The following is a 225,050-nucleotide window of genomic DNA, read 5'->3' on the forward strand; positions in this document are numbered from 1 at the left end:
GACGCGCACATCTTCCCACCAGTCCCAGCAGTGTCTATGTTCACCAAGGGTCCCACTTGTGGGACGTTCCACCGGCCCGTACCCCCATGGGGCCGGTTCCCTAACACCGGAGGTACCACGTGCGCAAAGTCGCAGTGGGTCTGCTCGGGCTTTCGCTGACCGCGACGGGGCTGATGGCAGGTACGTCCGCCAGCGCCGCGCCGACGCCGAAGCTGCCGACCACCGCCCCGTCGGTGGCCGAGCCTGCGCAGACTGATCACGACCTGCCCAACCCGCTCGAGGACAAGCGGCGCGCACTGCGCCAGGAAGGCCTCAGCGAGGTCCTGTCCGGCAGGGCGAAGGCCCAGAAGATCAACGGCAGTACCGTCGTCAAGGTTGGCGAGACGGCTGCCGAGGGTGCCGCGGCGGGCAAGTCCGCCAAGAGCACCAAGGCCGGCAAGGGTCCGACCAAGGACCAGTACGTCGAGCTCTCCCGCGAGCGGACCGACAAGATCTTCGTCATCCTCGCGGAGTTCGGCGACGAGCGGCACCCGAACTACCCGGACCAGGACACCGACCCGGACACCGCGGGTCCGACCCGGTTCGACGGGCCGCGCGTCAACCAGATCCCCCAGCCCAACCGGGCGGTGGACAACTCCACGATCTGGCAGCCGGACTTCAGCGCCGATCACTTCCGGCAGATGTACTTCGGCACCAACCCGGGTGACGAGTCGCTGAAGCAGTACTACGAGGCCCAGTCCTCCGGTCGGTACAGCGTCGAGGGCGAGGTCACCAACTGGGTGAAGGTGAAGTACAACGAGGCGCGCTACGGCCGTTCCGACGGCTACCCGTGCGCCTCGAACGTCTGCACCAACACCTGGGCCCTGGTCCGCGACGCCGCCAACCAGTGGGTCGCCGACCAGAAGGCGCAGGGTCGCTCCGACGCGGAGATCGCCGCCGACGTCAAGTCGATGGACGAGTACGACCGTTACGACTACGACGGCGACGGCAACTTCAACGAGCCGGACGGCTACATCGACCACTTCCAGATCGTCCACGCCGGCGGCGACCAGGCCGACGGTGACCCGATCCAGGGTGAGGACGCCATCTGGAGCCACCGCTGGTACGCGTTCGCCAGCGACCAGGGCAGCACCGGCCCGTCCACCTTCCCGGGTGGCGGCACCGAGATCGGCAACACCGGCGTCTGGATCGGCGACTACACGATCCAGCCGGAGAACGGTGGCCGGAGCGTCTTCTACCACGAGTACGGCCACGACCTCGGTCTGCCGGACGACTACAACGTGGTCAGTGGTGGGGACAACAACAACGAGCACTGGACCCTGATGGCCCAGAGCCGGCTCGGCGCCAAGAACGACGCCGGCATCGGCGACCGCGGTGGCGACCTGGGCGCCTGGAACAAGCTCCAGCTCGGCTGGCTCGACTACGAGGTGGTCGTCGCCGGTCAGAAGCGCACGCTGCAGCTGGGCCCGCAGGAGTACAACTCCCCCAAGGCCCAGGGCGCCGTGGTGGTGCTGCCGCAGCGGGAGTACACCTTCCAGAACGGCAAGCCGTTCGAGGGGACGAAGCAGTTCTTCTCGGGTAACGAGGACGACCTGAACACCACGATGACGCGCGCCATCGACCTCACCGGGAAGAGCAGCGCCGCGGTGTCGATGAAGGGTCGTTACAGCATCGAAGAGGACTACGACTACCTCTTCTTCGAGGCTTCCACCGACGGTGGCCAGAGCTGGGTCTCGCTCCCGGGCACGGCCAACGGCAAGGCGCTCAAGGAGATCTCGCCCGGGCGGTACGCCCTGGACGGCTCCAGCGACGACAAGTGGGTCGACGTGAACGTCTCGCTGGACTCGGTCGTCGGCAAGGCCGTGCAGTTCCGGCTCCGCTACCAGACCGACGGTGGCGTCTCCGAGGGCGGCTTCTACGGTGACGCCATCACCGTGACCGCCGACGGTCAGACGCTGCTCACCGATGGCGCCGAGGCCGGCGCCGCCGGCTGGACGCTCAGCGGCTGGAGCATCGTCGAGGAGACCTACACCCGCAAGTTCGACAACTACTACATCGCCGGCAACCGGTCGTACACCTCGTACGACAAGTACCTCAAGACCGGCCCGTACTACTTCGGCTACGCGAACACCCGCCCGGACTACGTGGACCACTACGCGTACCAGGAGGGTCTGCTGATCTCCTACTGGAACCTCCGGTGGGCGGACAACGACACGTTCGCGCACCCCGGTGAGGGTCGTAACCTCTACATCGACGCTCACCCGCGGCCGATCTACAACCTGACCGGGCAGCCCTGGCGGGCCCGCGTCCAGGTCTACGACGCGCCGTTCAGCCTGAAGAAGGCGGACTCGTTCACGCTCCACATCAACAGCCAGCCGCAGTACATCCGCGGTCAGGCTGCGGAGCCGCTGTTCAACGACACCAAGCAGTACTGGTACCCGGAGCTGCCGAACCACGGCGTCAAGCTCCCGGCCACCGGCACGAAGATCAAGGTCCTGGAGCAGAACGGCACCTCGATGAAGGTCCGTTTCTCCTGAACCGCTGATCCATGCGACACCACGACGAGGCCCGGGCAGGTCACCTGCCCGGGCCTCGCCCGTGTTCCAGGCGGGAACCGTCGCGACCCGCCGCGCGTCTGAGACGGGTGACCACAAGCCTCGACCGCCGCCTGGCCGCGGTCCTCGTGCTGGCCCTGGCCCTGGCCCTGGCCGGCTGCGCGAGCCCGGAGAAGGAAGCCGCCGTGCCCGACCCCACCGGATCCACCGGCGCCGCGCCGGAGCCCTCCCCAACCGCGCCGAGCCCGGCCGTATCGAGCCCGGCAACCCCGGCCCCGGCAACCCCGGCCCCGGCCGCCTCCTCCGGCCGGCCCCCGCTCTCCACCACCGACCTGCCGACGCTCCGGCCACCGACCGGGCCGCCACGGCACCCGACCGACCAGCGCAAGCCGAACGTCCTCGCCGGCCGGATCAGCGACGGCGGTGCCGGCCCCTGCTACACGCTCGTCACCGACGACGGCCAGGAGCACGCCCTGTACGGCCCGGACCAGGGCACCTGGCCCGCCGGCACCTGGGTCCGGGTCACGGTCGGCCCGGCGCCGGAGGGCGTCGCATGCGGGCCGGGCCGGCTGGTCGGCCTGCTGCGCATCGAACGCGTGGCCTGACCGCGCACCCCGACTCCGCCCGGAGAAACCCCTGATCCTGCCCACCTGCGGGGCCGGTGGGCAGCCGGCGGCCCTAGGCTGTGCCTCATGACCGACCAGCGCGGCGGACCCGCCGACGAGTCCTGCGTCCTGCCCGAGGGGCCGTGGACGCACCGGTTCGTCGGCGCCAACGGCAGCCGGTTCCACGTCGTCGAGGCGGGCACCGGCCCGATGGTGCTCTTCCTGCACGGCTTCCCGGAATACTGGTACGCCTGGCACGAGATGCTGCCGGCCGTCGCCGACGCCGGCTTCCGCGCGGTCGCCGTCGACCTGCGCGGTTACGGCGCGAGCGACAAGCCACCCCGGGGGTACGACGGTTACACGCTCGCCGCCGACGTGGCCGGCCTGATCCGGGCGTTGGGCGAGCGGTCGACCACAGTGGTCGGCACCGGCGTGGGCGGGCTGATCGGCTGGACCGCCGCATCGTTCCACCCCACCCTGGTACGCCGACTCGTGGTGCTCGGCGCGCCGCACCCGCTCCGGCTGCGGGCCGCCATCGTCGCCGACCCGCGCGGGCAGTTCGCCTCGGCCACCGCGACGCTGAAGTTCCAGCTCCCCCGCTACGAGCACGTGCTGACCCGGGACGGCGCCGCCGAGGTGACGGAGATGCTGCGCCGTTGGGGCGGGCCGCACTGGGTGGACGGCCCCGAATTCGCCGACTACGCCAGGTGCTGCCGGATGGCGATGCAGATCCCGCAGGCCGCGTTCTGCGCGCTGGAGGGCTACCGCTGGGCGTTCCGCTCGGCGCTGCGACTGCACGGCTACCGGTTCGTCAAGCTGATGCAGAAGCCGCTCGTCACGCCGACCCTGCAACTGCACGGCGCGCTGGACCGCGCGTCCCTCCCCCGCACCGCGCAGGGCTCCGGCCGCTACGTCAGCGCGCCGTACGAGTGGCGGCTGCTCGACGGCGTGGGCCACTTCCCGCACGTGGAGGCCCGGGACGTGGTGCTCGGCGAGATCCTGCGGTGGGCGAAGTCCTGACTCAGACCCGCTGCTCGCCCAGCCCGACCACCTCGGTCGCGGGCGCCCAACCCTGGTAGACGCCGAAGTCGAACGCCTCCAGACCCATCGCCTCCGCCACCGGCCAACGCCCACCCGTGTACTCGACCCGCAGCCAGCCCTCGTGCTCGGCCAGCACGATGAACGGCTGCCCCTGCCAGGTGCAGGTGGTCCGCACGTACGCCAGATCGTCGACCTCGGCCGCCGGCACCACCCGGACGTACCGGCCGGGGCGTGCCTCGGTGAAACCCTCGTCGGGGTCGGGCTGGTAGAGACGGATGTCGTCGCCGTCCGGGCTGGCCTGGTATTCCCGGCCCCGCCAGCGCGCCACATAGCCGTCGCGGGTCACGCCTGGTCCGCCTTCTGCCAGCGCAGCGCGTCGGTGTCGAGCGTCGCGACGAGCCGGGCGTCCCCGTCGGCGCCGATCCGCCACAGCTGCGCACCGTGCGGCAGCCGGGCACTGTCCACCTTGAACTCGGCGATCACGTCGCTGTTCTCGCTCGGCGCGAAGCCGTTGCCGCGGAACGGCGGACGCTCGATCACCCAGCCCTCCATCGCCCGCATCGCGGCCTCGTTCTGCCCGCCGTACGGGATCCGGTAGAGGCTCGGCCGGTAGGCCGGCCAGCGCAGCAGGTAGAGCTCCTCGTCGGCGCGGGAGAACGGGGAACCGGGATGGCCGAGACCGAGCGCGTCGTACAGCTCCGCCGGGGTACGCAGGTGCGCCAGCTCGCCGGCCCGGTGCACGAAGCCGGAGACCCGGTCGTAGCCGCGCTCCAGGTAGTAGGCGAGTTGGCTCGCCGCGACCGCCTTCTGCATGGTCACCGGCGGGCTCGGCGGCGTCGCCGCCGTATTCCGGCGGGGCTCGGCGGCCGGCGCCGGCCCGGAGGCGGACGGTTCCGGCTCGGTCTCCGGGTCGTCGCCGAGCCCCACCTCGGCGGCCCAGTTCGCGAGCGCCAGCACCTGTTCCCCCGGGTACGCCGCGCCGACCAGGCTGCCCGGGTTGATGAGGAACGACCAGTTCTCGTCCGGCCAGCACCGGATCAGCTGGACGAACTTGACCCGGATCGTGTCGACGGGTCCCTCCGTGTGTTCGGCGAGCCGCTCCGGCGAGGTGTAGACCGCCACGTAGCGCACCCCGTCGACGGTCTCCGTGCGCCAGGCGAAACCCGGGTCACCGGGACGGCTGCCCGGTGCCGAGTCGAACGCCACCGGCAGCATCACCCGGGCCAGCAGCAGCGTGGTGAGGAACCCGTCCGCGTTCCCGCTGCCGGTCGCCGCCAGCAACTCCTCCTCCACCGTGTTCGCCGGCACGAAGTCCGGCTCCGCCGGCTCCGCCCGGGGAGCCGTCACCCGCTGGTCGACGGTCCGCTCCGCAGTGCCGGGGACGTGGGGCGGCTCCGTCGGCGCAGCCGACGGAGCGAACAGCGACGCGGTCGGCTCGCCCGACGACCCCGGCGCGAAGTGCGCGGTGGTCGGCTCGCCGGGCGACGCAGGCGTGAACAGCGCGGTGGTCGGCTCGTCCGGGGACGCCGACGCGAACAGCGGCACCGTCGGCTCGGCCGGCGACGCGGGTGGGCGTAGCGCGGTGGTCGGCTCGTCGGGCGACGCGGGCTCGAACAGCGACACCGTCGGCTCGTCGGGCGACGACACCGGATCGAACAGCGACGCAGTGGGTTCGCCGGGCGACGCGGGCTCGGACAACGCCACCGTCGGCTCACCGGACGACGCCACCGGATCGAACAGCGACGCCGACGGCGCGCCGGGCGAGGCGGGCGCGAAGAGCGCGGTGGTCGGCTCGCCGGACGCCGACGGCGCGAACAGCGGCACCGTCGGCTCGGCCGGCGACACCGGTTCGAACAACGATGCGGTGCGCTCGTCGGCGACTGACGCCGTCGGGGTCGGCTCGGCCGGGGCCGGCTCGGCCGGGGCCGGCTCGGACAACGGGGTGGTCGGCTGGAACAGCGACACCGTCGGTCCATCGGAGGACACGGGTGGCCCGGTCAGGTCGCCCGGCTCGGCCGCCGCCCAACCCGCTTTCGGCGGCGGGTCCGGCCAGCCGGAAGTCGCCGTTGCCGGTTCGGCCCCAGACGGCTCAGGACCGAACGGCTCGGCACGGAGCGACTCGGCACGGGACGACTCGGCACGGGACGGCTCAGGACCGAACGGCCCGGCTTGGAGCGACTCGGCCGTCGGGCGGTCGTCGGTCCGGGCGGGCTCGTTGAGATCGGCCGCGCCGACCGGGGACGTTACCGGGGGGTCTGCCGGTCGGGGCACGGTCGGCCCGGAGGGGGTCGCCCACGACGCGGCGGGGCCGGCAGCGTACCCGTCGGCGGCCGGCGGCGTGGACCCGAACTGGCCGGGAATGGTGAGGTCGCGGGCCTCGATGACGGTGCCCTCGATGACTATCGGGGTGAAGTCACGACGTGACGCGGGCGGCGCGGACACCGGCTCGACGATCGACGGCGGCAGTTCCTCCGTTTCCGCGGGGGCGTCGAGGGACTCCCAGCGGTCCGCAGGGGTCGGAGCCCACTCGTCCGGCGGCGCGGAGGCGGCCGGCGCGGGCTGCCGGCGGGGCAGCGTCCGGGTGGGGTCCTCGGCCGGGCGGGCCGGCCGGAACGACGGTGCCGGATCGGCCGGCCGCGGTGCCGGCGTCGGCACGTCCGCCCCCGTCGGGAACGCCCGCGTCGGGTCCTCGGGCACCGGCTCGTTCAGCGGCCGGCGTCGGGGAAACGGCTGACCACCGGCGAACCGGGAGGGCGGCGTGCCCCGCTCGGCGGACCGGCGGGACGTGTCGAGCGGGGAGGACCGCCGGGACGGGCGGCCGGAGGTGGGTTCGAAGAAGGATCGGGCTGGTGGCGGCGCCGCCACCGTCGGCGTCTCGTCGACCGCCGCGGCCCGGCCGGCGGCGAACGGATCCGGCTCGTCCGGCCGGTGGCGCAGGTCGGTGAGCCAGCCGTCAAGCGCGTCGGAGTCGGCGCCCTCGCCGACCCCGGCCCGGTCGCCACCGTCGCCGGCCGCCGGCCGCGGACGACGAGGCGGTACGGTCGGCACGCGGCGGCCCGGCCCGGGAGCGGTGCGCATCGGCACGGTGGCGGGCTCGTCGGGCTCCGCCGCCCACCCGCCCCGGCCCCGCGGGACCGACGGCGGTGGACCCAGGGACGGTGGCACCGACGGCGGCGGCACCGAGGGCGGCGGCACCGACGGTGGCGGGACCAAGGGCGGCGGCACCGACGGCGGCGGCACCGGAGCTGCCGGAACGGAAGCGGCGGGCACCGGGACGGTCGGCGCCTCGGGGGCGGGCTCGGGCGTGCCGTTGCGGGCGGCCCGGGTGGCGCTCTCCACCCGCTGCAGCCGGGCCCGGGCACCCATGGTCCGGCCGGGCAGCCGGACATCTCCCCGGGAGAGCTGCGCGACATACCAGGCGGGCAGGTAGCCCTCGATCGGCAGGCCCGGGTTGACGGCCAGCCACCACTCCGGGTCGGGCCATCCGGCGGCCAGGTCCACGTACGGCACCCGGCGGGTGGCGCCCGCGTTCTCACCCAGGCTGGCTCGCAGCGCGGCGACGGAGGTGAACGCCAACACGTGCGTGCGGCCCCCGGAGGTCCAGGTGCCCCACCCCGCGGTCGACCCGCCGGCGACCGGCAGCACCAGATCGACGTGGGCCAGGACGCGGAAGTATTGCTGCTGGTCCTGCGCGTGCAGCGCGTCCCGCATCGCCACCTCGGCCTCGGTGGCCGGCTCCCATCCGGTCACGGCCACCTCTCCTTCCGTGCACCGGCCACAGGTATCGCCTACAACCTACAAGGTGGTAACAAGATCACAATCCCTGGCCATCGACGGTCGGCCCCGGCCTCGATGAGGCGCTAACATCGCGTTCCGGAGTCGACATGTTACGGAGGTCGTCGATGCCTCGGCCGTTCACCCACCGGACCGTGGCCACTCTGGCGACCTTCCTCGTCACCGGCCTGCCCGCGGCGCCGGCGGCGGCTCGCGCGCCGTCCGGCTGCGCCGCCCCGCCCGCGCCGGCCCGCCCGGTGGTCGAGCAGCCGTGGCCCCAGCAACGGTACGCGCCGGACCGGCTCGCCCCGCTCGCGACCGGCGCCGGCGTGGTGGTGGCGGTGGTGGACTCGGGGGTGGACCGGTCGCACCCGCAGCTCGCCGGCCGGGTGCTGGCGGGCGCCGATTTCCTCGACCCGGGCGGGGACGGCACCCGCGACTGCGCCGGGCACGGCACCGGCGTGGCGAGCATCATCGCCGCCACGCCGCGGCCGGGCGTCGCGTTCCACGGGCTCGCACCGGGCGCGCTCATCCTGCCGGTGCGGGTGAGCGAGCAGCAGGTGGTCGAGGGACGGGAGTCCGGGCGCACGGTCGACGCGGCCGACTTCGCCCGGGCCGTGCGCTGGGCCGTGGACCACGACGCCGACGTGCTCAACCTCTCGGTCGTGCTGTACGCGGACGACCCGGCCGTGCGCGCCGCGGTCGCCTACGCGGTGCGGCGGGACGTGGTGGTGGTGGCCGCCGCCGGCAACCTGCACGACAACGGCGATCCCCGGCCCTACCCGGCGGCGTACGACGGGGTGCTCGGCGTCGGCGCGATCGGGCGGGACGGGGTGCGCGCCGCGTTCTCCCAGACCGGCCCGTACGTCGATCTGGTCGCTCCCGGCAGCGAGGTGCTGATGGCCGCGCCCCGGCAGGGCCACCACCGGGCCGAGGGGACCAGCTATGCCACCCCGTTCGTGGCCGGCACCGCGGCGTTGCTGCGCCAGTATCGTCCCGGCTTGAGCGCGGCCGAGGTCGCCGCACGCATCGTCGGCGGCACGGACCCGGCCCCGGGGCGCGGTGAGGGCTACGGCGCCGGGGTGCTCAACCCGTACCGCGCGGTGACCGAGTCGCCCGGCGGGGCGGGCGCCGCTCGCCGGAATGGCGTCGCGCTCCCGGCCGACCGGCCCGATCCGGCGGCGCTCGACCGTCGCGCCCGCCGCGCCGCGGTGCGGGAGCGGGCGTTGCTGGTGGCCGGCGTGACCGGTGGCGCGACGGCACTTGTGGCGCTGCTCGCCGTGGTGCTGCCCCGGGGGGCGCGCCGGCGCTGGCGTCCGGCCGGGCCGGTCTGACCGGTCGGACCGCCGGCTCGTGGCCCGGGCGCGGCGCCCGGGCCACACCGGAGTCAGTGGAACAGGTTGGCGTTGCGCTTCTCGGTGTCGAGGTAGTCGGACGCGGAATCCTCCACGGCGAGCTTGATGTCGCGCAGCATCGCCTGGAGGTCCTGCGAGGCGGCCCGCCACCGGGACTGTCGCTGCTCGTACGCCTCGCGGGCCGCGCCGTTCCAGCTCGCCACAAGTGGCGCCGCGTCCCGTTCGAGCTGCCCGAGCTGACTCTCCAGTGTGGTCAGCGCCCGTTGGATGTCGGCGCCGGCCTGATGCAGGGCGGCGAAGTTGACGACCAGCACACCATGCTCCATCGGTTCGTTCCTTTCCGGAGGTCTAGAGCGGCAGCTGGATGCCGCGGTTGGTGCCCGACACCCGGCCGGCGGCCTCGGTGTCGGAGGCGTCGTAGTGCCGCCCGGCGGTGCGGATCGCGGTGGCCGTCTCGCGCAGCGCCCGCTGCAGGGCCGTCTGGTCCTGCGCCCACTGCTGCTTGACCTGCTCGAACGAACGCCCACCGGCGCCCCGCCAGGCCTGCTGCAACACCTCCAGCTCGGCCATCAGGCCGCTGAGCATGGTCTGGAGCGACTGATCGGCCTGCTCGAACTTCGCGGCGGTCTGATGCATCACCGCGGCCTCTGCCTGGGTCTGGGACATCCCGGACGTCACCTCGTCTCCTCGGTCGTGGCTGGCCACCGTGTGGCCACCGTGGACTCGTCGCGCGGCGCTCGCGGCCGCCGGAGGGGAGGGAGACGGCGGGCGCACGCGTCGACGGTTTTCGTCGCTGACGGTAGCCGCATCACTCCGGTTCTGCTACCCCCCAGCCCTCCCCTGTGGACAACGAGGCCACTACGATGAGCCACGGCGACGTCACCCGGCAGCCGGGCGAGGAGGTGCGGTGACCGCGACCACGGCGGAACGGCCCCCGCCCGCATCCGTGCCGGCGTCGCCGTGGAGACGCCGCACCCGCACCCGTTTCCGCGCCGGTCAGGTCGTGATGACGCAGGTCGCGGGCGCCGTGCTCGTGGCGTCCGCCGGGCGGGGCGTCGCGTTCACCACCGTCGCGGTGCTGGCGGCGACGTTGCTGCTACCCGCCGCGTGGGTCCGCTATCGGGGCCGCTGGCTGCACGAATGGCTCAGCGTCGGGCTGGCGTACCTCGGCCGTCGCCGCGCCCTGCCGGCCGGGGCCGATCCGGCGGCGGTCCTGGAGCTGGTCGGGCCGGGCACGGTGGCGCACGCGGCGGAGCTGGCCGGCGGCCCGGCCGCCGTGCTGCACGACGCCGGCGGGCTGACCGCGCTGCTGGAGCTCGGCGACCCGGACGACCTGTTCGGTGACCGCCCACAGGCGCTGCCGGCGCCGCTCGACCTCCTTCCCACCGTCGGACCGGAGAGCCCGCCGGTCCGGCTCCAGCTGCTCTTCTCGGCGTCGCCCGCGCCCGCGCCGGCCGTCGCGGCCGGTCCGGCCGGCACGTCGTACCGTCAGCTCACCGACGGCCGGGTGGCCGGGCGCGCCCGGGTGGTGCTGGCCCTGCGGGTGCTGCGGGCCGACGGCTGGTCGGACGAGGAGCTGCTGCGGGCGCTCTCCGGCACGGTCCGGCGGACGGTCCGCCGGCTCGGCCCGCTCACCGGCACGCCGCTCGGCGTGCCGGCGGCACTGCGGGTGATCGCCGAGCTGGCCCACCACGAGGCCGGCGCGCCGGCCCGGGAGACCTGGCCGCTGCTCACCGTGGGTGGGCTGGCGCAGGCGACCTGGCGGCTGCGCCGGTGGCCGGATCCGCGCGGTGAGGCCGCCCGAGGGCTGGTTCCCCGGCTGCTGGCCGTGCCGGCCACCGCCACCACAGTCGCACTCCGCGTCGGCCCCCGCGCCGACTCCGCGCCGGTCCCGGCCGAGCTGACGGTACGGGTGGCCGCCGCGAGCGCGGCGGAGTTGTCGGTGGCCGAGCGGGCGCTGAACCGGGTGGCCGGCGGTGCCGGCGGCGAGCTGTGTCGCCTCGACGGCGAGCACCTGGCGGGGCTGGCCGCCACCCTGCCACTGGCGGTTGCGGGTTCGGGTGCGCCCCCGGCCGGGTCACCGCCGGCGGCGCCGGACCTGCCGGTCGGCGGGTCCGGCCTGATGGTGGGTGCCGACCGGCGGGGCGGCCCGCTCACCGTGCGCCTGTTCCGGCCGGCGACGACCCGGGTGCTGCTTGTGGGCGGCGTGCCCGCCGCGCAGCTGCTCGTGTTGCGGGCGCTGGCGCTCGGCGCCCGGGTCGCGGTGCAGACCGCCCGGCCCCGGGCGTGGGAGGCGTTCGTCCGCGGGGCCGGGGGGCCGGGCGGCGTGATGCCGCTGCTCCCGCCGGGGCGGCCGGTCGGTGGCGCGCCCGGTTCGCCGCTGCGGCCGGTGCTGCTCGTGGTCGACGCCGGTCCGGTGCCGCCGGAGGTCGGTCCGGCGGCGGCGTGGCAGTCGGTGCTCGTGGTCCGCGACGAGCTGACCTCGGCGGACGCGCCCGCGCTGGCCCGCGCGGACCTGGCTGTCCTCCAGCCCCTCGACCCGGCCGAGGCGGCGCTTGCCGGCGCGGCGCTCGGCCTCGGCCCGTCCGCCGACTGGCTCACCCGGATCCGCGACGACATGGTGGCGGTGGTCAACCGCCGGGCACTGCGGTGGGCGCTGCTCTCGCCGACCCCGGTCGAGTCGCAACTGGTCGGTCACCCGGTCCGCCGCTGAAGCGGACAGGGTTCCGCCCGTGGAACCGGCGTGGCACGATCCCGGCCATGGATTTTCTGAAGGGCCTTCTGATCCGGGTGGGCACGACGGCGGTGGCCTTCTGGCTCGCCACCCTGCTCATCCCGGGCATCACGCTCGACTCGGACTCGGCCACCGAGACGGTGACCACCCTGGTGCTCGTCGCGGTGATCTTCGGCGTGGTGAACGCGGTGCTCCAGCCGATCATCAAGACCGTGGGGTGCGGCTTCTACCTGCTCACCCTCGGCCTGATCGCGCTTGTGGTGAACGGCCTGCTCTTCCTGCTGACCAGTTGGATCGCCGGAGAGGCCGGGCTGCCGTTCCACGTCGACGGGTTCTGGCCGGCGGCGGTGCTGGGCGCGCTCTTCGTCGGCATCGTCACCTGGATCCTCGGCGCCGTCCTCGACCGCGACTGACGGTCCCGGTCGGTCGCCGGTACCTGCGATCCGGCGACCGACCGGCCCGGCCACCGACCGGTCCGGCGCGCGGGCGGTCCAACGGGCGGGCGGTCCAACGGGCGGGAATTGGCAGGTGTCCGGCGCGGGGAGCGGCACTACGCTCGGCCGGGTGTTCACCCTGACCCGCGCGGACGGCTACCAGCTCAGCACCGACCCGGGCCGGCTCGACCTCGCCCGGGTGCACACCTGGCTCGCCAGGGACGCCTACTGGGCGCTCGGGCGGGACCGGGAGACGGTCGAGCGCGCGTTCGCCGGATCGATCGGCTACGGCGTCTACCGGCCCGGCGACGACCGGCAGGTGGCGGTCGCCCGGGTGGTCACCGACCGGGCCACGTTCGCCTGGCTCTGCGACGTCTACGTGGAACGGGCCGAGCGGGGTCGCGGGTTGGGCACCTGGCTGGCGGCCGGCGTCCGCGACCACACGGCCGAGCTGGGCGTACGCCGGATCCTGCTGGCGACGCTCGACGCGCACGGGGTGTACGGCAAGCTCGGCTTCCAACCCGTCGCGGCGGACCGTTACCTGGAGCTGGACCAGCGGTGACGCCGGTCACCGGAAAGGACCAGTAACGCATCGACCGCTTACGGTGGACGGGTGAACCAGCTCCGCCTCGGCTACCTGTACGGCATCGGCGCGTACCTGCTCTGGGGTTTCTTCCCGATCTACCTCAAGCTGCTCCGCCCGGCCGGGCCGGTGGAGATCCTCGCGCACCGGATCATCTGGTCGGTGGCGTTCGTGGCGCTGCTGCTGGCGGCCATGCGGCACGTCGGCTTCCTGCGGACGCTGGCCCGACGACCCCGGGCGCTGGCCGGCATCACGCTCGCCGCCGCGCTGATCGCGGTCAACTGGGGCACCTACATCTACGGCGTGACCTCCGACCGGGTGGTGGAGACCGCGCTCGGCTACTTCATCAACCCGCTGGTATCGGTGCTGCTCGGCGTCGTCGCGCTGCGCGAACGGCTACGCCCGGCGCAGTGGGGGGCGCTCGTCGTCGGCGCGCTCGCGGTGGCGGTGCTCACCGTCGACTACGGGCGGCTGCCCTGGCTGGCGCTCACCCTCGCGTTCAGCTTCGCCGGCTACGGCCTGGTCAAGAAGCGGCTCGGCCTGCCCGCCGTCGAGGGACTCTTCGTCGAGTCGGCGGTGCTGGCGCTGCCCGCCCTGGCCTACCTGGCCTGGCTGTCGACCCGCGGCGACTCGACGTTCGGCCACGTCTCGGCCGGGCACACGGCGCTGCTGGTGCTGGCCGGCGCCGCCACCGCGATCCCGCTGCTGCTCTTCGCCGGCGCGGCGAACCGGCTGCCGCTGTCCACCCTCGGCATGTTGCAGTACCTGGCGCCGATCCTCCAGCTCGGCTGCGGCGTGCTGATCTTCCACGAGCCGATGCCCCCGGCCCGGCTGGCCGGTTTCGCCCTGGTCTGGCTCGCCCTGGCGGTCTTCACCGTGGATGCGCTGCGCCACGCCCGCCGCACCCGCGCCGCCGCGCGGGCCGCCGCCCTCATCCCCGCCCCAGTTCCGCCCATCAGCGCGCGACAGAGGGGTGTGGGGGACCGTCAGCGGAGATCGTAGGAGAGGACCGGGGCGTCTTCGCCGCGCATCAGGTCCAGGCGGACCAGTTCGCCTTTCGTGAATCGGGTGACGCCGGAGAAGCGCAGGTCGTCGCCGGGGGCCGCCAGCCAGGAGCCGATCTGCTCGGTCGCGCCGTCCGGGCCGTGCGCCACCAGCCGGAACGTGTACGCCTCGCGGTGCCCGGCCCGCCGGTCGTAGCCGCAGTGCATGGTGACCTCGGTGCCCCACGGCGTCTCGGTCAGGCCCACCTCGGCGTGCACCGGCACCGTCCCGGCCACCGGCCGCATCGAGGTGAGCGCCACCGGCCGGGTGGCCGGCTCCGCGGGCGGTCGGAACACGGTCACCCCGACGCCGGCGAGCACCGCGAGCGCGGCGGCGGCGAGCGCGGTCAGCGCGTACCGCCGCCGGGAGCGGGACCGGTCGCGGCGCCGCCGCTCCCGCGCGGCGTCGAGCAGCGCGGGCACCCGGGAGGTTTCCGGCCCGACCTCAAGGAACTGTTCCAGCCCGGCCGGGTCGAGACGGCCCAGCAGGCCGGGGAGTACGGCGATCTCGGCCACCGCCTCCCGGCAGGCGGCGCAGCCGGACAGGTGCCGTTCGTAGGCGACCCGGTCGGCCGGGGCGAGGGCGCCCAGCACGTACGCCCCGTCGTCGTGCGCGAACTCGCAGCGGGTCATCCGGTCACCCCCATCTCGGCCAGCACCAACCGTAGTGAGCGCAGCGCATAGTGGGTGCGCGACTTCACCGTGCCCGGCGGCACGCCCAGCCGGGCCGCCGCCTCCGCCACCGACCGGCCCTGGTAGAAGCACTCGACCAGCACCTCGCGGTGGGTCGGGCTGAGCCGGTTGAGCGCCTCGGCCACCGTCCACGCCTCCACCGCGCGCTCCGTCTCGTCGACCGTCTCGGCGGTTTCCGGCAGTTCGTCGGTGTAGACCTCGCCGACCCGGGCGGAGCGGCGACGCCAGGCGTCGATGGCCAGGTTCCGGGCGGTGGTGAAGAGCCAGGCGCGGACCGAGCCGCGTCGCGGATCAAGTGACTCGGGGTGCCGCCAGGCCCGCAGGAGCGTCTCCTGCACCAGGTCCTCGGCCCGCGGCCGATCGCCGTTGACCAGTCTCAGGGCGTGCGCGTACAGCGCGTCGGCATGTTCGTCGTGCAGCGCGCGCAGCAGTTGGGCGTCGTGGTCACTGATGGCGGTACCTCGCTTCCGGCGGCGGGAGACCGGGGGTTACGTCCGCCCTTCCAGGCGTTGCGTCCGCCCTTCCATACGTGCGGTGACGCCGAACGGTTCAGCCGCAGGTCGGGCCGAGCCCGCGCGCCGCGGCCGTTCTAGTGTTCGGTGGCGATCCCGTCGGCGATCGCCCGGGCGGCGGTGAGCAGCTTCGCCCGGACCACCCGGGCCGAGGTCATCATCTCGCTGGCCGGCAGCGCGCAGGCAAGCACCACCCGGCGCTCGATGTCCTTGTCCGGGGCGACGAGGACCGCTGCGCACGCCACGCCCTGCCGGAACTGGCCCAGCTCCAACTGCATGCCGCGCCGGTCACCGGCGGCCAGGTCGGCCTCGAACGCCTCGACCGAGGTGAGGGTGGCGGTGGTGAACGGGCGCATCCCGTACTCGCGCAGGTAGCGGAAGCGTTGCTCGGCGGTGAGCGTGGCGAGCAGGCTCTTGCCGAGCGCGGTGGCGTGCGCGCCCTCGTCGAAGCCCGGCACCATCTCCTCCAGGTAGGGCGAGCGCGGCCCCTCGGCGCAGGCGGTCACCGCCACCTGCCCGCCCACGAAGCGACCGAGGTAGTGGCTCCAGCCGGTGTCCGCCGCGGCCCGGCGCAGCGCCTCACCGACGGCGGGCGGACCCCGGAACGCGGTGACCAGCTCGCGGTAGCGGTCGGCGATCTCCAGCCCGACGATGTAGGTGCCGTCCTCGCGTCGGATCACGTAGCCCTCGTACGCCAGCGTCCGCACCAGGTGGTAGGTGGTGGCGACGGTCAGCTCGCAGCGTCGGGCGATCTGCTTCACGGTCAGGCCCCTCGGCGCACGGCCGACCGACTCGAGCACTCGAAGCGCCCGAGAGACGCTCCGGATCAGATCCGAAGGTTCCGCCAAGGGGTCGCGCACAACCACCTCCGCCGCCGGGGACATACACCATATGAAAAAGAGGCCGAGTGCGAAATGCCTGTTCGGGTGGAGGATGCCAGATCGGCGGACACAGAACGTGCTCCGACAGACACGATCAGCAGCGAAAACTCAGCCGGCGTAGGTTTGCCGACGATGACCGAAACAATTTCACGATCCGGCCCTACGGTGCCGAGGCGCGCGGTCCGGGTCGGCGCCGGCGCCACCGCCACCACGATCGCCTGCGTCCTGCCGGTCTTCCTGGTCGGCGGCCTGGCCGTGCAGCTCGGCGACGAACTCGGCTTCAGCCCGACCGGGCTGGGCCTGGCCGTCTCGGTCTACTTCGGCATCAGCGCGCTCGCCTCGGTGCCCTCCGGCGCCCTGGTCGAGCGGTACGGACCGACCCCGATCGCCCGCGCCGCCATCGGGCTCTCCGCCGGCTCGCTGCTGGCCGTGGCGGGCCTCGCCCGGTCGTACCCGGTGCTGGTGGCGCTGCTGGCGCTCAGCGCCGCAGCCAACGCCCTCGGCCAACTCGCCAGCAACGCCGTGCTGGCCGAGCACGTGCCCGCCCACCGGCAGGGGCTCTCCTTCGGCGTGAAGCAGGCCGCCATCCCGGTCTCCACGCTGCTGGCCGGCGCGGCGGTGCCCACCGTCGCCCTGACCGCCGGCTGGCGCTGGGCGTTCGTGGCCGCCGCCGCAGCCGCGTTGGCCGCGCTCCCGGCCGTACCTCGATCCGGCCGGGACCGCCGCACCCGCACCGCCTCCGCCGGACGGGGCGGCGGCACGGCCGCGCTCGTGGTGGTCGGGCTGGCCGCGACGCTCGCGGCCGGCGCGGCGAACGCGCTCGGCACGTTCCTGGTCGACTCGTCGGCCGCCCGCGGGCTCTCCCCCGGGCTCGCCGGCCTGACCCTGACGCTCGGCAGCGCGGTCTGCGTGGCGGCGCGGGTGGGCGTCGGCTGGCTCGCCGACCGGCGGACCGGCGGGCACGTCGTGGTGGTCGCCGGGCTGCTGGTGGCAGGTTCGGTGGGGCTGGTCCTGCTCGCGGTGGCCGGCACCGCGCCGCTGGTCGTGGGCGTGGTGCTCGGCTTCGGTCTGGGCTGGTCGTGGCCCGGGCTGTTGAACTTCGCCGTGGTCCGGCTCCACCCACAGGCCCCGGCCGCCGCCACCTCGATCACCCAGACCGGCGTGTACGCGGGCGGCTGCGTCGGCCCGCTCGGCCTGGGCGCGCTTGCCGGCACGGCCGGCTACCCGACGATGTGGCTCACGGCGGCGATAGCCATGCTCCTGGCCGCCCTGCTCATGCTCCTGACCACCCGCCGCACCCTCTCACCCACCCCGCCCGGCCCGACCTCGCCCGGCCCGACCCCGCGTCGATCATGAGGTTAGCGGCGCGACACGCCGATCCCGAGAGCGCCAACTTCATGATCACCGGGGCCGGAGCCCGGGGGTGGGGGGGGTGGGGTGGGGGTCAGCTTGTGCGGTCGGCTATGTAGTCGCAGAGGGACTCCAGGGCGCGGCGCGCGGGAGTGTCCGGGAGCGGGGCCAGACGGGCGCGGGCGTCCTCGGCGTAGCTGCGGACCGTCTCCCGGGCCCGCTTCAGCGCCGGGGACTCGCGGAGCAGGGTGAGCGCCTCGGCGTGCAGCGCGTCGTCGACGAGCGGGCCGGTGGCCAGGATCTCCCGCAGGCGTACGCTCGCGGCGTCCAGGTCGTCGCTCGCCAGCGCGTAGAGCACCGGCAGGGTGGGCACGCCCTCCCGCAGGTCCGTGCCGGGTGTCTTGCCGGACTGCATCGACTCGCTGGCGATGTCCAGCAGGTCGTCGGAGAGCTGGAAGGCGACGCCGATGATCTCGCCATAACCGGCCAGGGCCTCGACCTGCGCGGCGGGCGCACCGCCGAACATGCCGCCGAAGCGGGCCGAGGTGGCGATCAGCGAGCCGGTCTTCTCGGCGATCACGTGCAGATAGTGGGCGACCGGATCGGTGTCCCGCGGGCCGACCGTCTCGGCGATCTGGCCGTGCACCAGGCGGGCGAAGGTGCGCGCCTGAAGTCGTACCGCCTCCGGGCCCAGGTCGGCCGCGACGTCCGCGGCCCGGGCGAAGAGATAGTCACCGACCAGGATCGCCACCGAGTTGGTCCAGCGGGAGTTGGCGCTCGGTGCGCCCCGCCGCACGGCCGCCTCGTCCATCACGTCGTCGTGGTAGAGCGTCGCCAGGTGGGTGAGCTCCATCACCACGGCCGCCGGCACGACCTGAGCGGTGTCCGGGTCACCGAACTGGGCGCACAACGCCACCAGCAGCGGGCGGAACCGCTTGCCGCCGGCCTCCAGCAGGTGCCGGGCCGCGTCGGTCACCAACGGGTCCGCGCTCGCCACGCTCGCCCGCAGCTCCGTCTCGACCCGGTCGAGCACGCCCAGCACGGAGGCTTCGACGCGCGGGTCGGCGAGGTGCAGGCCGAGCGCGCCGAACTGACCTGAATGCTCGCCAGCCGGGTTCACCACGTCTTCAACCATGCCACACCCGTTCGACAGGCCCGGTGAGGGGGATACGGACCGGGGGCCGGCACGCCACGGCGTGCCGGCCCCCGGGTGGAACCGCCTCTGTCATCTGACGAATTCGGCCGCGCCCGTGGTGAGGTCGAGCAACGGGCCGGGGACCACGCCGAGAACAAGCGTGGCGAGCACGCCGATGACGAGCGCCGCCGAGGTGAGCGCGCCCGGCACGGTCACCGTCGGGGTCGCCTCACCCGGCTCGGAGAGCCACATCATCACCACGACCCGCAGGTACGGGAAGGCCAGCACCATGCTGGTGAGCACGCCCGCGATCACCAGCCAGGCCTGGTTCGCCTCCAGCGCCGGAGCGAAGACCGCGAACTTGCTGGTGAACCCGCTGGTGAGCGGGATACCGGCGAAGGCCAGCAGGATGAACGTGAAGATCGCCGCGAAGAACGGCGAGCGTCGGCCCAGCCCGGCCCAGCGGGACAGGTGGGTGGCCTCGCCGTCGGCGTCCCGCACCAGCGTCACCACGGCGAACGCGGCGAGCACCGAGAAGCCGTACGCGGCCAGGTAGAACATCGTGCCGGAGAGCCCCTCCTTGCTCGGGGCCAGCACGCCCACCAGCAGGTAGCCGGCGTTCGCGATCGACGAGTAGGCAAGCAGCCGCTTGATGTCCGTCTGGGTCACCGCCAGCACGGCGCCGACCAGCATGGTCAGCACCGCCACCACGCCGATCACCGGGGTGAAGTCCCAGGAGGCCCCGGCGAACGCGACGTGGAACACGCGCAGCAGCGCGCCGAACGCGGCGACCTTGGTGCAGGCGGCCATGAAGCCGGTCACCGGCGTCGGCGCGCCCTGGTAGACGTCCGGCGTCCACACGTGGAACGGCGCGGCGGCGGCCTTGAACAGCAGGCCGATGGCGAGCAGCGCCATGCCGGCGAAGAGCAGCACCTGGCTGGACGCGGACTCACCGACCGCGGCGTGCACGGTGGCGAAGTCGACGCCCGCGCCACGACCCGGGATCCCGGCCGTGAAGCCGTAGATCAGGGCGACGCCGAACAGGAAGAACGCCGAGGCGTACGCGCCGAGCAGGAAGTACTTCATCGCCGCCTCCTGGCTCAGCAGCCGCCGGCGACGGGCCAGCGCGCAGAGCAGGTAGAGCGGCAGGGAGAAGACCTCGAGCGAGATGAACATGGTCAGCAGGTCGTTCGCCGCCACGAAGATCAGCATGCCGCCGATCGCGAACGTCATCAGCGGGTAGACCTCGGTGGTCCCACCGAGCCCCTCGGCCTGCTTCCGGTCCTCCGGCGACTCGGCGGTGACCGCGGCGTGCGCCACGAACGCGCCGCCCCGCTCCACCGTGCGCTCACCGACGAGCAGCAGCGCCATCGCGGCCAGGACCAGGATGGCGCCCTGGAGGAAGAGCGTCGGCCCGTCCACCGCGAGCGCCCCGCCGGCGGTGATCAGCCGGTCGTCGGCGTTCAGGATCACCATGGTGATCGCGCCGAGCACCGCCACCAGGGCGAGCGCGAGCTGCACCGCGTTGCGCAGGCGACGCGGCACGAACGCCTCGACCAGGACGCCCAGCAGGGCGACGCCCAACATGATCAGAATGGGAGCGAGCGCCGCGTAGTCGATCGACGGCAGCTTGAGCTCGGTCATTGGCAGTGCCGCCTTTCGTTCGCGACTGCGGGGCTCACTCGCTCCGCTCGTTCACTCCTCGCGCTCACCGGGCTGCCTCCTGGACGCTGCCGACCTCAGGGGCGGGATCGGATTTGCCGACGTCCTGCATGGTCGCCTGGACGGCGGGGTTGATGACATCGGTGACCGGCTTGGGATAGAAGCCGAGCAGCACGATCAGCGCGATCAACGGCGCCACCACCACCTTCTCGCGCAGGCTGAGGTCCCGACGCATGCCCTCGGACTCGGCCAGCGCCGGGTTCAGCGTGCCCTGGGTGGTGCGCTGCACCATCCACAGCACGTACGCCGCCGCCAGGATGATGCCGACGGTGGCGATCACCGCGACCGGCTTGTTGACGGTGAACGTGCCGATCAGCACCAGGAACTCGGACACGAACGGCGCGGTGCCGGGCAGCGCCAGCGAGGCGAGACCGGCGAAGAAGAGCACGCCGGCCAGCACCGGCACCAGCTTGCCCGCCCCGCCGAAGTCGCTGATCAGCGACGAGCCGCGCCGGGCGATGAGCATGCCGACCACCAGGAAGAGCAGGCCGGTGGCGAGCCCGTGGTTGAGCATGTAGAGCACCGCGCCGGTGCCGGCCTGCGTGGTGAAGGCGAAGATGCCCACGCCGATGAAGCCGAAGTGCGCGATCGAGGTGTACGACACCAGCCGCTTCAGGTCCTTCTGCCCGACCGCCAGCAACGCGGCGTAGATGATGCCGATCACGCCGAGCGCCAGCGCCCACGGCGCGAACCAGCGCGACGCCTCCGGGAACAGCGGCAGGCAGTAGCGCAGGATCCCGAACGTGCCGACCTTGTCCAGCACGCCGACGAGCAGCGCTGCCGCGCCGGCCGGAGCGGCGCCACCGGCGTCCGGCAGCCAGGTGTGGAACGGGAAGAACGGCGCCTTGATCGCGAAGGCGAGGAAGAAGCCGAGGAACAGCCAGCGGGCCGTGTTCGTGGCGAACTCCGCCTGGCTCAGCGCCTGCCAGTCGAAGGTCTTCCCGCCGACCACCCAGAGCCCGATCACCGCGGCGAGCATGAACAGACCGCCGACGAGCGAGTAGAGGAAGAACTTCACCGCCGCGTACTGCCGCTGGTGGCCGCCGTAGCTGCCGATCAGGAAGTACATCGGGACCAGCATGACCTCGAAGAACACGTAGAACAGGAAGACGTCGGACGCGGCGAAGACGCCGATCATCGTGCACTCGAGGACGAGCAGCAGCGCGAAGTAGACCGGCACCGAACGCTTCGACGACTCGGCGTCGTGCCACGACGCCAGGATCACCAGCGGCACCAGGATCGCGATCAGCATCAGCATGACGAGCGCGATGCCGTCGACCTCGAAGGTGAACCGCACGCCCCAGTTCGGGATCCACGCGTACGACTCGCGGAACTGGAACCGGTCACCGCCGGCGGAGAAGGCGAACCACATCACCACCGAGAGCACAAGCACCAGCAGCGACCAGCCGAACGCCACCAGCTTGGCCAGGTCCGGCCGCTTACGTGGCAGCAGTACCACCACCAGGGCGCCGACCAGCGGCGCCACGGTCAGCACCGAGAGGAACGGGAAGTTGGACATTATTCGGCCTTACCTCCGTCGTGACTGCGTGGCCCGCCGGCGGGGGCGGCCGCGTTGAGGTCGATCACGCCAGCCACCCCGCCTGCACCGCCAGGAAGGCCGCCACCACGAGCAGCGCGCCGGTCAGGATCGAGGTCGCGTACGACCGCACGAAGCCGGTCTGGAGCCGCCGGAGCCGGCCCGAGCCCCCGCCCACCGCGGCGGCGAGGCCGTTGACCAGCCCGTCGACGCCCCGGTTGTCGAGGAACACGAGCGCCCGGGTGAGGAAGATGCCCGGCTTCTCGAAGACCGCCTCGTTGAAGGCGTCCGTGTAGAGGTTCCGGCGCGCGGCGGTGACCGCCACGCCGGCCGGCTGCGGCTCGGTGGCCGTGCCGTTCCGGAACAGGAACCAGGCCAGCCCGGCGCCGAGCACCGTCACCAGGAGCGAGAGCGTGGTGATCAACCAGTGCGCGAGGACCGCCTCGTGGCCCTCCTCCTGGCCGCCCAGACCGGCGGTCGCCTCCAGCCAGTCCGGCACGGACGTGGAGAGCAGGAAGCCCGCCCCGACCGAGCCGATCGCCAGCAGGATCAGCGGGACCGTCATCAGCTTCGGCGACTCGTGCGGGTGCTCGATGTCCTCGGTCCAGCGGGCCGGCCCGTGGAAGGTGAGCACGAAGAGCCGGGTCATGTAGAACGCGGTGAGCCCGGCGCCGATCAGCGCCGCCATGCCGAACAGCCAGGCCGTCCAGCCCTCCCGCTCGAAGGCGGCCACGATGATCGGCTCCTTGGAGAAGAAGCCGGAGAAGGGGAACATGCCGATGATGGCCAGCCAGCCCATCATGAACGTCAGCCAGGTGACCTTCATGTACTTCGACAGGTTGCCGAAGCGGCGGATGTCCACCTGGTCGTTCATGCCGTGCATGACCGACCCGGCGCCGAGGAACATGTTTGCCTTGAAGAAGCCGTGCGCCAGCAGGTGCACGATGGCGAGCGCGTACGCCGCCCCGCCGAGCCCGACGCCGAGGAACATGTAGCCGATCTGGCTGACCGTGGACCAGGCCAGCACCCGCTTGATGTCGTCCTTGGCGGCGCCGATGACGCAACCCATCAGCAGGGTGAGCGCGCCGACGCTGACCACCACGAGCTGGAGCGTCTCGTTGGCCGAGAAGATCGGGTTGGAGCGGGCGATCAGGTAGACGCCGGCGGTGACCATGGTGGCCGCGTGGATGAGCGCGGAGACCGGGGTCGGGCCCTCCATCGCGTCCGGCAGCCACGCCTGGAGCGGGAACTGGCCGGACTTGCCGGCGGCGCCCAGGAGCAGCAGCAGGCCGAGCACCAGCACCGTGGTGGAGGTCAGCGAGCCGACCCCGTTGAACACCTCGTCGTACTGGGTGGTACCGAGCTGGGCGAAGAGGACGAAGATGCCGATGGCCAGGCCGGCGTCGCCGACCCGGTTCATCAGGAACGCCTTCTTGCCGGCGGTGGCCGCGCTCGGCCGCCCGTACCAGAAGGAGATCAGCAGGTACGACGCCAGGCCGACGCCCTCCCAGCCGAAGTAGAGCATCACGTAGTTGTTGCCGAGCACCAGCAGCAGCATCGCGGCGACGAACAGGTTGAAGTAGCCGAAGAACCGCCGCCGGCCCTCGTCGTGCGCCATGTACTCCACGGCGTAGAGGTGGATCAGGAAACCCACCCCGGTGATCAGCAGGACGAACACCGCGGCCAGCGGGTCGAAGAGCAGACCGAAGTCCACCTTCAGGTCGCCGACGGTGATGAACTGCCAGAGGCTGGACTGGACCTGCTTGTTCTCCAGGCCGCGCAGCTGGAAGAAGTAGGTCAGCCCGAGCACGAACGCGGCACCGATGGCGGCCACGCCCAGCCAGTGACCCCAACGGTCCGCCCGCCTGCCGAGCAGCAGCAGGACCGCCGCGCTGACCAGCGGGATCGCCACCAGCAGCCAGACGCTGCCCAGCAGGCCATCCGCAGTAGCGAATTCCACAGTCTGTTCCACCGCAGACCCCTCAGTACTTCAGCAGGTTGGCGTCGTCGACGCTGGCCGAGCGCCGGGTCCGGAAGATCGCCATGATGATCGCCAGCCCGACCACGACCTCGGCCGCCGCCACCACCATCACGAAGAACGCCATGATCTGGCCGTTCAGGTCACCGTTGATCCGGCTGAACGTGACCAGGGTCAGGTTGGCCGCGTTGAGCATCAGCTCGACGCACATGAACAGCACGATCGCGTTGCGCCGGACCAGCACGCCGACGGCGCCGATGGTGAACAGCACCGCCGCGAGGATCAGGTAGTAGTCCGGCGTCACCGTGCTGTCCTTTCGTTCGCGACTGCGGGGCTCCGCTTCGCTGCACTCCTCGCGCTCACCGATCCGTACCCTTCAGCGTGGTCTCCTCGGCCGTCATCTCGCGCACCGGCATGATCTCCGAGATGCCACGGTCGGTCAGCCGGCCGTCCGGCAGGCGGGCCGGCGTGGCCACCGAGGAGGAGGTGGCGAAGACGCCCGGGCCCGGCTTCGGGCCGGGGTAGTTGCCCGGACGGAACCGCGCCTTCATGGTGGCGACCTGGTCCATCCGGTCCTCCCTGCGCCGCTCGACGTGCGCCAGCACCATCGCGCCGACCGCGGCCGTGATCAGCAGCGCCGAGGTCAGCTCGAAGGCGAAGACGTACTTGGTGAAGAGCAGCCGGGCGATGCCCTGCACGTTGCCCTCGGCGTTGGCCTGGTCGAGCCCGGCCGCCCGCACGCCGTCGAGCGCGCGGTAGAGCCCGGTGCCGACCAGACCGGCGAAGCCGAGGCCGAGCACCACCGCGGCGACCCGCTGGCCGCGCAGCGTCTCGATCAGCGAGTCGGACGCGTCCCGGCCGACGAGCATCAGCACGAACAGGAAGAGCATCATGATCGCGCCGGTGTAGACGATGATCTGCACCATGCCGATGAACGGCCCGGCCTGGAGCACGTAGAACACGCCCAGGCAGAGCATGGTCAGCACCAGCCAGAGCGCGGAGTGCACCGCGTTGCGGGCCCACACCATGCCGAGCGCCCCGATCAGGGCCAGCGGGGCGAGGATCCAGAAGGTGACCTCCTCACCCCCGGACACCTGGCCCGCCGCGGCGAGCACCGTAGAACTGGTCATGCCCCTGCTCCCTTGCCCGCCTCGGACCGCTGCGCGGCCTGCTCGGCGCCGGGGAAGGTCACGCCGGGGTGCTCCTCCACCTGGTACCGGCCCGGGCCCATCGGCGAGTGCTCGGCGCCGGCCGAGGTGCCCGGGTTGGTGAGCGCGCCGACGTAGTAGTCCTTCTCGCTGTCGCCCAGCCGCATCGGGTGCGGCGGCTGCTCCATGCCTTCGAGCAGCGGCGCGAGCAGCTGCTCCTTCGTGAAGATCAGGTCCTGCCGGTTGTCCCGGGCCAGCTCGTACTCGTTGCTCATGGTCAGCGAACGGGTCGGGCAGGCCTCGATGCAGAGCCCGCAGAAGATGCACCGGGCGTAGTTGATCTGGTAGGTGCTGGCGTACCGCTCACCCGGGGAGAAGCGCTCCTCCTCGGTGTTGTCGCCGCCCTCCACGTAGATCGCGTCGGCCGGGCAGGCCCAGGCGCACAGCTCGCAGCCGATGCACTTCTCCAGCCCGTCCGGGTGCCGGTTGAGGATGTGCCGCCCGTGGTAGCGCGGCGCCGAGACCGGCGGCTTGAACGGGTAGTCGGTGGTGACGACCTTCTTGAACATGTGCGAGAAGGTGACCCCGAAGCCCTTGAACGTTCCGGTGATCGCGCCCACGTCACACCTCCCTGGACTCGGAGCCGGCGACGACGTTCGCCGGCTCCCGCTCGGCGACCACACGCCTGGTGCGCGGGCTCGGCGGAACCTGAAGATCCATCGGTGGCAGCGGGAAGCTGCCGTACGGCCGGTTGTCCGCCTGTTCCTGCGGCGACGGCTTCGGCTGCTTCTTCCGGCTCGGCCAGAAGAGCGTGGCCAGCAGCAGCACGCCCGCGCCGATGGCGGTGACGAGCAGCCGGTCCTTCGTCTGCCAGTCCTCGATCGAGCGGAGCCCGGCGAGCACCAGGATCCAGACCAGGTTGATCGGCAGCAGCACCTTCCAGCCGAAGCGCATGAACTGGTCGTACCGGAGCCGGGGCAGCGTGCCGCGCAGCCAGACGAACACGAAGACCAGCAGGATCACCTTGCCGAAGAACCACAGCATCGGCCACCAACCGTCGTTGGCGCCCGCCCACAGCGTGATCGGCCAGGGGGCCCGCCAGCCGCCGAGGAACAGCGTGGTGGTGACCGCGGACATGCTCACCATGGCCACGTACTCGGAGAGCATGAAGAGCGCGAACTTCAGCGAGCTGTATTCGGTCATGAAGCCGGCGACCAGCTCCGACTCCGCCTCCGGCAGGTCGAACGGCGCCCGGTTGGTCTCGCCGACCATGGAGATGAAGAAGATGATGAAGCTGGGCAGCAGCAGGATCGCGTACCAGCCCGGGGTGGGCAGCTCGAACCCGCCGAGGCTCAGCCGGGTGCCGTCACCCTGCGCGGCGACGATCCCGCTCGTCGACATCGTGCCGGCGGTCATGAACACGGCCACGATGCTGAGCCCCATGGCGACCTCGTAGGAGATCATCTGGGCGGTGGAGCGGAGGCCGCCGAGCAGCGGGTACGTCGAGCCGGATGCCCAGCCGCCGAGCACGACGCCGTAGACGCCCATCGAGGAGCAGGCCAGGATCACCAGCACCGCCACCGGCACGTCGGTGACCTGGAGCGGCGTCCAGTGGCCGAAGATGCTCACGCTCGGGCCGAACGGGATCACCGACAGCGCGGTGACCGCGGAGATCACCGAGATGGTCGGCGCGAAGAAGAAGACCACCTTGTCGGCGGCGCGCGGGAGGATGTCCTCCTTGAACGCCATCTTCAGGCCGTCGGCGAGCGTCTGGAGCAGGCCGAACGGGCCGACCTGGTTCGGGCCGGGCCGGACCGCCATCCGGCCGACCACCCGCCGCTCGAACCAGACGCCGAGCAGCGTGGCCAGCAGGCCGAAGGCGAACGCGAAGACGATCTTCCCGAGGACCAGCCACCACGGGTCCTTGCCGAAGTCCGCAAGCGTCGGGTCCTGCGCCGCGAGGTAGACCGCGTTCACTGGGTTGCACCCCCTGCGTTGAGGAGCGGACCCGGCCGCGCGGCGGCGTCCGCGGCGACGGGCGCCGCGGTCACCGTCACGACATGACCGGACGTCGCGCCGAGGCTGCGCCGCACGGTCGAGCCGGGTGAGTTGGTCGGCAGCCAGACGACGCCGTCCGGCATCTCGGTGATCGCCGCCGGCAGGGTGACCGCGCCGCGGTCGGTGCCGACCGTGACCGGGTCGCCGTCGGCCACGCCGAGCGCCTCGGCGGTGCCCTTGCCCAGCCGGACCACCGGCGGGCGGGCGGTGCCGGCGAGGTGCTCGTCGCCGTCGGTGAGGCTGCCCAGGTCGACGAGCTGGTGCCAGGTCGCCAGCACGGCCTCGCCCGGGCCGGGCTGCGGCACGGCCGCCGGCTCGACCGAGGGCGCGGACGGCCGATCCATCCGGGTACGCGGCAACGCGCCCAACTCCCGGCGCACGCTCGTCACGTCACCGGCGCCGAGCCGCACGTCGAGCTGCGCGGCGATCGCGTCGAGCACCCGGCCGTCCGTCATCGCGCCGGTCTCCAGCACCCGCTCGAACGTGCGCAGCCGGCCCTCCCAGTCGAGGAAGCTGCCGGCCTTCTCGACCACCGGGGCGACCGGGAAGACCACGTCGGCGCGCCGCGCCACCGCGCTCATCCGCAGCTCCAGGCTGACCAGGAACGGCACCGCGTCCAGGGCCGCCTCGGCCCGGCGCGGGTCGGCCAGGTCGGCCGGGTCCACCCCGGCCACCACCAGGGCGCCGAGTTTTCCGTCGACAGCCGCCGCGAGGATGCCGTCGGTGTCGCGGCCGGCCTGGCTCGGGATCACGCCGGCCGGCAGATCCCACGCCTCGCCCAGCTCCGCGCGGGCCGCCGGCTCGGTGACCACCCGGCCGCCGGGCAGCAGGTTGGGCAGGCAGCCCGCGTCGACCGCGCCGCGGTCACCCGCGCGCCGCGGCACCCAGGCCAGCCGGGCGCCGGTACGCCGGGCCACGTCCGCCGCGGCGGACAGGCCGCCGGGCACCGCGCCCAGCCGCTCGCCGACGATCAGGATCGCGCCGGGTTGGCCCAGCGCCTCGGCGACGGTGGCGTGCTCGGCCAGCACGCTCGCCTCCTCGCCGGGCACGACCCGGGCCAGCTTCGCCCCGAGCTTCTCCAGGCCGCGGGTGGCGAACGGCGCGATCGCGTACACCGTGAGCTTCTTCTTCAGGTACGCCTTGCGCAGCCGCAGGAAGAGGATCGGGCACTCCTCCTCCGGCTCCAGGCCGACGAGCACCACCGCGGGCGCGTCCTCCATGTCGGCGTAGGTCACGTCGGTGACCCCGGCGACGCTGCTGGCCAGGAAGTCGGCCTCCTCGCGGGAGACCGGGCGGGCCCGGAAGTCGATGTCGTTGGTGTGCAGCGCGACCCGGGCGAACTTGGCGTAGGCGTAGGCGTCCTCGACGGTGAGCCGGCCGCCGGTGAGCACCGCCGTGCCGGTCGCGCCGTCGCGGGCCGCGCGCAGCCCCTCGGCGGCCCGGGTGAACGCCTCGCTCCAGGACGCCTCGCGCAGCTCACCGGTCTTCTCGTCCCGCACCAGCGGGGTGGTGAGCCGGTCGAACGCGCGAGCGTACTGGAAGCCCCAGCGGCCCTTGTCGCAGTTCCACTCCTCGTTCACCGCCGGGTCGTCGCCGGCCAGCCGGCGCAGCACCTTGCCCCGCCGCCAGTCGGTGCGCTGGGCGCACCCGGCCGAGCAGTGCTCGCAGACGCTCGGCGAGGAGACCAGGTCGAACGGGCGGGACCGGAACCGGTACTGCGAGCCGGTGAGCGCGCCGACCGGGCAGATCTGCACGGTGTTGCCGGAGAAGTACGAGTTGAAGGGAACGTCCCCCTCGTCGCCCTCCTCCCCGTACGCGTCGTCCCGGTAGATGTTGATCTCCTCGTGCGAGGAGCGTCCCATCAGGTCGATGAACTTGTCGCCGGCGATCTCCTCGGAGAACCGGGTGCACCGCTGGCAGAGCACGCACCGCTCGCGGTCGAGCAGCACCTGGGTGCTGATCGGCAGCGGCTTCGGGTACTCCCGCTTGTGCTCGTGGAACCGCGAGTCCGTCCGGCCGGTGGACATCGCCTGGTTCTGGAGCGGGCACTCGCCGCCCTTGTCGCACATCGGGCAGTCCAGGGGGTGGTTGAGGAGCAGCAGCTCCATCACCCCCTCCTGGGCCTTCTTCGCGACCGGCGAGGTGAGCTGGGTCCGCACCACCATCCCGTCGGCGACGGTCTGGGTGCAGGAGGCGACCGGCTTGCGCTGGCCCTCCACCTCCACCAGGCACTGCCGGCAGGCGCCGGCCGGGGCCAGCAGCGGGTGGTCGCAGAAGCGCGGGATCTCGGTGCCCATCTGCTCGGCGACCCGGATCAGCAGCGTTCCCTTGGGCGCGGTGACCTCGACCCCGTCGATGGTCAGCGTGACGGTCTCGGTCTGCTTGGCTACGTCCGTCATCAGTGGGCTCCCACCAGCTGCTTGTCCGACAGCTTCGGCGCGGTACGTCCCTCGATGTAGTCGAGGTAGTCCTGCTTGAAGTACTTCAGCGACGAGGTCACCGAGCTGGTCGCACCGTCACCCAGGCCGCAGAACGAGCGGCCGAGGATGTTGTCGCAGGTGTCGAGCAGGGTGTCCAGGTCCTCGTGGGTGCCCTGGCCGGCCAGGATGCGCCGGTAGACCCGGACCATCCAGTAGTTGCCCTCCCGGCACGGGGTGCACTTGCCGCACGACTCGTGGTGATAGAACTCCAGCCACCGGTAGGTCGCGTACACCGGGCAGTCCTGGTCGGAGAAGATCTGGGTGGCCGTGGTGCCCAGGATCGAGCCGGCCGCCGCCACCCCCTCGAAGTCCAGCGGCACGTCCAGGTGCTCGGCGGTGAGCAGCGGCGTCGAGGAACCGCCCGGGGTCCAGAACTTCAGCTCGTGCCCGGGCTTCATCCCGCCGGCCAGCTCGATCAGCTCGCGCAGCGTGATGCCCATCGACGCCTCGTACTGCCCCGGCTCGGCGATCCGGCCGGAGAGCGAGTAGATCATCGGACCGGACGACTTCTCCGTGCCCATGGTCTTCCACCAGTCGACGCCACCGAGCACGATGTACGGCACGCTGGCGATGGTGCCGACGTTGTTCACCACCGTCGGGCTGGCGTACAGGCCGTGGGTCGCCGGGAACGGCGGGCGCAACCGGGGCTGCCCCCGGAAGCCCTCAAGCGAGTCCAGCAGCGCGGTCTCCTCGCCGCAGATGTACGCCCCGGCGCCGGAGTGCACCACCAGCTCCAGGTCGAACTTCGAGCCGAGGATGTTGCGGCCGAGGTAACCCTTGGCGTACGCCTCGGCGACCGCGCTGCGCAGCCGGCGGGCCGCGTGCACGGCCTCGCCGCGGATGTAGATGTACGCCCGGTTGGCCCGGATCGCGTACGAGGCGATGATAACGCCCTCGACGAGCGAGTGCGGGTCGTGGGTCATCAGCGGCAGGTCCTTGCAGGTGCCCGGCTCACCCTCGTCGGCGTTCACCACCAGGTAGTGCGGTTTCCCGTCGCCCTGCGGGATGAAGCCCCACTTGAGACCGGTCGGGAAGCCCGCGCCGCCCCGGCCGCGTAGCCCCGAGTCCTTGATCAGCTGGATCAGGTCGTCCGGGTGCGCCTTGAGCGCCTTGCGCAGGGCGGCGTAGCCGTCCAGCTTCTCGTAGGTGCCGAGCCGCCAGGCGTCCGGCGACAGCCAGCGCTTCGTGAGCACCGGCGTGAGCTTGGCCAGCGTCTCCGGCCGAGGCGTGGTCACTTGCGGACCCCCGTTCCGTTCGCGTCCGCCGGGTCGGCGCCGTCGGCGTCCGTACCGGCCTCGGCGTCCTTGAGGTTGCGCTCCTGCGCGCCGGCGTCGTCGCCGGCGGGCTTGCCGTCGCCGGCCGGCGGGTTGGCCGCCACGCCGGCCGCCTCCGCCGCCCGCGCGTCGCGGGGCGCCGGTGCGGGGCCGTCCACCGGGACCTTGGTGCCCGGTGCGTCCGCCACCGCGGTCCGCGCGTCCGGCTGCCGGGTCTCGGCGGTACGCAGCTGCGGCGACTTGTCGTCCGGCGCCTTCACGTCCGGGGCGGTGCTGCCGCTGGCCGCCGCGGGCGTCGCCGGCTCGGCCGCACCCGCGTTGCCGGCGGTGTCGGCCTTGGCGGTCGGGTCGGCCTTGGCCGGCTCGGCTGCCTTCTCCGGGGCGGGGGCCGGCTTCTCGGCCTCGGCCTTCGCCTTCGCTTCGGCGGCGGCCCGGTCGGCCTCGGCCTTGCTGCGGATCGGCGTCTTCGGGTCGTAGCCCGCCACCGCGATGCCGTGCTGCTCGGCCAGGCGCAGGCCGCGCAGGCTCGGCTCGCCCGGCCCGCCGTCGGCGACCGCGTCGTCCCGCTCGTCGGCGAACCCGGCGAGCTGGACCGCCATCTCCTTCAGCGTGCAGAGCCGGGCGCCCCGGGTCGGCATCGGCCGGCCGCCTGCCTGCAACTCCTGCACCACGCCGAGCGCGCCCTGCGGCTCGACGTTGTCGAAGAAGTCGTAGTTGACGGTCATCACCGGGCCGTAGTCGCACGCCGCCAGGCACTCGGCGTGCTCCAGGGTGATCTTCCCGTCGGCCGTGGTCTCCTCGTGCCCGACGCCCAGGTGCTCGGCGAGCGTGTCGTAGACCACCTGCCCGCCGAGCACGTCGCACATGGTGTTGGTGCAGACGCTGACCAGGTAGTCGCCGGTGGGCTTGCGCTTGTACATGGTGTAGAAGGTGGCGACCGCGCCGACCTGCGCCTTGTTCAGCCCGAGCACCTCGGCACAGAACTCGACGCCGGCCGGGGAGACGTAACCCTCCTCGGACTGGACCAGGTGCAGCAGCGGCAGCAGTGCCGAGCGGGACCGGTCCGCCGGGTACCGGGCGATGATCTCGCGCGCCCGGGCGCGGGTCGTTTCGGTAAAGCTCATCGGTCACAACCACCCATCACGGGGTCCAGCGAGGCGCCACCGGCGATCACGTCGGCGATCAGGCCGCCTTCGGCCATCGCCGGCAGGGCCTGGAGGTTGACGAAGCTCGGCTCCCGGTAGTGCACCCGGTAGGGCCGGGTGCCGCCGTCGGACACCGCGTGCACGCCCAGCTCGCCGCGGGGCGACTCGATGCCGACGTACACCTGGCCCGGCGGGACCCGGAAACCCTCGGTGACGAGCTTGAAGTGGTGGATCAGCGACTCCATCGACTGACCCATGATCTTGGCGACGTGCTCCAGCGAGTTGCCCATGCCGTCGACGCCGATGGCGAGCTGCGCCGGCCAGGCGATCTTCTTGTCGGAGACCATCACCGGGCCCGGCTTCAACCGGTCCAGCGCCTGCTCGACAAGCTTCAACGACTCGCGCATCTCGGCCAGCCGGACCAGGTAGCGGCCCCACACGTCACCGTCGGTGTGGGTCGGCACGTCGAACTCGTACGTCTCGTACCCGCAGTAGGGCATGGTCTTGCGCAGGTCCCAGGCGAGCCCGGCCGAGCGGAGCACCGGGCCGGTGATGCCGAGCGCCACGCAGGCGGTGGTGTCGAGCACCGCCACGTTCTGGGTGCGCTCGATCCAGATCGGCTGGCCGGAGAGCAGGTTCTCGTACTCCTTGAGCTTCTTCGGCATCAGCGCCAGGAAGTCGCGGATCTTGCGGATCGCGTCGTCCGGCACGTCCTGCGCCACGCCGCCCGGCCGCACGTACGCGTGGTTCATCCGCAGGCCGGTGATGGTCTCGAAGATGTCGAGGATGTACTCCCGCTCGCGGAAGCCGTACAACATCATGTTGATCGCGCCCAGCTCCATGCCGGTGGTGGCCAGCCAGACCAGGTGCGAGGAGATCCGGTTGAGCTCCATCATCAGCACGCGGATGGTGGTGGCCCGCTCGGTGATGTCGTCGGTGACGCCGAGCAGCTTCTCCACCGCGAGCGCGTACGCCGTCTCGTTGAAGATCGGCGAGAGGTAGTCCATCCGGGTCACGAACGTCGAGCCCTGGACCCAGTTGCGGTATTCCAGGTTCTTCTCGATGCCGGTGTGCAGGTAGCCGACGACCGAACGGGCCTCGCGGACCGTCTCGCCCTCCAGCTCCAGGATCAGCCGGAGCACGCCGTGCGTGGACGGGTGCTGCGGACCCATGTTGACGACGATCCGCTCGTCGTTGATCGGGTCGGTGCCGGAGACGACCTGGTCCCAGTCGCCACCGGTGACGGTGAAGACCTTGCCTTCGGTGGTCTCGCGCTCGGTCGCGTAGTTCGACGTGGTCACAGTGCCAACCCTCCGTTCGCGACTGCGGGGCTCCGCTTCGCTGCACTCCTCGCGCTCACTGGTACGACCGCCTCTTGTCCGGCGGCGGGATCTCGGCGCCCTTGTACTCCACCGGGATGCCGCCCAGCGGGTAGTCCTTGCGCTGCGGATGCCCCTCCCAGTCGTCCGGCATGAGGATCCGGGTCAGGTTGGGGTGGCCGTCGAAGACGATGCCGAACATGTCGTACGTCTCCCGCTCCTGCCAGTCGGCGGTCGGGTAGACGGCGGTGACGCTCGGCAGGTGCGGGTCCTCGGCGGAGACCGCGGCCTCCAACCGGACCAGCCGCCGGTAGGTCATCGAGGTGAGCTGGTAGACCACGTGCAGCCGACGACCGTCGGCGCCCAGGTAGTCCACCCCGGACACGGACGAGCACAGCTCGAAGCGCAGCGACAGGTCGTCGCGCATCACCTGGCAGACCTCGGCGATCCGCTCCGGCCGCACGTGCAGGGTCAACTCGCCCCGGTCGACCACGACCTTCTCGATCGCGTCACCGAACTGCGGGTACGCCTCCTCCAGCGCGTCCCGCACCTCGTCGAAGTAGCTCCCGTACGGGCGGGCGGCCTCCTCGATCGGCCGGCGCGGGCGGACCAGGCCGCCGTAACCGGAGACGTCGCCGGTGCCCTGGTTGCCGAACATCCCGCGCCCGGCGGGGCTGGCCGGCGGGTATTCCGCGGGCGCGGTGCCACTGGCGCCGACCGGGGTGGTGGGTACCGGGACCCCGCCGTCGTTGGTCCGGTCGTCGGTCACTTCGGGCCCCCCTGCGTCTGGAGGTGGTTCTGCGCGTTCATCCAGTTCTCAATCCGCAGCTGCTCCTCGCGCCCCTCGCGGACGGCCTTCGTCCACTCGGCGCGCCGGGCCTTGTCGTTGCGGTACGACGAGGGCATCGAGCCGTACGGCACGACCGGCACGTCACCGCGCGCCTTGCGGGCCTCGAGCATCTTGCGGCCGTTGGGGCCCAGCGGCTCGTACATGATCTTTTCGCGGAGCTTGAGCACGGCGTCGATGAGCATCTCCGGCCGGGGCGGGCAGCCGGGGAGGTACATGTCGACCGGGACGACGTGGTCCACGCCCTGCACGATGGCGTAGTTGTTGAACATGCCGCCGCTGCTGGCGCAGACGCCCATCGAGATGACCCAGCGGGGCTCGGCCATCTGGTCGTAGATCTGCCGCAGCACCGGGGCCATCTTCTGGCTGACCCGGCCGGCCACGATCATCAGGTCGGCCTGCCGGGGCGAGGCGCGGAAGACCTCCATGCCCCACCGGCCCATGTCGTAGTGCGGGCCACCCGCGGCCATCATCTCGATGGCGCAACAGGCCAGGCCGAAGGTGGCGCCCCAGACGGACGACTTCCGCGACCAGTTGACCAGCTTCTCGACGCTGGTGAGCAGGACGCCGGAGGGAAGCTTCTCCTCGATGCCCATCTGCTACCTCCTCAGTCCCAGTCCAGGCCGCCGCGCCGCCACACGTAGGCGTAGGCGACGAAGACCGCGACGATGAACATGACCATCTCCACGAAGCCGAAGATCGGCAGGGCGTCGAACGAGACCGCCCAGGGGTAGAGGAAGATGATCTCGATGTCGAAGACGATGAAGAGCATCGCCGTCAGGTAGAACTTGATCGGGAACCGGCCGCCGCCGACCGGCTGCGGGCTCGGCTCGATGCCACACTCGTACGCCTCGAGCTTGGCCTTGTTCAGACGCCGGGGGCCGGCGAATCGGGCGGCGGCCACGGAGAACAGCGCGAACCCCGCGGCGAGGGCGAACAGCCCGATGATGGGTGCATAAGGCGAGAGCGTCATCGTTGTCCCCTGCTCGTCCTTCCCTGACCTCGGTGGTTGGCCAAAATCACACTATTCACGTCCCTGACGACCGCGGTCGGCGGGGGTCGATCTCGGTCCGCTCCGTGGGCCGGTGGCCCCGGACCGGTGGTCTCCTACACGGCCGGCGCCGCCCTCGTCATGGCGTTGATGACCCGGTCCATCGCGTCCCCGCCGCGCGGGTCGGTCAGGTTCGCCAGCAGCTTGAGCACGAAGCGCATGAGCATCGGGTGCGGCATGCCGTGCTTCGTGGCCATCCGCATCACCTCGGGGCGGCCGATCAGCTTCACGAAGATCCCGCCGAGCCGGTAGTAGCCGCCGAAGCGGGCCTTCAGCTCCTGCGGGTACGCCATCAGCGCCCGCTCCCGCTCGGCGCCGGCCGGGCGGGCGAGCGCCTGCACGGCGACCTCCGCGGCCAGCTCACCGGACTCCATCGCGTACGCGATGCCCTCGCCGTTGAACGGGTTGACCATGCCGCCGGAGTCGCCGACGAGCAGCACGCCCCGGCTGTAGTGCGGGACCCGGTTGAAGCCCATCGGCAGCGCGGCGCCGAGGATCGGCCCCTCCGCGTTGGCCTCGTCGGTCATCCCCCAGTCCTCCGGGGTGTTGGCCAGCCAGTCGGTGAGCAGTCGCCGGTAGTTGGTCTTGCCGAAGGCCGACGAGGAGTTGAGGACGCCCAGGCCGACGTTCACCCGGCCGTCGCCGAGGCCGAAGATCCAGCCGTAGCCGGGCAGCAGCGCCTCGTTGCCCTTGGACCGCAGCTCAAGCCACGACTCCAGGTAGTCGTCGTCGTGCTTGGCGGGTGAGCGGTAGTAGCGGCGGACCGCGACGCCGATCGGCCGGTCCTCCCGCTTGGCCATGCCGAGGGCGAGCGGGAAGCGGCCGGAGACGCCGTCCGCGGCGACCACGAGCGGCGCGTGGAAGGTGGCCGGCTCCTTGCCGGGGCCGACCTCGGCCTGCACGCCTGTCACCCGGTCGTCGGCGTCGAGCACCGGGCCGAGCACGTTGACGCCGGTACGCAGCGTCGCCCCGGCGTCGACGGCCCGCCGGGCGAGCAGGTCGTCGAAGTCGAGCCGGGTCCGGACCAGGCCGTAGTTGGGGAAGCTGGCCAGGTCGGGCCAGTCCAGCTCCAGGCGCACCCCGCCGCCGATCACCCGCAGGCCCTTGTTGTGCAACCAACCGGCCTCGGGGGACGTGTCCACGCCCATCCGGATCAGCTGCCGCACGGCGCGGGGGGTGAGCCCGTCGCCGCAGACCTTCTCCCGGGGGAACTCCGTCTTCTCCAGCAGCAGCACGCGTACGCCGTGCCGTGCCAGGTGGTATGCCGTGGCCGATCCTCCGGGACCGGCGCCCACGACGATGACGTCGGCGTCGTTCTCCACCGCGGTCATCCGCGCCTCCTCCCGCATGCTCGTGAAATGCTTCACAAGCCGATCGGGTTGGAGTCTATGACCGGCGTTACACCAGTACGCGCTGAGGGGGTCCTAACTTCCCGGAAGCCGTCCGGTAAGCGGGTGGAGATCGGTCACGGGCGGGTCGGCGCGGCCGGTCCGAGACCGGCGTCGAGCCGGATCGTCTCGGGCAGGTGGTCGCGCAGCGCGCCGCCGGCCGCGCGGTCCAGCGCGGCCAGCACCTCGGCGACCACCTGGCGCATCTCCACCGGATCCGCGCCGGCCAACTCCGTCAGCTGCGCGACCAACTCGGCGGCGTCGTCGTCGGTGGTGGTGGCGTGGTCGGATCGCGTCATGGCCGCGAGCCTACGGCGACCATGACGGATAAGTCCGACATTCACGAAATGGGACTGAAGTGTCAGCTCCGGACGGCACGGTGCAGGGCGACGACACCGCCGGTCAGGTTGCGCCACGCCACCCGGCCCCAGCCGGCCGCGCCGACCCGCGCCGCCAGGGCGGCCTGGTCCGGCCAGGCCCGGATCGACTCGGCGAGATAGACGTAGGCGTCCGGGTTGCTGGACACCGTCCGGGCCACCGCCGGCAACGACCGCATCAGGTACGACAGGTAGACCGTGCGGAACGCCGGGTTGACCGGGGTGCTGAACTCGCACACCACGAGCCGCCCGCCCGGCCTGGTGACCCGGGCCAGCTCGCGCAGCGCGGCATCGGTGTCGTTCACGTTGCGCAGCGCGAAGGAGATGGTCACCGCGTCGAAGCTGGCGTCGGCGAACGGCAGCCGCAGCGCGTCCCCGGCCAGCAGCGGCACCGCCGGGCGGGTGCGCTTGCCGGCGTGCAGCATGCCGAGCGACAGGTCGGCGCCGACCGCGTACGCCCCGGAGTGGGCCAGCTCCTCGGTCGAGACGCCGGTGCCGGCGCCCACGTCGAGCACCCGCTCGCCGGGGCGCAGCCCGAGCGCCGCCCGGGTGGCCCGCCGCCAGGGCCGGTCCTGCCCGAAGGAGAGCACGGTGTTGGTCAGGTCGTAGCGGGCCGCCACCCCGTCGAACATGGCGGCGACCTCGTGCGGCTGCTTCTCCAGGCTGGCGCGCCGGCCCTGCGGGGAACGACTACTCACCCCTCCACTCTGCCAGCCACGCCACCCGGGTACGGCGCGGGGGCGGAGTGGTCGCCCACCCCGCCCCCGCGTCGTGCGGTCTTCGGGTCAGTCCCCGGTGCGCTCCTCGTTCGGCGCGACGTCAGCCCTCGGTGCGCTCTTCGTTCGGCGCGACCAGGACGACCTTGCGACGCCGGGACAGCATCAGCAGCGCCGCGCCGGCGGCGAGCACCAACGCGCCGATCCCACCGATCAGGCCCACCTGCATACCGGTCACCGGCAGGCCGCCGTCGCCGGAGCCGCCGCCGTTGCCACCACCGGTGGTCGGGGTCGGGACCGGGGTCACGCTGCCGCTCGGGGTCGGCTCGGCGGTCGGGGTCGGCTCGGCGGTCGGGGTGACCGTCGGACTCGGGCTCGGCTCCGCGCTCGGGTCGACGAAGACGTCGAACTGGGCGGTGTTGTCGCCGTCGTCGACCTCGGCGAAGGCGCGACGCTGGGCCGAGCTGGCGACGCGCGGGGCCTCCTCGGGCTCCCCGGTGGCGGAGTCCCTGCCCTTGGCCCAGACGATGCCCGGCCCGAGCAGCTTCTCGGTCACGTCCGCACCGACCGTCACCCGGACGTCGGCGGTGTAGAACTCTCCGGGCTTCAGCACCGCGCCCCGGTCCTCGCAGAGCGCCTGCGCGGTGCCCAGGACCTGCTCGACGCAGCCCTCGGGCAGCTCGGCGAAGGTGACGCCGGCCGGCAGCGTGATCCCGTACGTGATGCCGGTGGCCTTGCGGCTGCCGTCGTTGAACACGGCCCAGTCCAGCGGCGCGGTCTCGCCCGGCCGGACCGGACGGAGGTCCGCCTCGCCCGCGACGTCGCCGTCCACGTCCACGTCGGCGTAGACGTCCTGCACCCACGTGGTGAGGTCGTAGCCGGGGGCGGTGACGGCGATGTCGTGGTCGACGGAGTCCAGGATCCCGTTGCCGTTGGCCGCGCTGATCGAGACCGTGAGCGTGCCCGCCGCGCCCTTGCCGCCGGTGGAGAAGAGCGGGAGGCCGAAGTCCTCGGTGGTGCCGGCGGCCAGGTCACCGAGCAGGCAGGAGAAGGCGGTCCCCGTCACCGTGCAGCCGTCCGGGACCAGCACGCCGACCTTTTTGGCCTTGAGGCCCTTCGTCTCCACCGTGACCCGGACGCCCTTCGCGTCGACGGTGCCGGTGGTGTTGTTCACCTGGAACTTGAACGGCTTGGCCTTGGCCTCGTCGACGCCCTTGGCCAGCTTGTAGCTGAGCGGGATGAGCGTGAGGTCGGACTCGCCGGCGGCGTGCGCCGGTCCGGTGACGGCGCCGAGGCCGGCGGTGGAAAGCAGAGCCACCACACCGGCACGGGCCAGTGTGGAGCGGTAACGGAAAGTCATGGTTCCCCCGGGGGGTAGGGAAGCGCAGATCACGCACGGAACGAACGGACGGTACCGGAGCGACGCGGCGGTGCGCCAGCCGATGCGCGGGTGGAAATTCCCACCTACCTCGACCGACAGCAGGGGCGGGATGGTCACCCATCCCGCCCCGGCCGCGGTGCGTTATGTGGACGGCCCTCATGGGCCGATGGAGGACAACCGTCAGGCGGTCGACTTCCCGGTCACCCGATGTCACCAGAGCGGCCCCCGGGTGGCGCGGAAAAAGCGTATGGGCGGGGACATTAGCGGTCCGCGATCTTCCTCGCCATCCCCGGCGGCGGAGGCCGGTCGACCGGCCCGCCGAAAGGATCCCTTCGCCCAGCAACCCTCGGCCGTTCGACCCAACGACGGCCGTCACCCACGGTACGGAGACACGTGCGAGCGGTCAGTTCACCTCGACCAGCGGCAGCGACTTCCCGACCCCGCCGCCCGGCAGGGCGATCGACGAGAAGTGCGAGACCACACGGTCGTCGCTCGGGTCGTCCGCCGGCGTGCGGTGCACCGCGAGGCGGCGGTAGAGCGTGTCCCGCTGGGCCGGGATCCGGTCCGCCGACCGGATCATGCCGATCAGCTCGTGCAGGTTGGACCGGTGCCGGGCCCCGGCCGAGGAGATGACGTTCTCCTCCAGCATGATCGAGCCCAGGTCGTCCACTCCCATGTGCAGGCTGAGCTGCCCGGCGTCCTTTCCCGTGGTCAGCCAGGACGCCTGGAGGTGCGGCACCGTCTCGAAGAAGAGGCGGGCGACCGCGACCAGACGCAGATATTCCAGCGTGGTGGCCTGGGTGCGGCCCTTCAGGTGGTTGTTCTCCGGCTGGTACGTCCACGGGATGAACGCCCGGAAACCGCCGGTGCGGTCCTGCACGTCGCGGATCATCCGCAGGTGCTCGATCCGCTCGGCGTTGGTCTCGCCGGTGCCCATCATCATGGTGGCGGTCGACTCCAGGCCCTGTCGGTGCGCCAGCTCCATCACCTCGAGCCAGCGCGCGCCGGACTCCTTCAGCGGGGCGATCGCCTTGCGTGGCCGGTCCGGCAGCATCTCGGCGCCGGCACCGGCGATCGAGTCCAGGCCGGCGGCCTTGATCCGGGCGATGGCCTCGTCCAGGCTCACCCCGGAGACCTTCGCCATGTGCAGGATCTCGCTCGGGCCGATCGAGTGGATGGCGAGCTGCGGGTAGGCCGTCTTGACCGAGGAGAACAGCTCCTCGTAGTAGTCCACGCCGTAGTCCGGGTGGTGCCCGCCCTGGAGCATGACCTGGGTGGCGCCCAGCTCGACCGCCTCGCCGCAGCGGCGCAGGATCTCCTCGGTCGGATGGGTCCAGCCCTCGGCGTGCTTGGGGGCCCGGTAGAACGCGCAGAACTTGCACGCCGTCACGCAGACGTTCGTGTAGTTGATGTTGCGGTCGATCAGGTAGGTGACGATGTTGTCCGGGTAGCGGCGTCGCCGTACCGCGTCGGCCGCCTCGCCCAGCGCGTGGAAGGGCGCCTCGGTGTAGAGCAGCAGGGCCTCCTCGGGCGTGATCCGCCCGCCGTCCGCGCCACGCTGCAGGATGTCGTCGATCTCCCGGCTCACCGTCACGCCATCGAGCGTACGTCGCGCGCTCCACGGACTGTTCGCCGCCGCCTCGACATGCGGCGTCGACCCCATAACATCATGCTGGAAGCATCATCAGAAGGCCTGGATCGTCAGTTATTGACATCCCAGGCAGTGAAGAGGGGTAAAGTAAGATTCGAGGATTGGAGCTGGCGGCAAATGTTACTGCGCTTCCGGGCGACCAACTTTGCCTCGTTGCGGGATGAGGCCGAGTTGAGCCTCGTCGCCACCGATGAGCACCCTGACCTCGCGGTCCGCCCGGTGCCACGGGAAAGGCTCAACGCGCTACCCGTCGTCGGCATCTTCGGGCCGAACGCCTCTGGCAAGTCCAACGTCGTGAAGGCGCTGGGGTTCGCCCGCGACGCGGTTCGCCTCTCGCATCAGCGATGGCTTCCGGAGGAGCCCATTCCGGGTCGGTGGCCGTTCCGGCTCGACGCCGACAGCGGCAGCCGGCCGAGCGAGTTCGTCTTCGACTTCGTCGTCGACGACGTCAGGTACGAGTTCGGCTTCTCGCTGGACGACGAGGCGATCCGGCAGGAGTGGCTGTACGCGTTCCCGAAAGGTCGACGGCAGGTCTACCTCGAACGCGAGGGCAACTCGCTGCACTTCGGAAACCACCTGACCGGGCCACGTGAGCTGATCGCGGAGACCGTACGACCGAACAGCCTCTTCCTCTCCGCCGCCGCCGCGCTCAACCATCCCCAGCTCGGCCGGATCTACCGCTGGTTCAGTCCGCGGCAGATGATCGCGGCAGAGCACGAGCCGACGCCGCGCCGCCCACCGCACTGCCTGCCGGACGACCGGATGCTCGCCCTCATGCGCTTCGCCGACCTGGGCATCGTCGGCGCGGAGATCGTTCAGCGCGACGGCGGCGGAGCCCCAGGGCCGATGGAGCCGAAGATCGAGTTCCTGCACTCTGCGTCCACCGAGGGCGGCGAGGCCACCATGCCCTGGCAGTGGGAGTCGGCCGGCACCCGCAACTGGTTCGACCTCCTGCAACTGGCCGTGCGGGCCCTGGACGCCGGCGGGCTGTTGGCCATCGACGATCTGGGGAGCGAGTTGCATCCCCTTCTCACGGCGGCATTCGTCCGGCTCTTTCATGAGCCGGCTACGAACCCGCGCGGTGCACAGCTCATCTTCAACAGCCACGACGTCGGCCTCCTCGGCCGCCATCGTGATATCCGGCTTGCCCGGGATCAGGTGTGGCTCACCGAAAAGGACGAAACTGGCGCATCCCGCCTCTATCCGCTCAGCGAGTTCCGGGTGCGTGGCGGCCTGGACGACGTCGAGGGCAGATATCTCAAGGGCCGGTACGGCGCCGTGCCGTTCCTCGATCACGAGACGCTGAACCTCCTCGACCCGTCGGTCCGAGCGGCTTGACATCGAAAACTCTAGCACCAAAGCTTTACGCTTTGAAGGCTTAAGTTCAAGTGTCTGGAGCGTGAACGTGGCCATCGAGACCCACCGTTGCCAGGCGACCCGATGACCCGGACCAGCCGACCGCTGCGACGGCGCACCGGTCGCTACGACGAGCGTCGGACCTATCTGATCTGCAGCGAGGGGGAGAACACCGAGACCTGGTACTTCAAGGGGCTACGACGTGAGCTTCGGGCCGGCACCGTCCGAATCAACATCCTCTCCGGGAAAGGTGAACCGTACGGGGTGGTCGAGAAGGCCATCGCCGAGGCGAACCAGGCCGCAGCCGATGGCGATGCCTACGACGAGGTGTGGGTCGTATTCGATGTGGAGGCGCCTCAACCGCACGCCCGGCTCGCTTCCGCACTCGCTCTGGCCGCCCGACACGGCATCCGATGCGCGGTCTCGAACCCATGCTTCGAGGTCTTTCTCCTGCTGCACTACGAGGATCTCTTCGCCTACCTGACCACCGACGAAGCATGCCGTCGACTTGAGCGGCACCCGTGCGGATACAGTCCACGAGGCAAGCTCGTGAACTTCGAGGCCCTCCGGTCGGGCCGCGCGAACGCACTGAGCAGGGCGGCGCGGCTGGACCGCCTGCACCGGGAGAAGCCGGTGGACGCCCGCAACCCGTCGACCTCAGTCCCGAGTCTGGTAACCGCCCTCGTGGCGCACAATGGCCCCCGTTCCGTCCGATGACCTTCGGAGCCGAGGAAGAGGAGCGGACCGCGGCTATGCACGAAATCGAGATCGACGACGAGGTGTACGCGCTGCTTCAGCGGCACGCCCAACCCTTCGTTGACCGTGAGAACGACGTCCTTCGCAGGCTGTTGCGGCTCGACACCGGCACCGGTGCTGGCGTAGGAGGCGAGCGGAATGCCGGTGACCTCTCCAGGTTGATCGAGGCCGGGCTGTTGGAGCCGGACGACGAACTCGTCCACGTCCAGAAGCGCAAGCGTCTCACTCATCGGGCGGTGGTCACGGCGGACGGGAACATCCGACTTCCCGACGGGTCCACCTACACCAAACCGTCGCCTGCGCTCAAAGCCTGTGTGGGTCACGACATCAACGGCTGGGGACAATGGACCCATGCACGCAGTGGCCACTCCCTGCAGGAGCTCCGCGAGCAGCTCAGGGAACGGTGAAAGCGGTCGGCTACCACGCCCTCCGACGGGCGTCGTAGCCGACCGCTTTCCGGATCGGCGGTTAGAAGATGCGCGGGATGGAGGTGGCCGACCAGCCCTGCCCGACCGGGTTCTCGCTGGTGACGTAGAGCTTGTAGTCGGCAGAGAGGTCACCGGTGGCCCGGAAGCCGAGCAGCTTCCCGTCCGTCTGCTGCCCGACCAGGTCGGTCCGGCCGTCGCCGGAGAGGTCACCGACCAGGATCCGGGGCCGGTTCGCCGCCGTCCAGTTCGTGCCCACGTTCAGGTAGGGGCCCGGGAAGGTGAGGGCGCTGCCGGTCAGGTCACCTGACGACCGGTAGACCCGCAGCGTGCCGTCCGCCAACTGGGCCACCAGGTCGACGACGGTGTCGCCGTCCACGTCACCGACCAGGATGCGCGGGATCGAACTGCTCTTCCAGCCGCTGCCGACCACCTTCGCCTGCGCGGTCGACGGGAACAGCTTTCCGTCGCCGGAGACGTCGCCGCTGGACGGGAAGCCCTTCATGCTGCCGTCCGCGTACTGGGCGATCACGTCCGTACGGCCGTCGCCGTTGAAGTCACCGGTCAGGATCCGCGGCACCGCCGACGTGGTGAAACCGTCGCCGACCACCCGCGCCGGCGCCGAGAACAGGCGGGCGTCGGCGGAGAGGTCGCCGCTGGAGGTCCACACCTTCAACGTGCCGTTGAGCAGTTGGCCGAGCAGGTCGGTCCGCCCGTCCCCGTCGAAGTCACCGACGTGGAGACGCGGGATCGACCCGATCGTGAAGGCGGTGCCGACCTTGACCGGGGTGGGGAAGAGCCGGCCGTCGGCGGAGACGTCACCCGTCGACGCCCACGCGGTGAGCGTGCCGTCGGAGGTCCCCCCGATGATGTCCGAGCGACCGTCACCGTTGAAGTCGCCGACAAGCACCCGTGGGCGGTTCGACGCCGACCAGTTGGTGCCGACGTACGGGTACGGCCCGGGGAACAACGGCGCCGTGCCCGACATGTCGCCGCTGGACGGGTAGAGACGCAGCCGGTTGTCGGCCGTCTGCGCAAGCACGTCGGCGCGGCAGTCGCCGGTCCAGTCCCCGAGCATCGCCAGGCTCGACTGGTCCCCCGGCACCACCGTGCCGCCGCCCGCGTTGCAGGTGGAGATGCTGTTGGTCCGGATCCAGGCGGCCAGGTCGTCGGTACGCACCTCGACCGCGTCGCGGCGCGTCTCCGTCTCGGCCAGGCAGCCGCCCTGCCAGGACCTGTCGTGCAGGGCGACCAGTTGCGGAACCCCGCCGGCCACCCGGACGGTCGGCCCGCCGGCATCGCCCTTGCAGGTCGTCGGGCCGCCGCTGTCCGGGTTGGTGATGTCGACGGTGATGTCGGTCACCGCCGCCGCGGTGACACCCACGCCGTGCAGCTTGTCGGGCGCCCACTCGGTGGCCGTCCGGCCGAAGCCGAGCGCCTGGAACTGCTCACCCTGCGCCGGGGCGGTGGTGCCGAGCGCCACCGGGGCGACTGCGACCGCCGGGACGGCCAGCCGCAGCAACGCCACGTTCCGGTCGGGGTGGGGAACCACCCAGGAGACCCGCCGGACGTGACCTCCGGTGGCGGCCAGGTCGAGCCGGCCCACGGTCACCGTGGTCGGCCGGCTCGGCGCACCGGTCGCCGGGGCCGACGCGCCGTCGGTCACACAGGACCGGGTGGTGAGCACCCACTGCGGCGCCACAAGCGCCCCCGAACAGCCGTGCACGTCGCCGAAGACCACCTTGGCCGCGAACGTGTACGCCGGGTCGGTGACCGGCGTGCCGCCGCTCACCGCCCGCGCCGGCGCGCCCGCCACCAGCCCCGCGCCGGCAAGCGTCACGACCCCGGCCAGCAGCGCGCGGCGGCGCTGTCGTCGTCGATGGTGTCCCGTCATGGTGCTCCCCCGTTCGATGTGGCGCCCCGGGCGACCACTCGGCCCGATGCGCGGAACGCCCGCCGCCAGGGGCGCGCGACGAACGCGACGCTCCGGCAACGGGCGATGACGGTTGGCAATATAGAGGATCAAGGGCTGCTTCGCTGTCCTGCTCGCCCACGACACCAGCAGCACGCTGCGGGCCTACCAGTCGAGGTGACTCCTTAGGTCGCCGCGCGAGGGCCGAGATCTTGGAGGGAAATGGCCCCTGGAGGGGCACTTAGCTTCCAAGATCTCTCCCGCTTCCAGGAGGCGAGAGGGATTTCCCGCCATTTGAGGGGCGGCGAGCCGTCAGGAGCGGTTCGGCGGGCCGGCGACGAAGGCGGCCCAGGCCATCCGGTCGAAGGCGAGCACCGGGCCGGCCGGGTCCTTCGAATCGCGTACGCCGACCGCTCGGGTAACCGTCGCGACCTCCACGCAGTTGGCGTTGGAGCCGCTGCGGGTGGACTTGCGCCAGGTCGCGCCGGACAGCTCAGGGGTGGTCATCCTCGGCTCACTCTCGCTCGTGCTCCGCCGCGTACCGCGCGATGAGCGCCATCGAATCGACGTGACTCAAGGCCACATCGGTCAGCCTATCCGCCTCCCGCCGGAAGTGCGCCACCTGCGCGGCCTCCTCCAGGAACAGCCCGGTCAGCTTGTGGTCGAGATAGACCACCGACCGGTTACGCGGAAAGTCGAAGAGCGCGAACGAGCCGTCGAGCCCGGTGTGCGCGCCGACCCCCAACGGCACTACCCGCAGCGTGACGGTCGGCCGCTCGGCCGCCTCGACCAGGTGCCGAAGCTGGCGGGCCATCACCCGGGGACCGCCGAGCGCCCGGCGCAGCACCGCCTCGTCGAGCAACGCGTGCAGTGCGGGCGGTGTGGCGCGGCTCAGGATCGCCTGCCGGCCGAGGCGGGCGGCCACCCGCCCCTGCGCCTCGTCGGGCGGCACCCCGCAGCCGACCATCACCGCTTGCGCGTAGTCCGGTGTCTGCAACAGGCCCGGCACCAGCAGCGGCTCCCAGTTCACGATGCCGGCCGCCTCGGCCTCCAGCCGGATCAGCGTGCGCGACTCGTCGGACAGCCCGCCGATCGCCTCCCACCAGCCGGTTTCGGCCGAGCGTTCGGCCATCGCGAGCAGCCGCCGACGCTCCTCCCCGGTGACGCCGTAGATCACCAGCAGGGACGCGACATCGGCGGCCTGGATGCCCTGGACGCCGGTCTCCATCCGGGACAGTTTGGACGGCTGCCAGTCCAGCCGGGTCGCCACCCGGCGCAGCGCGAGGCCTCGCGCCCTCCGCAGCTCGCGTAGCTCTCCGCCGAGCCCGCGCCCGACCACAGTGGGCAGATTCGCCTTCGCCATGCCGCACCTTCCGCTCGACCGTCGCTCGTCACGCTGACGACACGCGCCGTAGCGTTGAGTATTGACTCTCCGGCCGCCGCAAGGCAACTATGACAGGCAACGTTGCGACGCACCGTCGCACCTGGCCTCTTGGGAGTCTCGATGCAGACCTGCCAGCCCACCTGGCTCCGGCCGTACGACCCGGCGGAGTCGCCCGGCCCGATCCCGTCCGTGATCGACCGCTTCGGCCGGCACGCGCGTGCCGATCGACCGTCACTCACCGAGGCGGAGCGGGAGGTGGCCCGCTACACCGTCGTGCTCGTGTCGCCGGAGGCGGCCGAGGCGCTCGGCGACGACCGGGGCGAGGTGGGGCTGCACCTGTTCCTGGACGACGACTGGGACCACCAGCCGGCGCACCTCGACGACGCGGTCAAGATGATCGAGGAAGCTTGCGGCGAGCCGGTCACCCTCACCGAGCACCACTCCGACCTCACCTACTGGACCGCCCACGTGCGGCACGACCAGGCGGCGAGGCGCTGACAGAAGCCCATCGGGCTACGCGTCGTAGTCGACCGTCAGGTCGTCGGTGGTCGGGCTGGACTGGCAGGTCAACACGTATCCGGCGGCCACCTCGTCCGGCTCCAGGGCGTAGTTGCGCGCCATCGTCACCGCGCCGGAGGTGACCCGCGCCCGGCAGGTCGAGCAGACCCCGCCCTTGCACGCGTACGGCAGCTCGCTCCGCACCCGCAGGGCCGCGTCGAGCACCCGCTCGTCCCGGCCCATGGTGAGGCTCGACGAACGCCCGTCCAGCACGATCGTCACCTCGACACCGGTGTCGTCGGTGTCGCCGGCATCGGCGGTGGGCCGGCGTACCGGCTCCGGCGGGGCATCCACGTGGAACAGCTCGGTGTGCACGGCCGCATCCGGCACCCCGCGCCCGGCCAGCACGGCCTTGGCGTCCACCACCATTCCGTACGGGCCGCAGAGGAACCACTCCTCGATCTCGTCGCCGGGTACGACGGTGTCGAGCAGCCGGGTCAGCCGGTCGGCGTCGATCCGCCCGGAGAGCAGCGCCGACTCGCCCATCTCGCGGGACAGGACGTGCACCAGGTGCAGCCGGGTCGGATAGCGGTCCTTCAGGTCGGCCAGTTCCTCGGCGAACATGACCGTGTTCGCCGTGCGGTTGCCGTACACCAGGGTGAAGGTGCTGTCGGGTTCGACGGCCAGCGCGGTCGCGGCCAGCCCGAGCACCGGCGTGATGCCGGAGCCGGCCACCACCGCGCCGTACCGTCTGGCCCGACCCGGGGTGAACGCGGAGGTGAACTGCCCCAGCGGCGGCAGCACCTCGACGGTGTCGCCGTCACGCAGCGCGCCGCAGGCGTACGCGGAGAAGGCCCCGCCCGGGACCTCGCGCACCCCGATCCGCAACCGGCCGTGCCGGGCCAGCTCGTCCGGGGTGGAGCAGATCGAGTACGACCGCCGCGCTTCTTCGGCCTCCGGATCGTCCGCGACGGCCGGACGGCGGACCGTGAGGTGCTGCCCGGCGGAGAACGCGAACGTCTCGCGCAGCTCCTCGGGCACCGCGAAGGTGATGGACACCGAGTCGTCGGTGAGCCGGTCGACGGCGGCGACGGGAAGCGGGTGGAAGACCGGCCGGCGGCGGACCGGCCGGGTGATGGTGACAGTCACAGCGCCTTCAGGTGGTCGAAGGGTTCGGCGCAGGAGCGGCAGCGCCACAGCGCCTTGCAGGCGGTCGAGCCGAACCGGCTGACCTGCGTGGTCTCCGAGGATCCGCAGTGCGGGCAGCGGACCGCGAGGGTAAGCGGCACCACCGTGTCGTCGCCGCGCGGCACCGGCGGGGCGATGCCGGCGGCGGCCAGTTTGGCCCGGCCCGGCTCGGAGATCCAGTCGGTGCTCCACGCCGGCGCGTAGATCGTGCGGACCTCGGCGTCCGGGTGCCCGGCGGCGGCGAGCGCACGTCGGATGTCCGCGCGGATCACGTCCATGGCCGGGCAGCCGGTGTAGGTGGGGGTGATGGTGACGACGACCCGGCCGGTGTCCGGCTCCTCCTCGACCGCGCGCAGGATGCCCAGCTCGTCGATGGTGATGACCCGGATCTCCGGATCCACCACCGCCGCCACGGCCGCCCTGGCGTCACTCACCAGAGCCACCTTCCGTTCGCGACTGCGGGGCTCCGCTGCGCTGCGCTCCTCGCGCTCACCACTGCGCCCCAGGGTGGGCGCGGTGCAGCACCTGCATCTCGGCCAGCAGGTAGGAGAGGTGTTCGGTGTGCAGGCCGTCGCGGCCCCCGCCCGGCTTCCAACCCGCCTCCGGGCGGGTGAGCGTGGCCTCGTCGAGCACGGCGGTCACGGTGGCGTCGAAGTCGGCCCACAGTGCCGCCGGGTCGACCGGCGCGGCCGGGTCCGCCACGAACAGCTCGTGGACGTACGGCCACACCTGGTCGACCGCGTCCTGCATGCGGCGGTGCGACTCGTCGGTGCCGTCGCCGAGCCGCCGCACCCAGAGCGAGGCGTGGTCCAGGTGGTACGCCGACTCCTTGCGCGCCTTCGCGCCGACCGCGGCGAGCCGGTCGTCGGCGCAGCCGGCCAGCGCGGTGTAAAGCGGCAACTGCCAGGCGGCGAGGAAGAACAGCTTCGCCACGGTCATGCCGAAGTCGCCGTTGGGCAGCTCGACAAGCAGGCAGTTGCGGAACTCCCGGTCGTCGCGCAGGTAGGCCAGGGCGTCCTCGTCGCGACCGGCGCCCTCCAGCTCGCCCGCGTACGTGAGCAGCAGCCGGGCCGCGCCGAGCTGGTCGAGGGCGATGTTGGCGAGCGCGATGTCCTCCTCCATCTCCGGCGCGCGGGTGGCCCACTCGCCGAGCCGCTGCGCCGCGATCAGCGCGTCGTCGCCGAGGCCGAGCGTGAAGTCGAACAGTGTCATAGGTGGGACACCCCGTCCGGCACCTCGTAGAACGTCGGGTGGCGGTAGACCTTGTCGGCCGCCGGATCGAAGAAGGCGTCCTTCTCGTCCGGGCTGGACGCGGTGATCGCGCCCGCCGGCACCACCCAGATCGAGACCCCCTCCTGGCGGCGGGTGTAGAGGTCGCGGGCGTTACGCAGCGCCAGCTCCGCGTCGGCGGCGTGCAGGCTGCCGACGTGGGTGTGGGACAGGCCGCGCCGGGCCCGCACGAAGACCTCCCACAGCGGCGAGGACTGGCCACTCATGCGGTGCTGGCCGGGCATGCCCTCACGGCCCTCGCTCCGCTCGGTGCGTTCGCTCATGCCGCCACCGCTTCCTTGCGCCCGGCCCGCTTCGCGGCATACGCCGCGGCGGCCTCCCGGACCCAGGCGCCGTCGGCATGGGCCCGCTGCCGGTGCGCCATCCGCTCCCGGTTGCACGGGCCGTCGCCCTTGATGACGCGCATCAGCTCGGCGTAGTCGGGCTGGGTGTAGTCGTACGCCTGGCGCTCGTCGTTCCAGCGCAGGTCCGGGTCGGGGATGCTCAGGCCGAGCACCTCCGCCTGACCGACGCACATGTCGACGAACCGCTGGCGCAGCTCGTCGTTGGAGAAGCGCTTGATCTTCCAGGCCATGGACTGCGCGCTGTGCGTGGAGTCGCCGTCCGGCGGGCCGAACATGGCAAGCGACGGATACCACCAGCGGTCGATAGCGTCCTGGGCCATCGCCTTCTGGCCCGGGGTGCCGTGCGCCAGCGTGTGCAGGATCTCGTATCCCTGCCGCTGGTGGAACGACTCCTCCTTGCAGACCCGGATCATGGCCCGGGCGTACGGGCCGTAGGAGCAGCGGCACAGCGGCACCTGGTTGACGATTGCCGCCCCGTCCACAAGCCAGCCGATGGCACCGACGTCGGCCCAGGTCAGGGTCGGGTAGTTGAAGATCGAGCTGTATTTCTGCCGGCCGTTGAGCAGCAGCTCCACCAGCTCGTCCCGGGTGATGCCGAGCGTCTCGGCCGCCGCGTAGAGATAGAGGCCGTGGCCGGCCTCGTCCTGCACCTTGGCCAGCAGGATGGCCTTGCGCTTGAGTGAGGGGGCCCGGCTGATCCAGTTGCCCTCCGGCTGCATGCCGATGATCTCGGAATGGGCGTGCTGGGCGATCTGCCGGATCAGCGTCCTCCGGTACGCCTCCGGCATCCAGTCCCGGGGCTCGATTTTCTGATCGGCGTCGATGACGTCGGCGAAGTAGGCCTCGAAGTCCTGGTCCGGCGCCGCACCGCCCCGCCGGGCCCGCGCCGCCGCCTCGCGCAGCGCCGCCTCCGCGGCCTCCACCTCGCCGAGCAGGCCGCCGCCCGGAGCGTCCTCGGGCGGGGCGAAGTCGTTGCCATACATGAAGCCAGTGTTACAGCTCGCAACGAATGACACCAGAGGGTGTAACAGGATTCCGCAGCCACCTTCCGTGACCGAACAGACGCTCCACGTGAACCGCCCTGAGCTGCGGAAACGAGTGTGATGTCGACCACTTCTCAACGATGAAACCCCCCAAGAGCGGCATAGCGGCTCAATGTCCCGCCGATCCGGCTAGACGGCGAGTGTCGAGATCTGGCGATCGGCCTGTCCAGAAGTAGACTTCCCCCGGCACACCGATCGGCTGCCGTTGATCGCCACCACCCAGGCCACCGTCCCCCGGCCTCGTGGTGATCGGGCCCGAACACATGCGCAAGCGCCGGTCCCCCCGGCCATACATCTGGAGTCCACCCACTCATGCGACCTCGCGTGACCCTGGTGCTCGCCGTCGTGGCGGTCCTCGTCGGCGGCGGCATGCTGGTGCCCGCCGCGTACGCGAAACTCTCCAACGGAGACGGCCTCGGCGGCATCGGTGCCGGCGCCGAGCAGGTGCCCGCGCCCGCCCCGAGCGCGCCGCCACCCCCCACGCTCGCCGATGCCCCGGTCTCGGTGAACTTCAAGGGCGAGTTCTTCTCCTGGGCCCTGATGGACCGGGAGACCGGTGCCGTCACCGGCGCGAAGAACATGAGCCAGACCAGCTCCACCGAGTCGATGCTCAAGACCTGGATCGTCTCCGACTACCTGCGCCAGCTCGGCGACGAGCAGCCCACCGCCGACTTGAAGAAGGCGGCCAGCGTGGCCATCCGGGACAGCAACGACGACGGCGCGAACCGGGTCTACCGGGCGGCCGGCGGGTCCTACAAGCCGCAGCCGGGCAACAAGCTGAACCCGGTGCTCCAGCGCGCGGTCAAGATCTGCGGCCTGACCGACACCAAGTCCGGCAACGTGCCCTCCTACGAGGGCTGGTGGAGCTTCACCCGGATGTCCCCCCGGGACGCGGTCCGGCTCGGCGACTGCATCGCCGACGGCAGGGCCGCCGGGCCCAAGTGGACGAAGTGGGTCTTGAACGAGATGGCGAACGTCCGGGGCAGCATCAAGAGCCAGCAGGCGAAGTCCGGCGGCGGCAAGTGGGGCATCGTCGACGGCCTGCCCGCCTCGATCAAGGCCCAGGGCCCGGTGAGCATCAAGAACGGCTGGACCGCGCTCGTCTACGACCGCAACTGGCACGTCAACTGCCTGGCGGTCACCGACAAGTGGAGTCTCGCGGTGATGATGCGCTACCCGATCGGCTCCGGCCTGTCGTACGGGTCGAAGGTCTGCGCCAGCGTCGCCACCCAGCTCGTCACACCGCAGCCCGGCGCGGCGCTGAAGGTGCCGCAGCAGCCGGTCGGGAAGCTCTGATGGCCGGTGCCCGGCGACGGCCCGGCAGCCATCACCGCCCGCTGGCGTTCACCGCCGTGGCCGTGGCCCTGGTCGGCCTGCTGGTCCTCTCGCTCCGGCTGGTCCCCGGCTCACCGCTGCGACCCACCGCCGCGTCGCGTCCCGACCCGGGCGAGCGGTCCACCGCGCAGCCCACCGATCGCAACACCCGGCCCCGGCCGGCGCCGTCGCCGTCGCTGGAGCCGTTGCCGTTCGAGGCCAAGAACCTCGACTCCCTCAACCTCAAGGGCTGGTACGCCTGGTCGGTGCTGGACAAGCGCACCGGAAAGATCATCGGCTCGAAGAACATGGGCGAGACCAGTACCACCGCGTCCCTGATCAAATCCTGGGTGGTCGCCGACTACCTGCGCCGCACCGCCGAGGCCGGCAAGACCCCGAGCGACGCGAAGCTCGCCGACGCCACGCGGATCATCCGGGACAGCGACAACACCCGCGCCCAGCAGTTCTACGAGAGCGTCGGCAGCGCGGCCTCGATCAAGCGGCTGATCTCGATCTGCGAGCTGACCGACAGCAAGGTCGCCGCCGACGGCGGCTGGAGCCGGACCCTGCTGTCCCCGCGCGACACCGCACGGCTCGGCCGCTGCATCGACGACGGCCGGGCCGCCGGCCCGAAGTGGACGAAGTGGCTGCTCAACGAGATGCGCCTGGTCCGCGGCGCCGGCGACTTCGGCATCCGCAAGGCGTTCCCGGCCGCCGAGCAGAAGAAGATCGCCATCAAGAACGGCTGGATCGACCGGCAGAAGGAAAAGGAATACCACGTCAACTGCCTGGCCATCGGCGACACCTGGACCATGGGTGTGATGGTCAAGAGCCCGTTCAGCGTCGGCAGCTGGGACTACGGCATGAAGGCCTGCGAGCAGATCACCGAGGCGTTGCTGCGCCCGGCGAACTGAGCCACGCTCAGCCCTGGAAGAACCGCGGCCCGTCCGCCGGCAACGCCGGCACCTCCCCGTACGCTGCCGCCCGGCGGGCGAACTCGCGCAGCCCGGCCACCTGCCGCTCGCCCAGCGAGAAGTCGAGCGTGCGGAAATAGGTCGCCAGGGTGGCCGCGTCGAACGGCTCCCAGCGGGCCGCCGCCTCGGCCACCTGGTCCAGCTCGGCCAGGCACAGGTCGCGCGAGCGCAGGAACGCCTCGTGCACCTCCTTCACCAGCCCCGGGTGGGCGGTGGCGAAGTCCCGGCGTACCGCCCAGACGGCGAACACCATCGGCAACCCGGTCCAGTCGTGCCAGGCCTGCCCGAGGTCCGTCACCGCGAGGCCCTTGCCGGGCGCCTCGTAGAGCGCGCGCAGCGCCACGTCGCCGATCAGCACCGCGGCGTCGGCCTCCAGCAGCATCTGGGTCAGGTCCGGCGGGCATCGGAAGTATTCCGGGCGGACTCCGTACCGCTCGGCGAGCAGCAGCTCGGCCAACAGCACCCCGGTGCGCGAGGTGGAGCCGAGCGCGACCTTCGCGCCGTCCAGCTCGGCCAGCGGCCGGGTCGAGACCATGTTGACCGAGAGCACCGGGCCGTCGCTGCCGACCGCGAGGTCGGGCAGGAGCAGCAGCTCGTCGGCGTGCTTCAGGAACTCCACGAGCGTGATCGGGCCGATGTCGAGGTCGCCGCGGACCAGGTCGGCGCTCAGCCGGTCCGGCGAGTCCTTGTGCAGGTCGACGTCGAGCAGCGCGCCGGATCGCATCAGCCCCCAGTAGATGGGCAGGCAGTTGAGGAACTGGATGTGCCCCACGCGGGGACGGGCGATGCGTTCGGCCATGGCCCGACCGTATCCCCGCCACCCCCGCGCCGCCCCGCGGCCCGGCGCGGAAGTGGTCCATCCCGCACGGCATGAAAGGAGGGGCCCCTTATTAACGCATTCGGTAGAGGAAGGGGCCCCGCTTAACCGCCCACCCCCACCGCGGACGGCGCGGCGGGGTGCGGCGCGGGGGTGGCGGCGGCGCGCTCGGCGCGTACCGCGCGGCGGACCGGCCAGGCCAGCGCCACCACCACCAGCAGGCCGACCACCCCGCAAGCGGCGACAAGCGACCGGGGGTCGGCCACCTCCAGCAGCAGTCCGCCGACCAGGTAGCCGCCCATCCCGGCACCCTGCACCGCCGCGCCGAAGGCCGCGAACGCCCGCCCCCGGGCTACCTCCGGCACCCGACGGGCAAGCAGCAACTGGTCGAAGACGTTGTTGCCGCCGTTGCCCACGCCACCCAGCAGCCAGATCGGCACCAGCAGCCACGCCGACGGCACCGCCGCCGAGGCGAGCACCGCCAGGCAGCAGCCGCCGAGCAGCACCAGCCCGGCCCCGAGCAGCGCGCCGTCGTCGGCGAGCCGGCGGGCGACCCGGGCGAACAGCCAGGCGCCGAGCACGATGCCGAGCGTCCAGGAGCCGGTGACCAGGCCGTACACGGTGGTGGAGCTGTCCAGGGTCTCCCGGATGAAGAAGACCTCGATCACGTTGATCGCCCCGACCGCGCCGACCACCGCGGCCACGCTGCCGACCATGACCAACAGCAGCGGGTCGCGCCGCAGCCGCCACCCGGGCGTGGCCGCCCCGGCGACGTCGGCCGCCACCCCACGGCCACCCCGGCGGGTACGGATGAGCAGCGCGGCCACCACCAACGCCAGGTAGCTGACCGCGTCCACGAGCAGCGGCACCCGGGTGCCGAACTGCCCGACGAGCAGCCCGGCCAGCGCGGGCCCGGCGAGCGCGCCCAGGGTGCCGGCGGTCTGGTTGAGCGCACCGGCCCGGGGCAGGTCCGCGGCGCGGACCATCACCGGCACCAGCGCGGCGAGCACCGGCTGGGTGACCGCGAGGCCGGTCGCGAGCAGCGCCACGAGCGCGACGACCAGGACCGGATCCTTCGCGTACGCCAGGGCCACGCAGATCCCGGCCTGAACGAGGCCGGCGGTGACCAGCAGGACGCGGCTGTCCACCCGGTCGGCGAGGCGACCGGTGAGCGGGGCGAGCGCGACCAGGGGCAGCGTCGCGGCGAGCAGCAGCCCGGAGACGGCGAGCCCACCGGCCCCGGCGGACTGGAGCGCGAGGGTCAGAGCGGTGGCGGCGAGGAAGTCGCCGCAGCTGGAGACGCCCCGGGCGGTGGTGGCGAGCCAGACGTCCGACCAACGCGACGACCCAGGTGTGAAGGACATACTTCGAAAATAATCCTTCACACCTGGGCACGCAAGCCCCGCTCAGTCGATCGGCATCGCCCGGTACTGCACCGCCACCTTCCGCGCCCCGGCCGGCGGGTCGGTACGGTTCCGCTGCCGGTACGGCGACGTCAGCGCCCGGACCGCCTCGTTCAGCTCGGCCAACTCCTCGGCGGTCAGCAGCAGCACGCTGTCACTGAACCAGAACGCCTCGTACCACTCGGGCGGCTCGTCGGGCACGCGGCGCAGCCAGTCCCGGACCCGCTGCGCGTCCCGGACCAGGTGCGCCTCCACCAGCGCCGCCTCGGCGGCGTGCGTCTCCGGGTCGGCGTCCGGCCCCGCCTCGACGGAGTACGACGGGTTCACCGCCTCCCACACCCGCTCCCGCGCGTCACCCCGACCCGCCGCCTGCCGCACCAGACCGAACTTCGCCAGCTCGCGCAGGTGGTAGCTGGTGGCGCTCGGCGAGAGGCCGGCGATCTCGGCGCACTCGGTGGCGGTCGCACCGCCCTCCAACGCGCTGAGATGTTCCACGATCGCCATCCGCGCCGGATGGGCCAACGCCCGCATCACCTGCGGATCGGTGATCGTCACCCGGTGCTGTTCGGAACGCGCCTCGGTCATGCCCCCATGATCCCGCGTCGGCGGGCGACGGACACCCGCGGCAGCGCCGTGGCGGCTCAGGCCACACCGCCAATTCGGTGGCGGCGCCGATCGGCGCCTCCGTATAGTGGTTGACCGCCCGACGGCCGCGGTGAGCATGCACCGCAGCGGACGTCCCCGCGCCGGGAGCAGGCCAACCGCCCCGGACACGCGAGCGAGCATCATGTTGAGCCTGGGAGTTCACCGTGCCCGCAACGCAGAGCGACACCACCACCCTCGACGCCGAACTCGCCACCGAGCGCGCCCACCTGGACACCTCCCGCGCCGCGCTGCGCCGGATGCGGGAGCGCGCCGAGTCGCTCTTCGCCACCGGCGACAAGGTGGCCGGCGACGCGTACACCGCCGAGCAGCTCGGCCGGCACATGGCCCGGCGGGTCAAGGAACTGGCTGACGACCCGACCACCCCGCTCTTCTTCGGCCGGCTGGACTTCGGGCCGGACGACCCGGACCACGCCGGGCGGGACTACCACGTCGGCCGGCGACACGTCACCGACGAGCGGGGCGAGCCGCTGGTGCTGGACTGGCGCGCCCCGGTCTCCCGGTCGTTCTACCGGGCCAGCGCCCGCGACCCGCAGGGCGTCGCGGTGCGCCGCCGGTTCGGGTTCCACAACGGCGTCCTCACCAGCTTCGAGGACGAGCACCTCGACCGGGGCGAGGAACTCGGCACGGCCAGCCGGATCCTCACCGCCGAGATCGAGCGCCCCCGCGTCGGCCCGATGCGGGACATCGTCGCCACCATCCAACCCGAGCAGGACGAGTTGGTCCGCGCCGACCTGGCCGACTCGATCTGCGTCCAGGGCGCGCCGGGCACCGGCAAGACGGCGGTCGGGCTGCACCGCGCCGCGTACCTGCTCTACCTGCACCGGGAGCGGCTGCGCCGCTCCGGCGTGCTGATCGTCGGGCCGAACCGGGCGTTCCTGTCCTACATCGCGGCCGTGCTGCCCGCGCTCGGCGAGGTGGAGGTCGAGCAGGCCACCGTCGAAGACCTGGTGGCCCGGGTTCCGGTCCGCGCGGTCGACGAGCCGGCCGCCGCCGCGCTCAAGCACGACATCCGGATGGCCGAGGTGCTACGCCGCGCCGTCGAGGCCCACATCGGTACGCCGACCGAGCCGATCATGGTGTCGGACGGCTCGTTCCGCTGGCGGATCGGGCTCGACCCGCTGCACCGCCTGGTCACCGAGACCCGCGCGGAGGGCCTGCCGTACGCCACCGGCCGGGAGCGGGTCCGGGCCCGGCTGGTCGGGCTGCTGCAACGCCAGGCCGAGGCCCGCCGGGCCGAGTCGCCCTCGGACGCCTGGCTGCGCCGGATGAGCCGCAGCAAACCGGTCACCGACCTGCTCGACGCGGTCTGGCCGGCGCTCACCCCGGACGGCCTGCTGCACCGGCTGCGCACCGACGCCGAGGCGCTCGCCGCCGCCGCCGACGGGCTGCTCACCACCGAGGAGCAGGAGCTGTTCCGTGCCGGCAAGGTCGGGCGCACCGCGAAGGCCACCCGATGGACCGCCGCCGACGCGGTGCTCCTCGACGAGGCGGCCGGGCTGCTGGAACGGCCCGCCGGGTTCGGCCACGTGGTCGTCGACGAGGCGCAGGACCTCTCCCCGATGCAGTGCCGGGCCATCGCCCGCCGCAGCGAGCACGGCTCGATCACGCTCCTCGGCGACCTGGCCCAGGGCACCGCACCCTGGGCCGCCACCGACTGGCGGGAGTCCCTCGCTCACCTGGGCAAGCCGGACGCCGCGGTGGTGCCGCTGAGCGTCGGCTTCCGGGTGCCCGCCGCCGTGGTGACGTTCGCCAACCGGCTGCTGCCCATGCTCGCCGTCGACGTACCCCCGGCCCGGTCACTTCGCCACGACGGCGCGCTCGGTGTGCGTACCGCCGAGGACCTGACGGCCGCGACGGTGGCCGAGGTGCGGGCGGCGCTGGCGCACGACGGCTCGGTCGGTGTGATCGCGGCCGACGACGCGGTGGACCGGCTCCGCGCGGCCCTCGCCGCGGCGGGCGTCGAGACCGCGACCGCCGACGACGTCGAGACCGCGGCGCGCGTCACGGTGGTCCCGGCGACGCTGGTCAAGGGCCTGGAGTACGACCATGTGGTGGTCGTCGAGCCGGCCGCGATCGTGGCCGCCGAGCCGCGTGGCCTGAACCGCCTCTACGTGGCGCTGACCCGGGCGGTCTCCGGGCTGGCGGTGCTGCACCGGGAGCCGCTGCCCGCGCCGCTGGCCGGCTGACCCGCCGGCGTCGACGCCCGGGCGGTCGACGCCCCCTCAGGCACGGCGAACCGACGCCGCTCAGCCGGCGAGAGCGGCGGCGATCGCCCGCAGCGGGGTGCCCGGCTCGGCGATCGGGACGGTGAAGGCGAGCCAGGAGCCGTCGGCGAAGTCGAACCGCAGGCGCTTGGGGTTGAGCCGGTGCCAGCCCACCCGGGCCGAGGTCACCTCGGTGCGCGCCGCCGACCAGACCACCTCGGTCTCGGCCAGCGCCCGTTCCTCGTCGTCACGCCCGGCGAGGAGCTTGACCGGGCCGGTGCGGCAGACCAGCAGCCGCCGGTCGGTGGCTGCCAACAGCGTCTCCCGGACCGCGCCGGCCGGCCGGGGCGGGTTGAGCGCCCGGTGCAGCCGGGACGCGGCCGAACCGGGCGCGCCACGGCCGGCGATCCCCCAGCCGACCAGGTCGACCAGGCGGTCGCCGCGGTCCCAGGTGGCAACCGGCAGGAGCACGTTGAGCAGCACCGATCCGACGGTCCGCCGGCCCGGCGCGGCGGTCGACGACGGCTCGGGCGGCGGTGGCGGGGTGAGACCGCCGCCGACGTCCGCCTTGGCCTGGGCCAGCACGCGCTCACCCGGCTCGACGAGCCGGCCGATCGCCTCGCGGTATCTGGTCTCGTCCATCGGCTCAGTATCGGTCGTGGCCGTAGCCGTCGTCGGCGCGGCGCTCCGCGGCCGGGGCGCCGCCCATCACCTCGCCGACGATCTCCCGCACGCGGGCGGCGGCGGCCTCCTGCGCCCGGTTCGCCGCGGCGGTGAACTCCTCGGCCAGCGTGTAGGAGTCGAACCGCATCGCCCGCGCGTTGATGTCGGTGGAGAGGATCTTGCCATCGGCGGCGGCCACGACCGTGACCAGGCCGGAGTCGCTCGCGCCGGTGGCGCTGCTCTGCTCCAGCTCGGCCATCCGCGCGCCGAGCTCACGCTGCCACCCGTCCAGGTTGCGGGCCAGCGCCTCGATCCGGTCCAGGGCCGGGAACGTCATGGCTGCCTCTCAGTTCACGATCGAGTCGAACACGTTCTGCACGCCCTTGGTGTACGGGCCCAGGTCCTCGCGGTAGGTGCCGTCCACCAGATAGTTGCGATCCTTGTGGCCGTCGGCGACGTCGTGCAGGCCCACCCCGGTGTCGAGCAGGGCCCCGCCGATGCCCGGGATGTTCACCGGGGACGCCTGGTTGATGGCGAACTTGCCCGGGAACAGGATGGCGGCGCGTTTCATCTTGAACGCGAACGCCTCCTTCGTGTAGCCGGACTTGTTCCACGCCTTGTACGCCTTCTTGGCCTTACGCAGCTCCATCACCAGCTTGCGGTAGCGGGTGAGCAACTCGGCGACCTTCTCCAGCTTGGTGACCAGCTTGGTGAGGATCTCCGCGAACCGGGCCACGATCTTGACCATGCGGCCGACCGTGGTGGCCAGCCGCGCCAGCACCCGCACCACCGTCGCGGCGAGCGTCACGCCGGCGCTGAGCGCCGCCGCCACCGCCGCGATGATCACCTCGGTCAGGAACCAGAGCAGGAACTCCAGGATCAGCTCGACCAGCAGGTTGAACGCCTCCACCGCCGCGTTCGCGGCGTCGACGAGCACCTCCTTGGTGCCGTCCAGCCCCTTGGCCAGTTCCTCGACCGCCTCCTCGACGGACTCCATCGAGGCGTGGAACTTCTCCGCCGCGTCGCCGTCCCAGGCGCCACGCAGCCGGGCCCGGTCGGCGACCTGGTCGCCGGCGATCTGCCGCACGGCCTCGCCTGTGGTCAGCGCGAGCTGGGCGGCCTGCATCAGGTCGTCCGGCTCACCGGCAACCAGCTCCAGCAACTGCTCGAACGGCCACAACACGGCGTTGGAGAGCGGCTTGAACGGGTCGGGCGTGCCCGACACGATCTGCTCGAAGTAGGTCTTGTTGCGCTGAAGCGCCTCGGTGCTCATCGGTGCCCCCTCAGGCGCCCGGCGTGAACATGTCGGTGGTCGCCACGTCCGTGCCGGTGTAGGCGTCGGCGGTGTCGGTCAGCCCCTCGGCGATGTCAGCCATCACCTCGGCGCCCTCCTCCAGCCCCTGGAGGCACGCCTCGAACTGCTCCGCGTACGCGGCGGCGAGGCTGAACGACGCGGGCATCACACCGAAGGAGTGCCGGGACACGTGCCCGTCGCGGAACCCCCGGTGCAGCTCGCGGAACCGGGTGGCCCGGTCCCGGGAGGCGGCGGCGAACGCCGTCAACGCCTCCGGCTGGACGTCGAGATCCCTGCTCGGACTGGTCACGGACCCTCCCCAGTGTCCGGTCGGACAACATCACCGCCGTCGACGGCGCCCCCAGACTAGGGGATGCACCCCCTCCACAGGGGGCGGTGCGGGTGACGTGGGCAGGGTCCATGATCCTGGCCCGGGCCGCCGCGGCCGGGTGCCCATGGTCGCCGCGGTCGCCGGTCGGACCCACCTTCAGCCGACCTTTTGTCCGGTTCCGGCCCGGCGGCCGAGCCGGCGGTGCCACGATGCCGGCAGGGCGGGCCAGCGGGACCGCTCCTGGCGAGAGGGGTCACCGTGAACGGCGTCGAGCCCGGCACACCCTGCTGGACCGACCTGGCCACGCCCGGCCTGGAGGACGCGAGACAGTTCTATCCGAAGCTGTTCGGCTGGACCGGGCGGATCTCCACCGTGCCGGACGCGGAGGGCTACACCGTGTTCCTGAAGGACGGTAAGGCCGTCGCCGGTGCGGGCCCGCCGGCCACGCCGGACCAGGTGCCGATCTGGTCGACGTACGTGGCGACCGACGACACCGACCTGGTCGCCACCCGGGTGGAGGCCGCCGGCGGGCAGGTGCTGGTGTCGCCGTTCGACGTCAGCGGGCAGGGTCGGATGGCGGTGCTCGCCGACCCGGCCGGCGCGGTGTTCAGCGTCTGGCAACCGATGGCGATGCGCGGCGCGGAGCTGTTCAACGCGCCCGGCGCGATGTGCTGGAACGAGCTGGTCACCCCCGACCCGGAAGGGGCCAGGGAGTTCTACGCGCTGGTCTTCGGCTGGCACGCCGAGGAGCGAACGGCCGGGCCGATCCCCTACGTCGGGTGGCGTTGCGGCGCCCGCATCGTCGCCGGCATGCTGCCGCCGGCCGAGCCCCTGCCCGCGGACCTGCCGGCGTACTGGACGGTCTACTTCGCGGTGGAGGACACCGACGCGACCGCGGCTCGGGCCGCCGAGCTGGGCGGCACCATCCTCGTCCCGCCCCGGGACAATCCGGCCGGGCGCGCCGCCGCCCTGCGGGACCCCCAGGGCGCACTTTTCTCCATCTCCACCCTCCGCTGACCACCCACCCCCGCCCCGCCCACCCGCCCTGCCCGCTTGTTAGGCGGGGGCCCCGCTTAACACGTGGGTGTTAAGCGGGGCCCCCGCCTCTACCGAATGCGTTAAGCGGGGCCCCCGCCTTTCACGCGGAGCGGAACCACGTGGGGGCCGTGGGGGCCGGGGATCACCCGGACGTGGGCGCGGTAGTGGCGGGCCAGTAGCTGCTCGGTGAGCACCTCCGACGGCGGGCCGTCGGCGGCCACCCGGCCGTCGGCGAGCAGCACCAGGCGGTCGGCGTACTCGCCGGCGATGGAGAGGTCGTGCATGGTGGCGAGCACGGTCAGGTCGTGCTCGCGGCGGAGCTGGTCGACCAGCTCCAGCACCTCCTGCTGGTGCCCGATGTCAAGCGCGCTCGTCGGCTCGTCGAGCAGCAGCAGGGTGGCGCCCTGGGCCAGCGCCCGGGCCAGGAACACCCGCTGCCGCTCCCCGCCGGAGAGCGTGGCCAGCTCGCGGCGGCCGAACCCGCCCAGGTCGAGCCGGTCCAGCACCTCGTGCACGGCGGCCAGGTCGGCGGCGGACTCCCGACCCAGCGGCGGCATGTAGGGGGTGCGCCCCAGCAGGACGTAGTCGAAGACCGCCATGCCGGCCGGCACCACCGGGGACTGCGTCACGGTGGCCACCACCCGGGCCCGGTCGCGGCGGCGCAGCGCGCGGATCGGCGTACCGAAGAGGGTGACGGCGTCCGGCGCGGGCAGCAGGCCGCCGACGGCGCGCAGCAGGGTCGACTTGCCGGCGCCGTTGGGCCCGATGACGGTGACCCACTCGCCGACCGCGACGGTCAGGTCGATGCCGGCCAGGACCGGGGTGCCACCCAGCTCGATCCGCAGGTCCCGAACCTCAAGCGCCGCGCTCACTGGCCGACCCGGCGGGAGGTACGCAGGATCAGGACGAAGAACGGGCCGCCGAGCAGGGCGGTGACCACGCCGATCGGGATCTCGGCCGGCGCGGCGGCGGTCCGGGCGATCACGTCGGTCAACGCCAGGAACGCGCCGCCGAAGAGCATCGACAGCGGCAGGATCACCCGGTGGCTGGAGCCGGCGAGCAGTCGTACGGTGTGCGGCACGATGATGCCGACGAAGCCGATCAGGCCGGACGCGGAGACCGCGGCGGCGGTACCCAGCGAGGCGGCGACGATCAGCAGGTAGCGGGAGCGCTGCGGATGCAGCCCGAGGCTGGTGGCCTCGTCGTCGCCGACCGAGAGCACGTCCAGCTCGCGCCGGTGCGCCAGCACCACCACGGCGGTGAACACGAAGTAGGGCAGGACCAGCCACACGTCGTGCCACCCGGCGGTGGCCAGCCGGCCGAGCAGCCAGGAGTAGACCTGCTGGATGTTGTCGGAGTGCTGTTGCAGCAGGTAGGTCTGCCCGGCGGAGAAGAACGCCGAGACCGCCACCCCGGCCAGGATCAGTACGGCCGGGGAGCGGTCCCGCCCGCCGGCGGCGCCGAGCAGGTACGTCATCGCGACCGCGCCGAGCGAGCCGACGAACGCGGCGAGCGGGATGGTGACCGGCAGCCCGGTGAGCGCCCCGCCGGCCCCGGCGCCGAGCACGATCGCCACGGTGACCGCGAACCCGGCCCCCGCGGCCACCCCGAGCAGGTACGGGTCGGCCAGCGGGTTGCGGAAGACACCCTGGTAGCAGCCGCCGGCCAGGGCGAGCAGCGCGCCGACGAGCAGGCCGAGCACGACCCGGGGCAGCCGCAGCTCGGTGACGATGGCGATCTCCCGCTCGGTGAGCCCGCTGTCCAGGTGCACCCCGGGCAGCAGGTTGAGCAGTTCGGCGGCGACGCTGCCGGGCGGCAGGCTGACCGGGCCGAACGACACGCCGGCCACCAGCGCGACGAGCACCGCCACCAGGCCGGCGAGCAGCCATCGTCGGCGCAGCCCGGCCGGTCGGGCCGGGGTGTCGGCCCGGGCTGCGCGACGAGGGCGGGGAAGCCGACCGGCCGGCCGGGGCCCATCGGGCGTCCCGGCCGGCACGGGGTCCACCTGTCGTACGGCCACGGTCAGGCCGGGACCTTGGCGGTGGCGTCGACGATCGTCCGGAGCAGGTCGACGACGCGCGGGCCCCAGCGGGAGGCGATGTCGTCGTCGAGCGCCACGATCTGGTTGTTCTTCACCGCGATGACGCCGCCCCAGCCGCTGCGCGCCTTGACCGTGTCCGCGCTCTGCTGGCAGCACTTGGTGTCGGCCAGGAAGACGAAGTCCGGGTTGGCCTTGACGATGAACTCCTGGGAGAGCTGCGGGTAGCCGCCGCTCTTGCCGCCCGCGTCGGCCGGGTCGGCGATGTTCTCCAGCCCGGCGAGCGCGTAGATGGTGCCGATGAAGGTCTTGCTCGTCGCGCTGTACAGCTCCGGGCCCAGCTCGTGGTAGTAGGTCAGCTTCTCGGCGCGTTTGGGCAGGTCCTTGGTGAGCGCCGTGATGTCGTCCTTCATCTTCCGCGTCACGGCGTCCGCCTCGGCCGGGTGGCCGGTGAGCTTGCCCAGGTCGGTGAGCTGCCGGTAGGTGTCGTCGAGCGTGGTCGCGGCCGGGGCGAGCAGGACCGGGATCTTCAGCGCGACGAGCTGGCTGACGATCTTGTTGGTGTCGTTGGCGAGCACCACCAGGTCGGGGCTCTTCGCGGCGATCGCCTCGGCGTTCGGCTGGTAGCCGGAGAGGTCGCTCTTCGGCGCCTCGGCCGGGTGGTTCGACTGGTCGTCGACGGCGGTGACCTGCTTGCCGGCGCCGATGGCGAAGAGCATCTCGGTCGAGGTCGGCGACAGCGAGACGATCTTCTCCGGTCGCTTCTCCAGCGTCAGGTTGCCCACGCTGACCGGGAAGGCGCCGCCCGAGGCGCCGGTGGCGGGGGTGTCGGTCGAGGTCTTCTCGGCACAGCCGGCGAGCAGCACCGCGCCGGCCGCGAGCGCGGCGGCGAAGAGCCGAGGGGTACGTCGGGTCATGGTCCTCCTGTCGGTCGAGGAGCGTGGTGCTTCGCCGACAGGTGGAAAGGCCCGTCCGCGAGGCGCCCTTCCTCGAGAGCGCGTGTCGCGACCGGGCCGCAGGCGACCTGGCTCGTCCCACGTCCGTCGGCGTCGGCGGAAAAGGCCGACGCCGCGCGTACGGGGCATCACAGTTGCGGGACAGCGCCGGTTTCGCACCGGCTTCGCTGTGGCACGGTCGGTGCCACGGTAGCGCATGACCAGCGGAGATCGCCCGGACGGGAGGGGGTGGGTGGGGACCCCGGCGGGGGTGGAACCGGGGTCCCCACCACAGGTGGTGAGGTCAGCAGTACTGGCTCTGCTTGCCGATCGCCCGGTACGGGCAGTCCGCGTACTCGGACAGCATCAGCACGGCCTCCCGGTTGCGGGAGGTCTGCGCCGGGATCACCTCGTCGGGCGGGTAGAAGCCGCCGCCGGAGGCCGAGCCGGGGTACATCTCGAAGGTGTACGCCCAGATCTTGTGGGCGCCCCACATCCAGTCGATGCTGGTGCCGTCGGCGATGTAGAGGTCGCTCGACTGTTCCGGGGTGTAGTTGTTCGTCGCCGCCATCTGCTGGCCGATGGTGGCGAAGGTGTTGTACTGGTCGGCGGTCATCCCGGTGGCGGTGTTGCTGTAGGTGTAGCCGTACGGCCAGAGCACCAGCTGGGAATAGGTGTGGAAGTCGATGTTCGCTTTGATCTGCTGCACCCCGCCGACGACCCGGCTGTTGACGAAGTTGCGCAGCGCGGTGGTCTCCGGGGCGGAGAAGGCGGACGGGCCGCGGTAGGTCTCCGACGACTTCGCGCTGGACGAGCCGCCGCAGCAGCCCCACTGGTAGCCCCAGTTGCGGTTCAGGTCGGTGCCGACGTACGAGGAGCCGCTGTTGGGTTGGCGGTTCTTGCGCCACGAGCGGTAGGAGCCGGTGGCGATGTCGTACTCGCTGCCGTCGGGGTTGACCGTGGGCACGATCCAGATCTCCCGGGAGTTGACGATGTTGGTGATCCGGGAGTCGCTGCCGTAGTTGTCGGTGAAGAGGTTGAGCAGGTAGATCGCCATCTCGACGGTCAGGTGCTCGCGGGCGTGCTGCTGCGCGTTGAACAGGATCTCCGGTTCGTTCTCGTCGGTGCCGACGTTGTCGGAGATCTTCACGGCCATCAGGTCCCGGCCCTGGTAGGACGTGCCGATGCTGAGCTTGCGGGCGATGCTCGGGTGGTCGGCGACGACCTGGTTCACCACCGTGGTCAACTCGGCGTAGTCGTGGTAGTTCGAGTCGGCGGGCGGGAAGGCGTACGTGGTGGCGCCGCCGGCCGGCGCCGGGGTGACGTCCTTCTCCAGCCGGAAGCCGAGCCGGGTGATCGCGGCGGCCTCGGCGGTGGTGGCCGTGACGTGCAGCACACCGTGTTCGGAGTAGTCGATCGCGGCGCCGGTGCGGGCGACCGCGGTGCGGTCGGCGACGGTCCGCGGGCCGAGCACCCGGTAGGCGACGGCGGCCGGCTGCTCACCGGGCCGCTCCGGGGCGGGGCGGGCGGCGGCCGGCCCGGCGGCGGCGGTGACGAGGGTCAGGCCGACGGCGGCGGCGAGCGCCAGCCGGCGGCGGAGCGGGAGCGCATGGAGGGCCATCGACAACCTCCTCGGGGTACGGGAGATCCCGTTGTCCGCACACTCCACCAGCAGTTACATGGTCATATCAACATTCATCTCTATCTAGGTCCATCCCGACCGGGTCCTCGCATCGGCAATGATTTTCCATGGCCGAACATCTGGCGAAACTTCCCGCCAGGCGCGACAGTGAACGGCGACGATGCCGCCTCCGGAGTGGAGCTGCCATGTTCGGAAGACCCCTGCGTACGGTCGCCCTCGCCGGCCTGACCGCGCTCACCCTCCTCGGCACCACCGCACCCGCCCACGCGCACGGCCACCGACCGGGCGTCACCCACGACGAGCAGATCACCTTCCAGGAGTTCTCCCGCTATCCCGACTGGCGGAGCGGCTCGCACCGGGGCACCCGCGCCCTACCGGGCCGGGACCCCGCGCTGACCATCGGCCGCGCCGCCGGCACCACCGAGTTCACCGACGAGCACACCGGGACCACCCGCACCTGGGAGTACGCCACCTGGACCTCCCCCGAGCGGCGGATCGGGTTCGACGCCACCGAGCTGGTCGCGTCGTGGAACGCCAGCACCCCGGCCGGCACCTGGATCCAGGTCGAGCTGCACGGCACCTACACCACCGGGGAACACACCCCGTGGTACGTCATGGGCCGCTGGGCCTCCGGCGACCAGGACATCAAACGGTCCACGCTCGACGGCCAGGGCGACCCGTGGTCGAGCATCTGGACCGACACGTTCGCCATCGACGACGCCGCGGCCGGGGTGCTGCTGCGGTCGTACCAACTCCGGCTGACGCTCTACCGCGCGCCCGGCCAGGCCGCCGCGCCGCGGGTCCGGATGCTCGGCGCGATGGCCTCGAACGTGCCGGACCGGTTCACCGTCACGCCGAGCCGGGGCGGCATCGCCTGGGGCACCGAGCTGGCCGTGCCCCGCTACTCGCAGAACGTCCACGTCGGCGAGTACCCGCAGTACGACGGCGGCGGCGAGGCATGGTGCTCCCCCACCTCCACCGAGATGGTGGTCGAGTACTGGGGGCGCAGGCCCTCGGCCGCGGACACCGCCTGGGTCGACCCGGCCTACGCCGACCCGACCGTCGACCACGCCGCCCGGATGACCTACGACTACGAGTACGAGGGTGCCGGCAACTGGCCGTTCAACACCGCGTACGCGGCCGGCTTCCCCGGCCTGGAGGCACGGGTCACCCGGCTGCACTCGCTTGACGAGGCGGAGCGGTACGTCAAGGCGGGCATCCCGGTGGTCACCTCGCAGTCGTTCCTCGCCAGCGAGCTGGACGGCGCCAACTACGGCACCTCCGGGCACCTGTTCGTGATCGTCGGCTTCACCGCCGACGGTGACGTCATCGTCAACGACCCCGCGTCGTCGTCGAACGAGGCGGTCCGCAACGTCTACAAGCGCGAGCAGTTCGAGCAGATCTGGCTGCGCACCAAGCGCTATCGCGCCAACGGCACGGTGGCCTCCGGCTCCGGCGGCATTGCCTACCTGATCAAGCCCACCACCCGCCCCTGGCCCCACATGTGAAAGGAGGGGCCCCGCTCAACGCCTGGCGTAGAGAAGGGGCCCCTTCTCACCACCGTGCGGCTAGTTCGGGGGCTCGGTGGGCTGGTCGTCGCCGGCGAGCGCGGACCGCAGCCGGTCCTTCTCCGTGCGGCGACGCTCCGACGCCTCCGCCATCTCCCCGGCCATCTCGTCCCGCCATCCCTTGAGCAGGAAGAACGACAGCGCGGCGGAGAACACGAGCGCCAGCATCAGCCGGAGGAAGACGTTCATGTCGATGAACCAGAGGGCCGCCAGCACGGCGACGAACAGCCCGATCCGGCCCAGCGTGTACTTGACGGCCGCGCTCATGCCAGCATTCCCACTCTCTCCGCGCCTCAGCCCGTCCGCCGGGCCAGCCAGTGCACGCCATGAAACCAGATGACCGCGTAGACCACGGTGAACACCGCCGCGGCCAGCGCGCCGGTGAACAGCGCCGGCAGCCCCGCGGCCAGCCCGGCCGCCAACAGGCCGGCGAGGACGCCGACCGCGATCCCGACCAGCGCGGCCACCACCCGGGCGGCCCCGAACTCCCAGGCCCGGAAGTCGTCCCAGAACAACCAGAGCGGCAGGATCACCGCCAGCCAGCCGTTGGTACGCCCGAACCCGCCGGCGCCCACGGCGGCGAACGCCCACTCGAAGAGCAGCAGCGCCAGCACCCCGATCACCAGGCCGGCGAGCGTCACGCCGAGCAGGTCACCGAGGGTGAGGACGCGCCCCTCGGCGTCGCGCCGGGGAAATGCGCGCTGCTGCTCGTCGGTGCTCATCGCCGGGTCAGGCCCAGACCTGCTGCGGCTCGGAGCGACGCTCGGCCATCGACGGCGCGGCATCGTACTCGCGGACGGTGTCGTAGCGGGTGTTTCGCTCCACCGGGCGGAAGCCGGCGTCCCAGATCAGGTGGAGCAGGTCGTCCCGGTGCATGGTGTTCGGCGTGCCGTACGAGTCGGCGTCGTGAGTGATCTTGTATTCCACGACCGAGCCGTCCAGGTCGTCCACGCCGAAGTTCAGCGAGAGCTGGGCCACCGAGAGCCCGTGCATGACCCAGAAACACTTCACGTGCGGGACGTTGTCGAACAGCAGCCGGGAGACCGCGAACGTCTTGAGCGACTCGGCCGGCGAGGCCATCGTGGTGCGCGCCTGGATCCGGTTGCGGACCTTGCCGTCCGCCGAGTCGACGAAGTCGTGCTGGTAGCGCAGCGGGATGAAGACCTGGAAACCGCCGGTCTCGTCCTGCAGCTCGCGCAGCCGCAGCACGTGGTCGACCCGGTGCCGGGGCTCCTCGATGTGGCCGTAGAGCATGGTCGACGGCGTCTTCATGCCCTTCGAGTGGGCCAGCCGGTGGATGCGTGACCAGTCCTCCCAGTGGCAGGCGTGGTCGACGATGTGCTGGCGGACCTCCCAGTCGAAGATCTCCGCGCCGCCGCCGGTCAGCGACTCCAGCCCGGCGTCCATCAGCTCGTCGAGGATCTCGTCGGCGGTGAGCCCACTGATCTTCTCGAACCACTGCACCTCGGTCGCGGTGAACGCCTTGAGGTTGACCTTGGGCAGCGCGGCCTTCAGCTCGCGCAGCACCTTCGGGTAGTAGCGCCAGGGCAGCGTCGGGTGCAGGCCGTTGACGATGTGCAGCTCGGTGAGCTGCTCGTCCTCCATCTCCTTGGCCTTGCGGACCGCCTCGTCGATTCGCATCGTGTAGGCGTCCTTCTCACCCGGCTTGCGCTGGAACGAGCAGTAGGCGCACGACGCGGAGCAGACGTTCGTCAGGTTGAGGTGCCGGTTGACGTTGAACATCACCCGATCGCCGTTCAACTCGGTACGCCTGTGGTGGGCCAGCCGGCCCAACCAGGTCAGGTCGTCACTGTCATAGAGGGCGATGCCGTCTTCGCGGGTCAGCCGCTCCCCCGCGTAGACCTTCGCTTCGAGCTCGCGCTTGAGTCCGGCGTCCATCCGACAGCCACGTCCTTCCACCTGGGTTCGGATCGAGCGTACGTCGCGGTTCGGGCCGACCGCCGACGCGGTCGGCCGCAGCGACGCAGTTCACCGTTCATCACCCTCCGCACATCGACATCGCTGCGTCGGTGAGGTAAGACAAAGGTGGGGCGGAACACACCACCAGTGCCGTCCTGTCCCATCACGCCCACGACGCGTGGCGCGCATCAGACCGGACGGGGAGCGGAATGGTCGACAGCACCAAGGCCCGACGGCGACGGCGACGGGTCCCGGTGATCTCACCGGTACTCCGCCCGGCGCTCTGGTCCGCCCTGCTCGGGGCGGTCGCGGCCGCGGCGCTCGCCACACCCGCCTGGGCCGATCCGCTGCCCGACACCGTGCCCAGCACGGGCTCCCGGCCGCAGGTCACCGGCACCCTTCAACTGCCCACGGCGCCGGGCGCCGTCGCCGGCCGTCCCGGCACCGTCCCGGGCCTCCCCGGCGCCACCGTCCCCGGCGCCGGTGCCGTGCCGGGCCTGCCGGCTGCCACGGCCGGCGCCGTGAACCCGGCCGACGGGCCGCTGATCGCGCAGATCAACCAGGTCGACGGCCGGGTCGCGCAGCTCGGCGACGACCTTCTCCGGATCAAGGGCGAGCGGGACGCGGCCCAGGCCGAGCTGGTCGTCGCCGCCGGCCGGCTCAAGGACGCCCAGGACGCGCTCGCCCGAGCCCGGGGGAACGCCGAGAGCGCCGCCACCGACGCGGTCAAGGCCGATGCCGCGCTGCCGACCGGCAATTTCGGCTCCAGCCTGCGCGAGTTCGCCGACCTGCAACGGATCACCCGGGGCGACAAGGCCGAGCGGGCCACCACGTCGGTGACCGGTGAGCTGCTCCGCGCCACCACCGACGAGCGGGTCGCCCGCGAGGCGCACGCCTCGGTGCAGCGGCGGGTCACCGAGAAGACCGCGGAGTTCACCCGCGTCGAGACGGATCTGCACAAGCAGGAAGCCGCGCTGCTCAAGCTGCGCCGGGACAACGCCGCGATGCTGCTCGACATCGAGCGCCGGGAGGACGCCGCCGAGCAGCGGCTCGGTAACCCGTACGTCGTCAACCAGAGCATCAACGGCCTGGTCGCCGATCCGCAGGCGCTCGACGCCGTACGCTACGCCCTCGCCCAGCTGGGCGATCCCTACCTCTGGGCGGCGGAAGGCCCGGACCGGTTCGACTGCTCGGGCCTGATGCTCGCCTCCTACCGGTCGGCCGGTTACCGGGGCCTGCCGCGGGTTTCCCGCGACCAGTACTTCGCGACCCGCTCCCGCACCGTCAGCCCCAACGCGCTACTCCCGGGCGACCTGCTCTTCTTCGCCTCGAACAGCAGCTGGACCAGCATCCACCACGTGGCGATGTACATCGGCAACGGCAAGATGGTCGAGGCGCCGCGGACCGGCGACGTCGTGAAGATCTCCGTGGTCCGCTGGTCCCGGCTCTACGCCGCGACCCGGGTGGTCGGTGCCATCCCGGCCCCGGCCACGCCGGTGCCGGCTCCGACGGTGCCGACCAACCCGCCGAAGCCCAAGCCGACCCCCAAGCCGACGCCGACGCCGAAGCCGACGAAGACCGCGACGCCGAAGCCCTCGGGCACCCCGAAGCCGACGCCGACCACGTCGAGCCCGTCGCCCACCCCGTCGACGAGCACCACGCCGACCCCGACGCCGAGCCCGTCCGACACGCCGAGCCCGACGCCGAGCCGCACCGCCAGCGCCGCGCCGACCACCAGCTCGGCGAAGCCGACCGAGAGCGCCGCCGCGCCGTCGAGCAGCGCCGCCAAGCCGACCAGCAGCGCCGCCAAGCCGACCCAGAGCGCCGCGAAGCCGACCAGCAGCGCCGCAGGCAGCCACTCCGCGAGCCCGAGCAGCGCCGGCTGACCGAACCGTCCGCTCCGGCTGTGCTCCCGGGCCGGAATGTGGCACGGTGAGATCCAGGCACTTCCGGCCGACGGCACGGTCGGGGGCGAGCGTGGGTGCGGAGGGCGAGATGGGCGAGCACGAGGTTCCGGCGGAGACGGTCCACCCGGGACCCACGCCCGACCCCGCCGGTGACGCCGACGAGCAGCCGGCACCGGTGGCCGTCGCGCGGGCGCGGGTGAGCGTGGCCGGCTCGGCGGTGCCGCCGCCGTCCGCCGGGGAACACCCCGGTCCGCCGGCCACCGCCACCACCTATCGGGCTGGTGCTCCGGCGGCGAGCGCGCCGCCGCTGGACCGGCGCCGTCCCGGTGCGACCGTTCCGCCCGCCAGTTGGTCCGCCTTCGCGGTGGCCGAGCGCCCGGCCACCGTGACGCCACCCGGCGACGGTGATGCCGGTCACCCGGCATCCGCGTCGAGCCAGACCACGGCCGACCCCGAACCACCGGTCCCCGCCGCCCCGACGTCCGCGTCCGCATCGGCGTCGTCCGCCGAGGCTGCGGCGTCCGCACTCGGCGACACCGACAGACCGGCCGTCGCCCTCGGCTTCACCGACAGCCCCGCCGCCTCCGGCGACGCCGACAACCCCTCGCCCACTCCCGGCGACGCCGACTCCTCGGGGCCCGGCGACGCCGAAAGCCCGGTGCCCGCACCCGGCGACTCCGCCGCGGGTACGGCCGGTGGTGACTTCGCCGCGGGTACGCCCGGCGGTGACTCCGCCGCGGCGGCCCGGGTCTCCGGTTCCGTCCGGGTGCCCACGCCGCGCACCGATGCGGAGACCCCACCGGCCCGGGCCAGCGCCTCGGTGCCCGGCCTGAGCCGGGTGTCCGCCGAGGAGGTCGCCGCCTCGGTGGCAGCCGCTCCCGCCGCCGCGAAGATCTACCGGGCCGGCCCGGTCAGTCCGGAGCCACCGGAGCCCGCCCAGCCGCCGGAGCCCGCGCAGCCGCCGACGCCGCACGGCCCGGAGCCCGAGCCGGCGCCGACCCCGGTCCCGGGTCCGACGCCCCCGTCGCCGGCTCCCCCCGAGCCGGAGCCGCCGCTGCGCCCCACGCCCGGACCGCCGACGCCGAGCCCGCCGGTGCCCACGCCGACGCCGAATCCACCCGGGCCGCCGACGCCGACGCCGAATCCGCCCGCTCCGGTCCCGCCGGTGCCCGGGCCGCCCGTACCGCCGCCGGGGCCGCTGGTGCCTCCGGCGCCGCCGCCTCCCGGGCCGATGCCCGCGCCGCCGTTTCCGCCGCCGCCGGCGATGGCCGGCGTGCCCGGGTCGCCCTCCGGAACACAGCCGAGCTGGGTCGCCACGTACACGTCGACCACACCCCCGCCCGCCGCGCCCGCGCCGCCGGTGGTGCCGGCGCCGGCGCTGCCGACCTGGCCGCCGCCGGCCGCTCCCGCCCGGGACGCCTCGGCGGCCCGTCCGGTACGCCCGCAGCCGGACGCTCAGGACCTCGCCGGAACCGCGTACGGCGGCACCGAGGGACCAGGCTTCGCCACGATCTCGTTCCCGCAGGGCAACCCGTCGGAGAACTCCGGTTCGCTGACCGGGCACATCCTCGCCCAGGGGTGGTCGGAGGACACACCGACCACCCGGGCCAGCAACACCAAGGTCATCATTGTGCTGGCCGTGGCGCTGGCCGCGTTGATCGCGATCAGTCTGCTCGTGGTCTTCCTGGCCAACGACGCGTTGAGCGGGCTGACCGGCGGCTGACGGGGTGAGCCCGCCCACTACCGCCGCGCGCTGCGGTGGCCGTGTCGGCGGATCGCCGTACACTTGTCGGGATCACTGACCCGGCGCGCCGACTGCGCGCGCCCATGGGCGATCTTGCGGGCGATTCGGCGGCGTGACGGTGCCGCGGCGGGCCATCGCGAAGATGCGCCCCCGCTCGCTCGAAAGGCATTTCTTGACCACCTTCGCTGCCTCCGGCACGTCCCCGTCCATCGACCCGGCCGTCGAACCGGCGACCGACGCCCCCGACTTCGCCTCGCTGGGCCTGCCCCGGCGACTGGTCGAGGCGCTCGCCCGCCAGGGCATCACCACCCCGTTCGAGATCCAGCGGGCCACCGTCCCGGACGCGCTCGCCGGCCGTGACGTGCTCGGCCGGGGTCAGACCGGCTCGGGCAAGACGCTCGCCTTCGGCCTGCCGGTGATCGCCCGGCTCGCCGAGCGCAACCGGGCCCGTTCGCTGCACCCCCGCGCCCTGATCCTCGTTCCCACCCGCGAGCTGGCCATGCAGGTCAACGACGCGCTGGTGCCGCTCGGCAAGTCGATCGGCATCTTCCTGAAGACCGCGGTCGGCGGCGTGCCGTACGACCGGCAGATCGACGCGCTGCGGCGCGGCGTGGAGATCGTGGTGGCCACGCCGGGGCGGCTCGGCGACCTGATCGCGCGTGGCGTCTGCCGGCTCGACGACGTCGAGGTCACGGTGCTCGACGAGGCCGACCAGATGGCCGACATGGGCTTCCTGCCCGAGGTCACCGAGTTGCTGGCGAAGACGCCCGCGGACGCCCAGCGGCTGCTCTTCTCAGCCACTCTGGACAACGACGTCGACACGCTTGTCAAGCGGTTCATGACCGACCCGGTCACCCACTCGACCGCGCCGGCGACCGCCGCCGTGTCCACCATGGACCATCACATGCTGCTGATCCCGCCGCACGACAAGTTCGCGGTCACCGCGTCCATCGCCGCCCGGGACGGCCGCACCATGGTCTTCGCCCGTACGCAGCTCGGCGTCGACCGGCTGGTCGAGCAGCTCAGCGCGGTCGGCGTACGGGCCGGCGGCCTACACGGCGGCAAGACCCAGCGGATGCGCACCAAGACGCTCGCCGAGTTCCGCGAGGGTCGGATGAACGTGCTCGTCGCCACCGACGTGGCGGCCCGGGGCATCCACGTCGACGGGGTTTCGCTCGTGCTGCACGTGGACCCGCCGAAGGACCCGAAGGACTACCTGCACCGGGCCGGCCGCACCGCCCGGGCCGGCGAGTCCGGCGCGGTGGCGACCCTGGTCCTGCCGAAGCAACGCCGGACCACGCTCGCCATGCTGGAGAAGGCGGGCGTCGAGCCGGCCCAGGCGCGGGTGCGTGCCGGCGACGAGGCGCTGGCCGAGCTGACCGGTGCGCGCGAGCCCAGCGGTGTGCCGGTCCGCGAGGAACCGGAGCCCCGCCGCGGCGGGCGCGGCTACGGCGACCGGGACGGACGCGGCCACGACCGTGGTGGCCGCGGTTACGGCGACCGGGGCGCGCGTGGCTTCGACCGGGGCGCACGCGGCTTCGGCGACCAGCAGGCCCGCGGCGACCGGCGGCACGACGGCCGGCCCACCGGCGGGCGCAGCTTCGGTGAGCGCCGCCACGACGACCGCCCGCAGGGCGAGCGGCGCTTCGGCGACCGGGACAGCCACACCGAACGCCGCTTCGGCGACCGGGGTGACTTCCGGCCGGCCGAGCGTCGGGGCGGGTTCCGCGCCGAGGGGCGGGGCCGGGACGACCGGCCGCGCGACGAGCGGCGCGGTTTCGGCGGGCGCCCGCCGGCGCGTACCCACTGATCTGGGCGGTCGGGAGACCGCGAAGCGAAACGCCGCCGTCGAGCATGCGCTCGGCGGCGGCGTTCGCGCATCCGCTGCCGGTGCCGGCCGGGTCGCGTAACGTCCGGTCCATGCCGAAGTCGCTCTTCTGGACCCGGACCGACACCGCCGGCTCGGAGCACGTGGTGCTCGACGACCACCAGGGGTTGACGGCGCAGGGTGTGGCGCTGGCCGTGGATCCGATCCCCTACACCTGCCGCTACCGCCTGACGATCGGGCGGGACTGGTCGACCACCCGGCTTGAGGTCGACGCGGACGGCGCCGGCTGGGCGCGGAGCGTGCGCCTGGAGCGGGGGCGGGACGGGTGGCGCGTGCGCACCGGTGAGGAAGGCGACCTGGACGCGGCGCTGCGCGCGGCCGGGCAGCCGCTGGCGGGCCTGCCGGGTACGGACGACCCGGACCGGCTGGCCGACGCGCTCGACGTCGACCTGGGCGGTTCCCCGCTGACCAACACGCTGCCGATCCGGCGGATCGGGCTGGGTCGGCTCCCCGCCGACCTCGCCACGAGCGTGACGGTCGCCTGGGTGCTGCTGCCCGGCCTGGCCGTGGTGCCGGCCGAGCAGGTCTACACCTCGCTCGGTCCGGGCCGGGTCCGGTACGCCAGTGGCACGTTCACCACCGACCTGGAGGTCGACCCGGACGGCTTCGTGGTGCGCTACCCGGGGCTGGCCGAGCGGGCCGACCAACGCTGATCGCAGGTCAGGCGCGTAGGCCGCGGAACAGGACGTCGAGGTATCGATCGACGACATCGTCCGCACTGACCGCCGCCGCGTGTTGCACCCCGCACATCAGGTTGCGCAGGTCGTCAGCGGTGATGTCGGACCGGACGGTGCCCGCCTGCCGCGCCCGTTTCAGGACGCGGCCGAGCGCGTCGTGGAACTCGGCGGACGGCGCGACCGAGTCGCCGGTGAGGTCGTCGCCGGTGGCCAGCACCTCCGCCAGCGCCGGATCGGCTCGTAGCAACCGCAGCCCGGTCGCCACGAGCCGCTGGAAACCGGCGGCGGGATCGGTGTCGTCGGCGCTCGCCCGCGCGTCCGCCGCCAGTCGGGTGAGATTCTCCGCCGCGAGCGCCTCGATCAGCGCCTGACGGGTGGGGAAGTGCCGGTAGGCGGTGCCGACGCCCACGCCAGCGGCCTTGGCGATCGCGTTCAACGGCAGGTCCCGGTCGCCGTCACGAAGCCGGTCCCGGGCGACGGTGAGCATCCGCTCCCGGACCCGCGCGGAATCGGCCCGCAGCCGTCCAGTGGTATGCGTCGACATGCCGAGAGGATAACTCATCCGTTCTTTGCTACGCTCATCACCAGCGGATATTAAATCCGATCGGATGAAAGATCCCTTGAGGAGGGGCCATGGCCATACGCTGGACGTTCGACGACATCCCGGACCTGACCGGCCGCACGGCGGTGGTGACCGGCGCGACCAGCGGACTCGGCCTGGTCGTCGCCCAGCAGCTCGCGGCGCACGGCGCGGACGTGATCGCGGGGGTGCGGGATCCGGCCAAGGCGACCCGGGTCGCACCCGGTCTGGAAGCGCGGCGGGTCGACCTCGCCGACCTGGACTCGGTCGGCGCGTTCGCCGCCGGCCTGCACCGGGACGGCCGGGTCGTCGACCTGCTGGTCAACAACGCGGGTATCGGCGGCCACCAGGGTCGCCGACTCAGCCCGCAGGGCATCGAGATGCAGTTCGCGACCAACTTCCTCGGACACTTCGCCCTGACCGGCCGGCTGCTCGACCTGATCCGGGACGGTGGGCGCGTGGTCCACGTGGGGTCCAACCTCTACCGGCACTTCCCGGTGGAACTGCCCCTCGACGACCTGGCCGCCGAGCGGTCCTACTCTCCCTCGCGGGCGTACGTGGCGTCCAAGCTCGCAAACCTGCTCTTCGGCCTGGAACTCGACCGGCGGTTGCGACGCGCCGGGCGTCCGGTCCGGAGCCTGGTCGCGCATCCCGGCCTGGCGCGGACCGCCTTGAACTCCGACGTCGGCCAGCCCGCCCTACGCGCGACGATGGCGGTCCTCAACGCCCTGATCGGCCGCCCGGCCGAACGCGCGGCGATTCCGCTGCTGTTCGCGGCGACCGACCCGGCGGCGCACGGCGGCGTCTTCATCGGTCCGCGCAACCGGCGGTGGGACGACCGCGTGCACCTCGACCGGGTCGTCGCACCCGCGAACGACCCGGCGCTCGCCGATCAGCTGTGGGAGCGGGCGCAGGACTGGGCCGGGGTCGGGTATCCGCCGGACCTTCGGTCGTGACCGCGTCGCCGCCCGCTCCGACCGGGCGGACACCGTCGATCAGGCCAGCCACGCTCCGCGCGTCAGGCCGGCCAGGAGCCGTCGGTCCGGAACCTGTCGACGACGGCCAGGTACGGGGCGAGGTCGAGACCCTGCGCGGCCACCCACCCGTCGTCGTAGTAGGTGTCGCCGTAGCGGTCGCCCCGGTCGCAGATCAGCGTGACCACCGAGCCGGTCCGGCCGGCGGCGAGCATCTCCGCGATCAGCGCGAACGCGCCCCACAGGTTGGTGCCGGTGGAGCCGCCCACCCGACGGCCGAGCACGGCCGAGCCCGACCGCATCGCGGCCAGCGACGCGGCGTCCGGCACCTGGACCATCCGGTCCACCACGCTTGGTAGGAAGGACGGCTCGACGCCGGGCCGCCCGATGCCCTCGATCCGGGAGCCGCGGCCGGTGCGCAGCGACCAGTCACCGGCCCGCCAGGCCGGATAGAACGCGGAGTTCTCCGGGTCCACCACGCACAGCTTGGTGGGCAGCCGGCGGTAGCGGGCGTACCGGCCGATGGTGGCGCTGGTGCCGCCGGTGCCGGCGCCCACCACGATCCAGGCGGGAATCGGGTGCCGTTCCAGCGCGAGCTGGGCGTAGATCGACTCGGCGATGTTGTTGTTGCCCCGCCAGTCGGTGGCCCGCTCGGCGTAGGTGAACTGGTCCATGTAGTGACCGCCGGTGTCCTCGGCCAGCCAGCGCGCCTCGATCACCACCTTGGCCGGGTCCTCGACCAGGTGGCAGCGCCCGCCCTGGAACTCGATCTGGGCGATCTTCTCCGGGGAGGTGGAGGCGGGCATGACCGCGATGAACGGCAGCCCGAGCATGCGCGCGAAGTATGCCTCGGAGACCGCGGTCGACCCGGAGGACGCCTCGACGACAGTGGTGTCACGGCCGATCCAGCCGTTGCACAGCCCGTAGAGGAACAGCGAGCGGGCCAGCCGGTGCTTGAGCGAACCGGTCGGGTGCACCGACTCGTCCTTGAGATAGAGATCGATCCCCCACGCCCGGGGCAGCGGGAAGGGCAGCAGGTGGGTGTCGGCGGAGCGGTTGGCGTCCGCCTCGACCGTGGCGATGGCCTCGGTCAACCAGCGCCGGCCGGCCTCGTCGCAGCGGTCGAGATGAGTCACGCCGGCAACGTTACAAGCGAGGTGGGCTCGGATCCGCCCGGACCCGGCGCGCCTGCCGGCGCTGCCCGGCCCGGCCGGCGGCCCGCACCACCGGGGTCAGGGCCAGGGCGAGCCGGGGGTACGCGTCGAGCAGCCGCACCTGCGCGCCACGCCAGCGCGGCAGGCTGACCACCGGTCGGGGCCGGCGGGCCAGCCGTACCGCCCGCGCGGCCACCCGCTCCGGCGTCAGCAACGACCCGGTGAAGGAGGCGAGCGCACCGGGGTCGTCGAGCTTGTCGTGCAGCATCGGCGTCCAGATCCCGTCCGGGCACAGGCACGACACGTGTACGCCCCGGACGCCCGCCATCCGCAGGTCGCTCAGGGTGCCGAGGCTGAACGCCAGCAGGGCATGCTTGCTTGCGGCGTAGACGGTCTCCCCGGGTGCCGCGATCAGCCCGGCCAGCGACACCACGTTGAGCACGTGCCCGTGGCCCTGTTCCCGCATGACCGCGAGCGCGGCCAGTGTGCCGTTCATCGCGCCGAGCGCGTTGACCTCCACCACCCGGCGTCGGGTCTGCGCGTCGTGCCCCCAGGAGGGGCCGGTGACCAGGATGCCGGCGTTGTTCACCCACAGTCCGAGCCCACCCGGCGCGCCGGCCGCCTCGGCGGCGACCGCGGCGCAGGCAGCCTCGTCGCGTACGTCGAGGGGGTGGGACCAGCCGCCCAACGACGCGGCGGTGACGGCCGCCGCCTCGGCGTCGACGTCTGTCACCAGCACCCGCCAGCCGTCGGCGTACAGCGCGGCGGCGAGCGAGCGGCCGAGCCCGCCGGCCGCTCCGGTCACCACGGCGGCGCCCCGCTCCGAGGTCGTCATCGCCGCACGCTAACCGCCCGCCCCGCCCGCCGACCAGCCCCTCACCCGCCCTTCGGGACCGGACCGAACCCGACCGAACCCGCACCCGACCCGCCGAACCCCCGACCCGACCCGCCAGACCCGGACCCGACCCGCCGAACTCCGACCCGACCCGCCAGACCCGGACCCGCCCAGCCGGACGTCGACCGGCCACGACCTGCCACGCGGCCAAGCCGGATCACCGGGCCAGAGCCGGCGCGGCGACGAGGCCCCGGGTGGTGCCTTCGCGTTGCCTAGAAACTTGATGGCGTAGATGAATCAGCGGAACCGCCAGGTTCGGCGAAACCGCTGCGGGCGGCGAAGCAGGCGCACCTGACTCGTTTACGTCATCAAGTTTCTAGGCAACGCGAAGGCATCCCGGCACCGACTGGCCGCGACCTCGATTCGGTGGTCAGGGGGTGGGGGGCACGAGTGGTTGGGGACGGTTCTCCCACTTGGTCGACAGGGCGATGCCGGTGCGGGTGGAGGCGACGCCGGGCGTGCGGTTCAGCCGGACGATCAACTGTTCCAACTCGGCGATGGTGCCCACCCGCGCCTTGAGCAGGAACGATTCCACGCCGGCCATGAAGTAGCAGGACTCGATCTCGGGGATCTGGCGGAACGCCTCAAGCACGTCGTCGGTGTCCGCGTCGGAGTTCTCCACGATGCCGATCAGGGCGGTGACCCCGAGCCCGACGGACTCCGGCTCGACCTCGGCCCGGTAGGCGCGGATCACGCCGCCGGACTCCAGCTTGCCGACCCGTTCGTGCACGGCCGGGGCGGACAGGCCGACCTGCCGGGCCAGTTCGGCGTACGACAGGCGGGCGTTGCCGCGCAGCAGCTCCACGAGGCTCAGGTCGATCGCGTCCACGGAGAGTGACCCTATCCATTCACAAACGCCCGCTCACAGCGGGTCTACGCCGGTAGCATTTACTAACTTTCGCACTGTGTGTGTTTTTCGCGTTTGGCGGACACGCCCGGTCGCTGGTGCTGTAATTACCGTACGTCCCTCATGACGGCTCTGGGCTCGCACCGGCCGGGGGCAGTGTGTTCAGCCGGGGGCTTCGTCGACGCGAGGAGGGGGCTGTGGACACTGGAGATCGCCTGCTGACACCGGGTGAGGTCGCTGCGCTGTTTCGGGTTGACCCGAAGACCGTGACCAGATGGGCAGCGGCCGGCCGGATCGGCAGCATCCGGACTCCAGGCGGGCATCGCCGGTTTCGGGAATCCGAGGTGCGGGCCCTGCTGGAGGGGGAGGGCATGCTGGACGAGGCGGAAGACATGGGCAAGCCACGCAACGTGGGCCCGACCGCCTCGACCGGCCCCGGCCCGGCGAACGCCGGCATGTACTGAAGCGAGCGGGGCGCGGTCCGACCGGTGAGGCGGGCCGCGCCCCGACCGGCTCGCGGTCCCGCCGGTAAGGCTGGTTTCGCGGTCCCGTCGGTCAGGCCGGTTTCGCGGTCCCGCCGGTCAGGCCGGTTTCGCGGTCCCGCCGGGCTGCGGCCAATTGCCCGGACCAGCGCCGGAACAACGTGTGCGGGACGCCGAGCGCGTCGAGCACCTTGCCCGCCACGAAGTCGACCAGCTGCTGGGCGGAGGCGGACGCCCCCGCGCCGTAGAAACCCGGGCTGGCCGGCAGCACCACGGCGCCGGCGTCGTGCAACGCGATGAGGTGCTCCAAGTGGCTGCGGGTCACCGGGGTCTCCCGGGGCACCACCACGACCGGCCGCCGTTCCTTCAGGTTCACCTCGGCGGCGCGCTGGAGCAGGTCCTTCGACAGACCGATCGCGATGCCGGCGCAGGCGGCGGTGCTGGCCGGCACCACCGCCATCCCGCGTACCCGGTAGGAGCCGCTGCTCGGCCCGGCCGCCAGGTCGCCGGCGGGCCAGTGCCGCAGGTCCGCCCCGGCGAGGTCACGATCGAGCCAGCCGGCCAGGTCGTCGGCCCAGTGCGCGTCCCGGAACGGCCGGCCGGTCTCGTCGAGGACGGTCAGCCGGGCAGCTCGGGAGACGATCAGGTCCACCGCCTGACCGGCGTCGAGCAGGCCCCGGACGACCGCCGCCGCGTACGGTGTGCCGGAGGCGCCGGAGACGCCCACCACCCATGGTTCGCGCATGCCGTCAAGCCTGCCAGGCCGGACGCGAACCGGGTCGACGGGTCTTCCCGTGGCATGGGATTCTCTGACCGGCAATCCAACCCTCACGGGAAGGCCCGGTGATGACGGCTGCCGTGCTGCGGGCGCTGCGCTCCGACTGTCCCGTTCCGCCCCGGATCTCCCCGTACGCCGACGAGGTGCAGGGCTGGCTGGCCACCCGGCTGGACCGGCTCGGCCTGCCGCTCGACCCGGCCACCCGGCGGCGGCTGACCCGGTCCGGTTTCGCCAGGTACGCCGGCCGGCTCTACCCGGACGCCAGCGAGGCCGACCTGCGCGTGCTGACCGCGCTGTTCACCTGGTTCTTCCTGGTCGACGACGCCTGCGACGGCCCGGACCGGCTGACCCCGGCGCAGATCCGCGCGCTGCGCGACGGCACGCTCGCGCTGCTCCGCGACGGTCCCCGGGCCCGCCACCCCGGCTTCGCCGGCCCGCTGCGCCGGCTGCTGGTGCAGGCGTGGCGGGAGCCGCGCCGCCGGATGCCGGCCCGGTGGCGGCTGCGGTTCGCCGACGCCGTCGCCGACCACCTCGACGGCGTCTCGCGGGAGGCGGCGGCCACCTCGACCGGCCGCCCGCCAGGCGTCGCCGAGTACATCCGGCTGCGCCGGGCCACCTCGGCGGCGTACGTGTCGTACCCGCTGATCGAGTTCGCGTCCCGGCGACCGCTGCCCGACGCGGTCTACCACCATCCCGCGCTGCGCCGCCACGCCGACCTCGGCAACGACCTGCTCTCCTGGTTCAACGACATCGCCTCGCTGGAACGCGACCGGGCCGTCGGCGGCGGGCACAACCTGGTGCTCGCGGTGGCCGGCGAACGGGGCGTGCCGGTGCCGGCCGCGGTCGACCTGGTGGCCGGGCACTGGCGGGCCGAGATGAGCCGCTTCATGGCGTTGCGCGCGGCGGTGCCGTCGTTCGGTCCGGCGCTGGACGAGGCGGTCACCGCCCACCTCGACGGGGTGGCCGCCGCCGTCCGGGGCACGGTCGACTGGACGTTGGAGAGCGCCCGCTACCCGGTGGCCGCGGCGCCCTGACCCGCCCCGGCGCGCCCTGCCCCGGACCGCTGCCCGCTCAGGGGCGCAGGTCGAGCCGGATCACCAGGTCGAGCAGGGCGAACACGAACAACGCGATGCCGACGAACCCGTTGGCGGTGAAGAACGCCCGGTTGACCCTGCTCAGGTCGGTAGGACTGACCACCAGGTGCTGGTAGCCGAACGCGACCGCGGTGAACGCCAGCCCGATCCACCAGAGCCAACCGAAGCCGACGAGCGCGCCGAACCAGATGAACAGCGCGAACGTCACCACGTGCGCGACGGTGGAGGCGTGCAGCGCGAAGCGGCGGCCGTACCGGGCCGGCACGCTGTGCACGCCGATCTCCCGGTCGATCTCCGAGTCCTGGCAGGCGTAGATCAGGTCGAAGCCGCCGATCCACAGCCCGACCGCCGCGCCGAGCAGCCAGGCCGGGCCGGACCTGGCCAGGGTGCCGGTGACCGCCAGCCAGGCGCCGACCGGGCCGACCGCCTGGGCCAGCGCGAGGATGGCGTGCGGCCAGTTGGTGAACCGCTTGCCGTACGGGTAGACCACGAGCGGCACCGCGGCCAGCGGCGCGAGCGCCAGGCAGAGCGGGTTGAGCAGGGCGGCGGCGCCCAGGAAGACCACGAGCGCGACGACCGCGCCCGTCCAGGCCGTGCGCACGCTCACCGCCCCGGTGACCAGTTCCCGGTTGGCGGTACGCGGGTTCCGCGCGTCGATCCGCCGGTCGAGGATCCGGTTGGCGGCCATCGCGAACGTCCGCGCGCCGACCATCGCCACGGTGATCAGCAGCAGGTCGAGCCAGCGCACCCGCCCGCCGTTGACCTGCATCGCGGTCAGCGCGGACAGGTACGCGAACGGCAACGCGAACACGGAGTGCTCGATCGCGACGAGCTTGAGGAAGGACGTGACCCGGCCGGGCCGCTCCGCCACCGCGGTCATCGGATCCCGTACTCCTTCCAGCGCTTGTCGACCAGCGCGACCACCTCGGGCGACATGGTCATCTCCTCGGGCCAGCCCCGGGTGTAGCCCTCGGTGGGCAGCTTGCGGGTCGCGTCGAGGCCCGCCTTGCCGCCCCAGAACTGCTGGTACGAGGCGTGGTCCAGGTGGTCGACCGGCCCTTCGGTGACCATCAGGTCGCGGGCGTAGTCGACGTTGCCGAAGGCGCGGAAGGCGACCTCGTGGTAGTCGTGCACGTCGCAGTCCTCGTCGACGATCACGATCAGCTTGGTCAGCGACATGAGGTGGGCGCCCCAGATCGCGTTCATCACCTTCTGTGCGTGCTTCGGGTAGCGCTTGCGGATCGACACGATCGCGCAGTTGTGGAAGACCCCGGCGGCCGGCAGGTCGTAGTCGACGATGTCCGGGATCATCAGCTTGAGCAGCGGTAGGAAGATCCGCTCGGTGGCCTTGCCGAGGCCGTGGTCCTCCTGCGGCGGCTTCGACGTGATGATCGAGTGGTAGACCGGGTCGCGCCGCATGGTCATGGTCTCGACGTGCAGCACCGGGAACGGCTCGACCGGCGTGTAGAAGCCGGTGTGGTCGCCGAACGGACCCTCCGGCAGCCGCTCGCCCGGCTCCAGGTAACCCTCCAGCACCACCTGGGCGTGCGCCGGCACCTGCAACGGCACGGTCAGGCAGTCGACCATCTCCACCCGCTCGCCACGCAGGAAGCCGGCGAACAGGTATTCGTCGATATCGCCAGGTAGCGGCGCGGTGGCCGCGTACGAGACGACGGGGTCGCAGCCGATGGCGATGGCGACCGGGAGCCGCTGGCCGAGCCGCTCGGCCACGGCGTGGTGCGCGGTCGAGTCCTTGTGGATCTGCCAGTGCATGCCGAGCGTGTTGCGCCCGTGCTGCTGGAGCCGGTAGAGGCCCAGGTTGCGCTTGCCGGTCTCCGGGTGCTTGGTGTGGGTAAGCCCGAAGTTGTGGAAGATCCCGCCGTCACCCGGCCACACCTGGAGCCCGGGCAGCCTTCCGAGGTCGACGTCGTCGCCGGAGTAGACCACCTGCTGGCAGGGCGCGGTCTTGACCTTGCGGGGCGGCACGGACTTGAGCTGCATGACCTTGCCGAGGCCCTCACGGATGCCGGACCAGCCGACCGGCAGCTCCGGCTTGACCAGCGCGCCGATCCGGGCGCCGATCTCGTCGAGCGTCTCGACGCCGAGCGCCATGGCCATCCGCTTCTCGGTGCCGAACAGGTTGACCGCGACCGGCATCTCGCCCCGGGTGGGCCGCTCGAAGAGCAGCGCCGGCCCGCCGTCGCGGACGGTCCGGGTGACCACCTCGCTCATCTCCAGCGTCGGGTCGACCGGAACGGTGACCCGCCGCAGTTCCCCGGCGCGCTCCAGGGCCGCTAGGAAGTCGTTGAGATCGTCGTACGGAAAGCCACGCCCCATGCCCCCATCCTCCCCCACCCCTCCGGGGTGTAAGGAGGGGGCCCTTGTTAACGCATTTGGTAGAGGCGGGGGCCCTTCTTAACAACCACCCGCCGCATGGACCGAGGTCAACCGGGTAGGTGGCGGGATGGGTGACGGGCGGGTGCCGGCGGGGTTCAGCGAGCAGCGGGCCCAGGTGGGCGACGTGGGGATCAACTATGTCCGGGGTGGCCGGGGGCCGACAGTCGTGCTGCTGCACGGCTACCCGCAGTGCTGGCGGATGTGGCGGCACCTGCTGCCCGAGCTGGCGCAGTCGTACCAGGTGATCGCCCCCGACCTGCGCGGCTTCGGCGACAGCGACGCCCCAGCCGGCGGGTACGACAAGAAGACCGTCGCCGCCGACCTGCACGGGCTGCTCACCGGGCTCGACCTGGCCGGGGACATCCGGCTGGTCGGCCACGACCTGGGCACCATGGTCGCGTACGCCTATGCCGCCGCCCATCCCGACGCCGTCACCCGGCTGGCGCTCACCGAGGCACCGATCCCCGACGAGAGCATCTACACGATCCCGGCGCTGACCGCCGCCGGCCCGGCGGTGTGGAACTTCGGTTTCTTCACCGTCCCCAACGGCCTGCCCGAGCAGCTCGTCGCCGGCCGGGAGGCGCTCTGGGTCGACCGGTTCACCGACTCGATCATGGTCAACAAGGGCAGTCTCGGCCCGGACGAGATCGAGGAGTACGCCGGCCACCTGCGCGACGAGGCGCACCTGCGGGCCAGCTTCGCCTACTTCCGCGCATTCGGGCAGGACATCGCGGACAACACGGCGTACCGGGGCACGAAGCTGCCGATGCCGGTGCTCGCCGTCGGCGCGGAGGCCAGCCTCGGCGGCCAGGTGGCCGAGCAGGTGCGCCGATATGCCGACACGGTCACCGGCGAGGTGGTCGCGGACTGCGGCCACTGGCTCTTCGAGGAGCGGCCGGCGCAGCTCGCCGCCCTGCTGTTGCCGTTCCTGAAGGGCTGACGAACGCCCAGGTCAGAGCCGCCCGGCCGACACCACGAACGCGCGCCACGCGGCCGGGCGGAAGGTCAGCACCGCGCCGTCGCGGTCCTTGCTGTCGCGTACGCCGACCACGCCGGGAACGTTGTCGGCCACCTCGACGCAGTTGCCGCCGTTGGTGCTGCTCCGGGTGCTGGTGCGCCACCGGGCGCCGCTCAGGTCCGCCATGTCTCCGCCACCTCCGTCAACAACTCCATCGACTGCCGGGACGACCGGACCGCTCAGTGCCGGCGGGCCGACGCCACGAACGCGCGCCACGCGGCCGGGCGGAAGGTCAGCACCGCGCCGTCGCGGTCCTTGCTGTCGCGTACGCCGACCACGCCGGCAAGGTTGTCGGCCACCTCGACGCAGTCCCCGCCGTTGGTGCTGCTCCGGGTGCTGGTGCGCCACCGGGCGCCGCTCAGGTCCGCCATGTCTCCGCCACCTCCGTCAGCAACTCCATCGACTGCCGGGGCGGCAGCGCCTCGCCCTCGATCGACTCCCAGGACGACCGGACCGCGAGCACGTCCTCGGTGCGGTCGATCACCTGACCCTTGAGCTGATCGTCGAGATAGACGACGTCCTCCCCGGAGGGCAGCGTAGCCAGCACGAAGGCCCCGGCGACACCGGAATACGCGCCGGTCGAGGCGGGCACCACCTGGATCCGTACCCGAGGATTTTCGTCGGCCACCTTGACCAGCCGCAACACCTGCTCGCGCATCACCAGCGGACCGCCGACCGGACGACGCAGCACGTGCTCGTCCAGCATGGCGACGAGGTGCGGTGGCTTCTCCCCGGCCAACACCGCCTGCCGGGCGAGCCGAGCCTCCACCCGCCGCTCCACCTCCGCCTCGTCGAACAGGCCGACGCTGCGGAACAACGCGCGGGCGTAGGCCGACGTCTGCAACAGCCCCGGCACCACCGTGTTCTCGAACGACCGGAGCACGGTCGCCTGTCGCTCGTTGGCCTCCCACTCCCGCATCCACTGCGGCGACCCGAGCCGGGCCAGCATCCGGCCGAACACGCCACAGGTGTCGAGCGCCACGTCCACCCGGTCCCAGAAGTCCGGCGGCGGCCTACGCGCGCCGGTCTCGACCATTGCCACCGTTGACGGCGAATAGCTGATCGCCTTCGCCAGATCCTCCTGGGTCATCTTCCGGGCCGCCCGCATGTGCCGCAGCTCCTCGATCAACACCTGCAAGCGCTCGTCCACCCGCACGCCTCCTCACGGTCGCGCACCGCGTGTCTCACCGACCTCACCGACGACTCGGCCCCACACACAGGGTGACCATACGCCTTCCCGTAGTGGTCACGCCGTCCCGAAACTGTGCACAGCGGAATCGTTCGGATCCGAGCCGAAAAGGACGGACGAAACCGCGGAGGGGCCGTCCGGTACGTCGGCGGCGGACGGCCCCTCCCGCCAGCCCGGCGACCGAGGAGGAAGCGATGATGCGACGCCACGACCCGCACCGGCCACTGTGGCTCTGCCGGGCCTGCGGCGGCCCGTGGCCGTGCGGCACAGCCCGACTCACCCTGCTGGACGAGTACGCGGACCGCGTCGCCCTGTGCATCTACCTCGCCGGGATGCTCTACACCGCCGTCGAGGATCTGCACCGGCTCGATCCGCGCAACGCGCCGAAGCCGGCTGCCCTGCACGAGCGCTTCCTCGGCTGGGCCACCCCACGCCGTGGTTAAGGCGGGGCCCCTTGTTAACGCATTAGGTAGAGGCGGGGCCCCTGCTTAACAGCGCAACTCAAGCGACGGCGAACGTGGACGTTCATCCTTCCGGAGCGATACGAGCCTGCTGCCAGTGCTGAATAATGATCTTGTGGGCCTCGGTCGCGGATGTAACCGCAAGCCCGATCTCCGCCGCCAGGACCTCGTAACGCACGGCCCACGACGGCGGAGGATCAGGCAAGTCTTCCGGGACAGCGTGGGAGCGCCGGATGGAGAAGACGTGGTGGACACGCCCAACCAGTTCGGCATCAGCCGACACCCCATCCTCCACAAGCAGGACCAGGTCGATCAGGTCTCTCACTCGGGTGGATTCCCCGGTCTCATAGAGCCGGGTCAGGGCGTGCAGCTTCTCGGCGTACTGCTGTCGCAGGTCAGCGACCCACATCGAGCGCGTGGGGATGTGCGCAAACGCCAACTCGTCCGGCAGTTCACGCAGTTCCACCCCGCCGAGTTCCTCTGCACGGGCCACCACATCGAGCTTGATCTTGGCGAAAAGCTGCCCCGCAAGGCGGCACTCGACCGGGAGCCGCCAGGCTGGGCGCCCGTACGCGTCGTCGCGCAAGCGAGCCGGTGCGGCTGCGGAGTAGACGAAACAGTCCCCGTCCGGATCGACGAGCAGGGCTTCGGTGAGCGCCTCGTGGAGTTCCGATCCGTCGGCCGGGTCGCTCACCAGACCCGGACGCATGACCAGGTCGACGTCGCGCGTCGATCGCGCCAGTCCGGGTCGCCGCAGCTCTACTGCCATGCCGCCCTTCAGCACCCAGATGTCGGCGTTGTCGTGGACGAGCCGGACCAGAAGACGAGCGAAGGCAAGGCGACGGCGAAGCCAGTTCGGGTCTCTACCCGACACCCGCGCCCGTTGAAGTATCCGATCATCAAGGGCGGCACGGAGTGCGGAGGCCGTCGCGTATCTCTTGCTCACCGACCCGCCGCATCCAGCGCCACCTGCACCCCGAGTTCCGCTGTCGGGCTGAGCTCGGTGGCGGCGGCGCGGAGGCGGCGTGGTGTGGTCAGACCTCGGCTGAGCGCATCAGCGACGGCGTCGTTGAGCCACTGCTGTTCGATCCGCTCGTCCGCGCACTCCGCCAGGGCTCGGCTTGGTGTGGTCACGCGAAATCCCTCCCGATCCTCTGTGTGCTCGGCGGGAGGGAGGTCGCGGTGCAGCACGACGCCGGCAGTCGACCGTCGGAATCGTGGCGGCACCGACAGGTGCACCACGGCCGGGTCGAGGTCCCCGAGGTCGTGCAGGGACAGCGCACTGGCATGGCTCACGACGCCCTTCCCGCCGCTCCACAGCACCCAACGGATCAGTGGGGCGAACTGATGCGCCGGCCAGTCCGGAATCTGGAAAATTCCTCGATCGACCCGCACCCAGTTGCCACAGTCGACGTGGTACTTCTGAGCCTGGTGTGTGTATCCCGCCTCCACGGCCTGGGCAGCCGTGAAGTAGCCATGCTGACGGACAGCCAGGCCGAACAGCCTGCGCCTGTGCTGTTGCCGGTCCACGCGCACACATCAAAGTAACAAACTAAAGATAATTTGTAGTTTCTGACCCAGCCACGGCGCGAAACTAAAGTTTTTCTGTAGCAATGCGCAAAACGCCGAGTCAGGCGGCGGGCGTCCAGGCGTACGCGCTCAGGGGTTCGTCGAGCGGCGCGGCGGTGAGCCGGTTCGCGAAGGTCGAGATGGTGTAGGTCCCGACGCCGAGCACGACGTCGAGCGCGTGCCGCGGCTGCCAGCCGGCCGCGAGGAGCGCGTCCAGCTCGGCGTCGGGGACGGCACCCCGGTGGTCGAGCACGGCGACGGTGAACCGGCGCAGTGCCTCCAGCCGGGGTTCGGGCAGCGTCCCGCCGGCACGCAGCGCGTCGATCAGCTCCGGCGCGGCGCGGTGGCGGGTGAGCGTCGCGGTGTGCATGGCCACGCAGAGGTGGCAGGCGTTGCGGGTGGCGACCGTCAGCACGACCACCTCCCGGGCGATCGGGTCGAGGTCGGTGGCTTCGAAGGCGGCGTTGGCGGCGAGGAAGCCCTTGAGCAGCTCGGGTGAGCCGGCCATCAGGCCGACGGCGGCGGGCAGGTGGCCCAGCTTGCGGTGGACGCCGGCCATGACCGGGCGGGCGGCGGCCGGCGCCGTGTCGGCCGTGTGGACGGGGAAGGTCGATCGGGGCATGGCAGCCTCCCGGGGGTACGGTAGTCAACGTGGTTGACGAAATAGTAAACGTGGTTGTCGAACATGGCAACGCCTGACCGCCCCGGCTTCGCGCTGCCGCTACTCCTGCTCGCCGGCTTCCGCGCGCTCATCGACGATTTGCACGTCGAGCTGGCCCGGCACGGGCACACCGAGTTGCGCCCGGCGCACGGCTTCGTGCTCCAGGCCGTGGGTCCGGCCGGCACCACCGCCTCCGACCTCGGGCACCGGCTCGGCGTCTCCAAGCAGGCCGCCGGCAAGACGGTCGACCGGCTGGTCGCGCTCGGCTACCTGGAACGGGTGGACGACCCCGCCGACGCGCGCCGGAAGCTGGTCCGGATGACCGCCCGGGGCCACGACGGATTGCACCGTTCGGCGGTCGTCTTCGACGAGCTGCGCGACCGCTGGGTGGCCGCGCTCGGTGCCGACCGGGTCGCGGCGATCGAGGACGACCTGCGCCGGATGGCCCCCGCCGACGTGTTCCGCCTCGACGTGCCGGGCTGGCTCGGCGGGTGAAGGACAAGAAAGGGGCGCCCGACCGGAGACGGCGGACGCCCCTTTCTGAACACCACTACCGGAAGACGACGTCACTCCTGTTGACCTTGCAGTTGGCGTCGTTCCAGCCCTCACCGAGGTAGCTGGGTTCGCTGCCCTTGGCCACACCCTTGTACTTGCCGCAGATGGTGGCCGAGCCGATCACGACCACGCGAGTGATCGTGGCGGTGTCGTTCCAGTTGCTGTTGATGCCGGCGAGCATGTCGATGTCGTCGACGAGGACGTTGTCGATGCGCACGTGGCGGGTGTACGAGGTGGAGCAGTTGCCGCAGGCGCGGTACAGCTTGCCGGTCCCCTTCAGGTAGAAACCGGAGATGTTGACCGTGCCGTTGCCGTTGTGCTGGAAGGTCTTGTCGCTGCCGCTGCGCGCGCCGCCACCGATGACGTAGGACGTGCCGCCGTTTGTCTGCTTGAAGGTGGCGGCGTCCTCACCGATGTCGTTCCACCACACGTTGCGCAGCGTGCAGGTGCCCTCGCAGTGCACGCCGTCACCGGCGGGCGAACCGAGGATGACGTTCTGCAACGTGCCACCGTTGGCGACCTTGAAGATCGGGTCCTGCGACTCGCCCTGCCCACCGTCGCCCATGCAGCAGTAGGTCTTCATGCCGCCGTCGAAGGTGCCTGACACGTTGACCGTACTCGAAATGTTCACCGAGCCGGCCGACGACGGCCACGCGCCGGTCGGCGTGCCCGGGTTGCCGGTCGGGCCGGACGTCGGACCGCTTGTGGGGCCGCTGGTCGGGTTCGATCCGCCGCTGGCGTACGTCTCGAACTCGGCGATCCGCGGGGTGCCGGACGCGCCGGTGATGACGAGGGAGATCTTCTTCAGCGACGTCGAGGAGAAGTTGATGGTGCTCGGGGCGCCGCCGCCGCTGGCCAGGACGGAGCCCGTGTCGTGGTTCTTGAGCTGCCAGCCGCTGATCGAGCCGCCACCCGGGGCCGGCACGATGACAGCCGAGGACACCGTGGTGGCGCTGCCCCACTTGACCGAGATCGTGCCGGTCGAACCGGTCGGCGACCAGTAGGTGCCGGTGTTGCCGTCGATCACGTTGCCGTAGCTGGTGCCGCTGGCCTTGCTGGAGCCGTCGGCGCCGGCGCCGAGGCTCAGGTTGGTGGCGGCCGAGGCGTTGGGAACCTGCAACGCCAGCGCGACGACGGCACCTACGACCGCAGTGGTGCCGCCGGTCAGCCACCGCGTGGCGACTTTACGTCTCATCTGGTTTCACCTTTCGAGCGTGCGTACCCTGGGTAAAAGAAAGCGCTTTCAGGTAACCATAGAGAAACATCGATGTCTAGACCATGGCACGGTGGACCCGGCCGACCAGAACGACGTCCGGTCGGGTCGCGTTGTCGGTCACTGCCAGGATGGGCGGATGGACGACGCGTACGTGGTGGGTGATCCCGACGGCCTCAGCCCGCTCCAGACCGAAATCCGGGACGCGGTGGCGCGTGAACTGCACGCCCAGTTCGCACTACGGGCGGACTGCCTCGACCTGGCCGACCTGCCCGAGGTGGCCTACCAGATCACCCGACGGATCGACGAGATGCTGAGCCGCCGCGTCACACCCTCCTCATAGGATCGGCGCGCCGGCCGCTCGGGTCGGCTCCCCTTCCGCAAGGAGCTCGATGAGACGTCTGTGCGTTTCGGCCAGCGCGGCGGCGCTGGCCACCCTCGGTGTGGTCACGGCACTGCCCGCCCCGGCCCTGGCCGACCCCGGTCCCGGCTGGGTCCGCGGCTGGCTCTACGACACCACCGTCGGCGGTTCGACCGCACCCGCCCGCACCGCCGCCCTCTTCGTCGACGGCAGTCCCGACGCGGTCCACCCACGCGTCGACATCGACGTGAGCGGCCTCGCCGGCATCGTGACCGCCACGTTCCCGGCCTGGTGCGACCGCACCGGCGCGTCGGTCGTCTGCCCGATGCCCCCCGACGCCACCCCGAACGAGTTCGGCGGCCTCAGCGGCACCGTGCCGATCGTGTTCCGCGCCGTGCCCGGCGACGCCGACGGCGCCGCCGGCACGATCGGCTGGACGGCGCTTGCCGACGGCGTGGACGGCGAGGCCCAGCAGGCGACCGTCACGGTGCACACCGGGCCGGACGCCGTCGACCTGGTCGACGCGTACGTCGACGGCGTCGGCACCGGCGACCGGCTCGCCATGCCCGTGGCCCTCGTCAGCGCCGGCGACCGGCCGGTGACCGGCCTGCGGGCCACCTTCCGCTTCCCGGTCGGGCTGGAGCCGACGGCCTACCGCAACTGCCGGTACGGCACCGGCGGCCAGCTCGACACGATCGTGGTCTGTCAGTTCGGCCGCGAGCTGAAGCCGGGCCGGCGCTACGAGGTGCCCGGCGGTTTCCGGACCACCGTCGGCCCGGCCGCGATCGGCGACAAGCGCGTCGTGCAGACCGTGGCGCCCGAGGCCACCGCCGGTCCGCTGCCCGAGGGCGTGGTGCTGCGGCACCGCCCGGCGGAGTCGGCGTTGGAGCTGCGTCCGGTCGGTGGCCAGGTCGACGTGCTCGGCCCCGACCAGCAGTTCGGGTCCGGGTCGTACTACCTCCGGGCCGTCCGCGGCGCGTACGACGTGGTCGCCGTCGGCGCGACCGTGGCCGGGGCACCGGGCGACACCGTCCGGGTCCGCGTCGGCCTGCGCAACGACGGCCCCGGCGTGCCGGACGGCACCATCTCCGGCGACAGCGCCAGCCACCTCGTCTTCACCCCGCCGGCCGGGACGGTGGTCACGAACAGCCCGGAGCACTGCTCCAACGGCGCCGACGAGGAGGACCCGACCGCGCCGGCGGTCTGGTACTGCACGCTGCCGAACGGCGTCTTCCCGGCCGGCAGCAGCTTCCTGGTCGACGTCGACCTGCGGGTCGACGGTCCGCTCGGCGCGCCGGGCACGGTCGCCGTGCGCAACGCGTACCCCGGTCCCGACGACGACCCGGCGAACGACACCGCACCCGTCACGATCGGCTGAACCGGCACGGCCGCCGGGGGTCGCACGACTCCCGGCGGTCGGCGCCGCGCGGTCAGTTGACGCCGGCGTACGAGTGCAGGCCGGTGAAGAAGAAGTTGACGCCGAACAGGTTCATCAGCATGGTCAGGAAGCCCACGACCGCGATCCAGGTGGCCACGTTGCGCCGCACGCTCGGCGTGGCCCGGGCGTGCAGATAACCCGCGTAGACCACCCAGGAGATGAACGCCCAGGTCTCCTTCGGGTCCCAACCCCAGGCGCGCCCCCACGCCGCCTCGGCCCAGATCGCCCCGGCGATCACCGCGAACGTGAAGATCGGGAACGCGAAGGCGTGCAGCGTGAAGGTCAACCGCTCCAGCCCGGCCGCCGCCGGCAGCCGCCGGGCCAGGGTGTACGGGAAGCTGCGCTTCCCCCGTTCCCAGCCGGCCCGCATCAGGTACGCGGCGGCGGGCACCACGCCCAGCAGGAAGATGCCCGAGGCGAAGATGATCGTCGACACGTGGATGACGAACCAGTACGACTGGAGTGCCGGCATCAGCGGCACCACCTGGACATAGAGCTTCAGCTCGGCGAACGCCAGCAGCAGCACCATCACCAGGGTCAGGAACAGCCCGAGCCGGCGCAGCGACGGCTGCTTCCACAGCACCACGAGCCATGCCGCCGCCCCGATCCAGGTGACCGTGAGCACGAACTCGTACATGTTGCCCCAGGGCATCCGCTCGGCGGCGAGCCCCCGGGTGACGACGGCGCCCAGGTGCAGCGCGGCGGCGAGCGCGGTGAGCCCGGCGGCGATCCGCCCGGCCAGCACGGCCCGGTCGGCGGAGCGGTCCGGCCGGGTCACGGCCGAGACGACCGGCTGGTCGAGCGGGCCACCCGGGCCGCCGACGCCCGCGCCGACCAGCTCCCGCGCCGGGGCCGCTACGGCCACCTTCCGGGCGTTGCCGAGCGCGAACTCCACGGCGTGGCTGATCATCGCGACCAGGTACGCCAGGATCGCGAACGTGACCAACTGATCGGAGAGTGCGGACATCACTCGTCTCCTTCTCGCGCCCGCCGATGGTCCGGCCCGTCGCCGCCGACCGCGGCGACGAGCTGCGCGAACTCGTCGGCGAACCCTGGGTGCTCGGTGCGCGGAAGCCCACCGGCCTCCACCAAGCTACTACCGCTCGTCGGAGATCCACCCTCGGGGGGCGACACCCGGAACCAGACCCGGCGGCGGCGGGCGAACAGCGAACCCATCAGGCCGAGCAGCAGCGTGCCGCTGGCCACCAGCAGCAACGTCTGCCCGGGCGCGTGCCGCACGGCCAGCGTGACGTACGGCTTGGTGCCGACGAACTCAAGCGTGCTCCCGTCGTCCAGCGTCCACGTCTCGCCGGGCCGCAGCAGCTTGGTGCCGACCTGCTTCAGCTTGCCGTTCGCCACCTGCCGCTGGTCAAGCTGGTAGACCGAGCCGGGGATGCCGGCGTCCAGCCCGAGGTTGCCCCGGTAGGCGGTCAGGTTCACCGCCGGGTCCCGCTCGGCCGGGAACCGCGACGCGACGAACGGCGCGCGGTCGGGCGCGGTGGGCAGGTAGAGCCCGTCGAAGGCGACCTGCTGGTCCGGGTCCCGCTTGCCCGTCTTCGGGTCCACGTTCGCGTCCGGGAAGAGCGCCACGCCCTCCTCGGTCGCGTTCGGGTCGCCGGTACGCAGGAACGGGTCGTCGCTGGTCTGACTCTTGCCGTACCTGTCGGTGTATTTCAGGATCGGCGCGTAGCCGTTGCCGAGCAGGTAGACGTTTGCCGGACCGAGTCGCAGCGGCGAGTTCACCGAGAAGCCGGCGGTGCGAGGCTCGCTGTCCGGGGAGTCCACGCTGACCGTGGCCCAGAAGCGGGACGCCTGCCCGGAGTCGAGGTAGTCGGCCTCGAACTTCTCCAGCGTGAGACAGAACGGCGGCAGGTCGGCGCTGTCCACCCGCGGCCCGAGCGACGCCTCGGCGTACTGCTGGCGGGTGTTGCAGAATTCGTTGTCCGCGCCCGCGACCAGGATGCGGTTGCCGTGCCACCCGTACCACGAACCGACCGCGACCCCGAGCAGGACGGCGATCAGCGACGTGTGGAACAGCAGGTTGCCGGTCTCCTTGAGGTAGCCCTTCTCGGCGGAGACCTCGTTACCCCGGACGGAGACCCGCCACCGGCGGCGGCGCAGCACCGCCGCGATCGCCGCCGGATCGGCGGCGGTCGGGGCCTCCAGCACTGCGTGCTGGGGCAGCCGCTCCAGCCGCCGCGGCGCGGCCGGCGGACGCATCCGCAACGCGCGCACATGATCGCGGGTACGGGGCAGGATGCAGCCGATCAGCGAGGTGAACAGCAGCACGTAGATCGCGGAGAACCAGACCGAGCCGAAGACGCCGAACGCGCCGATCTGGTCCAGCCGGGGGGCCAGGTCGGGGTGGTCGACGAACCACTTGTCGACGTTCTCCGGGTTGACCCCGCGCTGCGGCAGCACCGAACCGGGAATGGCGGCGACCGCGAGCAGGAAGAGCAAAATCAACGCGGTACGCATGCTGGTGAGCTGCCGCCACGAGTTGCGCAGCAGGGCCAGCACCGGGTTGACCCGCCGGGGCGCCTTGGCCGGCGGGGTGCCCGGCCGGTCGTCCACGGTCGTCATCAGATGCTCACCTCACCCACGCCCACGTGCGTCTGCAACCAGATCACCACGTTCTGCCAGCCGCCCGTGACGAGCGCCAGGCCGATCACGATCAACAGGACGCCGCCGACGCGGGTGACCCAGCGGCTGTTGCGCCGGACGGCGCGGAACACCCCGAGCAGGCGCTGGAAGCCCAGCCCGAAGACGACGAACGGTAGCCCCAGCCCGAGGCAGTACGCCACGGCGAGCACCACGGCCCGGTCGGCGCTGCCCTCGGTGGCGGCCAGGCCGAGCACCGCGCCGAGGGTCGGCCCGGTGCAGGGCAGCCAGCTCAGCGCGAAGACCGCGCCGAGGACCGGCGCGCCGAGCAGGCCGGCGGCGGGCAGGGCGCGGATGCGGAACTCCCGTTGCATGCCGGGGACCACGCCGAGGTAGCCGAGCCCGAGCACCACTACGAGCACGCCGATGACGATCTCCAGCGGGCGCTCGTACCTGAAGAAGAGCTTGCCGACGCCCGAGAAGAGGATCGCGGTGGCGACGAACACGGCGGTGAAGCCGGCGATGAACAGCAGCGTGCCGGCGAGCACCCGCCCTTTCACGGCGGCGGCGCTCCGCGCCGGTGCCGTCCGCTCCGCCACGCGCACGCCACCGGTGCTGGTGCTGGTGCTGTTAAGCGGGGGCCCCGCCTCTACCGAATCCGTTAAGCGGGGCCCCCGCCTTACCTCCAGGTCGGCGCCGGCCAGGCCGGTCACGTAGGAGAGGTAGCCGGGCATCAGGGGGAGCACGCAGGGGGAGAGGAAGCTCACCAGGCCGGCGAGGGCCGCCGCGCCCACCGCCAGCAGCAGCGGGCCGGATTCGGCGAGCTGACGGAACGTCTCGCCCATCAGCGGGATCCGTTCGGCGCCGGCTGCTCGGCGGCGATTCTCTCCACGATCGGCCGCAGCTCGTCCTGGGTGACCGCGCGGCGGATCACCACCGCGATCCGCCCGTCTCGATCGAGCACCACCGTGGCCGGGGTGGTGTTCGGCGGGATGTCGAAGTTGAGCGCCTGCCGGCTGGACGGGTCGAAGATGCTCGGATAGGTGACCCGGCCCTCCTCGAACGCGATCGCCTTGTCCTTGCTGTCCTGCACGTTGATGCCGAGGAACGTCACGCCGGAACCCTTGGTGGCCTGGTAGGTGCCCTCCAGGTCGTCCGCCTCGGCGCGGCAGGGCGCACACCAGGAGCCCCAGAAGTTGACCACCACGACCTGCCCGCGGTCGCGGGCGATGTCGTAGCTACCGCCGGTGAGCAGCTCGCCGCTCACCTTCGGGGTCTTGGAACGCTGGTCCGGGGCGCAGCTCACGGTGAGCCCGTCGGCGGCGCACCGGCTCTCCTGACTGCCGGAGGTGCAACCGGTCAGCGCCGTGCCGGCGGTGACGGCGGCGAGCAGGGCGGCGGCGAGCCTCCGGGTGAGCATCAGGCCCCCTTGGCCGTCCGGGCGGTCGGCGAGATCGCGATCAGGTGGGCCGCCGGCTCGGAGTAGCCGATCCCGGCGATCCTGGCCCCGTCGAAGTGGAACGAGGTGAGGCTGGCCAGGCCGCACTGCCGGCGGCGCGGGTCGTGCCAGAGCCGCTTGCGCTCGACGTGCCGGCGCAGCGTCCAGATCGGGAGCTGGTGCGAGACGAGCACCGCCTCCCGTCCCTCGGCGGCGACCCGGGCGGCGTGCAGCGCGGCGAACATCCGCTCGGCGATCACCTGGTACGCCTCGCCCCAGGACGGGGTGACCGGGTCACGCAGCACCCACCAGTTGCGTGGGTCGCGGAACGAGCCGTCGCCGGGCGAGACCTTCTTGCCCTCGAACCAGTTCGCGCTCTCGATCAGCCGCTCGTCGACGCCGACGGAGAGGCCGAACTGCGCCGCGATCGGCTCGGCGGTCTGCTGGGCGCGTTCCAGCGGGCTCGCCGCCACGTGCACCACGGTCCGTTCGGCGAGCGCCTGGGCCGCTGCCTTGGCCATCTGCACGCCCAGCTCGGAGAGGCGGAATCCGGGCAACCGGCCGTAGAGGATGCCGTCCGGATTGTGGACCTCGCCGTGCCGCAGCACGTGCACCACCGTCTCCGCCATCTGGTTACCCCCGTGTCCCGGCCGCTGCCGCCGCCCGCGCCGCCTCCGGCAGGGCGGCGGCGATCTGCTCCCACGCGGCGTCGTCGATCGCGGTCGAGACGAACCACGACTCGAACGCGCTCGGCGGCAGGTAGACGCCGGCGGCGAGCATCGCGTGGAAGAACGCCTTGAACGCCGGCACCTGCTGGGTGCGGGCACTGTCGTAGTCGCGCACGTCGGCGTCGGTGAAGAAGATCGAGAACATGTTGCCCGCGGTGGAGAGGCGGTGCGGCACGCCGGCCGTGGACAGCGCCTCGGTGACGAGCTTGCCCAGCGCGGCGGACGTCTCGTCGAGACGGCGGTAGAGCGCGTCGTCGGCCAGCCGCAGCGTGGCCAGCCCGGCCGCGCACGCGAGCGGGTTACCCGACAGCGTGCCGGCCTGGTAGACCGGACCGGCCGGGGCCAGTCTCGCCATGATCTCCGCGCGCCCGCCGAACGCCGCGGCGGGCAGGCCACCACCCATGACCTTCCCGTACGTCCACAGGTCGGCGTCGGAGGCGTCGAGGCCGTGCCAGCCGGCGCGGGAGACCCGGAACCCGGTCATCACCTCGTCGACGATGAGCAGCGCGCCGTGCGCGTGCGCGATCCGGGCCAACTCGGCGTTGAAGCCGTCCCGGGGGGCGACGACGCCCATGTTGCCGGCCGCCGCCTCGGTGATGATCGCGGCGATGTGCTGCCCCTGAGCCGCGAAGGCGTCTTCGACCGCGCGCCTGTCGTTGTAGGGCAGCACGATGGTGTCACCGGCCGCCGCCCCGGTCACACCGGGCGAGTCGGGCAGCCCGAACGTGGCCACGCCGGAGCCGGCGGCGGCGAGCAGCCCGTCCGAGTGGCCGTGGTAGCAGCCGGCGAACTTGATGATCTTGCTGCGGCCGGTGAAGCCGCGGGCCAGCCGGATCGCCGACATGGTCGCCTCGGTGCCGGAGTTGACCAGGCGTACCTGCTCCACCGGGGTCCGCGCGACGATCTCCTCGGCCAGGTCGACCTCGCCGGGCGTCGGCGTGCCGAAGCTGGTGCCGAGCGCGGCGGCCTCGCGCAGCGCCTCCACCACGGCCGGGTGGGCGTGGCCGAGGATCAGCGGGCCCCAGGAGCAGACCAGGTCGACGTAGCGACGGCCGTCCGCGTCGAACAGCCACGGACCCTCCCCCCGGACCATGAAGCGCGGGGTGCCGCCGACGGCGCCGAACGCGCGCACGGGTGAGTTGACCCCGCCGGGCACGACGGCCTGGGCGCGATCGAACAGGGCCTCGGAGGCCGGAGCGTCAGCCGGGTAGCGGCCGGATCCGGCGGAAAGGGTCTCGGTCACGATGCCGCCATTGTGTCAGCGCCGAACGCCCCGCTGGCAGCCACCCCGGAACACCGTTACCCGCCTCACCCCCCGCACCTCATCCGCCCACCTTCTCGGAATAGAGTGGCCATTTCGCGCGCCATGGCCACGCTTTCCGGGAAAGAGCGGCGACGGGCGGGGCGGGGGCGCTCGACAGGCCCACTCGTCGAGATCGCGATAGGCTGACCGGGTGGATCGTGCCGAACTGTCCATCACCGTGCACCGGACCGGTGACGAAGCCGTGCTTCGCCTGGCCGGTGAGATCGACATGCTCACGGCCGCCCAGCTCTCGACGGTGGTCAACGAGGTGCTGGCGGATCCTCCCCCGCGCATCGTGCTCGACCTGAGTGGCGTCACGTTCTGCGACTCCCAGGGCCTCGGCACGCTCGTGGTGCTCAGCCGCAAGGCCAGCCACATGCAGTGCGTGCTGATGCTGAGCAACGTCGGCGACTTCCTGATTCGCGTCCTGGACATCACCGGCCTGCGCAGCGCCCTGATGATCCGCAACGAATCCACCCCCTGACCGCCGCCAACCTCGGGTCAGGTGATTGGGAGGTCGCGGCGGCGGAAGGTGAGCAGGCCGGTCAGGGCCAGGGCGAGGGCCAGGGTGGTCAGCAGGTAGAGCGGGGTGGGGCTCCACGTGGCGCGCAGCACCTGCGGGGTGTGCGTGAACGGGGACAGGTCCAGCAGCCACCGGTCCAGGCGCAACACGGCGCCGAGCTGGCCGAGGAGCACGCAGACCGCCAGCACCGCCCAGGCGGCCGACGCGAGCCGGGGCAACAGTCCGTACAGCAGGACGGCGAACCCGGCCAGCACCCAGGCGGCCGGCGCCTGGGCCAGGCCCGCGCCCACCATCCGGCCCACCTGTCGGGGCACGTCGCCCACGCTGAACCCGTAGGTCAGGCCGGTGGTCAGGCCGGTCACCGCGAGCACCACGACCGGCCCGAGCAGCGCGAACGCCACGTGCGAGAGCAGCCAGGTCGAGCGGCGGGTGCCGGTGGCGAGCACCGGCTCGGCCCGGCCGGCGGACTCCTCCGCGCGCATTCGCAGCGCGGCCTGGATGCCGTACCCGGCCGCGGCCAGCCCGGTCACGCTCAGCGTGGCGCCCAGGTAGGCGTCGGCCAGTCCGGCGGCCCCGCCGAGCCGGGACATGATCTCCTCCAGTTGCGCGTTGCCCTCCACCGAACGACCGGCCGCCTCCGCGGCGCCGCCGAGGATCAGCCCGAGCAGACCGAACCCGACCGACCACCAGAGGATCTGCCCCCGGTGCAGCCGCCAGGCCAGGCCGAACGGCCCGGACAGCGCGCCGCCGGCGGTGGCCGGGCCGAGCCGGGGCGGCAGCAGGCCCGCGCCCAGGTCGCGACGGACCGAGAGCGGGTACGCGAGCGCCGCGAGCAGCGCGGCGGCGGCAAGCGGCAGCAGCGGCACCCACCACCGCTCCCCCTCGTACGCGCGGACCCGCGCCGCCCAGCCCAGCGGGGACAGCCAGCTCGGCCAGTCGTTGCCGGCGGTGTCCCCGACCAGGCGCAGCCCGAACGCGACGCCGAGGCCGGCGATGCCGATGCCCCGAGCCCCGCCCGCGGTCTCGGTGAGCTGCGCGGCCAACCCGCCGAGCGTGGCGAACACCATCCCGGTGAGCGCGGCGACCAGCCCGTACGCGTACGAGCCGGCGGCGGGCAGCCCGGTCGAGGCGAGCCCGGCCGCGGTGAGCAGGCCGAGCAGCAGGTCGGCCGCGTACGTGACGAGCAGCGCGGCGGTCAGCCCGGCGTACCGGCCGAGCACGCTGCCGCCGAGCAGTTCCCGCCGGCCGGCCTCCTCCTCGGTGCGGGTGTGCCGGATCGCGGTGAGCAGGCTGGCCAGCGCGACGATCACCAGTAGGAAGCCGCTGCGCTGGGCGGTCAACGCGCCGACGCTGTCGCCGTAGACCGGGCCGAGGAGCGCGACGACGGAGGGGTTGCGGGCGGTGCCCTCGGTGTACGCGGCCCGCTCGGCGGCGGTCGGGAACAGTTCGAGGAAGCTGGCCGCGTACGACACCGGCAGGGCGGCGAGGACCAGCACCCAGAGCGGCAGCAGCAGCCGGTCGCGGCGCAGGATCAGCCGGACCAGGTGCCGGGTCCCGGTGAGCGTGCTCATCGGGACACCTCTTCCGGGGCGCTCTCGTAGTGCCGCAGGAACAGCTCCTCAAGCGTCGGCGGCGTGCTGACCAGGCTGCGTACGCCCAGCTCGGTGAGGCGGCGAAGGGCGGCGTCGAGCGCGGCGGTGTCCACGTCGAAGCGCACCCGGCGCCCGTCCACCCGCAGGTCGTGCACGCCGGGCAGGTCGGCCAGCCCGTCGAGCGGGGCGGCGACCTCGGCGTCGATCGCGGTGCGGTGCAGGTGGCGCAGGTCGCCGAGGGTGCCGGACTCCACCGCCCGGCCCGCGCGGATGATCGTCACCCGGTCGCAGAGCGCCTCCACCTCGGCCAGGATGTGACTGGAGAGCAGCACGGTGCGGCCGTCGTGGCGGGCCCGGCGGACCCAGTGCTGGAAGACCTCCTCCATCAGCGGGTCGAGCCCGGAGGTCGGCTCGTCGAGGATGAGCAGGTCGACGTCGGAGGCGAGGGCGGCCACCAGGCCGACCTTCTGCCGGTTGCCCTTGGAGTAGGTGCGGCCCTTCTTGCGCGGGTCCAGCTCGAACGACTCCAGCAGCTCGGCGCGACGTGTCGGGTCGAGCCCGCCGCGCAGCCGGCCGAGCAGGTCGATCACCTCGCCGCCGCTGAGGTTGGGCCAGAGCGTGACGTCGCCGGGCACGTACGCGAGGCGTCGGTGCAGGGCGACGGCGTCCCGCCACGGGTCGCCGCCGAGCAGTCGGACGGCCCCCGCGTCCGCCCGCAGCAGGCCGAGCAGCACCCGGATGGTGGTCGACTTGCCGGAGCCGTTCGGGCCGAGGAAGCCGTGCACCTCTCCGGTACGGACGGTCAGGTCGAGTCCGTCGAGCGCTCGGGTGCGGCCGAATGTCTTGACCAGGCCGGACACCTCAATGGCAGTTTCCATGCTTCGGAAGCTACGCTTATTTCAGAAAGTTGTGAAGACTGTAGGGTCACGGGGGTGAGTGTCGAGGAGCCGACCATGAACGAGCCGGGCCACCGCGACGAGGAGGAGGTCCACCTCTTCGTCGAACGGATGGCGATGGCCTTCGCCGACGTGGGCTTCCCCCGGATGGCCGCCCGGGTCCTGTTCGCCGTGATGAGCGCCGACGAGCCACTGACCGCGGGCGAGATCGGCGAGCGGCTGGGCGTCAGCGCGGCGGCCGTCTCCGGCGCGGTGCGCTACCTGACGCAGTTCGCCATGCTGGTCCGCGAACCGGTCAAGGGCTCCCGGCGCGACCGCTACCGGATGCCCGACAACCCGTGGTACGAGGCCACCATCACCAAGACCACGCTCTACAAGAACTTCATCGACATCGCCGGCGGCGGCGTCGAGGCGCTGGCCGGCCGGAGCACCCCGGCCGGCGAACGGGTCGCCGAGATGCGGGACTTCTTCCTCTTCGTACAGGAGGAGGTGGAAGCGCTCGGCGACCGCTGGCGGGCCCGGCGGGCCGCGACCGGGCACGGTCGCCCGGCCGACTGAGCCGTCAGCGGGTGTTGCCCCAGCGGGCCTGCTCCAGCAGATCCGCCGCCCGCTCCCGGATCGCCGGGTCGTCGTCGGCGCGCAACAGCGCGGTCGCGGAGTCCACCGCCTCGGTGAGGCGCCGCAACTGCACGTCCCGTTCCCGCACCAGGTCCGACTGGGCGGCGAGTTGCCGGGTCTTCACCCACAGCTCGACGAAGACCGTCACCTTGGCCCGCAGCACCCACGGGTCGAACGGCTTGGTCAGGTAGTCCACCGCGCCCACCTGGTAGCCGCGCAGCGCGAGTTGGGCGTCCTTGTCCGCCGCGGTGAGGAAGATGATCGGTACGTGCCGGGTCCGCTCCCGCCGCTTGATGTGGGTGGCGGTCTCGAAGCCGTCCATGTCCGGCATCTGGGCGTCCAGCAGGATCACCGCGAAGTCGTCCACGAGCAACTGCTTGAGCGCGGCCTCACCGCTCTCCACCGCGACCGACTGCACCGGGAGACCCTGGAGGATCGCCTCCAACGCCATCAGGTTCTCCCGCCGGTCGTCCACCAGCAGGGCCTTGGCCGTCTGCGTCACGCGCTCTCCTCGCCTTTGCTCCGGCCGATCCAGGACGCCATCAGCCCGATCAGCTCGTCCAGGTCCACCGGCTTGGTGATGTAGTCACTACCGCCGGCCGCCAGCGCCGACTCCCGGTCACCGGGCATCGCCTTGGCGGTCAGGAACACGATCGGCAGGTCCGCGAAGCGGTGGTTGCGGCGGATCTGCGCGGTCGTCTCGTACCCGTCCTGGTCCGGCATCATCGCGTCCATCAGGACGATGTCCACCTCCGGATGCTCGGCGAGCTGGCGCACGCCGTCCACCCCGTTGTCCGAGTACAACACGGTCATCCCGTGCAGTTCCAACGCGGACGTCAGCGCGAACACGTTCCGCACGTCGTCGTCGATGATCAGGACCGTCACGCCGTCCAGCCGGCGGGCGGCCGGCGTCTCCTGCGGCGGCGGCAGCTCCATCGGCATGAGCAGCGACGACGGCAGGCCCGCGCGGCTCGGCGACGGCGGCGCCGGCGCCACCACCGCGTCCGGCGCCAGCACATCCGGTACGAAGAGGGTGAACGTCGAGCCCTGCCCGGGCGCGGACGACACGGTGATCGTGCCGCCGAGCAGGCGGGCCAGGTCGCGACTGATCGACAGGCCGAGCCCGGTGCCGCCGTAACGCCGGCTGGTCGTGCCGTCGGCCTGCTGGAACGCCTCGAAGATCAGCGAGAGCTTGTCGTCCGAGACGCCGATCCCGGTGTCGATCACGGTGAACGCGATGACCCGCTGGGCGTTCGTGAGCGCCGGCACGTCGAAGACGACGTTCTCGGCGGCCGGACCGATCCGCAGCGTCACCGCGCCGTTGTCGGTGAACTTCACCGCGTTGGAGAGCAGGTTGCGCAGGATCTGCTGCAACCGCTGGGCGTCGGTGACCAGGGCCGGCGGCAGCTCCCGGCTGACCCGGACCTGGAAGTCCAGCCCCTTCTCCTCGGCCTGCGGCGCGAACGCCTGCTCGACGTACCCGCGGATCTCGGAGAAGTGGACCTCGGTCGGCTCCACGTCCATCCGCCCCGCCTCGATCTTGGAAAGGTCGAGGATGTCGTCGATCAGCGAGAGCAGGTCCGAACCGGCGCTGTGGATGGTCCGGGCGAACTCGATCTGCTTCGCGCTCAGGTTCCGCTCCGGGTTCTCGGCGAGCAGCCGGGCCAGCAGGAGCAGCGAGTTCAGCGGCGTACGCAGCTCGTGGCTCATGTTCGCCAGGAACTCCGACTTGTACGCCGACGCCCGGGTGAGCTGCTGCGCCTTCTCCTCCAGGCCCAACCGGGCCAACTCGATCTCCCGGTTCTGCGTCTCGATGTTCGCCTTCTGCTCCGACAGCAGCTTCGCCTTGTCCTCCAGCTCGGCGTTCGTACGCTGCAACTCCGCCGACTGGTCCTGCATCTCGTGCGCCAGCCGCTGCGACTGCGCCAGCAGTTCCTCCGTACGACGGTTGGCCTGGATGGTGTTGACCGCGACGCCGATGGTGAGCACCAGCCGCTCCAGGAACGCCAGGTGCAGGTCGGAGAAGGTGGTGACGCCGGCGAACTCGATCACGCCGAGCAGCTCCCCCTCGAACAGCACCGGGAGCACCACCAGATCGGCCGGGGGCGTGTCGGCCAGCCCGGAGCGGACCACCAGCCGCCCGTCCGGCTGCGCCTTGACCCGGATGGTCCGGCGGGACAGCGCGGCCTGACCGACCAGCCCCTCACCGGGACCGAACGTCACGTCGTGCCCGCGGGCCACGTACCCGTAGGAGGCGGTGAGCCGCAGCCGCATGCTGCCCTCGGAGCTGTCCGCCAGGAAGAACGCGCCGAGCTGCGCGTCGACGAGCGGGGTCACCTCCATCATGATCATGCGGCAGACCTCGCCCAGGTCCCGCTGGCCCTGGAGCAGGCCGCCGATGCGGGCCAGGTTGGAGTCGAGCCAGCCCTGCTCGGCGTTCTTCTTGGTCGTCTCCCCGAGGGTGACGATCATCTGGTTGATGTTGTCCTTCAGCTCGGCGACCTCGCCCTGGGCCTTGACGTTGATCCGCTGGGTCAGGTCGCCCCGGGTCACCGACGTGGAGACCCGCGCGATGGCGCGCAGCTGCGTGGTGAGCGTCGACGCGAGCTGGTTGACGTTCTCGGTGAGGTCGCGCCAGGTGCCGGAGACGCCCTTCACCTGCGCCTGACCGCCCAGCTTGCCCTCGGTGCCCACCTCGCGGGCCACCCGGGTCACCTCGTCGGCGAACGAGGACAGCTGGTCCACCATCGTGTTCACGGTGTTCTTCAGCTCCAGGATCTCGCCCTGCGCATCCACCGTGATCTTCTGCCCCAGGTCACCACGCGCCACCGCCGTCGTGACCGACGCGATGTTGCGGACCTGGCTGGTGAGGTTCGACCCCATCGAGTTCACGTTGTCGGTCAAGTCCCGCCACGTACCCGACACGCCCTTGACCTGAGCCTGGCCACCCAGCTTGCCCTCGGTGCCCACCTCGCGGGCCACCCGCGTCACCTCGTCGGCGAACGACGACAGCTGGTCCACCATCGTGTTCACCGTCGACTTCAGCTCCAGGATCTCGCCCTGCGCATCCACCGTGATCTTCTGCGACAGGTCGCCCTTCGCCACCGCGGTCGACACCTGCGCGATGTTGCGGACCTGGGCGGTGAGGTTCGACGCCATCGAGTTCACGTTGTCGGTCAGATCGCGCCAGGTGCCGGCGACGCCACGCACCTGCGCCTGACCGCCCAACTTGCCCTCGGTGCCCACCTCGCGGGCCACCCGCGTCACCTCGTCCGCGAACGACGACAGCTGGTCCACCATCGTGTTCACCGTCGACTTCAGCTCCAGGATCTCGCCCCGGGCGTCCACCGTGATCTTCTGCGACAGGTCACCCTTCGCCACCGCCGTGGTCACCGACGCGATGTTGCGGACCTGGCTGGTCAGGTTCGACGCCATCGAGTTCACGTTGTCGGTCAGGTCCCGCCACGTACCCGACACGCCCTTGACCTGAGCCTGGCCACCCAGCTTGCCCTCGGTGCCCACCTCGCGTGCGACGCGCGTCACCTCGTCGGCGAACGACGAGAGCTGGTCCACCATCGTGTTCACGGTGTTCTTCAGCTCCAGGATCTCGCCCTGCGCGTCTACCGTGATCTTCTGCCCCAGGTCGCCCTTCGCCACCGCCGTGGACACCTGGGAGATGTTCCGCACCTGGCTGGTCAGGTTGCCGGCGAGCTGGTTGACGTTCTCCGTCAGGTCGCGCCAGGTGCCGGAGACGCCGCGCACCTGGGCCTGGCCGCCCAGCTTGCCCTCGATGCCCACCTCACGGGCCACCCGCGTCACCTCGTCGGCGAACGACGAGAGCTGGTCCACCATCGTGTTCACGGTGTCCTTCAGCTCCAGGATCTCGCCCTGCGCCGCCACCGTGATCTTCTGCGACAGGTCACCCTTGGCCACCGCGGTCGACACCTGCGCGATGTTCCGCACCTGACTGGTCAGGTTCGACGCCATCGAGTTGACGTTGTCGGTCAGGTCCTTCCACGTGCCGGCCACGCCCGGCACCTGCGCCTGGCCGCCCAACTTGCCCTCCGTGCCCACCTCGCGGGCCACCCGGGTCACCTGCTCGGCGAAGAGGCGCAACGTGTCGGTGAGCGAATTCATCGTGTCGGCCAGCTCGGCCACCTCGCCGCGCGCCCCGACCGTGATCTTCTGCGACAGGTCGCCCTTCGCCACCGCGGTCGCCACCTGCGAGATCGACCGCACCTGGCCGGTCAGGTTCGACGCCATGGTGTTCACCGAGTCGGTGAGGTCCTTCCAGGTGCCGGCCGCGCCGCGCACGTCCGCCTGGCCGCCCAACTTGCCCTCGGTGCCCACCTCACGGGCCACCCGCGTCACCTCGTCGGCGAACGACGACAGCTGGTCCACCATCGTGTTCACGGTCCGGCCGATGCGCAGGTACTCCCCCCGCAGCGGGCGACCGTCGATCTCCAACGCCATGTGCTGGGAGAGGTCGCCGTCGGCCACCGCCACGATGACCCGGGCGATCTCGGTGGCCGGTCGGCCAAGGTCGTCGATGAGCGAGTTGACCGCCCGCTGACCCTCCGCCCAGGAGCCCTCCAGGCCCTCGTCGTCCAGGCGCTCGGTCAGCCGCCCGTCCCGACCCACGATCCGGCTGATCCGGCGCAGGTCCAGGTGCTGCCGTTCCTGCAGGGACACCACATCGTTGAAGGCGTCGGCGACCTCACCGGAGAGCCCCGCCCGCCGCGGCAGGCGGACCCGGAGGTCGCCGCGGGCCACCCGCTCCAGCGCCTCGACCAGCTCGCCGAGGAGCACCTCGTGGTCGGGCGCGGACGGATCCGCGGTCACCGACTGTTTCGCCGTGGTCATCTTTCCTCGCTCAGCTCGGGGCTCACCGGCTCGCGCCGACACGCGGCCATCCCATCATTGTGCCGCGCCATCCGTCGAGGTCACCGGCGGCTGATGGCGCGTCACGCCCCGTATCCACCCGGTCGGCCGGTTCGAGCGAGGCGCTTGGCACCCGGGGTGGCGGCGATGGAGGATGTGAAGGTGTCAGCGGAGGTGGAGCCGACCCACAGCGGCGGCGCGGACGAGCAGGTCCGGCGTGTCCGCCTACCCGCCGACCGGCGCACCCCGGCCGCGGCCCGGGCGCTCGTGCGCGCCACGCTCCTCGAAACCGGCCTGCCCGAGCTGCTCAACGAGGCGCTCCTGCTCACCACCGAGCTGACCACCAACGCGGTCGAGCACGCGCGCACCGAACTGGACATCGAGGTCGAAGCCGACCAGGCCGGGTTCACCGTCACGGTCACCGACTTCGCCTCCGGCCCGGTCGACGAACTCACCGTCGGCGTCCGCAACACCACCTCCGACATCACCGAGGTGGCCGCGCGCGGGCGTGGCCTGCTGCTTGTCGACCACTTCGCCAGCCGCTGGGGCACCACCTACCTGCCCACCGGCAAGGGCGTCTGGTTCCGCCTGGACCGTCCCGGCCTGTCCGGCGCCGCCCGCCCGTCCGCCCCGCCGGCCCGGGCGACGGCGCAGCCGGTGGAAGAGGGCACCCCGAGCGCCGCGGCGATGAGCGAACTCATGCAGACCACCCCCGACCCGTACGCCGACGAACCGCTGCCCGACTTCGCCGTCGGGCTGCTGACCCGGGTGGCCGAGATGGTGGGCGCCGCCGGGGGCACCGTCCGGCTCGACCGGGGCGACGGGCTGGGCACCCAGGTGTTCGCCCGCTACGGCCGGCAGCCACGCGAGGGCAACGAGCTGTTGCGCGTCCCGCTCGCCGTGCACCGCCCGTACGCCGGCGAACTGGAACTGGACGCGGCGCCCTCGACGTACGCCCGGCCGCTCGCGGTACTGGCCGCCGAGCGGCTCTCGCTGCACCTGGAGAACGACCGGCTGCGCCGGGCCGACGTACGCCGCTCCGCCTGGCTCACCTTCCTCGCCGAGGCGAGCGAGCTGCTCGCCCAGTCCCTCGACGTCGAGCTGACGATGGCGCTCATCCCCCAGCTCGTGGTCCCCCGGCTCGGCCAGTGGTGCGCGGTGCACACCACCGACGAGTGGGGGCGGCTGCGCCTCGCCGCGTGCAGCCACGCCGACGAGTCGCTCCTGCCCCACCTGCACCGGTTCCTCGCCGAGACCGGCCCGGACTCGGTCCAGACCCGGCTCCGCGAGGCGACCCGCAGCCAGACGCAGGTGCCGCTGGGCGGGCCGATGGAGGGCTTCGCCGTCCCGTTGATCGCCCGCGGGCAGCGGCTCGGCACCCTGGCCGTGGGCCGGCACCAGCGGCACCGGCACGACCCGGACGAGGTCTCGGTGCTGGAGGACGTGGCCCGGCGGGCCGCGCTGGCCATCGAGAACGCCCGCATCCACGCCGAGCGCCGCCGGGTCGCGCAGGCCCTCCAGAAGTCGTTGCTGCCGCCGGCGCTCCCGCTGGTCGAGGGCATCGGCTTCGCCGCCGAGTACGTCCCGACCGGCGACGACGCCGAGGTCGGCGGCGACTTCTACGACGTGCTGCCGCTGCCGGACAACCGCTGGCTGGTGGTGGTCGGTGACGTCTCCGGCAAGGGCGTGCAGGCCGCCACCGTGACCGGCCTGGTGCGGGACGTGATCCGGGTCCTGGTCGGTGACGGCAAGCCACTGCCGGAGGTGCTCGGCCGGCTCAACGAGACACTCGTCGAACGCGGCGGCGGACGCTACTGCACACTCGCGCTGGCCTCCGTCGCGCCCGGCGACGGCGACCAGCTCGACGTGTCCCTGCACCTCGCCGGCCACGACCGGCCGGTGCTGCTGCACGGCGGTGGCGGCGCGACGTTCGTCGGCGCCAGCGGCACCGCGCTCGGCCTGCTCGACACGATCACCACCCCGACGGCGGAGGTCGCGCTCAAGCCCGGCGACGCGCTGATCTTCTACACGGACGGGGTGACCGAGCGACGGCGCGGCCGGGAGTTGTTCGGCACCGAGCGGTTGCGCGAGTCGGCGGCCCCGCTGGCCGGCTACTCGGCCGACGTGGTCGCCGCGCGGCTGCGCGCCGCCACGATCGCCTTCTCCCCCGAGCCCCCACGCGACGACATCGCCGTCCTGGTCCTCCGCAACGAAACCCCCTGACCCGCCCCTCCCCCGGCTCCCGAGCTCCCATCCCTCCCGGCCTCCCACCGCTCCCACCGCTTCCCGGGCTCCCGGGCCCCCGGGCCCCCGGGCCGATCATGAGGTTGGCGCTCAGTTTTGTCACTTTTGCTCCCGCTAACCTCATGATCACCCGCTGGCCGTCTGGAGGGCGGGCGGGTTGGGTGAGGCCGCTTCTTCGATCTTGGACTTGCGGTGCCGCGGTATGTCGGTTTCGGGCAGGTATCGGAGGCGCCACAAGTCCAAGATCTGTGACCGCCTCAGATCTGACCGGTAAACTGACCCAGCTTGCACCCGTTTGGCCGTCTTGATGCCCGCGGTGCTCGGGAGACGTCGGTCGGCCGGACGCCAGTTCGGTGAAGTGGGGGTATCCGACCACCGGCGATGCCACCACTTCACCGAACTGGTGTTGATCATGGCCGAAACGACCGCCGGTCGCCCTTGCGCGCACGAGACCCGGCCGGAGAGCAGGCCACCGTGCGGCCGGTTGCCCGTTTTCACGCCTGCGCGGCGTCCCGAAGAGACCAGGTGACTTGGAAGGTATCGGCCCCTGGAGGGGCACTTTCCTGTCAAGATCTCACCGCCTCCCGGCATGCGAGAGGGGTCGGCCGGCACCTGGGAGCAGGGTGGTGGATGGTCGGCCGCAGATCACGCGCGCGATCAATGGCGTCATCTCGGCGCGGTCCGGCGTGCATGAAGTTGGCGGTGCAGTGCGTCCGCTTGTCACCGCCGACAGGACGAACCCCACTGACAACAGTCCCACTTGACACACCGGCGGCCCGGCCAAGGTCAAGGGCCACGGAATTGGGCGGCCCGGTCGAGGTCGGGGTCAGAGACCGCCGGGAAGACGGCCGGGGGCCAGCCGGCGGTGCGGATCCAGGTGCGCCTTGGCGCTGCGCAACCGCGTCAACGCCGGCAGGTCGCCCCAGAGGTCGACGGCGCGGCGCACCGGAGCCGGCGCCGCCACCACCACGCACCGGCCTCTTCGGGCGACCAGCACGCTGCGAACCGCGCTCAGGATTGAGGCGACCCGCTCGGGCGGCAGCGCGCCGGGCAGGGCGGCGTACGCGGTGCCGACGCCGGCCGACCCGCGTACCGGCATCGGGGCGCCGGCGGCGTCGCGCAGCGCGTAGACCGCGGCGTGCAGGTCGTCGACCGGCACGTCGATGCGCAGCGCGGTGTCGCCGGGGGCGAACGGGTAGCGCCCCCACCACTCCGGCGCGTGATGGTTGACCACCGACTCGCCGCCGAGCACCGCGGCCAGCCGCTCGGCTCGCTCCGCCACGTCGGACGGGCCGCCCTCCAGCAGGACCACCAGGCTGCCCGCCGCCGGTCGCCCGGTCACCGCCGGATGCTCGGGGCGGCCGGCCACCGACGGATGGCTCGCCGGGATCCGGCGGCGGGGCAGGGGCACCGGCACCGGCAGGTCCAGCTCGACCGCGGCCGGCCCGACGTCGGCGGCGAGCACCGCGCGGACCAGGTCGTGCACCTCCAGCGGCGTCCAGACCGGACGGGACACCCAGACCCGGCCGGCCGGCACGGCCTGCACCCGCATGGTGGCCGAGACCAGCACCCCGAGCCCGCCCTGCGAGCCGCAGAGCAGCCGGGCCACGTCCAGCCCCGGCAGGTCGCCGCGACCGAGCACCGCATCCCCGCCGAGGGCCGCCGGGCCGAAGCCGCCACCGCCACGGCCGAAACCCGCCGGGTCACCGTCACCATCCAGACCGCCACGGCCGAACCCGATCGCATCACCGCGACCGTCCAGACCACCGGCGCCGAACCCCGTCGCGTCGCCGGGACCGCCCGGGCCGCCCACCCCGTCGCCGCTCCCATCGGCCGCGAACAGGCCACCGACGTCGAAGCCGCCCGCCGGGTCGGCCCGCCCGAGCTGCGCCGTGCCGGACTCGCCGACGCTTACCAGCTCGCCGTCGGCGTCGAGGTAGCGGACGCCGACGAGCTGCGTGCACGGGCTGCCGTGCCGGTGGCGCAACGGGCCGGCCTCGTCGGCGGCCAGCACCCCGCCCAGCGTCGCACCGGGCGAGGGCACGTCGACCGGGAGGCGTCGACCGGTGCGGCCCAGCGTGGCCTGGACGGCGCGCAGCGGCGTGCCGGCACCGATCTCGGCCACCGCGGCGGCCCGCGGCTCGTGCCACACCCCGGCCAGCCGGCCGGTGTCGAGCATGATGTCGACCTGGGCCGGGGCGGCGCCCCAGTCGATCTTCGTGCCGGCGCCGCGCGGCACCACGGTCAGGTCGTGCGCCGCGGCCAGCCGTAGCACCTCGGCAGCGGCACGCGGGCCGCCCGGCACCGCCACCCAGCGGGCGGTGCGACCGGCCACCTCGTCGGCCGGGCCGGCGAAACGGGCGAACGGCGGACCGCAGATCTCAGCCAGCTTCCGGGTGATCTCGAGGGCTCCGGGTCGGTCGGTGGAACGCGCAGCAGCCGCCATGACGGTTATCGTACACATGTTCTAATGGCTGACGGCGCGAATCGGCGGCCTGCATGGTTGAGCTGGTGGGGTGGGCGGTCAGGGTCGGGTGCGCCTCAAGGCCGGGTTGCGCGCCGGAGACCGACCACTTGCGCGTGCAGCACCTCCGCAGCCTCCTCGGCGGTCAGGTGGCCGATGAGTACGTGGCTGGTGAGACCATCGGCGAGGGCGAGCAGGGTGCGAGCCTCGCGCTGCGGGTCGGGCGGCGCAGCGCCCTCGCCGACCGGCACACTCTCGACAACCTCCGCGACGAGGCGGGCAAGCAGGTCCTGGAGGGCCGCGTAGCTGGTCCTCAGCGGTCCGGCGAGCGGCTCGCTGACGGCCGCCTGGGCGACGAAGACGAGCCAGATCCGCGCTTCGGCGCGGTGCTCTTCGCGCAGCAGGGCGATCTCGATGGCCACGTGGCTCAGGGTGGTGGCAGCCGACTCAGCGTCGCTGTGTGCCAGGCGGTCCCGCACGCGCTCGGTGATGCGCTCGCCGACATGGCCGACGGCGAACAGGAGCATCTCGTCCTTGCTGCGAAAGCAGCGCTGAACGGCGCCGAGGGAGACCTGCGCGCGGGCGGCGACGTCCCGCATGGTCACCCCCTCTGGGCCGTGTTCGTCGACGAGGAGGCAGACGGCCTCGGCAATCTGGCGGCGCCTGCTTGCGTAGTCCACCTGCTTGGGCATCCTCGGTCATCTCCTTATTCCGATACGATCGTATCGCTTCTGGGATATGGTCTCGCGGCAAGCACGTCAACATGTGGACGGGAGCGAAAGGATCATGCAGGACGCCGTGTGGAAACTGTCGGCCGCCGCCCAGGCGGAGGCGGTCCGAGGCGGAGAGATTTCGGCGGTCGAACTCATCGACAGCCACCTGGAACGCATCACCGAGGTCAACCCGCGGGTCAACGCGGTCACGCAACTGTTGGCCGAGCACGCCCGTGAGGCCGCCGCGCGGACCGACCGGCGCCGCGCGTCGGGGGAAGATCTCGGGCCGCTGGCCGGCGTGCCGTTCACGGTGAAGGAATGCATTCCTGTGGAAGGCGTGCCGACCACGTTCGGAACGGCACGCTTCCGTAACCTGGTAGCGCCAGCAGACGCGCTTCCGGTGGCGCGACTGCGTGCGGCCGGAGCCATACCGATCGGGCACAGCAACATGCCCACGCTGGTCCTGGCGGGCATGCACTCTCGCAGCGAACTGTTCGGCGACACCGTCAACCCGTGGGATCCGAGCCGGACCCCGGGGGGCTCCAGCGGTGGCGACGGGGTGGCCGTGGCCACCGGCATGGCCGCGCTCGGGCTCGGCAACGACTCGGGTGGATCAGTGCGGATCCCGGCCTCGTTCTGCGGGGTGGCCGGGCTGAAGCCGACCGCCGGGAGGTTCCCCGCCGACCAGCGCGTCCTCGGTTCCGACGATCCTGGACCGGCCTCACAGATGCTGGTCACCGATGGGCCCCTGGCCCGTGGGATAGCCGATCTGCGCCTGGCATACGAGGCGCTGGCCGGTGCCGACCGGCGGGACCCGCGCGCCGTGCCGGCGCCCGTCCACGGCGAGCCGCTGCCGGGTCGGATGAAGGTCGCGGTCGTTGCCGACCCCGGGGGACACGGCGTCCACCACACGGTCCACGAGGCTGTCACGGCCGCGGCCGACGCGCTGCGGGACGCCGGGTACGACGTACGGGAGATAACGGATGTTCCGCGGCTCGACGAAGCACTCGAGGCATACGGCCGGATCACCGTGACCGAGTTCGCCGAGACCTGGCCCGTGGTGCGGACACTGCTCGGCAAGGACGGAGATCGCTACATCGCGATGGCGATGGAAAAGACTCCGCCCGCGACAGCCGGCGAGTTCATGAAGCTGATGGGGACCTGGCTGGGCATCCGCCGTTCCTGGGCGGAGTTCCTCGACGAGTACCCGCTGCTGCTCGGGCCGGTGTTCACCGAGCCGCCTGTCGAGCCGGGGCTGGAGTCGCGCGACAGGGCTGGCCGGGACCGGGTCGGCACGGGCATGCGCCTGTGCACGGTGACCAGCTTCGTGGGTGTGCCCGGGGTCGCCGTACCGACCGGGGTGATCGACGGGCTGCCGTCCGGCGTACAGATCATCGGGCGTGCGTTCCGGGAGGACCTGTGCCTGGCCGCTGCCCAGGAGGTGGAGGATCGCCTCGGCGTGCTCGCACCGATCGACCCGCGCCCGGCCGTTCCGCCCACCAACGGGACACCGATTCGCGCGGCGAGGGCTCCGGGCGGCGGCCCGCCGACCGGTAACGTGGCGCCGTGACCACGACCCCACAGCCCACGGCGAAGCGCGTTCCGGCCGAGCGGACCCACCACGGTGACGCTGTCGTCGACGAGTACGCCTGGCTCGCCACCAAGGACGACCCGGAGACGATCGCCTACCTGGAGGCCGAGAACGCCTACACCGAGGCGCGCACCGCGCACCTGGCCGGGCTGCGGGCGGAACTGTTCGAGGAGACACGCCGGCGCACCCAGGAGACCGACCTGTCGGTGCCGACCCGCAAGGGCGACCACTGGTACTACACCCGCACGGTCGAGGGGCAGCAGTACGGCGTGCAGTGCCGACGCACCGTCCGCCCCGGCGAGACCACGCCCCCGGTCAGCGCGGACGGCGCCCCGCTCGACGGCGAGGAGGTGCTGCTCGACGGCAACCAGCTCGCCGAGGGACACGACTTCTTCTCCCTCGGCGCGTTCGACGTCAGCCCGGACGGGCGCTGGCTCGCCTATTCCACCGACTATTCCGGCGACGAGCGGTTCACCCTGCGGATCAAGGATCTGTCCACCGGGGAGCTGCGGCCCGACGAGGTGCCCGACACGTTCTACGGCACCGCGTGGTCGAGCGACGCCTCCACACTCTTCTACGTCACCGTGGACGACACGTGGCGGCCGAACCGGGTGTGGCGGCACACCGTGGGCACCGGCTCGGGCGAGGACGTGGTGGTCCACCAGGAGGACGACGAGCGGTTCTGGGTGGGCGTCGAGCTGACCCGCTCCGAGCGCTTCGTGGTGATCGACATTCACAGCAAGATCACCAGCGAGGTACGGGTGATCCCGGCCGCCAACCCGACCGGTGAACCGGCGATCGTGGCACCGCGCCGGCAGGGCGTCGAGTACGCCGTCGAGCACCACGGCCACCGCTTCCTGATCCTGCACAACGACGGCGCGGAGGACTTCGCGCTCGCGTACACCTCGGCGGACGCGCCGGGCGACTGGACGCCGCTGATCCCGCACACCCCGGGCACCCGGCTGGAGGCGGTCGACGCGTTCGAGAACCACCTCGTCGTCTCGCTGCGCGGCAACGGGTTGACCGGGCTGCGGGTGCTGCCGATCGGCAGCGACGACAGCTGGGACATCGACTTTCCCGAGCCGATCTACAGCGTCGGGCTGGACGCCAACCCGGAATACCGCACCGGCACGGTCCGGCTGCGCTACACCTCGCTCGTCACCCCCGACTCGGTCTACGACTACGACCTGACCACCCGCGAGCTGACGCTGCTGCGGCGCAAGCCGGTGCGGCCCGGCCCGGACGGGCGGGCGTACGACCCGGCCGACTACGAGCAGCACCGCGACTGGGCGCTGGCCGACGACGGCACCCGGGTGCCGATCTCCCTGGTCTGCCGCCGGGACACCCCCCGCGACGGGTCCGCGCCCGCGGTCATCTACGGCTACGGGTCGTACGAGGCCAGCATGGATCCCTGGTTCTCGATCGCCCGGCTGAGCCTGCTCGACCGCGGCGTCATCTTCGCCGTGGCGCACATCCGCGGCGGTGGCGAGCTGGGCCGGCGCTGGTACGACGAGGGCAAACTGCTGGCCAAGAAGAACACGTTCACCGACTTCGTGGCCTGCGCCCGGCACCTGGTCAAGGCCGGCTGGACGGCGAGCGACCGGCTGGTCGCCCGGGGCGCGTCGGCCGGCGGCCTGCTGATGGGCGCGGTGGCCAACCTCGCGCCGGACGCGTTCGCCGGGATCGTCGCGCAGGTGCCGTTCGTGGACGCGCTCACCTCGATCCTCGACCCATCGCTGCCGCTGACGGTCACCGAGTGGGAGGAGTGGGGCAACCCGCTCGACGACCCCGAGGTCTACGCGTACATGAAGTCGTACACGCCGTACGAGAACGTGACCGCTGCCGACTATCCCGCGATCCTGGCGGTGACCAGCCTCAACGACACCCGGGTCCTCTACCACGAGCCGGCCAAGTGGGTCGCCCGGCTGCGCGCGGTCGCCCCGCAGGGCGACTACCTGCTCAAGACCGAGATGGGCGCGGGCCACGGCGGCCCGAGCGGCAGGTACGACGCCTGGCGCGAGGAGGCGTTCGTCAACGCCTGGACGCTGGACCGCCTCGGCCGGGCGTGAGCGCGCGGTCGCACACGTGTTAGGAGGGGCCCCTGCTTAACAGACGTCTGTTAAGCAGGGGCCCCTCCTAACACGCCGAGCGCGGCGGCGAGCACGGCCGGGTCGGCGTTGCCGCCGCTCACCACCGCGACGGTCCGCCCGGCCGGCAGCTCGTCGCGGTGGAACAGCCGCGCGGCCGTCGCGACCGCGCCGCTCGGCTCGGCCACCAGCCGCGCGTCCCGCAGCAGCCGGCCGGCAGCCACCATGATCTCGTCCTCGGTCACCGTGACGATGCCGTCGAGCCGCTCCCGCAGGTGGGCCAGCGTCAACGCGGACAGGTTGGTGCGCAGTCCGTCCGCGCAGGTCCGGTAGGTGCGTTCGACGTCCCAGACCACCACCTCGCCGACGGCGAGCGACTCCTGGGCGTCGGCGGCCAGCGCCGGCTCCACGCCGATCACGGCGGCCGTCGGGCGCAGCGCCTTGACCGCCGTGGCGACGCCTGAACCGAGTCCGCCGCCGCCGACCGGCACCAGGACCACGTCCACGTCCGGCAGGTCGGCGACGATCTCCAACCCGACGGTGCCCTGGCCGGCGATGACCGCCGGATGGTCGAACGGTGGCACCAACGCCCCGCCGGTCTCCGCCACGATCCGTTCCGCCTCGGCGAGCCGACGCGCCGGCGGCACCAACCGTACGTCGGCGCCGAGCCCTCGCATCCGGGCCACCTTGACCTGCGGCGCGCCCTCGGGGACCACGACGGTGCAGGGCACCCCGAACGTGCGGGCCGCGTACGCGAGCGCCTGACCGTGGTTGCCGGAGGAGTGGGTGACCACCCCTCGGGACCGGGTGGCCGGATCGAGCCGGGCCACCGCGTGGGTGGCGCCGCGCAGCTTGAACGACCCCACCGGTTGCAGGCTCTCCGGCTTGAGCCACAGCTCGTCGTCCCAGGCCGTCCGCAGCAGCGGGGTCCGCAGCACGGTGCCCGCCACGTCGTCGGCGGCGGCCCGGACATCGTCGATCGAGATCAGCTCCATCGCTCCATCCTGCCCGCCCTAGACTGCCGGGGTGACCGAGGAGGAGCGGGTGGCGGCGCGGCGCGGGCCGACCTGGCTGATCCTCGTGGCGGTCGCCGCCGCGCTCGCGATCTGCTGCTGCTCGTCCGTGATCGGCCTGGCGGTCGCCGGGTCCACCGGCCTGCTCGGTCGCTGACCCGCCGGCTCAGGTGCTGCGCAGTTCCTCCACCGACGTGGCGGAGCGCAGGAGGAACAGGCCGGCCACGACCGTGACCAGCACCGCCGCCAGCGCGCCCGCCGCAAACCACGCCAACTGCTCCCACGGTACGTCCGGCGTCTGCTCGTAGCCGCCGCCGCTGGGCGCGGGCATCAGGCCGGCGATCAGCAGGTAGCCGACGGTCAGCGCGAGCCCGATCGCCGGCACGGCCGGGGCGAGCGCCGCCCAGAGCAGCGAGCGGCCGATCACGGCGCGGGGCACCCCGGTGGCCACCTGCGCCGCGTACGCCCGACGCCGGCTGGTGATGCCCTCGACCACGGCCACCAGCAGCCCGCCGCCGGCGATCACCACCGCCACCACGACCGCCAGGTCGACCAGGTCCATCGCGCCGAGGTAGAAACCCGGGTCGGACAGGCCGCCGCCGGTGCGGCGGGCCAGCTCGGCCTCGGCCAGGAAGTCGGCCCGCACGCCGGCGGCACCGGCGCCGAAGATCAGCGCGGCCAGCAGCGCGGCGAACGTGCGGCTGCCGGCCCACGGGTCGGCGGTCAGCCGGCGCGCGGCGAGCAGCGCGGCCGGGCCACGCCCGTGGCGGTGCAGCATCCGCCCGGTGGTGTACGAGATCCAGCCGGTGCCGGACACCACGCCGATCATGGCGATGAGTGAGCCTGTCATCACCAGCGTCGGTACCAGCCAGCCGGGCTCCACGGCGCCGCGCCGCCCGTACCAGAGCAGGAGCGGGCGGATCGCGGCGAACAGTGCGAGCGCGACCAGGATGAGCACGCCCGGCCACGGCCAGGGCGCCCGCGTGCGGACCCGGCGCACCACGCCGAACGGCGTGGCGGTGACCCGGCGCAGCAGCAGTGCGCTGACCAGCGCGGCGACCAGCGGCAGGCCTATCACGACGGCGGCCACCGCCACCGGGGCCGGACGCACGTCGGTGGGCAGCGGCAGCCGGCCGGCGGCGTCGGGCCGGTGCAGCAGCCGGCGGCCGACCGTGAACACGGCCAGGCCGGTGACGGTGCCGAGCAGGCTCGCCACCCCGGTCTCGGCGACCGCGAGGCGGGTGACCTGCCCGGGGGTGGCGCCGGCCAGCCGGAGCGCGGCCAGCCGTCGGTCGCGCCCGGGCGCGCCGAGGCGGGCGCACTGGCCGGCCAGCCCGAGCACCGGTACGCAGAGCAGCAGCAACGCGAACGCGACGCCGGGGCGCAGGCCCGGCTCGCGCAGCAGCGCGTTCGTGTACTGCTCGGACTGCGTCCACTCGTTCCCGGGCGGCTTCACCACCGCCAGCACGGTCAGCGCGGCCAGCCCGGCCAGCGTCGCCAGCGCGGCGCTCAGCGCGGTCAGCGCCACCCGTGCCCCGTCGGTGCGGGTGCCGGCCAGCGCGAGCCGCAGCAACGTGCCCGGCCTCACCGCGACCCGCCCGACAGCGCCGGGTCGAGGCCCAGCCCGGTGTGGTCGACCATGCCGTCGCGCAGGCTCACCTCCCGATCGGCGTACGCGGCGATCCGCGGCTCGTGGGTGACAAGCACGACCGTGGTGCGCTGCTCCCGGGCCAGCCGGACCAGTTGGGTGAGCACCTGTTCACCGGCGAGCGTGTCGAGCGCGCCGGTGGGCTCGTCGGCGAAGAGCACCCGAGGCTCGGTGACCAGGGCCCGGGACAACGCGCACCGCTGCTGCTGCCCGCCGGACATCTCACCCGGCCGGGCGTCGGCGACCTCGGCCACGCCGAGCCGTTCCAGCCAGGTGAGCGCCGCCGTCCGCGCCGCTCGCCGCCCCGTGCCGGCGAGGAGCAACGGAAGGGCGACGTTCTCCGCCGCGGTCAGCTCGGCGACGAGCTGGCCGAACTGGAACAGCACCCCGAACTCGGTGCGGCGCAGCCGGGAGCGGGCCGACTCCGACCACGTGTCGATCCGCTCGCCGCGCCAGGTGACCTGGCCGGCGTCGGGGCGCAGGATGCCGGCGAGGCAGTGCAGCAGCGTCGACTTGCCGCAGCCGCTGGGGCCGGTGACGGCGAGGATCTCCCCCTCGGCGACGTCGAGCGTCACGCCGCGCAGCGCCGGTGTCGGGCCGTACGCCCGCACCACGCCGCGCGCCTCCAGGAACGTCATGCGTGCACCTCCCGGTGCCAGTCGGCGACCCGGTCGAGGGTGGTGTGCAGCCACCGGAGATCCGCGTCGAGGTGGGCGATGGCGAAGTCGGCGGCGACCACGTCGTCGAGGTGCGCGGCGGGGGCCGTCTTGACCGCGGTCAGCTCACGCAGCCGCGCGGCGTGGGCCCGCCGCTGGGCGATCAGGTAGGCGCGGGCCTGGTCGGCGTCGGCCACCAGCAGCGCGACCACCACCTTGGCGAAGAGCGTGCTTGCCACGTACGGCATCGGTGGTTCGACGGTGGCCAGCCACGCGTCGAGCGTGGCCCGCCCGTCGTCGGTGAGCGCGTAGGCGGTGCGGTCCGGTCCGCCGTGGCGGGTGGGGCCGGCCGGGGCGACGAGGCCGTCCCGATGCAGCCTGGCCAGCGTCGCGTAGACCTGCCCGAAGGCGAGCGGCCGGGCCCGGGGCAGCCGCTCGTCGTGGGCGCGTTTCAGCTCGTAGCCGTGGCGCGGCCCGCCGGCGAGCAGGCCGAGCAGGACGTGCTGAGTGGACACGGCCTCACTATTCGCTTGGTGAATAGTGGTGTCAAGGGCGGACCCCTCGGTTCAACGCGTCCAGGCCGGATCGCGCCCGGTCCGGCCGAGCAACGCCGCCAGCGTGCCAGGCGCCGCGTCGGTCGGCACCGGCACGCCGAACGCGCCCATCCGCTGGCCCATGTCGCCCATCCGGTCCATGAACTCGTGCCCGGCCGCCACCACCGACGGATCCACCGCGTACTCCTGACCGACGGCCCGCGCCAGGTCCCAGCCGTGCACGGTGAGGTCGATCAGCCCCATCAGACCGACCGTCTCCTGCGGCAGCCCCATGCCCGGCGAGACGCCCTCCAACGCGGCCGGGTCCGACCACGCCTCGGTCAGCCGCGCCGCCTCCGTCGCGAACCGGTCCCGCCAGCCGTCGACCAGGTGGTCGGTCTTGCCCGACCAGTCGACCTCCTCCCGCCGGGCCATCGCCTGAAAGTTGACCACCACGTCGAACAGGTGGTTGAGCAGGTGACGCACCGTGTAGTCGGGGCACGGGGTGGGGCGGTCGAGCTGGTCGTCGGCGACGCCGCGCACCACGGCAGTCGTGCCCGGCGCGGCCACCGCCAGCAGCTCACTAGTCTTCGTGGTCATAGGGCCAGCGTATGAGGACGGTCTTGAAGAATTGCGACACGAACCGCGACGGGACAGCCGGGGGATCCTCGATCCCGGCCGGCTGCTGCGGCAGGTCCGGTTCCGGCGCCGGCTGCCCGATCCGTCGTTGCGACCATGGGTGGAGCACTACTGGTTGATCGACTGGGACCTGGCCGAGCCGTTCGTCCAGCGGGTCGTGCCGCACCCGGCGGTCAACGTGGTGTTCCAGGCGCAGGACGGCGCGGCCGAGCACGGCGAGATCGCCGGCGTCGGCGCCGGCCTGTTCACGGTCACGCTGCGCGGCGCGGGGCGGGTCACCGGCGTCCAGTTCCGCCCCGGCGGCTTCCGCCCGTTCTGGCGGCGCCCGGTGGCCGAGCTGACCGGTCGCCGAATCCCACTCGCCGAACCCGACCTGTCCGCCGTACCCGGGCCGGTGTGCCCGGGCGACGACGACGAGCGGTGCCGCCGACTGGACGACCTGCTGACCGCCTGGGCGCCGGTGCCGGACCCGGCCGCCGCCGAGGCCACCGCGCTGGTCGAGGAGATCCGCGCCGACCGCAGCGTGCTCCGGGTGGCCGACTTCGCCCGGCGGCACGCCATCTCCGCCCGCCGACTCCAGCGGCTCTTCCTGGACCACGTCGGCGTCGGCCCGAAGTGGGTGATCCGCCGCTACCGGCTCCAGGAGGCGATCGAGCAGGCCACCGCCGGCCCGTTGGACTGGTCGCGGGTCGCCGCCGACCTGGGGTACGCCGACCAGGCGCACCTGGTCCGCGACTTCACCGCCGTCGCCGGCGTCTCCCCCGCCGCCTACGCCCGCTCCCTGACCGCCGCACCCCACACCTGACCCTCTCCCTCCCCGCCCCTCTCCCCCCAAACCCCCTCCGTCGTGATCAAGGAGTTTGTGTCAAAGTCGATCTCCACGATGACGCAAACCCCTTGATCACCGGCCAGGGCCAATGCGCGCGAGCGGTGGTCATGGAATGGCGGCACGGGCGATCGTCGACATCCCGGCCGACCCGTGAAGGGCTGCGCTGACACACCCATGCCGTTCCACCCGTGGGCGGCGCAGCGCACGAGTGGAACGCTATGGGTGCCGCCCGCACCCTGGCTCCGTCGCCCTACCCACGGCCTACACATCACACCTGCTCAACCGCCTGATGCGTGGGTGGCTGCAAAGCAAAGGCGGCGCGAGATGATGCCTTCAGCCCACCCGAGACAAATACGAGGAGTAGCGACAGTTGACGCCAAGGAGTGCGGTGAAAGAGCGTCAGCGGCGGCGGACCGCGACCACGGCGACGTCGTCGTTGATCTCCGGCGGGGCCAACTCGGTCAGCAGCCGCTGGCAGAACTGGTCGAGGTCGTCGTCCACCCGGGCGGCCACCACGCCGAGCGCGGCCATGCCGTCGTCGATGGTGGCGTCCCGCCGCTCGATCAGCCCGTCGGTGTAGAGGACGAGCGTGGCCCCGGCCGGCAACACGAACTCCAGATCGGGCGGGCGGGGCGCGCGCACGCCGAGCAGCGGCGCCGTCTGCGACACGAACTCGACCCGCCCGTCCCGGCTGAGCAGCGCCGGCAGGTGCCCGGCGCTGGCCAACCTGATCAACCCGGTGCCCGGATGCAGCAGCAGCACGCAGATGGTGGCCAGCTCGGTCGGCAGCAGCGTACGCATCAGCTCGTTGACCCGGTCCAGGATCACACCCGGCTGGTGTCCCTCGACCGCGTACGCCCGCACCGCGTGCCGCAGCTCGGCCATCACGGTGGCGGCGTGCAGCGAGTGCCCGGCCACGTCGCCGATCGCCACCAGCAGGTGCCCGTCGAGCATCACCAGCTCGTAGAAGTCCCCGCCCACCTCGGTCTGCGCGCTCGCCGGCTCGTAGCGGACCGCCAGGTCCAGGCCGGCGACCTCGGGCAGCCGCCGGGGCAGCAGGCTGCGCTGGAGCGTCACCGCGATCCGGTGCTCCTCGTCGAACGAGCGCTGCGCCTCCACCGCCGAGGCGACGGCCTGGGCGAGCTGCACCAACACCGGCGTACGCACGGTCTGGGTCGACGTGGGCACCACCACGTAGAGCGGCGCCCGGTCCTCCCGCAGCCGGGAGGCGGCCACGGTCACCGTGTCGCCGGCCGGCCAGTCGGTGAGCGGCCAGTTGCCCGGCTGGTCCACCCACACCCGGGTGCCGATCGGTACGCCGGTGTCGTCCACCACCCACGGCACGATCCCGGCCGGCGTGTGCGGGTCGGCGGCCACCCCGGCCAGGCAGTCCCCGTCGAACGTCTCGGCGACCACCGCCGCCGGCCCCCGGAAGATCCGCGCCGCGCCGGACGCGGCGGCCTCCAGCAGCCGGACGAAGTTCGGCGACGCGTGCATCTCCACCGTCGCGTCCGCGAGCGCGGCCAGCCGTTCGGCGAGTTGCTCGGCCCGCCGCCGGGCCTGGTAGTAGCGCAGCACCGCGTGCGCGGTGGCGACCAGTTCCTCCGGCTCGATCGGCTCGGCCAGGTAGGCGTCCGCGCCCCGGGTCAGCCCCTGCGCCCGGTCGACCACGTCCACCGCGTGCGCGGAGACGTGGATGACCGGCACCGACGGGTACGTCTCCTTGATCCGCTCGCAGACCTCGAAGCCGCTCATGTCCGGCAGCCGGACGTCGAGCACCACCAGATCGACCGGTTCCCCGGCCACCCGCTCCAGCGCCGCGGTGCCGTTCTCCGCCTCCACGGTCGTGAACCCGGCCCGATTGAGCCAGTTCACCAGCAGGTACCGCTTCGGGCCGCTGTCGTCGACCACCAGCACCGTCGCCGGCCCGCCGTCCACCGTCACACTCCGCCCACGGGCAGGACCACGGTGAATGTGCTGCCCCGGCCCGGTGCGCTTGCCAGTTCCAGCGTCCCGCCCAGCAACGTGACAAGCCGCCGCGCGTAGGGCAGGCCGAGGCCGGTGCCGCCGACCCGGGTGGTGCCCGGCACCTGGTAGAACTCCTCGAAGATCCGTTCGTGCAACTCCGGCGGGATGCCGACCCCGGTGTCGGTGACCGTGAGCGACCACGCCTCGTCGCGGCGTTCGGCGCGCAACCGCACCTCGCCCCGCTCGGTGAACTTCAGGCCGTTGTGCAGCAGGTTCCGCAGTACCTGGGCGAGCAGCACCTCGTCCGAGCGGAGCGTGGCCGGCGTGGGCGGCTCCTCGACCACCAGCTCCACCTCCGGCCGGGTGGCCAACGCCCGCAGCGTGCCGCGGAGCTGCCCGAAGACCGCGCGCAGGTCGACCTCGGACCAGTCCGGCTCGATCCGGCCCGACTCGGCCTTGGCCAGGTCGAGCAGCTCGTTCACCAGAGTCAGCAGGTCACCGGCGGAGGAACGGATCAGCCCCACCTGGCGGGCCTGCTCACCGGTGAGCGGGTCGGAAGCGGAATCGGCAAGCAGGCGCCCCAGGCCGATGATCGCGGTGACCGGAGCGCGCAACTCGTGGCTGACGTTGGCCAGGAACCGGCTCTTCGACTCGCTGGCGGCCCGCAGTTGGGCCGACTTCTCGTCCAGCTCGGCGTAGAGCGCCACCACGCCGCGGTTGGTCTCCTCCAGCTCCTCGGTGAGCTGGTTGTAGAGCGCCATCACGCCCCGGTTGGTCTCCGCCAGCTCGGAGTTGAGCACCGCCAACTCGTCCCGCTGGGTGCGCACCTCGTCGAGCGCGGCGATGAGCTGGGCGTTCTGTGCGGCCAACTCGTCCACCGCGGAACCCGGAGCGCGCTCGGCCAGCTCGGCACGGATCCGAGCGGCGCGTTCCGGGGTCAGCTCCGCGGCGTGATCCGGTACTCGTCGGGACATCCTCACGACGGTATCGCCCTCAATCGTGATCGCCTGCAATGAGTCCACCAGACGCGCAACCGCGCCGGACTGCGGCTCGTACCGGCCGTCGGGGAGCGGGCGGACCGGCGACAGGTCCACCCGGAGTCGGGCCCGGCCGGTGGTGACGTCCCGGTCGACGGCGAACGCGATGTCCGCGCCGCCGACGCCGCGCAGCAGCTCCCGGGCCACCTCGCTGAGCGCGGTGGCGATCCGGACCTGATCCTGGTGCTCCAGCCCGACGGCGGAGGCCACCTCCCGGCCGCGCTGACGGACCAGGAAGATGTCCTGCTCGACCCGGAGCACCAGGTGCAGCAGCGGCTCACTCATTGGTGCACCCGGGCGACCAGGACGCAGGCGTCGTCACGGCGGGTGCCGGCGTCCCGGAGCAGGGTCGCGGCGGCAAGCAACGGCGGACGGCCGGCCAACCCGGGATAGTCGTCCAGGTCCCAGCGGTCCACCACGCCGTCGCTGTGCATCACGAGCGTCGCGCCGGACGGGAACGGATAGTCGTACCCCCGGATGGCCGGACGTTGATGACCGGCGATGCCCGGCAGCGAGACCAGGCCGCGCCGCCGCTCGCCGGTGGCCACGATCATGGCGGCGATGTTGCCGAGGCCGGCGTAGTGGAGCGTGCCGCTGCGGGGATCCGGCTCGGCCACCGCGAGCGCCGCGCCGCGGGTGTGCGAGATGGCGGCGTGCAGATGACGCACCACGACCTCCGGCGGGCCGGCCGGCGCCGAACGGAACGCGGCGACCGCGGCCCCGGTGGCGGCGGCGGCCAGCGGCCCGTGCCCCAGCCCGTCGCAGACCAACACCTGCCGCCGGCCGTCGGCCATCCGGACCGCGTACCCGTCGCCGCTGTCCTGCTCGCCGGTGATCGGCCGGGCCAGCCCGCCGGCCCAGTCCGGCTCGGGCGGCGGCCCGTCCCAGACCTGGACGGTGAGAACGGTGCCGCGGCCGGGGCGCGAGTAGCCGTCGAAGCGACTCGACTGCCGGGCGATCGCGCCGAGGCCGATGCCGAGCGTGCCGACGGTGGAATGCCCGTCGGCCGACGAGAGCGTGAGGTCGGCCATGCCGGGACCGGAGTCGATGGCCACCAGCTCCACCCCGGCCCGCCCGTCCCGGCGCGCGGGACGCATCAGCAGAGCGCCCTCGCGGGCGTGCTTGACCAGGTTGCTGGTGATCTCGGCGGTGACGATGGCCAGGTCCGCGACGCGCGACGCGCCCAGTTCGAGCTGCCGACCGAGTCGCTCGGCCGCCCGGCGTACGCCACCTGCGGTCGCGCCGTTGTCCACCCGGAACCAGACACCGTGGTCGGGGACCACGTCGGCGATCATCGGGACCACTTGGTGACGGTGATCGCCGTACCCTCGCCGACGGCGGTCTTGATGTCGAAGTCGTCGACGAGCCGGCGGGCGCCGCTGAGCCCGAGGCCCAGCCCACCGCCGGTGGTGTAGCCGTCGGTGAGGGCCAGGTCCAGGTCGGGGATGCCCGGGCCCTGGTCGGCGAAGACGATGCGGACGCCGCGGCGACGGCCGTCGGAGACGGTGGTGACCTCGGCGCTGCCCCCGCCGCCGTAGATCAGCGTGTTGCGGGCCAGCTCGCTGGCGGCGGTGACCAGCTTGGTCTGGTCGACCAGGGAGAGCCGGACCGCCACGGCGGTGGTACGCACCAACTGCCGGACCCGCACCACGTCCTCGTCGCTACGGATCGCCTGCGTCGCCGGCACCCCCAGGTCGAGGCCGGTGGTCATGGCGTCGCCGTCGTCTCGTCGTCCTCGTCGTCGAACACCACGTCCCGGTCGTCGGCCCGGGTCGTCGCGATCAGCTCCATGCCCCGCTCGACGTTCAGCGCGGTACGGATGCCGTTGAGCGACAACCCCAACTCGACCAGGGTGATGGCGACGGCGGGACGCATCCCGACCACCACCGTCTCGGCGTCCAGCACCTTGGAGATGGACGCGATGGTGGAGAGCATCCGGCCGACGAAGGAGTCGACGATGTCAAGCGCCGTGATGTCGATGATGACGCCGTGGCAACCGGTGGCGACGATCCGCTCGGCCAGGTCCTCCTGGAGCTGGATCGCCGTCTGGTCGGACATGTCGACCTGGATGGAGACCAGCAGGATGTCGCCGATCTTGAGGATCGGCACCCGCTCCATCACGCCTCCCGGCGGGCGCGGCGGGAGGTGGTCTCGACCCCGTTCAGGCGCAGCACGTGACGGAGGGCGTCGGCCAGGCTCGCCTTGGTGGCGATGTCACCGAACTCGATGCCGAGGGCGACGATCGTCTGGGCGATCTGCGGCCGGATGCCGGAGATGATGCAGTCGGCGCCCATCAGCCGGGCGGCCACCACGGTCTTGAGGATGTGCTGGGCGACCTGGGTGTCCACCGCCGGCACGCCGGTGATGTCGATGATCGCGTACGGCGAGCCGGTGTCGACCAGGGTCTGGAGCAGCCGCTCCATCACCACCTGGGCGCGGGCCGAGTCGAGCGTGCCGACCAGCGGGACGGCGACCACGCCCTCCCACAGCTTGACCACCGGCGTGGAGAGCTCCAGCAGTTGCTCCGCCTGGTCGGCGATGAGGCTCTCCCGGGCCCGGACGAACGTCTCGAAGGTGAACAGCCCCATCTGGTCGATGAGCGCGGAGAAGGCGACGAAGTCCCGCAGCAGGGTGTCGCTCTTCTCCTCCTCCATCAGGTCCAGCAGGGCGTCCTTGAGCGCGAACACGCTGATCGCGGTCTCGGTGGCGCTGAACCCCTGGCGGGCCCGGCTGGTCGAGATCTCCGCGAGCACCGCCCGCAGCTCCCCGCCGTGCTCGTCGGCCAGGTCACCGAGACCCTGCCGGCCGACGTCGGTGACGGCGCGGTGCAGCTCCTGCACCTGGCGGGCCAGTTCGGCCCGGCTCAGCCGGCCGCGCAACGAAGCGGCAATGATTTCGATCCAACGGTTGGTCAACCGGTCCGCGTGCTGACTCAGCAGGTCGGCGAGCCGACCACCCTGTTCCCCGCTCAACGCCATGCTGACCTCCCAGATCTGGACGGGCGGACTCTATCACCGGGGGTTGTGGCACTACTTGCCACGGGACAAAGAAATGATCGACGGCACCTGTGTCCGCTCCCGTTCTGCACGGCGCGGTCATCGTGGGATACCGTTCCACCGAACACAGGAGGTCGACGAATGTCCCTGACGGTGCACACGGAACAGCGCGGCGACGTGGTCGTGGTGTCGGTCGCGGGCGAGCTGGACATGGCCACCGCACCGCAGCTCCAGGACCAGATCACGGACCTGCTGGACAAGGGGCGCAACCGCCTCGTGTTCGACCTGGCCGAGGTGTCGTTCTGCGACTCGACCGGGCTGTCGGTGTTCGTCCGCGCCAAGAACAGCTGCGACGAGGCCGGCGGCGTGGTCCGGCTGGCCGCCCCGCAGCGCGGGGTGCTGCGCATTCTCGAGGTCAGTGGTTTGGTCGAGGTGCTGCACACCTACCCGACGGTGGACGAAGCCGTCGCGGGCGAACCCACCCCGGCCTCCTCCTGACCGATTCCGCTCAGCGCTCGTCCTCGATGTAGCGGGGACGGGCGATCACCATGCCCGCGATCGTCTGCACGGCGAGCGCCACCAGCAGGAAGCCGATCGGGGCGGTCCAGCCGCCGGTCGCCCCGTAGAGGATGCCGACCAGCAGCGGGCCGAGCGCGGCGATGACGTACCCGGTGCTCTGCGCGAACGCGGAGAGCGCCACGGTGCCCTCGGGGGTCCGGGCGCGCAGCCCGATCGTGGTCAGGATGAGCGGGAACGCACCCTGGCCGAGCGCGAGCAGCAGCACCCACAGCGGCGCCAGGCCGCGCGGCGCGAGCGCCAGCCCGACGTACGCGACGGTGGAGAACGCGGTCAGCCCGAGCACCAGCGGACGCAGGGTGGCCAGCCGGCCGGCCAGGGTGGGCATCATCAGCGCCACCGGCACGCCCAGCGCGGTCACGCCGGCGAGCAGCAGGCCGGCGGCCTCGGGCCGGTAGCCGGCGTCGCGGAAGAGCTGGGCCAGCCAGCCCATGATCGCGTACCCGCTGAGCGACTGCGCGCCGAAGTAGACCGCCATGGCCCAGCCGAGCCGGGTCCGCTCCGGGCGTACCCGCGCCGGTGCGGCGACCACCGCCGTCGGGGCCGCGGACCGGTCCGCGGCCCGCCGCGCGGCGCGCGCCCGCAGCGCCAGCGGCACCCAGGGGACCACTGCCAGCGCGGCCAGCCCCGCCCACACACCGAGCCCGGCCCGCCAGGAGCCGAAGGCGTGGGCCACCGGCACGGCGGAGGCGGCGGCCACCGTCGTGCCCACCGTCAGGGCCATCGTGTACGCGCCGGTGACCAGCCCGGTGCGGTGCGGGAAGTGCTGCTTGACGAGCATCGGCAGCAGGATGTTCGCCACCGCGATGCCGGCCAGCGCGAGTGCGCTGGTGAGCACGAAGACGGCGGCCGAGCCGGTGGCCGCGCGCAGCACCTGCCCGGCGGTCAACGCGATCATGGCCAGCACCAGCACCCGGGGCGCGGCCCAGCGGCGGACCAGCCACGGGGTGAGCGCGCCGAGTCCGGCGAACGCGACGGTGGGCAGCGTGGTGACCACGCCGGCCATGGCGCCGGAGAGGCCAAGCCCGACCCGGATCTCGTCGAGCAACGCGCCGAGGCTGGTCACCGCGGCGCGTAGGTTGACGGCGACGAGCAGCATCCCGACCAGCACCAGCAGGCCGCCCCGCGCCGGACCGACGGCGGGGGTCGGGGTGGTCGCCGGGGTCGCACCGGCCACCGACCCGGGGGTGACGTCGGCGGTGGGCGCGATCGCGGCGGGCGTGGCTGGCGGCGTCATGACGTTCAACCTACAATCATGGGATGAATTTGGGCAGCAGGTGTAACCGGTGACACCCACCGCGGATTCCGCCGCCGTGCCACCGCGCGGCCACCGGGTCCGGCAGACCATCGAGCAGCTCCGCGCCCGGATCCTGGGCGGCGAGTGGCCGGTGGGCGGGCGCATCCCCACCGAGCCGCAGCTCGTCGCCGCGCTCGGCGTGGGGCGGAACACGGTCCGCGAGGCGGTCCGCGCGCTTGTGCACGCCGGCGTGCTGGAGTGCCGGCAGGGCTCCGGCACCTACGTGGTGTCGACCGACGAGCTGGCGCCGGTGGTGGCCCGCCGGTTCGCCGACGACCGGATGGCCGAGGTGATCGAGGTCCGGCGCGCGTTCGAGGTGGAGGCCGCCCGGCTGGCCGCGCTGCGGCGTACCCCCGAGGACCTGGCCGCGCTCGACGGCGCGCTCGCCACCCGGGAGGCCGCCTGGCGCTCCGGCCGGGTGGACGAGTTCGTGGAGGCGGACGCCGCGCTGCACACGGCGGTGGTGGCCGCCGCGCACAACGCCATGCTCGCCGAGCTGTACGCCTCGGTCGGCGCCGCGCTGCGCAGCACCGTCGCCCAGGCCATGGGTACGGCGTTGACCGACGAGCGGTACGTCGACCACGGTCGACTCGTCGAGGCGATCCGGGCCGGCGACCCGGCGCGGGCAGCGATCGAAGCGGGTGCTTTTCTCGAGGGGCCCGCCGGGGCATAGGGTCTGCCGGACCGGACTCGGACAGCACGGGAGTGCGAATGCTCAAGGGCTTCAAAGACTTCATCATGCGCGGCAACGTCGTCGACCTCGCGGTCGGTGTCGTCATCGGCGCCGCGTTCACAGGCGTGGTCACACAGCTGACCAAGTCGTTCCTGGAACCGCTGGTGCGGGTGGTCATCGTGTTGATCACCGGCAAGAAGGACGGGCTCACCGGCTCGACTCCCATGTTCCGGGGCATCCCGTTCGACTGGGTGGCCTTCGTCAACGCGGTGATCACGTTCCTGCTCACCGCGGCGGCGCTGTACTTCCTGGTCGTCTACCCGATGAACCGGCTCGCCGAGCGGCGCAAGCGCGGCGAGGAGCCGCCGCCCGCGGCCCCCAGCGAGGAGGTCAAGCTGCTCACCGAGATCCGCGACGCGCTCGTCGCCGGCGGCCAGGGCACGCCCGCCCAGCGTGGCGCGCTCGACGACGTGCTGGGCCGCCGGCAGGAGCCGCCGGCCCCGCGCTGACGCCCATAGCCGATCGGCCCCCGTGGAGATTCCGCGGGGGCCGACCCGAATCGAACACATGTTCGATAGAGTCCGGGGCATGGAGCAGCGCAAACACTTGTGGAACGGGAAATGGGGGCGGCTCGCCAGGCGGGACGTCTTCCTCCGGGTGGACGGCGACCGCTGGCACGTGGAGCAACGCGCCGGTGGCGCCGAAGGGGTGTCCCGCTTCTACGAGCACGCCAGCGTCGACGAGGCCGAGGAGACGATCCGGGCGCTGCTCGACGGGCCGGACACCTGGCGCGAGCTGTCGCCCCGCCCGCCGGGCGGCTGGACTCCGTCCGTTTAGCGCCTGCGGTCCGTTTAGCGCCCGCGCGCCCCGGGAACCGCTTCGGCATGAGCCAGCAGCAGGACACCGTCTCCCGGGTCACCACCGGCATGCGGGTGGTCGACTCCACAGGCGTCGAGGTCGGCACCGTCGATCTCGTCCAGCGGGGCGACGCCGCCGCCGTGACCGTGGAGGCGCCCGCTCCGGTCGACCCGGGCAGCAGCCTCGACGAGCTGATCGAGTCGGCCGCCGTCGAGGAGCCGGACGTACCGGCCGACCTGGCCGCCCGGCTGCTGCGCGAGGGCTACCTGAAGGTCTCCACCGAGCTTGCCGACACCGGCGCGGTCTACGTGCTGGCCGACCGGATCGCGGCCGTGGCCGACGGCGCGGTCCGCCTCACCGTCCCGGTCGCGGAGCTTCCCGCCGAGGAGTGATTGCGCGGAGTGGTGACGATGAATGTCCACCACGCCCGACACTCGGCGGCGGCGTTCCCGGTCCGCGCGCCTCACCCCAGCCGGCGGACAAGGGCATGACGGCACGGCTCCTAGAAACTTGATGACGTGAATGCATCACGGCCAGCGAGTCATCCACGTCATCAAGTTTGTAGGCGGTTCGAGCCCGTGCTGCCATCGCTGAGCACAGGGGCGAGCGGTCGAGGGCCGACGCCGCGAGCGCCGGCTCGAAGCAAGCCCTGAGGCGAACCAGCCGGAGACCCCGGGACCGGCGATCTCAGGACTGCTGGGAGGCCGGCAGGTCCGCGCCCACCCCGCGCCGGTCGGCTGGGGCCGGGGCGGTCGGGGCCGGGGCGGTCGGGGCCGGGGCGGTCGGGCGGCGGAAGAGCAGCAGCATCAGCCAGCCGGCGACCAGGCCCCAGAACGCGCCGCCGATGCCGAGCAGGGTGACCCCGGACGCGGTGACCACGAGCGTGACCACGGCAGCCTCCCGCGCGTCCGGCTGGGCGACCGCCGCCGACACCGCGCCGGCCAGCGCCGCGATCAGGGCGAGCCCGGCCACCGCATCGACGAGCACCGGCGGGGAGAGCAGCACCAGGGCGGTGGCCGCGCCGGCGCCGAGGCCGAGCAGGGCCAGGCCGATGCCGGCGGTGACCGAGGCGATCCAGCGTCGGTCCGGGTCGGGGTGGGCGTCCGGGCCGGCGGCGAGCGCGGCGGTGATCGCGGCCAGGTTCACCGCGTGCGCGCCGGTCGGCGCGCCGAGCACGGTGGCGAGGCCGGTGACCCGCAGCGCGGAGCCCAGCGGGGCGCGGTAGCCGTAGCCGGCGAGCACTGCGGTGCCGGGCACGTTCTGCGCGGCCATGGTGACCAGGAACAGCGGCAACGCGAGCCCGACGATCGCGGGCAGCGTCCAGGCCGGCGTGGTCAGGGCGATCACGGGTGCGGCGTCCAGCCGGGCCGGCCCGGTGGTGGTGAGCGCGATCGCCACCACGGCCACGGCGAGCGCGCCGGGCACCGCCCAGCGGCGGGCGAACCGGTGCAGCAGCACCCAGACGAGCACCACCGGCCCGGCCAGCCGGGGCACCTCCACCAGGGCGCGCACCGGTGCGGTGCAGAGCGGCAGCAGCACCCCGGCGAGCATGGCGGAGGCGAGCGGGGTGGGGATCGCGGCGACCGCCCGTCCGAGCGCGGGGATCAGCCCGGCGGCGACGATCAGCAGGCCGGTGAGCAGGAAGGCCCCGACCGCGGCGGGCCAGCCGCCGGGGACCGGCCCGGTGGCCACGAGCAGCGCCGCGCCCGGCGTGGACCAGGCGATGGCGAGCGGCATCCGGTGTCGCAGGCCGAGCCAGAGGGCGCAGACGCCGCTTGCCACGCAGAGCGTGAGCAGGCCGGAGGCGGCCTGTGCGGGGTCGGCGCCGACCGCGCGCAGGCCGGCCAGGACGACGGTGAACGAGCTGGCGAAGCCGACCAGGGCGGTCACCACGCCGGCCAGCACGGGTTGGAGTCGACCGACCATGCTTCTCCCTCCGGGCGTTCCGTTTACGGAACGACGCCATGTAGCACGATAGCCCCATGGACGTCGGCCCACGGATCCGCGCCCTCCGGATGGAACGGGGCATCTCCCTGTCCGAGCTGGCCCGGTTGGCCGGCGTCGGGAAGGCCACGCTCTCCGGCCTGGAGAACGGCGTCCGCAACCCCACCCTGGAGACGCTGTACGCGATCACCGCGCAGCTCGGCGTTCCGCTCACCGCCGTGCTGTCCGATCCCGAACAGACGCCGACCGTACGCGGGACCGCGGTCGGCGCCACGCTGCTGGAGGTGTTCCACGACCGCGACGCGACCTACGAGCTGTACCGGATGCGGGTCAGCCCGGGGCCGACGCAGCTCTCCCCCGCCCACCAGGCCGGCGTCACCGAACACGTGACCGTCTTCTCCGGCGTGCTCCGCGCCGGCCCGGTGGACGCCCCACTCACCGCCGGCCCGGGCGAATACCTGCGCTGGACCTCCGACGTGCCGCACGGCTACGCCGCGGTCGGCGACGAGCAGGTCCGGGCCAGCCTGCTGCTGCGCTATCCACGTCCGTCCGGTAAGGACAATTGACACATACCCGGGATGTAAGCGGATGACATTTCTTTCCCCGACCCGGCAGCGTGTAGAGACGCGGAGCCGTTCTTCTTGGCAAGCTTGTCCCATGACGCTCATCCTCCGCTCGGCCATCCTCAACGACGTCGGCCTCGTTCGGACCAACAACGAGGATTCCGCCCTCGCCGGTGACCGCCTGGTGGCGGTCGCCGACGGCATGGGCGGCCTCCCGGCCGGCGAGGTGGCCAGCGAGATCGTCATCCGGATCCTGGACGAGCTGACCCCGCCCACAAGCGCCGACGAGGCGGCCGACGCGCTGCGCGCCGTGGTCAGCACCGCCAACCAGCGCATCCGCGCGGCCATCACGGTGGACCCCACCCGCGACGGCATGGGTACGACGCTTACCGCCGCCCTGCTGGCCGGCGACACCCTGGTCCTCGCCCAGGTCGGCGACTCCCGCTGCTATCTGCTGCGCGACCATGAGCTGACCCAGCTCACCCGGGACGACACGTTCGTGCAGGCGCTCGTCGACCAGGGTGCGCTCTCCCGCGACCAGGCCCGGCACCACCCGCAGCGCTCGCTGGTGACCCGCGCGGTGCAGGGCTCCGACGCGCCGCCCGCGGTCGGCGCGCTCACCGTCTTTCCCGGTGACCGGCTGCTGCTGTGCAGCGACGGCCTCTCCGACTACGTGGAGGACGCCGCCATCGCCGGGGCGCTCGCCACCTACGGCGACCGGCAGCAGTGCGGCGAGCAGCTGGTGAAGCTGGCCCACCAGGCCGGCGCGCCGGACAACGTCACCGTGGTCATCTCCGACGTCACCGAGGCCTGATCCCGGTCCCATTCAGGTTGCGGCCCCCGCCCGGGCGCGTTGGGATGAACGGATGCACATTCGCCGGCTGGCCTCCGAGGACCGCCTGACCACCAGCTTCCCGCTGCAGGCGTACGCGTTCGAGGCCTCGCCGCTGACGGCGTCCCGGACCGACGAGTTCCGGGCGTACCTGCCGTACAACGCGGGGAACACGACGCTCGTGGTCGAGGAGGACGGCGTCACCACGGCGGCCGTGTCGGCGATCCCGATGCGGCAGAACCTGCGCGGCGCGGTGCTGCCGATGGCCGGCGTCGCCGGGGTGGCCACCCATCCACTGGCCCGCCGGCGCGGGCACGTCCGGACGCTGATGCACCAGGTCCTCGACGGGATGCGCGACGAGGGGCACCAGCTCAGCGCGCTGCACCCGTTCCGCGCCTCGTTCTACGAGCGCTTCGGCTACGCCGGGCTGCCCCGGCGGCGTACCGCGGTGTTCACCCCGACGGACCTGGCGCCGCTGCTGCGCGCCGAGTTGCCCGACGAGCTGGTCTGGGAGCGGATCGGTGAAGGCTACCCACGGTGGCGCGCCTACACCGAACGGTGCCTGCGCGAGCGGCACGGCTTCGCGGTCTTCCCCGACTTCCGCGCCGTCGGGCTGCGCGAGCGGGACGACCGCTGGCTGCTCAGTGTGGTACGCGGCGGCGAGACGGTCGGCGCGGTCACCTACCGGATCGACGACCACGCCGGCACGCTGTTCGCCGACGACCTGCTCTTCGACGACCCGTACGCCCGGGCTTCGCTGTTGCAGTTCTTCGCCCGGCACGTCGACCAGGTGGCCCGGGTCAGTGTCCAATTGCCGCCCGGCGAGCTGCCCGAGCTGTGGCTCACCGACCTGGACGTGCACGTGGAGGCCCGGGTGTCCCGGCCCGACCCGACCGCGCCGATGGCCCGGCTGCTCAGCCTGGAGGCGCTCGCCGACCAGCCGGTCGGGGTCGGTCGGGTGCTCGTCGAACTGGTCGGCGACCGCTGGCTCGCCGGCCGCCACCTGCTCGACGGCACCACCGGCAAGCTGGCCGTGCTGCCGGCCGACACCGCCGCCGAGGGCAGCCTGCCGTGCGCGCGGCTCACCGCCGCCGGGCTCTCCGCCCTGGCGTACGGGGTGCTCGACCCGGCCGAGGTGGCCGTGCGCGGGCTGGGCGAGGTGCCGGTGGACGCGGCCACCGAGCTGCGCCGGCTCTTCCCCCGTGAGCTGCCCTACCTGTTCGCCGACTTCTGATCCCGACACGTGCCCTGATCAGGCGCTATGTGTCCCGGAAAGCCGCGTAGGGCGTCGCCAGGGCGTCAGGACTCTGGCGGCGTCCCGAACAGGCCGTCGATCGCGTTCCGGGTGCGCTCCTCGCTGGCCGGCATCAGGTGCGTGTAGACCCGGAGCGTGAACCCGGGATCGGCGTGGCCGAGGTACGACGCGACAGCCTTGATGCTCTCTCCCGCGTCGAGCAGCGAGGAGGCGTAGAAGTGCCGTAGCGCGTGCATGCCGGTCGCCCGCGTCGGCGTGATGCCGGCCCTCACGACCGCCGGCCGCCAAGTCGTTTCGTTGAACCGGCACCGGTTGATCGCGTTGCGATAGGTGGTGGTGAACAACAGTCGCGCCGTGACCCGCTCCTCGCTGGCGGGGTGCTCCCACGGCAGGGTGAGCGTCACCGGGTAGCGATCCGCGATGTGCTGCCGCAGCGCCTGGCCGACGGAGTCCGGCAGCGGCACCCGGCGGTCACGGTCGTTCTTTGGCAGCCCGAACACCAACCGGCACCGGACGATCTTGACCTGTCGCGAGACCTGGACCCAACCGGCGTCAAAGTCGATGTCGTCGATGCTGAGGCCGAGGATCTCCCCCTGCCGCAGTCCGCAGCCGGCGCCGAGGTCGACCATCGCCCGATAGCGCGGGGCAAGGCCCATGCGGATTGCCGAGATCTGGTCGTACCGCCACGGCACTACCCGACGCCCAGCCGGACGCGGAGGGTTGACCGACGTTGCCGAGCACGGATTCTTGGCGATCCGCTCGTCGTCGACAGCCGCGGCGAGGATGGTTTGCAGGTGCGCGAAGACGACGGCCCGGGTCGCCGGGGCCAGCTTGCCGACCATCGCGGCGTTCCACTCCCGGATGTGGCCGGGCTTGATCGCCGCCAGTTGCCGAGAGCCGAAGAACGGCAGCAGGTGCTTGCGTACGCGGAACTCTGTGGTCTCGCGAGTCGACTCGTCGACCGAGCGCGTCCTGAGCCACCGTTCGGCGTACTCGGCGAAGGTCATCCGGCCGGCGACCGGGTCGACGTAGGAGCCCCGCAGTTTATCCGTCTCGGTCGAGACGAGGAACGCGTCAGCCTCGCGCTTGGCCCGGTCCGGGAAGGACTTCTTGCGTTCCTTGCCGTCCGGGCCGATGTATCGCACCCGGTAGCGCAGGCCCTTGCCGAACAGTTGCGTCTTGACCCGCTCCTTCCGGCCGCCCTCGTGACGCAGCGTCTTGTACCAGCGATCCTCGACGTGCCCCATCAGGCCGCCGCCTGCTCGCGTACCCAGGCCCGGACCGCTTCCGGCTCGTAGCGCAGGTGTCGGCCGACCCGGGCCGCCGGCGGACCGTACTTGACCTTGCGCCAGCGGTACAGCGTTTCCTGCGGCACCCGGAGGTACGTCGACACGTCCCGAACCGTCCACAGCTCGTCCTTGGCCATCACAGCCCCTCCCCCGTCTTGTCGTCTGCGTCCGTCGTCGAGCTGTCGTCGGGGAGCTGGGCCGCGCGGTCCTTGGCGGCGAGCAGTTCGGAGCGCCAGCGGGCGCGTTCACTGATCGACCGCAGCAGCCGGTGCGCCATCGCCGGCACGTCCGGGTCATCGGGCCGGGCGAGTTCCCAGGCGTGGCGGACCGGTTCGACGGTGGCGCCCTGGTCGTCGACGCCATCGAGGCCGACGGTGACGCCGAGCAGCGCCCGCACCCAGGCCCGCACGTCGTGCTTGTGGTCGGAGAGCGTCTTGCCGGACCAGTCGCGGGAGATGAGGATGCGCCGGCCGCCGATGCCGAGGGTGTCGCGCTGGTGAACTTTGCCCTTGCAGCGGCCCGGCTTGAGCTTCGCGTGTGCCTTCTTCGGCTGAACGCCGTACAGCAGCCAGTTCGCGCAACGGTCGGTGCAGGGGGTCACGCGCAGTTCCCGCCACAGCCGGTCCAGGTGTGCCCGTTGCCGGTCGGTGGTCGCCTTGTGGACGTCGCCGGTGTGCTTGGTGATGTATTTCGTGACGTACCGGATGGTCCGTTCGGCGTCGGCGGTGCCGGGCATGACGCCGCGGGCGTCGACCTGGGCGCCGAAGCGCACGACGTGCACCGGTTCCGCGTCGGGGTCGACGTCGATGGCGTCGAGGGCTTCCGTCCAGGTGGTCAGCGGCCGGCGGGTGTCCGGGTCGACCCACGCCGAGGCGTCCTCGTCCCACACCGGAGGCCGGTCGACGGTGTACCGCTGGACGTCGACCGCCGGCCACCACACCTGGTGATAGGTGGCCGCCGCGACGGTGCGCAGGATGTCCCGGGGGATCGTGCCCCGGATGGCGAAGTGCGCGTGTGGGGCGAGACGGCGTTGCGGCTCGACGCAACCGGCGTACTGGACGTTCCAGCCCTCACACCGCCGCAGGTTCTGCCAGAACCGATCGAGCAGCCGCGGGAAGTGCACCGCATCCCACGCCGCGCGGCGGTAGTCGTACCGGTCGGGGTTGAGCGGTGTGCCGTCGGGGCGGACCGGGCCGTAGGAGTCGAGGGTGAGCGTCAGCCACATCGACGGCCGGTAGGTGGCCCCGTCCGGGGCGGTGTACGTCCTGCCGACCGTGCGCGGCTCGACCTTGCGCCGAGGCAGTTCCGGAGCGTCCTGCCGCCGCCGGGTGGAGCGCTTGCGGCGCGGGCCGGTGTCGTCGTCGCCCTGGTCGTCATCGGCGGTGGCGTGCGGAGGGGCGACCCGTCCCCGTAGCCCTTCGGCCGTGATGGCCTCTTCCACTTCGCGGATCGCCTCGTCGAGGTCTTCGACCTGGTCCCACTGGCAGGCCCGGGACGCCTCGTCACGAGAGAACTCCAGATGTGCACGGAAGAGGATCAGGGACGACTGTTCCTCGGTCGCCGGCTCCGGCGGCGGTAGCGGCTCGTCGTCGCGGTGCCAGCCCTCCCGGATCTGCGCCTGACGCAGCCGGCGGTTCTTCTTCGCGCACGGCGCGCACTTGTCCTCGCGGGTCGCGCCGCAGGGCAGGTCGATGACCTCGGTCCGGCCGGTGTCGAGATCCGTGCGGCGCATCGCGAGGGGTCGCACGCACACCCCGTACTCGGCGGCGATCTCCTTGAGCACGTCGACCGAGCGAGGGAGCGCCATGCGGGCCGCCCGCGACCCTGGCCGAGGAGCAGCAGCCGGGGTCGGGGCGGCCGGCGCGAGGCCGGGCAGGGTTGGAGCGGTCATCGGATGATCCCGACGACGTGCGGCCGGCTGGGCTGGACAGCGCGCGGAGGCAGCACCGCCGGAACGACGGGCGTCGGCACGGTCGGGCGGACCGGTTCGACCTCGGTGGCCTCCGCCGGCTCTTCGTACCGGTACGCGCCGGGCTGGTCCGGCTCGACAGCCGGCGGCATGACCGGGGCGTTGGACAGGACGACCTTGACCAAGGCGAGGAACGCCAGCGACGGCACCGCCGCCACGGTCCAGCCCCACACCGACGGTTCGGCTTCCGCGACCTGGGCCGCGAGGGACAGCAACGCGAACGCCACCAGCAGTGAGCCGACCAGGCCGACGGGTCGACCGGTACGGCGGCGGGCGCGCAGTTCCAGGCCGAGGTAGATCGTCATCAGCTCGACCGCTACCGCGTTGGCCCAGCCGATCCAGTTCGGTTGGCCGTGCGCGACGGAGAGGTCGTGGACGTGGGTGAAGGCCGCGGCGCCGGCCATGGCGGCGATGGCGAGCAGGATCACCAGGCGTACGGCGGATTCGGTTCGCTCGGTCATCGCCACTCCCGCATGGGCTTGTCGCGGATGGTCAGGTCGATGCGGATGCGCCGGTCGGCCATGTCGGGGCGGCGGTTGACCATGTGCGCCAGGCCGTGCAGGGCGGCGGCGGTCTGGTCGGCCGGACCGACCAGGCGGATGCGCAGCGGGCGACGGAGCCGGTTGACGATGCGGGTGAGGGTGGTCATCACGGGTTACCTCCTGGCCGGTCGGATGTCGGTGCGGATGTAGTCGGGAGGGGCGCCGAGGGTGGCGACGGCTTCGGAGAGGCAGCGCCACAGCGCCCACGCCTCATCGGGGGTCAGGGACATCCGTCGCCGGCCCGCACCGACCGCGAGATACACCGGGTACGGATCGGGCCGCTCGGCGTCGACGCGGACGGACACGGCGGTGACGGGTTCGGGGGTGCGCAGCCGGTAGAACCGGCGACCGTTCGGAAGGGTGGTCACCGCGGCTCACCCCCGCCGTCGGAGTCGAGCAGGTTGCGCAGCGCGTCGGGCAGCAGCCGCCCGGAGGGCTTGCGGGGCAACGGAATCCGTACCGGTTCGGTGGCGGTTTCCCGGCCGACCTGGGCGAGGATGTCCGAGGCGTCAGCCGGCGCCGGGAACCGCTGAGCCATGTCGCGGATGTCGTCGTCGCTGACGTACGAGAACCGGACCCGCATCGGGTCGGGAGTGCCGTCGAGGATCACGTACCCGACGCCCTTGGCCCACCGGGGCATCTGATCCGCGAGCGCGCCCCGGTTGCGGGCACCGTCACCGAGGACCATGTCGACCTGTGACGCCTCGGTCAGCCCGAGCGCGATGCGGGTCGGGAACAGGTCCCGGAACGGCAGCACCTCCTTGCGCGGGTCCTGCAACGCGGCCACCACCAGCACGCCGACGCCGGCCCCCTGCGACAGCAGCAACCCCAGCGAGGCGGCGATGCGCTTGCGCAGCTCGACATCCTGCAAATAGGCGGTCAGCGCGGCCATCTCGTCGACGACGACCACGACCAGGGGGTCAGCCTCGGTCGGCGTGTGCACCCGAACCGTTCCCGCCAACCGGGTCTGACGCTCCCGCAGCACGCTCACGGCCTCGTCGAGCAGGTCCGCCATCGCCTCGAACGACTTGCACGCGAACCGGGCGAACATCGGCCGGCCGAGCGCGAACTCCATCCCGCCCTTGGGGTCGACCACCCACAGCCGCACCAGCCCGGAGGCGACACCGCCGCCGAGGACCCGCACCAGCGACCACAGCACCGAGCCCTTCCCCGACCGGGTGGCGCCGCCCACCAGGACGTGAGTCGCCAGCAGATGCAGCGACCAAGGACGCAGGTCCTCCCGCCGAGCCAACGGCAGCGCGGTGAAGTCCGGCACCGCCGGCACCGGGAACGGCGGCACAGACGTGCGCAACGCATCGGTCCGCACCAACGCCACGTAGACCACCGTCGGCCGGTCCCGATACCGCACCCGATCCACCAGCCGCAGCACCCACGCACCCTGACCAGTCCGGGTCGGCGGGTCGCCGGGACGTTCCGCGAAGACCCGGGCATGCCGCCGGCCGAACGCGTACGCCAGGTTCGCGCTCATCCGCTGGAACTGCTCCGGCGTCTGCCCCCGGACCATCCGCACCGTCAGCACGTCGAGCGCCTGATCCGAGCGGACCCGCAGCAGATCAGGTAGGACGTGCCGGCGGTCGAACGTCTCGGCGAGCCCGCACAGCGTCATGGCTTCACGCCAGACCCGTCGGTAGACGAAGATTCGCCGGAACGATCCCAGCAGCGGACCGGCCAGCCACGCCCACCATGACGACTCATCCCGCCAGCGCCACACCGCCGAGACCGCCGACGCCACCACCAGTGGCACCACCAGGCCCGGCCAGTCGAACTCGACGTAGAGCCAGAACGCCAGCACCACCGAGGCGGTAGCCACCGGATGCCGCAGACACCACCACAGCACCCGCCCCGACCAACGCAGCACCAAGCCGAGCACCACCGCCCACATCGGCAGCTCGAAGCGCCTCGGACGGAACACGATCAGGTCACCGGCCGAGGTCGTCACCACCTCACCGCGAGGCCGCCCGATCACTTGGCACCCCGCAGCGACACGAACCGACCCAACGCATCCCGGACCGGAGGAAACGGAAGCACGAGCTGCCCCACGCAGCCGGCGCACCGACCGTCGGCACCGGTGGCCGGATCGAAACGGGACTGACACACGCCACACCGAGGCCAGCCCCGGCCAGCCGGACGCATACCCTTGGACACGTCACTACCTCTCTCGACAGAGCAGGGGAAAGAGACACAGAGGGCGGGGCTGCCGTCCGCCAAGACCTGACAGCCCCGCCCCCACCAAATGCGGCTACGCCGCCGCCTTCTTGGCCACACCCGCCGGGGCACGCATGCCGGTCGCCCGCAGCGAGTACGCCATCCGGCCGTTGTTCGCCACGTAGGGCGTGACCGTCATGCCGTCGAACTCCACCGCCTCGAACGGCGCACCCGTCGGCGGCACCGGCTGGTAGTCGGCGGAAATCTTCACCGTCGTCTCCCGCGAGCGCTTGCCAAGCTCCGGGTCCAGGTCCATCACCCGCACCTGCCACACCCGCTGACCGGTCAACTTGTCCTTCGCCGGGCTACGCCGACCCGTCTTCTCGTCGAAGTCCTCAACCTCACCCATCGACTCGGGCACCAACGCGCACCCAGCCGGGAACACGTCCTCACAACGCACGGCGAACCTCGTACCGCCACGCAGAGCCATCGCTCAACCTCCAGGTTGTTGGCATGTCTGCCAAGTTGAGACTCCAAGGTAGACGGCACTTGGCAGACAAGTCAACAAGGTGAGGCGTCGCGACTACTTCACGCTGCAGCCGAGGTGCTAGTACTCCAGCAGGAGATCCGTTCTGACCTGCTGCGGCGGTGTGGTTTTGTCCGTGGGCGTGGAGCAGCCACCGCTGAGTCTCGTGGTTGTGTGGACCAAAGATACGGCGGTGGCTGCCGCCTACAGAGTAGACGCCCAGCGATGGTCTGGGCTGTTCGACGAGCTGATGGACGTGGTCGGGTCGCGTTTCGGTCGGCCGGAGCCCCGCCGGCGAGTGCGGGACTTCATGGCCGGGCTGCTGGCGCCGTTGCCGACGAAGAACTGTTGGACGATCGCGGAGCACGCCGGTGACGACGGCCCGGCAGGAATGCAGGACCTGATCGGTCGTGCCCGGTGGGACGACGCGCAGGTCCGCGCCGACGTACGGAACTTCGTCGCGGTCAAGCTCGGGCATCCGGACGGTGTGTTGCTGATCGACGAGACCGGGGATCTGAAGAAGGGTGTGCACACCGTCGGGGTGCAGCGACAGTACTCCGGTACCGCCGGGAAGATCGAGAACTGCCAGCTCGCGGTGCACCTGTCCTATGCCTCACCAGCCGGACACACCCTGCTCGATGTCGCCCTCTACCTGCCGAAATCCTGGACCGACGACCCCGCGCGACGCATGGCTGCCGGGGTGCCCGACACGATCGGCTTCGCCACGAAACCGCAGCTGGCACGACGGCTGATCGACACCGCCTTGGCCGGTGGGCTGCCGTGCCGGTGGGTTGCCGGCGACGAGGCCTACGGCGGTGACCCGCACCTGGCCGCGGCGTTACGCGAGCATCGACTCGGCTACGTCCTCGCGGTCGCCTGCTCACACCGCGTCCCCACCGGGCTCGGCATCCAGCGAGCAGACCAGATCGCCGCCGACCTACCGACGTGGGCGTGGCAGCGGATCTCCGCCGGCCAGGGGGCGAAAGGACACCGCTACTACGACTGGGCGTTCGTCACCCTGCCCCTGGCCGCCGACCAGCACCAGGGTCACCACTGGCTGCTGATCCGGCGCAACCGCAGCACCGGTGAGTTGGCGTTCTACCGCTGCTGGTCACCGCAGCTCGTGCCGCTGCGCCAGCTGGTCGCCGTCGCCGGCCGACGGTGGAGCATCGAGGAATCGTTCCAGGCCGCGAAAACGGGCCTCGGCCTGGACCAGCACCAACACCGCCGCTGGCGGGCGTGGCACCGCTGGACCACCCTCGTCATCGCCGCCCACGCATTCCTCGCCGCCGCCGCAGCGGCCAGCACCACCAGCCCGAACGGCCTGATCCCGATCACCGTCAACGAACTCCGCCGGCTATTCCACGCCCTGGTCATCGAACCCACCCGACGCATCGGCGACGTCATCGCCTGGTCCATCTTCCGACGCCAGCACCAAGCCGAAGCCAAGATCAGCCACTACGCCCGACAAGCCCTCACCGAGCCCTGAAACGGATCTCCTGCTGGAGTACTAGAAAGGGAGAACTGTGGTTTCTTTTAACATGTCCGTACGGGCTCCGCAGGTCGTGGTGATCCAGATCCTGGTCACCATCCTATTGATCATCGGAGTAACGCCTCACCTGGTCTAACGCTCGCAGTGGTGCAGGGCGGGATGCTTTCGGGATCCCGCCCTGCATCATGAACGTGGTGAAGTCGGGGGCCTGAGGAGGCAGCACCGGGCGGAGCAGTGGTGGTCCCGACCATGGCGTCAGCGCCCTACCAGGTCGGTTGACTTTCAGATCGCGCCAAGCGGGAGGCTATGTTGCAGGAGTGACCGGCAGCCCGTTCGGAAGCATCGAGGCCAGGGCCACGGCTCTGGCCTCGATGATTTTCATGCGGCCCTCGTATTCGCCCGGTTCGCGGTGGGCGCTCTGGCTTGTGACCTGTCCGGGCCACTTGCGGTAAAGCAGGCCGTGTTCACGGGTGAAATGGCCTTCGCTGACCGCGCTGGCCGCCAAGAGTAAGCCGGTGTCCTCGGAGGCAGGAAGTGCCATCCAGCCGCCCAGGGCCACAAGCAGATACCGGCGGATGCAGAGGGTGGCGGGGTGAACCTGGGCGCGGTAGCCGTTGGTGCGCCAGAAAGCCAGGATAGCGCCGCGGCCGATCAGGCCACCGTCCGGATCCATGTCCCAACCAAGGGTAGAGCCGTCGGGCATGAGGTCTAGGACGCGGGAAGTCGTCCAGCCGATGTGCGGGTAGGTGTCGAAGGCGGCAATGTCGCGGGCTAGGGCGCCGGCGGTGAGTTGGTCGTCCGCGTCGAGCACCTTGACCAGGTCGCCAGTAACGCGGGAGAGTGCGAGGGTGCGGGCGACGCCAGGGCCGCCCGGACGACCAGCGCCGATGCTGATGCGCGGATCGTCCGGCAGGACCCCGCCCAACGCGCCGGTCTGCCCGTCCTCCTGGACGAGCCATTGCCAGTCCCACCCGGTGGGCATGTCCTGCTTGGTCAATGACTCGTAGGCGCCCGCGAGGTGCTCGATGCTGGGCGCGTGGACCGGGGTGACGACCGAGACGAGTTGCGTCAAGTTTTCCACCGCTGGAGTGTGTGGGAGTAGACAAGCTCGGCGCGGTCACCCGGCATCACTATGTCGGCGACCTCGACGACGCGGCCGGTGGTGTCGACGGAGGTTTTCCGGACGGTGAGGACGGAGACGCCCGGGTCGATGTCCAGGAGTTCGGCCTCGTCCGGCGACGGCGGACGTGCGCGGATCTCGTCGTCGATCCGGTCCAGCTCGATGCCGATGGTGTAGAGCTGGTGCTGTGTGCCGCCCGGCCACGGCTCTTTGCTCTCGTCGAGCAGGTCCGGGTTCGCGGCCACCAGGTCGTACGGGAGGTACGAGTACGACACCGTCAGCGGTGCGTTCTCGTGTCGTGAGGACGTCCAGTAGACGCGGCGTAGCAGTGGCGTACTGGGGTCGACCTGCAAGGCCGCCGCCATCTCCGCATCCGCTTCTACCCGCGTGTACTCGGCGTGGAACTTGAGGTCGTCGACGGTCAGGCCGGTGTCGTGCTCGGTGGCGCCGGTCTTCAACCGCTCGTCCTCGTCGAGCAGGACCCGATCCTTCTCCCACTGGTAGCGCTCGGCGTTGCGTCGGCGTACCCGTTGGCGGGGTGCACGCACGTAGGTGCCGCGTCCCTGCTCGGCGCGGACCAAGCCCCACTCACGGAGCTGCCGGATCGCGTTGCGCACGCTGGTACGGGACAGGCCGGAGGAATCGGCGAGCTCGGTCTCACTCGGCATCAGGGTGCCGGGGGCCAGCTCGCCGCCCATGATCTTCGCCCGCAACTCTTCCGCGAGTTGCAGGTAGCGAGGGCGCCAATCCCGGCCTTGCATACCGGACACCGTACCCCCAAGACGTTCCAACGTCTGCCAGGTGGTCCCCCTGGCCGGACGTTCGGGCACCGGAGCGACCGGAGGCGCCGGCCGCCTGGTCTGTCGCGCGGCCGGTAAGGGAGTCCGACTGCGCCGACGCTCAGGGGTGCTCATCGTGCTCTTCCAGATGTAGGCCCTTGGTCATCATCACCAGGCGGACGTAGGTCAGTTCGTAGATGAGTCGGTCCAGACGGACCCGATCGAGCAGGACAGGCTGAATCGCGCCGTCGCGGGTGGCGTCGAGCTTCACGACCAGGTCCCGCCGCCCGAACCGGTCCAGCAGCATCTGAACCCTGACCCAGCCCGTCCGCTCCTGGCCGACGGTGGCGAGGAAACCTCGGTGCATCGGATCGTCCGGTCCGCACCCTTGACACCACGCGGGGCATCCAACGACGTCGGTCACCGACCCCAGGGCGTACTCCGGCATGCTCCCTGCCTCAGTCATCATCGCTCCCGGGATCTCCGCCCGCCTCGATCACCAGGCCGCGCAGGCACTCGGCCAGCCGAACGGCCTGCGTCAGGGACAGCTCAGCCCAGCCGATACCGGCCCGACACGTCGCATGCACCGCGATCAGGGGCGTCCGAGCGTCGACGCCGACGAGGTACGCGACGACCATGCCGCCCACGCGAGCGTTGCCGATCCGGTGCATCGCACCGCGATGGCTGCGAGTCATCTCCGTCATCAGCGGCGGCACGAGGTGACCACAGCGATCGGGGACGCACCAGTCCGGGTGGTTCGTCACCTCCGCGCGCTTGTTCGTAGGCGTCACCGCGGCCACCGCCCGATGCCGTCCCGGTAGACCTGGACTTGCGTGATCGGCGGGGTGGACGGCAACGCGAATGACTCGCCCGCCTGCTCGACCGACCGTCGCGCCGACAGCGGGACCGCCGGGCGCGCACCCGGTGGGACATCGCCCTTGGCTGGTCGCGTCGGGTACCACTTTCGGGGCCACCACAGGGAGAGCCGGCGGCGTCGACGAGGACAGCTGGACATCGCACCTCCACAGGTAGAAGAGAGCCGGCGGCCGACCACGGGAGAATTTGCAGCCGGCCACCGGCTCGGATGAAGGCACGGCCCACCGCCCGACAGGGACGGGTCGGGTATCGCCGAGCCAACTTGTCCGCGCGGCTACCGCAACCGGTCCGACAGGACGCCGCGCGTCTGGTGCGACCAGGGCCAGCACGAGACCACCCCTGACACGAGCCGTCACCCTGGCCGCACACCACGAAACGTATCTACAAGTGGACGAGTTGTCTAGACGTCGAAACGGGCCGCTTGCCTGGCACTTGGTAAGACAAGTGCCGGGTACGGTGAGCAGGTGCCCACCCCGCACTACGGACAGCCCCGTTACCGCGCCATCGCCGACGAGCTGAGAGAGCGCATAGAGAACGGCGCTATCCCGCGCGGCGCCCTACTGCCACCAGAGAGCGTCCTCGCCGCGGAGTTTCGGGCCAGTCGCGGCACAGTCCGCCAAGCCCTCGCGGTTCTACGGCAAGAACAGGTAGTCGCGACCGAACACGGCAGAGGAACCATCGCAAAGCCATATCAAATAGAACAAGCATCCGAATCGGAAACGCGACACCGCTACGTCGCCGCCGACACGGAGCTTGCGACCCTCCTCGCTGTCGAGGTCGGCTCACTCCTAGTCGAACGACAACGCGTTTCCCAGGAAAATGGGGCAATTGTAGCAGTCGTAAGAACCTACCTAACTGCATCGAGTTCGAGCGTTAACGCGGATGAAAGGTAGAAGGTTCACCCCCACATCGACCGTAAAACTATTCCGCGATTGGCGCATCTTGAGGCATAAGCCAGACCCCAGAGCTACATTCTCTGTAATTGTCATCAAGCTCTGACATCATGAGAAGGACTTCCGACAGGCGCCTAGCCGTCTGCGAGAAGTGACGCACCTCGTCAAGCGTTAGCGGGCGACCCAAGACAGCGTGCTCGCGATAAGACAGCCATTTCTTCAGCACCTGGAAGCCGCCGATCCGAAAAAGCCACACGTTGATGGGAACATTAGTAATGGCGATCCGTGAATTGAGATAAACGTCTACCGTTTGATCGCCTAGGTGACCGATACCCACGGCTGGCTCTATCCCTCGGGCACCAAGCTCGTCGACCAGCACCTGTAGCTCTTCATCGGTTCTGCCACGGATCGTGAAATGACCCTGCCCCGCCATCGTCGCGCCGCGCGCATCGAGATATCCCCAGCCCTTGTCCACTTTAAGATCATTCGCCTGAAGAGCTCCATCGCTGTTGTTTTTAACAGCCGCAACTCGCACCCTCGTCATAGACTCCAAAAGAGGCGTGTGGTGCAAGCTAGGCGTATCATCCAAAAGAAGCGCCAGCCTCCGGCCTAGTTCGGCAGACGCAAGAAGACGATCTTTAAGAGCAGGCAGTGGAACTCGCGGATATTCTTGTCGCAATGCACCCCTGTTGTCCGCGGTATACGTCGGCGCGTAGAGGATGGCGAGAGCGTGCATCCAAATATTGCTCGACTTCGTCTCGCCGCTGTCTGCCTCAAGCCCCAGCGCGGCGAGGTATTCAAGCGCTAGTCGCGAAAGATTAGGACGAAGGCTGTCGGTCGCCATAAAGTCGAGCTGCAGCTGAGGGCTCCCGTCATGGTCAGCCGTAGACGCATTGCTGAGCATTGTTGCGATGGCATATGCGGTCTTGTGAAGTAGATGCTGGTCGCCTAGGAACGAGCTGTACAAGACCGGAGCACCATCATCCGACGCCTCGGCCGTCCTGCGAACGAATAAGACTCCGGCACCAGCCTCGACGTTGCGAACGAGTTGCGGTTGCGGAGCGACCCATAGATTAGATGTGGTTTCCACATACGCCCAGCGGACATCGAAGGGCTTAAAAACGAACTCCTTGATTTTCCGATCGTCGAACCGACGAGCAGCAGCCTGGCCCGTCGGCCCTCGCCCGGTTAATTGTCGCCTTGTTGCCTGCGGATCAAACCCGTACCAAGGACGCGTCAGGTTCCGCAATTCTGAGGGCAAGTCGTCATAGCTGACATCACCGTCGAGATAAATCTCCAGCCGCGACCGGAGCGCCTGCCGGCTCGAATCGATGAGCGCAGCTCCTCGGGCCTCGTGCAGGCCATAGACTGGAGGTTCCGCAGCAATATCAGATACCCGAGGCCAACCGTAGTAGCTCGTGCCAGCACTGATCGGTCGCAGGGCAAAAAGGTTGTTGGATGAGGGCGATACGGGGATAGCACTTTTCGAGCTACAGGGATCGTTCGGCTCAATACCTTCGAGTGATGCCAAGAGATCGGACCGCTTGGTCCCACCCCAATAGTCTCGATAAGTGACGGCAGCTAAACCCTGAGTCGAGGACTCTGGCGCCTTAACCAAGGTGCAGATCGCGACACCTTCTGCAATGCCATTACTGTTTCGCTTGGTGGAGAAGACACTTGGATCGGACCGCCTGTCGGGCGTCCGCTTCCCTGTCTCGTCTTTATCGCCATTCATATTATCAATATGAATGGAACTAAAATTAGTAAGCAAATGCTTTCGCATGGCCGCGAAAGAGGGCTTCGCCAAGTAGGAGCTGTTGCTAATCAAGCAGACAACACCTTGGCCAGTCTGCTCGGCGATGCGACGTTCGGCAATTCTAAAGAATCGCACGTAAAGGTCATTGATGGTATTGCGGGTCCGCACCCCCTCTTTATACGGCGAAAGCAAGTCACCCTCTTCGACCGGGCTAGCGCCAGCAAATGCATTATATGGCGGATTCCCAATGACAACCAAAATTTGGCTATTGCGCTTAATGGCTTCCGCCGCTTCGCGTTCGCGGGCCAGTTCAGGAAATAGGCTCTCTGGCTCGTCTTCCTCTTCCTGCCAGCCGACCAAGGCGTTAGTGAGGTAGACCGCCGCCCGCTCCCCCATGCCGCCCCGCAATGACGTTAAGGGTACTCCAGCATCTCTAAGTGCGAGCCCTATCTGCAGATGCGCCACAACATACGGAGCGGGGAGGATCTCAAACCCGTAAAGCCGGTCAGTAACAGCTCTTTTGAGCTCAAGCGGAGCCAAGTCATCAGTACCGAATGACTCCTTAAGCGTGTTCTGGATAACCCGGACCGCTTCCAGAAGGAAGGAGCCTGTACCGGCGCAAGGGTCGAGCAAGATAACACGTTCGTCAGCAAGGCCGAGCGGAAGATTGAATTGCGTACGGAGCTCTTGATCGACTCGACCAACCATATATGCAACTACCTCACGAGGCGTGTACCAGACGCCGAGCTGCTTACGCAAATCGGGGTCGAACGCCGCAAGGAATGGTTCGTAGAAATATTCGATAGCGTGATCAACTTCAAAACGCGCGAAAAACTTTTCACGGTCTACACGATTTAGGGCGTCGCCGGCAAGATCAAGCAGTTGGGCCAATCCAAGATTATGGACAGACCCTGGAGTCGCGACTCTATCAAAGAGCATGCTTATCACAGGGACATCTAATTGCCAGCCAGCGAGCCTCCAATCGAAACGCTCGTCGTTGCGCAAATCGCGCTCTTTGCTCCATAGCACCCAAACAGCAAAAATTCCGTAGAATAAGGTCTGAACAAGGGTTGAACGGAAAAATTTCTCTGCGCGGTCACCGGTGTATGCCACTCCAAGCGCTCTTTGTAGATCGCTCTTCAAAGGCGCAAGCTCGCTCAAGCCTCGTTGCTGGACACGTTCTAATGCCAGCCGCGCATAGGATGCGAGGAACCATGCTAGATGCTCTGGCGTCGTTACGGGTGCACGGCTTGTGAGACTTCTCTGCAGGAAGTTGACGAAGTCAAAAGCCGAGTCTCTATCTATGCTTTTTCGATTAAATGAAATATCCCAAAAGTCACTGGCGTTGGCTGCCAGAGAAAATGATTCCTTAACTAGAGGACGACCGCTCGAATCAGCCGCCAAAAGAGCAAACTCACGGATGTTCGTGATGAGTACTTGCCCGTACTTCTTTAGATAGCGAGTGACCTGCGGAAGCTTAGCAATATCATCAAGGTTCTCGGTGGCCGCTTTTGCTTCAAGGACACCTCTCGCGGGAACCTGCTCGCGCCAAGGGCCATCACTGGCGACCGCTGCACGCATCTGCTCTTCACTGAAGAGCCCGGCATCTGCGATACCTGCGCCGCGATTGCGCGGATTAAGTACGCAATAAACCTTCGGGTCTAGGCTCTGGCCTATTTGATTCAGCAGCCACTCTATGGCGCCGTAGTATGACGTTTCGGCAACGGCCTCACCTGAGGCCCGGATCTTCCCGACTTGCGTCAAGTATCCAAGGGCGATCGCTTCCGGGCCCAGAGGACGCGCAACGGTTCCACGCCTTGCTTGCGGAGGGGTCATGCTAGCTCCAGTTCTCGCGTGCCCGAAGCTTAACGGCTCAGTAGACCGCCGCCGGGGACGCTGCTGGTTCCATGAGCAGCCGCGCTCGGCCTCGGGCGCGGCAGGAACTCAGAGGGTCTCCAGCGCCCCGCGTAACAAGACATACGAGGTGGCGGATGCCCTCTTACCCCTGTCCGCCTGTCCGTCACTTTGCCGATTTCCTCTGTTTTGGATCAAGGCACCGCGCTCCGCGCGGTGCGGGGCGGCAAGCCCGGCCGGCGGCAAGCCGCCCCGGCCGCCTACGGCGCCGGGGCGGTAAGCCACCGAGAGCCGCCGGGACACCGCCCCACGAGTAGAAGAGCCAGCCTCAGCGAGGCCGTGACGGAAGCCGGCGGCGCGGCCTGGCCGAGTGGCAAAGGCTTCCGACTGCCGCGCCAGTCCAACCCCGGGACTGGCTTGCCACCGAATCACCGGGTCGCGGCACCAGCTCCACCGCCAGGACGTGCCCGACCCTCCCCCGCAGCCGCCGGCCCGACTCCGGAACCACTGAGCGCCGGCCAGGTGAGGTCCCACGGCGGCGCAACCAGTCCGATCCGAGGCGAGGCCAAGGGCCGGCACTCAGGGCGTCTCCAGGGCGTCAGGGCGTCGTCAGGGCGTCAAACGCCAGCCAAGGTTGACCAAGAACGCCAACCGGCGCCCGGACATAGAACCAGCTCAGAGTCTTGACTACGGCTCTGAGCTGGTAGGCGGCGAATGGGTCACCCTGTTCGCCGACTTCTGATCGGGTTGGCGGCACCGGGCCGGGGGTAGTGTCCGGCGCGTGCCGGAGTGGTTGGAAGCGGGACTCTGGGGGTTGCTCGCCGGGTCCGCTCTGTTGATCGGGGCGGCCGTCGGGTTCTTCGTGCGCGTACCGCGCCGGACGACCGCCTCGGTGATGGCGTTCGGGGCCGGCGTGCTGCTCTCCGCCGTCTCGTTCGAGCTGATCGACGAGGCGCACGAGCAGGGTGGTCTGCTGCCGGTGGCGATCGGCGCGGCTGCCGGCGCGCTCGCGTACACCGGGGCGAACGTGCTGCTGGCCCGGCACGGCGCCCAGCACCGCAAGCGCTCCGGCGACGAGCAGCCCTCCGAGCAGGAGCAGCCCGGCTCGGGCAACGCGATTGCGGTCGGCGCGCTGCTCGACGGCGTACCGGAATCGGTGGTGATCGGCACGAGCCTGCTGGCCGGCGGTCCGGTCAGCCTGGTCACGGTGATCGCGGTGTTCCTCAGCAACGTGCCCGAGGGGCTGTCCAGCGCCGCCGGCATGCGCCAGGCCGGGCGGACCCGGCGGTACGTCTTCGGGCTGTGGGCGGCCATCGCGCTGATCTCCGGCGTCGCGTCGCTGGCCGGGTACACGTTGCTCGGCGGCGCCCCGCCGGAGGTGCTGGCCACCATCACCGCGCTCGCGGCCGGCGCGATCCTGGCGATGATCACCGACACCATGGTCCCGGAGGCGTTCGAGGACGCACACCTGCTGGTCGGTCTGATCACCGTGCTCGGCTTCCTGGTCGCGTTCGCCCTGTCCCATACCTGACCAATGGGCGGCGTTGGCCGGACGGATGATCGCGTTCGGTGACCGAGGTGGGGCACGCTGTCATCCGTGGCGGAGGCGAAGACTGCTCGGGTGGACCTGTTCGTCAGCTACGCGGGCCCGGACCGGCCGTGGGCGGAGTGGGCGGCGCGGCAGTTGGAGACCGCCGGCTACACGGTCGAACTGGACGTGTGGGACTGGGCGACCGGCGCCAATTTCGTCCTGTGCATCAACGACGCGCTGGCCCGGGCCGACCGGGTGCTGGCTCTGTTCTCCGTGGCCTACTTCGAGCGGGAGCGGTTCACGATCGACGAGTGGACGGCGGTGCTGGCCGAACGTCCGGACGAGACCGAGCGACGCCGGCTGGTCCCGGTGCGGGTGCAAGAGGTCAAGCCCCCGCCGATCCTCCGGTCACTGATCTACCGAGACCTGTTCGATTTGGCCGAACCGCAGGCCCGCGCCGCGCTGTTGGCCGCCGTCGGCGGTCCGGTGCGGCCGGCGACGGTGCCGTTTCCCGGCGATGCGGTGACGGCGAGCACGGCCCGCGTGCCGGGCAGCTACCCGGCGGTGTGGAATGCTCCCCGCCGCAACCAGGCGTTCACCGGACGGCAGGGGCTGCTGGCCGCGTTGCGGGCCCGGCTGACCGGTGGGGACCGGGCGGTGGTGCAGGCGCTGGCCGGTCTCGGCGGGGTGGGCAAGACGCAGTTGGCCATCGAGTACGCCCATCTCTTCGTCGGCGACTACGACCTGGTCTGGTGGATCGACGCCGAGCGGCCGGAACTGATCGGTGAACAGGTCGCCGCCCTGGCCGTGGCCGCCGGCTGGGTGGATCAGGGCGTCACCATCGCGGTGGCCCAGGACATCGCGTGGCGGCGGCTCCGGGCCGTCCACGGCTGGCTGCTGATCTTCGACAACGCGACGGACGGCGCGGACCTGGCACCCTGGCTGCCACCGGAGACCGGGCACGTGATCGTGACCTCCCGCAGCAGCGCGTTCGCCGGGGTGGCCACGCCGGTGGAGGTCGACGTGTTCTCCCGGGCTGAATCGGTCGACATGTTGCGCCAACACCTACCCACTGTCGCCGACGCAGACGCCGACCGGCTCGCCGCGCAACTCGGTGACCTGCCGCTGGCGCTCGCGCAGGCCACCGGCCTGATGGCGGAGACCCGCATCGGCGTGGCCGACTATCTGACCGAACTGGCCGAGCACACCGCCCAACTCCTGCGGATGGGCGCCGTGGTCGGCTATCCGGCGCCGCTGGCCGCCGCGATCGAGGTGTCACTGACCCAGTTGACCGGCGAGGAGGACAGCGCGGGCGTGCAGTTCCTCCAGTTGTGCGCTCAGCTCGCGCCGGAGCCCATCCCGCTGCGCTGGTTCGCCGACGCTCTGGAGGGCATCCTGCCCGAGCCGCTGGCCACGGTGGCCGGTGCCCGATTGGCGTTCCGCAACACGCTGGCCCGGCTGGCGCGGCTCGGCCTGGTCCGCCTGGACGAGCACACGGTCCAGTTGCACCGGCTCACCCAGGCCGTGCTGCGGGACCTGGCCACCCCGGCCGAACGGCAGGATCACCGGCAGCGGGCCGAGCAGATCGTCGCCGCCGGCGAACCCGACAACGACGGCACCGACCCCCTCTCCTGGCCGGCCTGGGCGGAGCTGCTGCCGCACCTGCTCACGCTCGACCCCGCAACCGCCGGTCCCGGGTTGCGTGCCACTGCCTGCAACGCGGCGTGGTACCTCCTCATGCGCGCCGACTACCGCAGGGTGCTACCACTCGCGGAGCGGTGGCACCGGCTGTGGCGGTCACGCCTGCATGCCGAGGATGAACACGTCCTGTGGATGGCCAGCCAGGTCGCCTCGGCCTACTGGCTCACCGGTCGATACGAGCAGGCCCGCCAACTCCACGAGGACACCCTCGACCGCTGTCGTCGGACCCTCGGCGACGACCACCCCAACACGCTGAGCAGCGCGAACAACCTCGCCGCCAGTCTGGCCGCCCTGGGCGAACACGAGCAGGCCCGCCAACTCCACGAGGACACCCTCCACCGCTATCGCCGAACCCTCGGCGACGACCACCCCAACACCCTGAACAGCGCGAACAACCTCGCCGCCAGTCTGGCCGCCCTGGGCGAACACGAGCAGGCCCGCCAACTCCACGAGGACACCCTCCACCGCTATCGCCGAACCCTCGGCGACGACCACCCCGACACCCTGAAGAGCGCGAACAACCTCGCCGCCAGTCTGTCTGAGCTGGGCGAACACGAGCAGGCCCGCCAACTCCACGAGGACACCCTCCACCGCTATCGCCGAACCCTCGGCGACGACCACCCCCACACGCTGAGCAGCGCGAACAACCTCGCCACCTGCCTGTCCGAGCTGGGCGAACACGAGCAGGCCCGCCAACTACGGGAAGACCTCGTCGACCGCCGGCGAGCCCGCGCCGACAACAACCCCGACACCGCCGAATGACCGCCAGCCATCCCGGCGCTTGTGCTTTAGCGGCGGGTTAAGGATCGCCGGTGGAGTCGTCCCCGGGCCGGTCGTCCTCCTAGCATCGGGCGATGCGCCTGAAATCCGCCCTCCCCCTGCTCGCCCTCGCCCTGGCCACCGCCGCGTTGCCGGCGTGCGGCGGCGACCCGCCCGGACCGCCCGCGCCGGTCGCCGCCACCGACACCCCGGCCGGCACACCGTCCACCCCGGATGCTGACGACCCGGCCGTCTCACCGAGCGCCCGCGCCGGGCTCGGCAGCGCCAAGCCGAGCCCCAGCTCCGCCCCGGCCGCGCTGCGCGCCGGCAACCCGGATGGGAAGGCCGCCGTGCCGGCCGAGGCGCGGGCGGTGGACACGTCGCGCCCGACCCGTACCGTCGGCAGCGGCACGCCGGCGAGCTGCACCTCGGCGGCGGTGGTGAAGGCGGTGGCGGCGGGCGGCATCATCACGTTCGACTGCGGCCCGGCGCCGGTGACCATCACCATGAAGGCCACCGCGAAAGTGGTGAACGCGCACGGCCCGCGCATCGTGCTCGACGGCGGCGGCAAGGTCACGCTGAGCGGCGGCGGCAGCCGGCGGATCCTCTACATGAACACCTGCGACCAGGCCCAGGGCTGGACCACCTCGCACTGCCAGAACCAGGAGTTCCCGCAGCTCACCGTGCAGAACCTGACGTTCACCGGCGGCAACTCGACGGGCGAGAAGGCCGAGGGCGGCGGGGGCGGCGCGATCTTCGTCCGCGGTGGGCGGGTGAAGGTGGTCAACTCGCGGTTCGTCGACAACCGCTGCGACCGCACCGGCCCGGACCTGGGGGGCGCGGCGCTGCGGGTGCTCAGCCAGTTCGAGAACAAGCCGGTGTACGTGGTGGGCAGCACCTTCACCGGCGGGGTGTGCGCCAACGGGGCGGCGCTGAGCAGCATCGGCGTCTCGTGGACGGTGTTGAACAGCGTCTTCCGCGACAACCGGGCGGTCGGCACCGGCGCGAACCCGGCCCGGGGCGGCACACCCGGCGGTGGCAGCGGGGGTGCGATCTACTGCGACGGCAACGAGTTCACGGTGCGGATCGCCGGCACGGTCATCGAGGACAACAGCGCCAACGAGGGCGGCGGCGCCATCTTCTTCGTCAGCAACGATCGCACCGGCACCATGACGATCTCCAGTTCGACCCTGCGGCGGAACCCGAGTAAGGGCTTCGAGACGAAGGGGTTCCCGGGGATCTTCTTTCTGGGCGCGCGCCCTCCGTCGGTCAGCTCCTCCCACCTCTCGTGAGACCGAAGGCGGGGGCCCTTCTTAACGCCTCCGGTAGAGAAGGGGCCCCCTCTCACACCCTCGATGAGGGGGGGGTGTTGTTCAGTAGGGGTTGGGGTGACCGGGGAGGCGGCCCCTGGGGAGGGCTGCGGGGCGGCCGGGAAGGGTGGGATCGGTGGACAGGGGCGGGGACTTCGTGCCCGCTCTGGTGGACATGCCGGCGATGAGCTCCTTCAGGGCGGTCGCCGTGTCGACCCGGGGGGTCCAGCCCAGATCCGTCTCGGCCCGGGCGCTGGACATCAGGGGGACGTTCAACGCCAGGTCGACCCAGCCGACGTCCACCGGTTGCAGGCGGGCCCGCCAGGTCACCGCCGCCGCGGCGCGCAGCACCGGCACCGCCACCGGCACGGTCCAGCCGTGGAAGTGACGCGCCACCAACTGCGGCGTGAGCACCGGGTCGGTCGCCACGTTGAACGCGCCGCGCGCGTCCCCCACGACCGCCCGGGCGTACGCGTCGGCCACGTCGTCGGCGTGTACCGCCTGCATCCGCAGCCGCCGGTGCGACGGCACCAGCGGGATCCGGCCGTAGCGCAGCAGCCGCACCGGCGCCAGCGGGCCGAGGAAGTAGCGGCTGATCTCCGTACCGGCCTCGCGCTGGAAGATCAGCCCCGGCCGCAGCCGGACCACCCGCAGCTTCGGGTGCTCCCGCTGCACGCCGTCCAGCAACGCCTCCACCTCCGCCTTGTCCCGGCTGTACGAAGAGGTCGGCACCCCGGTCGCCGGCCAGTCCTCGCTGACCGGGTGGTCCTTCGGGCCGGGCGCGTAGGTGCCGACGGACGAGGCGTACACCAGGGCGGGAACGCCGGCCCGGACGGTGGCCTCGATGACCGCGCGGCTGCCGCCGACGTTGGTCCGGTAGAGCGTGCGCCGGTCGTGGCTGGGCTGGATCTGCCAGGCCAGGTGCACCACCGCCCGCGCCCCGGCGAAGATCCGCACCAGCTCGTCGGCCGCGCCGGGCGCGCCGATGTCGCACGAGTGCCACCGCACGTCGTCGTACGGCTCACCGGCGCCCCGCCCGGGCAGCCGGCGGGCCACCCCGACCAGCTCCGCCCCCGGCTCCTGCCGCAACCGGCGAAGTACGGCGGTCCCCACGTTGCCGGTGGCCCCCACGATCACTATGCGCATACTCGGTGCGGTACCCGCTGAACCGGACGACAACCGCCCGGGGACGGGCGGCCCTCAGGCGGCGGACGACACCGGTCCGGCGCGCGCCCAGAATCCGAGGGCCCAAAATTCATCACTTGAATCCGGTTACGTCGATGCGAATTGTTACTTCCATCCGTGCGGTAACTTCCCACAATTATATTCTTGAAATGTAAGACAGTTGAGGCATTCGCACCGATTGATGCGAGAAGGGCTACCGCAGCGTATTGTAGGCTACTGATCACGGAGAGCAAGCGGGGGAGATGGTGGATGACTCTACGACTACTCGGTCCGATAGAGATGATCGATGGTGAACGATCGGTGAACCTGGGCGGAACACGTCAGCGGATCGTCCTGGCGATGTTGGGTCTCAACAACAGTCGCGTGGTTCCCGTGGATCAGCTCATCGACGCGGTGTGGGGTGAGGACCCGCCCAGCACCGCCCGGGGCCAGATCCAGATCTGCATCTCCGCCCTCCGCCGCCTCTTCGACGCCATCTCGCGGCCCGGTGCGATCAGCACCCGCCCGCCCGGCTACCTGCTTCAGCTCGACAACGCGGACGTGGACGTGTTCCGGTTCACCGCGCTGGTTCGCGACGCGCGGCGACAGGCGGACGCGGGTGCCAAGGCCGACGCCTCCGCCACGCTGCGTACCGCGCTCGCGCTCTGGCGTGGCGACGCCCTCGCCGACATACCGAGCGCGACGGTCCAACGGGCCGCCACCGTGCTGGCCGACCAGCGGATCGCGGCGATCGAGGAGCGCATTCAACTCGATCTCGAGCTCGGCGGGCACCAGAAGGTCGTCAACGAGTTGCAGAGCCTGGTCGGGGAGCACCCGCACCGTGAGCGCCTGCACTGTGCGCTCATGCTCGCGCTCTACCGCAACGGGCGACAGGTCGACGCGCTCAAGGCAGCCCGAGCGGCGAGGCAGGTGCTCAGCGACGAACTCGGTCTTGATCCCAGCGAGGAGTTCCAACGCCTGGAACGGGCCATCCTGCAACGCGACCAACTGCTCGGCCCCGCCGACGAGCGATCGGTGGCGCCGGTGGCGCAGTCGAAGCCGGCCTCCGCGGCACCGCGAACCGCGATGACGGTGCTGCCCCGACAACTGCCCGCCAGCATCAGCGACTTCGTCGGTCGGGACGCGGAACTCGATCGGATCCGCGGTCTGTTGAGCCGCGAGCCGGACGGCGTCCGCGACTCACGGGGCATGCCCATCGTGGTGATCTCCGGAAAGGACGGCGTGGGCAAGTCCAGCCTCGCCATCCGCAGCGCCCACGAGCTCAGCGACCACTATCCCGACGGCCAACTCTATGCCGACCTGCGGTCCCGGGACCGGCAGGACCACACGGCCGAACTGCTGGCCCGGTTCCTGCGCGCGCTCGGCGCCACCGGCTCGGCGATCCCGGAGGATGTCGAGGAACGGGGTGAGCTCTACCGGAGCATGCTCTCCGGCAAGCGGCTGCTACTGGTCCTCGACGGCCTGCCGTCGGATCTTCAGGTGCTCCCGCTCCTGCCGGGAAGTTCGTCCTGCGCCGTGTTGATCACCAGCCGGGTACGCCTCACCGGCCTGCCCGGCGCCCGGCAGGTCGACCTCGACGTGTTCGATTTCGCCGAGTCGGTCGAGATGTTGACCGCGATGATCGGGCCGAAGAGGATCGCCGCCGAGCGGAGGCACGCCTCGGAGCTGACCGCGCTCTGCGGTGGCCTGCCGCTCGCCCTACGGATCGCCGGCGCGCGGCTGGCCTCACGCCCGCACTGGCGTCTGGGTGGGCTGGTCCTCCGGCTGCAGGACGAGGCGAACCGACTGGACGAGTTCACCCACCACGGACTCGAGCTGCGCTCCAACATCGAGCTGGCCTACCGGGCGCTCGACGCCGCGAGCCAGCGACTGTTCCGGCTCTGCGCGGTGATGCAGGCCCCCGACTTCCCGAGCTGGACGGCGGCAGCGCTGCTGGACACCAGCCCCTTCAAGGCCGAGGACATCCTGGAAAGCCTGGTGGACGCCCAACTCGTCGACATCGTCCAATACCCCGACGCGGCGCCCCGCTATCGGCTGCACGACCTGATCCGGGTCTTCGCGGCCGAGAAGTTGACCGGTACGGAGACCGGAACGGAGCGTACGGCGGCGCTGGCCCGGGTGTTGGGCGGCTGGTTGGCCCTCGCCGAGCAGGCACACCGCAGCGACTACGGGGGCAACTACACGACCCTGCACGGCACGGCGGACCGATGGAGTCTCGACCCCGCCCAGGCCGCCACGCACATCGGTGACCCGGCCGACTGGTGGGAGACGGAGCGGCGGGCACTTGTCGCCGCCGTCCAGCAGTCCGCCGAAGCCGGTCTGGACGAACTCTGCTGGGATCTGGCGTTGGGCGCGGTCAGCCTGTTCGAGTCCAAGGGTTACTTCGACGACTGGCGGGAGTGCGCCACCACGGCCTACGCGTGCGCCGAACTGGCCGGCAACCGCATCGGCATGGCGGCCATGCGCTACTCGCTCGGCACGCTGCACATGTTCCAGGCCCGTCTCGCCGAGGCGGACGCATGTTTCACCACCGCGCTGGAGATCTTCACGGAGGAGGGGATGGAGCACGGCGCCGGCCTGGTGCTGCGCAACGCCGCGTACGTGGACGGCCTGCGTGGTGACACCGCGGCGATGCTCGACAAGTACGCCCGCTCGTTGGAGATCATGCGCCGGGTCGGCGACCGCGTGGGCGAGGCGCACATCATGCGCAGCCTGGCGCGCCACCGGATCGATGCCGGCGACCACGAGGGGGCGCTCGACCTGCTCGGCCAGGCTCTGGACATCTGCCGGGAGACCGGCTGCCTGCGGGTGGAGGCACAGGTGCTGTACCGGTTCGCCGAGGTGTACCTCGCCACCGACCAGATCGCCCTGTCGCGGCGGGCCCTGTACCAGGCCCTCCGTATCGTCCGGGACCTCGGCGACCGGATCGGCGAAACCCATGCCCTCTACGGCCTGGGCATGCTGCGGTACCAGGAGGGGCGACCGGACAACGCCGCGAAGATCCTGGCCCACACCCTGAACCGGTCCCGGCGCCTCGGGGAACGGCTGGTCGAGGCGAAGTCGCAGTACTTCCTCGGGAAGATCGCCCTCGCCACCGGTCGTGCCCCGGTCGGCGTGGAGCATCTCCGCACCGCGTGCGACCTGTTCCAGCAGCTCGGCTCGACCATGTGGTACGACCGGGCCGCCTCGTTGCTGGCCCAGGCGGAGGAGTCGGCCGCCCGCGGGGCACGCCCGATGGTCCCGGCGGGGACCTGAGTTCGGGCCGGCCCTGCCGCCGGCCCCGCACCACCGGAACGCCACCGGTCCCGGCGGCACCCCTTCCAGGGTGCCGCCGGGACCGGTGGCGTCAGGCGTGGTTCACCAGTGCGTGTCGTTCACGCAGACGCCGAGCTCGGGGCTCCAGTGCGTGTCCATGGGGCAGTCCCCCCCGGCGGTCGGCACTCCGGACATCGGCACGTCTGCGCTCACCGTTGCGACGCCGAGGGTCACCGCGAGAGCGGCGACGGCGAGAACGGACCTGACGGCGGTGGGAACGAACGTGCGGGTGATGAGCATCTCGGTTTCCTCCCGGTGCGGCGCTGGACTGCGTTCTGCTCACACCAGACCGGCCGGCGCTATCGCCTCGGCCTCCGATCGCTGTTCGTCATCGGGCGTCGACCGATAGTCGTTGGAAAGCCGTCCGATAGGACCGGCTCCCACGGTGGGACTCGCAAACGAGACGACCACCGGAGGGACATCCGATGGAGAGCCTGATTCCCGGCCCGTGCGCCGGCCGCATACGAGGCGCCGATGTGCGGGACCCGGTCGATGTGCTGACCGAGCAGCTGATGACCACAGGGTCCCTCCTCCCGGCCGACCACCGGGACGCAGCCGTATGCCGGCCCTCGCCCGCGGACTGGTCGGCGCTGCTGGCCGCCCTGGCCGCCCGGTACCTGCTGGACTCCGAGGTGATCACGGCGGCGGTCATCGGACCGAGGCTCACCGTCCAGACACACACCCTGGTCCTCGCCCGGCACGTCCCTCCCATCAGTCATGTCGCGGTGTGCCTGACCGACGCGCCGCCGCCGGCGGCGGCGGTCACCGACGCCGATCCCACCCACGGTGCGGTCCCGTTCCGGTCGCTCATCGACCCATGGGTGCTCGACGAACTGGAGTTGGCCGGCATCGTGGTGGTCCGGGCCGCCACGCCCGGGCGGTCCGCGTTCGGGGCGAACCTCGTGGTCGTCACCGGCCCCGCCGATGACGGCGCGCTTCCCCTGGGCGACGGAGAGGTGCGCCTGGCCCGGGGCGCGTTGCTTGTCAACGCATCGGGCCGGGACCTGCCGCCGCACCTGGCCGGGCAGGTCGGGCCGGTCTTCGTCGACGACATGTCCCTGCTGGCGCGGGCCGCCGAGCACGGTCTCACCCGGCCGGCGCGACCACGCGGCGGTCACCGGCCCAGCTACCGGCTGGTGGGAGACCTGCGTGAGGTGGTCCTCGCCGAACACGTCGGGCGCACCGACCCGGAGCAGGTCCTGCTCGTCGAGCTGTTGAGCAACGCCGTGCCGGGACTCTGCTGACCCCCGTACACCTTGCCGCTCCTCAACTGCCGGGGCGGCCAGGACCGGTCACTGCCGCGGTGACCACCCACGACCCACCTCGCCGTCCCGGCTCCCGCCGGCGGCACCGACGAAAGGAACGCCATGTCCTACGAGGCCGAGATCCGGGACTTCATCGTCACCGGTTTCGCCCCTGACATCCCCGCGGGGCTGCTCGGGGACGACGTGGATCTGCTGGACACCGGGATCGTCAACAGCCTGGGGCTGCTGCGCCTCATCGCCTGGGTCGGGGACCGATACGGCATCCCCGTCGAGGAGTTGGACATCTCGCCCACCCAGTTCAGTTCGGTCGCCTCCATCGCCGCCTTCGTCCAGAACGCGCACAGCCCGGTCTGAAAGCCCGCCGGCGCCCGCCGCCGCGGGTGCCGTCGCGCCGCAGAGAGCAACGAATCCAGGAAGGGAACCGAAATGATCGTCAAGACCAGGTCCGCCGTGCCGGCCGTCGACTGGGGTAACGGCACGAGCTTCCGGTTGCTCGTGGCCAGGGACAACATGGGCTTCGCCCTCGCCCACACGGTGGTCACGGCCGGCTCGAAGTCGCCGTTGCAGTACCGCAACCACCTTGAGGCCTGCTACTGCATCTCCGGTCGCGGTCAGGTGATTTCCGACGGTGTCACCTACGACATCGAGCCCGGCGTCATCTACGCCCTCGACCAGCACGACGAGCACTTCCTCATCGCTGATCCCGAGCAGGACATGGAGTTGATCAGCGTGTTCAACCCGCCGCTGCGCGGTGACGAACGGCACAACCTCGATGCGGACGGCTTCTCCGAGTACTAGCCGGCGCGCCTCCGGGACCGGTCGGTCCCGGAGGCGCGGCCATCCGTCCGCCCCCCGTAGCAGCACGAGTCACAGAGGAGCAACAGATGGACGAGAACTTCTCGCTCTCGGCGGAGACCGCCGACGCGCTGGCCTCCGGCCGGCCCGTGGTCGCCCTCGAGTCGTCCGGCGTCGTCCACGGCTTGAGCTGGCCGCTCAACCTGGAAACCGCGCTCGACATGGAAAAGGCGATCCGGGCGGCCGGCGCCGTCCCGGCCCGGACCGGCATCGTCGACGGCCGCTTCGTGATCGGGATGTCCGAGGAGCAGGTCGAGATCTTCGCCAGCACTCCCCAGATACCCAAGGTCGGCACCCGTGACATCGGGCCGGTCCTCGCCGGCGGCGGACATGGCGGGACCACCGTCTCGGCCGCCCTGGTCGCCGCCGCGCACGTCGGCATCGAGGTCTTCGCGGTGGCCGGTATCGGCGGCGTGCACTTCGGCGCCGAGCGGAGCTTCGACATCTCCACCGACCTGGTCGAGTTCACGCGACGCCGGATCACCGTGGTCTGCGCCGGGGCGAAGTCCCTGCTGAATCCGGCGCTGACGATGGAATACCTGGAAACGCTCGGGGTGCCGGTCGTCGGCTATCGCTGCGACGACTTCCCGGCCTACTACAGCATCTCCAGCGGAGTTCGTAACCCCCGCCGGATCGACGACCTCGACGAACTGGCCAGGGCGGTCCGGCTGCACTGGGCGGTCGGCAACGACAGCTCCTTCCTGGTGACCCACCCGATCGACGACCTGGACGCCCTTCCGTCGGACGAGATCTACGTGCTGGTCCGGCAGGCGCAGGCGGAGGCGGAGGCGGCCGGGGTGCAGGGCCCGGCGATGACGCCGTACATCCTCTCCCGGGTCTCGGCGGCGACCAACGGCCGTACCGCCGCGGCGAACCGGTCGGTGCTGCTCTCCACAAGCGCTCTCGCCGCCGAGGTCGCCGTCGCGCTGCGGGAGCACCCGTGACCACCGCGATCCTCTTCGACGTCGACGGGACCCTGGTCGACACTCCGGCCGGTATGGCCGACGTGCTGCACGCGGTCGTCGCCGAGCACGGCCGGACCGCCACCGACGAGCAGGTACGCCGTACCATCGGCCGCCCGCTGGCCGCCTCCCTGGCGGGGCTGCTCGCCCGACCGGCCGACCACCCCGAGGTGGAACGGGCCGTGGACCGGGCGCGGGAACTGTTCACCGAGACGGTCGTCCCGAACGCGGCCAAGCTGGTGTTTCCCGGCGTGCCGGAGCTGCTGACCACCCTGCGCGCCCGCGGTCACCCGTTGGCGGTGGTCACCAGCAAGGTACGGCCCAGCGCGATCGAGCTGCTGACCGCCACCGGTCTGCTGGACGCCTTCGACTGCCTGTCCTGTCACGGGATGGCCGCACGTGGCAAGCCGCACGCCGACCTCGCGTTGCTGGCGGCGGACACGCTCGGCGTACCGCCCGCCCGGTGCGTCGTCGTCGGTGACGCGGTGGACGACGTCCGGATGGCCAACGCGGCCGGCATGGTCCCGTTCGGGGTGACCACCGGGGTGGCCAACCGGGTCGAACTCCTTCTCGCCGGCGCCCGCGCCGTCTTCACCAGCCCGGCCACGCTCGGCCCGGCGCTGCTGCTCACCTCCGACACCCGTTCCGTCCGACCGCTACCAGAGGTGATCTGACCATGCCCTCCGTCACCCGCTACCGAGCCGCCACCGGCAGGCCGACATCCGCCGCCGGCACCCTCGCCATCCTGGCGATCGCCCAGTTCCTGATCGCCCTCGACTACTCCATCGTCTACATCGCCCTGCCCCGTATCGGCGCCGACTTCGACCTGAGCGAGAGCGCCATCCAGTGGGTGGTGAGCGGATACGCCGTCTTCTTCGCCGGTTTCCTGATCGTCGGTGGCCGAGCCAGCGACCGGTTCGGTTCCCGGAACCTCTTCATCGCCGCGATGGCGGTCTTCGGGCTGGCCGCGCTCGCCGGCGGTCTCGCCACCGCGCCGGCGCTGCTGCTGGTGGCCCGAGCGGTCCAGGGCGTGGCCGCGGCGGCGCTCCAACCGGCCGTCATCGCGCTGATCAACACCTCGTTCGCCGCCGGTCCGGCCCGTAACCGGGCGCTCGGGGTCTGGGGCACGGTCGGCGCGTCCGGCCTCGCCGCCGGTGTGGTGATCGGGGGGCTGCTGAGCACCGTCTCCTGGCGCTGGGTCTTCCTGATCAACCTGCCGCTGGCCCTGATCTGTGCGCTCGCCGCGCCCCGGCTGCTGCCTCGACTGCGCCCTACGGTCGGGCACAACCAGTTGAACGTGCCGAGCGCGATCCTCTGCACCGGCACGGTGCTCTCCACCGCCCTGGCCCTGACCCGGGCCTCCAGCGACGGTTGGACGTCCGGCGGCACGGTCGCCATGTTCGTGCTCGCCGCCGTGTTCCTGGGCGGGTTCGTCATCTGGGAACGGACCAGCACCCAACCGCTTGTGGACCCGCTGCTGCGGCGGACCCGTTCGCTCCTGGTGGGTTGCGGGTCGACCGCCCTCTACATGGCCAGCGTCGGAAACCAGTTCTTCGTGCTCACCCTGCTCCTCCAGCAGTTGCGCGGGTACGGTCCGATCGCGGCCGGCATGGCGTTCCTGCCGATGGCGGTGGCGATCGCCGTGGCCAACTCCGTCGCCGCCCGGATCGTCTCCGTGCTCGGCGTCCGGATGGCCCTGACCCTGGCGTTCGTCGGCAACGCCGCCGGCCTGCTGCTGCTGGCGACCCAGGTGCACGGCGAGAACTACCTGTTGCACCTGCTCCCCGGTCTGCTGATCACCGGCTTCGCGCACGGCGTCACGTACGTGTCGATGTTCATCGCCGGGACCGCCGACGTGGCCGACCGCAATCAGGGTGTCGGAAGCGCACTGATGACCACCTCCCAGTACATGGCCGGCGCTCTCGGGATCGCGGTGCTGGTCCTGGTGCTCGGCCCCGACCCGGACGCGCAGAGTTTCGGCGCCGCGTTCCTCACCACCGCCCTGGCGGCGGGCGCGGGCGCGGTCCTGGCCTTCTTCGGACTGCCCGCCAGGAGCGCCGGCGGCGCCGCCCGGACCTCGGACGACCGCGTGGCCACGGACGTCGGGCCCGACACCGGGGCGGGTGACCAGCCGATCCACCGGCTGGTCCCGGAGTTCGGGGAGAGTCGGCGATGAGGGCCGCGGCATGGGCCGCCCAGCTCGGTGTGCTGGTGGTGCACAACGACCCGGTGGTCGAGGCGGAGCTGTGGGGTCGGGCACCGGCCGGGGTGACCGTGCACGCCGCGCGTTTCGAGAGCCCGACGAGCACCGGCGCGGAGTACACCGCGGAGAGCTGGCAGCGTCTCATCGCCCAGCCGGACATCCGGCGGGGGCTGGTCCAGCTCGGCCAGATGGACCTGACCGCGATCTGCCTCTGCTTCGCGTCGGCGAGCTTCTTCGGCGGCTTGGAGTTCGACGCCGGCTTCTCCGCCGCCGCCACCGACCTGGCGGCCGGGACCCCGGTCTACACCGCCGGGGAGGCGATCCGGGCCGGACTTGTCGAGCTGGGCGTACGCCGGCCGCTGGTGTTGGTGCCGCCGTGGTTCACCGACCCGACCTTCGCCGCGGCGCGGCGGTATCTCAGCGCGGCGGGCTTCGAGGTGGCCGGGCTGCTGCACTACCGCCTCGACAGCGGTTGGAACGCGGTGGAACGACACCGCATCTTCGACCGGGGTGGCCGCTGGGCGGTCGACCCGGACGAGGTCTGCCGGCAGGTGGCCGCCCGTTTCCCGGCCGACGCGGACAGCGTGCTGATTCCCGGTAGCGGATTCCGCTCGTGGGACGCGGTGGCCCGACTGGAGGCCGGCCTGGGCGTCCCGGTGGTCACCTCCAACCAGGCGTGCCTGCATCGACTGCTCACCGTCGCCGGTCTGGACCGGCCCGTGCCCGGCGGCGGCCGACTGGTCGACGCCGGCACCTGATCCCACCCGTTCGGCTGCCGTCCTGCGGCGCCGACGCGACGACGAACGACAGGAGAGATCGTGCCCACCACATCGTTCTGCACCGCCTTCTACCGACAGGTCCACGACCGGCCCGACGCACCGGCCCTGTCCTGGGCCGGAGACCAGATCAGCTATCGCCGGCTGGCGGAGCTGGTCCGCGACACCCGCGTCGCGCTCGACCAACTGGGTTTGGACGCCGAGGTGCCGCTGTGCGTCCCGGCGGTCAAGTCGCCGGAGACCGTCGCGCTGCTGATCGCCGCGTTCGAGCTGGACCGTCGGGTGCTGCTGCCCCCCGCCTCCCTGGGCCCGGAGTCGCTGGCCCGCGTCTGCGCCGCAGTCGGCTGCGCCGACATCCTCGGCGCCGACGCCGACGGCCTGACGGTCCGGCCCAGCGGGGCGACCGGTCGGGCGCTGCCCGGGGCCGGGATGTTGCTCACCACCTCCGGCTCGACCGGCACGCCGAAGGTGGTCGAGCTCGCCCCGGACGGGGTGGACCCGTTTCTGACCTGGGCGGCCGGGACCTTCGACATCGGGCCCGACGCCCGGGTGCTCAACTACGCGCCGCTCAACTTCGACCTGTGCCTGCTGGACGTGTGGACCGCGTTGGCGACCGGCGCCTGCGTGGTGATGGTGGACCCGGAACGGGCCGTCGACGGTCCGTGGCTGGCGGAGTTCTGCCGGGAGCAGGGTCCCACGGTGGTGCAGGCCGTCCCGCTGTTCTTCCGGCTGGTCACCGACGCCGGTGGCCGGTTCCCGGGGGTACGGGACGTACTGCTCACCGGGGACGCCGCGCCGCCGCCCCTGCTCGACCGGATCGGGCGGGCCTTCCCCCACGCGCGGTTGTGGAACGTCTACGGCTGCACCGAGACCAACGACAGCTTCCTGCACCGGGTGGAGCCGGCCGAGGTGCGGGCGCTGGGCGGGATGCCGATCGGTCGCCCCATCGACGGGGTCGAGGTGTCCGCGGTGGACGCCGACGGCGCGGAGGTGACCGGTGCCGGCGTGGGTGAGCTGGTGGTCCGCACCCCGTTCCGGGCCCGGGGCTACCTGGACGCGGGGCCGAACGCCGCGCGCTGGCGGGACGGCTGGTTCCGCACCGGCGACCTCGTCCGGCGCGACGCCGCCGGGTTGTTCTTCCTCGCCGGCCGCAACGACGACCAGGTCAAGGTGCGCGGTGTCCGGACCAACCTGAAGGAGGTGGAGCAGGTGATGCTCACGCACCCGGAGGTGCTGGAGGCGGCGGTGCTCGCCGTGCCGGACGCGGAGGCGGGCAACGTCCTGCACGCGGTGGTCCGCCCCCGTGCGGCCTCGGACGTCAACGGGCTGCACCTGCGGTTGCACTGCGCGGCGGCGCTGCCCCGTACGGCCATCCCTGGCGTGTTCGTGCTCGTCGACGACGCGCTACCCCGGACATCGACCGGGAAGGTCGACCGCAACGTGCTGCGGGCGCGGCGCGAGCGGACGCCCTCCGGCGCCACCGAAGGGCGGTGACGAAATGATCAACTGGACCGATGAGCAGCGCGAGCTGCGCGGACTGGCCGAGGAGTTGGGTGCCGCCGCGGGCGACGGGCACCTGGGCCGGGACGCCGACCGGGAGTTCGGCTTCGCGGCCTGGAAGCTGATCCGGGAGACCGGCCTGCTCGGGCTGCCGTTCGACGAACGGTGGGGCGGGTTGGGCCAGGATCTGCTCACCACCATGTACGTCCTGGAGGGGCTGGGGTACGCCTGCCGCGACGGCGGGTTCAGCTTCTCCGTCTCCACCCACATCGTCAGCACCGGCGTGCCGCTGCAACGGTTCGGGTCCGCCGAGCTCAGGCAGCGCTACCTGCCGCGGGTCAGTGACGGATCGATCATCGGGGCGCACGCGATCACCGAGCCGTCGGGTGGCTCCGACGTCATGGGCATGCGTACGACAGCGGTTCGCGACGGCGATCACTACGTGCTCAACGGCAGCAAGGCGTTCGTCACCAACGGGCCGATCGCCGACGTGATCGTCATCTACGCCCTGACCGGTAAGCGAGGTAGCCCGGCCGCGCTCACCGCGTTCCTGGTGGACCGGGACACGCCGGGCCTGGTGGTCGGACCGCCGGTGGCGAAGATGGGCCTGACCACGTCTCCCTTCTCGGAGTTGTTCTTCGACGACTGCCGGGTCCCGGTGACGAACGTGATCGGTTCGCCCGGCGCCGGCTTCCTGGTCATGGATCACGTCATGAAGTGGGAGATCCTCTGCTCCTTCGTGATCAATCTGGGCGAGATGCAGCACCGGCTGGAGCGCTCGATCGAATACGCCCGGTCCCGGATGCAGTTCGGTCAGCCGATCGGCTCCTTCCAGTCGGTGTCGAACCGGATCGTCGACATGCACATCGCGGTGGAGAACGCCCGCAAGTGGCTCTACGACACCGGGCAACGCCACGTCGACGGCGAGAACGTCACAGTCGACATCGCGGCCAGCAAGCTGATCGCCAGCGAGAGCAACGTCGCCGTCGCACTCGCCGCCGTCCAGGTCTTCGGCGGCTACGGCTACACCAGTGAGTACGGCCTTGAGAAGGACCTGCGCAACGCCGTCGCCGGAACCATCTACTCCGGCACCTCCGACGTCCAGCGCCAGCGAATCGCCCGGATGCTCGGCCTCTGACCCCCCGCATCTCCCCTTCCGTCCACATCCCTGGAGGACCACCCCATGTCCGTGTCGACCACCCTCACGCACGCACCCCTGCTCACCGCCACCGAGTTCATCGACCACGACTCCGAGGTCGTCCGCGACTTCGTCGCCCGGCACCTGCCCGACGCGCCGGAGGCCACTCCGACCGAGCGGGCGGTGGCCCTCTACTACGCCGTCCGCGACGGCATCCACTACGAGGTGTACGGGGCCGACCTGTCCCGCCACGGCCTCCGGGCCAGCTCCACGATCACCAGGGGCACCGGATTCTGCGTGCACAAGTCCATCGTTTACGCCGCCGCGCTGCGGGCGGTCGGCATCCCGAGCCGGATCTACTACGGCGACGTCCGCAACCACCTCGCCTCCCCGCAGCTCGAGGAGCTGATGGGCGGCAACATCTTCACCTTCCACAGTCTGACGACGGTGTACCTGGAGGGCCGGTGGGTCCGGGCCACCCCGGTCTTCAACCGGATGCTCTGCCGGCTCTACCGGATCAAACCGCTGGAGTTCGACGGGCTCACCGACTCGATGTACCACCCCTACGACGACGAGGGCCGCCGGCACATGGAGTTCCTCCGCGAGCACGGCGAGTTCGACGACGTCCCGTACGACATGGTCGTCGGCGGCATCCGCTCCGCCCACCCCAAGCTCTTCGCCAGCCGGTACGCCACCGCGCGCGGCTCGCTGGTGGCCGATGCGACGGTTCGGGGAGGTGCGTGATGGGCGGAACGGACGTGGCCACGGCCCCCGTGCACGCTGCCGCCCGGCGGGACACGGTCGACCTGGAGCTGGTCGTCCCGGCGTTCAACGAGGCCGCCCGGCTGCCGGCCACGCTCGCCGAGGTGACCGCCTTCCTGGCCGGTCAACACTGGCGGTCCCGGGTGGTGGTGGTGGACAACGGAAGCACCGATGACACCGCGACCGTCGTGAAGGCCGGCAACTGGGACGCCGAAGTGGTGGTGGTCGGGTGTTCCCGGCCGGGCAAGGGCGCCGCGGTCGGGCGCGGAATCGCCGGCAGCAGGGCGCGCTTCGTCGGCTTCATCGACGCCGACCTTTCCACTCCGGTGCCGACCCTGACCCGGGCGGTCGACGCGCTGGAGGCCGGCGCCGCGGCGGCCATCGCGTCGCGGCACGCTCCGGGGGCCGAACTGGCCTGTCCGCAGCCGGTCGCCCGCAGGTTGGGCGGTTCGGTGTTCCGGGCGCTGGCGAGGCAGCTCGTGCCGGGTGTGCACGACACCCAGTGCGGGTTCAAGCTCTTCGACCGGCCGGCCGTGCAGCGGGCCCTGCGCCGCTGCCACCTCAGCGGCTTCGCGTTCGACGTGGAGCTGCTGCGACAGATCCGTCGGGCCGGCGGCCGGATCACCGAGGTTCCGGTCGTCTGGACCGACGACGAGCGCTCCACGTTCCGCCCGCTGCGGGACGGACGGGCAGCCTTCGCCGACCTGTTCCGCCTCTACCGGGCGGACCTGCTCGGCACGGCCGGGGCGGGTGCGCGGTGAGCCCGCACCTGCCACACCCGGCGGACCGCCGGGTGCTGGTGTTCGGCGAACGCGACACGCACCAGCCCGGCGCCGCTGCCGCCGGGCGTTACCTGCACGAGGTCACCCGGCGCTGGGCGGCGGACGGCACCCAGGTCACCTGGGCCGCGCGCCGGCTGCCGGGCCGTCCCGAGCAGGAGACGACCGCCGGGGTACGGGTGCTGCGTGCCGCCCGACCGTTGAGCGCGGTGGCGCGTGCGGTGCGGGACGGGAACCGCTTCGACGTGGTCCTGGCCACCGGCGGGTCGATCGGCGCCCTGCCGCTGGTCGTCGGTCCTTCCGTACCCGTGGTCGAGGTGGTGGACCGGACCGACCGCCACACCGGCACCCGCCCGGGCCAACTCCTGGCCGGCGCGGTGGGCCGGTGGAGCCGGACGGATCGGGTGACCGTGGCGCTGTCGCCGTCGGCCCGGCACGACCTGCGCCGGCGGCTCGGCCTCCGGGGGCCGATCTTCGTGGTGCCGCCCGGCGCCACGACGCCCGCTCCGGATGGCGTCACAGGACGCGCAACGGTCCCGACCGTCGTGGTCGAGGCCGACCTGGTCCCGCAGGAAGGGCTCAACGTCCTGCTCGACGCGCTGCCGGCCGTCGTGGCCGCGCTGCCGGACCTGCGGGTCGAGATCCTCGGCGACGGCCCGGACCTCGCGCGGCTGCGCCGGCAGGTGGAGGCCCTTCGGTTGGCCTCCGCGGTGACCCTGCACGGCCCGCTCGTACCGGAGCTCCGGGACCGGTGGTGGCGTCGCGCCTGGTTGACCGCCTGCACCGGGACACGCGAGGGGCGCGGTTCCCGACTGCTCGACGCCGCCGCGTACGGGGTGCCGGGGGTGGCGCTGGCCGCTGCCGGCGCCCGGGACTTCGTGCGTCCGGGCCGCACCGGCGAGATCGTCAGCTCGGCCGACCGGCTGTCGGATGCGCTCGTCGGCCAACTCGTGTCGTTGGCCGACGACGAGGTCGCCAGCGGGTTCGCCGAAGCGTGCCGGGCCTGGGCCGCCCGGTTCACCTGGGACCGGACCGCCGCTCTGCTCGCCGGCGTGGTCGAGCACCAGATCCGGACGGCCCGATCCGGGCCGACCCGCCGCCGGTCGGCCCGCCCGGACATCGCCACGCTTGTCAGATTTCCCGGGCGCGGGCCGGTGCCGGTCGGCGCGCTGCGCTCGACCGATGAGGTTGACGTGGCGGACGAGCAGGTCAACCTTCTGCTCAACGGATGCGACGAACTCGACGCCCTCGGGGTGCTGGATCGTCTCGGCGCGACCGGCGCCGAGCTGCGCCTCGCCGGCCACGACGAACTGCTGATCGGACCGCGTCCGCTCCCGCCGATCCTGGCCGGACGCGCACCCCACCTTCCATTTGTGACGGACAGGAGCTGAGCCATGCAGACGACAGAGATCGAGTCGCGGCCACCGAGCCGACGGCTGAACATCGGCACGATCGCGGCCGTGGTGATCGCAGCGTTCGCGCTGGCCCTGATCGCCGAGGCGATCTTCACCCGCGACCCGTACTGGGCGCTGCGGTGGACGGTGGACCTGAAGGTCTACCTGGCCAGCGGTGAGGCGGTGCGGCACGGCACCTCGCTCTACGACGTGGCGATCCAGAGCCCGCTGTACGGGCCGATGCCCTACCTCTACCCGCCACTGACCGCGATCCTCTTCTTCGTGCCGCTGTCCCTGTTGCCGATCGGCGCGGCGAGCCTGGTGTGGAACACGTTGTCGCTGATCGCCCTGGGTGCGGTCGCCTGGCTCTCGCTGGGCATCGCCGGGGTCCGCACCCCGCGTACCCGGGCCGCGCTGACCCTGGTCGTGCTCGTCCTGGCCACCTGGCTGCTGCCGGTGCGGATCCAGCTCATCGCCGGGCAGATCAACATGTTTCTCCTGCTGCTGGTGCTGCTTGACTTCCGCGGCCACACCGGTCGCTGGCGCGGGCTGGGCATCGGGATCGCGGCCGGGCTGAAGGTCACGCCGTTGATCTTCATCGCGTACCTCGTGGTGACCAGGCAGTGGCGGGCGGCTGCCACCGCGACGGCGGCCTTCCTCGGCACGGTTGTCCTCGGGTTCGTCCTGCTACCGGCGGACGCGGCGCGGTACTGGGGTGGCCTGGTGCTGCATTCGTCGCGGGCCGGCGGGGTGTGGGACACCCCGAACCAGTCGCTGTCCGGGGCCCTGGCCCGGGGGGTGTCGAGCACCCAGTTCGCGCACTGGTGGCTGGTGGTCCTGGCGATCGTGGCGGTCCTCGGGCTGGCCGTGGCCCGCTACGCTCACCAGCACGGCTCGGACTTTCTGGGCTTCTCCGCCGCCGCCGTCACCGGGCTGCTGGTCTCGCCCGTGAGCTGGGAACACCACTGGGTGTACGTGATCCCGCTGCTGGTCTGGCTCGCGGTCCGGGCCTACCGGGACCGCTCCGCCGTGCTGGCCACGTTGACGGTCGTGCTGGCGGCGGTCTTCTCAATCCGGGTCTTCTCGCTGTTGGGCATCCAGGAGTCGCCGCCGGCGCCGATGGCGCTGGCGGGCTGGGAGCAGGTGATCGCCGCGCTGTTCCCGCTGACCGGCCTGCTGCTCCTCCTGGCCGGGCCGATCTGGCTCCATCGGACCAGTCGGGTGCCGGTGGCCGAGCCCGCCGAACGGGTGCTGCTCCGTGAACCCACAGGTGCCGTGGCCGGTTAGGCCGGCCCGCCGGTGCTGCGGGGGACGACGTGTCGGCGTCGTCCCCCGCAGCGCCGGCCTTGCGCTGGCCATGCCGGGCAAGGATGACAGCGGACACGCCGTCGGCCAGGCAAGGAGGGGCGCCGGTGTGCGCGGTGCCGCGCATCGCGGGAATGATCAACCGGCTGTTGGTGGGGCGGTGCTGTCCCGGACGACCAGTTCGGTGGGGAGCAGCGTGTGTTCGGCGGCGATCGGACGGCCGGCGAGATGGTCCTGGATCGCGCGGCTGAGCGCCGCCGCCGCGAGCCGCCCCTTGGCCTGCACGTTCTGACGGACGGTGGTCAGGGTGGGCCGGATCTGCACGGCGAGCGGGTTGTCGTCGAAGCCGACCACCGACAGCTCGCCGGGAACGTCGATGCCGAGTTCCTCGGCACACCGGAGCGCGCCGTAGGCGACCGCGTCGGAGAAGCAGAGCAGCGCGGTGGGCCGGTCGGGCCGGTCCAGGAGCAGCCGGGCGCCCGCCTTCGCCTGCTCCAGGTCGGCGCCGCTCTGTCGAGCCATCAGGGGGTCGATGCCGGCCGCGTCGAGCGCGTCACGCCACCCGAGCATCCGCTGGGTGGAGGCGTGCCCTTCGGCGGTGAGGTCAGCGGCGGTGACCAGGCCGTGCGTGCCATGCAGGCCGGACAGGAGCAGCCCGATCCGCCGGTGGCCCAGGTCGATCAGGTGCTGGGCGGCGGCCCGGGCGCCGGAGCGGTCGTCCACGTTGACGGCGGGGATTCCCTCGACCGGCAGTTGGTCGACGTAGACCAGGGGCAGCTTGCGGCGGGTGAGGAACTGGACGGCCGTCGACGTGGGATCGCACGAGTAGACAAGTGCGCCGTCGATCGCCACGTCCCGCGCCGGAATGATCGCGCCGTCGTCGGACGACGTCAGCAAGGTGAGTGACAGCCCGGTCGGGCCGAGCTCTTCCGCGACCGCGCCGAGGAAGCTGGTGGCGACCAGATCGGTGAAGGCGAAACGGAGCGAGGAGGTAAGCACGATGCCCACGGCGCCGGTGGTGCCCCGGGCCAGGGCGCGGGCCGCCGGATCGGGGCCGACGTAGCCCGCTTCCCGGGCGGCGGTGAGGATCCGCTCGCGCAGCGCCGCGGACAGTTGGTCGGGCTTGGAGAAGGCGTTCGACACGGTCATCCGACTCACGCCGACCCGGTCGGCGATCGTCTGCAGTGTCACCCGGGACGCCACGCCACCACCAGTCGTTCCAGCTGTGCCCGCCGTCAGGGTCGGGGGCGCCCCGACGGCGGATCGGTCTTCGGTCCGGCAGCCGCCTGGGTCGGCGGACGCCGATGCCTACCGGCTGGTATCAGGCTATCAAAGACCACGATCAGGCCAGCTTGACCGCTCTGGCGGCACGAGCGAGTCGCTTGGCGACGGCGGCACGGACGACCTTGGCGCGCTGCGGCTTCTCCACGTGCGGGACGACCGGGGCGTCGGGGCGGGCGCTGGCGAACTCGTAGTCGACAGCGTTGATGGCGGTGACGAAGGCGGCGGGCATCTCCATGGCGAACTCCTGACTCACCGAAGCTGCTCTCTATACCGGTACAGTAGCAAGGTTTTCTGTACCGGTCAAGAAGGAATCGGGCCGGCTCGTCTTGCAAGTGAATTGACTGCCGACGGCAGACGGTGTGGCTGGCGATCGCCGACCTGCTCTACCGCTGGTCCAACATCGAGCACGCGGCGGCTTCCCTGGAAAACGTCCTACAGGCGGTCGTCCTGGTGGCGTTGCCCTGCTTGCCCGTGGCTCCGCAGGGAACCCATGTGGTTCGCGCGCCGTAACGCCGACACCCGTCAGGACGTGCCGGCCGCGACCCCGTCGGATGTGCGCCTCCGCCGACTGTGGTTGCGGCTGGCCGCCGTGGTGGCCGCTACCGGCTACCTGATCGGCCAGGGCGGGCTCGGCGAGGTCGCCGCATCGGGGCGTTGACCCTCGGCATCGGCATCATCCTCGGCGACAACGCCTTCGACGCCTTGATGATCTTCCTGGCTGACGCCACCTACCGGCGCGGATCGATCTATGGCCACCGTCATGACACCGCGAGCAGTCGGAACTCGCAGCGGACGCCGCTCGCCTTGGCGAGCCGACCATCACCGGTCACGAGTGGGCAGGCCAACAACTCCGCCACCGCGACGTAGGCTGCGTCATACGTGGTGACATTGCCCCGCAACTGCCACATCCGGTCAATCAGCATCGCGACGCCAACCTCGTCGATGACCAACGAGGGCAGGGTATCGATCGCCTCCTGAGCCCGAGCCAGGCCCAGCTTCCCACCGAGGACCTTGCCTCTGATCACCGACATGACCTCGACCAGAAGATGGCTCGGCGCGGCCCAGTGCGGATCGCCGGTCAGCTCTGCCCGCGCCGCGTCGCCGACCGGCCCGTCATCGACCAGGGCATCGGCCAGAACCGACGCATCCACGACGATCACGCCGTGCTTCCCCATGGTCCGCGTTGCTCCCGCTGGTCATTCAACTCGGCCGCGCTCTCCCCCGGCAGGGAGCGAGCACCGTCCCATCGGCCGGCGAAGCGATCAAGAGCCGCAGTGTTGCGCAGCCGCCGAGCCTGCGTCTCCACCAGATCCAGCAGGTACGCCTGGAGTGACTGCCCGCGCGCCTTGGCCTGCGCCGCCAAGGCGTCTCGCACCTCTTCTGGCACGTCCCGAATCTGGAGAGCAACCATGCATTCATTATGCATGCATCATCATCCGCTCGCCGGGAAAGACCCGAAGCTTCGATCAACCGGTTCGCATGACGACTGCGGCATGGCCAAGAACCGCAGGTCAGAGAAGTCCGTGGGCCGCCTGGGACTCGAACCCAGAACCTAAGGATTAAAAGTCCTCAGCTCTGCCAATTGAGCTAACGGCCCGTCGGGCCATCAGGCTACCCGATCACTGGCCCCGGGGTTGAGGTCCGCCTCCGCTTCGGGGACGGCTGCGCGCCGGTCGCGCCACGGCGCCGGGTGCGCGGACGACTGCGGTGGCCCACCGCCGCAACGATGGGCCACCGCCGGTCGACCTGTCGACTAGCTCGTGACGAGCCGGAACTGCTGGTTGGCCTGACCGTTGCAGTCGTAGATCTGGACCTGCTGCCCGTTTCCGGTGCCCCAGACGTCGAGGCAGCGGCCGGACTGGACGCCCGTGATGGTGCCGTTGGAGTTGACGTTCCACTGCTGGTTGGCCTGGCCGTTGCAGCTGTAGATCTGGACCGCCGAGCCGTTGCCGGAGCCGGCGGCGTCCAGGCAGCGGCTGCCGCCGTACACCGTCAGTTGCCTGCTGCCGGTGGAGGTCCACTGCTGGTTGCTCTGGCCGTGGCAGTCGTAGAGCTGCACCCGGGTGCCGTTGTTCTGCGAGGAGTTCGGCACGTCGATGCACCGGCCCGACTGGCTGCCAACGATCCGGCCGGCGCCGCCGGACGGCGGCGGCGTGGTCGGCGAGGTGGTCGGCGTCGCCGTCGGCGAGGTGGTCGGCGAGGTGGTCGGCCCGGGGCCGGCGGCGTTGAGGACGTTGAGGACCGAGTTGTACGCGGCCTTCTTGTTGCCGCCGCCGTCGAAGAGCAGCGGGCTCTCGTTGGAGCGCCACGAGTCGCTGTCGCGGACACCCCAGACGGTGATGCCGATGCAGCGGGGCACGTTGATGCACGCCTGGGTGAGCCCGGCGTACTGGGAGGTGGAGGAGTTGGTGACGTCGACCTCGGTCAACGCCACGTCCACGCCGAGGGCGGCGAAGCTGGACAGCGTGGTCTGGAAGTTGCTCGGCAGCGAGCTGCCGCCGGTGAAGTGGGTCTGCAACCCGACGCAGTCGATCGGCACACCACGGGACTTGAAGTCCTGGATCATCCGGTAGACGCCCTGCGTCTTGCCGTACGACCAGTTCTCGATGTTGTAGTCGTTGTAGCAGAGCTTCACGTTCGGGTCGGCCGCCCGCGCGGTGCGGAACGCCACCTCGATCCAGTCGTTGCCGGTGCCCTGCAGGTTCGAGTTACGGCGGCTGCCGTCCTCGTTGAACGCCTCGTTGACCACGTCCCACGCGGCGAGCTTGCCCTTGTAGTGGCCCATCACACCGTTGATGTGATTGATCATCGCGTTGCGCAGCGTGCTGCCCTGCATGTTCTGCATCCAGCCGGGCTGCTGCGCGTGCCAGGCCAGGGTGTGCCCGCGGACCTTCAGGCCACGCTGGGTGGCCCAGTTGTAGATCTGGTCACCGGAGTTGAAGTTGAACTGATTCTGGTTCGGCTCCGTGGCGTCCGGCTTCATCTCGTTCTCAGCCGTGATCATGTTGAACTCACGCGCCGCGATCGTGCTGTACGTCGAGTCGTTCAACCTGCTCGCGGCGATGGCGGTGCCGAAGTACCGCCCCGACTGCGCGGCTGCCGCGCCCAGGGTGGAGGCCGCCTGGGCCGGACCGGGTACCAGCAGCCCGGCGCCGGCCAACGCCAGCGAGCCGGCGGCTGCGGCCACCGCCACGCGATAGCGACCACGCCTCAGTAGACGTTCCATGACACTCCTCTGCATATCGGACGGTGATGTGCAAGGTGGTGGCGGGCGTGGAGACCACGCCCCTACCGTCAGGTCCGAAACTTTTCGGAAAACTACCGGTAACTGCACGGAACATACTCGGCAGTCCGCGATCGGTCAATGTCGATGACTATCGGGCCTGGTCAACCGTTGGACGCGAGGATTCGGCAGGGGTGACCGAACGTTGTCGAACGTAACGAGCCGTTCACGCCGTCCATCCGGGACAGCGCTCGGTCGGCCGGAAACTTCCGGGATCGTCGAGGGGACCGAACGGCGTCAGCGGGCGTCGTACCGCTCGCGAGCGAGGTACACCTCGTCCATGTGCGCCTCCGCCCACACCTTGATGTGATAGGTCAGCCGGTGCAGCGACCGGCCCAGCTCGGTCAGCTCGTACGTGACGGTCACCGGCACGGTCGGCGTCACCGTGCGGGTGACCAGGCCGTCGCGTTCCAGGGAACGCAGCGTCTGGGTGAGCATCTTCTGGCTGACCCCGGCCAGCCGACGGGACAGCTCCGAGTAGCGCATCACCTGCGGGCCGACCTCGCCGTCCGGACCGTCGCGGCCGAGGGCGGCCAGGATCAGCGCCACCCACTTGTCCGAGATCCGGGCGAGCAACTGACGGCTGGGGCACGCGGCCAGGAACGCGTCGTACTCCACCCGCGCCCGGGCCCTCCTCTCGGTGGCCGTTCGCGTCGACATCGACCGCTCCTTCCCACCCGAGGGTGCCCTACGCACTTCGAAGTGCGTCCTTCCCGCTGGAGAGTTACCCCTCCATCGTGGTGTGGGAGAACCGTCAAGGACAAGGAGCACCAGACATGGGTACGCCCACCTTCCGCGCCGCCGTCGTCCGCACCCCGGGCGGACCCGGCACCATCGAGGTCATCGACGTTCCGCTGCGCGAGCCAGGGCCCGGCGAGGTGCGGGTGGCGGTGGCCGCCGCCGCCGTCAACCCCGTCGATCTCGGTGTCGCCGGCGGCTTCTTCCACGGCCTGGGGATGATCAATCAACCGCACCACACCGGCCTGGGCTGGGACTTCGCCGGCACCGTCGTCGCCACCGGCACGGGCGTCGACCTGACCGCCGGCACCCGGGTCGCCGGCCTGGTGGTCGGGTTCGACCGCGACTACGGCACCTACGCCGAGCAACTCGTCGTGCCGGCCGCCGAGCTGGCCGTCGTACCCGACGGGCTGGACCTGGTGGCGGCGGCGACGGTGCCGCTGAACGGGCTGGCCGCGGCGCAGGTCGTCGACCTTCTCGGCGACGCGCCCGCCGGGGCCGACCGGCTGCTTGTCACCGGCGCGGCCGGCGCGGTCGGCGCGTACGTCCTCGTGCTCGCCGCGGACCGGGGCTGGCGGGTGACCGGCCTGGCCCGCGCGGAGGACGAGGAGTTCGTGCGGGGCCTCGGCGCCGGCTTCACCGCGACGGCCGAGTCGGGCTTCGACGCGGTGGCCGACGCCGCGAACCTTCAGGAGCAGGCGTTCGCCCTGGTCCGGGACGGCGGTGCGTTCGTCGGGGTCCGGCCGAACATCCGGCCGGCCCCGGCCCGCGGCGTCAGCGTCGCGGCCGTGGACACGCACGCGGACGGCCGGCAGCTGGCCGACCTGCTCGCCCGCACCGCGTCCGGCGAACTGCCGGCCCGGGTGCACGCCGTGCTGCCGCTGGACCGGGCGGCGGACGCCCACCGCGCGGTCGCCAAGGGCGGGGTACGCGGCCGTTACGTGCTCCGGCCCTGACCGGGGCCGCGCACCGCGCTCGTCGAAGGGCCGGACGGGGTCTCAGCCGAGCGCGGTGTGCTGCGGCGGAAACCGCAACTCCAGTTCCACCGTCTGCACCTCCTTCCGGCCGACCGTGATCGGCTCGGGCCGTCCGGTCCGGTAGCCCTGGGCGAAGTCGACGCCGCAGTTGCGCAGCAGCTCGATGGTCTCCTCGTCCTGGACGTACTCGGCGGCGACTCGGATGCCGAGCGTGTGGCACAGCTCGACAAGCGTCGACACGACCGCCTGACTCGCCGGGGACCGGCAGAGATCGACGATGAACGTCCCGTCGATCTTGACGAGGTCGACCGGGAGCTGTTTCAGGTGGGTGAGCGTGCCGTATCCGGTGCCGAAGTCGTCGAGCGCCAGGTGGCATCCCAGTTCTCTGATCCCGGTGGCGAAGGCCATGGCCTCGTTCCGGTTCTCGATCAGGGCGGTCTCGGTGATCTCGAACGTCAGGCAGTCCGGCTTGACCCGGTGCCTGTCGATCGCGTCGGTCACGAAGGCGAGCAACCCGGGGTCGGCGAGCGACCGGCCGGAGATGTTGACCTGGTAGTGGGAGGTCTGGGCACCCCGGCCGATCAGTTCCAGGGCGTGGTCGACGACCCACTTGTCCACCGTGAGGATCTCACCGACCCGCTCGGCCATGTCGAGGAACGCCCAGGGTGCGACCGGCTCACCGGTGTCGCTGCGCACGCGTAACAGGATCTCGTGCCGGGTGACCTGGTTGAGTTGGAGATCGACGATGGGCTGCGCGTAGAGCGCGAACCTGTTGGCCGAGACGACGCGATGGATCCGGGACCGGCATCGCTCCGTCCGCTCCCGTTCCTCCACCGGCCGGTCGAGGACGGTGACGGCGGTGCCGTTCCGGCGCGCGTCGCGGGCGGCGTTCTCCCCATCGATGAGCAGGTCGAAGCCGGTGGCTGGCACGCCGCTGCCGAAGTGCACCACACCGGCCGAGATGGTGAACCGCAACGGCTTCTGCCGCACGCTGAACAGGTGGTTCCGGAACGTTTCGACGATCCTGGCCGCCAGGCTCTCCGCGGTCTCCGGGTGGTCGTCGGCCGGGGTGAGGAGCACCCCCCACGAGCCGGAGCCCACCAGCCCACCTGTCACCTTCGCCCCGACGACCGCGCGGAGGACCCGGGCGACCTCCGCCGTCACCCGGTCGCGGTCCTCGTCGGTGAGCGCGTCGGGCAGCCGGGTGGCGGGCTCGGTCGCCACCACGACGAGCGCCCCGCCGGTGCTGCGCCGCGCCCGGTCCACCTCGTCGATCACGTACGCGCGGGTCGGCAACCCGGTCAGGACGTCCGGTACGGCCAGGTCGGTGCTGAGCATCCGGCTGCGCACGGCGAGCCGGTGACGCTCCTGCCGGGCCAGTTCGAACGCGGTGACGTCCTCCCCGGTCGCGATGATCCCCGACGGGCCGTCCTCGGCGGTGAGTATTTCGAGGTGGCAGTGCACGTGGCGGATCCGGCCCCCCGGTTGGACCACCCGGAAGCGGACCTCGTCGGGACGGTGCCGCTCCCACGCGGCCCGGACAGCCGCGCGGACCCGCTCGGCGTCGCCCGGATGGACGAGGTCGAGGACGGTCTCGGGCGTGAGGCGCCGCGTTCCCGGCGCGTGCCCGAAGATCATCGCCATCTCGTCCGACCAGAAGAGCCGGCCGAGGCACCCGGGTCCGCCGGCCATCCAGGTGAGCGTGCCCTGCTTCGACAACTGGGCGGCGCGGGCCACCCGGGTCGCCTCATCGACCTTCCAGGTCACCGGGTCGACCAGGTCGGTGTCGACCATGATCTCGTAGCCCTCGGCGAGCGAGAGGTCGTACCGGCTCTGCACGGTGCGCGCGACGCGGCGGGCGCGGGCCAGTTCCAGCGGGCTGGGCCTGGTCTCGGCCAACGCCAGCAGGTCATCGAGATCCACGGCTGCCCCCCTGACGCCGCCGGCCGGGCGAACGGGTGAAGCCGGCCTCCTCGGCCAGCTCACCGAGACCTCGCTTGGCAGCGGCCTTGTAACAGCGGACGCTGTTCTCGGTCAGCCCGAGGATGCGGGCGATCTCCTGGTTGGAGAAGCCCTCCCGGGACATCTGGAACACCTCGGCGTGCCGGGCCGGAAGCTGACGCAGCCAGGCCCGCAACGTCTCCTGCGCCTCCCACACGTCCGCGATGTCGGAGTGCGGCGCCGGCGGCAGGTCCTCCGGCGCCACCGCGGCTTCCCGCTGACGCCGGTCCCGGTCCTTCAGCAGGTTGAACCGGGCGGTACGCACGATCCAGCCGATCGGCCGCACGTGGTCCCGAAGTTCGGGCCACTTGACCCGCCCGTGCAGGTACGCCTCGTGCAGCGCGTCCGCCACCACCTCGCGGTCCCACCACACAGACCGGAGAATCCGCTCCACGGTGTGGTAGGAGCCCTCGACGAAGGTGGCGAACTCCCGGTCGTGGTCGGCCTTCACACGGAGGGCCTCCGCCCTGCGCGCGTCCTCGTCGTCGGCCGGCGTCCGGGCGGCGGTGCCCTGGATGTCGCTCACGCCGCCTCCCTGGTGATCCCGGACTTCGGCAGGTCACGGACGCCCAGTTCCACCTCGCGATGACCGTCGCGGTCACGCTCCACGATCCGCACCACGTCGTGGTCGGCCTCGGTGAGCCGGATCAGCCAGGTCATCCGGGCTGTCGTACGTGTCGTGGCCTCGCGTTCGGCGTGTATCCGCGCCCGGTACGCCACGCAGGCCCGCACCAGGCCCCCCACCACTCCGGCGACGGCTACGGCCACGGCCGTCACCTGATAGCCGGTGAGCGGTTCCGCCAGTGCTTCGTTCATCGTTCCCCCTTGGCCCCTTCGGTTCGCCAATTACTATCCGTGGCAGGGCGGCAATGTAGACAGCTCATCGTCCACAATGTTCGGGGAGATCGACGATCAGTGTCTCGACCTCGACACAAATCAGAAAGTCATGCTGGCGGGACCCTGCGCTAGGGCCAAGTCGAGCATCTCGTCGCACATAACACTCAGTGAGATGCGCTTCACTCTGGAGTGTGGACCAGCGCAGGTTCCCCAGGCACCCGGCTCGGCGACGAACGCCCGACAGCCGCTGACGGCCGGCATCAGACTACGAATCAGTATCCGGCAGCACCAGACCGCGTCCTCGATCGCGGACGCATGTCACTCCGGCGTTCGGCGAGAGCGAGCCAGGCCGCGCTGGCGAGTCCCAACGCCGACGCCACGGTCAGCCAGGAGAACGCGGTACGGAAGGCCGCGTCCGCCCCGTGGGAGAGTTCGTGGGCGAGTACGACGGTGAACACCGCGCCACCGAGTGCTCCACCGACCCGCTGCAGGATGTTGACCTGGGTGGTGGCGTCCGGAAGCTGGTCCGGGGCGACTGCCTTGTAGGCGGAGATCCCGGCCGGCACCACGGCGAGCGCGAGTGCCATGCCGCGCAGGAACAGCAGGGCGAGCACCAGTGGCTCCGGCAGGCCGGTGCCGGCCAGCGCGAACGGCGCGGTGGTGGCGACCGCGGCGAGGATGCCGTAGAAGCTCACCACGCCGCCGCCGAAGCGGTCCACGAGCCGGCCGCTGACCGGCAGCAGCACCGCGGTCCCGAGCCCGAGCGGGATCAGCGCCAGGCCGGTCTCGAGCACATCGGCGTCGTGGCCGATCTGGAAGTAGAGCGGGAACAGCAGCGACGCCCCGAACATGACGGCGCCGGCGAACGCGGCGGTCACGGTCGCCGCCGCGTATGCGGGCCGGGCGAACAGCCGGAGGTCGAGAATCGGGTGGGCCACCCGTCGGGCGTGCCAGGTGAAGCCGCCGGTCAACAGGAGCCCCGCAAGCGTGGGGACGAGCGCACCGGGCGCCAAGACGCCCCGCTCGCCTGCCATGGTGAGTCCATAGATCAGCAGGGGGACGCCGGCCCCGATCAGCAGCAGGCCCGGCCAGTCCAGCCGGCTGGGGAGGTCGACCGGTCGGCCGTGCGGCACGTACCGCAGACCGAGCCAGAGCCCGAGTCCGCCGAGCGGCACGTTCACCAGGAACAGCCACGGCCAGGGGCCGGCGTGCACGATCAGCCCGCCGAGCACCGGGCCCAGCGCCGGGCCGAGGGTGACGGCGATGCCGAGCGTGGCCATGACCCGGCCGAGACGGTGCGGACCGACCGCCTGACCGAGCACCGTCTGCCCGGCGGGCACCAGCAGTCCGGCCGTGAGGCCCTGGAGCACTCTCGCCGCCACCAGCCACCACACGCCGTCGGCGAGGGCGCACAGGACGGAGGCCACGGTGAACCCGCCGAGCGAGGCCAGCCACATCCGGCCGACGCCGAACCGGCGGCCGAGCCATCCGCTGGCCGGCAACGACATGCCGAGCGCGATCAGGTACGCGTTGGCGATCCACTGGGCGTCACCGAGCTCCGCGTCCAGGTCGGTGGCGATGGCGTTGAGGCCGACGCTGACGATCGACGTGTCGAGTTGGCTGATGAGCGCGCCGAACGCGATCACCAGGGCGAGTCGCCACACCCGCCACGGGATCGCCCCGGTTCCCGGGGGTGCGTCGAGACGGGTGGTCAACGGGCCGTCCGCTCGTTGCGCACGGAGGGGTTGTAGTCCGGCGGCTCGCCGAGCACCGGCAGCCGATGCTCGGCGATGTCGACGATCTCCACCGCGAGGTCGTTTCGCCGACTGGCGTGGTTGAGGATGACCGCGAGTCGTAGTGCCTGGTTCATCGGGCTCCCTCCGTCAGGTAAAGTAAAACGTATACAGCAATAATTTGCCGAGCGCAGCCCCAAGGGAGAACCATGTCCGAGACCCCACCCCGCAGCCACGGTCGTGGCCGACCCGCCAAGCGCGACGCGATCGTCCTGGCGGCCCGGGCGGTCTTCGGCCGCGACGGCTACGCCCGCACGACGATGGACACGATCGCCCGCGAGGCCGAAGTCTCCACGCGCACCCTCTACAAGCACTTCGGCAGCAAGGAGGAGCTGTTCTCCTTCGTGCTGGAGCAGAGCGCCAACCGGGTCGCCGACGCCTTCTGCGAGTACGTGACGGCGGGACTGGAGCAGGCCGACGGGGTGGCGGAGCAGTTGATCGCCATCGGTCGGGCGCTTGTGGCACACCGGCTCGACTTCCCCGACCACTTCGCGCTCGTCCGACAGATCAACGCCGAGGGTCGGCACTTTCCCCGCGCCATGCTCGACGCCTGGCAGCAGGCCGGCCCGTTGCGCGTCCAGGCCGAAGTCGTCAGGCGTCTCCAGGCGCTCGTCGATCGCGGCGACCTACGCGCTGCCGCCCCGGAGCGGATGGCGTTGCACTTCACCGCCCTGACCACGTTCGAGAGCACGAACGCGTCGACCGAGCGCACCCTGACCGCCGACGAGATCTCCACGATGGTCCGCGACGCCGTACACGCCTTCCGACACGGCTACCAGCCGGCGACGTGATGCCGTCCGCCGCTCTGGGTGCGTCTGTTGTCGCTCCGGCAACCACAACCGCACCCAAAGGTCGAGCCGATCCTCCCGTCAGTCGCCGCGGCGGGCATGGTGGGCGAGCACCCGCCCCAGGAGCCCGGCGAGTTGGTCGCGCTCGTCGGGTGACAAGGGCGCGAGCAGTTCGTCCTGTACGGCGGCGAGCTGTTTCTCCAGTCGCCGGAGTTGCCGGCGCCCGGCCGTGGTGATGGTGACGACGTTGCGCCGCCGGTCGGCCGGGTCCGGGGCGCGGTTGACGAAGTCACGGTCGGCGAGTTCGTTGAGCGCCGCGACCACGTCGCTGACGTGGATGCCGCTGCGACGGCCGAGCGTGGCCTGACTTGCCGGCCCGAACTCGTCAAGCGTCGCGAGCAGCCGGAAGTGGTAGCCCCGCGCGTCGATCGCCGCGAGCCCGTCGGCGACCAGCCGTCCGGCGCGTACGGCGGTCTGGGTGATCAGCCAGCTCGACAGGCCGGTCAGGCGGGCCGGCACGACGTCCGGGTCCGGAGCTTCCACGTGACCAGCCTAACAAACTCGTTGGCCACACCAACGAAACGGCGTTATCGTAGGTGCGACAAACGTTAGTGCGACCAACGAAGGGCTCGTCATGATCAAGCCGTTCCGGGTGCGGGTTCCACAGGCCGACCTCGACGACCTGGCCGACCGCCTGGCGCGTACCCGCTGGCCCGACGAGCTACCCGACGCCGGGTGGGACTACGGCATCCCCCTGGCTCGGGTACGCGAGCTGGCCGAACACTGGCGCACCACCTACGACTGGCGCGAGCACGAGGCCGAACTCAACAGATACCCCCAGTTCACCACCGAGATCGACGGACAGAACGTCCACTTCCTGCACGTACGCTGCGCCGACGCGGACGCGCTGCCGCTGATCCTCACCCACGGCTGGCCCGGCTCGGTGGTGGAGTTCCTCGACGTGCTCGTCCCCCTGTCCGAGCAGTTCCACCTGGTCGTCCCGTCGATACCCGGATTCGGCTTCTCCGGCCCGACCCGCGAACGCGGCTGGGACATCGACCGGGTCGCCCGAGCCTGGGCCGAGCTGATGCGCCGGCTCGGCTACCGGCGATACGGCGCCCAGGGCGGCGACTGGGGTACGGGAATCTCCATCCGGCTCGGCGGAATCGCCCCGGAGCAGGTCGTCGGCGTACACGTCAACTACCTGCCCACGCCCCCGCCGCCCGGCTGGGCCGGAGAGGCCGACCTGTCCGCACCGGACCTGGCCCGACTGGCGCGGATCAGACAGCTCATGGCGCAGCGGCACCCGCACCAGATCCTCTACGCCACCCGCCCGCAGACGGTGTCGTACGCGCTGAACGACTCACCCGCCGGCCAGCTCGCGTGGATCGCCGAGAAGTTCACCGAGTGGGCCGACCCGCGATCCGCCGTCCCGACCGACCGCATCCTCACCGACGTGGCGCTCTACTGGCTCACCCGCACCAGCGCCTCAGCGGCGCGGCTGATCCGGGAGAGCGGGTTGGCCGGGCCGCCGCCACCCTGCCCGTCGCCGATGGGAGTGGCCGTCTTCGCCCATGACATCACCCTGCCCGTCCGTCCGCTCGCCGAGCGGACGTACCCGATCCGGCACTGGAGCGAGTTCGACCGGGGTGGCCACTTCGCCGCGCTGGAGGTGCCCGACCTGTTCGCCGCCGACGTCCGCGCGTTCTTCCAGGACCTCAGATGAGGTCAACAGCGCACCGGGACCCGGCCGACCACGCGCTCGGCAGTGTCGGGCAGCAGGTCGCTCCCGCCGTCGATCTCCAGCGCCAGCAGGCCCTGGTCCAGGCCAACGAGCAGCACGCCGTCCACCCTGCAACAGGTGAGCGCCGGGTGGTAGACGGGGATGGTGTGCACCGCCCGTTCGGTGGACGGATCCCAGATCCGCACCGTCCGGTCCCGGCTGGTAGAGGCGAGCAGCTCCCGGCCACCGACGCGCACCAGGCTCAACCCGGTGACGGCAGCCGTGTGGCCGGTGAACACGCCCACAGGCTCGCCCCACTCGGCGTCCCACAGGCGGATCGTGTGATCGGCGCTGGCCGACGCCAGCATCCGGCGACCCGCCACGACGAGGCCGCAGAGCGCGGTGACCGCGTCCTGGTGTCCCTGCCGGGTCCACACCGGCGTGTCACCGCCGCCCCACAGCATCACCGTGCCGCTCTTGTCGGCCGAGGCAAGCGCCTCCACGCTGGGCCACCGGACCGTCGCGAGGGCGGTCACCCAGGCACGGGTGACGTGCCCGAGCAGGACCGCCCGCACGGCGCCGCTCTGCGGGTGCCACAGCCGGATGGCCTGGTCGTCGCCGGCCGACGCGACGAGCGTCTCACCGCCGATGACGATCGGGCAGACCGCCGCCACCGGGGCGTGGTGCTCGTTCATCTCCCTCACCGGGACGCTGTGCCGCACACTCCAGGTCCCGACCGTGTTGTCGTCCTGCGCGGCGACGAGCAGCGGCTCCTCGACGTCGTCGACCGCGCACATCGCGTTGACGGGTCCTCCGGGAGTCGGGATCTCCTCCAGCCGCTCGCCCGTGGCGGCGTCCCAGATCCGCACCCGGCCGTCGGCACCGCCGGACGCGACCAGGCCCGGCCGCTCGTCAGGGACCGCGCAGAGGCTGTGCACGGGCCCGAGCCGGTCCCGCTCGGCGACCGTGTCGGGTCGGCCGCCGGCCGGGTCCCACAGCCGCACCGTGCCGTCGTCACCCGCCGTCGCCAGCATCCGGTCCTTCGCCGTACGCAGCTCGCATACCGCGCGGATCCAGCTCGCGTGTCCCCGCAGGCTCGGCCGGCTGGTCCAGGTCGGCACGTCCCAGACCCGGATGAGCCCGTCCTCGCCCGTCGACACGAGCAGACAGCCCTCGTCAACCTCGACCGTGCAGAGATCCGTGACCGGCCCGCCGGTGGCGAGGACGTGGACGCATTCGCCGCTCTGCGGGTCCCATAGCCGGACCGTGCCGTCGTAGCCGGCCGAGGCGAGCAACGTGCCGCCGGGCGCACGAACGGCGTAGAGGGTGGTCACCCAGCCGACGTGCCCGGTGAGGGTCAGCGTCGGGCGGGTGCCGCTCGTCGGCTCCCAGACCCGGACGACGCCGTCGAAACCGGTGGAGGCGAGCAGGTGCCGACCGCCCGCCGGGACGTACGTCACGGCGGTCACCCAGCCCGAGTGCCCGGCCAACGCGTGGCGCTGCGTCCCGGTCACCGGGTCCCAGATCCGTACCGTCCGATCGTCGCCGGCCGAGGCGAGCAGGTCACCGTCCGGCAGCGGGATGACGCAGATGTTGCGGACCCAGTCGTCGTGCCCGCGCAGTTCGTGCCGGCGCTGACCGGTTCGCGGGTCCCACAGGCCGACGGTCCCGTCGTGGCTGGCGGTGGCGATCAGCGTCTCGCCGCCGCCGGCACGGACGGCGCACAGCCCGCGGATCGTGTCGTTGTGACAGTTGAAGACCCCCACGGCCTGGTTGGTCAACGGGTCCCAGAGCCGCACCGTGCCGTCGTCACCGGCGGAGACCAGCAACCACCGATCGTCCAGCTCGATGGCCGCCACGTCGTAGACGGCCTGCGAGTGCCCGTCCAGCACGCTGCGCTCCTGCCGGGGCGGGGTGTGCGCCCAGCGCGCGCGGTACGGCGCGATGTCCGCCTCGATCCCACTGCCCAGCCCGTCGAGCCGGTCGACCACCGAGAAGAGGGCGGCGCGCTCGGCCGGCGCCGCCGCGACCGCGAGCGGCGTGCGGTGCAGCAGCCGCACCCGTGATCGGGACCGCGGTTCCAGCGGTCTCTCCAGGTCGATGACCGAGAGCAGCCGCTCCAGGTGCGCGTGCAGGAGGTAGTCCTCGTCGGCGAGGAGCCGTTCCACGAGCCCGGCGCGGGAGGCGTGCTGGGGCAGGGAGCGCCGCAGGTAGTCGGGCACCGCTGCCCATCCCACCTCGGCCGCCAGGGCTGTCCAGGCGGCAACCAGCCGTCGCTGGTCGTCCCGGCGGGTCGCCCCGGCCAGCAACGCGTCGTTGAGGGCCTGGTGGAACAGGCGGTACGCGGGCTGACTGCCGCCGCCGGTCTCGACCAGGAAGTTCGCCGCCGACGTGCGGGCGAACGCGAGGAGTTCGTCCTCGGTGACCGTGCCGCCGAGTGCGATCACCGCGATCCGCCAGAGCGAGAGCGGCAGGCCCGGCGCCTCGGCGTACGCCAGGGCGGTGAGCGCGAGCCGGGCGGATGCTGAGCCGGCGGCCGGCAGTCCGGCCAGGTACGAGTCGAGCGCATGGGCCACGGTCGCGGTGAACGACACCGAGGCCGGGTCGACCGGCTCGATGTCGCGCAGCGCGTGTGCCCGGGCGACGAGACCGGCCACCAGGAAGTTTCCCTTCGCCAGCTCGGCGATGCGGCGGGCCAGCGGGGCAGCCGCCGTCGAGTCGGTGTATGGGTTGCCCGGCCGTTCCGCGCCGAGCAGCCGCAGGGTCGCCAGGGCGTAGTTCACCAGATCGGCCTCGGCGAAGTATTCCGGTGTGTCCAGATCCACCAGCTCGACCGGGCCACCGAAGCAGGAGATCAGGTCACCCCGGTCGTCGCCACGCCGGGTGCCGACGACCACCCGGACGCCGTACCGGCCGCACTCCCGGGCCAGCGGCAGCAGGACGTCGTCGATGACCTGCCGCGCCTGACCCGGGTCGGCCGTCTCGTCCAGCGCGTCGATGACCAGCGCGAAACGAGCCGGACGACGCGCCAGCCGCTCCCGCACCGCCGGCATCAGGTCGGCCGGCGCGCTGGGCAGGTCGACGGCGGCGGCCCGGGCGATCTCGATCGCCACCTCGAGCGCGGTCTTGCCCTTGGCGTGCACGGCGCAGGACACCGAGCCGACCGTGGCCCGCACCGCGGTGTCGCCGCCCGGCAGGCTGGCCTGGATCTGCTGATCGGCAGTGGTCACCACGCGGCCCAGGACGGCGGACTTGCCGACCCCGGGCGAGCCCGTGACGATCAGCGGCCGGATGGCGGGCGCCTCCCCGTCGATGAAGTCGACGATCCGCCGGAGCGCGGCCGTTCGGCCCCGGAACCGTGCGCCGCCCTCGGTGTCCACGGCGACACCCCGCGCCCGGGGCAGCCAGTGCCGGCCGGCCTCGCCATCGGTGCTCAACGTCCACCCCCAGGCCGAGAGGGCGGCGTCGTCGGCGTCCTCGACCCGCCAGGCCGACAACGCGCCCAACGTCATCGCCGGCACCTGTTCGTCGGCGTGGCTCAGGGTGACCGCCTGGCCCTTACCCTTGCCGTCGGCCGTGACGACCACGCCGACCACCGCCTGATACTCCGGGGACCACACGGCGCCCCCGCTGAACCCCTTGCTGAGCGGCCCGGCGGCGCCGCTGTCGATGGTGACGTGGCCGTACCCGCCGGCTTCGACGACGGAACCGGTCGCCTGGAGGCCGCCGACCACTCCGGCCGGGAAGCCGTACGCCCAGAAGGGGCGGTCGAGCAGCGGCTTGGCGGCGAGACAGCGCAGCCGCGCCGGGGAGACGGTCGCCGGCACCGGCTCGACGAGTTCGAGCACGACCAGATCGACGTACGCCTCCCGCATACCGTCGTGCCGGCACTGCCGGACCTTGCGCCGATCGAAGTAGGCGACCTTGGGCGCGCGCGGAAAGGCGACCGTGAGATCGGGACGGAGGGTGCCATCGGCGGTGAACGCCACATGGTGGCAGGTGAGCACCAGGTTGGTGGCGATGACGATGCCGGTGCCGAGCGCCGTGTGCGGGTCCGCCTCACGGTGCAGCGCGACCGCCCACGAGCTTTCGTCCGGGGCCGTTGTCACGGGCCGACCCGTCCGTCAGCGCCGTGGGCCGGCACCGCGATCGGTGGGGCCGTCCGGCTGCCAGGCGAGCGTGACCTCGAAGTTCGCCTCTCCGGTCGCCTTCGCCACCACCCAGCTCGCCGTGCCGGTGGCCTTGATCCCGAAGCGCACCTCCACCGCGTCGGGAGAGACGGTCTTGACCTGTTCCAGCAGTTCCCGGGCGGCGGCCACGGCCGGTGCCGCGGACTCGCGCACCCAACCGGCGATGTCGCCGAGGCCGGCGGGCTGGAAGCCGGGCGTCGGCTCGACTTCGATCAGGGCAACCGTTTCGTCGTCGACCTGGTAGCGGACCACCTCAGACTGCACGGTCACCTCCGTGACGTATTTCTGGAGAACAGGCAGGAGGGTTCGCGGCGGAGCAGAACTCCGGGCCTCTCGCCGGTCTGCCATGCTGCCCGCTGTCCTTGTCACTTTGCAATGGTCGGATCGGCGAATCGCGCCGAAGCGGCCGAACAGGCGTTTCAGGCGGGCCATCCACGCAGGACCGTTGAAGATCCACTGCGTTGCCCTGTCGGCTTTCGTCAGCGAGATCGGTGACCTTGCGCGAGCCGGACGGCGTCGGCAGAATCGGCCCGTGCGCCGGGGCGATCCCCGTTGCTCACCTCGATCATGGCCACCCCTTCCGAGCCTTCGATCACACCGTCGACGCGGTGGGAGCTCGTGCCGCAGAGGAGCATCCGCATGCCGGAAAAGGAACTGACCCTCGTCGACCGGTGCATTCTTGTCACGCTGATGGTGAAGGCGGCACCTTTGCCGCAGACGTACTTCAAGAACGTCGCCGGAATCAGCCTGAAGCCGGAGCACCGCAGCCGACTTAAATCACTCGGTCTGATCGAGGTCACGGAGAAGCCGAGGATTGTTCTGGCGCTCACCGACAAGGGATGGGATCGCGCCACCGAGGAGTTGGGCGCGGAGCCGCCGAAGGGCGCCGGTACCGCCGGCGGCACGCTCTACGTCGCGCTCGACTTCCTGCGCCGGCTGATCGACCACTCCGGGACCCGCGCCGACGACCTGTTCCGGATGCAGATCAACCGGGACGAGGTCGTCGCGCCGCCGGTGGCGTCGCCGGCATCCGCGGCTGTCGACGCGGTGACGCTGATCCGGCAGGCGTACCACGAGCTGGCCGCCAAGCCCGGTGACTACGTCATGCTGGCCGACCTTCGCGAGGCCCTCACCGATCTGCCCCGCCACGAGTTCGACGTCGCGCTGGTGACGCTCAACCGGGAGCGCGGCGTGCACCTGGTGCCCGAATCCAACCAGAAGGTGCTCAAGCCGCAGGAGCGGGCGGCGGCGGTGACCATCGGCAACCAGGACAAGCATCTGGTCGCCATCTCGTCATGATCGGTGACGAGCAACGCCGGGCCCTGGCGGCGCTGAGGTTCAACTGGGCCCCGACCCCGGACGATGTCTGGAAGCCCACGCCGTTCCATGTGGCGGGTCTGCATCACGACGTCGTCACGACGGTGCTGGACAGCTTCGTGGAGGCCCAGGCCAGCACCGGCTCCAGTCCGGTCGGCGTGGCCATCCTCGGCCAACGCGGCACCGGCAAGACCCACCTCATCGGCACGGTCCGCCAGCAAGTGCAGGGACGTGGCGGCTTCTTCTTCCTGGTCGAGCTGCTCGAAGCCCGGACGTTCTGGCAACGCACCGCGATCTCGATGCTGGAGGGTCTGGTCCGGCCGATGCCGGACGAGACGACCCAGCTGCGGGCGTTCCTGCGTCGGCTGGCCGACGAGGTGGGTGCGCCCCGGACGGTACGGCGCGCGGTCGCCGGTGAGACCGAACTCAGCCGGTCGACGCTCGACGCGTTCGTCGACTTGATCCGCAAGAAGGACCGCCAGATCGGCACGGAGTGCCAGGACACCGCGCGGGCCCTGGTGCTCTACGCGGCCGAACAGTCCGCTTTGCAGGACATCGGCTACGACTTTCTGTCCTCGATGGACGAGGAGGAACCCGGCCAACGGGCCGGGTGGGGCCTGCGGCGCAATCGACGGGCGCCCCAGGAGGTGGTCCGGGACACCTCCCGGCTGCTCGCCGTCGTCGGCCCGACCGTGATCGCGGTGGACCAGATCGACCTGATGATCGCCCAATCCGTGAAGGCCACCAACCAGGAGGTCCGGGGCGAGGCGGACTGGCAGACCTCGCTCCTGCTCGAGCAGGTCGCCAGCGGTCTGATGGCGCTGCGTGAGACCACCCGGCGGACGCTGTCCGTCGTCTCGTGCCTGCCACAGACGTGGCGCAGCATCCAGCAGCAGGCGACGGACACCGTCCAGGACCGGTTCCGGGAGGCCGCCCCGCTCAAGGAGATCCCCTCCGTCGAGGTGGGCCGCGAACTGGTCGAGAAACGGTTCGCGGTGCTCTTCGAGGGCATCGGTTTCACCCCGCCCCACCCCACCTGGCCGGTACACCCGGACGCGTTCCGGGAGGTCGTCGGCTTCACCCCCCGTGAGCTGCTGCGGCGGATCGACACACACGTCCGGGCCTGCCTGGCCGACGGTGAGGCTCGGCAACTGCGGCACCTGCTGCACACGACAGATGACCGGCTCGTCGACGACATCGCGCCGACCCCGGTCACCGGGTCGCCGCAGGAGAGCCGGACGACCGGATTCAGCAAGATCGACGCCAGGTACGCGGAGCTGGTCGCCGCCGCCGACACCGCCTCCGCCGGGTCACCGAAGTCGGAGGACGTCCGCGTCCCCCGACTGCTCGAAGCCGGCCTGACCGCGTGGATCGCTGCGCAGGGTCCGGCCGTCGACGCGTTCAGCCTCGACCCGATCCCCGCCGGGACCAAGCCGGCGCTGCACGCCCGGCTGCGGCACAGCCTGAGCGAGGACAACGAGGACGAGGAGCACTGGTCGTTCCGGGCCATCTCCGCGCCACACCACATCGCCGCGCTCAACCGGATCCGCAACGCGATCACGGCCGCCGGGCTCACCGAGGGCGTCGCGAAGCGCAAACTCTTCCTGCTGCGCAGCGCAAACTGGTCGACCGGCGCCCGGACCCGAGAGGTGCTGGACGCCTTCGAGCGGGCCGGCGGGCGGACGCTCGCCCTGCCCGCGCCGGACGTCGCCCGGATGGCCGCGCTCGAACAGCTCATCCAGGACCACGGGCGGGAGACGTTGCGGCCCTGGTTCGCCGACCGCCGGCCGGCCTCCGACATCACCTGCCTGCGGGAGGCGTTGGGCGACTGGCCGGGCGGGACAGCAGCCGGCCGGGCCGAGGGGCGGCCGTCGGAGGCGCCGGACCGCGAGCCAGTCGGGACGCCGCCGCCGGTCACCACCGCGCCACGCTCCGCCGGCCCCGAACCGGCGCGGCCGGCGATCGCCCTCCTGCCGCCGATGGCCGGCATCGATCCGGAGCGGCTGGGCGTCGGCACGGTCGCCGGGCGGGCCGACCCGGTCGGCATCGACCTCGAAGCACTGCGCCGGCACACCGTCATCTTCGCCGGCTCCGGTTCCGGCAAGACCGTCCTGATCCGCCGCCTGGTGGAGGAGTGCGCCCTGCGCGGTGTGTCGGCCATCGTGCTCGACCCCAACAACGACCTGGCCCGGCTCGGCGAGGCCTGGCCTGCACCACCGCCGGGCTGGGGCCCCGACGACGCCCGCCAGGCCGCGGAATACCTGGCCGGCACCGACGTGGTCATTTGGACGCCGGGACGACAGGCCGGCCGACCGTTGACCTTCCAGCCGCTGCCGGTCTTCGCCGACGTGCTCGACGACCCGGACGGGTTCACCTCGGCGGTCAACGCCGCCGTCGCCACGCTCGCTCCCCACGCCCGGGTGGACGGCGGCACGGACAAAGCCCGGCTCGGTCGCGCCGTGCTGCGCGAGGCGCTGATCGGCTACGCCCGCAGCGGCGCGAACGACCTGCGTGAGTTCACCGACGTCCTCAACGACCTCCCGGACGGCGTCAGCCAGCTCGACAGCGCGCCCAAGCTGGCGGCCGGTATGGCACAGCTACTCAAGGCGGCCCTGATCAACGATCCACTCCTGGGTGGCGTCGGCACTCCGATCGACCCGGGTGAATTGCTCACGCCGCCACCTGGTCGGCGCGCCCGGGTCTCGGTGATCAACCTCGCCGGGCTGACCGAGGAACATCAGCGGCAGAGCTTTGTCAACCAGTTGCAGCTCGCCCTGTTCACCTGGATCAAGCGCCATCCGGCCGGGGATCGGCCACTCGGTGGGCTCTTCGTCATGGACGAGGCGCAGACGCTGGCCCCGTCCGGTGCGGTGACGGCCTGCACCCAGAGCACGCTGGCACTCACCTCGCAGGCCCGCAAGTACGGGCTGGGGCTGGTCTTCGCCACCCAGGCGCCGAAGGCGTTGCACAACCAGATCCCCGGCAACGCCGCCACGCAGTTCTTCGGCCTGCTCACGGTGCCCGTGCAGATCGAGGCGGCCCGCGACGTGGCCAGGGCGAAGGGCACCGATGTTCCCGACATCGGGAAGCTGCGGACCGGCCAGTTCTACGCCGCGGTGGAGGGCGCTCAGTTCGTCAAGATGCAGGCCCCCATGTGCTTGAGCCACCACCCTCGCAGCCCGCTCACGGTGGAGGAGATCGTCCGGCGAGCGGCCGTTCCGCCCACCGCCTGAGGCTGGCCCGGAAGCGGTCCCGGGCCAGCCCCACCGTTCAGCTCAGCGCAGCGCGTCGGCGAACATCCCCGCCTCGTACGAGCCGCCCTGCTGGTGCGCGATCACCCCGAACCGGTTCGCCGCGTTGATCAGCCCGACCAGGCAGATCAGCGTCGCGATCTGGTCGTCGTCGTAGTGCTTGCGCACCTGCGCCCACGTCTCGTCGGACACCCCCTGGTAGGCGTCGGCCAGCCGGGTGCCCTCCTCGGCGAACGCCAGCGCGGCCCGCTCCGCCTCGGTGAACACGGTCGACTCACGCCAGGCGGCGACCAGGTGCAGCCGGACCGCGCTCTCCCCGGCGGCGGACGCCTCCTTGGTGTGCATGTCGATGCACCAGCCGCAGCCGTTGATCTGGCTGGCCCGCAGCGACACCAGCTCCTGGGTCGAGTACGGCAGCGGCGACTGGTGCAGGACCGTGCTGGCGTTGGCGAACCTCTTCATGAACTTCGCGGAGATCGGGTTCTCGAACAGGTTGATCCGGGTCTCCATGGTGACGTCCCCTCCGGGTGGCGTGTCGTTCGGACGCACATGAGATGCCGGCGGCGGGCACACCGTGACACCGTGGCCCGGTGACGACCACCACAGCGGCGAGGTGTCACACCGCGCCGGCCGCCGGCGTCTGGTGGGAACGCAGCCGAGCGGACAGGGAGCACGCCATGGCGGACCGGGCCACCGAGGACTTCCTCACCCACCGGAACCTGCTCTTCACCGTCGCGTACGAGTTGCTCGGCTCGGCGGCCGACGCGGAGGACGTGCTCCAGGAGACCTGGTTGCGGTGGGCCGGCGTCGACCTCGACCAGGTTCGCGACCATCGCGCCTACCTGGTGCGGATCACCACCCGTCAGGCGTTGACCCGGCTGCGGACGCTGGGCCGGCGCAAGGAGTCGTACGTCGGGTCGTGGCTGCCCGAGCCGCTGCTCACCGCGCCCGACGTGGCCGACGACGTGGCACTCGCCGAGAGCGTCTCGATGGCCATGCTGCTGGTGCTGGAGACGCTCGCGCCGACCGAGCGGGCCGTGTTCGTGCTGCGTGAGGTGTTCGACGTCGGATACGACGAGATCGCCGACACGGTCGAGAAGAGCCCGGCCACGGTACGCCAGATCGCGCACCGGGCCCGCGCCCACGTGGCGGCGCGACGCCCCCGCCGTACCGTCTCCCCGGCCGAGACCCGGGACGCGCTCGACGCGTTCCGCCGGGCGGTCGAGACGGGTGACCTGCGGTCGCTGCTGGCCGTGCTCGCCGCGGACGTGGTGCTGGTGGGCGACGGCGGCGGGATCCGGCAGGCGATCCCGCGCCCGGTCACCGGCGCCGACAAGGTGGCCCGCCTGGTCACCGGCGGGTGGAGCCGAGTCGCCGCCGTGGCGTCGATGGAGCCGACGGAGGTCAACGGCTGTCCGGCGCTCGTCGTCCGGTTCGACGGCGAGCTGGACACGGTCATGGCGGTACGCCTCGACGACGACGGCCGGATCACCGGCCTCTACGCCGTGCGCAACCCGGAGAAGCTGTCCCACATGAGCCGGGAGACGACGCTGAGCCGGCATGCGACGATGCCCGGATGAGCCCCGACGTCAACGCACTCGCCATCAACGTGGCCATCCCGGAGGCGTTGCGCTGGACCGACACCCGGCGCGGCGAGGAGTTCACCCTGACCACGCTCAACGTCCGGCTGCTGCCCGACGGGCACCTCGCCGCCAAGGCGTACGGCCGGCCCACGGCGGGTGGCCGCGGCGCGTACGTGTCGTTCCGGGTACCGGACCGACCGGAGCTGGCGGCGTTGGTGGCGACCGCGGCCGACCGGGCCGGCGCGCTCTGGGCCGCCCACCGCGGCCTGGGGTGAGCGACGGGAGGTCACCGGCGCACACCCACCCCGCCGTAGCCGTGCGACACCGCCGCCCGCGGCTCGCCGTCCGGCCGCCAGTCGGCCAGCCGGACCAGACCGGGCTCCACCAGGTCGTACCCGTGGAGGAAGCGGGCCACGTCGGCGTGGGTGCGGGGTACGAGCGGCGCGCTGCTGCGCCGGTAGATCTCGGTGCCCGCCCGCGCGGGCATCGGCGGCGCGCCGTCCAGCGTCAGGTGCGAGAGCGCGAGCAGGCTGCCCGGGGCGGTGGCGTCGCGCAACCGGGCCACGGCCGCCCACGGGTCGTCCGAGTCGGGCACGAAGTGCAGCACCGCGACCAGGAGCAGCGCCACCGGCTCGGTCAGGTCGAGCGTGGCCCGCACCGCCGGGTCGGCCAGTAGCTCGTCGGGCCGCCGCAGGTCACCCCGGACCACGACGGTGCGACCGCCGTCGGTGGGCAGCAGCCGCCGGGCGTACGCGACGGCCACCTCGTCGTGGTCGACGTAGACCACCCGGGCGTCGGGGTGCACGGCGCGGACCACCTCGTGCACGTTGCCCTGGGTGGGCAGGCCGGCCCCGACGTCGAGGAACTGGCGTACGCCCTGCCCGGCCGCCCAGCGCACGGCCCGGCGCAGGAAGGCACGGTTGGTCTGGGCCGCCACCCCGGTGTCCGGGAAGATCTTCAGGATCTCCTCGGCGGCGGCCCGGTCGGCGGCGAAGTTGTGGCAGCCGCCCAGGTAGTAGTCATACATCCGGGCCACGTTGGGTCGCGTTTCAGCCTCCGTCACGCCCTGATGTGTAGCACTCTGGGCGACACACCGCTGACCCGCCGTTGCGAGGAGGTACCGATGACCGATGGACGGCAGACCGTGGAGGTCGACCCGACCCTGTTCCGCGCCGTCTACGACTCGCCCGCCTCGCTGCCGGGGCGGCACCGGTGGACCACCCCGGAGGCGGACGTACGCCGGCTGGAACGGCTGTTGGAGATCCCGGCGCACAGCATCGGCGCGCCGCTGTGGGTGAGCGGCGACGAGCCGGACTGCCCCAAGTGCGGGCGCCGGGTGACCTGGTACGACATCGTCTCGTCGGCGTTGCACGGGGTGCACGACAAAACGATGATCGCCCGGGTGGTGCTCGGCGAGCGCAAGTACGTGAACACCGAGGTGCCGGACGGGGTGCCGGGCGTCCACTGTGCCGACTGCCGGACCCCGATCACCGGCCTGCGCAGCTTCAAGTGCCACAACTGGGCGTACGCGTTCGAGGCGCTGGAGAAGATCGTCGAGCAGATGTCGGGCGTGCCGGCGGCCCGGCCGCCGGCCGCCTCCTGACCGGCGCGCGTTAAGCGGGGCCCCCGCCTATACCGGATGCGTTAAGCGGGGGCCCCGCCTTACACCAGCAGGAGGGTGGCGGCGGTGGCGAGGATGAGGAACGGCCCGAAGGGGAGGTGGCTGGACCAGCGGAGTCGCCGGGTGGCGAGCAGTGCCAGCGCGGCCAGCGCGGCGAGGGTGAACGCGAGCACCAGCCCGGTCACCAGCACCGGCCAGCCGTGCCAGCCGAGCAGCGCGCCGACCCCCAGGGCCAGTTTGGCGTCGCCGAGGCCGAACCCCCGGCTGCCGAAGAGCACTGTGGTCGCCGCGAAGCCGGCGCCGAGCGCCAGCCCGGCCGCGGTGGCCCGCAGCCACGGCGAGGGGCCGGGCCCGGTCAGCGCGGCGGCCCCGAGCAGCGCCCAGGTGCCGGCCGCGGCGGGCCAGGTCAGCCGGTCGGGCAGCCGGTGTGCCGCGGCGTCCACGAGGGCCATCGGCACCGCCCAGGCGAGCCACCAGGCGAGCGCCAGCCGCGCGCCGAGCGGGCCGCCGGCCAGCGCCAGCACGGCCACCGCGACGAGCAGCGCCACCTCCGCCACGGCGGGCGGCGCGCCGATCCGGGCGCGGCAGGCCGGGCAGCGGGCCGCCGGCCCGAGCGCCGGCAGTGGCCGGTCCAGCCCGATCGGCGCGCCGCAGGCGTCGCACCCCGTCCGGTCGGGACGATCCGGCGGTACGGCGTAGCGGGCCACCGCCAGCCGGACGGGCGGCCCGACCGCGAGGGTGGCCAGCAGCCGCACGACCGGGTGGCGGCCGGTGGCCGGCGGGGCGGGAGGGTGGATCCGTTCGGCGGTCACGCCGGCTCCCCCGTTCGGACGCCTGCGCTTGCATCCTGCAACACGCAGCGTGACCGGGCACTGATCGCCGTGTTGCGGATGGCGCGGAAAGGGGCGTTCCGGCGGCCGGTTCGGGCGGGACGGGTCGGGTGCGCCCGGCCGGTGGAACGGATCGGACGACCCGGATGGACCCCACCCATACCGGTGGGCTCGGACCGGGCCGCCGGGTGCGGGCGGAGGGGTACGGGCGGGCACACGCCTGCGCTCGGCCGGGCCGATGGCGGCCTACTCGTCACCGTCCGGACATCCACCGGCCGCCACCACCCGTCTTCACTCACCGTGTTCACGTGAATTGCCTCTGTTGCATCGGCGCACGTCAGCCTATGCTCGCCCCTTGGGTACGACGCAACCCCCGATCAATTGGCGTCGGAGGCCGACCGGAGACATCAGTTCCACATTCCCGACAGATCAGCACAGGCAAATGCAAGCGGTGGCGGCCGAGGCCCGGCCGGGCAGATCCGGGCGCGCTTCCGCATGCCCGGAGCGTGTCGACACGACCGTGCCGGGCCGGCACCGAGGAGGGCTCGGCGTTGCGCACATGGCAATCCCGTCGATGGGAAAGCTGCCTGCTCAGCCTGGCGCTGCTGACCGGCGCGGCCGGGTGCGGCACCGAGCCCGAGGTGGCCGCCCGCCCGCTGACCGGCGACGCCCCCGCACCGGCCGTCCATTCCGCCGCCGAGGAGAAGGCGGCCGAAAAATCGGCACTCGCCGCCTATTCCGGCTATCTCGCCGCGTCCCGGGCGGCAAGCGCACGCAGCGATCCCGGCCACCCCGCACTGGCACGCTTTCTGGCCGACCCGCTGCTGACCCAGGTTCGGTTGGCAATTCGTGACGCGAAGGAGCACGGCGCGATGCGTACCGGAAAACTGGTTTCCGACCCCACCGTCGTCTCGGTCGACCTGACCGCCCCGCTGCCCACCGTCGAGATCCAGGACTGCCTGGACTCGACCGGCTACCGGCTCGTCTACGCCAAGGACCGCAAGACGGTGCCCGGCACCCGCGGCGGGCGCTACCTGGCCACCGCCACCGCGGCCCGCTATCCGGACGGCCGCTGGCTGGTCAAGACCGGTGCCGCGCACCGGGACCAGCCGTGCTGACCTGGGGAGGCGAGGGCGTCCCGGCCCGCCGGGCCGGGACGCCCCGCCGGTGGTTCACCGCCGGCCTGGTCGCGCTGCTCACGCTTGCCGGCGCGCCCGCGCGGGCCGCCGACCCGGGCGGCTCCTGCACACCCGACCAGGTTGACTGCGACGTCTGGGACGACGACCCGCCGGTGCCGGGTGGCGGCGGGAACGACGGCGGAGGCGGCGGGAACGAGGGCGGAGGCGGCGGCAACGACGGCGGCACCGCCAAGTGCCAGTGGGAGAGCCAGGTCGTCAAGTGCTACGACGACATCCTCGGCTGGTTCAACAACGCCGACGGCTGCTACTACAAGCTTGCCTCTCCGCAGGATCCCGCTCCCGAGGGCCAGCAGTGGTATACGGCCAGTTGCAACGGCGGCCTCGGCAACCAGGTGAACGTCCTGCTCGCCGCCCCGCCGCCCGGCTTCGGCACGCCACCCGACCCGGAGGAGCTGGCCCGCCGCGCCCTGGCCTCGATCTCGCTGCTGCCCCCGCGGACGGCTGTCGCGCCCCGGCGCAGCAAGGGGCCCGGGCTGGTCGGCCTGCCGGTGTGGATGTGGGCCAGCCCCGGCAACTCCTACTTCGGGCCGCTGCACGCCTCGGCCTCGGAGCGGGGACTGACCGTGGAGATCACCGCGACGGTGAACCGGATCGTCTGGCACATGGCCGACGGCCTCGACGTCGAGTGCGACGGGCCGGGCACCCCCTACAAGGCGGACGGGCCACGGGCCGGGTCCGCCTCACCCGACTGCGGCCTGCCCAACGGCTACCCGAAGGCGGACACCTACCGGGTCTACGCCACCGCCTACTGGACGGTCGAGTGGTCGTCGAGTGGCGGCGAGAGCGGTGAGATCGCCCAGACCCGGACCAGCGGTGTGATCCCGGTGCAGATCAACGAACTTCAGGTGGTGACCCGATGAGCATGGTGGCGTCCCGGAACGGGACCCCGGTGGAGGCGCCGGTGGCGCCGCCCAAGGTGGTCCGGCAGCGACGGATCCGACCCGGCCTGCTCGGCCTGGCGATCCTGCTGATCGCGCTCGGCGGGCTGGGCGCCGCGTTCGCGGTCACCTCGGTGCGGTCCACCGGCACCTACCTGGCGGTGGCCCGCCCGGTCGAGGTGGGGCAGCAGATCACCGCCGACGACCTGGTGCCGGTCCAGCTCTCCGGCGGGCGCGAGCTGCGGCCGGTGCCCGCCGACCGGATGAAGGACCTGCTCGGCCTGCGGGCCGCCGTCCGGCTCACCCCCGGCACCCTGCTCACCACGACCCAGCTCACCGAAGCCCCCCTGCTCGGCCCCGGCCAGCAGCAGATCGCGCTGGGGTTGGCGTCCGACCAGGTGCCCGCCCGCAAACTGCACCCCGGTGACAAGGTGCTGCTGGTCAGCACGCCGGACACCGGCACCAGCGGCGCCGAGGCGACCCGCGGCGGCACCCGGTTCGAGGCCACCGTGATCGACACCGCCGTGCCGGAGAGCAGCGACGTGGTGGTCTACCTGGCGCTGGCCGTCCGGGACGTGCCGGCGGTGGTGGTGCTGGCCGCGGACGACCGGGTCGCACTCGTGCTGGTCGAGGCGGCCTGATGGCGATCATCGCCCTGGTGTCGGCGAAGGGCTCGCCGGGCGTCACCACCACCGCGCTGGCCGCGGCGCTGAGCTGGCACCGCCGGCTCGTGCTGGCCGAGTGCGACCCGGCGGGCGGCTCGATCCTCGCCGGCTACCTGGGCGGCACGCTCGACGGCCCGCGCGGCATCGGCGAACTTGCCGTCGGTGAGCTGCGCGACGGCAGCCTGGAGACCGCGTTCTGGTCGCAACTCGTCGACCTGGACGCGCCGCGCCGCGAACGGCTGCTCCTGCCCGGCGTGGTCGACCCGGCGCAGGCCGGCAGCGTGGTGCCGCTCTGGCAACGCTTCGCCGACTACTTCACCGGGCTGGACCGGGGCGTACCCCCGTACGACGTGCTCGTCGACTGTGGCCGGTTGGCGGTCGACGGTCCACCGTGGCCGCTGCTGCGGGCCGCCGCGGTGGTGCTGCTCGCCACCCGCGCGCACCTGCCCGACCTCTCCGCCACCCGGTCCACCGTCCGGGCGATCGAACGGGACCTCACCGAACACCGCGTCCCGCCCGGCAACCTGCGGCTGCTGGTGGTCGGCGACGGGCACGGCACCAGTGAGATCAGCAAGGCGCTGCGGCTGCCGGTGATCGCCCGGCTGCCACACGACCCGCGTACCGCCGAGGTGCTCGCGCACGGCGGCACCGTACGCGCCGGTCGGCCGCTCATGCGCGCGGCCGGCGCGCTCGAGGTGCCGGTCCGGGCGCTGCTGGACCGCCGTCGGGCCCGGCTGGCCTGGCCCGGTGCGACGTCCGCCCACGCGGTGAGCGCGCCGCTCGCGCCGGAGGTGCCAGGTGCGGTTTGAGCCGGTCTCGCACGACCCGCGCGGGCAGCAACCCGGGGTCGTCTCCACGGTCCCGCCGCTGGCCCCGCCGAACGGGCGGCACCACGTCGCCGGCCCGGCTTTGCCCGCCGCGCCACCCGCGCCACCGCCCCGCCCCCGGGTCGACTTCGCCGTGGTCCGCGAGCTGCGCCGGGAGTTGAGCGAGCGGCTCACCCACTGGCAGCGCGGGCGGGAGTTCGACGCCGACGCCGAGGAGACCGAGCGGGCCCGGCTGGCCGTCGCGGTGGTCTCCGCGTACGCCGACTCGGTGCGCCGGGCCGGCACGCCGATGCCCGCCGACGCGGAGCGGCTGCTGCTCGACCAGGTGACCGCCGAGCTGGTCGGGCTCGGTCGACTCCAGACGCTGCTCGTCGACGAGACCATCGAGGAGGTGCACATCCTCGGCTGCGACCAGGTGCGCATCACCCGGCACGGCGGCGGCGTCGACTGGGCCGAGCCGATCGCCGACAGCGACGACGAGTTGGTGGAGATCCTCCAGGCCGCGGCCCGCCGGGCCGGCGCGACCGAACGGTCGCTCTCCACCTCCAAGCCCACGCTCGACCTGCAACTGCCCGACGGCAGCCGGCTCGCCGCGGTCTTCCTGGTCAGCCACCGTCCCTACGCGGTGATCCGCAAGCACAACACGCTCGACGTGAGCCTGGAGGACATCGCCGGCGCGCGGCCCGACCTGGACGAGATGATCGACCCGCTGCTGCGCGACTTCCTCCGCGCGTCCATGCGGGCCGGGCTGAACATCATGGTCGCCGGGCTGGCCGGAGCCGGGAAGACCACCGTCATCCGGGCGCTGATGGACGACATCCCGGCCGACGAGCCGTACGTGCTGCTGGAGGAGAGCCGGGAACTGCTGCCGGCCCGGCGCGGGCACAAGCACCGGGCGGTGATGAGCTTCGAGTCCCGGGAGGGGCACGGTGAGCGCGGCGCGGACGGGCGACCCGCGGGTGAGGTGAGCATCGCCGACCTGATCCCGGTGTCGCTGCGGATGGGCGTGCTGCGGATCATCGTCGGCGAGGTGCGGTCCCGGGAGATCGTGCCGATGCTCCAGGCGATGACCACAAGCCGCGGGTCGATGTGCACCATCCACGCCCGTACCCCGGCCGGGGTGAGCGAACGGATCATCGAGCTGGCGCTGTCCCACGGCCGGGAGATGACAGTCGACCAGGCCCGCCGGATGGCGGGCAACGCGCTCGACCTCATCGTCTACGTCACGGTCGAGGACGAGACCGCGATCGGCGGTCGCAAGCACCGCTTCGTCTCGCACGTCGAGGAGGTCATCGGCGTCGGCGAGGGCAACCGGATCACCACCACCACCGTCTTCGGCCCGGGGGCGGACGGCCGGGCGGTCCCCCGCCACCTGCCCGAACGGATCCGCGACCAACTGCTGCGCGTCGGCTACGACGCCCGGCTGCTCACCCGGTTCGTCGAGGCCGGCGTCGGCGCCTGGCGGCGGCCCCGCCACACCCGCCTCGGGCGGCGGCCGGGCGGGGGGCCGGCGTGACGCAGATCGAGCTGATCGCGCTGGTGTCCGGCGCCGCCTGTGTGGCCGGGCTGGTGCTCGCCGTGGTCGCGCTTGTCGGCACCCGCCGGCCGCCCAGGTCGACGCCGGGTGAGGCCGGGCCGGGCCTGAGCCGACTCTGGACCGGCTCCGGGGCCAGCCGCGCCGAGCGGCGACGCCACCAGCTCCTGCTCGGCGGGGCCGTCGCCGCCGGGGCACTGGCATTCCTGATCACCGGCTTGCCGGTGGTGGGCCTGCTGGTGGCGCTCGCGGTGCCCGGGGTGCCGTGGCTGTTCGCCGTCGGCCGGGCCGAGCAGCGGGCCATCGCCCGGGTCGAGGCGGTCGGCGAGTGGACCCGGCGACTCAAGGACGTCTCCGCCACCGGGCAGGGACTCCAACAGGCCATCGTCGGCACCATCACCACCGCGCCGGAGGAGATCCAGGAGGAGGTACGCACGCTCGCCGCCCGCCTCCAGGCCGGCTGGCTGGCGAAGTCCGCGCTGCTCGCGTTCGCCGACGAGATCGCCGACCCGGTCGCCGACCAGGTGGTGGCCGCGCTGATCCTGCACCTGACCGACCGGGGCGAGCGCCTCGGTGACGTGCTCGGCTCGATCGCCGGCGCGGCCTCCGCCGAGGTGGCCACCCGGCGCGAGGTCGAGGCCAAGCGGACCCAACCCCGGTTCGCGGTCCGCTTCCTCACCGGGATGACCCTGGCGACGCTCGCGTACGGGCTGGTGAACAACGACTACATCCGTCCCTACGGGACCTTGACCGGGCAGCTCGTGATGGCGGTGCTCGGCGCGGCCTTCATCGGGCTGCTGGTCTGGGTGCGGTCGATGAGCCAGCCGCCGCGCCCGGCGCGTTTCCTGCCGGCCCCGGACCCGGAAGAGGCGATCGCGTGAGCGCGAGGAGTGAGCTGGTCGCGAACGAAGGGCCGGTCCGATGACCAACTGGCATCTCGTGGTGGCGGTGCTGGGCGGATGCGCGGTCGGGCTCGGTCTGTTCCTCGTGGTCCGCGAGGCGTTGCCGGCCACGCCGGCGCTCGGCCCGGCGCTGCGCCGGCTGCACCAGCCGCCCGGCCAGGCACCGGTGGCCGGTGCCGGGCCGGACTGGCTCGGCGGCTTCGCCCGCTGGCTGCGCCCGCCGACCCGGCAGCTCGCCCTGCTCGACCGGACCCCCGAGCAGTACGCCCTGTCGGTGCTGCTCTCCGCGCTCGTCGGGTTCGCCACCCCGGCGGTCGCCTCGGCCGTGCTCTTCCTGGGCGGGGTGTCCGTGCCGGTGGTCGTACCGCTGCTGGCCAGCCTCGGGATGGCGCTGCTCGCCGGTCTCGTCGCGCACCGCTCGGTGCTGACCAAGGCGGACGCCGCCCGGGACGAGTTCCGGCAGGCCGTCTGCACCTACCTCGACCTGGTGGCGTTGCAGCTCTCCGCCGCGCACGGCCCGGTGCAGTCGCTGGAACGCGCGGCGACGGTCTGCGACGGCTGGGTCTTCGACCGGATCCGGGAGGCGCTGCGGCTCGCCCAGCTCCAGATGCACTCGCCGTGGGACGAGTTGCAGGAGCTGGCCGACCGGATCGGCATCCCGGAGCTGGGCGACGTGGGCGCCATCATGCGGTCCTCCGGCAGTGAGGGCGCCCAGGTGCACGAGACGTTGCGCGCCCGCGCCGACTCGCTGCGCGACCAGATCCGCACCGACAACCTGACCCGCGCCGAGGGGGTGACCAGCAAGTTGGACATTCCCGGCTCGCTGCTGGTCTTCGTCCTGCTCGGCTTCGCCGTCTATCCGTTCCTCGCCCGCCTGTGACACCCACCCCCGATAAGGAGTACGGCCATGCAACTCCTCAGCACCTACGTCTACGCGGCGGTCCGGAGCCGCGTCGCCGAGCTGCGACACCGCGCCGAGCGCGGCGACAGCCCGGTGCCGACCGCTGTCATCATCTTCGGCCTGGTCGCGGTGGCGGTCATCGTCACCGGAATCGCCCTGACCAAGGCGCGGGACTGGATGACCAACATTCCCGACCACAAGGACCCGGTGGAGACCAAGTGACGTCCCGCCCCGCCCGTACGGTCCGGAACCGGCCGGCTCGCGCCGGCCGGTCCGGTCCGCGCGGCCCGGGGCGGATCGTCGCCGCCCTGCGCGCCCGCCTCGTTGCGGACGGGCGCGAGCGGGGCGCCAACCCGGTCGAGCTGGCCGTGATGATGCCGGCGATCCTGGTGCTGCTCTTCGGCTCGATCCAGGTCGCCGTCTGGTTCGTCGCCCGGTCCACCGCGCTCAACGCGGCCCAGACCGGGGTGAACGCGCAACGCTCGTACGACGCCGCGCCGGACGCCGGGCGGGCGCGGGCCACCGACTTCCTGCGCCGCTCCGGTGACTGGCTCGTCGGCTGGGACAAGACCGGCCCGACCTGCGTGGAGACCGCCACCGACGTCACCTGCACGGTGCGCGGACGGTCCCTGTCGGTCGTTCCCGGCGTCGACTTCGAGGTCGTGCAGACCGCGCACGGCCCCGCCGAACGCTGGACGGGGTGACGCCGGTGCCCCGGGACCGAGGTTCCGTCTCGATCGAGGTGGCGGTCCTCGCCCCCGCCTTCATCGGGCTGATGGTGCTGGCCGGCGTGGTCGGCCGGACCGCCGTCGCCGACGAGGCGGTGGAGTCCGCCGCGCACGACGCCGCCCGGGCCGCCTCGCTCGCCCGGACCGCCGCCGACGGCCGGAAGGCGGCCGAGAAGGCGGCCCGTGACCAGCTCAACTGGTCCGGGCTGCGCTGCGCCGCGCCACCGACGCTGGGCCTGACCGGGTCGGTGGCCGGCAAGCCAGCCAGCTTCAACCGGGCGTACCGCAGCGCCGCCGGCGTGCCGGCGACCGTCACGGTGACGGTGACCTGCACGGTCTCCTTCGAGGACATGCGCGCGCCCGGGCTGCCCGGGGTGCCGGGCGGCAAGACCGTCTCGGCGCGCTTCACCTCGCCGCTCGACACCTACCGGAGCCGGGGATGACGCGGCGCGGCGCGGAGAGCGGCCGGGTGAGCCTCTTCCTGGCGGTGGCGATGACGGGCGTGCTGGCGATCGTCAGCCTCGCCTACGACGGCGCCGGGCAACTACGCACGCTGCAACGCGCCGACAACCTGGCCGCCGAGGCGGCCCGCAGCGGCGGCCAGATGATCGACCGCGCGAGCGCCATCGACGGCGGCCCGAAGCGGATCGACCAGGTCGCCGCCCGGAAGGCCGTCGCCGACTACCTGGTCGTCGCCGGCGGCGTCGCCGACCACGAGGTCGACTTCCCCGTGGTCGGCGTCGAGACCCAGATCCGGGTACGCGTCCGGATCACCTACCGCCGGGACCTGCTCGGTCTCTTCGGCGTGCAGAAGACCGCCACCGTCACCGGTGAGGCCACCGCTCGGGGGCTCACCGGACCGTAGGAAGGAAGGTCGCCATGGGTGCACCGGGACGCTCCGCCGTCCGCCGCGCCGGGCAGGTCCTCACCGGGCTCGGCGCGCTCGTCGTGCTCGTCGGGGTGCTGGCCGGCGGGCCGATCGCGCTGCTGGCCTTCGCCGGCAACCCGCTCCCCGACCACCTGCCCACGCTGGCCGAGGTGGGCACGGCCTTGACCAGCCGCGACGACGGGCAGCTCTTCCTGCGGGCGCTCGCCGTGGTGGGCTGGTTCGGGTGGGCCACGTTCGCGTTCTCCGTGGTGGTGGAGCTGCTGGCGTCGGCGGTGCGCCGGCCCGCGCCGAAGCTGCCCGGGATGCGCCGCCAGCAGCGGGCCGCCGCCGCGCTCGTCGGTTCGGTGGCGCTGATCCTGGCGGCCAGCCCGGCCGCGGCGAGCGCCGCCGCGCTCACCGCCCCGCAGCCGGTGGTCGCCGCCCCCGCCGTCAGCACGGCGTACGCGGCCCCGCACGTCGCCACGCCGGCCCGGGCCGCGCCGGACGCCACCGGCCCGGCCGTGTACCGGGTGGCGAAGGGGGACTACCTGGGTGAGGTGGCCGACCGTTACCTGGACGACTTCGACCGCTACCGGGAGCTGGCCCGGATGAACCGGCTCGCCGACCCGGACCGGATCCGCCCCGGCCAGCTCATCGAGCTGCCCGGCGGCGCGGTGGACGACGGTGCCCGGCGGCACGCCGCCGGCCGGCTGGTGGTGCGGCCGGCCCGGCCCGCACCGGCGAAGCCGGCGGAGGGGGGTGCGTCCGCGACCGCGCCGAAGCCCACCGAGGGCGGCGCGTCCGCGACCGAGCCGCAGCCCGCGCCGGACACGTCCGCGCAGGACACCACGCCCACCGTGGAAGCGCCGGAGGGGCAGCCGCCGGCCATGGCGGCGGGCGCGTCCCGGGCCACGGCCGAGGAGGGCATCAACCGTCCGCTCGCCATCTCGGCGGTGCTGGCGGTGGCAAGCATCGTGGGGGCGCAGATCGGCGCCGTCCTCGGGCTGCGTCGCCGACCGGCGGCGGCGCGTGCGCTCGGCAACGGGCGGCACCGCCGGGACTGACCCGGCGCCGGCCGCTCAGGGCAGGCGGGCCTCGACCCGGCCGGACACCACGCGGGTGGGGAGCACGGCCTGGTCGTTGGCGGCCGGGCCGCGCGCCACCTGGCCGTTGTCCAGCCGGAACGCGCTGCCGTGCCACGGGCAGACCACACAGGCGTGGCCGTCGATCTGCTGCACCTCACCCGCGCCGAGCGGGCCGCTCTGGTGCGGGCAGCGTTCGAGCATCACCGTGACGTCGTCGCCGTGCCGGTAGAGGAGCACCGAGACGTCGTCGATCGTCCGGGTGACCGGTTCGCGTTGCGGCAGGTCGCTCAGGTCGCCCACCGAGTGCCAGCCGTCGCCGATCAGGTGCAGCTCGGAGATGCTCTGACTGACCTGGGCCCCCTGCTTGTACGCGAGGTGCCCACCCAGGTACGCGCCGCCGCTCGCCGCGGACAGCCCCAGGTAGGCGAGGGCCCGGCCGAGCCCGTGCCGCCCGTTGAGCCGGGCCGCGAGCGAGCCGGCGTAGAGCGTCAGGCCGACGATGTTGGCCCCGGCGTGCACCAGCCCGACCCGGCGCTGGTCACGGGAGAGCGCCGCCCAGTCGTTCCAGCCGGCGACCGCGGCCGGGAGCGCGCTCACCGTGCCGAGCCCGACCAGGGCGGTGGCGGCCCGGCGCTGGCCGGGAAGCAGGTCCACCACGGCGGCGGAGATCCACGCGCCGACCGGCACCTGCACCATCGCGGGGTGCAGCGGATGACCCAACCAGACGCCGTGCAGCGCGTCGCGGACCCGGTGCGAGCGCAGCGTGCCCTGGACGGCGCGCTGCAACCGGTCGCCCACCCGGTCGAGACCGGATGCCTGTTCGAGCTTCGTCAGTAGTTCGCGCACCTGGTCCGACTTCCCGGCCGGACCGGCCCCAAACCGGACGCCGGGGAAAAAGGTGCCCATCGAGCGGCGTACGGTCGACGGCATGGCCCGCCGTCGCATCCCCCGTTGGCTCGCCCGCGCGCCGATCCCGCTCTACCGGCACGGTCTCGGTCGGTTCCTCGGCCGCCGGCTGATGATGCTGGAGCACCGGGGCCGCCGGTCCGGCCTGCCCCGGTACGTGGTGCTGGAGGTGGTCGACCGGGAGCCGGGCGCGCTCTTCCTGGCCTCCGGCTACGGCCCGGGCTCGCAGTGGTTCCGCAACGTGCGAGCGGATCCGGCGGTACGGGTGTGGACCGGCCCGGACCGGGGCGTCCCGGCGCGGGCGACCGTGTTGGCCGCGGAGGAGGTCCGGCAACGGCTGGCGCGTTACCGGCAGCGGCACCGGCGGGCCGCCGCGGCGTTGGGCCGTACCCTCGGCATCCCCGAGCTGACCGGCGACGGCCCGCTGCCGGCCGACGTGGACACCCGCCTCCCCCTGGTCCGCCTCGACCTCGCGGAACGCTGACCCGTCGCGATTCGAACCCTCGCCGACATGCCAGCGGATATACTTCAGCCGCTTGTCGTATATAGGAGGCAAGGGTGACCAAGATTCTGGTGGATGTCGACGACGAGGCACTGGCGGACGCGGCCCGGGCGTTCGGCACCAAGACCAAGAAGGACACGGTAAACGTCGCGCTCCGCGAGGGCGCGGCACGTTTGCGCCGTGCCCGTGCCTTGACCGAACTCGCCGGGCGTGGGCGGGCCGGTGACTTCGACGAGTTGCTCGACAAGGACACCTACCGCTCGTGAAGCTCGCGGACTACCTGATCGACACGAGCGCTCTCGTCCGGCTTCTCCGCGACCCGGACGTGCTGGCCCGTTGGGAGCAGACGGTGACCGCCGGACTGGTTGCGGTCTGCCCACTGGTCGAACTGGAATTTCTCTACACCGCCCGGTCCGTCGCCGACCGCGCACAACTTGAGGAGCAACTCCGGACGGTCTTCGGCTGGGTGGCGATGCCCGACCGGATCTACGAGCGTGCCGCCGAGACGCAGCACGAGTTGACCGCCCAGGGCACACATCGGTCAGCCGGCGCCGTTGACCTGCTCATCGCCGCCACTGCCGAAGACCACGGCCTTTCGTTGCTGCACTACGACCGGGACTTCGATCAGGTCGGCGCGGTGACAGGTCAACCGATGCGCTGGCTGGCCCCACCCGGCGCCATCAAGTAGCGGGCCGTCTGATTCACGGAAACAGTGCTCATCCGGCGCGTGATGAGCACTGTTTCCGTGAATCCGCGCCGCTCGGCCGGGGGTTGTGGCGCGGTGGGGGTGGGGCGGGCATGCTTGGGGGGTGGCGGTTCACGTCGAGCGTGCGGGTGGCGTGACCACGGTGATCCTGGACCGGCCGGAGGCCCGTAACGCGGTGGACGGGCCGACCGCCCGGGCCCTTGCCGACGCGTTCCGCGCGTTCGACGCCGACCCGGACGCGGCGGTCGCCGTGCTCTGGGGCGCGGGCGGCACGTTCTGCTCCGGCGCCGACCTCAAGGCGATCGGCACGCCGCGCGGCAACCGGGTCGAGGCCGAGGGCGACGGCCCGATGGGTCCCACCCGGATGTCGCTGTCCAAGCCGGTCGTCGCCGCGATCTCCGGGTACGCCGTGGCCGGCGGGCTGGAGCTGGCGCTCTGGTGCGACCTGCGGGTCGCCGAGTCGGACGCCACGCTCGGCGTGTTCTGCCGCCGGTGGGGGGTGCCGCTGATCGACGGTGGCACGGTGCGGCTGCCCCGGCTGATCGGGGAGAGCCGGGCGATGGACCTCGTCCTCACCGGGCGTCCGGTGCCGGCCGACGAGGCGTACGCGATGGGTCTGGTCAACCGGCTGGTCGCGCCCGGTGCGGCCCGGGCGGAGGCCGAGCGGCTGGCCGCCGAGATCGCCCGGCATCCGCAGACCTGCCTGCGGAACGACCGGGCGGCGCTGCTCGGCGGCGCCGGCCGGCCCGAGCCGGAGGCGCTCGCGGTGGAGCTTGCCTACGGCGTGGAGTCGTTGGCGGTGGACGGGGTGCGCGGCGCCGGCCGGTTCGCCGCCGGCGCCGGCCGGCACGGCGCGCCGGCCGGCTGACCGCTCACTTCAGGTTGCGCAGCGCGTCCTCGATCGCCCGGTGGAACGTCGGGTACGCGTAGATCATGTGCCGGAGCTGGCTGATCGGCACCGCCGCGTGCACGGCCACCACGAGCGCGGAGAGCACCTCGCCGCCGGCCGGGCCGGCCGAGGTGGCACCGACGAGCACGCCCTGGTCGGCGTCGGCGACCAGCTTGATGAAGCCGGCGTTGCCGGTCTTGTGGATCCAGCCCCGGGTCGACGAGGTCAGGTCGGTGTAGCCGACCTGGACGTTGACGCCCCGGTCGCGGGCCTGCTGCTCGGTCAGGCCGACCGCGCCCACCTCGGGGTCGGTGAACGTGACCCGCGGCAACGCCCGGTAGTCGGCGACCGGGACGCTGCCCGGCGCGGCCGTCGGTCCGCCCGCGCTCATCGCGCCGCCGACCGCGCTGACCACGCCGGCCGCGCCGCCGACCACGCTCGCGGTGCCGCTGGCGTCCGGGCCACCCTTGGTACGCCGCATGTGGTCGAGCACGTCGGCCACCACGATGCCGGCCTGGTACATGGCGATGTGGGTGAACGCGCCCTCGCCGGTGAGGTCACCGACCGCCCAGATGCCGTCGGTGACGTGCATCCGGTCGTTGACCGGCAGGTAGCGCTGCCCGGCGTCCACGCCGGCCGTGTCCAGCCCCAGCTCCTCCAGGTGCGCCCGGCGGCCGGTCACCACGAGCAGCTTCTCGCCGGTGAACGTGGCGCCGTCGGCGTGGATGGTGAAGGTGCCGCCGTCGTGGCTGACCCGGCCGGCCTTGACCCCGGTGTGGATCTCCACCCCGTCGGCGCGGAGCGCCTCGGCGGCGAGCGCGGACGCCTCCGGCTCCTCGACGGCGAGCACCCGGTCGGACGCCTCGACGAGGGTGACCCGGACGCCGAACCGGGCGAACACCTGGGCCAGCTCCAGGCCGATCGCGCCGCCGCCGAGCACCAGCAGTGTGCCGGGCAGTTCCTCGACCTCGATGGCCTGGTGGTTGGTCCAGTAGGGCGTGTCGGCGAGCCCGTCGACCGGCGGGATCGAGGGCCGGGTGCCGGTGCCGAGGACCACCCCGAAGCGGGCTTCGAAGACCTGGTCGCCGACGCGGACCCGGTTCGGGCCGTCGAGCCGGCCGCTGCCGCGCACGAACCGGCCGCCCCGGCCGGTGAAACGGCCCACCGCCGCCCGGTCGTCCCAGGTGTCGGTGGCCTCCTCGCGGATCCGCTTCGCCACCGGCGCCCAGTCGGGTCGCACCTGGGCGGAGCCGGCCAGCTCGTTGACCCGGTGCGCCTCGGCCAGCGCGTTGGCCGCCCGGATCATCATCTTGCTCGGCACGCAGCCCCAGTAGGGGCACTCGCCACCGACCAGGTCCCGCTCGATGCCGACCACGTCGAGCCCGGCCTCGGCGAGTCGCCCGGCCACCTCCTCGCCGCCGACCCCGAGCCCGACCACGACCACGTCCACCAGTTCCGGCTCTGCCATGCCGCAAGCATTCCGCACCGCCGGATGTCGGGCCACCGGACCCGGCCGGAATTCCTGCGCCGGTAATGAGTGCTCTAACGCATCCAGACCGGGTCGGCGCCGGGCACGTCGAGCGGGGGCGGGTAGTCGAGCGTGCGGCGCACCTCGTCGGGCAGCCGCCACGGCTGGTGCACCGCCCTGCCGGCCACCGACTCCAGCTCCGGCACCCACCGCCGCACGTACGCGCCGTCAGGGTCGTACCGGTCGGCCTGGCGCACCGGGTTGAAGCCCCGGTACGGCCGGGTGTCGTTGCCGGTGCCGGCCACCCACTGCCAGTTGCCGGAGTTGTTGACCCGGTCGCCGTCGAGCAGCCAGCGGAAGAAGACCTCCAGCCCGGGCCGCCAGTCCAGCCCGAGGTGCTTGGTCAGGTAGCCGGCGGTGATCAGCCGGGCGCGGTTGTGCATCCAACCCTCGGCGCGCAGTTGCCGCATGCCGGCGTCCACGATCGGCATGCCGGTGCGCCCCTCGGTCCAGGCCGCCAGCGCGGCCGGATCGTCCCGCCAGTCCTCCCGGGCGCCCCGCCGGTACGCCGTCGTGCTCAGGTCCGGGAAACCGGCGACGACCTGATGGTAGAAGTCGCGCCAGCAGAGCTGCCGGACGAACGGCCCGTCGCGGTCGCCGGCCCGGTTCGCCACCGCCAGCGGGGAGACGCAACCCCATCGGAGGTACGGGCTGAGCCGGGAGGTGTCGTCGCCGGCCATGTCGTCGTGGATGTCGTCGTAGCGGTCGAGGGTGGGCAGCCACGCCTTGAGGCGACGCCGGGCGGCGCTCTCCCCGCCGGTGGCGGCGTCCGGGCTGTCGCCCTTCGGCGGCTCCGGCAGCCGGCCCGGGTCGACGCCGTCGGGGAGCCGGATCCGCTTCGGCGCGGCGAGCTCCTCCCGGAGACGAACTCCCTGCCAGGCGCGGAAGTAGGGGCTGAACACCCGGTAGTGGTCGCCGCCGGCGGGCCGGAGCGCGCCCGGGTCGACGATCGTCAGCCCGGGGAAGAGCCGCAGGAACATCCGGTGCCGCTCGCACTCTTCGCGCAGGCGGCGTTCCCGGCGGTGGGCGTACCGGCTCACGTCGGCGGAGAGCCCGATGCCCTCGGCGCCCACCTTCCGGGCCAGCTTGACGGTCTCGGCCACCGGGTCGCCGCGCCGGACCACCAGGTCGCCGCCGCGTCGGCGGAGCGCCTCGCGCAGCTCGGCCAGGCTCTGGTGCAGGAACCGGGTGCGGTTCGGCGAGAGCTTCGCGAGCGTCGGGTCGAGCACGTACAGCGGCACCACCCGGTCGAACGCCGAGGCCGCCGCGGCCAGCGCCGGGTGGTCGTGCACCCGCAGGTCGCGGGTGAACAGCACCACCGCCGTACGCTCGGTCATCCGGCCACGGCCGAGGCCGACGCCCGCGCCGGACCGGGCACCCGCACCGGCGTGCCGGCGGGGGTGAGCAGCGCCCGCGCGGCCACCGCCATCCGCCGCCGCTGCGGCACCAGGGCCCGGCGGACGAAGACGTCGAAGCCCTGCCCGGCCACCTCGTCGAGGATCCCGCCGTAGAGCGCGTACGCGGTGCGCATGCACGCCTGCGAGGCCGGGTGGAGCAGCGGGATGCCCGGCGCGGCGGCGAGGTAGTGGGCCTGCGCGCGGGTCACCTCGTACTCGATCAGCTCGCGGATCGCCGGGGTGGCGCGGCCGGCGGCCTGGGCGGCGAGCAGATCGTCGCGGGTCAGGTCGAACTTGGCCAGGTCCTCGTCGGGCAGGTAGGTCCGGCCCCGGTCGAGGTCCTCGGCGACGTCCCGGACGAAGTTGGTGAGTTGGAACGCGAAGCCGAGCTGCCGGGCCGGCTCCCGGGCGGCGGCCGGGTCGGAGCTGCCCAGGATCGGCAGCATCATGGTGCCGATGACGGCGGCCGAGCCCTCCATGTAGTCGAGCAGGTCGTCGTAGGTCGGGTACGACGTGACCGTCAGGTCCATCGCCATGCTGCGCAGAAACGACGCGAAGTCGTCGCGGTCGAGGTCGAACACGGCGATGGTGTGCAGCACCGCGGGGAGCAGCGGGTCGTCGACCGACGCACCGTGCAGGCCGGCGACGAAACGGTCGGACCACTCACGCAGCCGGGCGGCGCGCTCGGCGGGCGGCAGGTCCTCGGTGCGGTCGACGATCTCGTCCGCGTAGCGGGTGAACCCGTACAGCGCGTGCACATGCCGTCGTTTCCATGCGGGGAGCAGCCGGGTGGCGAGATAGTAGGTGCGGCCGTGACGCCGGTGCAGCTCGCGACAGCGGTCATAGGCAGCGGTGAGATCGGTGTCCACCGGCCCCTCCTCGGTTTCGACGCAGAAATCGACGCAACTCGTGAGCCTAGGGTACGCTCCTTCACATGGCCAACGACGCAGTTGCGGATAATGCGCTCCGCGTCGCGCCGGCACAGCCGGAAGCGACTGACGATCCGGTCCACGGCGTACTGGCCGCGTTCACCCAAGACCTGGTCACCGGCGTCGACGACACCCTGGCGGCGTTCCTGGCCGCCGAAGTCGACGCACTCACCGAGATCGACGCGGCGATGGGTGCTTTCGCCGCGACCGCCCGCGACTCCGTGCTCGTCGGTGGCAAGCGGGTGCGTCCGACGTTCGCCTACTGGGGCTGGCGCGGGGTGGTCGGCGGCGACGGGCCGCTGCCCTCGGTGCTGCCCGCCCTGTCCGCGCTGGAACTGCTGCACACGTTCGCGCTCGTGCACGACGACGTGATGGACGCCTCCGACGTCCGGCGCGGTCGACCCACCGCGCACCGGGCCGCCGCCGCCCGGCACCGGGCCGCCGGACACACCGGCGACCCCGACCGGTACGGCGAGGCGGTCGCCGTACTCATCGGCGACCTCTGCATGGTCTGGGCCGACCGGCTCATGGGGCGCGCCGCCGTGCCGGCCGACCGGCTGCTCGACGTGCGCCGCTGCTACGACCAGATGCGGGTGGAGACCGTCGCCGGGCAGTTCCTGGACGTGCTCGGCGAGCACGACGGGGCGAACTGGTCGGTCGACCGGGCGCTGCGGGTGGCCCGCTACAAGACCGCCAGCTACACCGTCCAGCGCCCGCTGCTCTTCGGCGCCGGCCTGGCCGGCGCCGACGCGGACGGCCCGCTGACCGCCGCGTACACCCGCTACGGGCTGGCCGTCGGCGAGGCGTTCCAACTCCGTGACGACCTGCTCGGCGTCTTCGGCGACCCGGCCACCACCGGCAAGCCGGCCGGGGACGACCTGCGCACCGGCAAGCCGACCCCGCTGCTCATGCTGGCCCGGCAGCTCGCCGACCCGGCCCAACGCCGCGCCCTGGACCGGGCCGGTTCGGTGGGCGGCGCGCGCGAGCTGGCCCGGTTGGCCGACGTGGTCCGGGACACCGGCGCCGCGACCCGGGTGGAGCGGATGATCTCCGAACGGGTGGCCGAGGCGCTGTCCGCGCTCGACACCGCACCCATCGACGAGACGGCGCGCACGGCGCTCACCGGTCTCGCCACCGCAGCCACCGAACGGCGGTCCTGATGAGCAACCTCGTGACCAAGGGAGCCGGAATGCGCACCGTCGACGGACGGACCGACCGCGTCGTCGTGGTCGGCGCCGGGCTGGGTGGGCTGGCCTGCGCGCTGCACCTGGCGGGCAGCGGCCGGCAGGTGACCGTGTTGGAACGCGAGCCGGTGCCGGGTGGGCGCGCCGGCCGGCTCAGCGTCGACGGGTACGAGTTCGACACCGGTCCGACCGTCCTCACCATGCCCGACCTGATCGCCGAGGCGCTCGGCGCGGTCGGCGAGGAGTTGACCGACTGGCTCGACCTGACCCCGCTCGACCCGGCGTACCGCGCGTACTACCCGGACGGGTCGACGCTCGACGTCATCACCGACACCACCCGGATGGCCGCCGAGATCTCCCGCGTCTGCGGCCCCCGCGAGGCGGACGGCTACCTGCGTTTCGTCGACTACGCCCGCAACCTGTGGAAGTGGGAGCGGGCCGACTTCATCGAGCGCAACCTCGACGCGCCGACCGACCTGATCACCGGCAACCTGCTGAAGCTGCTCGCCAACGGCGCGTTCCGGCGGCTCCAGACGAAGATCAACCAGTTCTTCCGCGACCCGCGTACCCAGCGGATCTTCTCCTTCCAGGCGATGTACGCCGGCCTGTCGCCGCACGACGCGCTCGCCATCTACACCGTCATCGCGTACCTCGACTCGGTAGCCGGGGTGAGCTTCCCGCGCGGTGGCATCCACGCGGTCTCCCGCGGCATGGCCGGCGCGGCCGAGAAGCACGGCGTGCAGATCCGGTACGACACCACGGTGACCCGGGTCGAGACCGCCCACGGCCGCGCCACCGGCGTGATCACCTCCGACGGCGAGGTCGTCCCCGCCGACGTGGTGGTGCTCAACCCCGACCTGCCGGTCGCCTACCGGGACCTGCTGCCGGAGAGCCGGCAGCGCCGGCTGACCTACTCGCCGTCCTGCGTGGTGCTGCACGTCGGTTCGACGCAGGGTTATGGCAAGATCGCTCACCACAACATCCACTTCGGACGCGCCTGGAAGGGCACGTTCGACGAGGTGATCCGGCGAGGCGAGCTGATGACCGACCCGTCGCTGCTGGTGACGAACCCGAGCCGCACCGACCCGTCGGTGGCCCCGGCCGGGAAGCACACCTACTACGTGCTGGCCCCGGTGCCGAACCTCGACCGGGCCCCGTTCGACTGGCCCGGCGACCTCACCGACCGCTACGCCGACCAGCTCGTGCACACCCTTGAGGAACGCGGCTACGTGGGCTTCGGCGACGGCATCGAGGTGCTGCGCGCCGTCACCCCGGCCGGCTGGGCGGCGCAGGGCATGGCCGCGGGCACCCCGTTCGCCGCCGCCCACAGCCTCTTCCAGACCGGCCCGTTCCGCCCGTCGAACCTGCACCGGACCCTGGGCAACGTGGTCTTCGTCGGCTCCGGCACCCAACCCGGCGTGGGCGTGCCGATGGTGCTGATCAGCGGCAAGCTCGCCGCCGCCCGGATCACCGGGGAGGGCGCGTGACCGCGCGGGAGGACCACCTGGTCGAGCTGGTCGACGACGGTGGCCGGGCCATCGGCCAGACAAGCGTGGCCAGCGCCCACCAGCCGCCCGGCCGGCTGCACCGGGCCTTCTCGGTGCTCCTGGTCGACCCCGCCGGGCGGGTGCTGCTCCAGCAGCGGGCCGCGGTGAAGACCCGGTTCCCGCTGCGCTGGGCCAACTCCTGCTGCGGGCACCCGCTGCCCGGCCAGTCGCTCGTCGAGGCCGCCAACCGCCGCCTCGCCGAGGAACTCGGCCTCGGCCCGTTCGACCTCACCGAGGTGGGGATCTACCTCTACTACGCCGAGGACCCGGCGACCGGTCGGGTCGAGTTCGAGTACGACCACGTGCTGCGCGCCGACGTACCCGCCGACCTGCCCACCCGGCCCGACCCGGACGAGGTGGCCGAGCTGCGCTGGGTCGATCCGGCGGCGGTGGCGGCCGATCTCGACGCCGCCCCCCGCACGTACGCCCCCTGGCTGGGCGGCGTGGTGAACCGGCTGCTGCACCCGGCCGATCCGTTCCGGTCCGGCGCGCCGGCCACCGAGGCACCGGAGCGGTCGGGTGGCCGATGAGGCGTTGAGCGCGGGGGCCGTCGCGCGCCGGCTCGGCGTGGCCGTCACCACGCTGCGTACCTGGCACCAGCGCTACGGCCTCGGTCCCAGCGAGCACGTGCCGGGCCACCACCGGCGCTACACGCCCGCCGACCTCGCTCGCCTGGAGATCATGCGGCGGCTCACCGCCGAGGGGGTCGCACCCGCCGAGGCGGCTCGTTGGGCCCGGCAGGCGCCGACCGTACGCCCGCCGGAACGGCTCGGGTCAAAGGTCGGCCACCTGACGGTCCGCGACGGCGGCGGCGCCACCATCCCGGTCGGCCGGGCCGGACCGGTCGCGCGTGGCCTGGCCCGGGCCGCCATGCGGCTGGACTCGGTGACGATCGCCCGCACCATCGCCGACGCCGTCGCCGCGGACGGGGTGGTGGCGACCTGGGAGGCCCTGCTCCGGCCGGTGCTCGCCGGCATCGGGGAACGACACGCGGCGACCGCCGGGCTGATCGAGGTGGAGCACCTGGTGTCCCGGTGCGTCTCCGAGGCGTTCGCCGCGGTGGCCCGGGCACACCCCACCGCCGGGCCGCCCCGGATCCTGCTCTCCTGCGCCGACGAAGAGCAACACTCCCTGCCGTTGGAGGCGCTGGCCGCCGCGCTCGCCGAGGCCGGTGTGAGCTATCGCATGCTCGGTGCCCGGATGCCCGTGGCCGCCCTGGTCGAGGCGGTCAACCGGACCGGGCCGGCGGCCGTGGTGCTCTGGTCGCACACCCGGGCCACCGCCGACCCGCACCAACTCGCCGCGCTGCTGGCCGTTCCGCGCCGGCCGCTGCTGGTGCTGGCCGCCGGGCCGGGCTGGCGGGCGGACTCGCTGCCGGCCGGGGTGGTCCGCCCGGTCGACCTGGCCGAGGCGCTCTCGCTGGCCGTGGCCGTCCGGGATTCGCTCGACCAGTCGGCGGCGGGCTGACGCCCCCCTCTCCCACTCGGGGGTGGCGTCCACTACGGTCGGAAAGTCCATCTGACCCCGACCCCTCCGGGAGCGACAGATGCGTCCACGCACCGTGCTGGCGTTCGCCCTCGGCCTGGTACTTTTCGTCGCCGGCTGCGGCGGTTCGGGCAAGACCCCGGAGAAGGTCGCCGCCTCGCCCTCCGCCACGTCCACGCCGAAGCCGACGTCCAGTCCGACACCTCGGCCGACCCGCACCACCCCATCACCGAAGCCGAAGCTGCGACCGCTGCCCAAGAAGCTCCCGGCCGGCCTGCACCGGCGCAGTGGCAGCCCCGGGGTGGCGCTCACCTTCGACGACGGGCCGGACCCCCGCTACACCCCGCAGATCCTGGCCCAGCTCCGGGCGGCTCACGTCACCGCGACGTTCTGCCTGGTCGGCAGGCAGGCCAAGCATTACCCGGAACTGGTGGCCCAGATCGTCCGGGAGGGTCACCAAATCTGCAACCACAGCTGGCGGCACGACCTCGACCTCGGCCGGCGCCCGGTCGCGGAGATCCGGGCCGACCTGGAGCGAACGAACCGGGTCATCCGCGAGGCGGCCCCGAAGGCGCAGATCACCTGGTTCCGCCAGCCCGGCGGCCGGTGGACCGCCGAGGAACTCGCCGTCGCCGACCAGCTGGGGCTGCGCCCGTTGCACTGGAGCGTCGACCCGCAGGACTGGGACCACCCACCGGCGCAGAAGATCATCAAGCGGGTGAGGTCCTCCACCCACCACGGTTCGGTCGTGTTGATGCACGACGCGGGCGGCGACCGGACCCAGACGATGGCCGCCTGCCGGCACCTGATCCCGGATCTCAAGCGGCGGTACGGGATCGCCCGACTGCGGTGACACCGCCGCTGAGCTGCGGCTCTGCCCGGTGATGTGCCCGCGGCCATACCGGTTTGGCCGGCGGAGGAGGCATGACATATGCTCTTCATGCCTCCGGCGGGGCCGGATGGGAGCAAGTCCGCTTGATGTTGCGAGTGTGCAATGATGGCGGGGCCGCCCTCATCGTCTAGCGGCCCAGGACGCCGCCCTTTCAAGGCGGTAGCACGGGTTCGAATCCCGTTGGGGGCACGATCCGGCTCACGCCGGAGGCAACACCAGCCAGGTCCTGTGGAGCAGTTGGAGTGCTCGCCGCCCTGTCAAGGCGGAGGTCGCGGGTTCAAGTCCCGTCAGGACCGCAAGCGCTGACGCCGCGCACATCATTGCGCGGCGTTCTGCGTATCGGCCGTGCGGTAGCATGTGCCGAGCACCACGGCCAGGTAGCTCAGTTGGTACGAGCGTCCGACTGAAAATCGGAAGGTCGGCGGTTCGACCCCGCCCCTGGCCACATAGCCTTTCGCCGGGCTACCAGGGCGGTGACCAGCAGAAATGCGGTCACCGCCCTTTTGATGTAGCCACCGCCTCCATCGATGGAGGTCCTCGCGGCCTCGGCTGCCCGTGAGCCCAAGGGCTCACGCACCGTCACGACGCCTCGCCGATATAAGCGAAAGTGATGGCCAGAGGTCTGCGAGTAGCTGCTTAGGCCTGCAGACCGAAGCGGGCCGACAGTTCGGCCCCGTGGGTCTGATGAAGCCAGCCATCGTCTCCGGCCTCGTCCGGCCGAGTTCGCCCCGGTAGCTCCCACGTGTGGCCCCCAGCCTGGTCAGCCAGCAAGCCAGTTGTCGCCGGGCCCTCCTTGCCCCGCACTACTGCCAGACACGCCGACGCGAGTCGCTACTTCCGCGTTAAAAATCTGGCTGATAATATCGCGCCCATGATTAACCAGGACGTCGAGCGGATCCGCGCAGCTCTCACGTCACTCTGTGAACCACTTCACGACGTCTTCACCTGGGCCGACCAGCGGCGTCGGGCTGCGCTGCCCGAGTTCGATGAAGTGGCACAGTATGGGTGGTACGCGACGCACAGCGTCCGCGCCTTCGCCCACCTTCGACTCGGCGGTCTGCACATCAGCCCTTGGGGTTTGGCCGGGAACCATGCCCGCAACGGCGAGCTCTGGTTGACCGACGGTGACTACCGAGTGCGTCTTCTTCATGCGGTTCGTGACTCGGACGTCCCTCCCGCCGGGAGCAACGCCGCGCGTCAGGCGTACTACAGGAACCCTCCGCTCTTCACGATGCTGCAGCAGCGCCTCTTCGGCCCGCCGGATGATCGACTGCTGTTCGTTTGGCGAATCGACCCGAAGACGGGCGTTCCCACCTTCCGAGTGGTTAGACCTATCGGGAACTGGAAGTGGGGCGATCGCGCCAAGACGGACATCGACTTCATCCTGCCGGAGACGGCTGAGGATCTTGCTGCACTAGAGTTCGAGCCCTCGGACGAAGGCATGGAGCTAAGCATCCCGAACGAGGATGAACTGGAAGGCGGGAGCGAGAATGCTGGCGGCAGCGCCGGGTGAGCGGCTAAAGACCCTGCGCGACATCCTCGGACTGACACAGAGTCAGCTAGCTGAGGTGTCTGGCGTCAGCCAGCCCTGGATCTCCGAGGTGGAAACGTCCAGCAGAGACGCGGCCGACGACAAGCTGAAGCAGATTGCTGACGCAACCGGCACACCCGTTAGCTTCTTCCAGGCGCGACCCTCGTCTGTCCCGCTCGACAGCCTCCGATTTCGGAAGTCTTCCGCAGCCAGGAAGACCACGACTCGGCGGGTACATGCCATCTACGGTGAGAGCTACCGTGTCACCGAAGACCTGGTAGACGCCGAGGGCTATCCCACCCCGTCACTTCCCTTTGCATCCGGGGAGGCGCCCCTAACGAACACCGAGATCGAACAGTTAAGCCGCGAGACGCGTGAGGCGCTGCAGCTGGCGCCTGACAAGCCCATCCCGCATCTGACTCGTGCGCTTGAGCGTGCCGGCATCGCAGTAGCACCAATGGTCCTCCCGGACGCTGGCGGTGAGGAGCAAGCCGCGGTCGGGCACTTTGGTGTCTCCCACTGGGGCGGCCTCGGCGCAACAGCCTTGATCGGCTATTTCCCCGGGCATCAAGGTGACCGGGACCGCTTCACACTAGGGCATGAGCTCGGACATCTGGTGCTTCACACCTTCCGACCCCGCACGACACACAACCAAGCGGAAGAGGAAGCCAACCTCTTTGCCACGGCCTTGCTAATGCCTCTCGACCGCGCACAAACCAGCATGTCAGACGCGCTTTCGCTCTCGGACTACGCAAGACTCAAAGCGACTTGGGGCGTTTCTATCCAGGCTTTGATCATGCGAGGCTACACAGTCGGGGCCATCGGTGATACTCGCAAGAACTCCTTGTTCGTGCAGCTATCTGCAAAGGGCTGGAGGAAGCATGAGCCGGTCTCGGTAGGACACGAATCGCCGAAGCTGTTGTGGACGTTGCTCTCTCGGCGCTTTGGACCGCGCCCGTACCTTCAAGGGTCAGAAAAGCTCGCAATCCACCCAACCGTCTTGAGGTCAATCGCCCCCACCCCTCAGCTGGCTCGTGCTGCCGAGAGCCAAGTCGGGCCGACTCGGGAAAGCCATATTCGGGTTGTGAGCATCGAATCACG

219 protein-coding genes, 4 tRNA genes, 1 pseudogene and 1 riboswitch (1 of these 225 cut by a window edge) are annotated in these 225,050 nt (G+C 71.8%); of the genes and pseudogenes, 99 read left to right on the plus strand and 125 right to left on the minus strand.

Translation table 11 applies throughout. The annotated features are described in order from the left end of the window. Positions 1–134 precede the first annotated feature (134 nt). The 3 genes from O7602_RS27010 (at position 135) to O7602_RS27020 (ending at position 4,180) form a co-directional block, all read left to right on the plus strand. Positions 135–2,537, plus strand: coding sequence for an immune inhibitor A domain-containing protein (locus O7602_RS27010; protein ID WP_281590554.1), 2,403 nt, complete (start codon positions 135–137; stop codon positions 2,535–2,537). A 107-nt stretch (positions 2,538–2,644) separates the two neighbouring features. Continuing rightward, entirely contained in the window at positions 2,645–3,160 is a 516-nt protein-coding gene (locus tag O7602_RS27015) for a hypothetical protein (protein ID WP_281585415.1), read from the plus strand. An 87-nt stretch (positions 3,161–3,247) separates the two neighbouring features. Then, positions 3,248–4,180, plus strand: coding sequence for an alpha/beta hydrolase (locus O7602_RS27020; protein WP_281585416.1), 933 nt, complete (start codon positions 3,248–3,250; stop codon positions 4,178–4,180). 1 nt (position 4,181) lies between these two features. On the opposite strand, the gene O7602_RS27025 is transcribed toward O7602_RS27020, so the two are convergent. Then, a complete protein-coding gene (locus O7602_RS27025; RefSeq protein WP_281585417.1) occupies positions 4,182–4,547 on the minus strand; it encodes a hypothetical protein in 366 nt (121 codons plus the stop codon). Next, positions 4,544–7,951 (minus strand): SseB family protein, encoded by a 3,408-nt coding sequence (locus O7602_RS27030; RefSeq protein ID WP_348651301.1) that lies wholly within the window; start codon positions 7,949–7,951, stop codon positions 4,544–4,546. Before O7602_RS27030 ends, O7602_RS27025 begins: the two co-directional genes overlap by 4 nt. A gap of 152 nt (positions 7,952–8,103) precedes the next feature. Here O7602_RS27030 and mycP point away from each other — a divergent pair, with 152 nt between their 5' ends. Continuing rightward, on the plus strand, positions 8,104–9,309 hold the full coding sequence (gene mycP, locus O7602_RS27040; RefSeq protein WP_281585418.1) for a type VII secretion-associated serine protease mycosin: 1,206 nt from the start codon (positions 8,104–8,106) through the stop codon (positions 9,307–9,309). 53 nt (positions 9,310–9,362) lie between these two features. On the opposite strand, the gene O7602_RS27045 is transcribed toward mycP, so the two are convergent. Together O7602_RS27045 and O7602_RS27050 are read right to left on the minus strand one after the other, a co-directional pair. Further along, a complete protein-coding gene (locus O7602_RS27045; RefSeq protein ID WP_281585419.1) occupies positions 9,363–9,656 on the minus strand; it encodes a WXG100 family type VII secretion target in 294 nt (97 codons plus the stop codon). A gap of 22 nt (positions 9,657–9,678) precedes the next feature. Continuing rightward, positions 9,679–9,996, minus strand: coding sequence for a WXG100 family type VII secretion target (locus O7602_RS27050; RefSeq protein ID WP_281590557.1), 318 nt, complete (start codon positions 9,994–9,996; stop codon positions 9,679–9,681). A gap of 241 nt (positions 9,997–10,237) precedes the next feature. On the opposite strand from O7602_RS27050, the gene eccE reads away from it, so the two are divergent. The 4 genes from eccE (at position 10,238) to rarD (ending at position 14,083) form a co-directional block, all read left to right on the plus strand. Beyond that, positions 10,238–12,043, plus strand: a complete 1,806-nt coding sequence (eccE, locus tag O7602_RS27055; protein ID WP_281585420.1) for a type VII secretion protein EccE — start codon at positions 10,238–10,240, stop codon at positions 12,041–12,043. Positions 12,044–12,090: 47 nt separating this feature from the next. Beyond that, the gene (locus O7602_RS27060) at positions 12,091–12,477 is read left to right on the plus strand and encodes a phage holin family protein (RefSeq protein WP_281585421.1); all 387 of its coding nucleotides are present in this window, start codon (positions 12,091–12,093) and stop codon (positions 12,475–12,477) included. Between the two features lie 151 nt (positions 12,478–12,628). After that, positions 12,629–13,060 (plus strand): GNAT family N-acetyltransferase, encoded by a 432-nt coding sequence (locus tag O7602_RS27065; RefSeq protein ID WP_281585422.1) that lies wholly within the window; start codon positions 12,629–12,631, stop codon positions 13,058–13,060. 51 nt (positions 13,061–13,111) lie between these two features. Continuing rightward, entirely contained in the window at positions 13,112–14,083 is a 972-nt protein-coding gene (gene rarD / locus O7602_RS27070; protein ID WP_281585423.1) for an EamA family transporter RarD, read from the plus strand. Here the strand turns inward: rarD and O7602_RS27075 are convergent. From O7602_RS27075 to O7602_RS27085, 3 genes are all read right to left on the minus strand, one after another. Further along, positions 14,068–14,757: a zf-HC2 domain-containing protein gene (locus tag O7602_RS27075; protein WP_281585424.1), complete on the minus strand. Its 690-nt coding sequence runs from the start codon at positions 14,755–14,757 to the stop codon at positions 14,068–14,070. The genes rarD and O7602_RS27075 overlap by 16 nt on opposite strands. Beyond that, a complete protein-coding gene (locus tag O7602_RS27080; RefSeq protein WP_281590559.1) occupies positions 14,754–15,248 on the minus strand; it encodes a sigma-70 family RNA polymerase sigma factor in 495 nt (164 codons plus the stop codon). Before O7602_RS27080 ends, O7602_RS27075 begins: the two co-directional genes overlap by 4 nt. 158 nt (positions 15,249–15,406) lie before the next feature. After that, positions 15,407–16,189 (minus strand): IclR family transcriptional regulator C-terminal domain-containing protein, encoded by a 783-nt coding sequence (locus O7602_RS27085; RefSeq protein WP_281585425.1) that lies wholly within the window; start codon positions 16,187–16,189, stop codon positions 15,407–15,409. A gap of 153 nt (positions 16,190–16,342) precedes the next feature. On the opposite strand from O7602_RS27085, the gene O7602_RS27090 reads away from it, so the two are divergent. Then, the gene (locus O7602_RS27090) at positions 16,343–17,566 is read left to right on the plus strand and encodes an MFS transporter (RefSeq protein ID WP_281585426.1); all 1,224 of its coding nucleotides are present in this window, start codon (positions 16,343–16,345) and stop codon (positions 17,564–17,566) included. An 88-nt stretch (positions 17,567–17,654) separates the two neighbouring features. Here the strand turns inward: O7602_RS27090 and O7602_RS27095 are convergent, their stop codons facing one another. From O7602_RS27095 to mqnC, 20 genes are all read right to left on the minus strand, one after another. Then, the gene (locus tag O7602_RS27095; RefSeq protein WP_281585427.1) at positions 17,655–18,695 is read right to left on the minus strand and encodes a polyprenyl synthetase family protein; all 1,041 of its coding nucleotides are present in this window, start codon (positions 18,693–18,695) and stop codon (positions 17,655–17,657) included. A 90-nt stretch (positions 18,696–18,785) separates the two neighbouring features. Beyond that, positions 18,786–20,339 (minus strand): NADH-quinone oxidoreductase subunit NuoN, encoded by a 1,554-nt coding sequence (gene nuoN / locus O7602_RS27100; RefSeq protein WP_281585428.1) that lies wholly within the window; start codon positions 20,337–20,339, stop codon positions 18,786–18,788. A 64-nt stretch (positions 20,340–20,403) separates the two neighbouring features. Then, positions 20,404–21,936, minus strand: coding sequence for an NADH-quinone oxidoreductase subunit M (locus O7602_RS27105; protein WP_281585429.1), 1,533 nt, complete (start codon positions 21,934–21,936; stop codon positions 20,404–20,406). Between the two features lie 64 nt (positions 21,937–22,000). After that, positions 22,001–23,926, minus strand: a complete 1,926-nt coding sequence (nuoL, locus tag O7602_RS27110) for an NADH-quinone oxidoreductase subunit L (protein ID WP_281585430.1) — start codon at positions 23,924–23,926, stop codon at positions 22,001–22,003. 10 nt (positions 23,927–23,936) lie between these two features. Continuing rightward, positions 23,937–24,236, minus strand: coding sequence for an NADH-quinone oxidoreductase subunit NuoK (nuoK, locus tag O7602_RS27115; protein ID WP_089154544.1), 300 nt, complete (start codon positions 24,234–24,236; stop codon positions 23,937–23,939). Positions 24,237–24,291: 55 nt separating this feature from the next. Then, positions 24,292–25,062: an NADH-quinone oxidoreductase subunit J gene (locus O7602_RS27120; RefSeq protein WP_281585431.1), complete on the minus strand. Its 771-nt coding sequence runs from the start codon at positions 25,060–25,062 to the stop codon at positions 24,292–24,294. Then, positions 25,059–25,700, minus strand: a complete 642-nt coding sequence (gene nuoI, locus O7602_RS27125) for an NADH-quinone oxidoreductase subunit NuoI (RefSeq protein ID WP_281585432.1) — start codon at positions 25,698–25,700, stop codon at positions 25,059–25,061. Before nuoI ends, O7602_RS27120 begins: the two co-directional genes overlap by 4 nt. Before the next feature lies 1 nt (position 25,701). After that, positions 25,702–27,057, minus strand: coding sequence for an NADH-quinone oxidoreductase subunit NuoH (gene nuoH / locus O7602_RS27130; RefSeq protein WP_281585433.1), 1,356 nt, complete (start codon positions 27,055–27,057; stop codon positions 25,702–25,704). Continuing rightward, positions 27,054–29,537 (minus strand): NADH-quinone oxidoreductase subunit G, encoded by a 2,484-nt coding sequence (locus O7602_RS27135; RefSeq protein WP_281585434.1) that lies wholly within the window; start codon positions 29,535–29,537, stop codon positions 27,054–27,056. Before O7602_RS27135 ends, nuoH begins: the two co-directional genes overlap by 4 nt. Beyond that, the gene (gene nuoF, locus O7602_RS27140; RefSeq protein ID WP_281585435.1) at positions 29,537–30,853 is read right to left on the minus strand and encodes an NADH-quinone oxidoreductase subunit NuoF; all 1,317 of its coding nucleotides are present in this window, start codon (positions 30,851–30,853) and stop codon (positions 29,537–29,539) included. Before nuoF ends, O7602_RS27135 begins: the two co-directional genes overlap by 1 nt. Then, entirely contained in the window at positions 30,850–32,016 is a 1,167-nt protein-coding gene (gene nuoE, locus O7602_RS27145; protein ID WP_281585436.1) for an NADH-quinone oxidoreductase subunit NuoE, read from the minus strand. The genes nuoF and nuoE overlap by 4 nt, the downstream gene beginning before the upstream one ends. Then, positions 32,013–33,338 (minus strand): NADH-quinone oxidoreductase subunit D, encoded by a 1,326-nt coding sequence (locus O7602_RS27150; protein ID WP_281585437.1) that lies wholly within the window; start codon positions 33,336–33,338, stop codon positions 32,013–32,015. The genes nuoE and O7602_RS27150 overlap by 4 nt, the downstream gene beginning before the upstream one ends. Positions 33,339–33,393: 55 nt before the next feature. Further along, complete coding sequence (locus O7602_RS27155; protein WP_281585438.1) at positions 33,394–34,125, minus strand: NADH-quinone oxidoreductase subunit C; 732 nt, start codon at positions 34,123–34,125, stop codon at positions 33,394–33,396. Beyond that, the gene (locus tag O7602_RS27160) at positions 34,122–34,799 is read right to left on the minus strand and encodes an NADH-quinone oxidoreductase subunit B (RefSeq protein WP_281585439.1); all 678 of its coding nucleotides are present in this window, start codon (positions 34,797–34,799) and stop codon (positions 34,122–34,124) included. Before O7602_RS27160 ends, O7602_RS27155 begins: the two co-directional genes overlap by 4 nt. An 11-nt stretch (positions 34,800–34,810) precedes the next feature. Further along, positions 34,811–35,176, minus strand: a complete 366-nt coding sequence (locus tag O7602_RS27165; RefSeq protein ID WP_089154551.1) for an NADH-quinone oxidoreductase subunit A — start codon at positions 35,174–35,176, stop codon at positions 34,811–34,813. Positions 35,177–35,310: 134 nt separating this feature from the next. Beyond that, positions 35,311–36,585, minus strand: coding sequence for a geranylgeranyl reductase family protein (locus O7602_RS27170; RefSeq protein WP_281585440.1), 1,275 nt, complete (start codon positions 36,583–36,585; stop codon positions 35,311–35,313). 134 nt (positions 36,586–36,719) lie between these two features. Further along, positions 36,720–36,941: a hypothetical protein gene (locus O7602_RS27175; RefSeq protein WP_281585441.1), complete on the minus strand. Its 222-nt coding sequence runs from the start codon at positions 36,939–36,941 to the stop codon at positions 36,720–36,722. A gap of 62 nt (positions 36,942–37,003) precedes the next feature. After that, entirely contained in the window at positions 37,004–37,651 is a 648-nt protein-coding gene (locus tag O7602_RS27180; RefSeq protein WP_281590562.1) for a demethylmenaquinone methyltransferase, read from the minus strand. Positions 37,652–37,838: 187 nt separating this feature from the next. Next, positions 37,839–39,095 carry a cell wall anchor protein gene (locus O7602_RS27185; RefSeq protein ID WP_281585442.1) on the minus strand — a complete coding sequence of 419 codons (1,257 nt, stop codon included), beginning with the start codon at positions 39,093–39,095 and terminating at the stop codon, positions 37,839–37,841. A gap of 424 nt (positions 39,096–39,519) precedes the next feature. Beyond that, complete coding sequence (gene mqnC / locus O7602_RS27190) at positions 39,520–40,710, minus strand: cyclic dehypoxanthinyl futalosine synthase (protein WP_281585443.1); 1,191 nt, start codon at positions 40,708–40,710, stop codon at positions 39,520–39,522. 174 nt (positions 40,711–40,884) lie between these two features. Between mqnC and O7602_RS27195 the strand changes: the two genes are divergently transcribed. From O7602_RS27195 to O7602_RS27205, 3 genes are all read left to right on the plus strand, one after another. After that, positions 40,885–42,105 carry an ATP-binding protein gene (locus O7602_RS27195; RefSeq protein WP_281585444.1) on the plus strand — a complete coding sequence of 407 codons (1,221 nt, stop codon included), beginning with the start codon at positions 40,885–40,887 and terminating at the stop codon, positions 42,103–42,105. Between the two features lie 102 nt (positions 42,106–42,207). Beyond that, a complete protein-coding gene (locus O7602_RS27200) occupies positions 42,208–42,840 on the plus strand; it encodes an RloB family protein (RefSeq protein ID WP_281585445.1) in 633 nt (210 codons plus the stop codon). Next, the gene (locus O7602_RS27205; RefSeq protein ID WP_281585446.1) at positions 42,837–43,286 is read left to right on the plus strand and encodes a hypothetical protein; all 450 of its coding nucleotides are present in this window, start codon (positions 42,837–42,839) and stop codon (positions 43,284–43,286) included. Before O7602_RS27200 ends, O7602_RS27205 begins: the two co-directional genes overlap by 4 nt. A gap of 61 nt (positions 43,287–43,347) precedes the next feature. On the opposite strand, the gene O7602_RS27210 is transcribed toward O7602_RS27205, so the two are convergent. The 3 genes from O7602_RS27210 to O7602_RS27220 form a co-directional block, all read right to left on the minus strand. Then, positions 43,348–45,198, minus strand: a complete 1,851-nt coding sequence (locus O7602_RS27210; protein ID WP_281585447.1) for an FG-GAP-like repeat-containing protein — start codon at positions 45,196–45,198, stop codon at positions 43,348–43,350. 330 nt (positions 45,199–45,528) lie between these two features. Beyond that, complete coding sequence (locus O7602_RS27215) at positions 45,529–45,723, minus strand: DUF397 domain-containing protein (RefSeq protein ID WP_281585448.1); 195 nt, start codon at positions 45,721–45,723, stop codon at positions 45,529–45,531. 7 nt (positions 45,724–45,730) lie between these two features. Next, positions 45,731–46,579, minus strand: coding sequence for a helix-turn-helix transcriptional regulator (locus O7602_RS27220; protein ID WP_281585449.1), 849 nt, complete (start codon positions 46,577–46,579; stop codon positions 45,731–45,733). A 141-nt stretch (positions 46,580–46,720) separates the two neighbouring features. Between O7602_RS27220 and O7602_RS27225 the strand changes: the two genes are divergently transcribed. After that, positions 46,721–47,098, plus strand: a complete 378-nt coding sequence (locus tag O7602_RS27225) for a hypothetical protein (RefSeq protein ID WP_281585450.1) — start codon at positions 46,721–46,723, stop codon at positions 47,096–47,098. A gap of 15 nt (positions 47,099–47,113) precedes the next feature. On the opposite strand, the gene paaE is transcribed toward O7602_RS27225, so the two are convergent. The 5 genes from paaE to paaA are packed head-to-tail and all read right to left on the minus strand — an operon-like array spanning position 47,114 to position 50,903. Beyond that, complete coding sequence (gene paaE / locus O7602_RS27230) at positions 47,114–48,247, minus strand: 1,2-phenylacetyl-CoA epoxidase subunit PaaE (RefSeq protein WP_281585451.1); 1,134 nt, start codon at positions 48,245–48,247, stop codon at positions 47,114–47,116. Next, positions 48,244–48,720 (minus strand): 1,2-phenylacetyl-CoA epoxidase subunit PaaD, encoded by a 477-nt coding sequence (gene paaD / locus O7602_RS27235; RefSeq protein WP_281585452.1) that lies wholly within the window; start codon positions 48,718–48,720, stop codon positions 48,244–48,246. The genes paaE and paaD overlap by 4 nt, the downstream gene beginning before the upstream one ends. A 55-nt stretch (positions 48,721–48,775) precedes the next feature. Continuing rightward, entirely contained in the window at positions 48,776–49,498 is a 723-nt protein-coding gene (gene paaC / locus O7602_RS27240; protein WP_281585453.1) for a 1,2-phenylacetyl-CoA epoxidase subunit PaaC, read from the minus strand. Further along, positions 49,495–49,782 carry a 1,2-phenylacetyl-CoA epoxidase subunit PaaB gene (gene paaB / locus O7602_RS27245; protein WP_281590565.1) on the minus strand — a complete coding sequence of 96 codons (288 nt, stop codon included), beginning with the start codon at positions 49,780–49,782 and terminating at the stop codon, positions 49,495–49,497. The genes paaC and paaB overlap by 4 nt, the downstream gene beginning before the upstream one ends. Before the next feature lie 53 nt (positions 49,783–49,835). Continuing rightward, positions 49,836–50,903, minus strand: coding sequence for a 1,2-phenylacetyl-CoA epoxidase subunit PaaA (paaA, locus tag O7602_RS27250; RefSeq protein ID WP_281585454.1), 1,068 nt, complete (start codon positions 50,901–50,903; stop codon positions 49,836–49,838). Positions 50,904–51,275: 372 nt separating this feature from the next. Between paaA and O7602_RS27255 the strand changes: the two genes are divergently transcribed. Beyond that, a complete protein-coding gene (locus tag O7602_RS27255; RefSeq protein ID WP_281585455.1) occupies positions 51,276–52,259 on the plus strand; it encodes a hypothetical protein in 984 nt (327 codons plus the stop codon). Continuing rightward, positions 52,259–53,191, plus strand: coding sequence for a hypothetical protein (locus O7602_RS27260; RefSeq protein ID WP_281585456.1), 933 nt, complete (start codon positions 52,259–52,261; stop codon positions 53,189–53,191). The genes O7602_RS27255 and O7602_RS27260 overlap by 1 nt, the downstream gene beginning before the upstream one ends. A gap of 7 nt (positions 53,192–53,198) precedes the next feature. On the opposite strand, the gene O7602_RS27265 is transcribed toward O7602_RS27260, so the two are convergent. From O7602_RS27265 to O7602_RS27275, 3 genes are all read right to left on the minus strand, one after another. After that, complete coding sequence (locus tag O7602_RS27265) at positions 53,199–54,050, minus strand: menaquinone biosynthesis protein (RefSeq protein ID WP_281585457.1); 852 nt, start codon at positions 54,048–54,050, stop codon at positions 53,199–53,201. A gap of 122 nt (positions 54,051–54,172) precedes the next feature. Beyond that, complete coding sequence (locus O7602_RS27270) at positions 54,173–55,432, minus strand: MFS transporter (protein WP_281585458.1); 1,260 nt, start codon at positions 55,430–55,432, stop codon at positions 54,173–54,175. A 42-nt stretch (positions 55,433–55,474) separates the two neighbouring features. After that, on the minus strand, positions 55,475–56,056 hold the full coding sequence (locus O7602_RS27275; protein ID WP_281585459.1) for a metalloregulator ArsR/SmtB family transcription factor: 582 nt from the start codon (positions 56,054–56,056) through the stop codon (positions 55,475–55,477). Between the two features lie 224 nt (positions 56,057–56,280). Between O7602_RS27275 and O7602_RS27280 the strand changes: the two genes are divergently transcribed. Then, on the plus strand, positions 56,281–58,323 hold the full coding sequence (locus tag O7602_RS27280) for an ATP-binding domain-containing protein (protein ID WP_281585460.1): 2,043 nt from the start codon (positions 56,281–56,283) through the stop codon (positions 58,321–58,323). A 60-nt stretch (positions 58,324–58,383) separates the two neighbouring features. Here O7602_RS27280 and O7602_RS27285 read toward each other — a convergent pair whose 3' ends face one another. Genes O7602_RS27285 through O7602_RS27300 form a run of 4 tightly spaced genes read right to left on the minus strand, consistent with a single transcriptional unit; the run spans position 58,384 to position 60,608 of the window. Beyond that, complete coding sequence (locus tag O7602_RS27285) at positions 58,384–58,983, minus strand: hypothetical protein (protein WP_281585461.1); 600 nt, start codon at positions 58,981–58,983, stop codon at positions 58,384–58,386. 4 nt (positions 58,984–58,987) lie between these two features. Continuing rightward, the gene (locus tag O7602_RS27290) at positions 58,988–59,341 is read right to left on the minus strand and encodes a YbaB/EbfC family nucleoid-associated protein (RefSeq protein WP_281585462.1); all 354 of its coding nucleotides are present in this window, start codon (positions 59,339–59,341) and stop codon (positions 58,988–58,990) included. A gap of 9 nt (positions 59,342–59,350) precedes the next feature. After that, positions 59,351–60,277: a WXG100 family type VII secretion target gene (locus O7602_RS27295; protein ID WP_281585463.1), complete on the minus strand. Its 927-nt coding sequence runs from the start codon at positions 60,275–60,277 to the stop codon at positions 59,351–59,353. Between the two features lie 10 nt (positions 60,278–60,287). Then, on the minus strand, positions 60,288–60,608 hold the full coding sequence (locus O7602_RS27300; protein ID WP_281585464.1) for a type VII secretion target: 321 nt from the start codon (positions 60,606–60,608) through the stop codon (positions 60,288–60,290). 279 nt (positions 60,609–60,887) lie between these two features. Between O7602_RS27300 and O7602_RS27305 the strand changes: the two genes are divergently transcribed. After that, positions 60,888–61,646, plus strand: a complete 759-nt coding sequence (locus tag O7602_RS27305; RefSeq protein ID WP_281585465.1) for a VOC family protein — start codon at positions 60,888–60,890, stop codon at positions 61,644–61,646. Between the two features lie 101 nt (positions 61,647–61,747). Here the strand turns inward: O7602_RS27305 and O7602_RS27310 are convergent, their stop codons facing one another. The 4 genes and pseudogenes from O7602_RS27310 to O7602_RS27325 form a co-directional block, all read right to left on the minus strand. Beyond that, entirely contained in the window at positions 61,748–62,539 is a 792-nt protein-coding gene (locus O7602_RS27310) for an ABC transporter ATP-binding protein (protein ID WP_281585466.1), read from the minus strand. Next, positions 62,536–63,567: an iron ABC transporter permease gene (locus O7602_RS27315; protein ID WP_281590566.1), complete on the minus strand. Its 1,032-nt coding sequence runs from the start codon at positions 63,565–63,567 to the stop codon at positions 62,536–62,538. Before O7602_RS27315 ends, O7602_RS27310 begins: the two co-directional genes overlap by 4 nt. A 122-nt stretch (positions 63,568–63,689) precedes the next feature. Continuing rightward, entirely contained in the window at positions 63,690–64,622 is a 933-nt protein-coding gene (locus tag O7602_RS27320) for an ABC transporter substrate-binding protein (RefSeq protein ID WP_281585467.1), read from the minus strand. 106 nt (positions 64,623–64,728) lie between these two features. Beyond that, positions 64,729–64,824, minus strand: a riboswitch (cobalamin riboswitch). A 123-nt stretch (positions 64,825–64,947) separates the two neighbouring features. After that, positions 64,948–66,261 (minus strand): annotated as a pseudogene (locus tag O7602_RS27325) (M14 family metallopeptidase); the annotation flags it as partial. A gap of 206 nt (positions 66,262–66,467) precedes the next feature. Here O7602_RS27325 and O7602_RS27330 point away from each other — a divergent pair. After that, positions 66,468–67,790, plus strand: coding sequence for a C39 family peptidase (locus O7602_RS27330; protein WP_281585468.1), 1,323 nt, complete (start codon positions 66,468–66,470; stop codon positions 67,788–67,790). Between the two features lie 60 nt (positions 67,791–67,850). Here the strand turns inward: O7602_RS27330 and O7602_RS27335 are convergent, their stop codons facing one another. The 3 genes from O7602_RS27335 to mqnE are packed head-to-tail and all read right to left on the minus strand — an operon-like array spanning position 67,851 to position 69,749. Beyond that, positions 67,851–68,117, minus strand: a complete 267-nt coding sequence (locus O7602_RS27335) for a DUF4229 domain-containing protein (RefSeq protein ID WP_281585469.1) — start codon at positions 68,115–68,117, stop codon at positions 67,851–67,853. A gap of 26 nt (positions 68,118–68,143) precedes the next feature. Next, positions 68,144–68,572 carry a hypothetical protein gene (locus tag O7602_RS27340; RefSeq protein WP_281585470.1) on the minus strand — a complete coding sequence of 143 codons (429 nt, stop codon included), beginning with the start codon at positions 68,570–68,572 and terminating at the stop codon, positions 68,144–68,146. 7 nt (positions 68,573–68,579) lie between these two features. Then, positions 68,580–69,749: an aminofutalosine synthase MqnE gene (gene mqnE / locus O7602_RS27345; RefSeq protein ID WP_281585471.1), complete on the minus strand. Its 1,170-nt coding sequence runs from the start codon at positions 69,747–69,749 to the stop codon at positions 68,580–68,582. 230 nt (positions 69,750–69,979) lie between these two features. Here mqnE and O7602_RS27350 point away from each other — a divergent pair, with 230 nt between their 5' ends. From O7602_RS27350 to O7602_RS27365, 4 genes are all read left to right on the plus strand, one after another. Continuing rightward, positions 69,980–71,656: a C40 family peptidase gene (locus O7602_RS27350; RefSeq protein ID WP_281585472.1), complete on the plus strand. Its 1,677-nt coding sequence runs from the start codon at positions 69,980–69,982 to the stop codon at positions 71,654–71,656. 109 nt (positions 71,657–71,765) lie between these two features. Next, the gene (locus tag O7602_RS27355; protein ID WP_281585473.1) at positions 71,766–73,400 is read left to right on the plus strand and encodes a hypothetical protein; all 1,635 of its coding nucleotides are present in this window, start codon (positions 71,766–71,768) and stop codon (positions 73,398–73,400) included. 193 nt (positions 73,401–73,593) lie between these two features. Continuing rightward, entirely contained in the window at positions 73,594–75,231 is a 1,638-nt protein-coding gene (locus tag O7602_RS27360; RefSeq protein WP_281585474.1) for a DEAD/DEAH box helicase, read from the plus strand. A gap of 110 nt (positions 75,232–75,341) precedes the next feature. Continuing rightward, positions 75,342–75,962, plus strand: a complete 621-nt coding sequence (locus tag O7602_RS27365; RefSeq protein WP_281585475.1) for a putative glycolipid-binding domain-containing protein — start codon at positions 75,342–75,344, stop codon at positions 75,960–75,962. A gap of 7 nt (positions 75,963–75,969) precedes the next feature. On the opposite strand, the gene O7602_RS27370 is transcribed toward O7602_RS27365, so the two are convergent. Beyond that, entirely contained in the window at positions 75,970–76,530 is a 561-nt protein-coding gene (locus O7602_RS27370) for a TetR/AcrR family transcriptional regulator (RefSeq protein WP_281585476.1), read from the minus strand. A gap of 89 nt (positions 76,531–76,619) precedes the next feature. On the opposite strand from O7602_RS27370, the gene O7602_RS27375 reads away from it, so the two are divergent. Continuing rightward, complete coding sequence (locus O7602_RS27375) at positions 76,620–77,522, plus strand: SDR family NAD(P)-dependent oxidoreductase (protein WP_281585477.1); 903 nt, start codon at positions 76,620–76,622, stop codon at positions 77,520–77,522. A gap of 62 nt (positions 77,523–77,584) precedes the next feature. Here O7602_RS27375 and O7602_RS27380 read toward each other — a convergent pair whose 3' ends face one another. The 3 genes from O7602_RS27380 to O7602_RS27390 all read right to left on the minus strand — a co-directional run bounded on the left by O7602_RS27380 (position 77,585) and on the right by O7602_RS27390 (position 80,418). Further along, the gene (locus tag O7602_RS27380; RefSeq protein ID WP_281585478.1) at positions 77,585–78,676 is read right to left on the minus strand and encodes a PLP-dependent cysteine synthase family protein; all 1,092 of its coding nucleotides are present in this window, start codon (positions 78,674–78,676) and stop codon (positions 77,585–77,587) included. 10 nt (positions 78,677–78,686) lie between these two features. Next, a complete protein-coding gene (locus O7602_RS27385) occupies positions 78,687–79,529 on the minus strand; it encodes an SDR family oxidoreductase (RefSeq protein WP_281585479.1) in 843 nt (280 codons plus the stop codon). A gap of 430 nt (positions 79,530–79,959) precedes the next feature. After that, the gene (locus tag O7602_RS27390) at positions 79,960–80,418 is read right to left on the minus strand and encodes an Lrp/AsnC family transcriptional regulator (protein ID WP_281585480.1); all 459 of its coding nucleotides are present in this window, start codon (positions 80,416–80,418) and stop codon (positions 79,960–79,962) included. 215 nt (positions 80,419–80,633) lie between these two features. Between O7602_RS27390 and O7602_RS27395 the strand changes: the two genes are divergently transcribed. Beyond that, positions 80,634–80,900, plus strand: a complete 267-nt coding sequence (locus O7602_RS27395) for a BldC family transcriptional regulator (RefSeq protein ID WP_091603534.1) — start codon at positions 80,634–80,636, stop codon at positions 80,898–80,900. Between the two features lie 91 nt (positions 80,901–80,991). On the opposite strand, the gene O7602_RS27400 is transcribed toward O7602_RS27395, so the two are convergent. After that, complete coding sequence (locus tag O7602_RS27400; RefSeq protein ID WP_281585481.1) at positions 80,992–81,663, minus strand: UbiX family flavin prenyltransferase; 672 nt, start codon at positions 81,661–81,663, stop codon at positions 80,992–80,994. 101 nt (positions 81,664–81,764) lie between these two features. On the opposite strand from O7602_RS27400, the gene O7602_RS27405 reads away from it, so the two are divergent. Continuing rightward, the gene (locus O7602_RS27405) at positions 81,765–82,730 is read left to right on the plus strand and encodes a terpene synthase (protein ID WP_281585482.1); all 966 of its coding nucleotides are present in this window, start codon (positions 81,765–81,767) and stop codon (positions 82,728–82,730) included. A 37-nt stretch (positions 82,731–82,767) separates the two neighbouring features. Here O7602_RS27405 and mqnP read toward each other — a convergent pair whose 3' ends face one another. Together mqnP and O7602_RS27415 are read right to left on the minus strand one after the other, a co-directional pair. Further along, positions 82,768–83,670: a menaquinone biosynthesis prenyltransferase MqnP gene (gene mqnP, locus O7602_RS27410; protein ID WP_281585483.1), complete on the minus strand. Its 903-nt coding sequence runs from the start codon at positions 83,668–83,670 to the stop codon at positions 82,768–82,770. Continuing rightward, a complete protein-coding gene (locus O7602_RS27415) occupies positions 83,667–85,127 on the minus strand; it encodes a menaquinone biosynthesis decarboxylase (protein ID WP_281585484.1) in 1,461 nt (486 codons plus the stop codon). Before O7602_RS27415 ends, mqnP begins: the two co-directional genes overlap by 4 nt. Before the next feature lie 127 nt (positions 85,128–85,254). Between O7602_RS27415 and O7602_RS27420 the strand changes: the two genes are divergently transcribed. Beyond that, positions 85,255–86,127: an alpha/beta hydrolase gene (locus tag O7602_RS27420; protein ID WP_281585485.1), complete on the plus strand. Its 873-nt coding sequence runs from the start codon at positions 85,255–85,257 to the stop codon at positions 86,125–86,127. A gap of 12 nt (positions 86,128–86,139) precedes the next feature. On the opposite strand, the gene O7602_RS27425 is transcribed toward O7602_RS27420, so the two are convergent. Genes O7602_RS27425 through O7602_RS27435 form a run of 3 tightly spaced genes read right to left on the minus strand, consistent with a single transcriptional unit; the run spans position 86,140 to position 87,355 of the window. Continuing rightward, positions 86,140–86,331 carry a DUF397 domain-containing protein gene (locus O7602_RS27425; RefSeq protein ID WP_281585486.1) on the minus strand — a complete coding sequence of 64 codons (192 nt, stop codon included), beginning with the start codon at positions 86,329–86,331 and terminating at the stop codon, positions 86,140–86,142. A gap of 53 nt (positions 86,332–86,384) precedes the next feature. Next, positions 86,385–86,576, minus strand: coding sequence for a DUF397 domain-containing protein (locus O7602_RS27430; RefSeq protein ID WP_281585487.1), 192 nt, complete (start codon positions 86,574–86,576; stop codon positions 86,385–86,387). Continuing rightward, complete coding sequence (locus O7602_RS27435) at positions 86,564–87,355, minus strand: helix-turn-helix transcriptional regulator (protein WP_281585488.1); 792 nt, start codon at positions 87,353–87,355, stop codon at positions 86,564–86,566. The genes O7602_RS27430 and O7602_RS27435 overlap by 13 nt, the downstream gene beginning before the upstream one ends. A 233-nt stretch (positions 87,356–87,588) precedes the next feature. Between O7602_RS27435 and O7602_RS27440 the strand changes: the two genes are divergently transcribed. After that, positions 87,589–87,837 carry a hypothetical protein gene (locus O7602_RS27440; protein ID WP_281585489.1) on the plus strand — a complete coding sequence of 83 codons (249 nt, stop codon included), beginning with the start codon at positions 87,589–87,591 and terminating at the stop codon, positions 87,835–87,837. An 82-nt stretch (positions 87,838–87,919) separates the two neighbouring features. Here the strand turns inward: O7602_RS27440 and O7602_RS27445 are convergent, their stop codons facing one another. The 3 genes from O7602_RS27445 to O7602_RS27455 all read right to left on the minus strand — a co-directional run bounded on the left by O7602_RS27445 (position 87,920) and on the right by O7602_RS27455 (position 90,046). Then, complete coding sequence (locus tag O7602_RS27445; protein ID WP_281585490.1) at positions 87,920–88,729, minus strand: nucleotidyl transferase AbiEii/AbiGii toxin family protein; 810 nt, start codon at positions 88,727–88,729, stop codon at positions 87,920–87,922. Between the two features lie 68 nt (positions 88,730–88,797). After that, positions 88,798–89,385 (minus strand): hypothetical protein, encoded by a 588-nt coding sequence (locus O7602_RS27450; RefSeq protein ID WP_281585491.1) that lies wholly within the window; start codon positions 89,383–89,385, stop codon positions 88,798–88,800. Positions 89,386–89,485: 100 nt separating this feature from the next. Next, positions 89,486–90,046, minus strand: coding sequence for a carboxymuconolactone decarboxylase family protein (locus O7602_RS27455; protein WP_281585492.1), 561 nt, complete (start codon positions 90,044–90,046; stop codon positions 89,486–89,488). Positions 90,047–90,109: 63 nt separating this feature from the next. Between O7602_RS27455 and O7602_RS27460 the strand changes: the two genes are divergently transcribed. Next, positions 90,110–90,580, plus strand: coding sequence for a MarR family winged helix-turn-helix transcriptional regulator (locus O7602_RS27460; RefSeq protein ID WP_281585493.1), 471 nt, complete (start codon positions 90,110–90,112; stop codon positions 90,578–90,580). A gap of 55 nt (positions 90,581–90,635) precedes the next feature. Here O7602_RS27460 and O7602_RS27465 read toward each other — a convergent pair whose 3' ends face one another. Next, complete coding sequence (locus O7602_RS27465; RefSeq protein ID WP_281585494.1) at positions 90,636–91,835, minus strand: pectate lyase; 1,200 nt, start codon at positions 91,833–91,835, stop codon at positions 90,636–90,638. A 157-nt stretch (positions 91,836–91,992) separates the two neighbouring features. Here O7602_RS27465 and O7602_RS27470 point away from each other — a divergent pair, with 157 nt between their 5' ends. Both O7602_RS27470 and O7602_RS27475 read left to right on the plus strand, forming a co-directional pair. Further along, entirely contained in the window at positions 91,993–92,196 is a 204-nt protein-coding gene (locus tag O7602_RS27470) for a hypothetical protein (RefSeq protein WP_281585495.1), read from the plus strand. Positions 92,197–92,245: 49 nt separating this feature from the next. After that, positions 92,246–93,592, plus strand: a complete 1,347-nt coding sequence (locus tag O7602_RS27475; RefSeq protein ID WP_281585496.1) for a hypothetical protein — start codon at positions 92,246–92,248, stop codon at positions 93,590–93,592. Between the two features lie 52 nt (positions 93,593–93,644). On the opposite strand, the gene ccsB is transcribed toward O7602_RS27475, so the two are convergent. From ccsB to hemL, 6 genes are read right to left on the minus strand one after another with little or no spacing between them, the layout of a single operon-like run. Next, on the minus strand, positions 93,645–94,619 hold the full coding sequence (gene ccsB / locus O7602_RS27480) for a c-type cytochrome biogenesis protein CcsB (RefSeq protein ID WP_281585497.1): 975 nt from the start codon (positions 94,617–94,619) through the stop codon (positions 93,645–93,647). After that, entirely contained in the window at positions 94,619–96,235 is a 1,617-nt protein-coding gene (locus O7602_RS27485) for a cytochrome c biogenesis protein ResB (protein ID WP_281585498.1), read from the minus strand. The genes ccsB and O7602_RS27485 overlap by 1 nt, the downstream gene beginning before the upstream one ends. Continuing rightward, positions 96,235–97,098, minus strand: coding sequence for a cytochrome c biogenesis protein CcdA (locus O7602_RS27490; RefSeq protein ID WP_281585499.1), 864 nt, complete (start codon positions 97,096–97,098; stop codon positions 96,235–96,237). Before O7602_RS27490 ends, O7602_RS27485 begins: the two co-directional genes overlap by 1 nt. Then, complete coding sequence (locus tag O7602_RS27495; RefSeq protein ID WP_281585500.1) at positions 97,098–97,673, minus strand: TlpA disulfide reductase family protein; 576 nt, start codon at positions 97,671–97,673, stop codon at positions 97,098–97,100. Before O7602_RS27495 ends, O7602_RS27490 begins: the two co-directional genes overlap by 1 nt. Continuing rightward, on the minus strand, positions 97,673–98,320 hold the full coding sequence (locus tag O7602_RS27500) for a histidine phosphatase family protein (RefSeq protein ID WP_281585501.1): 648 nt from the start codon (positions 98,318–98,320) through the stop codon (positions 97,673–97,675). The genes O7602_RS27495 and O7602_RS27500 overlap by 1 nt, the downstream gene beginning before the upstream one ends. 4 nt (positions 98,321–98,324) lie before the next feature. Beyond that, on the minus strand, positions 98,325–99,662 hold the full coding sequence (gene hemL / locus O7602_RS27505) for a glutamate-1-semialdehyde 2,1-aminomutase (RefSeq protein ID WP_281585502.1): 1,338 nt from the start codon (positions 99,660–99,662) through the stop codon (positions 98,325–98,327). Positions 99,663–99,873: 211 nt separating this feature from the next. On the opposite strand from hemL, the gene O7602_RS27510 reads away from it, so the two are divergent. Then, on the plus strand, positions 99,874–100,206 hold the full coding sequence (locus O7602_RS27510; RefSeq protein ID WP_281585503.1) for an STAS domain-containing protein: 333 nt from the start codon (positions 99,874–99,876) through the stop codon (positions 100,204–100,206). A 17-nt stretch (positions 100,207–100,223) separates the two neighbouring features. On the opposite strand, the gene O7602_RS27515 is transcribed toward O7602_RS27510, so the two are convergent. Next, on the minus strand, positions 100,224–101,816 hold the full coding sequence (locus O7602_RS27515; protein ID WP_281585504.1) for an ABC transporter permease: 1,593 nt from the start codon (positions 101,814–101,816) through the stop codon (positions 100,224–100,226). After that, positions 101,813–102,715, minus strand: a complete 903-nt coding sequence (locus O7602_RS27520; RefSeq protein ID WP_281585505.1) for an ABC transporter ATP-binding protein — start codon at positions 102,713–102,715, stop codon at positions 101,813–101,815. The genes O7602_RS27515 and O7602_RS27520 overlap by 4 nt, the downstream gene beginning before the upstream one ends. 54 nt (positions 102,716–102,769) lie before the next feature. On the opposite strand from O7602_RS27520, the gene O7602_RS27525 reads away from it, so the two are divergent. Further along, positions 102,770–103,291: a MarR family transcriptional regulator gene (locus tag O7602_RS27525; RefSeq protein WP_281585506.1), complete on the plus strand. Its 522-nt coding sequence runs from the start codon at positions 102,770–102,772 to the stop codon at positions 103,289–103,291. 4 nt (positions 103,292–103,295) lie between these two features. On the opposite strand, the gene O7602_RS27530 is transcribed toward O7602_RS27525, so the two are convergent. Beyond that, positions 103,296–103,853, minus strand: coding sequence for a response regulator (locus O7602_RS27530; RefSeq protein ID WP_281585507.1), 558 nt, complete (start codon positions 103,851–103,853; stop codon positions 103,296–103,298). Further along, the gene (locus tag O7602_RS27535; RefSeq protein ID WP_281585508.1) at positions 103,850–108,214 is read right to left on the minus strand and encodes a HAMP domain-containing protein; all 4,365 of its coding nucleotides are present in this window, start codon (positions 108,212–108,214) and stop codon (positions 103,850–103,852) included. The genes O7602_RS27530 and O7602_RS27535 overlap by 4 nt, the downstream gene beginning before the upstream one ends. A gap of 165 nt (positions 108,215–108,379) precedes the next feature. On the opposite strand from O7602_RS27535, the gene O7602_RS27540 reads away from it, so the two are divergent. Further along, on the plus strand, positions 108,380–110,455 hold the full coding sequence (locus O7602_RS27540) for a SpoIIE family protein phosphatase (protein WP_281585509.1): 2,076 nt from the start codon (positions 108,380–108,382) through the stop codon (positions 110,453–110,455). 847 nt (positions 110,456–111,302) lie between these two features. On the opposite strand, the gene O7602_RS27545 is transcribed toward O7602_RS27540, so the two are convergent. Both O7602_RS27545 and O7602_RS27550 read right to left on the minus strand, forming a co-directional pair. Continuing rightward, positions 111,303–112,922 carry an FAD-binding oxidoreductase gene (locus O7602_RS27545; RefSeq protein ID WP_281585510.1) on the minus strand — a complete coding sequence of 540 codons (1,620 nt, stop codon included), beginning with the start codon at positions 112,920–112,922 and terminating at the stop codon, positions 111,303–111,305. A gap of 95 nt (positions 112,923–113,017) precedes the next feature. Then, entirely contained in the window at positions 113,018–113,632 is a 615-nt protein-coding gene (locus O7602_RS27550; RefSeq protein WP_281585511.1) for a TetR family transcriptional regulator C-terminal domain-containing protein, read from the minus strand. Between O7602_RS27550 and O7602_RS27555 the strand changes: the two genes are divergently transcribed. Together O7602_RS27555 and O7602_RS27560 are read left to right on the plus strand one after the other, a co-directional pair. Further along, positions 113,625–115,223, plus strand: a complete 1,599-nt coding sequence (locus O7602_RS27555; RefSeq protein ID WP_281585512.1) for an amidase — start codon at positions 113,625–113,627, stop codon at positions 115,221–115,223. The two genes, O7602_RS27550 and O7602_RS27555, sit on opposite strands and share 8 nt — an antisense overlap. Then, complete coding sequence (locus tag O7602_RS27560) at positions 115,220–117,313, plus strand: S9 family peptidase (RefSeq protein WP_281585513.1); 2,094 nt, start codon at positions 115,220–115,222, stop codon at positions 117,311–117,313. Before O7602_RS27555 ends, O7602_RS27560 begins: the two co-directional genes overlap by 4 nt. A 50-nt stretch (positions 117,314–117,363) precedes the next feature. On the opposite strand, the gene O7602_RS27565 is transcribed toward O7602_RS27560, so the two are convergent. Further along, positions 117,364–118,326 (minus strand): threonine/serine dehydratase, encoded by a 963-nt coding sequence (locus O7602_RS27565; protein ID WP_281585514.1) that lies wholly within the window; start codon positions 118,324–118,326, stop codon positions 117,364–117,366. 31 nt (positions 118,327–118,357) lie between these two features. Between O7602_RS27565 and O7602_RS27570 the strand changes: the two genes are divergently transcribed. Next, the gene (locus O7602_RS27570) at positions 118,358–118,501 is read left to right on the plus strand and encodes a hypothetical protein (RefSeq protein ID WP_281585515.1); all 144 of its coding nucleotides are present in this window, start codon (positions 118,358–118,360) and stop codon (positions 118,499–118,501) included. Between the two features lie 9 nt (positions 118,502–118,510). Here O7602_RS27570 and O7602_RS27575 read toward each other — a convergent pair whose 3' ends face one another. The 4 genes from O7602_RS27575 to O7602_RS27590 are packed head-to-tail and all read right to left on the minus strand — an operon-like array spanning position 118,511 to position 121,781. After that, the gene (locus O7602_RS27575; protein WP_281585516.1) at positions 118,511–119,932 is read right to left on the minus strand and encodes an FtsX-like permease family protein; all 1,422 of its coding nucleotides are present in this window, start codon (positions 119,930–119,932) and stop codon (positions 118,511–118,513) included. Beyond that, positions 119,929–120,630, minus strand: a complete 702-nt coding sequence (locus tag O7602_RS27580; protein ID WP_281585517.1) for an ABC transporter ATP-binding protein — start codon at positions 120,628–120,630, stop codon at positions 119,929–119,931. Before O7602_RS27580 ends, O7602_RS27575 begins: the two co-directional genes overlap by 4 nt. Beyond that, a complete protein-coding gene (locus tag O7602_RS27585; protein WP_281585518.1) occupies positions 120,627–121,163 on the minus strand; it encodes a PadR family transcriptional regulator in 537 nt (178 codons plus the stop codon). The genes O7602_RS27580 and O7602_RS27585 overlap by 4 nt, the downstream gene beginning before the upstream one ends. Before the next feature lie 51 nt (positions 121,164–121,214). After that, positions 121,215–121,781, minus strand: a complete 567-nt coding sequence (locus O7602_RS27590) for a TIGR03086 family metal-binding protein (RefSeq protein WP_281585519.1) — start codon at positions 121,779–121,781, stop codon at positions 121,215–121,217. 31 nt (positions 121,782–121,812) lie between these two features. Here O7602_RS27590 and O7602_RS27595 point away from each other — a divergent pair, with 31 nt between their 5' ends. Next, positions 121,813–122,625 (plus strand): AraC family transcriptional regulator, encoded by an 813-nt coding sequence (locus O7602_RS27595; RefSeq protein WP_281585520.1) that lies wholly within the window; start codon positions 121,813–121,815, stop codon positions 122,623–122,625. A 423-nt stretch (positions 122,626–123,048) separates the two neighbouring features. On the opposite strand, the gene O7602_RS27600 is transcribed toward O7602_RS27595, so the two are convergent. From O7602_RS27600 to O7602_RS27625, 6 genes are read right to left on the minus strand one after another with little or no spacing between them, the layout of a single operon-like run. Continuing rightward, positions 123,049–124,587 (minus strand): SpoIIE family protein phosphatase, encoded by a 1,539-nt coding sequence (locus O7602_RS27600; RefSeq protein WP_281585521.1) that lies wholly within the window; start codon positions 124,585–124,587, stop codon positions 123,049–123,051. 2 nt (positions 124,588–124,589) lie between these two features. After that, positions 124,590–125,939, minus strand: coding sequence for an ATP-binding protein (locus tag O7602_RS27605; protein WP_281585522.1), 1,350 nt, complete (start codon positions 125,937–125,939; stop codon positions 124,590–124,592). Continuing rightward, a complete protein-coding gene (locus O7602_RS27610; RefSeq protein ID WP_281590568.1) occupies positions 125,936–126,949 on the minus strand; it encodes a SpoIIE family protein phosphatase in 1,014 nt (337 codons plus the stop codon). The genes O7602_RS27605 and O7602_RS27610 overlap by 4 nt, the downstream gene beginning before the upstream one ends. Beyond that, the gene (locus tag O7602_RS27615; protein WP_281585523.1) at positions 126,946–127,365 is read right to left on the minus strand and encodes an ATP-binding protein; all 420 of its coding nucleotides are present in this window, start codon (positions 127,363–127,365) and stop codon (positions 126,946–126,948) included. The genes O7602_RS27610 and O7602_RS27615 overlap by 4 nt, the downstream gene beginning before the upstream one ends. Continuing rightward, on the minus strand, positions 127,362–127,772 hold the full coding sequence (locus O7602_RS27620; RefSeq protein ID WP_281585524.1) for an STAS domain-containing protein: 411 nt from the start codon (positions 127,770–127,772) through the stop codon (positions 127,362–127,364). Before O7602_RS27620 ends, O7602_RS27615 begins: the two co-directional genes overlap by 4 nt. Beyond that, a complete protein-coding gene (locus O7602_RS27625; RefSeq protein ID WP_281585525.1) occupies positions 127,772–128,632 on the minus strand; it encodes an STAS domain-containing protein in 861 nt (286 codons plus the stop codon). Before O7602_RS27625 ends, O7602_RS27620 begins: the two co-directional genes overlap by 1 nt. Positions 128,633–128,791: 159 nt before the next feature. Between O7602_RS27625 and O7602_RS27630 the strand changes: the two genes are divergently transcribed. After that, on the plus strand, positions 128,792–129,148 hold the full coding sequence (locus O7602_RS27630; protein ID WP_281585526.1) for an STAS domain-containing protein: 357 nt from the start codon (positions 128,792–128,794) through the stop codon (positions 129,146–129,148). A gap of 10 nt (positions 129,149–129,158) precedes the next feature. Here the strand turns inward: O7602_RS27630 and O7602_RS27635 are convergent, their stop codons facing one another. Then, on the minus strand, positions 129,159–130,463 hold the full coding sequence (locus O7602_RS27635) for an MFS transporter (protein WP_281585527.1): 1,305 nt from the start codon (positions 130,461–130,463) through the stop codon (positions 129,159–129,161). Positions 130,464–130,512: 49 nt separating this feature from the next. Here O7602_RS27635 and O7602_RS27640 point away from each other — a divergent pair, with 49 nt between their 5' ends. From O7602_RS27640 to O7602_RS27655, 4 genes are all read left to right on the plus strand, one after another. Further along, the gene (locus tag O7602_RS27640) at positions 130,513–131,196 is read left to right on the plus strand and encodes a FadR/GntR family transcriptional regulator (RefSeq protein ID WP_281585528.1); all 684 of its coding nucleotides are present in this window, start codon (positions 130,513–130,515) and stop codon (positions 131,194–131,196) included. Positions 131,197–131,234: 38 nt separating this feature from the next. Continuing rightward, positions 131,235–131,705, plus strand: a complete 471-nt coding sequence (gene mscL, locus O7602_RS27645) for a large conductance mechanosensitive channel protein MscL (protein WP_281585529.1) — start codon at positions 131,235–131,237, stop codon at positions 131,703–131,705. A 79-nt stretch (positions 131,706–131,784) separates the two neighbouring features. After that, on the plus strand, positions 131,785–132,033 hold the full coding sequence (locus O7602_RS27650; protein WP_281585530.1) for a hypothetical protein: 249 nt from the start codon (positions 131,785–131,787) through the stop codon (positions 132,031–132,033). Positions 132,034–132,080: 47 nt separating this feature from the next. Further along, entirely contained in the window at positions 132,081–132,446 is a 366-nt protein-coding gene (locus O7602_RS27655; protein WP_281585531.1) for a hypothetical protein, read from the plus strand. A 295-nt stretch (positions 132,447–132,741) separates the two neighbouring features. Here O7602_RS27655 and O7602_RS27660 read toward each other — a convergent pair whose 3' ends face one another. Beyond that, positions 132,742–133,980 carry a benzoate/H(+) symporter BenE family transporter gene (locus O7602_RS27660; RefSeq protein ID WP_281585532.1) on the minus strand — a complete coding sequence of 413 codons (1,239 nt, stop codon included), beginning with the start codon at positions 133,978–133,980 and terminating at the stop codon, positions 132,742–132,744. Positions 133,981–134,036: 56 nt separating this feature from the next. Here O7602_RS27660 and O7602_RS27665 point away from each other — a divergent pair, with 56 nt between their 5' ends. The 3 genes from O7602_RS27665 (at position 134,037) to O7602_RS27675 (ending at position 136,627) form a co-directional block, all read left to right on the plus strand. Beyond that, the gene (locus O7602_RS27665; protein ID WP_281585533.1) at positions 134,037–134,564 is read left to right on the plus strand and encodes an XRE family transcriptional regulator; all 528 of its coding nucleotides are present in this window, start codon (positions 134,037–134,039) and stop codon (positions 134,562–134,564) included. Between the two features lie 91 nt (positions 134,565–134,655). Further along, entirely contained in the window at positions 134,656–135,375 is a 720-nt protein-coding gene (locus O7602_RS27670) for a protein phosphatase 2C domain-containing protein (RefSeq protein ID WP_281585534.1), read from the plus strand. A gap of 52 nt (positions 135,376–135,427) precedes the next feature. Beyond that, a complete protein-coding gene (locus O7602_RS27675) occupies positions 135,428–136,627 on the plus strand; it encodes a GNAT family N-acetyltransferase (protein WP_281585535.1) in 1,200 nt (399 codons plus the stop codon). A gap of 65 nt (positions 136,628–136,692) precedes the next feature. Here O7602_RS27675 and O7602_RS27680 read toward each other — a convergent pair whose 3' ends face one another. The 8 genes from O7602_RS27680 to O7602_RS27715 form a co-directional block, all read right to left on the minus strand. Then, positions 136,693–137,895 (minus strand): site-specific integrase, encoded by a 1,203-nt coding sequence (locus O7602_RS27680; RefSeq protein WP_281585536.1) that lies wholly within the window; start codon positions 137,893–137,895, stop codon positions 136,693–136,695. After that, complete coding sequence (locus O7602_RS27685) at positions 137,895–138,077, minus strand: helix-turn-helix domain-containing protein (RefSeq protein ID WP_281585537.1); 183 nt, start codon at positions 138,075–138,077, stop codon at positions 137,895–137,897. The genes O7602_RS27680 and O7602_RS27685 overlap by 1 nt, the downstream gene beginning before the upstream one ends. Further along, positions 138,074–139,828, minus strand: coding sequence for a replication initiator (locus O7602_RS27690; protein ID WP_281585538.1), 1,755 nt, complete (start codon positions 139,826–139,828; stop codon positions 138,074–138,076). Before O7602_RS27690 ends, O7602_RS27685 begins: the two co-directional genes overlap by 4 nt. Further along, positions 139,825–140,367 (minus strand): DUF2637 domain-containing protein, encoded by a 543-nt coding sequence (locus tag O7602_RS27695; protein WP_281585539.1) that lies wholly within the window; start codon positions 140,365–140,367, stop codon positions 139,825–139,827. Before O7602_RS27695 ends, O7602_RS27690 begins: the two co-directional genes overlap by 4 nt. Next, entirely contained in the window at positions 140,364–140,555 is a 192-nt protein-coding gene (locus O7602_RS27700) for a hypothetical protein (RefSeq protein ID WP_089154624.1), read from the minus strand. The genes O7602_RS27695 and O7602_RS27700 overlap by 4 nt, the downstream gene beginning before the upstream one ends. Before the next feature lie 6 nt (positions 140,556–140,561). Next, positions 140,562–140,816, minus strand: a complete 255-nt coding sequence (locus O7602_RS27705) for a hypothetical protein (RefSeq protein WP_281585540.1) — start codon at positions 140,814–140,816, stop codon at positions 140,562–140,564. Beyond that, positions 140,813–142,351, minus strand: coding sequence for an FtsK/SpoIIIE domain-containing protein (locus tag O7602_RS27710; protein ID WP_281590570.1), 1,539 nt, complete (start codon positions 142,349–142,351; stop codon positions 140,813–140,815). The genes O7602_RS27705 and O7602_RS27710 overlap by 4 nt, the downstream gene beginning before the upstream one ends. A 357-nt stretch (positions 142,352–142,708) precedes the next feature. Beyond that, on the minus strand, positions 142,709–143,104 hold the full coding sequence (locus O7602_RS27715; RefSeq protein ID WP_281585541.1) for a transcriptional regulator: 396 nt from the start codon (positions 143,102–143,104) through the stop codon (positions 142,709–142,711). 286 nt (positions 143,105–143,390) lie between these two features. On the opposite strand from O7602_RS27715, the gene O7602_RS27720 reads away from it, so the two are divergent. Beyond that, on the plus strand, positions 143,391–144,629 hold the full coding sequence (locus tag O7602_RS27720) for an IS701 family transposase (protein WP_281586581.1): 1,239 nt from the start codon (positions 143,391–143,393) through the stop codon (positions 144,627–144,629). A gap of 307 nt (positions 144,630–144,936) precedes the next feature. On the opposite strand, the gene O7602_RS27725 is transcribed toward O7602_RS27720, so the two are convergent. The 4 genes from O7602_RS27725 to O7602_RS27740 form a co-directional block, all read right to left on the minus strand. Further along, positions 144,937–145,713, minus strand: coding sequence for a glycosyltransferase (locus O7602_RS27725; RefSeq protein ID WP_281585542.1), 777 nt, complete (start codon positions 145,711–145,713; stop codon positions 144,937–144,939). Next, on the minus strand, positions 145,701–146,513 hold the full coding sequence (locus tag O7602_RS27730) for a GntR family transcriptional regulator (RefSeq protein ID WP_281585543.1): 813 nt from the start codon (positions 146,511–146,513) through the stop codon (positions 145,701–145,703). Before O7602_RS27730 ends, O7602_RS27725 begins: the two co-directional genes overlap by 13 nt. A 139-nt stretch (positions 146,514–146,652) precedes the next feature. Continuing rightward, entirely contained in the window at positions 146,653–146,979 is a 327-nt protein-coding gene (locus tag O7602_RS27735) for a hypothetical protein (protein WP_281585544.1), read from the minus strand. 10 nt (positions 146,980–146,989) lie between these two features. Beyond that, complete coding sequence (locus O7602_RS27740; protein ID WP_281585545.1) at positions 146,990–147,322, minus strand: hypothetical protein; 333 nt, start codon at positions 147,320–147,322, stop codon at positions 146,990–146,992. 549 nt (positions 147,323–147,871) lie between these two features. On the opposite strand from O7602_RS27740, the gene O7602_RS31070 reads away from it, so the two are divergent. Beyond that, complete coding sequence (locus O7602_RS31070) at positions 147,872–148,300, plus strand: GntR family transcriptional regulator (RefSeq protein WP_348651302.1); 429 nt, start codon at positions 147,872–147,874, stop codon at positions 148,298–148,300. A gap of 28 nt (positions 148,301–148,328) precedes the next feature. Here O7602_RS31070 and O7602_RS27745 read toward each other — a convergent pair whose 3' ends face one another. Then, positions 148,329–151,892 carry a type ISP restriction/modification enzyme gene (locus O7602_RS27745; protein ID WP_281585546.1) on the minus strand — a complete coding sequence of 1,188 codons (3,564 nt, stop codon included), beginning with the start codon at positions 151,890–151,892 and terminating at the stop codon, positions 148,329–148,331. A gap of 799 nt (positions 151,893–152,691) precedes the next feature. On the opposite strand from O7602_RS27745, the gene O7602_RS27750 reads away from it, so the two are divergent. The 3 genes from O7602_RS27750 (at position 152,692) to O7602_RS27760 (ending at position 157,193) form a co-directional block, all read left to right on the plus strand. After that, positions 152,692–153,441, plus strand: a complete 750-nt coding sequence (locus O7602_RS27750) for a ZIP family metal transporter (RefSeq protein ID WP_281585547.1) — start codon at positions 152,692–152,694, stop codon at positions 153,439–153,441. A gap of 66 nt (positions 153,442–153,507) precedes the next feature. Continuing rightward, positions 153,508–155,904, plus strand: a complete 2,397-nt coding sequence (gene fxsT / locus O7602_RS27755) for an FxSxx-COOH system tetratricopeptide repeat protein (RefSeq protein ID WP_281585548.1) — start codon at positions 153,508–153,510, stop codon at positions 155,902–155,904. 92 nt (positions 155,905–155,996) lie between these two features. Further along, positions 155,997–157,193, plus strand: a complete 1,197-nt coding sequence (locus tag O7602_RS27760; RefSeq protein ID WP_281585549.1) for a hypothetical protein — start codon at positions 155,997–155,999, stop codon at positions 157,191–157,193. 81 nt (positions 157,194–157,274) lie between these two features. Here the strand turns inward: O7602_RS27760 and O7602_RS27765 are convergent, their stop codons facing one another. Then, positions 157,275–158,357, minus strand: a complete 1,083-nt coding sequence (locus O7602_RS27765; RefSeq protein ID WP_281585550.1) for an NAD-dependent epimerase/dehydratase family protein — start codon at positions 158,355–158,357, stop codon at positions 157,275–157,277. 411 nt (positions 158,358–158,768) lie between these two features. Between O7602_RS27765 and O7602_RS27770 the strand changes: the two genes are divergently transcribed. Beyond that, complete coding sequence (locus O7602_RS27770) at positions 158,769–161,651, plus strand: AfsR/SARP family transcriptional regulator (protein ID WP_281585551.1); 2,883 nt, start codon at positions 158,769–158,771, stop codon at positions 161,649–161,651. Between the two features lie 102 nt (positions 161,652–161,753). On the opposite strand, the gene O7602_RS27775 is transcribed toward O7602_RS27770, so the two are convergent. Then, positions 161,754–161,951, minus strand: a complete 198-nt coding sequence (locus O7602_RS27775) for a hypothetical protein (RefSeq protein WP_281585552.1) — start codon at positions 161,949–161,951, stop codon at positions 161,754–161,756. Between the two features lie 272 nt (positions 161,952–162,223). On the opposite strand from O7602_RS27775, the gene O7602_RS27780 reads away from it, so the two are divergent. The 13 genes from O7602_RS27780 to O7602_RS27840 all read left to right on the plus strand — a co-directional run bounded on the left by O7602_RS27780 (position 162,224) and on the right by O7602_RS27840 (position 174,632). Then, the gene (locus O7602_RS27780) at positions 162,224–162,955 is read left to right on the plus strand and encodes a hypothetical protein (protein ID WP_281585553.1); all 732 of its coding nucleotides are present in this window, start codon (positions 162,224–162,226) and stop codon (positions 162,953–162,955) included. Between the two features lie 123 nt (positions 162,956–163,078). Next, positions 163,079–163,330 (plus strand): phosphopantetheine-binding protein, encoded by a 252-nt coding sequence (locus tag O7602_RS27785; protein WP_281585554.1) that lies wholly within the window; start codon positions 163,079–163,081, stop codon positions 163,328–163,330. A gap of 72 nt (positions 163,331–163,402) precedes the next feature. Next, positions 163,403–163,774: an ectoine synthase gene (locus O7602_RS27790; RefSeq protein ID WP_281585555.1), complete on the plus strand. Its 372-nt coding sequence runs from the start codon at positions 163,403–163,405 to the stop codon at positions 163,772–163,774. 86 nt (positions 163,775–163,860) lie between these two features. After that, on the plus strand, positions 163,861–164,775 hold the full coding sequence (locus O7602_RS27795; protein WP_281585556.1) for a pseudouridine-5'-phosphate glycosidase: 915 nt from the start codon (positions 163,861–163,863) through the stop codon (positions 164,773–164,775). After that, positions 164,772–165,467 (plus strand): HAD family hydrolase, encoded by a 696-nt coding sequence (locus O7602_RS27800; RefSeq protein WP_281585557.1) that lies wholly within the window; start codon positions 164,772–164,774, stop codon positions 165,465–165,467. Before O7602_RS27795 ends, O7602_RS27800 begins: the two co-directional genes overlap by 4 nt. Before the next feature lie 2 nt (positions 165,468–165,469). Further along, positions 165,470–166,969 (plus strand): MFS transporter, encoded by a 1,500-nt coding sequence (locus tag O7602_RS27805; RefSeq protein WP_281585558.1) that lies wholly within the window; start codon positions 165,470–165,472, stop codon positions 166,967–166,969. After that, entirely contained in the window at positions 166,966–167,754 is a 789-nt protein-coding gene (locus tag O7602_RS27810) for a hypothetical protein (RefSeq protein WP_281585559.1), read from the plus strand. The genes O7602_RS27805 and O7602_RS27810 overlap by 4 nt, the downstream gene beginning before the upstream one ends. Positions 167,755–167,814: 60 nt before the next feature. After that, positions 167,815–169,266 carry an AMP-binding protein gene (locus tag O7602_RS27815; RefSeq protein ID WP_281585560.1) on the plus strand — a complete coding sequence of 484 codons (1,452 nt, stop codon included), beginning with the start codon at positions 167,815–167,817 and terminating at the stop codon, positions 169,264–169,266. 4 nt (positions 169,267–169,270) lie between these two features. After that, the gene (locus O7602_RS27820) at positions 169,271–170,410 is read left to right on the plus strand and encodes an acyl-CoA dehydrogenase family protein (protein WP_281585561.1); all 1,140 of its coding nucleotides are present in this window, start codon (positions 169,271–169,273) and stop codon (positions 170,408–170,410) included. A gap of 45 nt (positions 170,411–170,455) precedes the next feature. Further along, positions 170,456–171,154 carry a transglutaminase-like domain-containing protein gene (locus O7602_RS27825; protein ID WP_281585562.1) on the plus strand — a complete coding sequence of 233 codons (699 nt, stop codon included), beginning with the start codon at positions 170,456–170,458 and terminating at the stop codon, positions 171,152–171,154. Next, a complete protein-coding gene (locus tag O7602_RS27830; RefSeq protein WP_281585563.1) occupies positions 171,154–171,933 on the plus strand; it encodes a glycosyltransferase in 780 nt (259 codons plus the stop codon). Before O7602_RS27825 ends, O7602_RS27830 begins: the two co-directional genes overlap by 1 nt. Continuing rightward, entirely contained in the window at positions 171,930–173,342 is a 1,413-nt protein-coding gene (locus tag O7602_RS27835) for a glycosyltransferase family 4 protein (RefSeq protein WP_281585564.1), read from the plus strand. The genes O7602_RS27830 and O7602_RS27835 overlap by 4 nt, the downstream gene beginning before the upstream one ends. Before the next feature lie 3 nt (positions 173,343–173,345). Beyond that, complete coding sequence (locus O7602_RS27840) at positions 173,346–174,632, plus strand: glycosyltransferase 87 family protein (RefSeq protein WP_281585565.1); 1,287 nt, start codon at positions 173,346–173,348, stop codon at positions 174,630–174,632. A 156-nt stretch (positions 174,633–174,788) separates the two neighbouring features. Here O7602_RS27840 and O7602_RS27845 read toward each other — a convergent pair whose 3' ends face one another. After that, the gene (locus O7602_RS27845) at positions 174,789–175,841 is read right to left on the minus strand and encodes a LacI family DNA-binding transcriptional regulator (protein WP_281585566.1); all 1,053 of its coding nucleotides are present in this window, start codon (positions 175,839–175,841) and stop codon (positions 174,789–174,791) included. Between the two features lie 151 nt (positions 175,842–175,992). Then, complete coding sequence (locus O7602_RS27850; RefSeq protein ID WP_281585567.1) at positions 175,993–176,187, minus strand: hypothetical protein; 195 nt, start codon at positions 176,185–176,187, stop codon at positions 175,993–175,995. 237 nt (positions 176,188–176,424) lie between these two features. Between O7602_RS27850 and O7602_RS27855 the strand changes: the two genes are divergently transcribed. Next, a complete protein-coding gene (locus tag O7602_RS27855; RefSeq protein WP_281585568.1) occupies positions 176,425–176,592 on the plus strand; it encodes a hypothetical protein in 168 nt (55 codons plus the stop codon). Positions 176,593–176,692: 100 nt separating this feature from the next. Here the strand turns inward: O7602_RS27855 and O7602_RS27860 are convergent, their stop codons facing one another. From O7602_RS27860 to O7602_RS27880, 5 genes are all read right to left on the minus strand, one after another. Next, positions 176,693–177,109: a type II toxin-antitoxin system VapC family toxin gene (locus tag O7602_RS27860; protein ID WP_281585569.1), complete on the minus strand. Its 417-nt coding sequence runs from the start codon at positions 177,107–177,109 to the stop codon at positions 176,693–176,695. Continuing rightward, positions 177,091–177,345, minus strand: a complete 255-nt coding sequence (locus O7602_RS27865) for a hypothetical protein (protein ID WP_281585570.1) — start codon at positions 177,343–177,345, stop codon at positions 177,091–177,093. Before O7602_RS27865 ends, O7602_RS27860 begins: the two co-directional genes overlap by 19 nt. Before the next feature lie 113 nt (positions 177,346–177,458). After that, positions 177,459–177,531, minus strand: a tRNA-Lys gene (locus tag O7602_RS27870). A gap of 156 nt (positions 177,532–177,687) precedes the next feature. Next, on the minus strand, positions 177,688–179,160 hold the full coding sequence (locus tag O7602_RS27875; RefSeq protein WP_281585571.1) for an endo-1,4-beta-xylanase: 1,473 nt from the start codon (positions 179,158–179,160) through the stop codon (positions 177,688–177,690). Positions 179,161–179,454: 294 nt separating this feature from the next. After that, positions 179,455–179,877, minus strand: a complete 423-nt coding sequence (locus tag O7602_RS27880) for a helix-turn-helix domain-containing protein (protein WP_281585572.1) — start codon at positions 179,875–179,877, stop codon at positions 179,455–179,457. Positions 179,878–179,993: 116 nt separating this feature from the next. Here O7602_RS27880 and O7602_RS27885 point away from each other — a divergent pair, with 116 nt between their 5' ends. Further along, positions 179,994–180,911, plus strand: coding sequence for an NADP-dependent oxidoreductase (locus O7602_RS27885; RefSeq protein WP_281585573.1), 918 nt, complete (start codon positions 179,994–179,996; stop codon positions 180,909–180,911). Positions 180,912–180,953: 42 nt separating this feature from the next. On the opposite strand, the gene O7602_RS27890 is transcribed toward O7602_RS27885, so the two are convergent. The 5 genes from O7602_RS27890 to O7602_RS27910 all read right to left on the minus strand — a co-directional run bounded on the left by O7602_RS27890 (position 180,954) and on the right by O7602_RS27910 (position 185,640). After that, positions 180,954–182,855: a GGDEF domain-containing phosphodiesterase gene (locus O7602_RS27890; RefSeq protein ID WP_281585574.1), complete on the minus strand. Its 1,902-nt coding sequence runs from the start codon at positions 182,853–182,855 to the stop codon at positions 180,954–180,956. Then, complete coding sequence (locus O7602_RS27895) at positions 182,842–183,459, minus strand: sigma-70 family RNA polymerase sigma factor (RefSeq protein ID WP_281585575.1); 618 nt, start codon at positions 183,457–183,459, stop codon at positions 182,842–182,844. The genes O7602_RS27890 and O7602_RS27895 overlap by 14 nt, the downstream gene beginning before the upstream one ends. Continuing rightward, positions 183,456–183,749, minus strand: coding sequence for a hypothetical protein (locus O7602_RS27900; protein ID WP_281585576.1), 294 nt, complete (start codon positions 183,747–183,749; stop codon positions 183,456–183,458). Before O7602_RS27900 ends, O7602_RS27895 begins: the two co-directional genes overlap by 4 nt. Before the next feature lie 293 nt (positions 183,750–184,042). Beyond that, positions 184,043–185,485 (minus strand): DHA2 family efflux MFS transporter permease subunit, encoded by a 1,443-nt coding sequence (locus O7602_RS27905; RefSeq protein WP_281585577.1) that lies wholly within the window; start codon positions 185,483–185,485, stop codon positions 184,043–184,045. Beyond that, on the minus strand, positions 185,482–185,640 hold the full coding sequence (locus O7602_RS27910) for a hypothetical protein (protein ID WP_281585578.1): 159 nt from the start codon (positions 185,638–185,640) through the stop codon (positions 185,482–185,484). The genes O7602_RS27905 and O7602_RS27910 overlap by 4 nt, the downstream gene beginning before the upstream one ends. Before the next feature lie 72 nt (positions 185,641–185,712). Between O7602_RS27910 and O7602_RS27915 the strand changes: the two genes are divergently transcribed. Continuing rightward, positions 185,713–186,354: a TetR/AcrR family transcriptional regulator gene (locus tag O7602_RS27915; RefSeq protein ID WP_281585579.1), complete on the plus strand. Its 642-nt coding sequence runs from the start codon at positions 185,713–185,715 to the stop codon at positions 186,352–186,354. 78 nt (positions 186,355–186,432) lie between these two features. Here O7602_RS27915 and O7602_RS27920 read toward each other — a convergent pair whose 3' ends face one another. Then, the gene (locus O7602_RS27920) at positions 186,433–186,894 is read right to left on the minus strand and encodes a MarR family transcriptional regulator (protein ID WP_281585580.1); all 462 of its coding nucleotides are present in this window, start codon (positions 186,892–186,894) and stop codon (positions 186,433–186,435) included. Between the two features lie 91 nt (positions 186,895–186,985). On the opposite strand from O7602_RS27920, the gene O7602_RS27925 reads away from it, so the two are divergent. Beyond that, positions 186,986–188,077, plus strand: coding sequence for an epoxide hydrolase family protein (locus O7602_RS27925; protein ID WP_281585581.1), 1,092 nt, complete (start codon positions 186,986–186,988; stop codon positions 188,075–188,077). A gap of 2 nt (positions 188,078–188,079) precedes the next feature. On the opposite strand, the gene O7602_RS27930 is transcribed toward O7602_RS27925, so the two are convergent. Together O7602_RS27930 and O7602_RS27935 are read right to left on the minus strand one after the other, a co-directional pair. Next, positions 188,080–192,183 (minus strand): trypsin-like peptidase domain-containing protein, encoded by a 4,104-nt coding sequence (locus O7602_RS27930; RefSeq protein ID WP_281585582.1) that lies wholly within the window; start codon positions 192,181–192,183, stop codon positions 188,080–188,082. A gap of 15 nt (positions 192,184–192,198) precedes the next feature. Then, a complete protein-coding gene (locus O7602_RS27935; RefSeq protein ID WP_281585583.1) occupies positions 192,199–192,528 on the minus strand; it encodes a CU044_2847 family protein in 330 nt (109 codons plus the stop codon). A 375-nt stretch (positions 192,529–192,903) separates the two neighbouring features. On the opposite strand from O7602_RS27935, the gene O7602_RS27940 reads away from it, so the two are divergent. Next, positions 192,904–193,563 (plus strand): hypothetical protein, encoded by a 660-nt coding sequence (locus tag O7602_RS27940; RefSeq protein WP_281585584.1) that lies wholly within the window; start codon positions 192,904–192,906, stop codon positions 193,561–193,563. Then, positions 193,560–196,814 (plus strand): DUF87 domain-containing protein, encoded by a 3,255-nt coding sequence (locus tag O7602_RS27945; RefSeq protein ID WP_281585585.1) that lies wholly within the window; start codon positions 193,560–193,562, stop codon positions 196,812–196,814. The genes O7602_RS27940 and O7602_RS27945 overlap by 4 nt, the downstream gene beginning before the upstream one ends. Before the next feature lie 42 nt (positions 196,815–196,856). Here O7602_RS27945 and O7602_RS27950 read toward each other — a convergent pair whose 3' ends face one another. After that, the gene (locus O7602_RS27950) at positions 196,857–197,342 is read right to left on the minus strand and encodes a carboxymuconolactone decarboxylase family protein (protein WP_281585586.1); all 486 of its coding nucleotides are present in this window, start codon (positions 197,340–197,342) and stop codon (positions 196,857–196,859) included. 167 nt (positions 197,343–197,509) lie between these two features. Here O7602_RS27950 and O7602_RS27955 point away from each other — a divergent pair, with 167 nt between their 5' ends. Both O7602_RS27955 and O7602_RS27960 read left to right on the plus strand, forming a co-directional pair. Beyond that, entirely contained in the window at positions 197,510–198,412 is a 903-nt protein-coding gene (locus O7602_RS27955) for an RNA polymerase sigma-70 factor (RefSeq protein WP_281590572.1), read from the plus strand. After that, entirely contained in the window at positions 198,409–198,690 is a 282-nt protein-coding gene (locus O7602_RS27960; protein WP_281585587.1) for a hypothetical protein, read from the plus strand. The genes O7602_RS27955 and O7602_RS27960 overlap by 4 nt, the downstream gene beginning before the upstream one ends. A gap of 11 nt (positions 198,691–198,701) precedes the next feature. Here the strand turns inward: O7602_RS27960 and O7602_RS27965 are convergent, their stop codons facing one another. Beyond that, positions 198,702–199,478 carry an SAM-dependent methyltransferase gene (locus tag O7602_RS27965; RefSeq protein ID WP_281585588.1) on the minus strand — a complete coding sequence of 259 codons (777 nt, stop codon included), beginning with the start codon at positions 199,476–199,478 and terminating at the stop codon, positions 198,702–198,704. A 60-nt stretch (positions 199,479–199,538) separates the two neighbouring features. On the opposite strand from O7602_RS27965, the gene O7602_RS27970 reads away from it, so the two are divergent. Continuing rightward, positions 199,539–200,018 (plus strand): hypothetical protein, encoded by a 480-nt coding sequence (locus O7602_RS27970; protein ID WP_281585589.1) that lies wholly within the window; start codon positions 199,539–199,541, stop codon positions 200,016–200,018. Positions 200,019–200,077: 59 nt separating this feature from the next. On the opposite strand, the gene O7602_RS27975 is transcribed toward O7602_RS27970, so the two are convergent. Continuing rightward, positions 200,078–200,848: an A24 family peptidase gene (locus O7602_RS27975; RefSeq protein WP_281585590.1), complete on the minus strand. Its 771-nt coding sequence runs from the start codon at positions 200,846–200,848 to the stop codon at positions 200,078–200,080. Between the two features lie 569 nt (positions 200,849–201,417). On the opposite strand from O7602_RS27975, the gene O7602_RS27980 reads away from it, so the two are divergent. The 12 genes from O7602_RS27980 to O7602_RS28035 all read left to right on the plus strand — a co-directional run bounded on the left by O7602_RS27980 (position 201,418) and on the right by O7602_RS28035 (position 210,432). Then, entirely contained in the window at positions 201,418–201,984 is a 567-nt protein-coding gene (locus O7602_RS27980) for a hypothetical protein (protein ID WP_281590574.1), read from the plus strand. 65 nt (positions 201,985–202,049) lie between these two features. Further along, a complete protein-coding gene (locus O7602_RS27985; RefSeq protein ID WP_281590576.1) occupies positions 202,050–202,925 on the plus strand; it encodes a hypothetical protein in 876 nt (291 codons plus the stop codon). Further along, positions 202,922–203,584 carry an SAF domain-containing protein gene (locus tag O7602_RS27990; RefSeq protein WP_281585591.1) on the plus strand — a complete coding sequence of 221 codons (663 nt, stop codon included), beginning with the start codon at positions 202,922–202,924 and terminating at the stop codon, positions 203,582–203,584. The genes O7602_RS27985 and O7602_RS27990 overlap by 4 nt, the downstream gene beginning before the upstream one ends. Further along, on the plus strand, positions 203,584–204,417 hold the full coding sequence (locus tag O7602_RS27995) for a ParA family protein (protein WP_281585592.1): 834 nt from the start codon (positions 203,584–203,586) through the stop codon (positions 204,415–204,417). The genes O7602_RS27990 and O7602_RS27995 overlap by 1 nt, the downstream gene beginning before the upstream one ends. Further along, positions 204,407–205,951, plus strand: a complete 1,545-nt coding sequence (locus tag O7602_RS28000; RefSeq protein ID WP_281585593.1) for a CpaF/VirB11 family protein — start codon at positions 204,407–204,409, stop codon at positions 205,949–205,951. Before O7602_RS27995 ends, O7602_RS28000 begins: the two co-directional genes overlap by 11 nt. Continuing rightward, on the plus strand, positions 205,948–206,850 hold the full coding sequence (locus O7602_RS28005) for a type II secretion system F family protein (RefSeq protein ID WP_281585594.1): 903 nt from the start codon (positions 205,948–205,950) through the stop codon (positions 206,848–206,850). Before O7602_RS28000 ends, O7602_RS28005 begins: the two co-directional genes overlap by 4 nt. A 40-nt stretch (positions 206,851–206,890) precedes the next feature. Continuing rightward, positions 206,891–207,751, plus strand: coding sequence for a type II secretion system F family protein (locus O7602_RS28010; protein WP_281585595.1), 861 nt, complete (start codon positions 206,891–206,893; stop codon positions 207,749–207,751). Positions 207,752–207,778: 27 nt separating this feature from the next. After that, positions 207,779–207,994 carry a hypothetical protein gene (locus tag O7602_RS28015; RefSeq protein ID WP_281585596.1) on the plus strand — a complete coding sequence of 72 codons (216 nt, stop codon included), beginning with the start codon at positions 207,779–207,781 and terminating at the stop codon, positions 207,992–207,994. Between the two features lie 74 nt (positions 207,995–208,068). Next, complete coding sequence (locus O7602_RS28020; protein ID WP_281590578.1) at positions 208,069–208,476, plus strand: TadE/TadG family type IV pilus assembly protein; 408 nt, start codon at positions 208,069–208,071, stop codon at positions 208,474–208,476. Next, positions 208,464–208,943, plus strand: coding sequence for a TadE/TadG family type IV pilus assembly protein (locus tag O7602_RS28025; RefSeq protein ID WP_281590580.1), 480 nt, complete (start codon positions 208,464–208,466; stop codon positions 208,941–208,943). The genes O7602_RS28020 and O7602_RS28025 overlap by 13 nt, the downstream gene beginning before the upstream one ends. Beyond that, positions 208,940–209,365 carry a hypothetical protein gene (locus O7602_RS28030; RefSeq protein ID WP_281585597.1) on the plus strand — a complete coding sequence of 142 codons (426 nt, stop codon included), beginning with the start codon at positions 208,940–208,942 and terminating at the stop codon, positions 209,363–209,365. Before O7602_RS28025 ends, O7602_RS28030 begins: the two co-directional genes overlap by 4 nt. A 14-nt stretch (positions 209,366–209,379) precedes the next feature. Next, positions 209,380–210,432, plus strand: a complete 1,053-nt coding sequence (locus O7602_RS28035; RefSeq protein WP_281585598.1) for a LysM domain-containing protein — start codon at positions 209,380–209,382, stop codon at positions 210,430–210,432. Between the two features lie 15 nt (positions 210,433–210,447). Here O7602_RS28035 and O7602_RS28040 read toward each other — a convergent pair whose 3' ends face one another. Continuing rightward, positions 210,448–211,299, minus strand: coding sequence for a Rieske 2Fe-2S domain-containing protein (locus tag O7602_RS28040; RefSeq protein WP_281585599.1), 852 nt, complete (start codon positions 211,297–211,299; stop codon positions 210,448–210,450). An 82-nt stretch (positions 211,300–211,381) separates the two neighbouring features. On the opposite strand from O7602_RS28040, the gene O7602_RS28045 reads away from it, so the two are divergent. From O7602_RS28045 to O7602_RS28060, 4 genes are all read left to right on the plus strand, one after another. Then, entirely contained in the window at positions 211,382–211,843 is a 462-nt protein-coding gene (locus O7602_RS28045) for a nitroreductase family deazaflavin-dependent oxidoreductase (protein WP_281585600.1), read from the plus strand. Positions 211,844–211,917: 74 nt separating this feature from the next. Beyond that, on the plus strand, positions 211,918–212,127 hold the full coding sequence (locus tag O7602_RS28050; protein ID WP_281585601.1) for a type II toxin-antitoxin system VapB family antitoxin: 210 nt from the start codon (positions 211,918–211,920) through the stop codon (positions 212,125–212,127). Continuing rightward, complete coding sequence (locus O7602_RS28055) at positions 212,124–212,549, plus strand: PIN domain nuclease (RefSeq protein WP_281585602.1); 426 nt, start codon at positions 212,124–212,126, stop codon at positions 212,547–212,549. Before O7602_RS28050 ends, O7602_RS28055 begins: the two co-directional genes overlap by 4 nt. A 121-nt stretch (positions 212,550–212,670) precedes the next feature. Further along, complete coding sequence (locus O7602_RS28060) at positions 212,671–213,435, plus strand: crotonase/enoyl-CoA hydratase family protein (protein WP_281585603.1); 765 nt, start codon at positions 212,671–212,673, stop codon at positions 213,433–213,435. Positions 213,436–213,439: 4 nt separating this feature from the next. Here O7602_RS28060 and O7602_RS28065 read toward each other — a convergent pair whose 3' ends face one another. From O7602_RS28065 to O7602_RS28075, 3 genes are all read right to left on the minus strand, one after another. Further along, positions 213,440–214,924 carry an FAD-dependent oxidoreductase gene (locus O7602_RS28065; protein WP_281585604.1) on the minus strand — a complete coding sequence of 495 codons (1,485 nt, stop codon included), beginning with the start codon at positions 214,922–214,924 and terminating at the stop codon, positions 213,440–213,442. A gap of 74 nt (positions 214,925–214,998) precedes the next feature. After that, complete coding sequence (locus O7602_RS28070) at positions 214,999–216,321, minus strand: deoxyribodipyrimidine photo-lyase (RefSeq protein WP_281585605.1); 1,323 nt, start codon at positions 216,319–216,321, stop codon at positions 214,999–215,001. Continuing rightward, a complete protein-coding gene (locus O7602_RS28075; protein ID WP_281585606.1) occupies positions 216,318–217,250 on the minus strand; it encodes a phytoene/squalene synthase family protein in 933 nt (310 codons plus the stop codon). The genes O7602_RS28070 and O7602_RS28075 overlap by 4 nt, the downstream gene beginning before the upstream one ends. A 65-nt stretch (positions 217,251–217,315) precedes the next feature. Between O7602_RS28075 and O7602_RS28080 the strand changes: the two genes are divergently transcribed. The 10 genes from O7602_RS28080 to O7602_RS28125 all read left to right on the plus strand — a co-directional run. Beyond that, positions 217,316–218,470: a polyprenyl synthetase family protein gene (locus O7602_RS28080; RefSeq protein ID WP_281585607.1), complete on the plus strand. Its 1,155-nt coding sequence runs from the start codon at positions 217,316–217,318 to the stop codon at positions 218,468–218,470. Positions 218,471–218,499: 29 nt separating this feature from the next. Beyond that, complete coding sequence (gene crtI, locus O7602_RS28085) at positions 218,500–219,981, plus strand: phytoene desaturase family protein (protein ID WP_281590582.1); 1,482 nt, start codon at positions 218,500–218,502, stop codon at positions 219,979–219,981. Continuing rightward, positions 219,978–220,571, plus strand: coding sequence for an isopentenyl-diphosphate Delta-isomerase (gene idi / locus O7602_RS28090; protein WP_281585608.1), 594 nt, complete (start codon positions 219,978–219,980; stop codon positions 220,569–220,571). The genes crtI and idi overlap by 4 nt, the downstream gene beginning before the upstream one ends. Continuing rightward, positions 220,561–221,508 (plus strand): MerR family transcriptional regulator, encoded by a 948-nt coding sequence (locus tag O7602_RS28095; RefSeq protein ID WP_281585609.1) that lies wholly within the window; start codon positions 220,561–220,563, stop codon positions 221,506–221,508. The genes idi and O7602_RS28095 overlap by 11 nt, the downstream gene beginning before the upstream one ends. Positions 221,509–221,587: 79 nt before the next feature. Next, positions 221,588–222,379, plus strand: coding sequence for a polysaccharide deacetylase family protein (locus tag O7602_RS28100; protein WP_281585610.1), 792 nt, complete (start codon positions 221,588–221,590; stop codon positions 222,377–222,379). A gap of 155 nt (positions 222,380–222,534) precedes the next feature. Beyond that, positions 222,535–222,607 (plus strand) — tRNA-Glu (locus tag O7602_RS28105). A 33-nt stretch (positions 222,608–222,640) separates the two neighbouring features. Beyond that, positions 222,641–222,714: transfer RNA gene (locus O7602_RS28110), tRNA-Asp, on the plus strand. A gap of 75 nt (positions 222,715–222,789) precedes the next feature. After that, positions 222,790–222,863, plus strand: a tRNA-Phe gene (locus tag O7602_RS28115). A 426-nt stretch (positions 222,864–223,289) separates the two neighbouring features. Continuing rightward, positions 223,290–223,931 carry a hypothetical protein gene (locus O7602_RS28120; RefSeq protein WP_281585611.1) on the plus strand — a complete coding sequence of 214 codons (642 nt, stop codon included), beginning with the start codon at positions 223,290–223,292 and terminating at the stop codon, positions 223,929–223,931. Next, positions 223,909–225,050, plus strand: the 5' portion of a protein-coding gene (locus tag O7602_RS28125; protein ID WP_281585612.1) for an XRE family transcriptional regulator. Its footprint extends 28 nt past the window's final position; 1,142 of the gene's 1,170 nt are visible here — the first part of the coding sequence; it begins with the start codon at positions 223,909–223,911; the stop codon falls past the right edge of the window. Before O7602_RS28120 ends, O7602_RS28125 begins: the two co-directional genes overlap by 23 nt.

This window comes from Micromonospora sp. WMMD1128 (assembly GCF_027497235.1).
Taxonomy (GTDB): Bacteria; Actinomycetota; Actinomycetes; order Mycobacteriales; family Micromonosporaceae; genus Micromonospora.

Bases quoted from the DNA above. Each gene is read 5' to 3' on its own strand.
- O7602_RS27020 (WP_281585416.1), top strand. From the start codon at position 3,248: ATGACCGACCAGCGCGGCGGACCCGCCGACGAGTCCTGCGTCCTGCCC.
- mycP (WP_281585418.1), top strand. From the start codon at position 8,104: ATGCCTCGGCCGTTCACCCACCGGACCGTGGCCACTCTGGCGACCTTC.
- O7602_RS27045 (WP_281585419.1), bottom strand. From the start codon at position 9,656: ATGGAGCATGGTGTGCTGGTCGTCAACTTCGCCGCCCTGCATCAGGCC.
- O7602_RS27050 (WP_281590557.1), bottom strand. From the start codon at position 9,996: ATGTCCCAGACCCAGGCAGAGGCCGCGGTGATGCATCAGACCGCCGCG.
- O7602_RS27060 (WP_281585421.1), top strand. From the start codon at position 12,091: ATGGATTTTCTGAAGGGCCTTCTGATCCGGGTGGGCACGACGGCGGTG.
- O7602_RS27075 (WP_281585424.1), bottom strand. From the start codon at position 14,757: ATGACCCGCTGCGAGTTCGCGCACGACGACGGGGCGTACGTGCTGGGC.
- O7602_RS27090 (WP_281585426.1), top strand. From the start codon at position 16,343: ATGACCGAAACAATTTCACGATCCGGCCCTACGGTGCCGAGGCGCGCG.
- O7602_RS27095 (WP_281585427.1), bottom strand. From the start codon at position 18,695: ATGGTTGAAGACGTGGTGAACCCGGCTGGCGAGCATTCAGGTCAGTTC.
- nuoN (WP_281585428.1), bottom strand. From the start codon at position 20,339: ATGACCGAGCTCAAGCTGCCGTCGATCGACTACGCGGCGCTCGCTCCC.
- O7602_RS27105 (WP_281585429.1), bottom strand. From the start codon at position 21,936: ATGTCCAACTTCCCGTTCCTCTCGGTGCTGACCGTGGCGCCGCTGGTC.
- O7602_RS27120 (WP_281585431.1), bottom strand. From the start codon at position 25,062: ATGACCAGTTCTACGGTGCTCGCCGCGGCGGGCCAGGTGTCCGGGGGT.
- O7602_RS27135 (WP_281585434.1), bottom strand. From the start codon at position 29,537: ATGACGGACGTAGCCAAGCAGACCGAGACCGTCACGCTGACCATCGAC.
- nuoE (WP_281585436.1), bottom strand. From the start codon at position 32,016: ATGAGCTTTACCGAAACGACCCGCGCCCGGGCGCGCGAGATCATCGCC.
- O7602_RS27160 (WP_281585439.1), bottom strand. From the start codon at position 34,799: ATGGGCATCGAGGAGAAGCTTCCCTCCGGCGTCCTGCTCACCAGCGTC.
- O7602_RS27165 (WP_089154551.1), bottom strand. From the start codon at position 35,176: ATGACGCTCTCGCCTTATGCACCCATCATCGGGCTGTTCGCCCTCGCC.
- O7602_RS27170 (WP_281585440.1), bottom strand. From the start codon at position 36,585: ATGACCGCGGTGGAGAACGACGCCGACGTCATCGTCGTGGGCGCCGGT.
- O7602_RS27175 (WP_281585441.1), bottom strand. From the start codon at position 36,941: ATGACGCGATCCGACCACGCCACCACCACCGACGACGACGCCGCCGAG.
- O7602_RS27180 (WP_281590562.1), bottom strand. From the start codon at position 37,651: ATGTTCGACGGGGTGGCGGCCCGCTACGACCTGACCAACACCGTGCTC.
- O7602_RS27185 (WP_281585442.1), bottom strand. From the start codon at position 39,095: ATGACTTTCCGTTACCGCTCCACACTGGCCCGTGCCGGTGTGGTGGCT.
- O7602_RS27195 (WP_281585444.1), top strand. From the start codon at position 40,885: ATGTTACTGCGCTTCCGGGCGACCAACTTTGCCTCGTTGCGGGATGAG.
- O7602_RS27200 (WP_281585445.1), top strand. From the start codon at position 42,208: ATGACCCGGACCAGCCGACCGCTGCGACGGCGCACCGGTCGCTACGAC.
- O7602_RS27205 (WP_281585446.1), top strand. From the start codon at position 42,837: ATGACCTTCGGAGCCGAGGAAGAGGAGCGGACCGCGGCTATGCACGAA.
- O7602_RS27210 (WP_281585447.1), bottom strand. From the start codon at position 45,198: ATGACGGGACACCATCGACGACGACAGCGCCGCCGCGCGCTGCTGGCC.
- O7602_RS27215 (WP_281585448.1), bottom strand. From the start codon at position 45,723: ATGACCACCCCTGAGCTGTCCGGCGCGACCTGGCGCAAGTCCACCCGC.
- O7602_RS27220 (WP_281585449.1), bottom strand. From the start codon at position 46,579: ATGGCGAAGGCGAATCTGCCCACTGTGGTCGGGCGCGGGCTCGGCGGA.
- O7602_RS27225 (WP_281585450.1), top strand. From the start codon at position 46,721: ATGCAGACCTGCCAGCCCACCTGGCTCCGGCCGTACGACCCGGCGGAG.
- paaC (WP_281585453.1), bottom strand. From the start codon at position 49,498: ATGACACTGTTCGACTTCACGCTCGGCCTCGGCGACGACGCGCTGATC.
- paaB (WP_281590565.1), bottom strand. From the start codon at position 49,782: ATGAGTGGCCAGTCCTCGCCGCTGTGGGAGGTCTTCGTGCGGGCCCGG.
- paaA (WP_281585454.1), bottom strand. From the start codon at position 50,903: ATGTATGGCAACGACTTCGCCCCGCCCGAGGACGCTCCGGGCGGCGGC.
- O7602_RS27255 (WP_281585455.1), top strand. From the start codon at position 51,276: ATGCGACCTCGCGTGACCCTGGTGCTCGCCGTCGTGGCGGTCCTCGTC.
- O7602_RS27260 (WP_281585456.1), top strand. From the start codon at position 52,259: ATGGCCGGTGCCCGGCGACGGCCCGGCAGCCATCACCGCCCGCTGGCG.
- O7602_RS27265 (WP_281585457.1), bottom strand. From the start codon at position 54,050: ATGGCCGAACGCATCGCCCGTCCCCGCGTGGGGCACATCCAGTTCCTC.
- O7602_RS27270 (WP_281585458.1), bottom strand. From the start codon at position 55,432: ATGTCCTTCACACCTGGGTCGTCGCGTTGGTCGGACGTCTGGCTCGCC.
- O7602_RS27275 (WP_281585459.1), bottom strand. From the start codon at position 56,056: ATGACCGAGGCGCGTTCCGAACAGCACCGGGTGACGATCACCGATCCG.
- O7602_RS27285 (WP_281585461.1), bottom strand. From the start codon at position 58,983: ATGGACGAGACCAGATACCGCGAGGCGATCGGCCGGCTCGTCGAGCCG.
- O7602_RS27290 (WP_281585462.1), bottom strand. From the start codon at position 59,341: ATGACGTTCCCGGCCCTGGACCGGATCGAGGCGCTGGCCCGCAACCTG.
- O7602_RS27295 (WP_281585463.1), bottom strand. From the start codon at position 60,277: ATGAGCACCGAGGCGCTTCAGCGCAACAAGACCTACTTCGAGCAGATC.
- O7602_RS27320 (WP_281585467.1), bottom strand. From the start codon at position 64,622: ATGACCCGACGTACCCCTCGGCTCTTCGCCGCCGCGCTCGCGGCCGGC.
- O7602_RS27330 (WP_281585468.1), top strand. From the start codon at position 66,468: ATGTTCGGAAGACCCCTGCGTACGGTCGCCCTCGCCGGCCTGACCGCG.
- O7602_RS27335 (WP_281585469.1), bottom strand. From the start codon at position 68,117: ATGAGCGCGGCCGTCAAGTACACGCTGGGCCGGATCGGGCTGTTCGTC.
- O7602_RS27340 (WP_281585470.1), bottom strand. From the start codon at position 68,572: ATGAGCACCGACGAGCAGCAGCGCGCATTTCCCCGGCGCGACGCCGAG.
- mqnE (WP_281585471.1), bottom strand. From the start codon at position 69,749: ATGGACGCCGGACTCAAGCGCGAGCTCGAAGCGAAGGTCTACGCGGGG.
- O7602_RS27350 (WP_281585472.1), top strand. From the start codon at position 69,980: ATGGTCGACAGCACCAAGGCCCGACGGCGACGGCGACGGGTCCCGGTG.
- O7602_RS27355 (WP_281585473.1), top strand. From the start codon at position 71,766: ATGGGCGAGCACGAGGTTCCGGCGGAGACGGTCCACCCGGGACCCACG.
- O7602_RS27365 (WP_281585475.1), top strand. From the start codon at position 75,342: ATGCCGAAGTCGCTCTTCTGGACCCGGACCGACACCGCCGGCTCGGAG.
- O7602_RS27370 (WP_281585476.1), bottom strand. From the start codon at position 76,530: ATGTCGACGCATACCACTGGACGGCTGCGGGCCGATTCCGCGCGGGTC.
- O7602_RS27375 (WP_281585477.1), top strand. From the start codon at position 76,620: ATGGCCATACGCTGGACGTTCGACGACATCCCGGACCTGACCGGCCGC.
- O7602_RS27385 (WP_281585479.1), bottom strand. From the start codon at position 79,529: ATGACGACCTCGGAGCGGGGCGCCGCCGTGGTGACCGGAGCGGCCGGC.
- O7602_RS27400 (WP_281585481.1), bottom strand. From the start codon at position 81,663: ATGCGCGAACCATGGGTGGTGGGCGTCTCCGGCGCCTCCGGCACACCG.
- O7602_RS27405 (WP_281585482.1), top strand. From the start codon at position 81,765: ATGACGGCTGCCGTGCTGCGGGCGCTGCGCTCCGACTGTCCCGTTCCG.
- mqnP (WP_281585483.1), bottom strand. From the start codon at position 83,670: ATGACCGCGGTGGCGGAGCGGCCCGGCCGGGTCACGTCCTTCCTCAAG.
- O7602_RS27415 (WP_281585484.1), bottom strand. From the start codon at position 85,127: ATGGGGCGTGGCTTTCCGTACGACGATCTCAACGACTTCCTAGCGGCC.
- O7602_RS27420 (WP_281585485.1), top strand. From the start codon at position 85,255: ATGGGTGACGGGCGGGTGCCGGCGGGGTTCAGCGAGCAGCGGGCCCAG.
- O7602_RS27425 (WP_281585486.1), bottom strand. From the start codon at position 86,331: ATGGCGGACCTGAGCGGCGCCCGGTGGCGCACCAGCACCCGGAGCAGC.
- O7602_RS27430 (WP_281585487.1), bottom strand. From the start codon at position 86,576: ATGGCGGACCTGAGCGGCGCCCGGTGGCGCACCAGCACCCGGAGCAGC.
- O7602_RS27440 (WP_281585489.1), top strand. From the start codon at position 87,589: ATGATGCGACGCCACGACCCGCACCGGCCACTGTGGCTCTGCCGGGCC.
- O7602_RS27455 (WP_281585492.1), bottom strand. From the start codon at position 90,046: ATGCCCCGATCGACCTTCCCCGTCCACACGGCCGACACGGCGCCGGCC.
- O7602_RS27460 (WP_281585493.1), top strand. From the start codon at position 90,110: ATGGCAACGCCTGACCGCCCCGGCTTCGCGCTGCCGCTACTCCTGCTC.
- O7602_RS27465 (WP_281585494.1), bottom strand. From the start codon at position 91,835: ATGAGACGTAAAGTCGCCACGCGGTGGCTGACCGGCGGCACCACTGCG.
- O7602_RS27470 (WP_281585495.1), top strand. From the start codon at position 91,993: ATGGACGACGCGTACGTGGTGGGTGATCCCGACGGCCTCAGCCCGCTC.
- O7602_RS27475 (WP_281585496.1), top strand. From the start codon at position 92,246: ATGAGACGTCTGTGCGTTTCGGCCAGCGCGGCGGCGCTGGCCACCCTC.
- ccsB (WP_281585497.1), bottom strand. From the start codon at position 94,619: ATGTCCGCACTCTCCGATCAGTTGGTCACGTTCGCGATCCTGGCGTAC.
- O7602_RS27485 (WP_281585498.1), bottom strand. From the start codon at position 96,235: ATGACGACCGTGGACGACCGGCCGGGCACCCCGCCGGCCAAGGCGCCC.
- O7602_RS27490 (WP_281585499.1), bottom strand. From the start codon at position 97,098: ATGGGCGAGACGTTCCGTCAGCTCGCCGAATCCGGCCCGCTGCTGCTG.
- O7602_RS27495 (WP_281585500.1), bottom strand. From the start codon at position 97,673: ATGCTCACCCGGAGGCTCGCCGCCGCCCTGCTCGCCGCCGTCACCGCC.
- O7602_RS27500 (WP_281585501.1), bottom strand. From the start codon at position 98,320: ATGGCGGAGACGGTGGTGCACGTGCTGCGGCACGGCGAGGTCCACAAT.
- O7602_RS27515 (WP_281585504.1), bottom strand. From the start codon at position 101,816: ATGAGCACGCTCACCGGGACCCGGCACCTGGTCCGGCTGATCCTGCGC.
- O7602_RS27520 (WP_281585505.1), bottom strand. From the start codon at position 102,715: ATGGAAACTGCCATTGAGGTGTCCGGCCTGGTCAAGACATTCGGCCGC.
- O7602_RS27535 (WP_281585508.1), bottom strand. From the start codon at position 108,214: ATGACCACGGCGAAACAGTCGGTGACCGCGGATCCGTCCGCGCCCGAC.
- O7602_RS27540 (WP_281585509.1), top strand. From the start codon at position 108,380: ATGGAGGATGTGAAGGTGTCAGCGGAGGTGGAGCCGACCCACAGCGGC.
- O7602_RS27545 (WP_281585510.1), bottom strand. From the start codon at position 112,922: ATGGCGGCTGCTGCGCGTTCCACCGACCGACCCGGAGCCCTCGAGATC.
- O7602_RS27550 (WP_281585511.1), bottom strand. From the start codon at position 113,632: ATGCCCAAGCAGGTGGACTACGCAAGCAGGCGCCGCCAGATTGCCGAG.
- O7602_RS27565 (WP_281585514.1), bottom strand. From the start codon at position 118,326: ATGGAGCTGATCTCGATCGACGATGTCCGGGCCGCCGCCGACGACGTG.
- O7602_RS27580 (WP_281585517.1), bottom strand. From the start codon at position 120,630: ATGACGTTCCTGGAGGCGCGCGGCGTGGTGCGGGCGTACGGCCCGACA.
- O7602_RS27590 (WP_281585519.1), bottom strand. From the start codon at position 121,781: ATGACCACGAAGACTAGTGAGCTGCTGGCGGTGGCCGCGCCGGGCACG.
- O7602_RS27605 (WP_281585522.1), bottom strand. From the start codon at position 125,939: ATGAGTGAGCCGCTGCTGCACCTGGTGCTCCGGGTCGAGCAGGACATC.
- O7602_RS27610 (WP_281590568.1), bottom strand. From the start codon at position 126,949: ATGATCGCCGACGTGGTCCCCGACCACGGTGTCTGGTTCCGGGTGGAC.
- O7602_RS27615 (WP_281585523.1), bottom strand. From the start codon at position 127,365: ATGACCACCGGCCTCGACCTGGGGGTGCCGGCGACGCAGGCGATCCGT.
- O7602_RS27620 (WP_281585524.1), bottom strand. From the start codon at position 127,772: ATGGAGCGGGTGCCGATCCTCAAGATCGGCGACATCCTGCTGGTCTCC.
- O7602_RS27625 (WP_281585525.1), bottom strand. From the start codon at position 128,632: ATGGCGTTGAGCGGGGAACAGGGTGGTCGGCTCGCCGACCTGCTGAGT.
- O7602_RS27630 (WP_281585526.1), top strand. From the start codon at position 128,792: ATGTCCCTGACGGTGCACACGGAACAGCGCGGCGACGTGGTCGTGGTG.
- O7602_RS27635 (WP_281585527.1), bottom strand. From the start codon at position 130,463: ATGACGCCGCCAGCCACGCCCGCCGCGATCGCGCCCACCGCCGACGTC.
- mscL (WP_281585529.1), top strand. From the start codon at position 131,235: ATGCTCAAGGGCTTCAAAGACTTCATCATGCGCGGCAACGTCGTCGAC.
- O7602_RS27650 (WP_281585530.1), top strand. From the start codon at position 131,785: ATGGAGCAGCGCAAACACTTGTGGAACGGGAAATGGGGGCGGCTCGCC.
- O7602_RS27655 (WP_281585531.1), top strand. From the start codon at position 132,081: ATGAGCCAGCAGCAGGACACCGTCTCCCGGGTCACCACCGGCATGCGG.
- O7602_RS27660 (WP_281585532.1), bottom strand. From the start codon at position 133,980: ATGGTCGGTCGACTCCAACCCGTGCTGGCCGGCGTGGTGACCGCCCTG.
- O7602_RS27665 (WP_281585533.1), top strand. From the start codon at position 134,037: ATGGACGTCGGCCCACGGATCCGCGCCCTCCGGATGGAACGGGGCATC.
- O7602_RS27670 (WP_281585534.1), top strand. From the start codon at position 134,656: ATGACGCTCATCCTCCGCTCGGCCATCCTCAACGACGTCGGCCTCGTT.
- O7602_RS27675 (WP_281585535.1), top strand. From the start codon at position 135,428: ATGCACATTCGCCGGCTGGCCTCCGAGGACCGCCTGACCACCAGCTTC.
- O7602_RS27680 (WP_281585536.1), bottom strand. From the start codon at position 137,895: ATGGGGCACGTCGAGGATCGCTGGTACAAGACGCTGCGTCACGAGGGC.
- O7602_RS27690 (WP_281585538.1), bottom strand. From the start codon at position 139,828: ATGACCGCTCCAACCCTGCCCGGCCTCGCGCCGGCCGCCCCGACCCCG.
- O7602_RS27695 (WP_281585539.1), bottom strand. From the start codon at position 140,367: ATGACCGAGCGAACCGAATCCGCCGTACGCCTGGTGATCCTGCTCGCC.
- O7602_RS27700 (WP_089154624.1), bottom strand. From the start codon at position 140,555: ATGACCACCCTCACCCGCATCGTCAACCGGCTCCGTCGCCCGCTGCGC.
- O7602_RS27710 (WP_281590570.1), bottom strand. From the start codon at position 142,351: ATGTGGGCGGTGGTGCTCGGCTTGGTGCTGCGTTGGTCGGGGCGGGTG.
- O7602_RS27715 (WP_281585541.1), bottom strand. From the start codon at position 143,104: ATGGCTCTGCGTGGCGGTACGAGGTTCGCCGTGCGTTGTGAGGACGTG.
- O7602_RS27720 (WP_281586581.1), top strand. From the start codon at position 143,391: ATGGACGTGGTCGGGTCGCGTTTCGGTCGGCCGGAGCCCCGCCGGCGA.
- O7602_RS27730 (WP_281585543.1), bottom strand. From the start codon at position 146,513: ATGCAAGGCCGGGATTGGCGCCCTCGCTACCTGCAACTCGCGGAAGAG.
- O7602_RS27735 (WP_281585544.1), bottom strand. From the start codon at position 146,979: ATGCCGGAGTACGCCCTGGGGTCGGTGACCGACGTCGTTGGATGCCCC.
- O7602_RS27745 (WP_281585546.1), bottom strand. From the start codon at position 151,892: ATGACCCCTCCGCAAGCAAGGCGTGGAACCGTTGCGCGTCCTCTGGGC.
- O7602_RS27760 (WP_281585549.1), top strand. From the start codon at position 155,997: ATGCGCCTGAAATCCGCCCTCCCCCTGCTCGCCCTCGCCCTGGCCACC.
- O7602_RS27765 (WP_281585550.1), bottom strand. From the start codon at position 158,357: ATGCGCATAGTGATCGTGGGGGCCACCGGCAACGTGGGGACCGCCGTA.
- O7602_RS27775 (WP_281585552.1), bottom strand. From the start codon at position 161,951: ATGCTCATCACCCGCACGTTCGTTCCCACCGCCGTCAGGTCCGTTCTC.
- O7602_RS27780 (WP_281585553.1), top strand. From the start codon at position 162,224: ATGACCACAGGGTCCCTCCTCCCGGCCGACCACCGGGACGCAGCCGTA.
- O7602_RS27785 (WP_281585554.1), top strand. From the start codon at position 163,079: ATGTCCTACGAGGCCGAGATCCGGGACTTCATCGTCACCGGTTTCGCC.
- O7602_RS27790 (WP_281585555.1), top strand. From the start codon at position 163,403: ATGATCGTCAAGACCAGGTCCGCCGTGCCGGCCGTCGACTGGGGTAAC.
- O7602_RS27795 (WP_281585556.1), top strand. From the start codon at position 163,861: ATGGACGAGAACTTCTCGCTCTCGGCGGAGACCGCCGACGCGCTGGCC.
- O7602_RS27805 (WP_281585558.1), top strand. From the start codon at position 165,470: ATGCCCTCCGTCACCCGCTACCGAGCCGCCACCGGCAGGCCGACATCC.
- O7602_RS27810 (WP_281585559.1), top strand. From the start codon at position 166,966: ATGAGGGCCGCGGCATGGGCCGCCCAGCTCGGTGTGCTGGTGGTGCAC.
- O7602_RS27820 (WP_281585561.1), top strand. From the start codon at position 169,271: ATGATCAACTGGACCGATGAGCAGCGCGAGCTGCGCGGACTGGCCGAG.
- O7602_RS27825 (WP_281585562.1), top strand. From the start codon at position 170,456: ATGTCCGTGTCGACCACCCTCACGCACGCACCCCTGCTCACCGCCACC.
- O7602_RS27830 (WP_281585563.1), top strand. From the start codon at position 171,154: ATGGGCGGAACGGACGTGGCCACGGCCCCCGTGCACGCTGCCGCCCGG.
- O7602_RS27840 (WP_281585565.1), top strand. From the start codon at position 173,346: ATGCAGACGACAGAGATCGAGTCGCGGCCACCGAGCCGACGGCTGAAC.
- O7602_RS27855 (WP_281585568.1), top strand. From the start codon at position 176,425: ATGTGGTTCGCGCGCCGTAACGCCGACACCCGTCAGGACGTGCCGGCC.
- O7602_RS27860 (WP_281585569.1), bottom strand. From the start codon at position 177,109: ATGGGGAAGCACGGCGTGATCGTCGTGGATGCGTCGGTTCTGGCCGAT.
- O7602_RS27865 (WP_281585570.1), bottom strand. From the start codon at position 177,345: ATGGTTGCTCTCCAGATTCGGGACGTGCCAGAAGAGGTGCGAGACGCC.
- O7602_RS27875 (WP_281585571.1), bottom strand. From the start codon at position 179,160: ATGGAACGTCTACTGAGGCGTGGTCGCTATCGCGTGGCGGTGGCCGCA.
- O7602_RS27880 (WP_281585572.1), bottom strand. From the start codon at position 179,877: ATGTCGACGCGAACGGCCACCGAGAGGAGGGCCCGGGCGCGGGTGGAG.
- O7602_RS27885 (WP_281585573.1), top strand. From the start codon at position 179,994: ATGGGTACGCCCACCTTCCGCGCCGCCGTCGTCCGCACCCCGGGCGGA.
- O7602_RS27900 (WP_281585576.1), bottom strand. From the start codon at position 183,749: ATGAACGAAGCACTGGCGGAACCGCTCACCGGCTATCAGGTGACGGCC.
- O7602_RS27910 (WP_281585578.1), bottom strand. From the start codon at position 185,640: ATGAACCAGGCACTACGACTCGCGGTCATCCTCAACCACGCCAGTCGG.
- O7602_RS27915 (WP_281585579.1), top strand. From the start codon at position 185,713: ATGTCCGAGACCCCACCCCGCAGCCACGGTCGTGGCCGACCCGCCAAG.
- O7602_RS27925 (WP_281585581.1), top strand. From the start codon at position 186,986: ATGATCAAGCCGTTCCGGGTGCGGGTTCCACAGGCCGACCTCGACGAC.
- O7602_RS27940 (WP_281585584.1), top strand. From the start codon at position 192,904: ATGCCGGAAAAGGAACTGACCCTCGTCGACCGGTGCATTCTTGTCACG.
- O7602_RS27945 (WP_281585585.1), top strand. From the start codon at position 193,560: ATGATCGGTGACGAGCAACGCCGGGCCCTGGCGGCGCTGAGGTTCAAC.
- O7602_RS27950 (WP_281585586.1), bottom strand. From the start codon at position 197,342: ATGGAGACCCGGATCAACCTGTTCGAGAACCCGATCTCCGCGAAGTTC.
- O7602_RS27955 (WP_281590572.1), top strand. From the start codon at position 197,510: ATGGCGGACCGGGCCACCGAGGACTTCCTCACCCACCGGAACCTGCTC.
- O7602_RS27960 (WP_281585587.1), top strand. From the start codon at position 198,409: ATGAGCCCCGACGTCAACGCACTCGCCATCAACGTGGCCATCCCGGAG.
- O7602_RS27970 (WP_281585589.1), top strand. From the start codon at position 199,539: ATGACCGATGGACGGCAGACCGTGGAGGTCGACCCGACCCTGTTCCGC.
- O7602_RS27990 (WP_281585591.1), top strand. From the start codon at position 202,922: ATGAGCATGGTGGCGTCCCGGAACGGGACCCCGGTGGAGGCGCCGGTG.
- O7602_RS27995 (WP_281585592.1), top strand. From the start codon at position 203,584: ATGGCGATCATCGCCCTGGTGTCGGCGAAGGGCTCGCCGGGCGTCACC.
- O7602_RS28010 (WP_281585595.1), top strand. From the start codon at position 206,891: ATGACCAACTGGCATCTCGTGGTGGCGGTGCTGGGCGGATGCGCGGTC.
- O7602_RS28015 (WP_281585596.1), top strand. From the start codon at position 207,779: ATGCAACTCCTCAGCACCTACGTCTACGCGGCGGTCCGGAGCCGCGTC.
- O7602_RS28030 (WP_281585597.1), top strand. From the start codon at position 208,940: ATGACGCGGCGCGGCGCGGAGAGCGGCCGGGTGAGCCTCTTCCTGGCG.
- O7602_RS28035 (WP_281585598.1), top strand. From the start codon at position 209,380: ATGGGTGCACCGGGACGCTCCGCCGTCCGCCGCGCCGGGCAGGTCCTC.
- O7602_RS28045 (WP_281585600.1), top strand. From the start codon at position 211,382: ATGGCCCGCCGTCGCATCCCCCGTTGGCTCGCCCGCGCGCCGATCCCG.
- O7602_RS28065 (WP_281585604.1), bottom strand. From the start codon at position 214,924: ATGGCAGAGCCGGAACTGGTGGACGTGGTCGTGGTCGGGCTCGGGGTC.
- O7602_RS28070 (WP_281585605.1), bottom strand. From the start codon at position 216,321: ATGACCGAGCGTACGGCGGTGGTGCTGTTCACCCGCGACCTGCGGGTG.
- O7602_RS28080 (WP_281585607.1), top strand. From the start codon at position 217,316: ATGGCCAACGACGCAGTTGCGGATAATGCGCTCCGCGTCGCGCCGGCA.
- crtI (WP_281590582.1), top strand. From the start codon at position 218,500: ATGCGCACCGTCGACGGACGGACCGACCGCGTCGTCGTGGTCGGCGCC.
- O7602_RS28100 (WP_281585610.1), top strand. From the start codon at position 221,588: ATGCGTCCACGCACCGTGCTGGCGTTCGCCCTCGGCCTGGTACTTTTC.
- O7602_RS28120 (WP_281585611.1), top strand. From the start codon at position 223,290: ATGATTAACCAGGACGTCGAGCGGATCCGCGCAGCTCTCACGTCACTC.